The sequence below is a fragment of the Micromonospora sp. NPDC093244 genome (assembly GCF_040683695.1).
GTDB lineage: Bacteria > Actinomycetota > Actinomycetes > Mycobacteriales > Micromonosporaceae > Micromonospora.
Genome location: NZ_JBFBEO010000001.1, coordinates 318,634 through 549,319 on the forward strand (window position 1 = coordinate 318,634; position 230,686 = coordinate 549,319).

General features: G+C 72.6%; 208 protein-coding genes and 3 pseudogenes (1 of these 211 cut by a window edge). 124 read left to right on the forward strand and 87 right to left on the reverse strand.

Annotated features, from left to right (window positions below; genetic code table 11):
- Positions 1–2,554, reverse strand: a pseudogene (locus tag AB0N27_RS01515) (hypothetical protein); the annotation flags it as partial.
- Between the two features lie 685 nt (positions 2,555–3,239).
- Between AB0N27_RS01515 and AB0N27_RS01520 the strand changes: the two are divergent.
- Together AB0N27_RS01520 and AB0N27_RS01525 are read left to right on the forward strand one after the other, a co-directional pair.
- A pseudogene (locus AB0N27_RS01520) lies at positions 3,240–3,455 on the forward strand (transcriptional regulator); the annotation flags it as partial.
- Between the two features lie 6 nt (positions 3,456–3,461).
- Positions 3,462–3,818 (forward strand): HNH endonuclease signature motif containing protein, encoded by a 357-nt coding sequence (locus AB0N27_RS01525; protein ID WP_364365940.1) that lies wholly within the window; start codon positions 3,462–3,464, stop codon positions 3,816–3,818.
- Between the two features lie 198 nt (positions 3,819–4,016).
- On the opposite strand, the gene AB0N27_RS01530 is transcribed toward AB0N27_RS01525, so the two are convergent.
- Complete coding sequence (locus AB0N27_RS01530) at positions 4,017–4,859, reverse strand: helix-turn-helix transcriptional regulator (protein WP_364362463.1); 843 nt, start codon at positions 4,857–4,859, stop codon at positions 4,017–4,019.
- A 136-nt stretch (positions 4,860–4,995) separates the two neighbouring features.
- On the opposite strand from AB0N27_RS01530, the gene AB0N27_RS01535 reads away from it, so the two are divergent.
- Positions 4,996–5,982, forward strand: a complete 987-nt coding sequence (locus AB0N27_RS01535) for an aldo/keto reductase (RefSeq protein WP_364362464.1) — start codon at positions 4,996–4,998, stop codon at positions 5,980–5,982.
- Between the two features lie 40 nt (positions 5,983–6,022).
- Here AB0N27_RS01535 and AB0N27_RS01540 read toward each other — a convergent pair whose 3' ends face one another.
- A complete protein-coding gene (locus AB0N27_RS01540) occupies positions 6,023–6,724 on the reverse strand; it encodes a TetR/AcrR family transcriptional regulator (protein ID WP_364362465.1) in 702 nt (233 codons plus the stop codon).
- Between the two features lie 95 nt (positions 6,725–6,819).
- Between AB0N27_RS01540 and AB0N27_RS01545 the strand changes: the two genes are divergently transcribed.
- Positions 6,820–7,689: an aldo/keto reductase gene (locus tag AB0N27_RS01545; RefSeq protein ID WP_364362466.1), complete on the forward strand. Its 870-nt coding sequence runs from the start codon at positions 6,820–6,822 to the stop codon at positions 7,687–7,689.
- A 36-nt stretch (positions 7,690–7,725) separates the two neighbouring features.
- Here the strand turns inward: AB0N27_RS01545 and AB0N27_RS01550 are convergent, their stop codons facing one another.
- Entirely contained in the window at positions 7,726–8,520 is a 795-nt protein-coding gene (locus tag AB0N27_RS01550) for a helix-turn-helix transcriptional regulator (RefSeq protein WP_364362467.1), read from the reverse strand.
- A gap of 149 nt (positions 8,521–8,669) precedes the next feature.
- On the opposite strand from AB0N27_RS01550, the gene AB0N27_RS01555 reads away from it, so the two are divergent.
- Complete coding sequence (locus AB0N27_RS01555) at positions 8,670–9,641, forward strand: zinc-binding dehydrogenase (RefSeq protein WP_364362468.1); 972 nt, start codon at positions 8,670–8,672, stop codon at positions 9,639–9,641.
- A 225-nt stretch (positions 9,642–9,866) separates the two neighbouring features.
- On the opposite strand, the gene AB0N27_RS01560 is transcribed toward AB0N27_RS01555, so the two are convergent.
- Positions 9,867–12,506, reverse strand: coding sequence for a TIM-barrel domain-containing protein (locus AB0N27_RS01560; protein WP_364362469.1), 2,640 nt, complete (start codon positions 12,504–12,506; stop codon positions 9,867–9,869).
- A gap of 331 nt (positions 12,507–12,837) precedes the next feature.
- Complete coding sequence (locus AB0N27_RS01565) at positions 12,838–13,758, reverse strand: expansin EXLX1 family cellulose-binding protein (RefSeq protein ID WP_364362470.1); 921 nt, start codon at positions 13,756–13,758, stop codon at positions 12,838–12,840.
- A gap of 141 nt (positions 13,759–13,899) precedes the next feature.
- Here AB0N27_RS01565 and AB0N27_RS01570 point away from each other — a divergent pair, with 141 nt between their 5' ends.
- Positions 13,900–14,427, forward strand: coding sequence for a cupin domain-containing protein (locus tag AB0N27_RS01570; RefSeq protein ID WP_364362471.1), 528 nt, complete (start codon positions 13,900–13,902; stop codon positions 14,425–14,427).
- 54 nt (positions 14,428–14,481) lie between these two features.
- Here AB0N27_RS01570 and AB0N27_RS01575 read toward each other — a convergent pair whose 3' ends face one another.
- Positions 14,482–15,084: a TetR/AcrR family transcriptional regulator gene (locus AB0N27_RS01575; RefSeq protein ID WP_364362472.1), complete on the reverse strand. Its 603-nt coding sequence runs from the start codon at positions 15,082–15,084 to the stop codon at positions 14,482–14,484.
- Positions 15,085–15,203: 119 nt separating this feature from the next.
- On the opposite strand from AB0N27_RS01575, the gene AB0N27_RS01580 reads away from it, so the two are divergent.
- The 3 genes from AB0N27_RS01580 (at position 15,204) to AB0N27_RS01590 (ending at position 18,358) form a co-directional block, all read left to right on the forward strand.
- Positions 15,204–16,040: an SDR family oxidoreductase gene (locus AB0N27_RS01580; protein WP_364362473.1), complete on the forward strand. Its 837-nt coding sequence runs from the start codon at positions 15,204–15,206 to the stop codon at positions 16,038–16,040.
- 149 nt (positions 16,041–16,189) lie between these two features.
- Positions 16,190–17,416: an epoxide hydrolase family protein gene (locus AB0N27_RS01585; protein ID WP_364362474.1), complete on the forward strand. Its 1,227-nt coding sequence runs from the start codon at positions 16,190–16,192 to the stop codon at positions 17,414–17,416.
- Positions 17,417–18,358, forward strand: a complete 942-nt coding sequence (locus AB0N27_RS01590) for a redoxin domain-containing protein (protein ID WP_364362475.1) — start codon at positions 17,417–17,419, stop codon at positions 18,356–18,358. It abuts the gene before it with no gap.
- Here the strand turns inward: AB0N27_RS01590 and AB0N27_RS01595 are convergent.
- Positions 18,345–19,235: a transglutaminase domain-containing protein gene (locus tag AB0N27_RS01595; protein ID WP_364362476.1), complete on the reverse strand. Its 891-nt coding sequence runs from the start codon at positions 19,233–19,235 to the stop codon at positions 18,345–18,347. The two genes, AB0N27_RS01590 and AB0N27_RS01595, sit on opposite strands and share 14 nt — an antisense overlap.
- A gap of 83 nt (positions 19,236–19,318) precedes the next feature.
- On the opposite strand from AB0N27_RS01595, the gene AB0N27_RS01600 reads away from it, so the two are divergent.
- On the forward strand, positions 19,319–19,903 hold the full coding sequence (locus tag AB0N27_RS01600; RefSeq protein WP_364362477.1) for a GNAT family N-acetyltransferase: 585 nt from the start codon (positions 19,319–19,321) through the stop codon (positions 19,901–19,903).
- Between the two features lie 47 nt (positions 19,904–19,950).
- Here AB0N27_RS01600 and AB0N27_RS01605 read toward each other — a convergent pair whose 3' ends face one another.
- Together AB0N27_RS01605 and AB0N27_RS01610 are read right to left on the reverse strand one after the other, a co-directional pair.
- Positions 19,951–20,553 (reverse strand): GrpB family protein, encoded by a 603-nt coding sequence (locus AB0N27_RS01605; RefSeq protein ID WP_364362478.1) that lies wholly within the window; start codon positions 20,551–20,553, stop codon positions 19,951–19,953.
- Between the two features lie 45 nt (positions 20,554–20,598).
- Positions 20,599–21,096, reverse strand: a complete 498-nt coding sequence (locus tag AB0N27_RS01610) for an NUDIX domain-containing protein (RefSeq protein WP_364362479.1) — start codon at positions 21,094–21,096, stop codon at positions 20,599–20,601.
- Between the two features lie 164 nt (positions 21,097–21,260).
- On the opposite strand from AB0N27_RS01610, the gene AB0N27_RS01615 reads away from it, so the two are divergent.
- From AB0N27_RS01615 to npdG, 4 genes are all read left to right on the forward strand, one after another.
- A complete protein-coding gene (locus AB0N27_RS01615; protein WP_139583286.1) occupies positions 21,261–21,464 on the forward strand; it encodes a hypothetical protein in 204 nt (67 codons plus the stop codon).
- A gap of 82 nt (positions 21,465–21,546) precedes the next feature.
- Positions 21,547–22,359, forward strand: a complete 813-nt coding sequence (locus AB0N27_RS01620; protein WP_364362480.1) for a histone — start codon at positions 21,547–21,549, stop codon at positions 22,357–22,359.
- 88 nt (positions 22,360–22,447) lie between these two features.
- On the forward strand, positions 22,448–23,878 hold the full coding sequence (locus tag AB0N27_RS01625) for an RNB domain-containing ribonuclease (protein ID WP_364362481.1): 1,431 nt from the start codon (positions 22,448–22,450) through the stop codon (positions 23,876–23,878).
- A 91-nt stretch (positions 23,879–23,969) separates the two neighbouring features.
- Complete coding sequence (gene npdG, locus AB0N27_RS01630; protein WP_364362482.1) at positions 23,970–24,668, forward strand: NADPH-dependent F420 reductase; 699 nt, start codon at positions 23,970–23,972, stop codon at positions 24,666–24,668.
- Positions 24,669–25,156: 488 nt separating this feature from the next.
- On the opposite strand, the pseudogene AB0N27_RS01635 reads toward npdG, so the two are convergent.
- The 3 genes and pseudogenes from AB0N27_RS01635 to AB0N27_RS01645 form a co-directional block, all read right to left on the reverse strand.
- Positions 25,157–26,408, reverse strand: a pseudogene (locus AB0N27_RS01635) (DUF222 domain-containing protein).
- A 262-nt stretch (positions 26,409–26,670) separates the two neighbouring features.
- The gene (gene panB / locus AB0N27_RS01640) at positions 26,671–27,516 is read right to left on the reverse strand and encodes a 3-methyl-2-oxobutanoate hydroxymethyltransferase (protein ID WP_364362483.1); all 846 of its coding nucleotides are present in this window, start codon (positions 27,514–27,516) and stop codon (positions 26,671–26,673) included.
- A gap of 110 nt (positions 27,517–27,626) precedes the next feature.
- Complete coding sequence (locus tag AB0N27_RS01645) at positions 27,627–29,381, reverse strand: NAD+ synthase (protein WP_364362484.1); 1,755 nt, start codon at positions 29,379–29,381, stop codon at positions 27,627–27,629.
- A gap of 207 nt (positions 29,382–29,588) precedes the next feature.
- Here AB0N27_RS01645 and glnA (AB0N27_RS01650) point away from each other — a divergent pair, with 207 nt between their 5' ends.
- The 4 genes from glnA (AB0N27_RS01650) to AB0N27_RS01665 all read left to right on the forward strand — a co-directional run bounded on the left by glnA (AB0N27_RS01650) (position 29,589) and on the right by AB0N27_RS01665 (position 32,655).
- Positions 29,589–30,938, forward strand: a complete 1,350-nt coding sequence (gene glnA / locus AB0N27_RS01650) for a type I glutamate--ammonia ligase (RefSeq protein ID WP_364362485.1) — start codon at positions 29,589–29,591, stop codon at positions 30,936–30,938.
- An 88-nt stretch (positions 30,939–31,026) separates the two neighbouring features.
- Positions 31,027–31,452: a DUF350 domain-containing protein gene (locus AB0N27_RS01655; RefSeq protein ID WP_364362486.1), complete on the forward strand. Its 426-nt coding sequence runs from the start codon at positions 31,027–31,029 to the stop codon at positions 31,450–31,452.
- Positions 31,453–31,488: 36 nt separating this feature from the next.
- The gene (locus tag AB0N27_RS01660; protein WP_364362487.1) at positions 31,489–32,181 is read left to right on the forward strand and encodes a YafY family protein; all 693 of its coding nucleotides are present in this window, start codon (positions 31,489–31,491) and stop codon (positions 32,179–32,181) included.
- Positions 32,182–32,289: 108 nt separating this feature from the next.
- Positions 32,290–32,655 (forward strand): VOC family protein, encoded by a 366-nt coding sequence (locus AB0N27_RS01665; protein ID WP_364362488.1) that lies wholly within the window; start codon positions 32,290–32,292, stop codon positions 32,653–32,655.
- Between the two features lie 185 nt (positions 32,656–32,840).
- On the opposite strand, the gene AB0N27_RS01670 is transcribed toward AB0N27_RS01665, so the two are convergent.
- On the reverse strand, positions 32,841–33,395 hold the full coding sequence (locus tag AB0N27_RS01670) for a hypothetical protein (RefSeq protein ID WP_364362489.1): 555 nt from the start codon (positions 33,393–33,395) through the stop codon (positions 32,841–32,843).
- Positions 33,396–33,580: 185 nt separating this feature from the next.
- Here AB0N27_RS01670 and AB0N27_RS01675 point away from each other — a divergent pair, with 185 nt between their 5' ends.
- Positions 33,581–34,468: a virginiamycin B lyase gene (locus tag AB0N27_RS01675; RefSeq protein WP_364362490.1), complete on the forward strand. Its 888-nt coding sequence runs from the start codon at positions 33,581–33,583 to the stop codon at positions 34,466–34,468.
- Positions 34,469–34,527: 59 nt separating this feature from the next.
- Here AB0N27_RS01675 and AB0N27_RS01680 read toward each other — a convergent pair whose 3' ends face one another.
- On the reverse strand, positions 34,528–35,463 hold the full coding sequence (locus AB0N27_RS01680; protein ID WP_364362491.1) for an LD-carboxypeptidase: 936 nt from the start codon (positions 35,461–35,463) through the stop codon (positions 34,528–34,530).
- Between the two features lie 100 nt (positions 35,464–35,563).
- Here AB0N27_RS01680 and AB0N27_RS01685 point away from each other — a divergent pair, with 100 nt between their 5' ends.
- From AB0N27_RS01685 to mptB (AB0N27_RS01705), 5 genes are read left to right on the forward strand one after another with little or no spacing between them, the layout of a single operon-like run.
- Positions 35,564–36,331, forward strand: coding sequence for a type 1 glutamine amidotransferase (locus AB0N27_RS01685; protein WP_364362492.1), 768 nt, complete (start codon positions 35,564–35,566; stop codon positions 36,329–36,331).
- On the forward strand, positions 36,331–39,345 hold the full coding sequence (locus AB0N27_RS01690) for a bifunctional [glutamine synthetase] adenylyltransferase/[glutamine synthetase]-adenylyl-L-tyrosine phosphorylase (protein ID WP_364362493.1): 3,015 nt from the start codon (positions 36,331–36,333) through the stop codon (positions 39,343–39,345). Before AB0N27_RS01685 ends, AB0N27_RS01690 begins: the two co-directional genes overlap by 1 nt.
- Complete coding sequence (locus AB0N27_RS01695; protein WP_364362494.1) at positions 39,338–40,951, forward strand: hypothetical protein; 1,614 nt, start codon at positions 39,338–39,340, stop codon at positions 40,949–40,951. Before AB0N27_RS01690 ends, AB0N27_RS01695 begins: the two co-directional genes overlap by 8 nt.
- Before the next feature lie 47 nt (positions 40,952–40,998).
- Positions 40,999–42,399, forward strand: coding sequence for a polyprenol phosphomannose-dependent alpha 1,6 mannosyltransferase MptB (mptB, locus tag AB0N27_RS01700; protein WP_364362495.1), 1,401 nt, complete (start codon positions 40,999–41,001; stop codon positions 42,397–42,399).
- A gap of 14 nt (positions 42,400–42,413) precedes the next feature.
- Positions 42,414–44,009, forward strand: a complete 1,596-nt coding sequence (mptB, locus tag AB0N27_RS01705; RefSeq protein ID WP_364362496.1) for a polyprenol phosphomannose-dependent alpha 1,6 mannosyltransferase MptB — start codon at positions 42,414–42,416, stop codon at positions 44,007–44,009.
- Between the two features lie 371 nt (positions 44,010–44,380).
- Here the strand turns inward: mptB (AB0N27_RS01705) and glnA (AB0N27_RS01710) are convergent, their stop codons facing one another.
- Complete coding sequence (gene glnA, locus AB0N27_RS01710) at positions 44,381–45,805, reverse strand: type I glutamate--ammonia ligase (protein ID WP_139583267.1); 1,425 nt, start codon at positions 45,803–45,805, stop codon at positions 44,381–44,383.
- A gap of 269 nt (positions 45,806–46,074) precedes the next feature.
- On the opposite strand from glnA (AB0N27_RS01710), the gene AB0N27_RS01715 reads away from it, so the two are divergent.
- Positions 46,075–46,467, forward strand: a complete 393-nt coding sequence (locus AB0N27_RS01715; RefSeq protein WP_364365943.1) for an RDD family protein — start codon at positions 46,075–46,077, stop codon at positions 46,465–46,467.
- Between the two features lie 441 nt (positions 46,468–46,908).
- Here the strand turns inward: AB0N27_RS01715 and AB0N27_RS01720 are convergent, their stop codons facing one another.
- Positions 46,909–47,595, reverse strand: a complete 687-nt coding sequence (locus AB0N27_RS01720) for a DUF4191 domain-containing protein (RefSeq protein ID WP_364362497.1) — start codon at positions 47,593–47,595, stop codon at positions 46,909–46,911.
- A 206-nt stretch (positions 47,596–47,801) separates the two neighbouring features.
- Here AB0N27_RS01720 and AB0N27_RS01725 point away from each other — a divergent pair, with 206 nt between their 5' ends.
- Together AB0N27_RS01725 and AB0N27_RS01730 are read left to right on the forward strand one after the other, a co-directional pair.
- The gene (locus AB0N27_RS01725) at positions 47,802–47,969 is read left to right on the forward strand and encodes a hypothetical protein (protein ID WP_364362498.1); all 168 of its coding nucleotides are present in this window, start codon (positions 47,802–47,804) and stop codon (positions 47,967–47,969) included.
- 122 nt (positions 47,970–48,091) lie between these two features.
- The gene (locus AB0N27_RS01730) at positions 48,092–50,980 is read left to right on the forward strand and encodes an AAA family ATPase (RefSeq protein WP_364362499.1); all 2,889 of its coding nucleotides are present in this window, start codon (positions 48,092–48,094) and stop codon (positions 50,978–50,980) included.
- A 106-nt stretch (positions 50,981–51,086) separates the two neighbouring features.
- Here AB0N27_RS01730 and AB0N27_RS01735 read toward each other — a convergent pair whose 3' ends face one another.
- Positions 51,087–52,673: a hypothetical protein gene (locus AB0N27_RS01735; protein WP_364362500.1), complete on the reverse strand. Its 1,587-nt coding sequence runs from the start codon at positions 52,671–52,673 to the stop codon at positions 51,087–51,089.
- Between the two features lie 53 nt (positions 52,674–52,726).
- Positions 52,727–53,722, reverse strand: coding sequence for a lipoyl synthase (gene lipA / locus AB0N27_RS01740; RefSeq protein ID WP_364362501.1), 996 nt, complete (start codon positions 53,720–53,722; stop codon positions 52,727–52,729).
- A 408-nt stretch (positions 53,723–54,130) separates the two neighbouring features.
- Between lipA and aspS the strand changes: the two genes are divergently transcribed.
- On the forward strand, positions 54,131–55,417 hold the full coding sequence (aspS, locus tag AB0N27_RS01745; RefSeq protein WP_364362502.1) for an aspartate--tRNA(Asn) ligase: 1,287 nt from the start codon (positions 54,131–54,133) through the stop codon (positions 55,415–55,417).
- Positions 55,418–55,438: 21 nt separating this feature from the next.
- On the opposite strand, the gene lipB is transcribed toward aspS, so the two are convergent.
- Positions 55,439–56,080, reverse strand: a complete 642-nt coding sequence (lipB, locus tag AB0N27_RS01750; RefSeq protein WP_364362503.1) for a lipoyl(octanoyl) transferase LipB — start codon at positions 56,078–56,080, stop codon at positions 55,439–55,441.
- Positions 56,081–56,128: 48 nt separating this feature from the next.
- Positions 56,129–57,952 carry a DUF2079 domain-containing protein gene (locus AB0N27_RS01755; protein ID WP_364362504.1) on the reverse strand — a complete coding sequence of 608 codons (1,824 nt, stop codon included), beginning with the start codon at positions 57,950–57,952 and terminating at the stop codon, positions 56,129–56,131.
- Between the two features lie 212 nt (positions 57,953–58,164).
- Between AB0N27_RS01755 and AB0N27_RS01760 the strand changes: the two genes are divergently transcribed.
- Positions 58,165–59,400, forward strand: a complete 1,236-nt coding sequence (locus AB0N27_RS01760; RefSeq protein WP_364362505.1) for a PHB depolymerase family esterase — start codon at positions 58,165–58,167, stop codon at positions 59,398–59,400.
- Positions 59,401–59,468: 68 nt separating this feature from the next.
- Here the strand turns inward: AB0N27_RS01760 and AB0N27_RS01765 are convergent, their stop codons facing one another.
- Together AB0N27_RS01765 and AB0N27_RS01770 are read right to left on the reverse strand one after the other, a co-directional pair.
- Positions 59,469–60,386: a TIGR01777 family oxidoreductase gene (locus tag AB0N27_RS01765; RefSeq protein WP_364362506.1), complete on the reverse strand. Its 918-nt coding sequence runs from the start codon at positions 60,384–60,386 to the stop codon at positions 59,469–59,471.
- Positions 60,387–60,528: 142 nt separating this feature from the next.
- A complete protein-coding gene (locus AB0N27_RS01770; protein ID WP_364362507.1) occupies positions 60,529–61,518 on the reverse strand; it encodes an aldo/keto reductase in 990 nt (329 codons plus the stop codon).
- Positions 61,519–61,574: 56 nt separating this feature from the next.
- On the opposite strand from AB0N27_RS01770, the gene AB0N27_RS01775 reads away from it, so the two are divergent.
- The gene (locus AB0N27_RS01775) at positions 61,575–61,940 is read left to right on the forward strand and encodes a MerR family transcriptional regulator (protein ID WP_364362508.1); all 366 of its coding nucleotides are present in this window, start codon (positions 61,575–61,577) and stop codon (positions 61,938–61,940) included.
- Between the two features lie 3 nt (positions 61,941–61,943).
- Here AB0N27_RS01775 and AB0N27_RS01780 read toward each other — a convergent pair whose 3' ends face one another.
- From AB0N27_RS01780 to AB0N27_RS01790, 3 genes are all read right to left on the reverse strand, one after another.
- A complete protein-coding gene (locus tag AB0N27_RS01780; RefSeq protein ID WP_364362509.1) occupies positions 61,944–62,447 on the reverse strand; it encodes a hemerythrin domain-containing protein in 504 nt (167 codons plus the stop codon).
- A 91-nt stretch (positions 62,448–62,538) separates the two neighbouring features.
- Positions 62,539–63,876, reverse strand: coding sequence for a low temperature requirement protein A (locus AB0N27_RS01785; protein WP_364362510.1), 1,338 nt, complete (start codon positions 63,874–63,876; stop codon positions 62,539–62,541).
- Positions 63,877–63,922: 46 nt separating this feature from the next.
- On the reverse strand, positions 63,923–64,492 hold the full coding sequence (locus AB0N27_RS01790) for a helix-turn-helix domain-containing protein (protein WP_364362511.1): 570 nt from the start codon (positions 64,490–64,492) through the stop codon (positions 63,923–63,925).
- 147 nt (positions 64,493–64,639) lie between these two features.
- Between AB0N27_RS01790 and AB0N27_RS01795 the strand changes: the two genes are divergently transcribed.
- Positions 64,640–65,575, forward strand: coding sequence for an SDR family NAD(P)-dependent oxidoreductase (locus tag AB0N27_RS01795; RefSeq protein ID WP_364362512.1), 936 nt, complete (start codon positions 64,640–64,642; stop codon positions 65,573–65,575).
- 67 nt (positions 65,576–65,642) lie between these two features.
- Here the strand turns inward: AB0N27_RS01795 and sucB are convergent, their stop codons facing one another.
- Entirely contained in the window at positions 65,643–67,481 is a 1,839-nt protein-coding gene (gene sucB, locus AB0N27_RS01800; RefSeq protein WP_364362513.1) for a 2-oxoglutarate dehydrogenase, E2 component, dihydrolipoamide succinyltransferase, read from the reverse strand.
- Between the two features lie 66 nt (positions 67,482–67,547).
- Positions 67,548–68,939 carry a dihydrolipoyl dehydrogenase gene (lpdA, locus tag AB0N27_RS01805; RefSeq protein WP_364362514.1) on the reverse strand — a complete coding sequence of 464 codons (1,392 nt, stop codon included), beginning with the start codon at positions 68,937–68,939 and terminating at the stop codon, positions 67,548–67,550.
- A gap of 178 nt (positions 68,940–69,117) precedes the next feature.
- On the opposite strand from lpdA, the gene AB0N27_RS01810 reads away from it, so the two are divergent.
- Complete coding sequence (locus AB0N27_RS01810) at positions 69,118–69,447, forward strand: hypothetical protein (RefSeq protein ID WP_357991777.1); 330 nt, start codon at positions 69,118–69,120, stop codon at positions 69,445–69,447.
- Between the two features lie 45 nt (positions 69,448–69,492).
- Here AB0N27_RS01810 and AB0N27_RS01815 read toward each other — a convergent pair whose 3' ends face one another.
- The gene (locus AB0N27_RS01815; RefSeq protein WP_364362515.1) at positions 69,493–71,067 is read right to left on the reverse strand and encodes a leucyl aminopeptidase; all 1,575 of its coding nucleotides are present in this window, start codon (positions 71,065–71,067) and stop codon (positions 69,493–69,495) included.
- A gap of 163 nt (positions 71,068–71,230) precedes the next feature.
- On the opposite strand from AB0N27_RS01815, the gene gcvT reads away from it, so the two are divergent.
- Positions 71,231–72,361: a glycine cleavage system aminomethyltransferase GcvT gene (gcvT, locus tag AB0N27_RS01820; protein WP_364362516.1), complete on the forward strand. Its 1,131-nt coding sequence runs from the start codon at positions 71,231–71,233 to the stop codon at positions 72,359–72,361.
- A 118-nt stretch (positions 72,362–72,479) separates the two neighbouring features.
- Here the strand turns inward: gcvT and AB0N27_RS01825 are convergent, their stop codons facing one another.
- From AB0N27_RS01825 to AB0N27_RS01835, 3 genes are all read right to left on the reverse strand, one after another.
- Positions 72,480–73,778, reverse strand: coding sequence for a DUF2314 domain-containing protein (locus tag AB0N27_RS01825; RefSeq protein WP_364362517.1), 1,299 nt, complete (start codon positions 73,776–73,778; stop codon positions 72,480–72,482).
- A 66-nt stretch (positions 73,779–73,844) separates the two neighbouring features.
- The gene (locus AB0N27_RS01830; RefSeq protein ID WP_364362518.1) at positions 73,845–74,618 is read right to left on the reverse strand and encodes an adenosylcobinamide-GDP ribazoletransferase; all 774 of its coding nucleotides are present in this window, start codon (positions 74,616–74,618) and stop codon (positions 73,845–73,847) included.
- Complete coding sequence (locus AB0N27_RS01835; protein WP_364362519.1) at positions 74,608–76,491, reverse strand: bifunctional adenosylcobinamide kinase/adenosylcobinamide-phosphate guanylyltransferase; 1,884 nt, start codon at positions 76,489–76,491, stop codon at positions 74,608–74,610. Before AB0N27_RS01835 ends, AB0N27_RS01830 begins: the two co-directional genes overlap by 11 nt.
- A gap of 177 nt (positions 76,492–76,668) precedes the next feature.
- On the opposite strand from AB0N27_RS01835, the gene AB0N27_RS01840 reads away from it, so the two are divergent.
- Both AB0N27_RS01840 and AB0N27_RS01845 read left to right on the forward strand, forming a co-directional pair.
- Positions 76,669–76,869 (forward strand): hypothetical protein, encoded by a 201-nt coding sequence (locus tag AB0N27_RS01840; RefSeq protein WP_007463228.1) that lies wholly within the window; start codon positions 76,669–76,671, stop codon positions 76,867–76,869.
- On the forward strand, positions 76,869–77,666 hold the full coding sequence (locus AB0N27_RS01845; RefSeq protein WP_364362520.1) for a site-2 protease family protein: 798 nt from the start codon (positions 76,869–76,871) through the stop codon (positions 77,664–77,666). Before AB0N27_RS01840 ends, AB0N27_RS01845 begins: the two co-directional genes overlap by 1 nt.
- Positions 77,667–77,721: 55 nt before the next feature.
- Here AB0N27_RS01845 and AB0N27_RS01850 read toward each other — a convergent pair whose 3' ends face one another.
- From AB0N27_RS01850 to nadA, 6 genes are all read right to left on the reverse strand, one after another.
- Positions 77,722–78,720, reverse strand: coding sequence for an aldo/keto reductase family protein (locus AB0N27_RS01850; protein WP_364362521.1), 999 nt, complete (start codon positions 78,718–78,720; stop codon positions 77,722–77,724).
- Positions 78,721–78,763: 43 nt separating this feature from the next.
- Entirely contained in the window at positions 78,764–83,281 is a 4,518-nt protein-coding gene (locus AB0N27_RS01855) for a WG repeat-containing protein (RefSeq protein WP_364362522.1), read from the reverse strand.
- Between the two features lie 386 nt (positions 83,282–83,667).
- On the reverse strand, positions 83,668–84,228 hold the full coding sequence (locus AB0N27_RS01860) for an XRE family transcriptional regulator (RefSeq protein ID WP_364362523.1): 561 nt from the start codon (positions 84,226–84,228) through the stop codon (positions 83,668–83,670).
- A gap of 145 nt (positions 84,229–84,373) precedes the next feature.
- On the reverse strand, positions 84,374–84,967 hold the full coding sequence (locus AB0N27_RS01865; RefSeq protein WP_364362524.1) for a DUF3043 domain-containing protein: 594 nt from the start codon (positions 84,965–84,967) through the stop codon (positions 84,374–84,376).
- Between the two features lie 113 nt (positions 84,968–85,080).
- On the reverse strand, positions 85,081–86,436 hold the full coding sequence (gene murA / locus AB0N27_RS01870) for a UDP-N-acetylglucosamine 1-carboxyvinyltransferase (RefSeq protein WP_364362525.1): 1,356 nt from the start codon (positions 86,434–86,436) through the stop codon (positions 85,081–85,083).
- Positions 86,437–86,648: 212 nt separating this feature from the next.
- Complete coding sequence (nadA, locus tag AB0N27_RS01875; protein WP_364362526.1) at positions 86,649–87,848, reverse strand: quinolinate synthase NadA; 1,200 nt, start codon at positions 87,846–87,848, stop codon at positions 86,649–86,651.
- A 68-nt stretch (positions 87,849–87,916) separates the two neighbouring features.
- Between nadA and AB0N27_RS01880 the strand changes: the two genes are divergently transcribed.
- From AB0N27_RS01880 to AB0N27_RS01890, 3 genes are all read left to right on the forward strand, one after another.
- Positions 87,917–89,056 carry a glycerate kinase gene (locus AB0N27_RS01880; protein ID WP_364362527.1) on the forward strand — a complete coding sequence of 380 codons (1,140 nt, stop codon included), beginning with the start codon at positions 87,917–87,919 and terminating at the stop codon, positions 89,054–89,056.
- Positions 89,057–89,227: 171 nt separating this feature from the next.
- Positions 89,228–89,596 (forward strand): iron-sulfur cluster insertion protein ErpA, encoded by a 369-nt coding sequence (erpA, locus tag AB0N27_RS01885; RefSeq protein WP_007463211.1) that lies wholly within the window; start codon positions 89,228–89,230, stop codon positions 89,594–89,596.
- 164 nt (positions 89,597–89,760) lie between these two features.
- Positions 89,761–90,738 (forward strand): carbohydrate kinase family protein, encoded by a 978-nt coding sequence (locus AB0N27_RS01890; RefSeq protein ID WP_364362528.1) that lies wholly within the window; start codon positions 89,761–89,763, stop codon positions 90,736–90,738.
- A 117-nt stretch (positions 90,739–90,855) separates the two neighbouring features.
- On the opposite strand, the gene AB0N27_RS01895 is transcribed toward AB0N27_RS01890, so the two are convergent.
- Both AB0N27_RS01895 and AB0N27_RS01900 read right to left on the reverse strand, forming a co-directional pair.
- On the reverse strand, positions 90,856–91,089 hold the full coding sequence (locus tag AB0N27_RS01895) for a sulfurtransferase TusA family protein (protein WP_364362529.1): 234 nt from the start codon (positions 91,087–91,089) through the stop codon (positions 90,856–90,858).
- Positions 91,086–92,237 carry an aminotransferase class V-fold PLP-dependent enzyme gene (locus AB0N27_RS01900; RefSeq protein ID WP_364362530.1) on the reverse strand — a complete coding sequence of 384 codons (1,152 nt, stop codon included), beginning with the start codon at positions 92,235–92,237 and terminating at the stop codon, positions 91,086–91,088. The genes AB0N27_RS01895 and AB0N27_RS01900 overlap by 4 nt, the downstream gene beginning before the upstream one ends.
- Before the next feature lie 312 nt (positions 92,238–92,549).
- Between AB0N27_RS01900 and coxB the strand changes: the two genes are divergently transcribed.
- Positions 92,550–93,521, forward strand: coding sequence for a cytochrome c oxidase subunit II (gene coxB, locus AB0N27_RS01905; RefSeq protein WP_364362531.1), 972 nt, complete (start codon positions 92,550–92,552; stop codon positions 93,519–93,521).
- A 10-nt stretch (positions 93,522–93,531) separates the two neighbouring features.
- Positions 93,532–93,957, forward strand: a complete 426-nt coding sequence (locus AB0N27_RS01910; RefSeq protein ID WP_364362532.1) for a cytochrome c oxidase subunit 4 — start codon at positions 93,532–93,534, stop codon at positions 93,955–93,957.
- Between the two features lie 95 nt (positions 93,958–94,052).
- On the opposite strand, the gene AB0N27_RS01915 is transcribed toward AB0N27_RS01910, so the two are convergent.
- The 4 genes from AB0N27_RS01915 to AB0N27_RS01930 form a co-directional block, all read right to left on the reverse strand.
- Complete coding sequence (locus AB0N27_RS01915) at positions 94,053–94,259, reverse strand: hypothetical protein (protein ID WP_364362533.1); 207 nt, start codon at positions 94,257–94,259, stop codon at positions 94,053–94,055.
- Positions 94,260–94,392: 133 nt separating this feature from the next.
- Positions 94,393–95,439, reverse strand: coding sequence for an anthranilate phosphoribosyltransferase (gene trpD, locus AB0N27_RS01920; protein ID WP_357993427.1), 1,047 nt, complete (start codon positions 95,437–95,439; stop codon positions 94,393–94,395).
- 92 nt (positions 95,440–95,531) lie between these two features.
- Positions 95,532–95,927, reverse strand: coding sequence for a hypothetical protein (locus AB0N27_RS01925; RefSeq protein WP_357993430.1), 396 nt, complete (start codon positions 95,925–95,927; stop codon positions 95,532–95,534).
- Between the two features lie 107 nt (positions 95,928–96,034).
- A complete protein-coding gene (locus tag AB0N27_RS01930) occupies positions 96,035–96,964 on the reverse strand; it encodes a cytochrome c oxidase assembly protein (RefSeq protein WP_364365946.1) in 930 nt (309 codons plus the stop codon).
- Positions 96,965–97,063: 99 nt separating this feature from the next.
- Between AB0N27_RS01930 and AB0N27_RS01935 the strand changes: the two genes are divergently transcribed.
- From AB0N27_RS01935 to AB0N27_RS01955, 5 genes are all read left to right on the forward strand, one after another.
- Positions 97,064–97,663 carry a heme-copper oxidase subunit III gene (locus tag AB0N27_RS01935; RefSeq protein WP_139585788.1) on the forward strand — a complete coding sequence of 200 codons (600 nt, stop codon included), beginning with the start codon at positions 97,064–97,066 and terminating at the stop codon, positions 97,661–97,663.
- A gap of 70 nt (positions 97,664–97,733) precedes the next feature.
- Positions 97,734–98,570 (forward strand): cytochrome c, encoded by an 837-nt coding sequence (locus AB0N27_RS01940; protein WP_364362534.1) that lies wholly within the window; start codon positions 97,734–97,736, stop codon positions 98,568–98,570.
- Positions 98,571–98,634: 64 nt separating this feature from the next.
- A complete protein-coding gene (locus AB0N27_RS01945) occupies positions 98,635–99,723 on the forward strand; it encodes a Rieske 2Fe-2S domain-containing protein (RefSeq protein ID WP_364362535.1) in 1,089 nt (362 codons plus the stop codon).
- Positions 99,720–101,351: a cytochrome b N-terminal domain-containing protein gene (locus AB0N27_RS01950; RefSeq protein WP_364362536.1), complete on the forward strand. Its 1,632-nt coding sequence runs from the start codon at positions 99,720–99,722 to the stop codon at positions 101,349–101,351. Before AB0N27_RS01945 ends, AB0N27_RS01950 begins: the two co-directional genes overlap by 4 nt.
- A gap of 192 nt (positions 101,352–101,543) precedes the next feature.
- Entirely contained in the window at positions 101,544–102,233 is a 690-nt protein-coding gene (locus AB0N27_RS01955; protein ID WP_364362537.1) for a DUF4142 domain-containing protein, read from the forward strand.
- Positions 102,234–102,301: 68 nt separating this feature from the next.
- Here AB0N27_RS01955 and AB0N27_RS01960 read toward each other — a convergent pair whose 3' ends face one another.
- The 5 genes from AB0N27_RS01960 to AB0N27_RS01980 all read right to left on the reverse strand — a co-directional run bounded on the left by AB0N27_RS01960 (position 102,302) and on the right by AB0N27_RS01980 (position 107,801).
- Positions 102,302–102,589: an Lrp/AsnC ligand binding domain-containing protein gene (locus AB0N27_RS01960; RefSeq protein ID WP_139585793.1), complete on the reverse strand. Its 288-nt coding sequence runs from the start codon at positions 102,587–102,589 to the stop codon at positions 102,302–102,304.
- 79 nt (positions 102,590–102,668) lie between these two features.
- A complete protein-coding gene (locus AB0N27_RS01965) occupies positions 102,669–103,532 on the reverse strand; it encodes an NTP transferase domain-containing protein (RefSeq protein ID WP_364362538.1) in 864 nt (287 codons plus the stop codon).
- A complete protein-coding gene (locus AB0N27_RS01970; RefSeq protein ID WP_139585795.1) occupies positions 103,529–104,071 on the reverse strand; it encodes an NUDIX domain-containing protein in 543 nt (180 codons plus the stop codon). The genes AB0N27_RS01965 and AB0N27_RS01970 overlap by 4 nt, the downstream gene beginning before the upstream one ends.
- A gap of 53 nt (positions 104,072–104,124) precedes the next feature.
- Positions 104,125–105,918 (reverse strand): HD domain-containing protein, encoded by a 1,794-nt coding sequence (locus AB0N27_RS01975; protein WP_364365949.1) that lies wholly within the window; start codon positions 105,916–105,918, stop codon positions 104,125–104,127.
- A gap of 128 nt (positions 105,919–106,046) precedes the next feature.
- Positions 106,047–107,801 carry a DEDD exonuclease domain-containing protein gene (locus AB0N27_RS01980; RefSeq protein WP_364362539.1) on the reverse strand — a complete coding sequence of 585 codons (1,755 nt, stop codon included), beginning with the start codon at positions 107,799–107,801 and terminating at the stop codon, positions 106,047–106,049.
- Between the two features lie 127 nt (positions 107,802–107,928).
- On the opposite strand from AB0N27_RS01980, the gene AB0N27_RS01985 reads away from it, so the two are divergent.
- The 4 genes from AB0N27_RS01985 (at position 107,929) to AB0N27_RS02000 (ending at position 112,503) form a co-directional block, all read left to right on the forward strand.
- Positions 107,929–109,380 (forward strand): NYN domain-containing protein, encoded by a 1,452-nt coding sequence (locus AB0N27_RS01985; protein ID WP_364362540.1) that lies wholly within the window; start codon positions 107,929–107,931, stop codon positions 109,378–109,380.
- Positions 109,381–109,787: 407 nt separating this feature from the next.
- On the forward strand, positions 109,788–110,006 hold the full coding sequence (locus AB0N27_RS01990) for a hypothetical protein (RefSeq protein ID WP_364362541.1): 219 nt from the start codon (positions 109,788–109,790) through the stop codon (positions 110,004–110,006).
- Positions 110,007–110,122: 116 nt separating this feature from the next.
- Complete coding sequence (locus AB0N27_RS01995; RefSeq protein WP_364362542.1) at positions 110,123–111,382, forward strand: M48 family metalloprotease; 1,260 nt, start codon at positions 110,123–110,125, stop codon at positions 111,380–111,382.
- On the forward strand, positions 111,379–112,503 hold the full coding sequence (locus AB0N27_RS02000) for a glycosyltransferase family 4 protein (RefSeq protein WP_364362543.1): 1,125 nt from the start codon (positions 111,379–111,381) through the stop codon (positions 112,501–112,503). Before AB0N27_RS01995 ends, AB0N27_RS02000 begins: the two co-directional genes overlap by 4 nt.
- Positions 112,504–112,516: 13 nt before the next feature.
- Here AB0N27_RS02000 and AB0N27_RS02005 read toward each other — a convergent pair whose 3' ends face one another.
- From AB0N27_RS02005 to AB0N27_RS02035, 7 genes are all read right to left on the reverse strand, one after another.
- Positions 112,517–113,185, reverse strand: coding sequence for a lysophospholipid acyltransferase family protein (locus tag AB0N27_RS02005; protein ID WP_364362544.1), 669 nt, complete (start codon positions 113,183–113,185; stop codon positions 112,517–112,519).
- Between the two features lie 12 nt (positions 113,186–113,197).
- The gene (locus AB0N27_RS02010; protein WP_364362545.1) at positions 113,198–113,782 is read right to left on the reverse strand and encodes a TetR/AcrR family transcriptional regulator; all 585 of its coding nucleotides are present in this window, start codon (positions 113,780–113,782) and stop codon (positions 113,198–113,200) included.
- Positions 113,783–113,841: 59 nt separating this feature from the next.
- The gene (locus AB0N27_RS02015) at positions 113,842–115,500 is read right to left on the reverse strand and encodes a bifunctional diguanylate cyclase/phosphodiesterase (protein ID WP_364365952.1); all 1,659 of its coding nucleotides are present in this window, start codon (positions 115,498–115,500) and stop codon (positions 113,842–113,844) included.
- A 79-nt stretch (positions 115,501–115,579) separates the two neighbouring features.
- Positions 115,580–116,389: an SAM-dependent methyltransferase gene (locus tag AB0N27_RS02020; protein ID WP_364362546.1), complete on the reverse strand. Its 810-nt coding sequence runs from the start codon at positions 116,387–116,389 to the stop codon at positions 115,580–115,582.
- A gap of 191 nt (positions 116,390–116,580) precedes the next feature.
- Complete coding sequence (locus AB0N27_RS02025) at positions 116,581–117,249, reverse strand: response regulator transcription factor (protein ID WP_007072219.1); 669 nt, start codon at positions 117,247–117,249, stop codon at positions 116,581–116,583.
- Between the two features lie 7 nt (positions 117,250–117,256).
- The gene (locus tag AB0N27_RS02030; protein WP_364362547.1) at positions 117,257–118,948 is read right to left on the reverse strand and encodes a GAF domain-containing sensor histidine kinase; all 1,692 of its coding nucleotides are present in this window, start codon (positions 118,946–118,948) and stop codon (positions 117,257–117,259) included.
- 14 nt (positions 118,949–118,962) lie between these two features.
- On the reverse strand, positions 118,963–120,771 hold the full coding sequence (locus AB0N27_RS02035; protein WP_364362548.1) for an AMP-dependent synthetase/ligase: 1,809 nt from the start codon (positions 120,769–120,771) through the stop codon (positions 118,963–118,965).
- 152 nt (positions 120,772–120,923) lie between these two features.
- Between AB0N27_RS02035 and AB0N27_RS02040 the strand changes: the two genes are divergently transcribed.
- The 6 genes from AB0N27_RS02040 to AB0N27_RS02065 all read left to right on the forward strand — a co-directional run bounded on the left by AB0N27_RS02040 (position 120,924) and on the right by AB0N27_RS02065 (position 126,270).
- Positions 120,924–121,379, forward strand: coding sequence for an SRPBCC family protein (locus tag AB0N27_RS02040; protein WP_364362549.1), 456 nt, complete (start codon positions 120,924–120,926; stop codon positions 121,377–121,379).
- A 28-nt stretch (positions 121,380–121,407) separates the two neighbouring features.
- Positions 121,408–122,100: a hypothetical protein gene (locus AB0N27_RS02045; protein ID WP_364362550.1), complete on the forward strand. Its 693-nt coding sequence runs from the start codon at positions 121,408–121,410 to the stop codon at positions 122,098–122,100.
- Positions 122,101–122,176: 76 nt separating this feature from the next.
- A complete protein-coding gene (locus tag AB0N27_RS02050; protein ID WP_364362551.1) occupies positions 122,177–123,124 on the forward strand; it encodes an ROK family glucokinase in 948 nt (315 codons plus the stop codon).
- Positions 123,125–123,135: 11 nt separating this feature from the next.
- On the forward strand, positions 123,136–123,840 hold the full coding sequence (locus AB0N27_RS02055; RefSeq protein ID WP_364362552.1) for an endonuclease/exonuclease/phosphatase family protein: 705 nt from the start codon (positions 123,136–123,138) through the stop codon (positions 123,838–123,840).
- Between the two features lie 114 nt (positions 123,841–123,954).
- A complete protein-coding gene (locus AB0N27_RS02060; RefSeq protein ID WP_364362553.1) occupies positions 123,955–125,349 on the forward strand; it encodes an NAD(P)-binding domain-containing protein in 1,395 nt (464 codons plus the stop codon).
- 126 nt (positions 125,350–125,475) lie between these two features.
- A complete protein-coding gene (locus tag AB0N27_RS02065) occupies positions 125,476–126,270 on the forward strand; it encodes an alpha/beta fold hydrolase (protein ID WP_364365955.1) in 795 nt (264 codons plus the stop codon).
- Positions 126,271–126,289: 19 nt separating this feature from the next.
- Here AB0N27_RS02065 and AB0N27_RS02070 read toward each other — a convergent pair whose 3' ends face one another.
- Both AB0N27_RS02070 and AB0N27_RS02075 read right to left on the reverse strand, forming a co-directional pair.
- Positions 126,290–127,771, reverse strand: a complete 1,482-nt coding sequence (locus AB0N27_RS02070; RefSeq protein ID WP_364362554.1) for a trehalose-6-phosphate synthase — start codon at positions 127,769–127,771, stop codon at positions 126,290–126,292.
- 159 nt (positions 127,772–127,930) lie between these two features.
- Entirely contained in the window at positions 127,931–128,782 is an 852-nt protein-coding gene (locus tag AB0N27_RS02075; RefSeq protein ID WP_364362555.1) for a DUF308 domain-containing protein, read from the reverse strand.
- A gap of 423 nt (positions 128,783–129,205) precedes the next feature.
- On the opposite strand from AB0N27_RS02075, the gene AB0N27_RS02080 reads away from it, so the two are divergent.
- Positions 129,206–129,883 (forward strand): lysophospholipid acyltransferase family protein, encoded by a 678-nt coding sequence (locus AB0N27_RS02080; RefSeq protein ID WP_364362556.1) that lies wholly within the window; start codon positions 129,206–129,208, stop codon positions 129,881–129,883.
- A gap of 6 nt (positions 129,884–129,889) precedes the next feature.
- On the opposite strand, the gene AB0N27_RS02085 is transcribed toward AB0N27_RS02080, so the two are convergent.
- A complete protein-coding gene (locus AB0N27_RS02085; protein ID WP_364362557.1) occupies positions 129,890–133,414 on the reverse strand; it encodes an adenylate/guanylate cyclase domain-containing protein in 3,525 nt (1,174 codons plus the stop codon).
- Between the two features lie 161 nt (positions 133,415–133,575).
- Between AB0N27_RS02085 and AB0N27_RS02090 the strand changes: the two genes are divergently transcribed.
- Positions 133,576–133,773, forward strand: coding sequence for a hypothetical protein (locus AB0N27_RS02090; protein WP_139584492.1), 198 nt, complete (start codon positions 133,576–133,578; stop codon positions 133,771–133,773).
- A 76-nt stretch (positions 133,774–133,849) separates the two neighbouring features.
- Here the strand turns inward: AB0N27_RS02090 and AB0N27_RS02095 are convergent, their stop codons facing one another.
- The gene (locus AB0N27_RS02095) at positions 133,850–134,542 is read right to left on the reverse strand and encodes a Crp/Fnr family transcriptional regulator (protein WP_007463121.1); all 693 of its coding nucleotides are present in this window, start codon (positions 134,540–134,542) and stop codon (positions 133,850–133,852) included.
- Positions 134,543–134,803: 261 nt separating this feature from the next.
- Between AB0N27_RS02095 and AB0N27_RS02100 the strand changes: the two genes are divergently transcribed.
- The 5 genes from AB0N27_RS02100 to AB0N27_RS02120 all read left to right on the forward strand — a co-directional run bounded on the left by AB0N27_RS02100 (position 134,804) and on the right by AB0N27_RS02120 (position 138,361).
- Entirely contained in the window at positions 134,804–135,301 is a 498-nt protein-coding gene (locus AB0N27_RS02100; protein ID WP_354826934.1) for a polyadenylate-specific 3'-exoribonuclease AS, read from the forward strand.
- A 77-nt stretch (positions 135,302–135,378) separates the two neighbouring features.
- On the forward strand, positions 135,379–135,882 hold the full coding sequence (locus AB0N27_RS02105; protein ID WP_364362558.1) for a pyridoxamine 5'-phosphate oxidase family protein: 504 nt from the start codon (positions 135,379–135,381) through the stop codon (positions 135,880–135,882).
- A 161-nt stretch (positions 135,883–136,043) separates the two neighbouring features.
- Complete coding sequence (locus AB0N27_RS02110) at positions 136,044–137,072, forward strand: 6-phosphofructokinase (RefSeq protein WP_139584498.1); 1,029 nt, start codon at positions 136,044–136,046, stop codon at positions 137,070–137,072.
- Positions 137,073–137,145: 73 nt separating this feature from the next.
- A complete protein-coding gene (gene proC, locus AB0N27_RS02115) occupies positions 137,146–137,964 on the forward strand; it encodes a pyrroline-5-carboxylate reductase (protein WP_139584494.1) in 819 nt (272 codons plus the stop codon).
- A 46-nt stretch (positions 137,965–138,010) separates the two neighbouring features.
- On the forward strand, positions 138,011–138,361 hold the full coding sequence (locus tag AB0N27_RS02120; protein ID WP_364362559.1) for a DUF2203 domain-containing protein: 351 nt from the start codon (positions 138,011–138,013) through the stop codon (positions 138,359–138,361).
- A gap of 8 nt (positions 138,362–138,369) precedes the next feature.
- Here the strand turns inward: AB0N27_RS02120 and AB0N27_RS02125 are convergent, their stop codons facing one another.
- Both AB0N27_RS02125 and AB0N27_RS02130 read right to left on the reverse strand, forming a co-directional pair.
- Entirely contained in the window at positions 138,370–139,032 is a 663-nt protein-coding gene (locus tag AB0N27_RS02125; RefSeq protein ID WP_364362560.1) for a class F sortase, read from the reverse strand.
- Complete coding sequence (locus AB0N27_RS02130; RefSeq protein WP_364362561.1) at positions 139,011–139,928, reverse strand: DUF4397 domain-containing protein; 918 nt, start codon at positions 139,926–139,928, stop codon at positions 139,011–139,013. The genes AB0N27_RS02125 and AB0N27_RS02130 overlap by 22 nt, the downstream gene beginning before the upstream one ends.
- Positions 139,929–140,186: 258 nt before the next feature.
- On the opposite strand from AB0N27_RS02130, the gene AB0N27_RS02135 reads away from it, so the two are divergent.
- Positions 140,187–141,788, forward strand: coding sequence for a glycosyltransferase 87 family protein (locus AB0N27_RS02135; RefSeq protein WP_364362562.1), 1,602 nt, complete (start codon positions 140,187–140,189; stop codon positions 141,786–141,788).
- Between the two features lie 28 nt (positions 141,789–141,816).
- Here the strand turns inward: AB0N27_RS02135 and AB0N27_RS02140 are convergent, their stop codons facing one another.
- Entirely contained in the window at positions 141,817–142,491 is a 675-nt protein-coding gene (locus tag AB0N27_RS02140; protein WP_364362563.1) for an NADPH-dependent F420 reductase, read from the reverse strand.
- 97 nt (positions 142,492–142,588) lie between these two features.
- Between AB0N27_RS02140 and AB0N27_RS02145 the strand changes: the two genes are divergently transcribed.
- On the forward strand, positions 142,589–143,446 hold the full coding sequence (locus tag AB0N27_RS02145) for a GNAT family N-acetyltransferase (RefSeq protein ID WP_364362564.1): 858 nt from the start codon (positions 142,589–142,591) through the stop codon (positions 143,444–143,446).
- Between the two features lie 42 nt (positions 143,447–143,488).
- On the opposite strand, the gene AB0N27_RS02150 is transcribed toward AB0N27_RS02145, so the two are convergent.
- On the reverse strand, positions 143,489–143,977 hold the full coding sequence (locus tag AB0N27_RS02150; RefSeq protein WP_364362565.1) for a glutathione peroxidase: 489 nt from the start codon (positions 143,975–143,977) through the stop codon (positions 143,489–143,491).
- A gap of 163 nt (positions 143,978–144,140) precedes the next feature.
- Between AB0N27_RS02150 and AB0N27_RS02155 the strand changes: the two genes are divergently transcribed.
- From AB0N27_RS02155 to AB0N27_RS02170, 4 genes are all read left to right on the forward strand, one after another.
- Complete coding sequence (locus AB0N27_RS02155) at positions 144,141–145,766, forward strand: glycosyl hydrolase family 18 protein (protein ID WP_364362566.1); 1,626 nt, start codon at positions 144,141–144,143, stop codon at positions 145,764–145,766.
- Between the two features lie 179 nt (positions 145,767–145,945).
- Positions 145,946–146,494 (forward strand): hypothetical protein, encoded by a 549-nt coding sequence (locus AB0N27_RS02160; RefSeq protein WP_364362567.1) that lies wholly within the window; start codon positions 145,946–145,948, stop codon positions 146,492–146,494.
- Positions 146,495–146,575: 81 nt separating this feature from the next.
- Entirely contained in the window at positions 146,576–147,982 is a 1,407-nt protein-coding gene (locus AB0N27_RS02165) for a class II 3-deoxy-7-phosphoheptulonate synthase (RefSeq protein ID WP_364362568.1), read from the forward strand.
- Positions 147,975–149,003 (forward strand): GntG family PLP-dependent aldolase, encoded by a 1,029-nt coding sequence (locus AB0N27_RS02170; protein ID WP_364362569.1) that lies wholly within the window; start codon positions 147,975–147,977, stop codon positions 149,001–149,003. Before AB0N27_RS02165 ends, AB0N27_RS02170 begins: the two co-directional genes overlap by 8 nt.
- 64 nt (positions 149,004–149,067) lie before the next feature.
- Here the strand turns inward: AB0N27_RS02170 and AB0N27_RS02175 are convergent, their stop codons facing one another.
- Together AB0N27_RS02175 and pknB are read right to left on the reverse strand one after the other, a co-directional pair.
- A complete protein-coding gene (locus AB0N27_RS02175) occupies positions 149,068–149,949 on the reverse strand; it encodes a deoxyribonuclease IV (protein WP_364362570.1) in 882 nt (293 codons plus the stop codon).
- Positions 149,949–151,931 carry a Stk1 family PASTA domain-containing Ser/Thr kinase gene (gene pknB / locus AB0N27_RS02180; RefSeq protein WP_364362571.1) on the reverse strand — a complete coding sequence of 661 codons (1,983 nt, stop codon included), beginning with the start codon at positions 151,929–151,931 and terminating at the stop codon, positions 149,949–149,951. The genes AB0N27_RS02175 and pknB overlap by 1 nt, the downstream gene beginning before the upstream one ends.
- A 188-nt stretch (positions 151,932–152,119) precedes the next feature.
- On the opposite strand from pknB, the gene AB0N27_RS02185 reads away from it, so the two are divergent.
- Positions 152,120–152,509, forward strand: coding sequence for an Rv2175c family DNA-binding protein (locus AB0N27_RS02185; protein ID WP_364362572.1), 390 nt, complete (start codon positions 152,120–152,122; stop codon positions 152,507–152,509).
- Between the two features lie 149 nt (positions 152,510–152,658).
- Here the strand turns inward: AB0N27_RS02185 and AB0N27_RS02190 are convergent, their stop codons facing one another.
- The gene (locus AB0N27_RS02190; RefSeq protein ID WP_364362573.1) at positions 152,659–153,741 is read right to left on the reverse strand and encodes a polyprenyl synthetase family protein; all 1,083 of its coding nucleotides are present in this window, start codon (positions 153,739–153,741) and stop codon (positions 152,659–152,661) included.
- 9 nt (positions 153,742–153,750) lie between these two features.
- Complete coding sequence (locus AB0N27_RS02195) at positions 153,751–154,143, reverse strand: helix-turn-helix transcriptional regulator (protein WP_364362574.1); 393 nt, start codon at positions 154,141–154,143, stop codon at positions 153,751–153,753.
- Positions 154,144–154,391: 248 nt separating this feature from the next.
- On the opposite strand from AB0N27_RS02195, the gene metF reads away from it, so the two are divergent.
- On the forward strand, positions 154,392–155,309 hold the full coding sequence (metF, locus tag AB0N27_RS02200; protein ID WP_364362575.1) for a methylenetetrahydrofolate reductase [NAD(P)H]: 918 nt from the start codon (positions 154,392–154,394) through the stop codon (positions 155,307–155,309).
- 21 nt (positions 155,310–155,330) lie between these two features.
- Entirely contained in the window at positions 155,331–156,044 is a 714-nt protein-coding gene (locus AB0N27_RS02205) for a CDP-alcohol phosphatidyltransferase family protein (protein ID WP_364365960.1), read from the forward strand.
- Positions 156,045–156,054: 10 nt separating this feature from the next.
- Here AB0N27_RS02205 and crtI read toward each other — a convergent pair whose 3' ends face one another.
- The 6 genes from crtI to AB0N27_RS02235 are packed head-to-tail and all read right to left on the reverse strand — an operon-like array spanning position 156,055 to position 161,296.
- Positions 156,055–157,542, reverse strand: a complete 1,488-nt coding sequence (gene crtI / locus AB0N27_RS02210) for a phytoene desaturase family protein (RefSeq protein WP_364362576.1) — start codon at positions 157,540–157,542, stop codon at positions 156,055–156,057.
- Positions 157,543–157,553: 11 nt separating this feature from the next.
- Positions 157,554–158,678, reverse strand: coding sequence for a glycosyltransferase family 2 protein (locus AB0N27_RS02215; protein ID WP_364362577.1), 1,125 nt, complete (start codon positions 158,676–158,678; stop codon positions 157,554–157,556).
- Complete coding sequence (locus AB0N27_RS02220; protein WP_364362578.1) at positions 158,675–159,529, reverse strand: carotenoid biosynthesis protein; 855 nt, start codon at positions 159,527–159,529, stop codon at positions 158,675–158,677. The genes AB0N27_RS02215 and AB0N27_RS02220 overlap by 4 nt, the downstream gene beginning before the upstream one ends.
- A complete protein-coding gene (locus AB0N27_RS02225) occupies positions 159,526–160,077 on the reverse strand; it encodes a GNAT family N-acetyltransferase (protein ID WP_364362579.1) in 552 nt (183 codons plus the stop codon). The genes AB0N27_RS02220 and AB0N27_RS02225 overlap by 4 nt, the downstream gene beginning before the upstream one ends.
- Positions 160,074–160,805 carry a monooxygenase gene (locus AB0N27_RS02230; protein WP_364365962.1) on the reverse strand — a complete coding sequence of 244 codons (732 nt, stop codon included), beginning with the start codon at positions 160,803–160,805 and terminating at the stop codon, positions 160,074–160,076. The genes AB0N27_RS02225 and AB0N27_RS02230 overlap by 4 nt, the downstream gene beginning before the upstream one ends.
- A 2-nt stretch (positions 160,806–160,807) precedes the next feature.
- Positions 160,808–161,296 carry a YbaK/EbsC family protein gene (locus AB0N27_RS02235; RefSeq protein WP_364362580.1) on the reverse strand — a complete coding sequence of 163 codons (489 nt, stop codon included), beginning with the start codon at positions 161,294–161,296 and terminating at the stop codon, positions 160,808–160,810.
- A gap of 454 nt (positions 161,297–161,750) precedes the next feature.
- Here AB0N27_RS02235 and AB0N27_RS02240 point away from each other — a divergent pair, with 454 nt between their 5' ends.
- The 11 genes from AB0N27_RS02240 to AB0N27_RS02290 all read left to right on the forward strand — a co-directional run bounded on the left by AB0N27_RS02240 (position 161,751) and on the right by AB0N27_RS02290 (position 174,342).
- On the forward strand, positions 161,751–162,200 hold the full coding sequence (locus AB0N27_RS02240) for an SAV_6107 family HEPN domain-containing protein (protein ID WP_139587588.1): 450 nt from the start codon (positions 161,751–161,753) through the stop codon (positions 162,198–162,200).
- A gap of 102 nt (positions 162,201–162,302) precedes the next feature.
- Positions 162,303–163,028 (forward strand): hypothetical protein, encoded by a 726-nt coding sequence (locus tag AB0N27_RS02245; protein ID WP_364362581.1) that lies wholly within the window; start codon positions 162,303–162,305, stop codon positions 163,026–163,028.
- Complete coding sequence (locus AB0N27_RS02250) at positions 163,025–164,587, forward strand: DNA polymerase Y family protein (RefSeq protein WP_364362582.1); 1,563 nt, start codon at positions 163,025–163,027, stop codon at positions 164,585–164,587. Before AB0N27_RS02245 ends, AB0N27_RS02250 begins: the two co-directional genes overlap by 4 nt.
- 165 nt (positions 164,588–164,752) lie before the next feature.
- Entirely contained in the window at positions 164,753–168,136 is a 3,384-nt protein-coding gene (locus AB0N27_RS02255) for an error-prone DNA polymerase (protein WP_364362583.1), read from the forward strand.
- Between the two features lie 96 nt (positions 168,137–168,232).
- Positions 168,233–169,582: an extracellular solute-binding protein gene (locus AB0N27_RS02260; RefSeq protein ID WP_364362584.1), complete on the forward strand. Its 1,350-nt coding sequence runs from the start codon at positions 168,233–168,235 to the stop codon at positions 169,580–169,582.
- Between the two features lie 5 nt (positions 169,583–169,587).
- A complete protein-coding gene (locus tag AB0N27_RS02265) occupies positions 169,588–170,535 on the forward strand; it encodes a sugar ABC transporter permease (protein WP_364362585.1) in 948 nt (315 codons plus the stop codon).
- Positions 170,532–170,708, forward strand: coding sequence for a hypothetical protein (locus AB0N27_RS02270; RefSeq protein WP_364366190.1), 177 nt, complete (start codon positions 170,532–170,534; stop codon positions 170,706–170,708). Before AB0N27_RS02265 ends, AB0N27_RS02270 begins: the two co-directional genes overlap by 4 nt.
- Positions 170,705–171,631, forward strand: a complete 927-nt coding sequence (locus tag AB0N27_RS02275; protein WP_364362586.1) for a carbohydrate ABC transporter permease — start codon at positions 170,705–170,707, stop codon at positions 171,629–171,631. Before AB0N27_RS02270 ends, AB0N27_RS02275 begins: the two co-directional genes overlap by 4 nt.
- 9 nt (positions 171,632–171,640) lie before the next feature.
- A complete protein-coding gene (locus AB0N27_RS02280) occupies positions 171,641–172,408 on the forward strand; it encodes a methyltransferase domain-containing protein (protein ID WP_364362587.1) in 768 nt (255 codons plus the stop codon).
- 156 nt (positions 172,409–172,564) lie between these two features.
- Positions 172,565–173,824, forward strand: a complete 1,260-nt coding sequence (locus AB0N27_RS02285) for a DNA polymerase IV (RefSeq protein ID WP_364362588.1) — start codon at positions 172,565–172,567, stop codon at positions 173,822–173,824.
- 116 nt (positions 173,825–173,940) lie between these two features.
- Positions 173,941–174,342, forward strand: coding sequence for a DUF3040 domain-containing protein (locus AB0N27_RS02290; protein ID WP_139587174.1), 402 nt, complete (start codon positions 173,941–173,943; stop codon positions 174,340–174,342).
- Between the two features lie 234 nt (positions 174,343–174,576).
- Here the strand turns inward: AB0N27_RS02290 and AB0N27_RS02295 are convergent, their stop codons facing one another.
- From AB0N27_RS02295 to AB0N27_RS02305, 3 genes are read right to left on the reverse strand one after another with little or no spacing between them, the layout of a single operon-like run.
- Positions 174,577–177,060 carry a DUF3488 and transglutaminase-like domain-containing protein gene (locus tag AB0N27_RS02295; RefSeq protein WP_364362589.1) on the reverse strand — a complete coding sequence of 828 codons (2,484 nt, stop codon included), beginning with the start codon at positions 177,058–177,060 and terminating at the stop codon, positions 174,577–174,579.
- Positions 177,061–177,076: 16 nt separating this feature from the next.
- Positions 177,077–178,375, reverse strand: coding sequence for a DUF58 domain-containing protein (locus AB0N27_RS02300; RefSeq protein ID WP_364362590.1), 1,299 nt, complete (start codon positions 178,373–178,375; stop codon positions 177,077–177,079).
- 1 nt (position 178,376) lies between these two features.
- Positions 178,377–179,429: a MoxR family ATPase gene (locus tag AB0N27_RS02305; protein WP_357993461.1), complete on the reverse strand. Its 1,053-nt coding sequence runs from the start codon at positions 179,427–179,429 to the stop codon at positions 178,377–178,379.
- 391 nt (positions 179,430–179,820) lie between these two features.
- Here AB0N27_RS02305 and leuS point away from each other — a divergent pair, with 391 nt between their 5' ends.
- Complete coding sequence (gene leuS, locus AB0N27_RS02310) at positions 179,821–182,661, forward strand: leucine--tRNA ligase (RefSeq protein ID WP_364362591.1); 2,841 nt, start codon at positions 179,821–179,823, stop codon at positions 182,659–182,661.
- Between the two features lie 46 nt (positions 182,662–182,707).
- Here leuS and AB0N27_RS02315 read toward each other — a convergent pair whose 3' ends face one another.
- The 4 genes from AB0N27_RS02315 to AB0N27_RS02330 are packed head-to-tail and all read right to left on the reverse strand — an operon-like array spanning position 182,708 to position 186,111.
- Positions 182,708–183,475, reverse strand: a complete 768-nt coding sequence (locus AB0N27_RS02315; RefSeq protein ID WP_364362592.1) for a phosphotransferase — start codon at positions 183,473–183,475, stop codon at positions 182,708–182,710.
- Positions 183,472–184,158 carry a VTT domain-containing protein gene (locus AB0N27_RS02320; protein WP_364362593.1) on the reverse strand — a complete coding sequence of 229 codons (687 nt, stop codon included), beginning with the start codon at positions 184,156–184,158 and terminating at the stop codon, positions 183,472–183,474. The genes AB0N27_RS02315 and AB0N27_RS02320 overlap by 4 nt, the downstream gene beginning before the upstream one ends.
- Complete coding sequence (locus AB0N27_RS02325) at positions 184,155–184,874, reverse strand: glutamine amidotransferase (RefSeq protein ID WP_139587167.1); 720 nt, start codon at positions 184,872–184,874, stop codon at positions 184,155–184,157. The genes AB0N27_RS02320 and AB0N27_RS02325 overlap by 4 nt, the downstream gene beginning before the upstream one ends.
- Positions 184,864–186,111, reverse strand: a complete 1,248-nt coding sequence (locus AB0N27_RS02330; protein ID WP_364365965.1) for a MurT ligase domain-containing protein — start codon at positions 186,109–186,111, stop codon at positions 184,864–184,866. Before AB0N27_RS02330 ends, AB0N27_RS02325 begins: the two co-directional genes overlap by 11 nt.
- Positions 186,112–186,466: 355 nt before the next feature.
- On the opposite strand from AB0N27_RS02330, the gene mraZ reads away from it, so the two are divergent.
- The 25 genes from mraZ (at position 186,467) to AB0N27_RS02455 (ending at position 213,190) form a co-directional block, all read left to right on the forward strand.
- Complete coding sequence (mraZ, locus tag AB0N27_RS02335) at positions 186,467–186,898, forward strand: division/cell wall cluster transcriptional repressor MraZ (protein WP_355049459.1); 432 nt, start codon at positions 186,467–186,469, stop codon at positions 186,896–186,898.
- Between the two features lie 206 nt (positions 186,899–187,104).
- Positions 187,105–188,145: a 16S rRNA (cytosine(1402)-N(4))-methyltransferase RsmH gene (gene rsmH / locus AB0N27_RS02340; protein ID WP_364365968.1), complete on the forward strand. Its 1,041-nt coding sequence runs from the start codon at positions 187,105–187,107 to the stop codon at positions 188,143–188,145.
- Positions 188,146–188,203: 58 nt separating this feature from the next.
- On the forward strand, positions 188,204–188,812 hold the full coding sequence (locus AB0N27_RS02345; protein WP_139587165.1) for a hypothetical protein: 609 nt from the start codon (positions 188,204–188,206) through the stop codon (positions 188,810–188,812).
- A gap of 2 nt (positions 188,813–188,814) precedes the next feature.
- A complete protein-coding gene (locus AB0N27_RS02350) occupies positions 188,815–191,019 on the forward strand; it encodes a penicillin-binding protein 2 (protein WP_364362594.1) in 2,205 nt (734 codons plus the stop codon).
- Between the two features lie 52 nt (positions 191,020–191,071).
- Positions 191,072–192,634, forward strand: a complete 1,563-nt coding sequence (locus tag AB0N27_RS02355; protein ID WP_364362595.1) for a UDP-N-acetylmuramoyl-L-alanyl-D-glutamate--2,6-diaminopimelate ligase — start codon at positions 191,072–191,074, stop codon at positions 192,632–192,634.
- Positions 192,631–194,028 carry a UDP-N-acetylmuramoyl-tripeptide--D-alanyl-D-alanine ligase gene (gene murF, locus AB0N27_RS02360; RefSeq protein ID WP_364362596.1) on the forward strand — a complete coding sequence of 466 codons (1,398 nt, stop codon included), beginning with the start codon at positions 192,631–192,633 and terminating at the stop codon, positions 194,026–194,028. Before AB0N27_RS02355 ends, murF begins: the two co-directional genes overlap by 4 nt.
- Positions 194,025–195,149: a phospho-N-acetylmuramoyl-pentapeptide-transferase gene (mraY, locus tag AB0N27_RS02365; protein ID WP_364362597.1), complete on the forward strand. Its 1,125-nt coding sequence runs from the start codon at positions 194,025–194,027 to the stop codon at positions 195,147–195,149. Before murF ends, mraY begins: the two co-directional genes overlap by 4 nt.
- 397 nt (positions 195,150–195,546) lie before the next feature.
- Positions 195,547–196,959, forward strand: coding sequence for a putative peptidoglycan glycosyltransferase FtsW (locus AB0N27_RS02370; protein ID WP_364365971.1), 1,413 nt, complete (start codon positions 195,547–195,549; stop codon positions 196,957–196,959).
- Complete coding sequence (gene murG, locus AB0N27_RS02375) at positions 196,959–198,065, forward strand: undecaprenyldiphospho-muramoylpentapeptide beta-N-acetylglucosaminyltransferase (protein ID WP_364362598.1); 1,107 nt, start codon at positions 196,959–196,961, stop codon at positions 198,063–198,065. Before AB0N27_RS02370 ends, murG begins: the two co-directional genes overlap by 1 nt.
- The gene (murC, locus tag AB0N27_RS02380; protein WP_364362599.1) at positions 198,062–199,627 is read left to right on the forward strand and encodes a UDP-N-acetylmuramate--L-alanine ligase; all 1,566 of its coding nucleotides are present in this window, start codon (positions 198,062–198,064) and stop codon (positions 199,625–199,627) included. The genes murG and murC overlap by 4 nt, the downstream gene beginning before the upstream one ends.
- Entirely contained in the window at positions 199,624–200,442 is an 819-nt protein-coding gene (locus AB0N27_RS02385; RefSeq protein WP_364362600.1) for an FtsQ-type POTRA domain-containing protein, read from the forward strand. The genes murC and AB0N27_RS02385 overlap by 4 nt, the downstream gene beginning before the upstream one ends.
- A 247-nt stretch (positions 200,443–200,689) precedes the next feature.
- Positions 200,690–201,805 (forward strand): cell division protein FtsZ, encoded by a 1,116-nt coding sequence (gene ftsZ / locus AB0N27_RS02390; protein WP_139586065.1) that lies wholly within the window; start codon positions 200,690–200,692, stop codon positions 201,803–201,805.
- A gap of 9 nt (positions 201,806–201,814) precedes the next feature.
- Positions 201,815–202,558 carry a YggS family pyridoxal phosphate-dependent enzyme gene (locus tag AB0N27_RS02395; protein WP_364362601.1) on the forward strand — a complete coding sequence of 248 codons (744 nt, stop codon included), beginning with the start codon at positions 201,815–201,817 and terminating at the stop codon, positions 202,556–202,558.
- Positions 202,559–202,749: 191 nt separating this feature from the next.
- Entirely contained in the window at positions 202,750–203,445 is a 696-nt protein-coding gene (sepF, locus tag AB0N27_RS02400; RefSeq protein ID WP_364362602.1) for a cell division protein SepF, read from the forward strand.
- A 30-nt stretch (positions 203,446–203,475) separates the two neighbouring features.
- Positions 203,476–203,781: a YggT family protein gene (locus AB0N27_RS02405; RefSeq protein ID WP_030334503.1), complete on the forward strand. Its 306-nt coding sequence runs from the start codon at positions 203,476–203,478 to the stop codon at positions 203,779–203,781.
- A gap of 44 nt (positions 203,782–203,825) precedes the next feature.
- Positions 203,826–204,629 carry a DivIVA domain-containing protein gene (locus AB0N27_RS02410; protein ID WP_364362603.1) on the forward strand — a complete coding sequence of 268 codons (804 nt, stop codon included), beginning with the start codon at positions 203,826–203,828 and terminating at the stop codon, positions 204,627–204,629.
- Positions 204,630–204,704: 75 nt separating this feature from the next.
- Positions 204,705–205,424 (forward strand): hypothetical protein, encoded by a 720-nt coding sequence (locus AB0N27_RS02415; protein WP_364362604.1) that lies wholly within the window; start codon positions 204,705–204,707, stop codon positions 205,422–205,424.
- Positions 205,425–205,434: 10 nt separating this feature from the next.
- Entirely contained in the window at positions 205,435–205,740 is a 306-nt protein-coding gene (locus AB0N27_RS02420; RefSeq protein WP_364362605.1) for a DUF167 domain-containing protein, read from the forward strand.
- Between the two features lie 22 nt (positions 205,741–205,762).
- Positions 205,763–207,262, forward strand: a complete 1,500-nt coding sequence (locus AB0N27_RS02425) for a potassium/proton antiporter (RefSeq protein WP_364362606.1) — start codon at positions 205,763–205,765, stop codon at positions 207,260–207,262.
- A 224-nt stretch (positions 207,263–207,486) separates the two neighbouring features.
- Positions 207,487–207,906, forward strand: a complete 420-nt coding sequence (locus AB0N27_RS02430; protein ID WP_139586058.1) for a TraR/DksA C4-type zinc finger protein — start codon at positions 207,487–207,489, stop codon at positions 207,904–207,906.
- A 64-nt stretch (positions 207,907–207,970) separates the two neighbouring features.
- Positions 207,971–208,588 (forward strand): signal peptidase II, encoded by a 618-nt coding sequence (lspA, locus tag AB0N27_RS02435; protein WP_364362607.1) that lies wholly within the window; start codon positions 207,971–207,973, stop codon positions 208,586–208,588.
- Positions 208,585–209,529 carry an RluA family pseudouridine synthase gene (locus AB0N27_RS02440; protein WP_364362608.1) on the forward strand — a complete coding sequence of 315 codons (945 nt, stop codon included), beginning with the start codon at positions 208,585–208,587 and terminating at the stop codon, positions 209,527–209,529. Before lspA ends, AB0N27_RS02440 begins: the two co-directional genes overlap by 4 nt.
- A 42-nt stretch (positions 209,530–209,571) precedes the next feature.
- Entirely contained in the window at positions 209,572–210,600 is a 1,029-nt protein-coding gene (locus AB0N27_RS02445) for a hypothetical protein (RefSeq protein WP_364362609.1), read from the forward strand.
- 74 nt (positions 210,601–210,674) lie between these two features.
- Entirely contained in the window at positions 210,675–212,360 is a 1,686-nt protein-coding gene (locus tag AB0N27_RS02450) for an ATPase (RefSeq protein WP_364362610.1), read from the forward strand.
- Positions 212,361–212,416: 56 nt separating this feature from the next.
- Positions 212,417–213,190, forward strand: a complete 774-nt coding sequence (locus AB0N27_RS02455) for a DUF2567 domain-containing protein (RefSeq protein ID WP_364362611.1) — start codon at positions 212,417–212,419, stop codon at positions 213,188–213,190.
- Here the strand turns inward: AB0N27_RS02455 and AB0N27_RS02460 are convergent.
- Positions 213,105–213,809, reverse strand: coding sequence for an LON peptidase substrate-binding domain-containing protein (locus AB0N27_RS02460; protein ID WP_364362612.1), 705 nt, complete (start codon positions 213,807–213,809; stop codon positions 213,105–213,107). The two genes, AB0N27_RS02455 and AB0N27_RS02460, sit on opposite strands and share 86 nt — an antisense overlap.
- A gap of 106 nt (positions 213,810–213,915) precedes the next feature.
- Between AB0N27_RS02460 and hisD the strand changes: the two genes are divergently transcribed.
- The 12 genes from hisD to hisF all read left to right on the forward strand — a co-directional run bounded on the left by hisD (position 213,916) and on the right by hisF (position 222,109).
- The gene (hisD, locus tag AB0N27_RS02465) at positions 213,916–215,238 is read left to right on the forward strand and encodes a histidinol dehydrogenase (protein WP_364362613.1); all 1,323 of its coding nucleotides are present in this window, start codon (positions 213,916–213,918) and stop codon (positions 215,236–215,238) included.
- Positions 215,235–216,305, forward strand: coding sequence for a histidinol-phosphate transaminase (locus AB0N27_RS02470; RefSeq protein ID WP_364362614.1), 1,071 nt, complete (start codon positions 215,235–215,237; stop codon positions 216,303–216,305). Before hisD ends, AB0N27_RS02470 begins: the two co-directional genes overlap by 4 nt.
- Positions 216,305–216,916 carry an imidazoleglycerol-phosphate dehydratase HisB gene (gene hisB / locus AB0N27_RS02475; protein WP_357989976.1) on the forward strand — a complete coding sequence of 204 codons (612 nt, stop codon included), beginning with the start codon at positions 216,305–216,307 and terminating at the stop codon, positions 216,914–216,916. Before AB0N27_RS02470 ends, hisB begins: the two co-directional genes overlap by 1 nt.
- Before the next feature lie 58 nt (positions 216,917–216,974).
- Positions 216,975–217,148: a hypothetical protein gene (locus AB0N27_RS02480; protein ID WP_167517465.1), complete on the forward strand. Its 174-nt coding sequence runs from the start codon at positions 216,975–216,977 to the stop codon at positions 217,146–217,148.
- Entirely contained in the window at positions 217,145–217,780 is a 636-nt protein-coding gene (gene hisH, locus AB0N27_RS02485; RefSeq protein ID WP_364362615.1) for an imidazole glycerol phosphate synthase subunit HisH, read from the forward strand. Before AB0N27_RS02480 ends, hisH begins: the two co-directional genes overlap by 4 nt.
- A 33-nt stretch (positions 217,781–217,813) precedes the next feature.
- Positions 217,814–218,137, forward strand: a complete 324-nt coding sequence (locus tag AB0N27_RS02490) for a hypothetical protein (protein WP_364362616.1) — start codon at positions 217,814–217,816, stop codon at positions 218,135–218,137.
- A gap of 14 nt (positions 218,138–218,151) precedes the next feature.
- On the forward strand, positions 218,152–218,877 hold the full coding sequence (gene priA / locus AB0N27_RS02495; RefSeq protein ID WP_364362617.1) for a bifunctional 1-(5-phosphoribosyl)-5-((5-phosphoribosylamino)methylideneamino)imidazole-4-carboxamide isomerase/phosphoribosylanthranilate isomerase PriA: 726 nt from the start codon (positions 218,152–218,154) through the stop codon (positions 218,875–218,877).
- A complete protein-coding gene (locus AB0N27_RS02500) occupies positions 218,874–219,263 on the forward strand; it encodes a RidA family protein (protein ID WP_364362618.1) in 390 nt (129 codons plus the stop codon). The genes priA and AB0N27_RS02500 overlap by 4 nt, the downstream gene beginning before the upstream one ends.
- 79 nt (positions 219,264–219,342) lie before the next feature.
- Entirely contained in the window at positions 219,343–219,789 is a 447-nt protein-coding gene (locus tag AB0N27_RS02505) for a MarR family transcriptional regulator (RefSeq protein WP_364362619.1), read from the forward strand.
- A gap of 5 nt (positions 219,790–219,794) precedes the next feature.
- Entirely contained in the window at positions 219,795–220,226 is a 432-nt protein-coding gene (locus AB0N27_RS02510) for an organic hydroperoxide resistance protein (protein WP_364362620.1), read from the forward strand.
- A gap of 48 nt (positions 220,227–220,274) precedes the next feature.
- Positions 220,275–221,276: an NADP-dependent oxidoreductase gene (locus tag AB0N27_RS02515; RefSeq protein WP_364362621.1), complete on the forward strand. Its 1,002-nt coding sequence runs from the start codon at positions 220,275–220,277 to the stop codon at positions 221,274–221,276.
- A 74-nt stretch (positions 221,277–221,350) separates the two neighbouring features.
- Positions 221,351–222,109 (forward strand): imidazole glycerol phosphate synthase subunit HisF, encoded by a 759-nt coding sequence (hisF, locus tag AB0N27_RS02520; RefSeq protein ID WP_364362622.1) that lies wholly within the window; start codon positions 221,351–221,353, stop codon positions 222,107–222,109.
- A gap of 6 nt (positions 222,110–222,115) precedes the next feature.
- Here the strand turns inward: hisF and AB0N27_RS02525 are convergent, their stop codons facing one another.
- The gene (locus AB0N27_RS02525) at positions 222,116–222,577 is read right to left on the reverse strand and encodes a hypothetical protein (RefSeq protein ID WP_364362623.1); all 462 of its coding nucleotides are present in this window, start codon (positions 222,575–222,577) and stop codon (positions 222,116–222,118) included.
- A 101-nt stretch (positions 222,578–222,678) separates the two neighbouring features.
- A complete protein-coding gene (locus AB0N27_RS02530; RefSeq protein WP_364362624.1) occupies positions 222,679–223,329 on the reverse strand; it encodes a hypothetical protein in 651 nt (216 codons plus the stop codon).
- A 59-nt stretch (positions 223,330–223,388) separates the two neighbouring features.
- Here AB0N27_RS02530 and AB0N27_RS02535 point away from each other — a divergent pair, with 59 nt between their 5' ends.
- The 3 genes from AB0N27_RS02535 to AB0N27_RS02545 all read left to right on the forward strand — a co-directional run bounded on the left by AB0N27_RS02535 (position 223,389) and on the right by AB0N27_RS02545 (position 226,306).
- Positions 223,389–224,846, forward strand: coding sequence for a PLP-dependent aminotransferase family protein (locus AB0N27_RS02535; RefSeq protein ID WP_364362625.1), 1,458 nt, complete (start codon positions 223,389–223,391; stop codon positions 224,844–224,846).
- A gap of 156 nt (positions 224,847–225,002) precedes the next feature.
- Positions 225,003–225,725, forward strand: a complete 723-nt coding sequence (locus AB0N27_RS02540) for a low temperature requirement protein A (RefSeq protein WP_364362626.1) — start codon at positions 225,003–225,005, stop codon at positions 225,723–225,725.
- Positions 225,722–226,306, forward strand: a complete 585-nt coding sequence (locus AB0N27_RS02545) for a low temperature requirement protein A (RefSeq protein ID WP_364362627.1) — start codon at positions 225,722–225,724, stop codon at positions 226,304–226,306. The genes AB0N27_RS02540 and AB0N27_RS02545 overlap by 4 nt, the downstream gene beginning before the upstream one ends.
- A gap of 45 nt (positions 226,307–226,351) precedes the next feature.
- Here the strand turns inward: AB0N27_RS02545 and AB0N27_RS02550 are convergent, their stop codons facing one another.
- The 3 genes from AB0N27_RS02550 to AB0N27_RS02560 all read right to left on the reverse strand — a co-directional run bounded on the left by AB0N27_RS02550 (position 226,352) and on the right by AB0N27_RS02560 (position 230,022).
- Positions 226,352–228,178 carry a long-chain fatty acid--CoA ligase gene (locus AB0N27_RS02550; RefSeq protein WP_364362628.1) on the reverse strand — a complete coding sequence of 609 codons (1,827 nt, stop codon included), beginning with the start codon at positions 228,176–228,178 and terminating at the stop codon, positions 226,352–226,354.
- A 139-nt stretch (positions 228,179–228,317) separates the two neighbouring features.
- Entirely contained in the window at positions 228,318–229,265 is a 948-nt protein-coding gene (locus AB0N27_RS02555) for a terpene synthase (RefSeq protein WP_364362629.1), read from the reverse strand.
- A 127-nt stretch (positions 229,266–229,392) separates the two neighbouring features.
- Positions 229,393–230,022: a TIGR03085 family metal-binding protein gene (locus AB0N27_RS02560; RefSeq protein ID WP_364362630.1), complete on the reverse strand. Its 630-nt coding sequence runs from the start codon at positions 230,020–230,022 to the stop codon at positions 229,393–229,395.
- Positions 230,023–230,190: 168 nt separating this feature from the next.
- Between AB0N27_RS02560 and AB0N27_RS02565 the strand changes: the two genes are divergently transcribed.
- Positions 230,191–230,686, forward strand: the 5' end (the start) of a protein-coding gene (locus AB0N27_RS02565) for an ABC transporter ATP-binding protein (protein ID WP_364362631.1). It continues 1,388 nt past the right edge of the window; the window shows 496 of its 1,884 coding nt (coding positions 1–496); it begins with the start codon at positions 230,191–230,193; its stop codon lies off the right edge, out of view.

Here is a 230,686-nt window from a genome sequence, read left to right on the forward strand (position 1 = left end):
CGTCGGGGTCCCATACGCGCACCGTCCGGTCGCTGCTGCCGGAGACGATGCGGTATTGATTTTCCGGACCGGGTAGGACCGCCAGGGCGGTCACCTCTTCGGCGTGGCCGGTGAGTTCGGCGAGCTCGGAGCCGTTGTCCGCATCCCATACCCGTACCGCTCCGTCTCCGGCGGAGACGATGCGGTGTCGCCCGTCAGGGCCGGGCAGCGCCGCCACCGCAGACAGCCCTCTCGCGTGTCCGTCGAGCACGTTTAGTTGGGTGCCGGTGTCGGGGTCCCATACCCGCACCGTCCCGTCTCCGGCGGAGACGATGCGGTGTCGCCCGTCAGGGCTGGGCAGCACGGCCACCGAGGACACCCAGCTGGTGTGGCCGATGAGCTGTGCCAGTTCGATGCCGGTGTCGGGGTCCCATACCCGTACGGTTTCGTCTCCGGCGGAGACGAGGCGGTGTCGCCCGTCGGGACTAGGTAGCACTGCCAGGGCGGTCACTTCATTGGTGTGGCCGGTGAGTTCGACCAGCTCAGTCGTGTTGTCGGGGTCCCATACCCGTACCGTTTCGTCGCCGGCGGAGACGACGCGATGTCGCCCGTTCGGACCTGGCAGCACCACTAACGAGGACACCTCAGCAGTGTGGGCGCTGAGAACGGCTAGCTGGGTGCCGGTGTCGGGGTCCCATATCCGCACCGTTCCGTCGCTGCTGCCGGAAACAATACGCTGCTGGCCATCTGGACCAGGCCACGCGGCCACTGCGGACACCCCTCCGCCGTGGCCGGTGAGCTCGGCTAGCAGGCTGCCGGTGTCCGCATCCCATACCCGTACCGTCCGGTCGCTGCTGCCGGAGACAATGTGGTACTGGCCGTCTAGACCAGGCAACACCGCCACCGCAACGACTGAGCCGGTGTGCCCGGCGAGGGTGCGGGCGGTCGTGCCAGACCAGACAGCATTGTGCACGTGCCAGGGCCAGTCAGGGTGGTTGAAAGTGAGCGTGTCGGCAAGGTGCGTTGACCGGGTCTTTCGGGCCCAGACGTGCAGCCACCATGCTCGTTCAGATTCCACCCTGTTGGACCAGTCGCTGTTGGCGGCGCTCTCAAGGGCGGCGGCGGCAGCAATTTCCTGGCGGCGAGTCAAGGTGTGCCGATGCCACAGGATCTGTCCGGGTGGGAAGGAAAGCAGGAAACCTGGATCCGTCATGAGGTCGTCGAGAACCTTGCCGGCGGCGGCGTGGCTGGTCAGCTGCAGACGACTGTAGTCATCCACACCTGCCCAATCCGGCTGCCTAGTAGCGCTGTTACGGCGTGGGATAAGCCAGTTGGCGATCGCCCGATGCGCGGCCGTCCATGCGGCATTCAGCCGTTCAGTGAGCCCGGCGTCGATGGGCTCCCGATCGTCGCGAACACCGGCAGGGGCGATGAATAAGTCTCGGAGACTCTGGTGGCGGACCTGGTAGTGGCGCACCTGACTCAGGTTGGTAGTGACATCGAGGAAGGCGCGGGCGGGTCCGTCTAGCCATTTCGCCAATTCGCTAGTGGCGGTCGGCTGTCGCAGGACGGCGGCGAGATCTTCGATGGCCACGCGACGCCTGAGCGCGGCGAGCACGGCCAAGGCGGGTAGGTGGAGGTGTTCCCAGCCAGGGTGCTTGGACCAGCGTTGAATGTGCTGTTCGTAATATCCACGCAGCCGGTCTGGTAGGTAGGCTACGTCGCTTGGAGGGCGCAGGCCGGCGCGGATCTCGTCTAGTACGTACCGAAGGTAAATCCACACGCCTTGGCAGCGGTTCAGCAACATCGCAGTAAATGCCTCGGCGGTGACCCCATGATCGGTAAGTGCCCGAGTTAGTGCTGGGTCTGAGTTGGGGCCGCTGGTGGTTTCTTGCAGGTATGCGGCCATGTCGGCCAAGTTGTCGGCACCTTGCACATCGATCTGTGACCAGCCGACCCGTAGTGGATCACGCAGCGCGACCAGGGGAAGTCCGTACCGGCTAGTCGCGATGATGTACGCCCCTGGCGGTAAAGCGTCCGGGCTGGGTAGTCCGAGTGGGATCCCTGTACCCATTCCCGGCGGGTCTGGTTCGGCCTCGTCCAACCCGTCAACGACCAGCACGATCGGCAGGCGGTCGGCCGGCGGATACTGCTCGTTGCGGGCTGCTACCGCTGCTCGAATGACCTTTGCGAGCCAGTCCGGCCGCTCCGCCGCAGCGGGAAAGACGTCACCAGGCGTGAATCGCTGCGCCAAGCCCCAGGCGCCGATAAGTTGGGCTGCCAGACTCTTGCGTGCCTCGACTGGGTTGCGCGCACCGCCGTCCAGTCCAGTGAAGTGATATGCGCATGGACGGGTCCATACCAGATGAGCCGCCAGTGCGCTCTTGCCGACCCCGGCTTCGCCGCGGATGACCACGTAACCGCGGTCGGCTCTCGTAATCCGCTCGTCAATACGGCCGATCAACTCCTTGCGGCCCTGGAACCGAGCGAGATCCAGGAGTTCGAACAGCGGCGCTGGATCGAAGACCGCATTATGAACCTGATCGAAGCGGCCGGCCGTGACCTGTATGTACATCGGTCCGGTATGGACGGATCCAGTAATATCTCGCCCGGCAGCTACCGCACCTGGGGATAGCTGCCACGATCGGCTCATTACTACTGGCCCGATTCCGACGTCCGTCCGGGCTGGTGTCCCCTGGTGTCGATGTCGGCCCGTTCAGTGATGTCTTGCCCGGCGACGACCGCGCCCGGATTCACCCCCGGTGTGGGCAATGGATCGTGAATTCTGGCGAATGAGGACCCATCAGTGCGGACCCGGCCGCCGATGTCCCGGCCGGCGACGACAGCGCCGCAACCAATCCGTTGCTCCGCTCTCGCTGGCCGAGCCGCCAACCACCCCGCCAGTGCCGCTCCCGCCACTGTCAAGGCACCACAGGCGGCCCACCACTCCCAGCCGCCGTGTAGTTCGTTGATCACTGCACTGTTGACCGCGGCTAGTGCTACCCCAAACCCCGCGGCCCAGGCAACCGGGCGACCTGCCACCTGATACACCCCTGATCATCGAAGGCGCTGACAGCGGTACCTAGCGACACAAGTCTAGTCGGCACCAGCTAAGGCGCCTGCGGAAGGCAGTCTGAAAGATCAGCATCGCGCTAGCCGCTGCCTAAATTTGCCTCGTGTGTCGTGATGCGAATGACCGCGCTCACGCCGCTCACTGCTCGGCTGCCTGGGAGTTCGCCGAGGCCGCCGGAGGTTGAGCGATGGCTCTGCGCGGCGGCACGAGGTTCGCGGTGCGGTGTGAGGACGTGTTCCCGGCGGGCTGCGCGTTGGTGCCCGAGTCTCTGGGCGAGGTCGAGGACTACGACGAGAAGACCGGCCAGCGTAGCCCGGCCAAGGACAAGCTGACCGGCCAGCGGGTGTGGCAGGTCCGGGTGATGGACCTGGATCCGGAGCTGGGGAAGCGGTCGCGGGAGACGTACTTCATGGCAACGGCGAATGGAGCCATTCCCGCTTATTTCAGTAAGCGCTGCTTCAGGGCGGACATCAAAGATCGACGCCGCGCGAGAGAGTACGGAGCGAAGCTGACACCTGGTCGCCGTCATGCGATCTTCGAGCGGGACAACTGGATCTGCCAAATCTGTGGCGAACCCGTTGCCCGGGCGGCGGCAGTACCCCAGCCTGATGCCCCGACTATTGATCATATTCTCGCCTTGGCGCGCGGTGGCGCCCATGGCGAGGACAATTGGGCAACGGCGCATTTTATTTGCAATAGCATGAAGCGCGACATCCAGCTCAAGCTGAAGGTCTTTCCTCGCGGACGGTTTGCGAGTAGAGGCTGACGGCCTGCAACGGCTGTGGCGGGATGCCGCTCCTGGTCAGTGGAGGTGCGACGATCAGAATCCGGCGTACAGGTCGACTCGTCCGTCGCCCACCAGGCCGCCTGGGACGCCGTGCACCCGGCTCACCCGCTCAAGGCTGCCTGGCGAGGGCACCGCATGGCCGTGTTTGTGTAGCTCGGCAGCAGTTTGCGACAGGGGTCAGTGCGGCACGGCGGCCGGGAACTCCTCGACCCCCAGCACGCGCAGCAGCTCAAGCTTCTCCCGGGCCTCGGCGTCGGCCGGGGTCAGCACCAGCAGTTGCTGGCCGAGGTCGGGGGTGACCAGGGTCTCGCAGTCCATCGTGACGCGGTCCACGCGCGGGTGCATGAACGTCTTGCGGTCGGCCCGGCGCACCGCCACCTCGTGCTCGGCCCACAGCCGCCGGAAGTCGTCGCTCGCCGCCCGCAACCGCTCGATCAGGCCGGTCACGGCCGGGTCGCCGGCCCGCCGGCCCGCCACGGCGCGCAGGTCGGCGACCTGCTGGCGGGCGTGGCGTTGCCACTCCTCGGGGCCGTGGAGGTCGCGGATGGCCGGGTCGGTGAAGTAGCGGTAGGCGACGTAGCGGCGGTCACCGGTCAGCCCGGTGTGGTCGCCGCTGAGCAGGATCGACATGCGGTTCTGCGCCAGGACCTCGCCGAGGTCGGACAGGACCATGGCGGGGGTGTCGCCCACCAGGTCGAGCAGGCGGACCAGGCCGGCGCGGGCCAGGCGGGCGGTGCCGTCGGCGGGCGGCGGCTGGTGGCCGGCCAGGTGGAACAGGTGGCTTCGCTCGTCGTCGGTCAGGCGCAGGGCCCGGGCCAGGGCACCGAGCAGCTGGGTCGACGGCTGGCTGCTGCGGCCCTGCTCAAGACGGACGACGTAGTCGACGGACATGCCGGCGAGCAGGGCGACCTCCTCGCGGCGCAGGCCGGCGGTGCGGCGGCGGGGACCGTCGGCGATGCCGACCCTCGGCGGGGCGGATGGCCTCGCGCCGGCGCCGCAGGAAGTCGGCGAGCTGCTCACGCTGCATGCCTCCATGCTGCCCCGGGGACTGGGCACCGAGCCAGGGAGCGGCGCTCCCACGATAAGTGCTCCGCTGCCGGCGGGCGAAAAAGCGGCGCAGGGTGGAGCTGACATCGACCGATGAGGGAGAGTTTCGATGCAGACACGCACTCTGGGCAACACGGGTCCCACGGTTTCCGCGGTGGGGCTGGGGGCGATGAGCATGTCGGGCACGTACGGCCCGGCCGATCGCGAGGAGAGCATCGCCACCGTACGGGCCGCGCTGGACGCGGGGGTCACGCTTGTCGACACCGGCGACTTCTACGGCATGGGGCACAACGAGCTGCTGCTGTCGGAGGCGTTGCGGGGACGCGACCGGGACAGCTACCTGCTGAGTGTGAAGTTCGGGCAGCAAATGGGGCCGGGCATGCGGTTCGCCGGTCAGGACTCCCGCCCGGCTTCGGTGCGGAACTTCCTGAGCTACTCGCTGACCCGGCTGGGCGTCGACTACGTGGACATCTACCGGCCTGCGCGGTTGGACCGGTCGGTGCCGATCGAGGACACGATCGGCGCGATCAAGGAGATGATCGACGCCGGTTACGTGCGGTACGTGGGGCTCTCCGAGGTCGACGCGGAGACGGTCCGGCGGGCGCACGCCGTACATCCGATCGCTGATCTTCAGATTGAATATTCGCTGCTGTCGCGGGCGGTTGAGGCCGACGTGCTGCCCACGCTGCGGGAGTTGGGCATCGGGCTGACCGCGTACGGGGTGCTGGGCCGTGGCCTGCTCTCGGGAAACTGGGTGCCGGGGCGGGCGGACGATCCGCGTAACCGCAGTCCCCGCTTCTCCGCCGAGAACGCGTCGCACAACCTCGCCCTGGTGGAGGCGTTGCGCCGGGTCGCCGACGCGAAGGGGTGCACGGTGGCGCAGTTGGCGATCGCGTGGGTGGCGGCGCAGGACCCGTCCATCGTTCCGCTGGTCGGTGCGCGCACCCGGCAGCGGCTGACCGAGGCGTTGCCGGCGCTGGACGTGGAGTTGTCGGCCGATGATCTCGACCAGATCGAGGCGGCCGTGCCGAAGGGTGCCGCGCGCGGTGACCGTTACCCGTCGGCGTTCATGTCGAGCCTCGGCGTCGGCAACTAGGCCGTGTCTGACAGATGGCCTTCGAGGGGCCCGGCTCGTCCTAGCGGGCGAGTTGCTGGAGCCAGTCCTGCAGGAGTGCGGTCTCGACGGGGCGGAGCGGGACGACGGCTGGATCCGCCCCGCCGAGCGCGGCATCGAGCGCGAGGGCGCGAGCGGCGAGGGTGGAGTCCGGGGCTGGGCTCGTGTCGGTGGTCAGCGCGTCGATGAGTGCTTCACGCATGCGCGGTGAGACCTCCGGGTCGCGTTCGCTCTCGGGGATGCCGATCAGGGAGAGGGTGGTGCCGGTTACCGCTGCCAGCGTGAGGTGGGCGGCAAGGACGGGCGGCACCCGTAGGCGGCCGTCGGAGGCGGCGCGGCCGAGGAACGTCATGAGGAGTTCCTGAGCCTCCCGCGCGGCGGGTGGGCGCCGGCCGGGGTGGTCGGTGCCGTACATCAGCAGGTAGAAGGCGGGGTGTTTCAGGCCGAAGTCGACGTGCATGTCCCATCCGCGGCGCATGTCGTCGACCGGGTTGCCGCTCGACGACAAGGTGTGCTTCTGCGCCAGGTAAAGGTCGAAGCCGTGGATGGCCAGCGCCGAAAGGAGCCCGTCCTTGTCGCCGAAGAGCTGGTACAGGGAGGCGGCACGGATGCCTGCCGCCGCTGCGACGGCGCGGGTGGAGAGCGCCTCGGCGCCCTTGCGTTCCAAGAGCTCGGCTGCGACTTCCAGGATCTGCCGGCGACTGCGGGTCTTCGCATCATCCACGGTTGCAATGCTACGGCATAAGGCGTATCACTGGTTCGGTCAGCGATACGGTAAATGCCGTCGCAGTGATACGCCAGGAGAGATCGATGAATCGTGTGGGATACGGCGCCATGCAGCTTGCGGGCCCTCAGGTCTGGGGATTCCCGGACGACCCGGAGGCGGCGCGGCGGGTGTTGCGCCTGGCTGTCGAGCTGGGCGTGACCTTCTTCGACACCGCGAACGCCTACGGGCCACGAACGGTGAACCAGCTGATCGGGCAGGCGCTGGGACCGATCCCCGAGGGCGTGATCGTGGGCAACAAGGTCGGCGCAGAGCGCGGCCCGGACAAGTCCTGGGTCGTCGACGGTCGCCCGGAGACGGTCCGGCGGCAGGTTCACGAGGCCCTTACCGACATGGGAACGGACGCGAGCGAGCTGACCTACCTCCGACTCGTCGGCGACACCCCCGGCGCGCACCACGACGTACCGCTGGAGGAGTCGCTCGGCGCACTCGTCCAGCTGCGAGACCAGGGGCTGATCCGCCGCATCGGCCTGTCCGGCGCGTCCCCGCAGATGCTGGCCCGCGCCCAGCAGATGACGCCCATCGCGGCGGTGCAGAACCGCTTCAACCTGCTTGACCGCAGCGGCGTCCAGGTCCTCGCCGACTGCGAGACCCAGGGCATCCTCTTCATTCCCTACTTCCCGCTGGCCGCCGGACGGCTCAGCGGCCACCAGGAGCTGACCGGCCCGGCAGAGCGCCTAGGTGCCACACCGGCCCAGATCGCACTGGCCTGGCTGCTGCGCCGTTCGCCCTCCATGGTCGTCATCCCCGGCACGAGCAGTACCGACCACCTGCGGTCCAACATCGCAGCTTCCGAAGTCGCCGAACAATTGACCGACACCGAGGTCGCGCGCCTGACCGGACTCGTCGACGAGTCGCAAGCGGTCCTCGGCCAGCCCACGCCCCCCGCTCATGACCACCGCTGAAAGGGCCCCGCGGATGCCGCTTCTACACGTGACGGCTCAGGCGGGAGGTGTCGCTCCCGCAGGGAGGTTTGTGCTGTCCGGCAGGTGGTAGACCACAAGCGTCTGTTCGGGTCGCTCGGCGACGTGGAACGCGGCGTGCGACACGGCGATCACGCCCAGTCGGGGATGCCGGAGACGTTTGCGGCCCGCGTGGCTGAACTGGATGTCGTACTGCGGCCACCACTGGCGTACCTCGGGGCTGATCTCGGTGAGTTCGGCCACGAGCCGGGTTATCCGCGGGTGACCGGGATGCTGTCCGGCGATCGCCCGCAGCCGGGCCAGGATGCTGCGCGCCTCCTGCTCCCAGTCGACCAGGATCTGGCGGGCGGCGGGCTCGGTGAATACCCAGCGTACGACGTTGCCACCCGGCCCCATGCCCTGGAACAGCTCCGCTGCGGCGTGGTTGGTCGCGAGTACGTCGTAGCAGATGCCGGTGACGTACGCGGGGTTGTTGCCGAGCAACGCCGGAACGCCGGCGATCTCGGGTGTCGCCTCCTCGGAGAGGTCCTGCTCGGGCGCGGCTCCTGCGCCGGCGAGGCGGTGCAGGTGTTCCTGCTCGGCATCGGTCAACCGCAGCGCTCGGGCCAGGGCGTCGAGCACCTGGCCGGAGGGGCGTACGTCGCGGCCCTGCTCGAGATAGGTAAGCCAGGTGGCGCTGATGCCGGCCAGCAGGGCCAGTTCCTCCCGGCGTAGCCCTGGTGTGCGGCGGCGGCGCGTGACCGGCAGACCGGCATCCGATGGGGCGATCCGCTCGCGCCGGCTGCGCAGGAACGTGCCCAGCTCCTTGCTCACCCTGGGACCTCCGATACCAGAATAAAGCGGCTCTGGATACCAGCCTATCGAGTCGCCACGCTTGCCTCATGCGTGCTTGGACTGTTGCTTCAGAAGACGACGACGTACGACTTTCCGATGTTGCCGCGCCGACACCGCAGGGTGGTGGCGTGCTCGTGGAGGTGCTCGCCGCGCACCTGCCGGCATACACGAAGATGGTGGTGAAGGGCAACCGCGGCGGCCTGCCCGTGCCGCTCATCCTGGGTCCCTCCTGCGTCGGCCGGGTGACTGACGTGGCACCCGACGTGTTCCACGTCGCCCCGGGCGACGTCGTGCTGGACACGGCGTTGCTCGACGCGGGAGGCGGCGACGAGATCCTTGTGGGCTGGGTCGGCCTTGGCGGTTCCGGGGCAGGCAGCGAGCGGACGGATCGCATGCGTACGGTGTGGCGCGACGGTGTCTTCGCGGAGACGGCGCTCTGTGCCAAGGAAACGCTCGTCAAGCTGCCCGGTGCGGAGAACTACCCGGACCCGGCCCGTCTGTCGTTTCTGCCGTGGCTCTGCATCGCCGCCACGGGTCTGCACTCGGCGGGTCCGCTGACAGGCCGCGACGTTGCGGTGATCGGTGCGACAGGCCAACTCGGCGGCGCGGCGGTGCTGATGGCGCTCGCCGAGGGCGCCGGGACGGTGACAGCGGTGGGCCGCAACAAGGAGGCGCTCGACCGGCTGGCCGAGCTCGACCCCCGCGTGCGCATCCACCGGCTGACCGGCGACCGTACGACGGATGCGGCGGGTATCGGCCCGGTCGACGTCGCCCTCGACGCACTCGGCGCTACGCCGACGGCGGACGCGACCATGGCCGCCTACGACAGCTTGCGGGTGCGCGGCACCCTTGTGCTCATCGGCGGCGTACGCCAAAACCTCACCATCCCGTACGGCGACCTGATGCGCCGCAGGCTCACCCTGCGCGGCTCCTGGATGAGCACCGACGAGACCGTGACCACGGTGTGGAACCTGGTCCGCTCCGGACTGCTGGACCTCTCCGCGATCGAGATGCATACGGTCGGTCTGGACGACCCGGCAGCTGCCCTCGACCTGGCAGAGCACACCACGGGCCTCAGCTTCGTAGCCCTCGTCCCCTGACCGTCGACTGGCGCGACGACCGGAAGCCCCGATCTACCCGCGGTCCACGCCCGGTTCCTCGGCTGGTCGTCCTGGCCCGCCGGCCTCGCCGGCCTGAGCGGTATACCTCAGAGTCATATTTAGACCTCTGAGGTATACCGCTCGGTGTCGCATCCGACCCGACGGGGCTGCCGACGGTCACCGCCGGCTGCGCGGACAGCCCCAGCCAGGTGAGGACCTACTCGTCTAGTGCTTCTTGAACACCGGCATGGTGTCCAGGGTGGTGGTGATGTTCTGCGTGGTGCCGCCCCGGTACGTCTTCCCGGTGAAGATGTCGGTCCAGCTGTTGCCCGGCGGGAACCACACCGCCGTGGTGGCGGTGGTGCCGGGCGTCGTCACGGGTGCCACCAGGTAGTCCGGTCCGTAGAGGTACTGGGATCCGGCGGTGGCGTACGCGGCCTGCTCCTTCGGGTACGCCAGGTACATGGAGCGGACGATTGGCGTACCCGTGCGGGTGGCCTCCTTGGCGGCGGCGTAGGTGTACGGCTGAAGTTCCTTGCGCAGGTTCAGGAACTTCTTGGCCGAAGCGTTCGCCTCCGGGCCGTACTGCCAGGGCAGCCGGTCACTGTGGTTGGAGTGCAGCCTGTCGATCGGCTGGAACGTGCCGAACTGCACCCACCGGGCGTAGAGGTCGTCGGGCAGCTTGGTGCTGCCCGGTTCGGTGCCCGGCTCCTGGAGGCCGCCGGTGTGCCCACCGATGTCGTGGCTGACCGCTGCCAGCCCGGTCGCGGCCGACTCACCAGGCGTGTAGCCGACCTCCATCCGCAGGGTCGACCAGTCGGAGGTGGTGTCGCCGGTGAAGTGCAGCGTGGTGCGCTTGTCGGCCCACGGACCGGTCGCCACCGGGGTGGGGCTGCTGTAGCCGCCGGCCTGCAACGAGCCGTACGCCCGGGAGAAGGCGAAGCCTGTCTTGTCGGCGTACTGCTTGTTGATCCAGGCGTCCCCGGTCACCCCTTCGAGGGAGGACTTCGTGTTGTCGCAGCACCAGTCCAGCCACCACAGGTCCGGGCCCTTGCTGCCCTTCGGGATCATCTGGTCGTGCAGCTGAAGGTACGCCTTGAGCTGGTCCGGGTCGCCGAAGTCGAACGTGTAGCAGTCGGGGCCGCCGTTGCAGCCGACGCGTTGGAGCTTGCCCTTCGCGGTGGCCTGCGCCTGCGCGAACTTCGGGTCCGATCCGAGGATGCTCGGGTGGATGTTGATGCCGGTGTGCAGGCCCTGCTTCCTGGCCCAGTCGAAGAACGCCTTCGGGTCGGGGATGCGGGTGGGGTCGATGCTCCAGCCGTTCCACTTGTCAGGTGCCTTGATGTCCGTGTCAAGAACAAGGACATCCATGGGTACGCCTTCGGCCTTGGCCCGGGCCACCAGGTCCTGGAACTCCGTGGCGGTGCGGTCGTAGTACTCGGAGTACCACACGCCGTACGCCCACTTGGGTAGCAGCTTCGTGGGCCCGGTCAGGGTCGACAGGTCCTTCAGGCCCCGGGTGAAGTCCTGCCCGTACGCGAAGACGTAGCCGTCCTGCTCGGGGGCGGGCCGGGGCTTGGTGTCGCGTAGCGCCGAGGCCGAGTCGTCGAGCAGGTACCAGCCGTCCTGGTAGAGCAGGCCCGGTGCGGTGAGGGCGGAACCGGTCACGCCGTCCAGACCTCGGCGGTAGCCGCCGAGTGGCGCGTGCGGGGCGAGCAGCGGGGAGCCCTTGCTCGTGACGGCGACAGTGTCCACGTTGACGTTGCAGCTGGCGTCGGTGGGGCACCCCAGCGTCACGGTGTTGGTGCCACTGTCGAGGTGGACCGGCACGGAGACGGTGTTCCAGTAGTCCCACCCGCTGGTCGGCGGAAGGGTGGCCGTGACCGGCGCCGCGGTTCCCGCAGTGACCGACATGGTGCGCGTCTGGATCGGTTGGGAACCGGCCTGACCGTTGGCGTACCGGATCTGCACCTGGTAGTCGCCAGCGGCCGGAACGTCGGTCACGGTGAGAGCCACGGCGGAGGTGGTGCTCTCCAGGCCGGCAAGGAATCCCGTACCGGAAGCGCCGTTGTGGTCGTTGGCGGGTTTCGCACCGCCGGTAAGCGCGCCGGTCTCGGCCTCTCCCAGGGTGCCGAACCGCAGGGGCTGCGGCTGGGGCGTGGCCGGCGCGGGGAACGCATCACCCGGGTTGACCACGGCGAGGCTGTCGATGTTCACGTTGCCGGAGTCGTCGGGACCTCGCACGATGCTGATCTCGTGCCGGCCGGGAGTGAGGTCGACAGGCACGGTGGCCAGGCCCCAGGTGTCCCAGTTCGCGGTGGGTGGCAGGGTCAGCGTGCGACCGGCGTCGCCGTCGACCCGGACCGTCAGGGTGCGGGCCACGTTCTGGCCGTCGCCGCCTGTGCTGTTGGCGTAGCGGACGCTGAGCTGCTTCGTGCCGCCCGCCGGGGCGTCGAGCGCGAACGTGACCGAGTCGCCTGACGAGGCGAAGCCGGCCGCGAAGCCGCGCCCGGTGTATCCCCGGTGGTCGGTGGCCACGCCGGGGCCGTTCAGTTGCAGTGATTCGGCCTCGCAGAGCGCGCCGAACGCGCAGGCCGGGGCGGTGTGGCCGGCCCAGGGTCGGCCCTGCACGATCTGCTTGCCGGCCTTGAGCTGGACAGTCAGGTTGTCGGAGGTGAACGCGCCGGAGCCGACCTGATACCGCACCGTCATCGCGCCGGTGTCGATGGTGAGCCAGCCGTGATCGATGCGCTTGGTGAAACGCGTACGGGGGAAGTCGTCGCGCCCGATGGCGTTGAACGTGGCGGCGTCGGTGAAACGGCCGTCCTTCTGGTACTCGGTACGGATCAGGGTGGGGGACAGCACCTCGAACCGTGCGTTGCCCGAGCGTACGGCTCCGTCTTGGGCGTGGTGACGGCTGGCCTGGGCCGGCGCGGAGGGAGCGAGTGTCAGCCCTGTGATGAGAATGCCGACCGCGGCTGCTGCTGTGGCGCTGCGGCGGCGTGAACTCCGATAGAGCAACATGCGCTCCTCGTCTCATATGGAGGAAATGAGTCGATGACAACGCTGTCACCCGCGCGAAACGGATGTCAACGGGCCTCCGAGAGTTTCCCTTCTCTCTTTCGCCTCCGCCGTACTCGTCCAGTTAGGTGGCCGTTGCGCCATGCGCCGCGACCGGTTACTCAGGGTCAAGCGGTCAGCAGCGGGGGCGGTCCAGTGGAGCGGCGGCACCCGCGAGCGCTTCGACTGCCGCCGTCGGCGCGATCGACTCCGTAGGCGTCGGTGCGGGCGCGATGGTGGGGCTCGGCGGGGCAGAGGGTGAACTGCTGGGGGTGGGGGAGACGCTGGCGAGGATGGCCGTGCTGCGTTGCACCTGCTTGGTGACCATGCGGATGCCGGTGGCGGTCGCCTGGCGTCCGTACACGTCGGTGACAGTGATGCTGTACGGCCCGGGGCCGAGCCCGCCCTCGATGGTCCAGTGGTTGTCGCTCTGCCGGGCGGCCTTGCGGAAGCCGCCACCCGGCCCCTTCGCCTCGACCGAGCGCAGCGGGTTGCCGTGGTTGCCGACCTGCACCGCGAACCAGTACTTCGAGGCGCCGCCCTTCATCCGGAAGGTGAGCCCTCCGTCGAGTGCCGGGTTCACCACCGCCCGGTACGTCACTGGCGCGATGCCCTGCGACAGGTCCGCGATCTTGGTGAACGCCTCGGTGGACAGGTCGATCTTGCCGGGTCCGCAGCCACCGCACTGGTCCATCACCATGACCCGGACCGTGCCCTTCGGGCCGCTCACCTCCAGGTAGCTGCCGCAAGCAGCCGATCCGGAGTACTGGGATGCGCCGAGGGCCACGTACAGCCGGTCCGCCGGACGGCCCGGGAAGGAGCAGTTGCCGCCCGAGCGTCCCGCGTCGTAGAAGCTGGCCGTTCCCTTGTGGACGGCGTTGCCCGTGGGCGGCGCGGCGCAGGCCGGGGTGGCGCCGCCGCGCACGGCGAGGGTGATGCCGAGGACGGCGGCCAGGGCGCTGACCCCGGCACCGGCCAACCAGTGCCGGACCCGCCGACTCAACCGGGGCGTGCTGGCCGGGATGTCGTTGTCGGGGGCCGTGCCTGGTGCCGTCACGGCGCCTGATGTTGCCGCAGCACGTCGCGGCGACGCAACAACGCCCGAGCGGACCGTCCCGGTCAGTCCGGTTGCGTGACCTCGCCGTAACGGAGTCCCTAGGATGCGAGTCATGACTGCAGCGCCAGGGAGACAAGCAGCATGACCGACTTCAACAGCGCCACCGCTGGCATCCCGGACGACGACCCGACCCGAAGTCTGACGGTGGTCGACCCCGACGACCCCGCGACCACCCACATCTCCCTCGCTGGGGGCACCTACACCATTCTGATCAGCGGCGAGCAGACAAACGGGCAGTACTGCCTCATCGACATGCTGGTGCCCGACGGCGGCGGCCCACCGCCACACCGGCACGACTTCGAGGAGATGTTCACAATCCTTGAGGGCGAGATCGAGTTCACCTTCCGCGACGAGAAGCGCAGCGTGCGGGCCGGGTCAACCGTGAACATCCCGGCCAACGCCCCGCACAATTTCCGCAACGTCTCCGGCGCTCCCGCGCACATGCTGTGCATGTGCACCCCGGCGGCTCAGGACGAATACTTCATGCGCGTCGGCGACGAGGTCGCGAGCAGGGACGCGCCGCCGCCGCAGCTCACCGACGGGGAGAAAGCGGAGCGCCGGCAGCGCGCAGCCGAGCTGGCTCCCGTGTACCGCTCCGAGCTGCTCTGACAGTTCGACGAGTGCCGGCCCGGCGGCTGCGGCCTGCCGGGTCGGCCGGGCTGGTCACCCGGCAGATCGGCGGGGGCGCAGTCCGTTGAGGGCGGTGGCGACGACGAGGTCGGCGTACTCGGCGGTGAGCGGCCCGCTGCGCTGCAGCCAGCGGCTGAACAACGGGCCCCAGATCAGGTCCACCGCCACGCCGAGGTCGACGTCGTCGGCGATCTGACCCGCCTGCTGGGCGCTGCGCAGGCGCTGCCGTTTGGCCTCCTTCAACGGCCCGTCCAACCGTTCGGCGTACGACGCGGCCAGCTCGGGGTCGAGCGCGATCTCGGTGGCGAGCGCGCGCATCGGTTGCTCGTACCGGGGGTCGTTCATCTCCTCGACAGTGGCGCGCAGCACCACTGTCAGGTCCGCCGCCAGGTCGCCGGTGTCCGGCAGCGTCGGCGGCCCACCCTCGGTGGCCTCGCTGAGCATGAGGAAGGCGTCGAAGATGACAGCGCCCTTCGACGGCCACCAGCGGTAGATGGTCTGTTTGCCGACGCCGGCCCGCGCGGCGATGCCCTCGATGCTGAGCTTCGCGTACCCCGTCTCCTGAAGCAGGTCGAAGGCCGCGGTGAGGATGGCGCGCCGGGAGGTCTCCCGCCGGCGGGCCGTGTTCGGCGTCATGGGCGGCACGGTACCAGCGACGAGACGAACCGTCTCGTCTTGACGGTGGCGGTGTCGCGGCCCTAGTCTCGGCCCATCACGAGACGGACCGTCTCGTCTCGGAATTGGGGGAGAAGCGCATGCGTACCTGGTTCATCACCGGTGCCAGCCGCGGCCTGGGCCGCGCCTTCGCCGACGCCGCACTCGACCGGGGCGACCGGGTGGTCGCCGCCGCCCGGACCATCGCCCGGGCCGACTTCGACGAGAAGTACGCCGACCAGTTGCTGACCCTGACCCTCGACGTGACCGACCGGGCGGCGGTCATCGCCGCAGTGGACCGCGCAGCCGAGCACTTCGGCCGGCTCGACATCGTCGTGAACAACGCCGGCACCCTGTCCATGGGCATGATCGAAGAGTTCACCGAGGCCGAGGCGCGCGCCCAGTTCGAGGTCAACCTCTTCGGCGCGCTCTGGGTCAGTCAGGCAGTGCTGCCGCACCTGCGTGCCCAACGCTGCGGCCACATCGTGCAGGTCTCCAGCATCGCCGCGCTCGGCGGCTTCCCGAGCACCGGCCTGTACAGCGCGAGCAAGTTCGCCCTGGAGGGCATGAGCGAGGCGCTGGCGATGGAGGCGGCGGCCTTCGACATCACTGTCAGCATCGTGCAGCCGGGCGGCTACTGGACCGACCTCTACACCAGCCTGCGCGCCACCACCCCGATGGACGCCTACGCGCCACTGCGCGCCGAACTGGAGCGCCAGTGGGCGGAAGGATCGATCGACAGCGAACCCCGGCTGGCCGCCGAGGCGCTGCTGCGACTGGTCGACAGCGACGACCCGCCGCTGCGGCTCCTGCTCGGGAGCATGGTCTACGACCTGGCGTTCGACATCTCCCGCCGACGGATGGACACCTGGGCGAGCTGGGAGCAGGTCAGCCGCGGCGCCGAGCACGCCGTCGCGGCCCCCGGGCAGACGCGCTGACGAGCCGTATCGCCACGGGCCCGGGTGGGGCGTTCTAGGCTCCGAGATATGGCGGCGGCGTGCCCAATCCTTTGGCACATAAGTCCGGGCAGGCCTTCACTCCATGATTTCTCCTCGCGAGGCGCAAACCTAGACGAGAGGAAACACGCATGGCTGTCACAACCAGGACCCGTCCGGGCACCACGGAGATTCGGCCGTTCTCGGTCGACATTCCCCAGGCCGACCTCGATGACCTGAAGAGGCGCATCAAGGCCACCCGCTGGCCGGACAAGGAAACGGTTGACGACCAGTCGCAGGGCGTGCCGCTCGCGACGATCCAGGCCGTCGCCCGCTACTGGGAAAAGGAGTACGACTGGCGCAAGGTCGAGGCGCGACTGAATGCCGTACCGCAGTTCATGACCACCATCGACGGGGTGGACATCCACTTCATCCACGTGCGCTCGAAGCACGAGGACGCGCTGCCGCTCATCGTCACCCACGGGTGGCCGGGCTCGGTGATCGAGCAAATGAAGATCATCGAGCCGCTCACCGATCCCACCGCACACGGCGGGAGCGCGTCGGACGCCTTCCACCTGGTGATCCCGTCGCTGCCCGGGCACGGTTTCTCCGGCAAGCCGACCGAGTCGGGGTGGAATCCGCAGAAGATCGCGACCGCCTGGACGGAGTTGATGAAGCGGCTCGGCTACGACCGGTTCGTCGCGCAGGGCGGCGACTGGGGTGCGGTGATCGTGGACCAGATGGGCATCCAGGCGCCCCCGGAACTGCTCGGCATCCACACCAACATGCCAGGTGCGATCCCGACCGAGATAGACCTGTTGTTCCAGGGCGACACCACCGGCGCGAACAACGCCATGGGCTCCCTGCCGTCCGGTCTCTCCGACGACGAGATGCGTGCCGCCGAGGAAGCCAACTACGTCTGGAAGCACGTCGCGTACGCCCTCATGATGGCGACGCGTCCGCAGACGCTTACCGGGCTCGCGGATTCCCCTGTCGGTCTGGCGTCGTTCCTGCTCGACCACGACGCGAAGAGTCTGGCCCTGATCGCGCAGGTCTTCGACGGGGCGAAAGCCGGCCTCACCCGCGACGACATCCTGGACAACATCTCGCTCTACTGGCTGACGAACACGGCGATCTCCGCGTCCCGCCTGTACGCGGAGAACAAGCTGTCGTTCTTCGCGGCCAAGGGCGTCAACGTCCCGGTCGCGGTGAGCGTGTTCCCCGACGAGCTGTACGAGGCACCGCAGAGTTGGGCCGAGCAGGCGTACCCCAACCTCATCTACTACAACAAGCTCGACGTGGGCGGGCACTTCGCGGCCTGGGAACAGCCGAAGATCTTCTCGGAGGAGCTTCGGACCGCCTTCCGGTCGCTGCGTTAGATGGCCGTGCACCTGCCCCCGTTCGACGGGGCGGCCGAGTGGCTCAACTCCGAGCCACTCGGCCCCGCCGACCTGCGCGGGCGCGTCGTCCTGGTGAACTTCTGGACGCTGACCTGCATCAACTGGCTACGCCAGGAGCCGTACGTCCGGGCCTGGTCGCGGGCCTACCGCGACGACGGGCTGGTCGTCGTCGGGGTGCACACGCCGGAGTTCTCGTTCGAGCACCACACCGACCAGGTACGGCGGGCGGTGGCGGCGCGCTCCATCGACTACCCGGTCGCGGTCGACAACGACTTCGCGATCTGGCGAGCATTCGCCAACCAGTACTGGCCGGCCCTCTACTTCGCCGGCACCGACGGTGTCATCCGTGACGAACACTTCGGTGAGGGACGTTACGAGCAGTCCGAGCGGGTGCTCCAGCAACTGCTCGGCATCGAGCGGGACCCCGTACCCGTCAACGGGCTCGGCCCGGAGGCGGAGGCCGACTGGACCAACCTGCGCACGCCCGAGACGTACCTCGGTTTCAGTCGCGGCGAACACTTCGCGTCGCCGAACGGCGCCGCGCTCGACGAACGCCGCGCCTACGACCTCCCCGAGCGGCTGGACCTCAACCAGTGGGCGCTGGCGGGGGAGTGGACGATCGGGTCGGAGAACGTCGTGCTGGAGCAGGCCGGCGGTGGCATCGCCTTCCGGTTCCACGCCCGCGACGCTCATCTCGTGCTGGCCCCCGGGGCGGGAGCGCCGATCCCGTTCCGCGTGTTGCTCGACGGTGACGCTCCCGGCCCGTCACACGGCGTCGACGTCGACGAGGACGGCAACGGCGTACTTCAGGACGGCCGGCTCTACCAGCTCGTCCGCCAGGACGGCGCGGTCCGGGAGCGGACCCTGGAGATCACGTTCGGTGAGCCCGGCGCCGAGGCGTACGCCTTCACCTTCGGGTAGGGCGGGTGCCCAGGTCGACGGTGCTGACGGTGCCGGAGACCGGCGAGATGCTGCGCACCCGCGAGCCGGGGCGGAGCCGGGCGTCACTGGCGTACCTGTCGGCGAGTGCCTTCTCCGCGGCCTCGTCGCCGTCGTCGGCGGCGAGCAGCAGCGAGGCGATCTCGTCCACGACGGTGAGGTCGGCTGTGGATACGTCGTCGGTCATCGCGTCCAGACTGTCCCAGAGCAGCAGTTCGTCCTTCTGCCGGTGGGCCAGCTCGAGCAGGACCGAGTTGTGGATGAACCAGTCGCCGCGGATCGGCAGTTCCGGGTTGACGCCGTACACCTCGGGGTCGATCGTCCCGGCCCGGTACGCCGACCACACCCGCGCCGCCGAGTCGAAGAGGCCGGCCTTCGGGTCGATGTCGTAGCCGTCGAAGCCCCAGTCGCCCGTGGGGTCGACCTCCGGGTCGACCCAGACCCACCGGTGGGCGTCCCAGTACTCCACAAGCACGTGGTCGTGGTGCCAGCCGGGCACGAAGTACGAGGCGAAACCGACCCGGCTGCGGCTGGGAACGCCGTGCTGGCGGAGCACCGCCACCGAGAGCAGCGTGTAGTCCCGGCAGCAGCCGGCCACCCGGTCGACGGCCGGACGCTCGGCGGCGAGGGGCAGCGGGAATCGGGACTGGTCGGTGTCGAGGATCCGGTCCACCCAGCGGCCGTTCACCTCCTCCAGCCGGTCGGGTGGCAACTCGACGCCGCCGGCGCGGTAGTGGACGATCACGTTGCGGACGGTCGCCGCCACCGAGGCGATGTCGGCCGGGACGGCGTCGAGCAGCGCGCCATGCCGACCGGGGTCGCTGTACGGGGAGTGCTGCCGATAGTGATCGATGTCCATCAGGCGAGTCTGCCTTCTTCCGCCGGATCACGGCCGTCGCGAGGTCAGAATCGACGCACAATCTCGGGGTAGTGTCGTCTGCTGTGACCACCCCCGAGATCACCATCGCCACCCCAGCGGACCGTGACGCGGTGGTCGGTTCCCTGGTTGCCGCGTTCGTCAAGGACCCCGTCCTGCGGTACCTGTTCCCCGACGAGGACACGTACCCGGTCCACGCCGCCGCCTTCTTCGGGCACCTCTTCGACAAGCGGGTGCACCGGTCCTCGATCTGGACGATCGGCGCCGGCGCCTCCGTCGCCATTTGGGAGCCGCCAGCCGACCCGGCCACGGACGGCCACGATGACCGGGGCGGCGGCTTCGCCGGTCATTTCCCCGCCGATGTGCTGGCCCGCGTGCAGGCCTACGACGACGCCGTGCACGCCGCCCTGCCAACCGTCCCGTTCTGGTACCTCGGCGTCCTCGGCACCCATCCCGACCACGCCGGACGCGGCTGGGGCCGGGCCGTCATGCGCGCCGGTCTGGCCCGCGCCGCCGCCGACGGCCTACCGACCGTCCTGGAGACGAGCAACCCGGCGAACGTCGAGCTGTACCGCCGCGCCGGCTGGGAGGTGGCGGGCCACCTGCCGGAGCCGGTGCCCACCTGGATCATGCGGCAGCAGCCCCTCTGACGGTCGGTGGGCGCGGGCGGTCGACCGGCCGCGCCGGGTCCGGTCGCTCAGGGCGCGTGGCTGTCCGCGAAGATCCGTGCGTAGATCTCGTCGATGACGTCGTTCTTCGCGAGGCTGTAGTCGCGGGGCCGGTGCGCGGTCTCCCGGGCGAGGCGTCGCTTGGCCGTGGCGTACCGCTCACGGTCGTCCGGATGCGCCCGCAACCAGTCGCGGAACAGCAGGTGCCGGACGGGCTCGGGCGCGCCCCTCGGCCAGACGTGCAGATTGACGTCCTCCGCCGCGCCGAGGAGCATCCGGTGCCCGTGCCACCACGGCTCGCGTAGCACCAGTCGGTAGCCGAGCCGTTCCAGGGCGGGAAGGTAGTCGGACTCGTCCGCGGTGTCCTCGACGAGCAGGTCGATGTCGATGACGGGCTTGGCCGCGAGGCCCGGCACGGCAGTCGACCCGACGTGCTCCACACCGATCGCCACGGCGCCGAGCGCCTCGGTGAGCAGCGCACGGACGCTCGCGTACCGCAGTGCCCACGCCGGGTCGTGGTCCTCGACGACGACCGAGCGCCATGTCCGGGGCGGTTCGCCCACCAGGCCCGCGTCCACCTGATCAGGGGTGGCGTGGAATCGGCGTACGACGTCCTGCGGATATTCGGCCACGGCAGACCCTTCCCGGAGAAGCAAAGTCCGCCAGCGTACGCGGACTCAGTCCGGAACGTCGTCCCAGCCGGTGCCCGGCGGCAGGTAGCCGGCCACCTGGTTGTCCCGCAGGGCGTAGGCGAGGACCAGCAGGGCGTGCTTGTCCAACTCGGGCAGCCGGTCCATCGCGAACCACCGGACATCCAGCGACTCGTCGTCGTTGACCCGTGCCGTGCCGGCCACCACCCGGCACAGGAAGCCCAGATTGAGGTATTCGCAACGGTCGCCGTTGGGGTAGGTGTGCGGGTGCGAGACGGCGCTCGACATCCGCACCGGCGCCACGTCGAGGCCTGTCTCCTCGCGTACCTCACGGACCAGCGCGGTGGCCGGCTGCTCACCGGGCTCGACGAACCCGCTGATCACCGACCAGCGCCCGTCGTCGGCGCGTTGACCCAGCAGCAGTTCACCGGCGTCGTTGCGGATCACCGCGCTGACACTGGGCAGCCAGAGCAGGTCATGTCCGACGTGCCTGCGCATCCCCGCGATGTAGTCCGGAATCGCCACCGGCCGATCATAGGCCGCGATCCGACGGCCACCAGTCGGCTGATTGTTCTGGCCGTTTTCTGGTGTTTTGCTCCCGGGGGCGGAAAGCATATCTACTGTGGAGAAGGTCGGTCACTTGCGTGATCCGGTGGCGGCCGGCCGGTAGGCGGTGCACAGTGATTCCCATGACGGACAGTGAGCGTGGTGGGAAGTACTACTGGTGCACTCGGCACCACCGGGTCGAGACCGACGCCGACGTGTGCCCGGCGAAGCACGTCCTCGGTCCGTACGACTCGGCGGCCGACGCGGAGAACGCCCTGCAACGGGTGCAGGAGCGCAACGAAGCGTGGGATGCCGAGGACGCCCGTTGGGCCGGGGAGGACAGGTAGGCGGCGCGGGACGGCCCGCGCCGAGGCATTTCGTGCTCCGCGAGGACGCACGCGAGAGCACGCCCCCAAGGAGGGAACCACGATGGCCGAAGCACAGCAGGCCACCACCCGCCCGGCCGCCCGACGCACCACCGCGAAGAAGACCGCCGCGGCGGAGCGGAACACGGCGGCGAGCCGGACCACCCCCGTGCGCAAGTCCACCACGGGCGCCGCGAAGGCGCCGGCCCGCAAGGCGGCCGGCGGCGCCGGGCGTGCCCCGGCGAAGAAGACCACCACGGCGGCCAAGAAGGCGCCGGCGAAGAAGACCACCACCAAGACCACGACGGCGGCCAAGAAGGCCCCCGCGAAGAAGACCACCACCCGCAAGACGACCACCGCCGCGAAGCGGACCCCGGCGTCCGCGACGCGCAAGACCACCACCGCCGCGGCGAAGACCACGGGTACGGCGAAGAGGACCACCGCCGCGGCGAAGAAGACGGCAGGCGCCGCGAAGAAGACCACCTCGTCGGCGGCGAAGAAGACAACCGCCGCGGCGAAGGCGCCGGCGCGTAAGGCCGCGACCAAAGCGACCGCCGTGAAGAAGACCGCCGCGAAGAAGGCACCAGCCAAGAAGGCGCCCGCGAAGAAGACGACGGCGAAGAAGACGGCCTCCACCCGCCCGAGCGGCGGCGCCCGCAAGGCGCCGGCGAAGAAGGCTCCGGCCGCGAAGTCGACAGGCACCTCGTCGACGGCCGCCCGCAAGGCGGCGGCGAAGAAGGCGCCCGCGAAGAAGACAGCCGCGGCCAAGGCGCCGGCCCGCAAGGTGACCGCCCGCAAGTCGCCGGCCCGCCCGGCCGCCGCGCGGGCCACCACCGGCCGGGGTACGCGCAGCACCGCCCGGAAGGCGACCGGCTGAGCGTACGCCGCCCGTCGAGGTGGGGCTGTCGGAAGATCTCGGCCGGTCACCGGAAGCGGATCACCGGCGGCGCTGTCAGGATTGACACGTGGTCATCCGACGCGTGCTCGCACCCCGCATCGACTTCGGCGCGCTGCGCCGCGAACTCGGCCTGCCCGAGGGCTTCCCGGCCGACGCGCAGCAGGAGGCCGACGAGGCGGCCGCGGCACCACCGCGGCCGCCCGTCGACCGCACCGACGTACCGTTCGTCACTGTCGACCCGGCCAGCTCCCGCGACCTGGACCAGGCGATGCACCTCGCGCGCCGCGCGGGCGGCGGCTACCGGGTGCGGTACGCGATCGCGGACGTCGCCGCGCACGTCGCCCCGGGAGGCGCGTTGGAGGCCGAGACGTGGCGGCGTGGGCAGACCGTCTACCTGCCCGACGGCCACGTGCCGCTGCACCCGCTGACGCTCAGCGAGGGCGCGGCCAGCCTGCTGCCCGACGACGACAGGGCCGCCGTGGTGTGGACCATCGACCTGGACGCCGACGGCGGCACCGTGGCCGTCGAACTGGAACGGGCCCTGGTGCGCAGCCGGGCCAAACTCGCCTACACAGGCGTGCAGGCAGCCGCGGACGCCGGACGGCTGCCCGAGCCGATCGCCCTGCTGCCGGAGATCGGCGACCTGCTGACCGTACGCGGGCTGCGCCGCGGCGCCATCAACCTGCCGCTTCCCGAGCAGGACGTGGAACCCGACGGCGACGGCTGGCGGCTGGTGCTGCGCGGCCCGGCCCCCATGGAGGAGTACAACGCGCAGATCTCCCTGCTGACCGGGATGGCCGCCGCCGACATCATGCTGGCCGGCCGCGTCGGCCTGCTGCGCACCATGCCGGCCCCGAAACCGGAGGCGGTGCAGCGGCTGCGCGCCGCCGCCGCGCCGCTCGGCGTGCACTGGCCCGACGGCGTCGGCCCGGGCGAGGTGATCGCCGGGCTGGACCCCGCCCAGCCGCGCGCCGCCGCGTTCATCGACCAGGCGGCCGAGTTGATGCGCGGCGCCGCGTACACCGCCTTCGACGGCGCGCTTCCCGAGCAGTCGCAGCACGGCGGGGTGGCCGCCGCGTACGCACACGTCACGGCGCCGCTGCGGCGCCTCGCCGACAGGTACGCCACCGAGGTCTGCTTGGCCCTGCACGCGGGCCGGTCAGTGCCCGACTGGGCGCGTGAGGCCCTGACCCGGCTGCCCGAGGTGATGGCCAGCACCGACCGGACCGCCTCGGCGGCCAGCCGGGGAGCTGTCGAGCTGGCCGAGGCGGTGCTGCTGGCGGACCGGGTCGGCGAGATCTTCGACGCGGCGGTCCTGGACGTCGACGCCCCGCCCAACGGCAAGTCCCGCCCCCGTCCGCCGGGCGGCACTGTCGCCCTGGACACCCCACCGGTACGCGCCCGCTGCCTCGGTGACCTGCCGCTCGGCGGACGGGTCCGGGTCCGCCTGGTCACCGCCGACCCCGCGGCCCGCACCGTCCTGTTCGAGCTGGCCTGACCCGGCTCGCGGTTGCGGCCTTCCGGGGCAGCGGGGATTGTCACAGCACACGGCGCTGCTGCCGTGCCTGGTGGTTTGGAAGGATGATCCCATGGCATACGACGCGAGCACGCTGCCCGACGTGTCCGGGCTGACGGTCGGCATCATCGGTGGCACAGGCGACCAGGGGCGGGGCCTCGCCTACCGGTTCGCGCGGGCCGGGCAGACGGTGCTGATCGGCTCCCGTTCCGCGGAGCGGGCCGCCGAGTCCGCCGCCGAGATCGCCGCCCTGCCCGGAATGCCGGCCGACGCCAGCATCGCCGGCGCGGCGAACGACGAGGTGGCCCGGCGCAGCGACATCGTGATCATCGCGGTGCCGTGGGACGGGCACGCCGCAACCGTCGCCTCCCTCGCCGAGCCGCTCGCCGGCCGGATCGTCGTCGACTGCGTCAACCCGCTCGGCTTCGACAAGCAGGGCCCGTACGCGCTCACAGTCGCCGAGGGCAGCGCCGTTCAGCAGGCCGCCGCGCTCCTGCCCGACTCCCGGGTCTGCGCGGCGTTCAACCACGTCAGCGCCCCGCTGCTCGCCGACCCCGACGTCGACCGCATCGACCTGGACGTGCTGATCTGCACCGAGGACCGCGAACTGGTCGACGTGGTCGCCGCGCTCGCCGCCCGGATTCCCGGGATGCGCGGCATCTACGCCGGTCGACTCCGCAACGCCCACCAGATCGAGGCATTCACCGCCAACCTGATCGCCATCAACAAGCGCTACAAGGCCCACGCCGGCATCCGCGTCACCGACCTCTGACCGGACCGCCGCCACCCAGACTCGCTGGCCGGCGATTCGTCGTACCGGGTTTCGGTGTACCGGGTTTCGTCTGTCTGGCGTCGCGCGGTCCGGCGTCGCGCGGTCCGGCGTCGCGCGGTCTGGCGTCGCGCGGTTCGGCGTTTGCGTGGCCCACCGTCGTGCCGCCTAGCGTTTGCGCGGCCCACCTTCGCGCGGCCTAGCGTTTGCGCGGTCCAGCGTTGCGCGGTCCAGCGTCGCGCGGTCCACCTTCGCGCGGTCCAGCGTTGCGCGGTCCAGCGTTTGCGCGGCCCACCGTTGTGCGGCCCGGCGTCGCGGGTGGCCACGGGCACGCCACGGCCGCTACTGCTGCGGCTGTTGGCGCGCGGCGTTGGTCGCCCCGTCCGGCGGTCGTGCGTCGGGCGACGGGTGGGGGGCGGGTCCAGCTCCAATCGTCGGCTCGTCAGCGGCCAGGCCTCGGGGGTGGCCGGGTGTTGTGGCTGGTCGGCGGCCTACGCTCGTCGGTGGTAGTGGTTGCGGCGGGGAACCTGCGTGGGGTCGAGCCAGGCGGGTGGGACGAACTCGGGTTGGCCGTCATGGCCGAGGTGGACGGTCCAGTCGCCGCGGTGGAGATGGCGGTGGTGGTGGCCGCAGAGCAGGACCGCGTTGGCGAGGCTGGTGGGCCCGCCGTCGGCCCAGTGCCGGATGTGGTGGGCGTCGCACCAGCGGGGTGGACGGTCACAGCCGGGGAAGGCGCAGCCTCGGTCGCGTAGGACGAGAGCGCGCCGGAGCGGGCCGGTGAACAGGCGTCGTTGCCGGCCGACGTCGAGGACGTGACCACCGCCGCCGAGGACGGCGGGCAGGATGGCGGCGTCGCAGGCGAGCCGGCGCACCGTGTCGGGGGTGAGTGCGAGGCCGGTGTCCAGGCTGCCCGCGCCCAGCTGGCGGGTCAACGCGTCGTAGCCGGTGGTGACGACGATCTGGGCGGGATCGCCGCCGTTCTCGGGCAGTTGGCCGGTGCGTAGGGCGAGTCGGCAGACGTCGGTGAGGGCGTCGTGGCGGCGTTGCCCGGCGGTGCGCTTGTCGTCGGGGCCCGAGGGCGCGGTGAGTGGGTCGAGGGCGGCACGCAGCACGGCGGCGGCCTCGGTGTCGAGGGTGCCGGTGAGGCGCAGCCGGCCGTCGGTCTGCTCGGAGAGGGTGAGGTGCCGGTCGCGGGTGGCGCGGCGGTCGTCAGCGTCGAGTGCGGCCCCTGGCGGCGTGGTCGGCCAGGTCGGGAGCGACGTGGTCGGGGATGCGGGTGCCGAGTATGCGCAGCCGGACGGGGTCGAACTGGCCGGACCAGTCGATGAGGACGCCTACGGCCTTGTCGGCGGCCTGCGTGCCGGCGACATCCTGCACGGTCGCGACGGTGTCGGCGATGACTCGGGCCTGGTCGATGGTGATGTCCGCGTCGGCGAGGGCGCGTCGTACCCCGGGATTGCCGGTGTCGAGAGTGGCGGCGAGGTCGACCAGCCGGCGGGCGGCGGGCACGGTGAGGCGCAGTCGCTCGCGGAGCCAGACCGCGGTGGAGGACGCACCTTGGGCAATCGGCGTGCCGCGGCCGTCGAGTTCGCGGATCGCCGCCAGTTTCACGGCGGCGAGGCGCTGCTCGATGCGGTGTGCGGCGTCGAGCGTGGCGAGCAGGTCGGGCTCCGCCGCAGCCCAGATTGGTGCGTCGGCGCAGGCGGCGATTGCCTCCTCCGCCTGCGCCAACGACTCCAACATGTCCTGACACTAGAACAAACGTACGACACTTTCAGTTACCAAGATCGATATGCTCCTGACTGGAGGATCCGTCGGCGACCGACCAGCGGCGGATGCCGCGGCTGCCGAGCTTCAGGCCGTGCGGACCCGGCCGTCGCTCCGAGCTACCTGACCGGCAGCGGCCTGACCGGCAACTACCTGACCAGCAGCGGCCGAACATCCGCCGTCCCGGCGGCGTCGCCGACCGGGCGGGGAACACCCCCACTCGGGAGCCGGCCCCGGTCTAGAAGGTGTGTTCGGCGGCCGGGAAGTCGCCGCCGCGCACCTCGTCGGCGAAGCGGCGGGTGGCGTCGGTGAGGGTGCCGGCGAGGTCCGCGTACCGCTTGACGAAACGTGGGGTCTTGCCGGTGCGCAGACCGGCCATGTCCTGCCAGACCAGCACCTGCGCGTCGGTGTCCGGGCCGGCCCCGATGCCCACCGTCGGGATCGGCAGCTCCGCGGTGATCCGCTTGGCCACCTCGCCGGGCACCATCTCCAGCACCACCGCGAAGGCGCCTGCCTCGGCGACCGCCCGCGCGTCGGCGAGCACCTCCTCGGCCGCGTCGCCCCGGCCCTGCACCCGGTAGCCGCCCAGGGTGTGCTCGCTCTGCGGGGTGAAGCCGATGTGCGCCATCACCGGGATGCCGGCGCCGACGATCGCCGCGATCTGCGCGGCGCAGCGACGGCCACCCTCCAGCTTCACCGCGTGGCAGCCACCCTCCTTCATGAACCGCACGGCGGTACGCAGTGCCTGGGCCGGGCCCTCCTCGTATGAGCCGAAGGGCAGGTCGCCGACGATCAGCGACTGCCGGGTGGCCCGCACCACCGCCCGCACCAGCGGCAGCAGCTCGTCGGCGGTGATCGGCAGGGTCGTCTCGTAGCCGAACACGTTGTTCGCTGCCGAGTCGCCGACCAGCAGCACCGGCACGCCGGCCTGGTCGAAGATTCCCGCCGTGTACTGGTCGTACGAGGTGAGCATCGGCCACCGTTCGCCGCGCTCCTTGGCGGCGATCAGGTCGCGGGTACGGACCCGCCTGGTGGCCGGGCCGCCGTACAGGGCGGTCACCTCGTTCGCAGTGGACTCCACCATGACTGTCTCCTTCCTCGAGGCCGCCTGCGCGGTCCCCGGGTTCCACCGCGATCGTCGCACCGCGGGAGCGGGTCGCGGCAGGGCGCAGTGCAGGATGTCACTCCGGACGGTCAGCCCTTCTCGCGCCAGCGGTTGGTGATGGGCAGGCGGCGGTCCCGGCCGAACGCCTTCATCGAGATCTTCGCGCCGGGAGCCGACTGCCGACGCTTGTACTCGGCGGTATCCACCAGGCGGAGCACCTTGTCGACCACCGCCGGGTCGTGGCCCGACTCGACGAGCCCGTCGCGGCCCAGGTCACCGTCGACGTAGCCGATCAGGATCGGGTCCAGTACGTCGTAGTCGGGCAGGCTGTCGCTGTCCAACTGGCCGGGGCTCAGCTCGGCGCTCGGCGGCTTGCCGATCGAGTTCTCCGGGATCGGCGGGGTCTCGCCCCGGCGGGCGGCGTCCGCGTTGCGCCACTTCGCGAGCCGCCACACAAGCGTCTTCCACACGTCCTTGATCGGGTTGAAGCCGCCCACCGAGTCGCCGTACAGGGTGGAGTAGCCCACCGCCAGCTCACTCTTGTTGCCTGTGGTCAGTACCAGGTGCCCCTCCTGGTTCGACAACGCCATCAGGATGACGCCGCGGACCCGGGCCTGGAGGTTCTCCACCGCCACCCCGGACAGCGACAGGTTGGCCAGGAAACCGTCCACCATCGGCTGGATCGGCTCGACGCGGTAGTCCAGTCCGGTGCGCTTGGCCAGGTCGGCCGCGTCCTCGCGGGAGTGTTCGGAGGAGTGCTGGCTGGGCAGCGACACCCCGACGACCCGGTCTCCGCCGAGGGCGTCGACGGCCAGGGCGGCCACCACCGCCGAGTCGATGCCGCCGGAGAGGCCGAGCACCACCGACGGGAAGCGGTTCTTGTTGACGTAGTCGCGCAGGCCCAGCACCAGCGCCTGCCACACCTCGGCCTCGTCGGCCACCGGCTCGATCAGCCCGCCGACGGCGGGCGGACCCGAGGGGGTGGGCGGAACGCCGTCCAGCGCGCCGCGTACGACCCGCAGGCCGGCGGCGGTCTGCGCGGCCGGCGGCTCGGTCGCGGCCGGCAGATCGACGTCGTGGACGAGGAGGTGCTCGACGAACTGCGGGGCGCGGGTGAGCAGCTCCCCGTCGGCGGTCACGATCAACGAGTCGCCCTCGAAGACCAGCTCGTCCTGCCCGCCGATCATGTTGACGTACGCGATTGTGGCGTTCGCCTCGGCGGCCCGGCGGCGGACCAGCGGCAACCGGATGTCGTCCTTGTTCAGCTCGTACGGCGAGCCGTTGATGTTGACGACCAGGCCGACGCCCGCCTCCCGGGCGGCGGCGAACGGACCGCCGGCCTGCCACAGGTCCTCGCAGATCGTCAACGCCACGTCCACCCCGGCGATGCGCACCACGGTGAGCGTGTCGCCGGGGATGAAGTAGCGGTCCTCGTCGAACACGCCGTAGTTGGGCAGGTGGTGCTTGAAGTAGCGGGCGGCCACCGTGCCGCCGTACAGGAGCGCGGCGGCGTTGCGGGCACCGTGGCCGGGCTCCGCGTCCCCGCTGACCTGCGGCGGCCCGTCGGCGTCGAGGTAGCCGACCACCACCGGCACCTCGCCGAGGCCGTCCGCGGCGAGGTCGGCGGCGAGCCGCTCCAGGGCCGCCCGGGACGCGGCGACGAAGGACCGCCGGAACACCAGGTCCTCGACCGGGTAGCCGGTGAGCATCATCTCCGGGAAGAGCACCAGCTGGGCACCGGCATCGGCGGCCTGGCGAGTCCAGCTGCGGACCAGGTCGGCGTTGCCGGCGAGGTCGCCGACGCTCGGGTTGACCTGGGACAGGGCGAGACGCAGGGTGGGCATGTCCTCATCTTGCCCCAGTCGCGTCGGAGTCATTCGGCGGTAGCGGCGCGTTCGACGGCGGCGCCTGCGACCGTCGGGCGGGACACGAGGGGACGGCGGGCGGCGGTTCGCGTAACGTCTGCGTAACCGGGCCCGGGAACACTGGGCGGTCAGGTCGGGTAGAGCCCGGCCAAGGCGGACAAAAGAGTGTCGCGAGGGGTTGGGGAAGTGGACCGTCAGCAGGAGTTCGTCCTCCGTACGCTGGAAGAGCGGGACATCCGGTTCGTCCGGCTGTGGTTCACCGACGTGCTGGGCACGCTCAAGAGCGTCTCGGTGGCCCCCGCCGAGCTGGAGTCGGCCTTCGAGGAGGGCATCGGCTTCGACGGCTCGGCGATCGAGGGCTTCGCCCGGGTCTTCGAATCGGACATGGTGGCCATGCCCGACCCGACCACCTTCCAGGTCTTCCCGTTCGAGGGCGGGGTCAGCGGCGAGAGCGCCAGGATGTTCTGCGACATCCTGCTGCCCGACGGCAGCCCCTCCTGGGCCGACCCGCGGCACGTGCTGCGCCGCGGGCTGTCCAAGGCCGCCGAGAAGGGCTTCACCTTCTACACCCACCCCGAGATCGAGTTCTTCCTGCTGGAGAACGGCCCGCAGGACGGGTCCGTGCCGACGCCCGTCGACACCGGCGGCTACTTCGAGCACACCACCCACGCCGTGGCCCGGGACTTCCGCCGCCAGGGCGTGCTGGCCCTGGAGCGCATCGGCATCTCGGTGGAGTTCAGCCACCACGAGGTCGCGCCCGGGCAGCAGGAGATCGACCTGCGGTACGCCGACGCGCTCACCACCGCCGACAACATCATGACCTTCCGGCACGTGGTCAAGGAGGTGGCGCTCTCCACGGGCGTGCAGGCCAGCTTCATGCCCAAGCCGTTCACCGACCAGCCGGGCAGCGGGATGCACACCCACCTGTCGCTGTTCGAGGGCGAACGCAACGCGTTCCACGACTCGGGCGACCCGATGAAGCTGTCCAAGGTGGCGAAGTCGTTCATCGCCGGCCTGCTGATGCACGCCCGCGAGTACACGGCCGTCACCAACCAGTGGGTCAACTCGTACAAGCGGCTGTTCCCGCAGCACCTGCCGGACCGCATCACGGAGAGCCCGGCGTATGTCTGCTGGGGTCACCTGAACCGCTCCGCGCTGGTCCGCGTGCCCGCGTACGGCAAGCCGAACTCGGCAAGGGTCGAGGTCCGCTCGCCGGACTCGGCGGCCAACCCGTACCTGGCGTTCGCGGTGCTGCTCGGTGCCGGCATGAAGGGCATCGAGGAGGGGTACGAGCTGCCGCCGGGCGCGGAGGACGACGTCTGGTCGTTGACCAGCGCCGAGCGCCGCGCCATGGGGTACGAGGCGCTGCCGGAGAACCTGGCCGAGGCGATCGACGTGATGGCCGAGTCCGAGCTGGTCGCCGAGGTGCTCGGCGAGCACGTCTTCGACTTCTTCCTGCGCAACAAGCGGGCCGAGTGGGAGCAGTACCGCCGCGAGGTCACCCCGTACGAGCGGCAGCGCTACCTGGCGCTGTAACGCCGGGGCTGACGCGGTTGCGCGCTGCCGCTATCGTCTCGATCACCGCGCCGGTACCCCTTCCGGGCGGAGAGTCGGGAGGCAGTCGGTGCTGGAGGATCTGCTCAGCGGTGCCTGGCAGAGCGTCGTGTTCGGGATCGTCGGCGTGGGGCTGATGGCGGCCGGGTTCGGCCTGGTCGACCTGCTCACGCCGGGGCGGTTGCGGGACCTGATCTGGGTGGACCGCAACACCAACGCGGGGCTGCTGCTCGCCGCCAACCAGCTCGGCATCGCCGGGATCGTCTTCACGGCGATCCTGACCAGCTACAGCGACTTCGGTAAGGGGCTCGCCTCCACCGTGGTGTTCGGCCTGCTCGGGCTGGGCATCATGGCGCTGGCCTTCTTCGTGCTCGACCTGCTCACGCCCGGCAAGCTCGGTGAGGTCATCTGCTCGCCCGAGCCGCATCCGGCGGCCCGGGTCAGCGCCGCCACCCATTTCGGCGCAGCGCTCATCGTCTGCGCCTGCATCGCCTGAGCGCGTTCGTCGTACCCCGGCCGTAGCGTGCCGGGCATGAACCGTACGGACCGGCTCTACGCCCTGGTCGAGGAGTTGCGGGCGGTGTCGCCGCGTCCGCGCAGCGCCCGCTGGCTGGCGGCCCGCTTCGAGGTGAGCAGCCGGACCATCGAACGGGACCTCGGCGCCCTCCAGGAGGCCGGGGTGCCGATCTGGGCCGAGCCGGGGCGCACCGGCGGCTACACGCTGGACCGCGCCCGCACCCTGCCACCGGTCAACCTCACCCCGGCCGAGGCGGTGGCGATGGCTGTCGCGCTGCACCGGCTCGCGGGCACGCCGTTCGCCGGGCCGGGTGGCACCGCGCTGCGCAAGCTGGTGGCGGTGCTTCCGGCCGCCGAGGCCGCCGAGGCGCACCGCCTCGCCGGCCGGGTGCACCTGGTCGGCGACGGGCCGGCCACGCCCGTCCCGGCCATCGTCGCCGACGCGGTGTCCGCGCGGCGGGTGCTGCGCATCGGGTACGCCGACCGCGACGGCGCGGGTTCGGTCCGCGACGTCGAGCCGGTGGGCTACCTCGGCAACCACCGGCACTGGTATCTGGTGGCCTGGTGTCGGCTCCGCGGCGAGCTGCGCTGTTTCCGGACCGACCGGATCCGGATGGTTCGGGCGCTGTCCGAGGTGGTGTCCCGGGATTGGCGCCCGAGCGATCTCGACATTCCGCACGAGCGGGTCCGGTCGGTGAGCCTGGTCTGACCCCTGTCAGGTGATCGGGAAACACCGACAGGACGGTGTCGCGCACGGGCCCGAGACTGCTCCAGACGACGGCCGAACGGCCGGCTTTGGAAACACTGGAGGCAGTACATGTCCACGACGCCCATCACCTGGTTCGAGTTCGGCACGGACCGGCCGGAAGAGGCGCAACGGTTCTACGGAGAGCTGTTCGGCTGGACCTTCGAGCAGCAGGGCCCGTCGTACCGTGTGACAGGCGCCGGTGGCGACACCGGGATCGGCGGGGCGATCCGGACCATCAGCGATGACGCACCGAACTACGCGGCGTTCTACGCCGAGGTGGCCGACGTCGCGGAGACCTGCCGTCGGGCCGAGGCGGCCGGCGGGACGGTGCTGGTGCCGCCGGCGACGACGCCGAGCGGCCTGGTCCGCGCCCAACTGCTCGACCCGGTCGGGAACCGGGTGGGACTGTTCACGCCCCCACCCGCGCAGGCCTGAGCCCCGGCCCGGCGGCCCGCTGTGGCCGACGAGCCACGCAGGCCGTCGGCGCCGGTCCGCCGCGCTGATCGACTCCGGTCGCCGAGCGGTGTCCAGCGAGCTGATCGACTCCAGATCGCCGATGTGGCGGTGTCCAGGCGTACGGACACCGCCACATCGGCGAAACGGTGTGGATCAAGCCGGGATCACGCGCCGGGCGTGGCCTCCGGGGCGTCCTGCTGGCCGGAGCCCTCCGGGGCGCCGGCGGGGCCGCCCTTGTCGCCCTGCCCGTCCTTGGCACCAGGCCCGCTCCTGTCGCCGTGGCCAGCCGGACCGCCCCGGTGACCCGGGCCGCCCTTCTCGCCGGGGCCGGGGAAGACGCCGGCCTCGACGGCCTTGGTGATGGCGTCGGCCTGCTCCTGGGTGATCTTGCCGTCCTTGACTGCCTGGTCCAGCCGCTCCTTCAGGGCGGCCTGGCGGTCCTCGGCGGACGGGCGCTGCGGCCGGTCAGCCGGCTTGTGCTCCTCGCGCAGCTTCTCCAGCGCGGCGGTCACCTTCTCGGTGGGCACACCCAGCTCCTGCGCGAGCTTCTCGGCGAACTCACCATGCCGGTCCTGCTTCTGCTCGGCGCTGCTGGCGCTCGGCGTCGGGGTGCCCCCGTCAGCGGCGAACGCCATCGTGGGGGCGGCGATCCCCACGCCGAGCACACCGGCGGCGGCCACGCTGGCCAGCAGGTGCTTCTTCGACATCGTGCGGAACATCAGTCCTCCAGATTGTCGTTTGGTGCTGCGATGACGTCACCGACAGTGACCGGGCAGGCTGGGCGCAACCCATGGCGACCCTGTCAGCGGGCTGGCAATCCGGCTTCGGCAGCCGGACAAACCGGTTGCGACGTCGCCGTCCGTACGGTCAGGGTGGGAAAGCCCCGACGAAAGGATCACGCCTCGTGACGACCGCCGAGATTCGGGAGATCCCGCTCGCCGAGCCGGGCGCCGGCCCGTACGGCATCACGCCCGGCCCCGACGGCGCGCTCTGGCTGACGCTCGCCCACGGTGGCGCGATCGCCCGCCTGGGGGTCGACGGCGCGGTACGGACCCACCCGCTGGACCCGGCAGGTGGCCGACCGCTGATCATCACCGCCGGTCCGGACGGCGCGCTCTGGTTCACCCGCTCCGGTGATGACCGGATCGGCCGGATCAGCGTCGACGGCGACCAGCGCACGGTCGCCCTGCCGGCCGGCACGGGGCCGGGCGGTATCGCCACCGGCCCGGACGGCGCGCTCTGGTACGCAGGCATGACCTCCGACACGATCGGCCGGGTGGACACCGACGGCGGCGTCGAGGTGTTCCCGCTACCCGCGACTGGCGCGTTCGCCTCGATGATCACCGCCGGGCCGGACGACGCGCTCTGGTTCACCCTCAACCAGGCGAACGCGATCGGTCGGATCGACCTCGACGGCAGGGTCACCCTGCACCCACTGCCCACCGGAAACGCCGGCCCGGTCGGTATCGCCGCCGGTGGCGACGGCGCCATCTGGTTCGTGGAGATCACCGCCGGTCAGCTCGGCCGGGTCACCCCGGACGGCGAGGTGACCGAGATCCCGCTGCCGGACCGGGCGGCCCGGCCACACGCCATCGTGGCCGACCCGGCCGGCGGCGCCTGGTTCACCGAGTGGGGGGCCAACCGGATCGGCCACCTCGACTCCACCGGACGGATCGAGAGCTACCCCCTGCCAACCCCCAACGCGGAACCCCACGGCATCACGGTCACCCCCGACGGCGTCTGGGCCGCCCTGGAGATCGGCGCGGTGGCCCACCTGACCCCAACCGCATGATCAAGAGGTTCGCGTCAGAATCCGGGCCGGAACTGACGCGAACCTCTCGATCACCGGGGTCAGCGGACGGCGGGGGAGACGGTCAGAGTTCCGGTTTCGGTGTCCAGGGTCGCACTGGTGCCCACCGGGACGGTCAGTTGGTCGGGGCCGTGGCCGATCGGTAGGCCGCCGAGGACCGGTACGCCCAGGTCGCCGAGGCGTTCGGTGAGGACGTCCACGATCGTGGTGTCCCAGCCGTCCCCGCAGTCGGTGAACTGCCCGAGCGCCACCCCGGCCAGCCCGTCCAGCGCGCCGGCCCGGCGCAGCTGGGTGAGCATCCGGTCGACCTTGTACGGAGGCTCCTGCACGTCCTCGATCAACAGCACCGCACCGGTCAGGTCGGGCAGGTCCGGGGTGCCGACCGACGCGACGATCATGCAGAGGTTGCCGCCGAGCAGAGTGCCGGTGGCCCGACCCGGGACGCGCACGGCGAAGGTGTCCTCGCCCGGGACGGCGCTTACCGACACGTCCCCGGTGGTCATCAGGGCGGCGTGCAACGACTCGGCCGAGCGCAGTGGAGTGCGCTCGTCCCGCCAGGCGGCGCCCGGGCCGTGGACGCCGGCCAGCCGGGCGCCCCGCCACAGCGCGAACTGCAACGCCGTGATGTCGGAGAAGCCGGCCACCACCTTCGGGTCGCGGCGCACGGCCGCCATGTCGATGGCGTCGACGATCCGCTGGACGCCGTAGCCGCCCCGGGTGCAGATCACTCCCCGGATCTCCGGGTCGGCGAAGGCCGCGTTCAGGTCGGCGGCGCGTACGTCGTCAGTACCGGCCAGGTAGCCGTGCCGGGCGTACGCGTTCGGCGCCGGCACCGGCCGCAGACCCCAACCGGTGAGCAGTTCCACCCCTCGTGCCACCCGCTCCGGCGACGTCGGTCCGGACGGTGACACGAGTGCCACCGCGTCACCCGGGCGCAGCACCGGTGGGCGGACGACTGCCGAATCCTCGCTGATCACAACCGCAGAGCCTAGCCACACCCTCAGCGGGCGGCGGCGCCCGGCGGCCGGACCCGTGGCGGGGCGTGGCCCTGCGCGGCGAACCCGCTAGCCTCGACGGGTGGCAACCGCGCTGGTGATCGAGAACGACCCGACGGATGACGCCCGCCGGCTGGGTGAGTGGCTGACCGAGGCCGGGCTGGAGCTGTGGGTCGTACGCCCACACGCCGGCGACGAGCTGCCCGCCGACCTGGAGGGGTACGCGGCGCTCGTGGTGCTCGGCGGCGACCAGCAGGCGTACCCGCTGCCGGACGGCTCGCCCGGCGCGCCGTGGTTCCCCGCCGTGGAGGGCCTGCTGCGCAAGGCGGTCCGCTACCGGGTGCCCACCCTGGCCGTCTGCCTGGGCGCGCAGCTGCTCGCCACCGCGCACGCCGGCCTGGTCGAGCGGAGCCCGTCCGGACCGGAGATCGGCCCCGGCGTGGTCGGCCGGCGCGACGCCGCCGAGAACGACCCGCTGTTCCGGTACGTGCCGCTGATCCCGGACGTCCTGCAGTGGCACTCCGACGAGATCACCGAACTGCCCCGGGGCGCCACCCTGCTGGCCGCCTCCACCCGCTACCCCCATCAGGCGTTCCGGCTCGGTGACCGGGCGTGGGGTCTGCAGTTCCACATCGAGTGCGACACCGCGATGATCGCCGACTGGGCCACCGACTCGGCCCAACTCGCCGAACTGGGGTACGACCCCGAACTTGTCGTCGCGGCGTGCGACTCGGTGATGGTGGACGTCGAGGAGGTCTGGCAGCCGTTCGCCGCCCGGTTCGCCGCCCTCGCGCTCGGCGAGCTGGACGACAGTACGGTGCGGCGGGGCCTGCCGCTGCTCGGGCACTGATGAGCCGGCCGACCAGGGCGCCGGGCCGGCTCGCCCGCTACGGGTTCGGCACCGCCGACGGCGACGGCGGGGCGCGTGCCGCCGACCTGCTCGGCCCCGACGGGCTGGGGCTGTGGCGACCGGACGAGCAGGAGCCGGTCGACGAGCCGGCCGCCGAACTGCTGGCCGCGCTGTCCCGGGCCGCCGACCCGGACCTGGCGCTGCGCCAACTGCACCGCATCGTCGAGACCGAACGACGCACGACAGGCGACACCGCGTCGCCGCTGCTCGCGGACCTGCACGCCGATCCCGGCCTGCGGCGGCGGTTGATCGCGGTGCTCGGCGCCTCGTCGGCGCTCGGCGACCACCTGGTGGCGCACCCCGAGCACTACCAGGCGCTGCGTACCGCCCCGGACGGGCTCGCGCCCACCGCCGAGGGCCGGCTGGAACCCGCAGGAGACGGCAACCCGGTGGCGGTGCTGCGGGCCGCGTACCGGCTGGCGTTGCTGCGCATCGCGGCGGCCGACCTCACCGGCGGGCGCGGGCTGGAACAGACCATGGCCGCGCTGTCCGCGCTTGCCGACGCGACGCTTGCCGCGGCGTACGAGATCGCCGTCGACGAGCTGGCCGAGGGCACCGAACGGCCCCGGCTGGCGGTCGTGGCGATGGGCAAGTGTGGCGGCGGCGAACTGAACTACGTCTCCGACGTGGACGTCATCTTCGTGGCGGCCGAGGACGCCGACCTGCCCGCCGCCACCCTCGTGGCGACCCGGCTGATCCAGATCTGTGGGCTTGTCGCCTGGCCCGTGGACGCCGCGCTGCGCCCGGAGGGCAACCGGGGCCCGCTGGTGCGTACCCTCGCCAGCCACCTCGCCTACTACCGCCGGTGGGCGCGTACCTGGGAATTCCAGGCGCTGCTCAAGGCCCGCCCGGCGGCCGGTGACCTGCCGCTGGCCCAGGAGTGGATCGACCAGCTCGCGCCGCTGGTGTGGCGGGCGGCCGAACGGCCCGAGGCGGTCGAGGACGTCCGCGCGATGCGTCGGCGGATCATCGACCACATCCCGCCCAAGGAGCTGGAACGCGAGATCAAGCGCGGTCCCGGCGGACTGCGCGACATCGAGTTCGCCGTCCAGTTGCTGCAACTGGTGCACGGGCGCGGCGACGAGACGCTGCGGGCGCCGGGCACCCTCCCGGCGCTGCGGGCGCTCGTCGCCGGAGGCTACGTCGGTCGCGCCGACGGCGAGGCCCTGCTGCGCGGCTACCGCTTCCTGCGCAGCGTCGAGCACCGGCTGCAACTACAGGGCCTGCGGCGTACGCACACCGTGCCCACCGAGCCGGCCGCGCTGCGCTGGCTGGCCGCCGCGCTGGGTTTCACCGCCACGCCGGGGCGCAGCGCCGTGGAGAGCTTCCGGGCCGAGTGGGTCACCCACGCCGCCGAGGTACGCCGACTGCACGCCAAACTGCTCTACCGGCCGCTGCTGGAGTCGGTGGCCCGGGTCCCGGCCGACGGGCTGCGGCTCACCCCGGAAGCGGCACGGCACCGCCTGGAGATCCTCGGGTTCGCCGACCCGGCCGGGGCGCTGCGCCACCTCCAGGCGCTCACCGGCGGGGTGAGCCGTACGGCGGCCATCCAGCGGACCCTGCTGCCGGTGCTGCTCAGCGAGTTCGCCGACGCGCCGGAACCGGACCGGGGGCTGCTCAACTACCGCAAGGTCTCCGACAAGCTGGGCAGCACACCCTGGTACCTGCGGCTGCTGCGCGACGGCGGCCCGGTGGCCCGGCGGCTGGCCCGCGTCCTCGCCCTGTCCCGGTACGTCGCCGACCTGCTCGCCCGCGACCCGGAGGCGCTGCGGCTGCTGGCCGAGGAGAACGAACTGGCACCGCGCTCCCGCGAGGTGCTGCGCGAGGGGTTCCTGGCGGCGGCGGCCCGGCACACCGATCCGGTGGAGGCGACAAGCGCGGTGCGGGCACTGCGGCGTCGGGAACTCGTCCGGGTGGCGTGCGCCGACGTGCTCTGCCGTGCGGGGGCGCTCGCACCCGCACCCACCCGCGCGGACGGCGCGAAGCGGGCACCCGGGCTGTCCGACATCACCGAGGTCGGCACGGCGCTCTCCGACGTCACCGACGCCACACTGGCCGCCGCGCTGCGGGCCGCCCAGGCCAGCCAACCGGCACCGGAAGGGCTGCGGTTCGCCGTCATCGGCATGGGCCGGCTCGGCGGGTACGAGTCGAACTACCTCTCCGACGCCGACGTCCTCTTCGTCTACGACCCGCCCGCCGGCGGCAACGAGAGCGCCGCCAGCGCCGCCGCGCACGGCATCGCCGAGGAACTGCGCCGGCTGCTCGGCGTACCCGCCCCCGACCCGCCGCTCGGCGTCGACGCCGACCTGCGTCCGGAGGGCCGGCAGGGTCCGCTGGTGCGCAGTCTCGCCGCGTACGCGCAGTACTACGCCCGCTGGTCCCGCGTGTGGGAGGCGCAGGCGCTGCTGCGTGCCCGGTTCGTCTGCGGCGACGCCGACCTGGGCGCCGAGTTCGAGGCGATGATCGACCCGGTGCGCTACCCCGCCGACGGGCTGACCCGCGAGCAGGTCGTCGAGATCCGCCGGATCAAGGCCCGCGTGGAGACCGAGCGGCTGCCCCGGGGCGCCGACCCGGCCACCCACACCAAGCTGGGCCGGGGCGGGCTCGCCGACGTGGAGTGGGCGGTGCAGCTCGTCCAGCTCCGGCACGCCGGCGCGAATCCGGCGCTGCGCGGCACGCGTACCCTCGATGCTCTCGCGGCCGCCGCCGAGGCGGGCCTGGTCGACCCGGCGGACGCCGCGGAGATGGCCGCCGGCTGGTCCCTGGCCGCGCAGGTCCGCAACGCGTTGATGCTGGTCCGGGGTCGGGCCGGTGACCAACTGCCCCGGCACGGGGTGGAGCTGGCCGGGGTGGTCCGGCTGCTCGGCCGCGACGACCCGGGGGAGTTCCTCGACGAGTACCTGCGCACCGCCCGCCGCTCCCGAGCCGCCACGGCACGTGTCCTCGATGCCTGACGCGTCGACGCGCCCGGCCGGGCGGTACGCCGGCTGGGCGGCGACCGCTGTCGCGGTGGTGCTCGCCGTCGCGTTCCTGCTCGCGCCGCCGATGGGCACCGACCTCGCCGCTCAGGTGGCCCGCGCCGGGTTCGCCGACCGGTACGGTGCCAGGCCGATCGACCTCGGCTGGTACGGCGGTGTCAACCAGTACGGCTACAGCCTCTTCACGGCCAGGTGGGGTGCGCTGGTCGGGGTGCGCCCGCTGGGGGCTCTCGCCGCCGTGCTCGGCGCCGCCGCGCTGGCGTGGCTGTTCGCCCGCAACCGGGCCCGCCGGCCCCTGCTGGCAGGCGTCCTCGGCGCCGTGGTGCTTGTCGGCAATCTGGCCAGCGGTCGGATCACCTTCGCCGTCGGACTGACGTTCGGTCTGCTGGCGCTCTGCGCGGTAAGCGCGGAACGCCCGCCACGCTGGCTGAGGCTGGTACTCGCCGCCGGATGCGCCGCCCTGGCCACGGCGGCGAGCCCGGTCGCCGGTCTGTTCACCGGCCTGGCCGGCGCGGCGCTGCTGCTGTCCGCCCTGCGCACCGGCGCCGGGCCGGGCCGCCCGCTGCCCGGCGGCTGGCGGATCGACCGCCCCGTCGCCGAGGGGCTCGTCCTGGCCGTGGCGCCCGCCGTCACGCTGGCACCTGTCGCGGTCCTCTTCGGCAACGGCGGCACCCAGCCGTACTCGGCCGAGTCGATGCGGATCAACGTCGCGCTCGCGGTGCTGGTGGCGGTCGTGCTGCCGCGCCGCCGCCGGGTGCTGCGCATCGGCGCGGCGCTCACCGTGCTGCTCCTGGTCGGCGCGTACTACGTGCCCAGCCCGATCGGCTCCAACGCGCTGCGACTGCCGATGCTGTTCGCGCTGCCCGTGCTCGCCGGTTACGCCGCGCTACCCGGCCCGTGGCTGGCCGGGCTGCTCGCCGCCACCGTGTGGTGGCAGTCGCCGGTGATGACGAGCGACGTGACCCGCGCCGGCTCGCCGGAGAGCGCCGCGGGCTTCTACCGGCCGCTCGTCGCCGAACTCGACAGGCGGCAGCCGGTCGGGCGGGTCGAGGTGGTGCCACTGCGGGACCACTGGGAGTCCGCGTACCTGCCGCCGACCGTCCCCCTGGCCCGCGGCTGGGAACGCCAGGTCGACAGCGACCGCAACGCGCTGTTCTACGACGGCAGCCTGGACGCGCGGACGTACGAGACGTGGCTCCGCCGCGAGGCGGTGACCTACGTGGTGCTCGCCCTCGACGCTCCCACCGACAGGTGGGGCCGCGACGAGGCAGCCCTGATCCGCGCCGGCCTGCCCTACCTGCGGGAGGTCTGGAGCGACCCGACCTGGCGGATGTACGCAGTGGTCGACCCGACACCGCTGGTCGGCGCCCCGGGGCAGCTCGTCACCGCCGACCGCGGCTCGGTCCACCTGACCGCCGCGCCCGGCGCCGTGCCGGTGCGGGTGCGCTGGTCACGCTGGCTGTCGCTGACCGGCCCGGACGGCTGCGTACGCCCCGGCGCGGACGGGTGGACCGAGGTGCGGGTCCGTGCGGCAGGCGACTACACGGTGTCCAGCGGACTCACGCCGGCGAACCACTGCTGACGGTGCTGCCGTCGCCCCCCGACCGAGGTGCTGGCAGCATGTCGGGCGTGCCTTCCCACCTCGCGCGCTGGACCGGCCTGGCCGGCTCGACGCTGCTCGCGATCTCCGCCTACCTCGGAGGCGCGTTCCCCGGCGGCCCGCTGCGCAGCACCCCGGTCAGCATCTGGCAGGGGCCCCACGGCCCGCTGATCCTCGCCGCCTGGGCGGTAGGCACCGGCCTCATGGCGTACGCCTGGTGGGCTCTGCGCGACGGAGGCCCGTCGACGCGGTGGGCGCTGGTCACCGTGGGGCTCTGGCTGCTGCCGTTGCTCGTCGCGCCGCCGTTCGGCAGCCGCGACGTGTACGCGTACGCCTGCCAGGGCGCCAGCTTCGTCGGCGGCGTCAGCCCGTACGAGCAGGGCGTCTCCGCGCTACCCTGCCCCTGGCTGGACAGCGTGTCGGTGATCTGGCGCGACACCCCCGCGCCGTACGGGCCGCTCTTCGTGCTCATCGCGGGCGCGGTGGTCAAGATCACCGGCTCGTTGACCGCCAGCATCGTGCTGTTCCGGGCACTGTCGCTGATCGGCGTGGTGCTGACCGCGTGGGCGCTGCCCGCCCTGGCCCGCCGGGCCGGTGTGCCGCCCCAGCGGGCGGTGTGGCTGGCACTGGGATCCCCGCTCGTCGCCGCGCACCTGATCGGCGGCCCCCACAACGACGTGCTGATGCTCGCCGCGCTCGTCGGTGGGCTGGCCGTTGTGGCGTCACACCCGGGCCGTCGCGCCATGCTGCTCCTCGGCGGGCTGCTGCTCGGCCTCGCCGTCGCCATCAAGGTGACCGCCGTGGTGGTGGTGCCGTTCGCCGCGCTGGCGGCCACCGCCGGACCGTACCGGCTCCGGACGCTGATCCGCGACGGCGGCTGGGTGGTCGCCGGCACGATCGCCACCGTGGTGGGAGTGACAGTTCTCGGCGGACTCGACTTCGGTTGGGTCGGCGGACTGTCCCAGGGCGGCGCCGCCGTCGCCTGGACCTCCCCGTCGACAGCCGTCGGGCAGACAATCGGCTATGTCGCGGCGATGTTCGGCGGGCACATCGACGCGCTGCCGGTGACGCGCGGCATCGCCGTCGTGCTCCTCGCCGTACTGCTGGTCTGGCTCTGGTGGCGGGCCCGCACCCGCGACCCCCTGCACCACGCCGGCCTCGCGCTCGCCCTCACCGTCGCGCTCGCCCCAGTCGTGCACCCCTGGTACTGGACGTGGCCGCTGTTCGTCCTGGCGGCCACCGCCCGCCGGACCGGCTGGTTCATCGTCGTCGCGCTCGTCGCCTCGTTCCTGGTGCTGCCCGACGGCACCGGCCTGCCCCGCTACACCAAGACCGTCGGGGCGCCACTGATGACGCTGTTGGTGATCGTGCTTGTCGTCCGATTGGTACGGTCGGCTCGGGCGGCCCGCCAGCCGGTCGCCGTCGACTGAGGGAAGGTGCGCCGGTGACCGCTCCCGGCGCGACCCTCTCCCGGTACGCGGGCCTGCTCGGCGCCGTCCTGCTCGCCGTGGCCGGCCGTCTCGGCGGGGCCCTGCCCGACGCCGTCCCGCTGGGCGTGACACCCCTGTCGACCTGGCGAGCCCCGAACGGCCCGGCCACGCTCACCTGCTGGCTGGCCGGCACCGCGCTGCTGGTCGGCGCATGGTGGTCGCTGCGCGGGGGAGCGCCGTCGACCCGGTGGGCGTACGTCACCGCCGGACTGTGGGCACTGCCACTGCTCGTCGCGCCACCGCTGGGCAGCCGGGACGTCTACTCGTACGCCTGCCAGGGCTGGACGTACGCACACGGCGCCGACCCGTACGCCGTCGGGGTGGCCGCGGCCGGCTGCCCGTGGGTGGAGACGGTGGCGCCGATCTGGCGGGACACCCCGGCACCGTACGGGCCGGTGTTCGTGCTGCTCGCCGCACTCGCGGTGCACCTCGGCGGCGGGCTCACCGGGACGCTGGTGCTGCTACGGGTCACCGCCGTGGCAGGGCTGCTGCTGGCCGCGCTCTGTCTGCCCCAACTGGCCCGGGCGGCCGGAGTGCCGCCCCGACGGGCGGTCTGGCTGCTGCTGGCCTGCCCGCTTGTCGGCGTACACCTGGTGGCCGGCGCGCACAACGACGCCGTGATGCTGGGCCTGCTGCTGTGCGGACTGCTGGTGGTGGTCCGTCGGCCCGGCCGGCCGGCGGCGCTGCTGCTCGCCGGGGCGCTGCTCGGTCTGGCGGTGACGGTGAAGGCAAGCGCCGTGGTGGTGGTGCCGTTCGCCGTGCTGGCCGGAGTGCGGGGCCGCTGCACCGTACGGGCGCTGCTGCGCGCCGGCGGCTGGCTCACCGGCGGGCTGCTCGGCGCGGTGCTTGCCGCGTCGGCGCTGTCCGGTCTCGGGTTCGGCTGGGTAGGCGGGCTCACCCGCAGCGGCGGCTCCGAGCAGTGGACGTCGCCGCCCACCGCCGTCGGCTTCGTCGTGGACTACGCCGGCGAGCTGATCGGCCGGAACCCGCAGGCGGTGCCGGTGGTTCGGGCTGCCGCGTTGCTGCTGCTCGCGATCCTGCTGATGGTGCTCTGGTGGCGGGCCTGGCAGGCGCTGCACGGATCCAACGACGCCCGGCGGGTCGATGGGGCGGGTGTCGACGGGGCGCGGCTCGATGGGGCGCGGCTCGACGGGGCGTGTGTCGCCGGGGAGCGGGTGGAGGTGGTGCGCTCCCGGGTGGCGCTGCGCGGCGCGGCGCTGGCACTGGTCGCCGCAGTGGTCCTGTCCCCGGTCTTCCACCCCTGGTACGCGACCTGGCCGCTGGCGCTGCTCGCGCTCACCGCCACCCGAACGACATGGTTCGTGCTGCCGGTCGCGGTGGCCGCCTTCCTGGTGCTGCCCGACGGCACCAACCTGGCCCGCTTCACCAAGGCCCCCGGCGCGCTGGCGATGACCGCTCTGCTCCTGGCCGTGCTCGTCCTGCGCGTGTCCCGCCTCCGGCATACGTCGCGCGCGGCCCGCACCCCGCCCACCCCGCCCACCCCCATGGCCCCCGGGACCCGTCCTGGTGATCATGAGGTTGACCGGTGACAAATCGGACGGAACGCCCCGCAGGCGGCATGATCACCGCGCGGGAGTGATCAAGGTCGTGCGGTGAGATCGGGAATTGAAGATCCGGGCAATATCGGGGATGTTGCTGCCTCCCGGACGTCTGAGGCAGCAACATCAGGGAAGTTGAGCTGATCTTGGGCGCGGGCGCGGGCGCGGGCGCGGGCGCGGGCGCGTGGCGCGTGGCGCGGAGGCGTGGGGCGTGGGCGCGTGGGGCGTGGGGCGGGGCGCGTGCAGGCGTGGGGCGTGGGCGCGTGGGGGAGCGGGGTGTGGAGACGGGCCGGGCCGGCTCCGCGTTTGCGAAGCCGGCCCGGGCCGTTCGAGCGGGTGACTGATCAGCAGTCGTAGGCAGCTCAGCAGTCGTAGTACATGGCGAACTCGTGCGGGGTCGGGCGCAGGCGCACCGGGTCGACCTCGTTGGCGCGCTTCCAGTCGACCCAGGTGGAGATCAGGTCGGGGGTGAAGACGCCACCGTCGAGCAGGTAGTCGTGGTCGGCCTCCAGCGAGTCGAGCACTGCCGACAGGGAGCCCGGCACCTGCTTGACGTCGCCCCACTCCTCCGGCGGGAGGTCGTAGAGGTCCTTGTCGATCGGCGTCGGCGGCTCGATCTTGCTCTTGATGCCGTCCAGGCCGGCCATCATCATCGCCGAGAAGGCCAGGTAGACGTTCGCCGACGGGTCCGGGACGCGGAACTCGACGCGCTTGGCCTTCGGGTTGCTGCCGGTCACCGGGATGCGGGTGCAGGCGGAGCGGTTGCGCTGCGAGTAGACCAGGTTGACAGGCGCCTCGAAGCCCGGCACCAGACGACGGTACGAGTTGATCGTCGGGTTGGTGAAGGCGAGCAGCGACGGTGCGTGGTGCAGCAGACCGCCGATGTACCAGCGGGCCATGTCGGACAGGCCGGCGTAGCCGGTCTCGTCGTAGAAGAGCGGCTCACCGTTGAGCCAGAGGCTCTGGTGGGTGTGCATGCCGGAGCCGTTGTCGCCGAACAGCGGCTTGGGCATGAAGGTGGCGGTCTTGCCGTTGGCCCAGGCCTCGTTCTTCACGATGTACTTGAAGAGCTGGAGCTGGTCACCGGCGTGCAGCAGGGTGGAGAACCGGTAGTTGATCTCAGACTGACCGGCGGTGCCCACCTCGTGGTGCGAACGCTCGACGCTGAAGCCGGTGTCGACGAGCCGGCGCACGATCGAGTCGCGCAGGTCGGCGTAGTGGTCGACCGGCGGCACCGGGAAGTAGCCGCCCTTGTACGCGGTCTTGTAACCGCGGTTGCCGCCCGGCTCCTCGCGGCCGGTGTTCCACGCGCCCTCGATCGAGTCGATGTAGTAGAACGACTGGTGGGCCGAGGTCTCGTGGCGGATCGAGTCGAAGATGTAGAACTCCGCCTCGGCGCCGAAGTAGGCGGTGTCGGCGATGCCGCTCGCCGCCAGGTACGCCTCGGCCTTCTTCGCCACGTTGCGGGGGTCGCGGCTGTACGCCTCGCGGGTGAACGGGTCGTGGATGAAGAAGTTGAGCGCGAGAGTCTTCTGCGCGCGGAACGGGTCGATGAAAGCGGTGGCGACGTCCGGGAGCAGGAGCATGTCCGACTCGTGGATCGCCTGGAAACCGCGGATCGACGAACCGTCGAACGCGAGGCCGTCGGTGAAGAGGTCGTCGTTGACGGACTCGACCGGCAGGTTGAAGTGCTGCATCACGCCGGGCAGGTCACAGAAACGAACGTCGACGAACTTCACGTCCTCGTTCTTGAGGTATCGCAGCAGTTCCTCGGGGTTGGCGAACACACATCCTCCTGGCACGTCCACGGGGTGGCTAGGCTTCTGGCGACGCTATGGCCGGGGGGTTGCCCGGCCATGTCTCCTGTGTTTCTGCCGTGTTACGTCCCTCGCGGAGCGTCAGCGACGCCCCGTCCACGCTTCCGGCCCGCCGCGAGCGTCGTACCGGCTGTACCAGTGTAGTGACATCTGATGCCTTTGGTCCTGATCGGCACGGAGTGGTGGTGACGCCCTCGGGTCCGTCGTCAGGGGCGCGGATACCCTTGACCGCTGTGACCATTCCGCACGTCCCGGCAGCACCGGCCACCGATCCCACCTTCACCCCGCCGAGCCTCGGCAAGCGGTTCGGGGCGCTGATCATCGACTGGGTGCTCTGCCTGCTGGTGTCGAACATCTTCGCCGACCCGGTACGCGACGGCTGGGCCCCCGTGCTGGTGCTGGTCGTCGTGTACGGCCTCTTCCTCGGCCTGTTCGCCCAGACCCCGGGCATGTACATCACGAAGATCCGCTGCGTGAACTGGCACGACGGTGGCCGCATCGGGGTGCTCCGGGGACTGATCCGGGGCCTCCTGCTGGCCCTCGTCGTCCCCGCGCTGATCATGGACGAGCACCGTCGCGGCCTGCACGACAGGCTCGCCAACTCGGTCATCGCCGACGCGCCGCGCGGCTGAGCCTGCCTCGACGACCCCAAGATCGCGCTCGATCACCGATGTAGTGGCATCGCCACGTCGCTGAGGCCACTACATCCTGGTTCGAGCACGATCTTGGGGTCGTCGAGCCCTCGCGGCTACCCGCCCTGGGCGCACGTCATCAAGATCCGCGCAACATCAGGGATGTTGGTGCCTCCCGCGCGTCGGAGACAGCAACATCGGGGAAGTTGCGGAGATCTTGACGCGAGGACGCGAGGACGCGAGGACGCGAGGACGCGAGGACGCGGAGGCGCGAAGCGCGCGGGGCGTGAGGCGCGAGGCGCGAAGGGCGCGGGGCGTGAGGCGAGGCGCGAAGGACGCGAGGCAAGAAGGGCGCGAGGGCGGCGGGACCGTCCGCGTTCGACGTCACGACGAGAAGAGCCGGACCCGCACGGGTCCGGCTCTTTCGCGTACACCTGGGGGTCAGCGGCCCCGCGACTGGCGGAACGCGCCAGGCGGCCGCATGTTCTTCGGGATCGCGCCCTTGGGCATCTGCGGGCGGGCGGTGAGGGCCTTGAGCCGCTTGTCCAGCGAGTTGACGTCCTTGCCGGAGAGGGCGCGGGGCAGGCGCAGCAGCGTCGTGCGCAGCTTGCGGATGGGCAGCTCGCCCTCGTCCTGGCCGATCACGTAGTCGTGCAGGGGCGCCGAGCCGATCACCTTGGACAGCCGCCGCTTCTCCTGCCCGAGCAGACCCCGCACCCGCTGCGGGTTGCCCTCGGCGAGCAGGATCACGCCCGGCCGGCCGATCACCAGGTGGACCATGTCCATCTGGGTGGTGGAGCTGACCGCCGGGGTCACCCGCCAGTCGCCGCGCATGTTCTCCATGATCTGCGCCGCCGCGCCGGGCTGCCCCTCGGCGGCGTTCATCATCGCCCGGTTGGACCGCAGGTTGAGCACGATCAGCACCGCGAGCAGGATGAACAGGATGCCGATCGGCAGCCAGATCCAGCTCCAGAGGATGACCGCGACCACGGTGAGGGCGAGCGGGATGAGCACCGCGGCGGCGACCAGCGGCGCGAACCACCGGTCCTGCTTGGCGGTGAACTGGAACACCATCCCGATCTGCTTCAGCCGCTGGCCGAACGAGACCTTCTCCTGGGGCTTTGCCATGCCGCAGAGTCTAGTGGTCGCCGTCCGCCCCGTTGATCCGCGTCCGGGTGCCGGGCGACTGAGTACCTTACGTCGCCTCAGCCGCCCGGGCAGGGCGGGTAAGGAGGGTGGCGCCGGGGAAGATGAGGCGCTGTGCCCATGCCCGGGTGGGGCCTTCGCGCGGAGAGTCATCGGCAGAAGATGACAACGCCACGAAGGAGCCTGACATGTTCGGCAACGACGCGGAATTCCTGCTCTCCCTGCACCGTACGCACGCCGCCGAGCTACGCGCCGAGGTGGCCGCGGACCGGCTCGCCCGCGCGGTGTCGCAGCGGCCCGGCCGTACCTGGCTGGGTCGCCGCCAGCAGGCCCGCCGCACCGACGCCCGCCGGTGACCGCGCCCGCCCCGGCCGCCGCTCCTGCCGTGCCGGCCGGTCCACCGCAGTCCACCCCGCCGCTCGGCCACCCGCCGAGCGGCGGGGCCGTTGATGGCGGCCGTTCTGGCATGCTCGTTCCCGTGACCGTACGCGCCGCCAGCTCCGTCCTCGTCGGCCGCCACCGCGAGTTGGCGGCGCTGCGCGACGCGCTGGCCCGGGTACGCGCGGGTGAGCCGAGCACCGTGCTGGTCGGCGGCGAGGCGGGCGTGGGCAAGACCCGGCTGCTGGAGGAGTTCGCCGGCGGGGCCACCGGCGGCGGGGCGCGGGTTCTGGTCGGCCAGTGCCTGGAGCTGGGCGAGGCGGGTCTGCCGTTCGCCCCGTTCGCCGCCGCCCTGCGGACGGTGCTGCGCGTCGACGGCCCGGAGGTCTTCGCCGGGTACGAGGCTGAGTTCGCCCGGCTGCTGCCGGAGCTGGGCCGGGTGACGGCCGAGCGTGCCGCGCCGAACGTCACGTCGCTCGGCGACGCCCCGCGCGGCTACCTGTTCGACCTGGTCGCCGAGCTGTTTCAGCGGCTCGCCGACGCCCGGCCGCTGGTGCTGCTGATCGAGGACCTGCACTGGGCGGACCGCTCCACCCGCGACCTGATCGGCTTCCTGGTCCGGGCGGCCCGGCCGGGGCGGCTGCTGCTGGTCTGCACCTACCGCACCGACGAGTTGCAGCGCGGCCACCCGTTGCGACCGTTCCTCGCCGAACTGGACCGCGTCCGGGGCGTGCAGCGGATCGACCTGGGCCGGCTGGACCGCGACGGCACCGGCGCGATCCTCGCCGACCTGCTCGGCGCCGAGCCGCTCGCCCGCGCCGTCGACGACGTCCACGAACGCACCCAGGGCAACCCGTTCTTCATCGAGGAGCTGGCGGTGGCCGGCGACCCGGTCGGCTGCGCGGCGCTGCCCGAGACACTGCGGGACCTGCTGCTCGCGCGGGTGGACCGGCTTCCCGAACCGGCCCAGCGGGTGCTGCGGATCGCCGCGGCCGGCGGCACCCGGTTCGCCCACGACCTGCTCGCCGAGGTCGCCGGGCTGCCCGAGACCGAGCTGGAGGACGCGCTGCGCGCCGCCGTCGCCGCCCAGCTGGTGGTGGCGAACCCCGACGGCGACTACGAGTTCCGGCACGCCCTGGTCCGCGAGGCCGTACACGACGAGTTGCTGCCCGGCGAGCACGCCCGGCTGCACGCCCGGTTCGCGGCAGCCATCGAGGCCCAGCCGCAGCTGGTCGCCGCCGGCCGCGCGCCGGCCGAGATCGCCCACCACTGGTACGCCGCGCACGACCACCCGCGTGCCCTGGTCGCCGCGTTGGCCGCGGCGGGCGCGGCCGCCGACAGGTACGCGTACGCCGAGCAACGCCGGCTGCTGGAACGGGCGCTGGAGTTGTGGGAGCTGGTGCCCGACGCCGCCGACCTGCTCGGCATGGACCACCTGGCGCTGCTGGAGCAGACGGTGGACGCCGCGGTCATCGCGGGCGACTTCAGCCGGGCGATCACGCTGACCCGGGCCGGACTGGCCGAGGTGGACGCCGACGCCGCGCCGCTGCGTGCCGCCCGACTGCTGGACCAGCGGGGCCGGATGCTGGCTCTGCTCGGCAAGAGCGACGGCAGGCGCGAGCTCGATGAGGCGTACCGGCTGGCGGCCGGTGGCCCGGAGGGCATCGAGCGGGTCCGGCTGCTCGCCGACATCGCCACCCACCTGGTCAAGATCGATCCTGAGCAGGCGGCCCGGGTGGCCGCCGAGGCCGCTACGGACGCCGAGGCGCTCGGCGCGGAACCGGCGCTGCTGGCGACCCGGATCGCCCTGCTCTGCCACGGTGAACGGGACCTGGAGCAGGGGCTCACCGAGCTGACCCGCGCCGAGGCGGCCGCCCGTGCGTCAGGTGACGCGCCGACCCTGGTGCTCGCCAAGGTGTTCCAGTCGGACATGCTCTGCGAGCTGGGCCGCTACGGCGAGTCCGCCGAGGCGGCCGAGGCCGGGGTGGCCGAGGCCCGCCGGGTGGGGATCAGCCGCTCGACCGGGGCGTACCTGCTGTCCAACCGGGCCGAGGCGCTTATCGCGTTGGGCAGGTGGGACGAGGCCGAGGCGGTGTGTGCGGAGGCCGCCCGGATCGACCTGTCCGGCGTCACCGGGCTGCACTGGCTCCAGTTGGGCGCCGGGCTGCGGCTGGCCCGGGCGCACCCGGCCGCCGACGAGCTGGTCGACCGGGCGCTGGCCTTCCTCGGCCGGGCCTACCTGTGGCCGAACCACCGGCTGCCGCTGCACGAGCTGGCGATCGAGTCGGCGCTCGCCACCGACGACAAGATCGAGGCGGTCCGGGCGGCCCGCGTCGCGGTGGCCGACGAGCGACTGCCGCAACTGCCGCGCGAGGGCTGGCCGGTGCTCAGCGCCGTCGCCCGTACCGCCGCCCGGGTCGGTGACCGGGAACTGGCAGGCGCCGTCGCCGCCCTCGCCGCCGACCTGCCCGCCAGGCATCCGGCGGCACGGGCGCACGCAGCCCAGGTCACCGCCCTGCTGGCGGCCGGCGACCAGGTGCTGCCGGCCTGGCGGACGGCGGTGCGGGCGTGGCGGGCCGATGGGCAGCCGTATCCGCTCGGCCGGGCGTTGCTCGCCCTCGCCGAGGCGGCCGCCGGCGCGGGGGAGCGGGACGAGGCGGCGGCGGCCGTCACCGAGGCCGCGGACATCGCCCGGCGGCTGGACGCCGCGCCGCTGGCCGAAGCGGCAGCGACCCTGGCCCGGCGGGTCGGCCTACGCGGAACCGGTCAGGGCGGCGCCGGCGCCGATCTGCTGACGGCCCGGGAGCGGGAGGTGCTGCGGCTGGTCGCCGAGGGGCACAGCAACAGCCGGATCGCCGAACGGCTGTTCATCTCCCCGAAGACGGCGAGCGTGCACGTCTCGCGGATCATCGCGAAACTCGACGTGACCAACCGGACGGAGGCCGCCGCCCTGGCCCACCGCCTCGGCCTGCTCGTCGAGCCGCACTGACGCCGGGCCGCACACGCCGGGCCGCACACGCTGGGCCGCACACGCTGGGCCGCACACGCTGGGCCGCACACGCTGACACCGGGTCGCGCGCTGACGCCCGGCGGGGTCAGCGCGGCAGGTAGATCCGCCAGCCGTCGACGGTGACCAGCTCCAGGCTGCCCGCTGCCGTGCCGAGCCGCTGGTCCAGCCGGGCCGCCAACGGGGATCCGGTGGGAGCGACAAAGGCCGGGGCCGGCGCGGCATCCACCTCCCGCCGGTACGCCGGGTAGCGGTCGAAGCCCTGCCGCAGCGTGTCGTCGACGACCGCGCAGACGATCCGTTCGTCGCTGGCGAAGGTGAGCCGGTTGCACGTCCAGTAGCCGGCGCGTACGTGCCGTACGCCGAGGTCGCCCAGGGTCGCCACCAGCTCGTCGTGTCGGGCCTCGGCGGCCCGGCTCGCCGGTGCGGTCCGCGCCTCCTGCCAGGTGGCGTACGTGGCGGTGCCCAGCGTGGCGGCGAGCAGGACGACGGCGACCGGTCGGGCGATCCTCGGGCCGTCGCGTAGAGCCGTCCACACCGGCCAGAGCAGCGCCGGCAGGGAGAGGAGCAGGCAGGACAGGTAGCGGGAACTCTCCACAGGGGTCCGTCCAGCGGCGCTGCTCACCGTGTACGCGACAAGGGTGGCCACCGCGGCCAGCACCAGCGCCAACCGGATCGCCCCCGCCACCCGGAATTCGGTGCCGGTCCGGCGGCGCATCGTCCACCAGGCCGTCACGGCGGCGACGACCAGCAGCACCGGCAGGGCGTACGACCACCACAGTTGCCAGGTGGCGCACCGCCCTGGAGCGCAGAAGCCCATGCCCAGCGACGGTCCCAGCAGCAGGCCGCCGTGCAGCCGGTCCGCCCAGCCGGCGGAGGCGTCCGCACCGCCGGCGGTGAGGACCGCGTGCACCGGGTTCCGCCCGGTCGACAGGCTGTGCAGCAGCAGCGGGGCCGCCCCCAGCACGGCAGCCGCCCCGAGCAGCGCCCCGGCCGCACCGCGCAGCTCCCGGCGGCAGAACCCGACAAGCACCACCCCGGTCGCCACGACGTACGGCAGCACGAGCGGATCCACCCAGAGCATCAGACCGGCCAGGAACCCCCACGCCGCCCAGCGGGCCGGCCGCCACCCGGGCCGGCCGGCGGCCAGGTCCACGGCGAGTACGGCGAGCGCCGCCCCAGCCGCGTTCATCTCGGGATAGCCGCCCCCGGCGATCAGCTGGTTCTTGACCACCCGGTCGGACCCGAGCGCGAGCAGCACCACCACCAGCAGCCCGAACCAGCGGTCCCCGGTCAGCCGCAGCGTCAACCGCCACGTCAACAACAGGAACAGCACGTACAGCGCGAGGGTGGGCAGCCGCAGGCCGAACAGCGACGGGCCGCCGGCCAGCGCGAACACCGGCGCGGCCAGGTACGCCTCGAGCGTGCCCATGTACTGCTGGCCGTAGAACCAGACAGGGAAACCCTCGCCCCGGGAGATGTGCAGCGCGGCCAGCCCCATGGTGGCCTCGTCGCTGTTCGTCGGCGGCGCGGCGTTGACAAGCAACCAGAGCCGGTAGCCCAACCCGGCGAGCACGGCCAACGCGGTGAGCCAGCCGACCGGTCCGAGGCGAACGCCGTGCCGCGGGCGCGGTCGGTCCGCGCCGCGCGGCTGTTCGCGTACCCCGGCGGTCATCGCACGATCATGGCACTCGGACGCCGCACGGCCCGTGCGGCGCTGCCGGCGGGTCAGCCGGCGGTGGTGACGGCAACCCCGGCGCGGGCGTCGAGCGCCTGCCGGTAGAGCCGGCCCGCCCGGTACGACGAGCGCACCAGCGGCCCGCTCATCACCCCGGCGAAGCCGATCTCCTCGGCCTCCTCGCGCAGCTCCACGAACTCCTCCGGCTTGACCCAGCGGGTCACCGGGTGGTGCCGGGGCGACGGGCGCAGGTACTGCGTGATGGTGATCAGCTCGCAGCCGGCCTCGTGCAGGTCGCGCAGCGCCTGCGACACCTCGGCCCGCTCCTCGCCCATGCCCAGGATCAGGTTGCTCTTGGTGACCAGGCCGTCGGCACGGGCCTGCCGGATGACGTCCAGCGAGCGGTCGTAGCGGAACGCCGGCCGGATGCGCTTGAAGATGCGCGGCACGGTCTCCACGTTGTGCGCCAGCACCTCCGGGCGGGAGCCGAAGACCTCGGCCAACTGCTCGGGGACGGCGTTGAAGTCGGGGATCAGCAGCTCGACGCCGCAGCCGGGCTGCAGGGCGTGGATCTGCCGGACGGTCTCGGCGTACAGCCACGCGCCGCCGTCGGGCAGGTCGTCGCGGGCGACACCGGTGATGGTGGCGTACCGCAGGCCCATCGAGACCACCGACTCGGCGACCCGGCGCGGCTCGTCGGCGTCGAACTCGGCGGGCTTGCCGGTGTCGATCTGGCAGAAGTCGCAGCGCCTGGTGCACTGGTCGCCACCGATGAGGAAGGTGGCCTCGCGGTCTTCCCAGCACTCGTAGATGTTGGGGCAGCCGGCCTCCTGGCAGACGGTGTGCAGCCCCTCGCGCGAGACGAGCCCGCGCAGCTGGGTGTACTCCGGCCCCATCTTGGCCTTGACCTTGATCCATGGAGGTTTGCGCTCGATCGGCGTCTCGGCGTTGCGCGCCTCGATGCGCAGCAGCCGGCGCCCCTCGGGGGCGGCTGTTGCGGTACGCGCTGCCTGGCCGGTCGTCGGCGCGGAGTGCTCGATCGTCACGAAAACGAGCCTACGCCGGACGGCCGTCGTCTATGTGCGTCAGGCGACCGGCGTCACGCCGTGAGCCTTGTGACGCCGGACACCGCGCTGCCGAAAATCCGCGTCACACGCGCCGGCTCCGGTGCTACGGTCACCGGCAACAGCGACGACGGAGCCGAGTAGCGCCCGGACCCGCCAGTGCAGAGAGCCGCCGGTGCTGAGAGGCGGTCTGGCACCGGCGCGCGAAGACCCTCCCGAGCTGCGGGTAGAACGGCGGAGACGCCCAGTAGAGCCCGCCCGGCTGGCCCCGGTCATCAGGCGACCAACGAGGCTCCCGCTCCGGCGGGGGCGAAGGTGTGGTGGCACCGCGAGGTTCCCGCTCGCCCACACCTCCCTGGGTCGCGTTGCGATGATCAAGGAGGTCCCACCGTGCAACGCATCCACTCCGACCACCTGTCCACCCACGTCGGCGACACCGTACGGATCGCCGGATGGGTGCACCGCCGCCGCCTGCTCAAGTCGGTGGCGTTCCTCATCGTCCGGGACGCCGCAGGCCTCGCCCAGGTGGTCGTCACCGACCCGGCCGTCCGCGCCGACCTGGAGAAACTTCCCGAGGAGACGGTCGTCGAGGTCACCGCCACGGTGACCGCGAACGACACGGCGCCCGCCGGGGTCGAGCTGACCGACCCGACGGTACGACCACTCGGCCCACCCGCCGTGCCGCCACCGTTCGACCTGTACCGCCCGGCGCTGACCGCGAGCCTGCCCACCCAGCTCGACAACGCGCCCACCGCGCTGCGCCACCCGACCCGCTCGGCCGCGCTGCGCGTCTCGGCGGCGGCGGTGGCCGGATTCCGGGCCACCCTCGACGCCCTGGACTTCGTGGAGGTCCACACCCCGAAGGTGGTCAGCTCGTCGACGGAGAGCGGAGCGAACGTGTTCGCGCTCGACTGGTTCGGCAGGCCCGCGTACCTGGCCCAGTCACCGCAGTTCTACAAGCAACTGATGGTCGGCGTCTTCGAACGTGTCTACGAGATCGGGCCGGTCTTCCGGGCCGAGCCGCACGACACCGTCCGGCACCTCGCGCAGTACACGTCGCTCGACGCGGAACTGGGTTTCGTAGCCGACCACCGGGACGTGATGCGGGTGCTGCGCGACACCCTCGACGGGATGCTCGGCACGGTGGGTGAGCGGGCCGGGGCCGCCCTGGCGACGCTCGGCGTCACGCCACCGCGGGTGCCCGCGCAGATCCCGGCGGTGCACTTCACCGAGGCGCTGACGATCGCCGGCGCGCCCGCCGACGAGCCGGACCTGGCGCCCGCCCACGAACGGGCGCTGGGCGAGTGGGCCCGCCGCGAACACGGCTCGGACTTCCTCTACGTCACCGGCTACCCGATGGCGAAGCGCCCCTTCTACACCCACCCGGACCCGGCGCGGCCGGCGTACTCGAACGGTTTCGACCTGCTCTTTCGCGGCGTCGAGCTGGTCACCGGCGGGCAGCGGCTGCACCGGCACGCCGACTACCTGGCGGCGTTGGCCGCGCGAGGTGAACCGGTCGAGCCGGTCGCCGCGTATGTGGAGGCGTTCCGCCACGGCATGCCGCCGCACGGGGGTTTCGCCATCGGCCTGGAACGGTTCGTGGCCCGCCTGGTCGGCGCGGCGAACGTCCGGGAGGTCACCGCGTTCCCGCGCGACCTGCACCGGCTGACGCCGTAGAGCGAGCCGCCGGCTGTGCGCTCAGACCTCGGTCAGGGTGGACAGCCGGCGCTCGACAACCGGGAGCACGTCGGCGACCGTGATCGGGCGGCCCAGCTCGGCGGTGAGCGAGGTGACGCCCGCGTCGCGGATGCCGCACGGCACGATCCGGTCGAACTGCGTCAGGTCGCAGTCGCAGTTGATGGAGAAGCCGTGCAGGGTGACGCCCCGGGCGACCCGGATGCCGATGGCTGCCACCTTGCGGGCCGGCCCCCTGTCGTCCTCGGGCACCCAGACGCCGCTGCGGCCCTCGACCCGGCCGGCGGTCAGCCCGAACTCGGCGCACACGTCGATGAGCAGCTCTTCGGTGCGGCGTACGTAGGCGACCACGTCCACCGGGTCGGGCAGCCGCAGGATCGGGTAGCCGACGAGCTGACCCGGCCCGTGCCAGGTGATCTTGCCGCCGCGGTCCACGTCGACGACCGGAGTGCCGTCCATCGGCCGGTCCCACGGCTCGGTGCGCTTGCCCGCGGTGTAGACGCTCGGGTGCTCCAGCAGCAGCACGGTGTCGCCGCGCTCGCCGGCCACCACCGACTCGTGCAGGCGTCGCTGCTCGTCCCAGGCGGCCTGGTAGTCCAGCAGGCCGGCACGAACGGCCGTCAGGCCGGGGGTCGTCGTCGTCACGGCGTCAAGCCTAGTCCCGCTGGAAGCGGTCATCCCTGGTGAGCCGCCTCACCGGGGAATGCGCCAGAGCCAGACGTCGTCGACGCGCTGCGGTTCGCCGAACAGGGCGGTGGCCGTACGCCGGACGGCGTCCTCGTCGACGGGGAACTTCGCGCCGTGCACCTCGTCGGCGAGCACCACCGTCTCGATGCGCCAGTGCCGCAGGTCCGACTCGACCTCCCGCCGGGTGCCGTCGGTGACGATCGGCACCAGCCCGGTGCGGCCGGCCTGGTCCATGAGAGCGCTCAGGGTGCGTGGCACCGGGCCGATCCGGCCGCGCCCGTCGGGGCCGCCGGGGCCGAGGAAGAACCCGCCCGGGATGGCGAACTCGCCCTGCCGGTGCGACAGCGCGTACGCCTGCCAGCGCTGACCGTCCGGGTAGATGTCCACGGTCAGCGGCACCGGCGTGAGCACGCCGTCCGGCGACACGTACTGCCGCCAGGTGCCGGACGTGATGAACTGCGGGATGGGCTCCCGCTCGTGGGTCAACAGCGGGGTGGGCAGCAGCGGCAGCAGGGCCACCGCGAACCCGAGCGCCCAGGCCAGCTCCGTGGAGCGGTGCCGTGGCGGCGCGGCGCGCAACTGGTCGACCGTGTACGCCAGCAGCACCCCGATCACCGGTGCGACCACCAGGGCCAGCCGGGCGGGCAGCGCGGCGTTCACCACCGGCAGCTGCCCGAGCACGTCGAACGGCATCGGCAGGTCGGTGCGCCGCCCGTCGATCTTCGCGACCGGCCCGAAGGAGAGCACCGTGAAGACCAGCGCGAGGATACCCAGCGCCCAGAGGGTGGCGCGCCGGCCGGGGTCGGCGCGTCGCCACAGGACCACGAAGCAGACCACTGTGAGGACGAGCAGCCCGATGCCGAAGAAGGAGTTCTCCTCGGTCGGGTTCGGTGCCAGCGAGGTGCCCAGTCCGACCTCGCCGGCCAGCGAGCGGCGCGGGTAGGCGGCGAACGCCGCGATGTCCTCGGAGTGGATCACCGGGTCGAAGCCGGTGCCGTGGAACCGCTGCGGCCCGGCGAAGTGCAGCCACAGCGGGTACGACAGCAGCACCCCGGCCACCACTGCCGTCACCGCGAGCCCGCGCAGGAAATCGGGCAGGGCGGCACGGGCCTCGGCCCGACGGGCGGGGTGCAGCGACCAGACGGCGACGAAGATGCCGAGCGCGAGCGCGGTGAAGAAGAGGCCCTCGGCGGCGATCGAGAAGGCCACCGCCACCAGCAGGCCGAGGATCACCCCGTCGCGGAGCCAGTGCCCGGGGCGACGCAGCGCGAACAGCCGCCAGATCAGCAGCGGCACCAGCCAGCCGGCCGTCCAGTTCAGGTGGGCGTTGGCGTGCGACACCATGCCGGGGGAGTAGGCGATGAACAGGCCGCCCACCCCGGCCGCCAGTCGGCTGCGGACCAGGTGCCGCGAGAGCAGCCAATACCAGGCCAGCGCCGTGGCGAACAGGTTCAGGGTGAGGATCACCAGGAACGTCGCGGGCGCCCCGATCAGGTACGTGAGCGGGGCGAAGACCACCGCGTACACCGTGATCGAGGTGTTGACCGCGAGGTTGACGCCGTCCGGGACGTTGATCAGGTACGTGAAGAGGGGGTTCTCCCCGTGGGTGACCGCGTGCCCGCCGAAGGCCAGCAGCCACTCGAAGAGCGCCTGGTCGCTGGAGTTGACGGTGATGGTGCGCACGTTCGGGTCCCGCCACAGGCCGCTGGTCACCCAGACGGCGAGCGCGAGCGCCACCAGCACGACGATCAGGTCGGCCCGGCGGTCCCGGACGGCACGCGGCGGTGACGCGGGTGCGGGCCCGGTGGCCAGCGACGGGGAGGACGGCACGCAGCGGACGTTACCAACCGGACCTGGACGGGCCGGTCAGACCTGCGAGGAGGGGACCCCTGTTGTTGATGAGGGAACATCCGGGTCTCTCGTACACACCGGCAGTCGTGAATGTGTGCGCGTGCGCCATGTCATGCCGACGACACATGGACGTAACGTCGCGGCAATTCGACAGTGACCCAGTTCACAGTCCGCCCCCACAGGAGGCCGCCGTGCGCCGCTCCTCGTCCACCCTCCACCGCCTGATCGGCGCGGTCGCCGGGCTCGTCCTCGCCGCGGCGGGCGCGATCACCCTCGGCACCCCCGCCCAGGCCGCCACCCTCACCCAGGTCACCGGCTTCGGCTCCAACCCGGGCAACCTCGCCATGTACGCCTACCGTCCGGACAACCTGCCGGCCAACTCCCCGGCGGTGGTGCTGCTGCACGGCTGCACCCAGAACGCCTCCGGGTACTTCGCCAACTCCGGCTGGCAGAAGTACGCCGACCAGTGGAAGTTCGCCCTGATCGTCGCCCAGCAACCCTCCGGCAACAACGCCAACTCCTGCTTCAACTTCTTCGAGGCGGGGGACACCACGCGGGGTCAGGGCGAGGCGCTGTCGATCAAGCAGATGGTCGATCACGCCAAGACGAACTTCGGCGTGAACGGCTCCCGGGTCTACGTCAGCGGCCTCTCCGCGGGCGGGGCGATGAGCGCGGTCATGCTCGCCACCTACCCGGACGTCTTCGCCGCCGGATCGATCATCGCGGGCATCCCGTACCGCTGCGCCACCAGCACTGTCAACGCGTTCAGTTGCATGAACCCGGGCGCGGACAAGACCCCTGCCGCCTGGGGCGACCTGGTCCGTGGCGCGTACTCCGGCTACACCGGCCCACGGCCCCGGGTGGCCATCTGGCACGGCACCTCGGACACCACTGTCACCCCGCTCAACGGCACCGAGTCCCGGGACCAGTGGACCAACGTGCGGGGCATCTCGCAGACCCCGACCAGCACCTCGTCGCTGCCCGGCAACACGAGCCTGGAGGTGTACGGCAACGACGAGGTACGCCTGTACCGGGTCTCCGGAATGGGGCACGGCACCCCTGTCGATCCGGGTTCCGCGGCCGAGCAGTGCGGCACCGCCGGCGTGTACTTCCTGGACACCATCTGCTCGACGTACCGGGACGCGCTCTTCTTCGGCCTGAACGGGGGCGGCACCACCCCGACCCCGACCCCCACGGTCACGGCCACCCCGACGCCCACCCCCACGGCCACGCCGACCCCCACCCCGAGCACGCCGGCGACCTGCGTGACGGCGAGCAACTACGCCCACGTCACCGCCGGGAGGGCGTACCAGTCCGGTGGCTACGCCTACGCGAACGGCTCCAACCAGCGGATGGGCCTCTACAACACCTTCTACACGAGCGCCCTCAAGCAGACCGGCCCCAACTACTGGGTGATCGGCTGCTGACCCCCTCTGGCCTGTTGATCAAGAGGTTTGCGTCAGATTCCGGCGTCCGGATGACGCAAACCTCTTGATCAACGCGAGGGGTGGGGGGTGGGTGTCAGGGCTGCGTGGAGCGCGCTGGGTAGGTCGGGGTGTTGGTACGGGAAGGCCGCTCGGGTGAGGACGCCGGGGAGGACGCGGGTGCTGGTGAGGGCCTCGTGGGAGAAGCCGCCGAGGGCCACCTTGAGCGCCAGGGCGGGAATCGGGATGATCGCCGGCCGGTGCAGCTGGCGGGCCAGCTCGCGGGTGAACTCGGCGTTGGTCACCGGGTTCGGGCCCACCACGTTGACCGGGCCGGCGATGTCGGCGCGGGCCAGCAGGAAGAGCGTCGCGTCCAGCCAGTCGTCCATCGAGATCCACGGCAGCCACTGCCGACCGCTGCCCAACCGGCCGGCGATCCCCAGCCTGAACGGCAGCAACTGCGGCTTGAGTAGCCCTCCGTCGCGGTGCAGCGGCAGGCCGGTCCGCAGCCGCACCACCCGTACCCCGGCGTCCTCGGCCGGTCGGGTCGCGGCCTCCCAGACCCGGCAGACGTCGGCCAGGAAACCCTCGCCGGCAGGCGCGTCCTCCTCGACCGCCCGGTCGCCGGTGTTGCCGTACCAGCCGACGGCCGAGGAGTTGAGCAGCACCGCGGGACGGTCGGCGGCGGGCAGCCCGGCCACTGTGGTCGCCAGTGTGGTGGTGCTGTCCACCCGGCTGGTGCGGATCAACCGCCGGTAGTCGTCGTTCCAGCGCTTGTCACCGACACCCGCGCCGGCCAGGTTGACCACCGCGTCCGCCCCGGCAACCGCGACGGGGTCGAGCTGCCCGGCGGCCGGGTTCCACTGCCGCTCCTGCGGCCCGCCTGGCGCCCGCCGGACGAGCCGGGTGACCTGGTGCCCGTCCACGGCGAGCCGGTCGGCCAGCCGGGTGCCGAGAAAGCCGGACGCGCCGGCCAGAAGGATCCGCATGCCCACATCTTCGTCGAAAACACCGGCCACGGACGCGCCCCGGCCCCACTCCTCGCCGATCTTGCACTTCGTGTCGCCGTTTCGCGGAGAAAGGTGCGGTTCGCCGGGACCGGAAGTGCAAGATCGGCAAGGCGGTGGGGGATCAGGGTTTGCGCAGGTCGGCCAGGAGGCGCTCCACTTCGGCGTACGCGTCGGGGCTCAGCGGGCCCCGCGCCAGCGTCGCCAGGTTCTCGTCGGCCTGGGCCACCGTGCGCAGGCCGGGAATCGGCACCGTACGAGGGCTGCGGGCCAGCAGCCAGCCGAGCGCGCCCTGGGCGAGGGTCCGCCCGTCGGCGGTGAGCGCCGCGCGTACCTCGTCGACCCGTGCCGCCCAGTGCGGGGTCGGCTTTCCGTCGGTGAACCAGTGCAGCCACTCGGGTGCCCGCCCACGGACGTCGTCCGCGCCGAGCGCCCGGGTCGAGCCGGCGAGCAGCCCCATCGCCAGCGGCCCACGGCTGAGGCTGGCCAGGTCGTACCTGTCGCAGACGGCAAGCACCGCAGCGTTGTCGCTGAGCACCGACTCGTCGTGCTGGATGGCGACGCAGCGCGCCCCGGCCGCCGCGAACGCCTCGGCCGAGGCCGGGTTGTCGGTGCTCCAGCCGTACGCCCGGATCTTGCCCTGGTCGACCAGGTCCTCCAGGGTGCCGACCAGCTCGAGCGCGGCGGGCACCGGCAGGTCGTTGATGTGCAGCTGGTAGAGGTCGACGTGGTCGGTGCCGAGGCGGCGCAGCGAGTCCTCCAGGCTGCGGACCGCGAAGGCGGGACTGGCGTCGGTGCCCAGCGCCCGTCGGGTCGCCTCGTCGCTGACGTTGCCGAACTTGGTGGCGATCACCGCGCTGTCGCGCCGGCCGGCGAGTGCCCGGCCGAGGATCCGTTCGCTGTGCCCGGCGCCGTAGTTGCTGGCGGTGTCGAACAGGGTCACCCCGAGGTCGAGGGCCCGGTGGATGGTGCGGATCGACTCGTCGTCGTCCACCTCGCCCCAGCCGAACGGCTGCCCGTCGTCACCCCAGAGCGGGCCACCGATCGCCCAGCAGCCCATCCCGATTGCGCTCACCTCGATGCCGCTGCGTCCCAGCGTCCGTGTCATGGTCATGCGGCCCAGCCTCCAACCTGGAGTGCACTCCAGGTCAAGGGCTACCATCGGCGGCCATGACCGGTTACGCCCCCGCGGAGGCCGCTCGGCGCAGCGGCTTCAGTCTGGACACCCTGCGGTACTACGAGAAGATCGGTCTGCTCGCCGACGTGGAACGCACGGCGGGCGGGCAGCGGGTCTTCACCGACGACGATCTCGGGTGGCTGGTGCTGTTCCGCTGCCTGCGGGACACCGGGATGCCGATCGCCCAGATGCGCCGCTACGCGCAGCTGGCCCGCGACGGCGAGCACACCGTGGACGAGCGCCTGGAGCTGCTGCGCCGGCATGCCGAGCAGGTGGAGGAGCAGATGCGGCTGCTCCAGCGCCAGTACGACCACCTGCGGGAGAAGATCCGCTTCTACGAGCGCCTGCCGGGCCGGTGACCGTCAGCCGGCCGGCCGGGGTGGCGCGGTCAGGCCGAGCAGTTCCTCGGCCGTCCCGGGCTGGCCGCTGAGGGCGTTCAGGGCGCTCACGAGCCGCTTCTCCTCGTACCGGAAGTGGGACTCCAGCAGCGCGGCCAACCCGTCCAGCTCGGCGCGCACCTGGGTCGCCGGCAGGGACGTGTCGGTGCCCAGCAGCGCCTCGACCCGGTGCAGGACCCCCGCCACCACCTCGTGGTCGGTGATCAGGTTCGCGATGACCGGGCGTAGCTCGGGGACCTGGTCGGCCAGCAGCCGGAACGCGCCGTCGTCCTCGCCCGTGTGGTGCCTGCCGAGTGCGGCGCAGAAGCTCAGACAGTGTGCCCGCAGGTCCCGTGAGCTGACCCCGCCGTCGGGGTCGTCGAGGCTCTCCCGCAGGCGGGCCAACTCCGCGCTGAGCCAGAGGTGGATCTCGATCATCTGGTTGCCGACGGCGGCGAGCCGGTCGGCGGGTGAACTCTTCGGGTGCACGTTCGTCCCATGCTGTCCCCGCGCCTCCATGCCCACGGCGGCCTTCGTGCCGGGTGCACCGCGACGCTGGGCCGGAGCCTACCCGGACGGCTCACGGCGTGGTGGGCTCGTCCGGCTCCGGGAGGTCGTGCCAGCGGGCCCGCCAGGCGGCCTCGTGGGCCTCGTGGCTGATCCGCTCGTGGAAGACGGCGGCACGCAGCGCGTGCCGGGACTTCGACATCACCAGCACCTCCACCGCCACGAGCGCCACGCAGATCACCGTCGCCAGGGTGAGCGCCCCCAGCGCGGGCAGGTGTTTACCGATCGGCAGGGCCGCTGTCAACACCACGATGACGCCCACCCGGGTCCAGGAGAGGGTGTGCAGGGTCCGGAGCTGGAACAGGATGTTGACGGCGTAGTAGCAGATCAGCCCGCCGAAGAGCATCAGTACGGCAGGCCCCTCGACCTTCTCGGCGATTCCACCGGCCGGGTCGGTGATCTTGTGCAGGACCTCCTCGTTGCCGATGGAGAAGAGGATGATCCCGGCGATCATCGGCAGGTAGAGGTACGCGTACGCGTCGCGGGCCATCGCCACCCGGGGAGCGCCCTCGGCCGCGTGCAGGGCGATCCGGGCGGCCGGGCCGATGAAGTCGAAGTGCGCCCACCAGAGGGCGGCGGTGACCACGATGCTGAGCGTGGCGGCCGTCACCGCCGGCCAGGTCGCCGGCTTGCCGAGCAGGTTGCCGCCCACGCCCGTGGAGATGACGGACTCGCCCAGCGCGATGATCAGGATGAGGTCGTACCGTTCGGTCCAGTGCTCGGCGCTTGTCACCCCCCAGCCCCAGGTGCCGACGATGAAGCCGGTGGCGAACTGGACCACCACCACGGCGATCCACAGGCCGTCCCGGATCATCGCCGCCTCGTCCGTGTCGGCGATCTGCGACGGGATCAGCGCGGCGGCCAGCAGCAGGATGATGCTCGCCGCCAGCTCGGGGGCGAACCGGCGCAGTTGCCGGCGCTCCTGCGGGCTGTCCCGCACGACATGCTGGTAGAGGACCCAGTGGATGCCGCGGACCACCACGTAGCTGACGGCCACCAGCATCGGGCCGGCGGCGCTGCCCTTCGGGTCGCTGAACGCCTGCGGCAGCGCCAGCGCGAACGCGAACAGGGCGGCCATCGCCACCACCATGAGCACCGGGACGTAACCCTCGCCGAGCCGTACCCGGGTGGCGACCAGGCTGTGCACCACCCAGCACCACCAGAGCACCGCCAGCACCAGGGCCGCGTGCAGCAACTGTCGGCCGGAGACGTTCGCGGCGGTGGCCCGGGTGATGATGAAGAACGAGAAGACGAACACCAGGTCGAAGAAGACCTCGAACTTGTCCACCCGCGCTCCGGGGGCGATCGGGACGGCCGGGCCCAGCTGCCCACCCCGCCGGTAGCCGCCCACTGTCTCACTCTGGCAGCGTCCGGCCTGGCCGGAGGCCGGAACGGGCTCAGTCCGTCCGGCGGTGTCGCAGGCCGTCCATGAGCAGGTCGAGCAGCCGGTCGGCCTGGTCGCGCTCGCCTGTGGCGAGGCTGATCCCGCTCACGCCGGCCAGCACGTCGGCGACGTCGACGTCGGCCCGGACGGCGCCGGCCGTGACGCTGGCGTCGAGGAGCCGGCCGAGTGCCTCCAGCAGTCGGTCGCGGCTGTGCGCGTACGGGTTGGCGCCGGAGGCGATCACCAGGCGCAGGGCGTCGGCCATGCCGCGCTTGGTGGCCAGGTAGTCGACGAACAGGGACATCCAGGCGCGCAGCGCCTGATCGGGGGGCGACCGGTCGAGCAGGTCCGGTGCGGCGTCGCAGAGTTTGCCCAGCTCGTTGCGGTAGGCCGCCTCGACCAGGGCCTCCCGGGTGGGGAAGTGGCGGTACAGGGTGCCGATGCCCACACCGGCCTGCCGGGCGATGGCGTCGAGCGTTACCTCCGGGCCGGGGTGGGAAAACGCCTGGACCGCGGCTTCCAGCAGCCGCTCGCGGTTGCGCAGCGCGTCCGCCCGCAGGGGGCGGGGGCTGGTCTCCGGCACGTCTCCTCCTTGGCTGTGCGGGCCGACGGTTTCCCCGTCGGGTGGTAACCGGAGGAAACTCCGGTTAGTCTCGGCCATAGCGGAGGATCCTCCGCTTCCATCGTACGGCGGGCCGACCGGCCCGCCCTCCCCGAACAAGGATGGATCATGACGACGAGCAACCCGATCACCACCCCGTTCGCCCATCACTCCACGGCCATGGACGTGATCAAGGGCGTGGACCTCGTCGGGCGGCGGGCGGTCGTCACCGGCGGATCGTCAGGCATCGGCGTGGAGACCGCCCGTGCCCTCGCCAGCGCCGGCGCCGAGGTCACACTTGCCGTGCGCAACCCCGACGCCGGCCAGAAGGCCGCCGACGACATCACCGCCACCACCGGCAACGAGCGCATCCTGGTGGCCCCGCTCGACCTCGCCGACCAGGGCTCGGTCGCCGACTTCGTGGCCAACTGGGACGGCCCGCTGCACATCCTGGTCAACAACGCCGGGATCATGGCCGCGCCGCTGAGCCGCACCCCGCAGGGCTGGGAGATGCAGTTCGCCACCAACCACCTCGGGCACTTCGCGCTCGCCACCGGGCTGCGCCCGGCGCTCGCCGCGGCCGGCGGGGCCCGCATCGTCTCGGTCAGCTCCGCCGCCCACCTGCGCTCCCCGGTGGTCTTCGAGGACATCCAGTACGACCGCCGGGAGTACGACCCCTGGCAGGCGTACGGGCAGTCGAAGACGGCGAACGTGCTGTTCGCCGTGGAGGCGACCCGCCGCTGGGCCGACGACGGCATCTTCACCAACTCGTTGATGCCCGGCGCGATCCGGACCAACCTCCAGCGGTACGTCAGCGACGAGGAGCTGACCCGGATGCGCGCCGGCAACGCGGCCGTCTGGAAGACCGTCGAGCAGGGTGCCGCCACCTCGGTGCTGGTCGCCGCGTCGCCGCTGCTGGACGGTGTCGGTGGGCGCTACTTCGAGGACTGCCAGCAGGCCGCCCCGGCCCAGCCAGGCGGGCGCACCGGCGTCGCCGAGTACGCGCTGGACCCGCAGGCCGCCGCACAACTCTGGGAGGTCTCCGAGACCCTGCTCAAGGGCTGAGTTCCCCGCAGACGAAAAGGGCGCCCCGGTCGACGACCGGGGCGCCCTTTCGGCGTTGGCGCGGGGATCAGGCCAGGCCCAGCTCCGACTCGAAGTTGCCGGCCTCCAGCCGCTCCTTGACCGAGGTCAGGAAGCGGGCCGCGTCGGCGCCGTCGATCAGGCGGTGGTCGTAGGACATGGCCAGGTAGACCATCGACCGGACCGCGATGACCTCGCCCAGCTCCGGGTCGTTCACCACGACCGGACGCTTCACCACGGCACCCGTACCGAGCATCGCCGACTGCGGCGACGGCACGATCGGAGTGTCGAACAGAGCGCCCCGGCTGCCCGTGTTGGTGAGCGTGAAGGTCGCCCCGGCCATCTCGTCCGGGGTGATCTTGTTGGCCCGGGTGCGCTCGGCCAGGTCGGCGATCCGCTTGGCGATGCCGCCCATGTTCAGGTCACCGGCGTTGTGGATGACCGGCACGAGCAGGCCGCGCTCGGTGTCCACGGCGATGCCGAGGTGCTCGGCGGCCGGGTAGGTGATCGTGCCGCCCTCCAGGTCCATGCTGGCCTGGATGATCGGGTGGGTCTGGAGCGCCTCGATGGCGGCGAGGGCGAAGAACGGCAGGAAGGACAGCTTCACGCCGTGCTTGGCCTGGAACGAGTCCTTGGCCTTCACCCGCAGCTTGGCGACCTTGGTGACGTCCACCTCGACGACAGTGGTCAGCTGCGCCGTCTCGTGCAGCGACTGCTGCATCCGCTTGGCGATGGTCGCCCGGATCCTCGGCAGCTTCTCCGTGGTGCCCCGCTTGGCGCTGGGCTGCGGCTTGGCGGCCGGCTTCGGCGCGGCGGCCGACGGCGCGGCGGTCGGCTCAGCCGCCGGAGCCGGTGCGGCCTGGGCGGTCTTCGCCTTCTCGGCCGCGTCGAGGACGTCCTGCTTGCGGATCCGGCCACCCACGCCGGTGCCGTTGAGCGTGGACAGGTCGACGCCGTGCTCGCTGGCCAGCTTCCGCACCAGCGGGGTCACGTAGCCTGCCGCCTCCTCGCCATCACCCTGGGCCGGGGCGGACGGGCGCTGCGGTGCCGCGGCCGGCGCGGACGGCTGCGCCGCCTGCTCGGCCTTCGCCGGCTCCGCCGACGTCTCGGCCTCCGCGGACGGCTCGTTGTAGGACATGCCCGGGGTCGGCTCCTCGACCTTCGGCTCCGGCTTCGGCTCGGCCTTCGGGGCCGGGATGGCCTCCGCCTTCGGCTCGGGCTTCGGCTCGGACTTCGCCGGGGCCGCGCCGGCGACGCCGATGATGGCCAGGTCGGCGCCGACCGCGGCGGTCTCGTCCTCGGCGACCTTGATCTCCAGCACGGTGCCGGCGACCGGCGACGGGATCTCGGTGTCCACCTTGTCGGTGGAGACCTCCAGCAGCGGCTCGTCCACCTCGATGGTCTCGCCGACCTGCTTGAGCCAGCGTGTGACCGTACCCTCGGTGACGCTCTCACCCAGGGCGGGCATCTTCACCGGGGTGCCCTCGCCGGACGGCGCGGCGGCCGGGGCCGGGGTCTCGGCCGGCGCCTCGTCCTGGGCCACCTGGTCGGCGGTGCCCTCGGCGGCGGCGGTCGGCTCGGCGGCCGGCTCGACCTCCTCGGCCGGGGCCTGCTCCTGCGGGGCGGCCTCGCCACCGCCGGTCGACTCGCCCTCACCGGAGATGACAGCCAGCTCGCTGCCGACCTCGGCGGTCTCGTCCTCACCGACAACGATCCGGCTCAGCACGCCGGCAGCTGGGGACGGGATCTCGGTGTCGACCTTGTCGGTCGAGACCTCGAGCAGGGGCTCGTCGACCTCGACCGTGTCGCCCTCCTGCTTGAGCCAGCGCGTGACGGTGCCCTCGGTGACGCTCTCGCCGAGCCGGGGCATGGTGACCGATACCGGCATGTTCTCCAGACTCCTTCATTCCCCTAGGGGATCTTCGCCCGTCGCCGGACGCCGCGGTTTGGGTGATCAGGCGTGCGCGTGCAGCGGCTTGCCGGCGAGGGCCAGGTGCGCCTCGCCCAGGGCCTCGTTCTGGGTCGGGTGGGCGTGCACGAGCTGGGCGACCTCGGCCGGGTAGGCCTCCCAGTTGTAGATGAGCTGCGCCTCACCGATCAGCTCACCCACCCGGGCGCCGACCATGTGCACGCCGACCACCGGGCCGTCCTCCACCCGGACCAGCTTCACGAAGCCGGTGGTCTTGAGGATCTGGCTCTTGCCGTTGCCGCCGAGCGGGTAGTTGTACGACGAGACCTTGTCGGCGCCGTACTGCTCCTTGGCCTTGGCCTCGGTCAGCCCCACCGACGCCAGCTCCGGGTCGCAGTAGGTGACGCGCGGGATGCCCACCTCGTCGATCACGGCCGGGGTCTGACCGGCGATCTCCTCGGCGACGAAGATGCCCTGCTGGAAGCCCCGGTGCGCGAGCTGCAGGCCGGGCACGATGTCGCCCACCGCGTAGACGTTCGGCACGCTGGTGCGCAGCCGCTCGTCGGTCAGCACGTAGCCGCGGTCCATCTTGACGCCCTGCTCCTCGTACCCGAGGTTGGCGGTGTTCGGGCCGCGACCCACGGCGACCAGCAGCAGCTCGGCCTCGACGGTCTCGCCACCGGAGATCGTCAGCTTGACGCCGTTCTCGGTCTTCTCGACCTTCTCGAACGGCTTGCCGACCTTGAAGTTGATCTTGCGTTTACGGAATGCCCGCTCCAACGCCTTGGACGACTCCTCGTCCTCGGCGGCGACCAGCCGGGGCAGCGCCTCGACGATCGTCACGTCCGCACCGAAGGACTTCCACACGCTGGCGAACTCGACGCCGATCACGCCACCGCCGAGCACGATCACCGACGACGGGACCCGGTCCAGGGTCAGCGCATGGTCGCTCGTGATGATCCGCTCACCGTCGACCTCCAGGCCGGGCAGGCTCTTCGCGTACGAGCCGGAGGCCAGGACGATGTTCCGGCCGGTGTAGCGCTTGCCGTCCACCTCGACCACGTTCTTGTCGACCAGCTTGCCGGCGCCCGCGACGAAGGTGATCTTCTTCGAGCCGCCCACCAGGCCCTGCAGGCCCTTGTACAGGCGGGAGATCACACCGTCCTTGTACGAGTTGACCCCTGCCATGTCGACGCCGACCAGCTCGGCCTTCACACCGAACTGCTCCGACTCGCGGGTCTGGTCGGCGATCTCGGCCGCGTGCAGAAGCGCCTTGGTGGGGATGCAGCCGTTGTGCAGGCAGGTGCCGCCGAGCTTGCCCTTTTCGATCAGCGCGACGGAGAGGTCAAGCTGGGCGGCACGCAGCGCCGCCGCGTAGCCGCCGCTGCCACCTCCGAGGATGACGATGTCGAAGGTCGCTTCGTTCGGCTCGCTCACGTCCAACTCCCAGGTCGCGTCGCTGCATCGGGGGTCACGGGGTTGTAACACGGACACACCCCACCTCGGTCATCTTGTCACCACCGGGCACAGGGTGCGTACCGAGGTGCCCAACGACACGTCATCGACACGTACCCTTGGCACCGTTGTCGATGACGCAGCATGGGGGAGACGTTCGGTGGGGTTGTTCCGACGCCGCAAGCAGGCGCGTGTGCCGAGCCACGACCGCGCGGCCGACCGAGGCGATCTGGCCCATCTGGAGAACTTCATCCGGAGTCGCCGCGGCGTCGAGGCGTTCATCGAGCCACGGACGACCGTGACGGAGACCACCGTCATCCTGATCGCCGACGACGGCGAGTGGACCCGACGGCGGATCGACGGCCCCGACGGCGCCAGGCGCTTCGCGTACCGGATGGGCATCCCGGTGTACGACGTCCGGCTGATGGGCTACCCGCAGCGGATGCGCGACTTCAACGAACGTCGCAAGCGCCGCCCCGAGCTGTACTGAGCGAGGGGCCCCCGGCATCGACCGGGGGCCCCTCGCTCAGTTCCGTCAGCCGTTTGCGGCGACGTCCTCGACGAGCTGCACCAGGGTGCGGACCGGAACGCCGGTGCCACCCTTGGTCCAGTAGCCCACCGGCTCGCCCGAGTGGTAACCCGGCCCGGCGATGTCGATGTGCGCCCAGGCCACGTCGTCGGTCACGAACTCGCGCAGGAACACGCCGCCCTGCAACATGTGACCGGCCCGGTCCATCCCGGCGTTGACCTGCGAGATGTCCGCCACGTCCGAGTCCATGCCCTTGCGTACGTCGTCGGGCAGCGGCATCGGCCACGCCGGCTCGCCGACGGCGTCGCCGATCACCCGGACCCGCTCGCAGAGCTCCGGGGTGCCCATCACGCCGGCCATCCGCTTGCCCAGCGAGATCACCTGACCGCCGGTCAGGGTGGAGGTCTCGAACAGGTAGTCGGTGCCGTCGGCGCAGGCGCGGGCCATGGCGTCACCCAGGACCATCCGGCCCTCGGCGTCGGTGTTGAGCACCTCCACCTTCTTGCCGTTGAACATGCTGATCACGTCACCCGGCCGGTAGCTGGTGCCCGACGGCATGTTCTCCGCCATCGGCAGGTACCCGCTGACCGCCACCGACGGCTTGAGCGCCGCGATCGCCAGCATGGCCGCGCCCACCGCGGCGGCGCCCGCCATGTCGGACTTCATCTCCCACATGCCCTGCGCAGGCTTGATCGAGATGCCGCCGGTGTCGAAGGTGATGCCCTTGCCGACGAGCGCGACCCGCTTGCCGTTGCCGCCGCCCTGCGGGGTGTAGGTGAGCTTCACCAGCCGGGGCGGCGCCTCCGAGCCCTGCCCGACGGCGATGATGCCGCCGTACCCGCCGGCGGCCAGCGCCGCCTCGTCGAGCACCTCGACCTCGAGGCCTGCCTCGCGCGCCGCGCCGGCCACGGCGTCGGCGAACGACGGCGGACGCAGCTCGTTCGGCGCGGTGTTCACCCAGTCCCGGCTGAGCCGGACCGCGCCGGCCACCGCCTGCGCCCGGGTGATCTCCGCCTGGGCGCCCTCGTCGGCGGCGTCCGGCACCGCGATGACCACCTCGGCCACCGGCTCCCGCCGGGCCGGCTGCGGCCGGGTCTTGTAGCCGGCGAACCGGTACCCGCCCAGCAGCGCGCCCTCGGCTACCGCGCGCAGCGCGGCCGGGGCGTCCGCGTCGTCGGGCAGCGGCATGGCCAGCGCCACCTTCGGCGCGCCCGCCAGGGCCCGGACGGCCGAGCCGGCGGCACGACGCAGCGTCTCCGGCGCCGGGGCGGCACCGGACGGCTCCGGGCCGAGCCCGACGGCGACGACGAGTGGGGCGGTGACCGTGCCCAACGTGGCCAGCTTGATCACCTCGCCGGGGCCACCTGTCGCGCCGAGCAGCGCCAGCGTCTCGGTCAGCTTGCCGTCGAACGCGGCGGCGATGCTCTCCGCGCCGCTGGCGAGCAGGAGGGTGCCGGCGAGGCCGCTGGTGGCGCCCTGCTCTCCGGTCTGGCTGTGCACGCCGATCACGATCGCGTCGACGGCGAGCTCCGCGGGGTCGGTGTCGACCAGGCTCAGGGTGGTGGTGCGGGGCGATGTCACTGAAGCTACTCCGGGCGGGCCGGGCCGGCCGCGGCGTCGCGTACCGGCGATGAAGGTCTCCGGCGGAACCTACCCGCCGGACGTCGGGGTTGTCCCGCCGATCGTGCCGGCAGGGATCCCGCCGATGCTAACCAGCCACGTTGCCCCCGGTAAGTTCCCACCCATGACCGACGTGACCTCCGACGCCGCCGCGACCCGGCTGCGCCGTTCCCCGCTGCACGAGCGGCACACCGCCGCCGGCGCCAAATTCGCCCCGTTCGGGGGCTGGGAGATGCCGCTGGAGTACGCCGGCGGCGGGGTGCTCAAGGAGCACACCGCGGTGCGTACGGCGGTGGGGGTCTTCGACGTCTCGCACCTCGGCAAGGCCCGGGTGAGCGGCCCCGGCGCGGCCGACTTCGTCAACGCCTGCCTCAGCAACGACCTGCGCCGGATCGGGCCCGGTCGGGCGCAGTACACGCTCTGCTGCGACGACGCCACCGGCGGCGTGGTGGACGACATCATCGCCTACCTGTACGCCGACGACCACGTCTTCCTCATCCCGAACGCCGCGAACACCGCCGAGGTGGTGCGCCGGCTGCGCGCCGCCGCGCCGGAGTCGGTCACCGTCACCGACGAGCACGAGGCGTACGCGGTGCTGGCCGTGCAGGGCCCCCGCTCGGGTGAGCTGCTGGCCGCCCTCGGCCTGCCCACCGAGCACGGCTACATGAGCTTCTCGGCGGCGACCCTGGCCGGGGTGGAGCTGACCGTCTGCCGCACCGGCTACACGGGCGAGCTGGGTTACGAACTGGTCGTGCCGGCGGAGCACGCGGTGGCCGTCTGGGACGCGCTCTTCGCCGCCGGTGAGGCGTTCGAGTTGCGCGCCTGCGGGTTGGCGGCCCGGGACACGCTGCGCACCGAGATGGGTTACCCGCTGCACGGGCAGGACCTGTCGCTCGACATCACCCCGGTGCAGGCCCGCTCCGGCTGGGCGGTCGGCTGGGACAAGCAGGCCTTCTGGGGCCGCGACGCGCTGCTCGCCGAGAAGGCCGCCGGCCCCCGGCGTACGCTGCGCGGCCTGGTGGCAGTCGACCGCGCCATCCCGCGGCCGGGGATGACCCTGCACGTCGGCGACGAGCAGGTGGGCGTGGTGACCAGCGGCACCTTCAGCCCGACGAGGAAGCAGGGCATCGCGCTGGCCCTGCTGGACACCGACGCCAAGCTCGCGGACGGCGACGAGGTCGAGATCGACATCCGAGGCCGTCGAGCCCCCCTGACGCTGACGAAGCCCCCCTTCGTAACCCCCTCAGTCCGCTAACCCCGGCCTAACCCCGGCCTAACCCCGGCCAGACCCTCGTTGATCATGGAGTTGTTGCCACGACACGCCGATGGCGGCGGCAACAACTTCATGATCAACGAGGACGGGGGTGGGGGCCTCAGGGGGTGGGTGGGGTGGGGGGTTCGCCCGAGTCCAGGACCGCCTGGGTCCAGCCGCCCTCGATGACACCCGTCGCGTCCAGGACGGCCCAGTCGACCACCTCGCTCGCCTCCACCACCACCGGGGCGCCGATGCGCACGCTCGGGTCGGTGCTGGCGTCGCTGGCGCTCACGCCGACGATCCGCTCCGGAGCCTCCCACGAGGTGACACCCGCCCAGACGTACTCCGGGCCGTCGTCGCCGGGGAGGCCGTACTTCACCACCAGCTGCGACTCGGCGGGCAACCGGCCGGCCACGAAGCGTGCCCGCGCGTCGCCCAGCGCCGCGCGGGCCGTGGCGACCGCCCGGCTCATCGCGTCACCGGACCGGGCGTAGCGCACGTCCGGCTGGATCCCGGAGAACAGCGTCGCGCACGCGGCGGCGTAGTAACGCCCGTCCGGGCCGGGATGCCCGGCCGGCGGGCGCAGGCTCAGGAACGAGTCGGCCTCCGGATCGGTCGCCGGGTCCAGCTCCAGGCGCAGCAGCACAGGCGCCGTCGCGCCGTGCTGCTCCGGGTTGCCGTACGCCACCGCGATGTCGTGCCCGGTGACGGTGGCCAGCACCGGCAGTTGCACGAACGCCGGCACCTCGTCGCCGGTGAGCCCGTCGGTCCAGTCCCGCAGGAGCCGACGCGCCGCGCCGGTCATCACCGCACCCCAGGCCCGGGTCAGATGGTCGGGCACCCCCTGGGTCTGCAACTCCAGCAGTCCGAAGCGGCGCAGCCCCTTGGTGGTGAACCACAGCCCCTCGGTGTCCGAGGAGTACGGCACCAGCACCCAGTCGACAAGCCGGATCCGGCCCTGCTCGTCGGGGAGCGAGCGCAGCGCGGTGGCCGGGTCGAGGAACTGGAGGCCGAACACGTCCACCACGTCGCCGTCGACGGACTCGGCGACCGCCGCCGCGACCGCCCGGGCCGCCCACTCGTGCGCCGGGGGCCAGCCCGGCCGGTACTCGGCCTGCACCACGACGAGGTGCGTCGCCGCCGCCAGCCGCGCCAGCTGCTCCTCGGTGGCGCCGAACGCGGTGAGCAGGTCCGGTGGCAGCTCGGGGAACTCCGAGATCGGCCTGGTGTCCACGCTCATCAGCGGGCTGTCCAGCATCTGCCGGGCGAGCCCGTGCACAGGCTCGGCGAGCCGGCCGGTGAGCGCCGCCACCGCCGTCTTCGCGCTGACCTTCGGCAGCCCCACCATCGGCACCAGGTAGGTCGCGCTGAGCGACTCCGGCACCGGTACGGGCAGGAAGTCGTCAGTGATGAGCATGTGGGTTCCCCCGGTTGCCGTGCCGGTGCTGTCGAGCCGAACGCTACCCGGCCCGCCGCGCCCGCTTCAGGCGGACAGCACCAGACCCAGGTAGACCAGCGTGGTGACCACCTCGACCGTCGCACCGAGCACGTCGCCGGTGATGCCGCCGAACCGGCGTACCACGTGGTGGAGCAGCGCGAGCGCGACGGCGAGCGCGACGACGACGGCCAGTGGCCCCTGCCACGGACGGCCCGGCACCGCGGGCACCGCCAGCAGCGCGACGGTGACCGCGCCGGCGGCCAGTGCCAGCGGGCCGACAGTGCCGGCCACCAGCGCGCCGAGCCCGTCGGGTCGGGCCGCCGGTACGCCCCGACGGCAGGCGACTGTCACGCCCAGCCGCCCGGCGGCCGTCGCCGCGACCACCGCCGCGAGGCACGCCGGCCAGGGGCGGCCGGCCAGCTCGGTGAGCGCCGCCGCCTGCACCAGCAGGACGACCACCAGGGCGACCACACCGAACGGGCCGACGTCCGGCTTCTTCATGATCTCCAGTGCCGCCGCGCCCCGCCGGTACGAGCCGAGGGCGTCCACGGTGTCGGCCAGCCCGTCGAGGTGCAGCCCCCGGGTGAGCAGGGCCGCGGCCCCCAGCGTCACCCCGGCGGCCACCAGCGGTGCGGCGAGCGCGCCGACGAGCAGCAGCACCCCGGCCAGCAGCGCCCCGAGCAGCGCGCCGACCACCGGGGCGAGCGCCATCGCGGTGCCGGCCACCGGGCGGTCGATCCGCCCGGCGCGCACCGGCAGGGTGCTGAACGTGGTGACCGCCAGTCGGGCGCCCGCGACGAGCCGCGACTCAGCCGGCACGCCAGCCCGACGCGGGCTGCTCGTCGGCGCCGGTGCTGCCCGGGCCTGGCCCGTCCGGCTCCGGCTCGGCGAAGTCCGGTTCGGTGTACTCCTCGTCGGTGTACTCCGGCTCCTCGGACGCCGGCTCGTCGCCGCCCAGTGACGGGTGGGTCGGCAGCGCGGCGGCAAGCGCCAGCACCGAGCGCAGCAGCGGCAACGCGACAAGCGCGTTGGCGCCCTCGCCCAGATCCAGCCGAAGATCCAGCAGCGGGGTGAGGCCGAGCACGTCGGCGGCGAGCCGCACCGCGGGGTGCCCGCCGTGGTCGGCGAGCAGGCACCAGTGACGGGCCTGCCCGGCCAGGTCACGGCTGACCATTCCGGCGGCCAACCCGACCGGCCCGTCCAGCAGCACCGGCACCCGCCGGGCGGTCGCGCCCAGCAGCACACCGGTGGCCACCGCCACGTCGCCGCCGCCCAGTTCCGCAAGCACGTCCTTGGCGCCTCGCGGCGAACGACGGGTGCGGTGCAACGCGTCGCGTACCGCCGCGCAGCGGACCATCCAGGCCGCGTCGTCGATCTCGCCGGAGTCGGTGATCACCCGACCGAGCACGGCCGGGGGTTCCGCGCCAGCCGTGGCCGCGAGCACCGCCGCGGCCGCCGCTTCGGTGCCGGCCCCGCACGCCCCCAGCACCAGCAGTTGTACGCCGGCGTCGGCGGCCTGCTCGGCCAGCCGCCAGCCGTACCGCAGCGCCGACTCGACCTGCTCGGGGGTGAGCGCCGGCTCGTCCTCCATGGCCGCCGCCGTGGGGGCGTCCACCACCTGAAGGCTCGCGCCGCTCTCGGCGGCCAGCCGGGCCAACGCGCCCTGACCGGCGCCGGCCTGCCGGGCCCGGCGCGCCGACTCACCGGGGACGGCGCCGGCCGACGCCCCGCCGGAGTGGTCGCCGTGCAGCAGCAGCACCCGTACCGAGCCCCAGGGGGCCGGCGTCGAGGTGGCCTGGGTGGCGGCCGCGAAGCCGACCACCCGGTCCAGGACGCCCAGCCCGGCGCCGGGTACGTCCAACGTGGCCAGACGGTCGACGGCCTGCGGGCCGGCGTACTCGTCGGGCATCGGAAGCTCCATGCCCGGCTGGATGACCAGGCCGGTGGCGACCATCGGTAGCGCCATCGTGGGCGCGGCCCACGGGTTGCCGGGCTCCTGGTTCGGGGCGGGCGGCGCCGGATGGGTCAGCACCTCCGGCAGCTGCACCTCGGGGGTGGGCTCGGTGTCGGTGTCGACCGGGACCTGCTGGGGGGCGACACGTGCGGTGGCCGTCGCGGTCGCGGGCACCGCCGGCACCGCGTGGTCGGTCGGCTTCAGCCACACCGGCTGGCCGGCGACCACCAGCGCCACCGCGTCGCAGGCGTCCGCCACCGCGCGGTTCGCCGCGCCGAGCGCGTCGGTGAACGCCCGACCCAGCGGCGTGGTCGGCACCAGCGACAACCCCACCTCGGGGCTGACCAGCACCACCTTCGCCGAGCAGGTGCGGACAGCCTCGGCCAGCTCGGCAATCGTCGCCACGTCGTCGGCCGGCTGGTGCTCGGGGTCGAGCAGCACCGTCACCCAGCCGCCCAGGTCGTCCACGAGCAGCGTCTCGTTGGGCTCGGCGGACGCGAGCACGTCCGCCAGCCGGCGTGGATCCGCGGCGGTCTCCTCGGTCGTCCAGCTGCCGGGCCGGCGGGCGCGGTGCGACGCCAGCCGCGTCGCCCACTCGGTGTCCTCCGGGTCGCCCTCCGGCGCGGTGGCGAGGTAGCGGACCACCGGCGCGTCGATGACCAGGGACTCGGCGAACTCCGACTTGCCGGACCGGGTGCCGCCGAGCACCAGGACCGTGTTCCACCCGTCAACGGACATGCCCGTACCTTAAGGCCGGCCGGGGTCGCGCTGCCTGCCGGCCCGGCGTCGTGGCGGACCGGGATTGATCAACCCACCGGTCGCGGGGGAGGCGAGCGAGCGGCCGTCGGGCGCGGGGCCGACTACGCTGGCGGGGGTTCGTCCCACGGGGACTTCAGCGGCGAGGGGAGACGCGGCATGGCGTGGAGCTGGCGGTACGAGGGCACGGACGGGCAGACGGTCGAGGGACCTGCGGAGTCGTTCGGCAGTCAGGCCGACGCCGAATCCTGGATCGGTCAGACCTGGCGGGAGCTCGCGGCGTCCGGCGTCACATCGGTCGCGCTCGTGGAGGACGACCGGGTGGACTACCGGATGAGCCTGCTGCCCACGGCCGAGTGATGAGCTACGACCGGCCGGGCGCCGACGGGCTGGTGCTCGGCGTGCCGAAGGCGGCGTTCCGGCCCAGCCCGGTCTTCCTCGGCCTGGTCGCGCTCTTCGCCGTCAGCGGCGTGCTGAGCTGGAACGGGTACGGCAACGCCCGTTTCAACGTGTTCCTGTTCGTGGTCTCCGGCTGGCTGGTCTCGCTCTGCCTGCACGAGTACGCCCACGCGGTGGTCGCCTACCGGGCCGGTGACCGGGACATCGCCCACCGCGGCTACCTGACGCTCAACCCGTTCAAGTACACCCACCCGCTGCTGTCGATCGTGCTGCCGGTGGTGGTGGTGCTGCTCGGCGGCATCGGCCTGCCCGGCGGCGCGGTGTGGGTGGACCGGCACTCCATCCCGGGGCGGCTGCGGCACACACTTGTCAGCCTCGCCGGCCCGGCGACGAACGTGCTGTTCACGCTGCTGCTGGTGCTGGCGGTACGACTCGGTACGTCCTCGGGTGGCCCTGTGGAGTTCTGGGCCGGGGTGGCGCTGCTGGCGTTCCTCCAGCTCACCGCGAGCGTGCTCAACCTGCTGCCGGTGCCCGGCCTGGACGGCGGCAACATGATCCAACCGTGGCTCAACCCGCAGTGGCGGCGGATGTACGACCTGTTCGCCCCGTACGGCTTCATCCTGCTCTTCGCGCTGCTGTGGAACCCGCGCATCGGAGGATGGTTCTTCGACGCGGTCTTCGCGGTCGGTGACCTGCTCGGCCTGCCGTCGTGGCTCTACGCCACCGGCCTGGATCTGATCCGCTTCTGGCAGAGCTGACCCGGCCCGGTCGGCGCGACAGGTGACGTGACGCGCCGACCGGACCGGACCGGCATCAGGGACGCTGCGCGGGAGACTCGGTCTTCGCCGGGTCCCGTTCGGTGACCGGCTCGACGATCTCGTCGATCGCCTTGAGCAGGTCGGCGTCGAGCTTCACCCCGGCCGCCTTCACGTTGTCGTGCACCTGGTCGGGGCGGGACGCGCCGACGATCGCCGAGGAGACGTTCGGGTTCTGCAGGACCCACGCCACGGCGAGCTGGGCCATGCTCAGCCCGGCCTCCTCGGCGAGGGGCTTGAGCCGCTGCACCCGGGTCAGCACGTCGTCGTTCATGAACGGGGAGATGAAGCCCGCGCCGGACTTCTCGTCGGTGGCGCGGGAACCGGCCGGCGGCGGCTCGCCCGGCAGGTACTTGCCGGAGAGCACACCCTGCGCCATCGGCGACCAGACGATCTGCCCGATGCCCAGCTCCTCGCTGGCCGGCACCACCTCGGCCTCGATGACCCGCCACAGCATCGAGTACTGCGGCTGGTTGGAGACGAGCGGAACGTGCAGCTCCCGGGCGAGCGGGTGCGCGGCGCGCAGCTGCTCGGCGGTCCACTCGGAGACCCCGATGTAGTGCGCCTTACCGGAGTGCACGACGTCGGCGAAGGCCTCCATCGTCTCCTCCAGCGGTGTGCTGTAGTCGTACCTGTGGGCCTGGTAGAGGTCCACGTAGTCGGTACGCAGCCGGCGCAGCGAGCCGTTGATCGACTCCATGATGTGCTTGCGGGACAGGCCACGGTCGTTGCGACCCGGCCCGGTCGGCCAGTAGACCTTCGTGAAGATCTCCAGGCCCTCCCGGCGTTCGTTCTCCAGCGCCCGGCCGAGCACGCCCTCCGCGCGGGTGCCGGCGTACACGTCCGCGGTGTCGAAGGTCGTGATCCCCGCGTCCAGGGCAGCCCGCACGCAGGCGAACGCGGCGTCCTCCTCGACCTGCGAGCCGTGGGTAATCCAGTTGCCGTACGAGATCTCGCTGACCATCAGGCCGGAACGGCCCAGGTGTCGGAATTCCATTCCCCGACCCTAGACCCGCCAGGTGAACACCGCCGACCGGCGTTCAGAGCACCGGATTCGCGTCGGCGAGCAACCTGTCGATCTCGTCGAGCACCGCCGCGCGGTCGGGGTGCACCGGGTCGATCAGCGGCTCGGCGCGCCGGTCCAGCGCGCCCCACCGCCCGCCGGGAGTCTCGACGAGGAACGCCACCGGGTGGATGACAAGCATCGGGTACGCCGGCGGCACCAGCACCGCCCCCGTGCGGTCCACCACACCGCGCCGACCCGCCACGTCCACGACTGCCAGCCCCTCGTCGGTGAACCCGTCGATCTGCTCCCCACCGGCGAGTTCGGTGTGGAATCCGTGGTAGCGGGTCGCCACAACGATCCGGCCGGTCCGGTCGACGGCACCCCACCCCTCCCGCCGTACCGCCGCCACGCCCTTGCGGAACGGGCGCACCTCGGCGAAGTTCGGCGGCACCTGCACCGAGCCGGTGGCGTCGATGGCCGTCCAGCCGCCCTCGCCGACCACCCACGCCAGGCCGTCGCTGAACGGACGCGCCATCCGGTACGACGGAGGGATCACCGTCGTACCGAGCAGGTTGATCAGCGACCACCTGTCGGTGTCGGGGCGGCGTACCCAGGCCAGCCCGTCGTGGAACTGCTGCACCTCCGCGTACCGGGCGGGGATGACCAGGTCACCGTCCGCGTCGGTGTACCCCCACAGGGCTCCGTCCTGCCCCGGCACCGGGGGTCGGTCGCGGTCGAGGATGTCGTCCCGGCTCCTGGGGTACGGCCCGAAGCCGTCCGCCGACGCGCGGGCGGCGACCGCGTCCAGGGCCACCCGGATCCGGTCGAGCAGTTCGGCGTCGCCGGCGCCGCGCAGGTCGAGTGCCCGCTCGAAGTGGTGGCAGGCCTCCATCAGCCGGCCCTGGTCGTAGCAGGACCGTCCGGCGTGCTCGTGCAGCGCGGCCCGCAACCGGTCGGGCAGCTCGATCGAGTTCGCCCGGGCGAACAACAGGTCGGCCTCGGCGAAGTCGCCGCGCCACCGCAGCACGTGGGCGAGCCGGGCCTGGGCCAGCGCGGTCCGGCGCAGCTCGCCGGTGGCCTCGGCGTAGGTGAGGGCGAGCCGGCCGTCGGCCAGCGCGTCGTCCAGTTCGCCGAGGATCCGGGAGGCCACCGCCCGCAGGCTGAGCAGCCGCGCCCGCGCCCGGTTGTCGACGGCCGAGCCCAACTTCCCGGTCAACCGCCGCCGGATGGCCCGCAGATCGTCCGGCTCGGTCAACTCCTCCCGCAGGGTGACCGGGTCCAGCCGCCAGCGGTACGCCCCCAGGACCTGCTCCGGGTCACCCTCGTCGGCAAGCGACGGTCGTGCGGGCTCCGGCGGCGCGGCCGGCGGCGCGGACACCGGTGCGCTCTCGGCGGGAGACCCGGTCCGCGGCCCCGGAACGGCCGCGGCCGGCACATCCGACACGGGTACGTCGATTGCGGGCGGCGCGGAGACGGGCGGCGCGGAGACGGGTACGTCGATTGCGGGCGGCCCGGACACGGGTGTCGTCGGGGCGGGCGGCCCGGATGCGGGCGGCGCGGATACCGGCGTGGCCGGGGCGGGTGGTGCGGAGACCGGTCCGGACGGGAACGGCGGCGCGGACATCGGCGCTGCGGACACCGGCGCTGCCGAATCGGACCGCTCGGGGTCCTCGTCGGGCCGCGCGGAGGTCACCTCCACCGCCGGGTCGTGCTCGTCCCACGCCGGCGGCGCGGGTGGCTGGGCCGCTGCCTCGGGGTCGGCGACCTCCGTCCAGGAGCTGAAAACGTCGGGGATGGAACCGGGACGCTCGGCGTCAGGCTCGCTGCGCGGGTCGGACGGCGTGACATCCGTTGACCCGGAGACCGGGCGTGCCGGTGGGCCGGAGACCGGGTCGAGCGCCGCCGGACCGTACGCGGGTTCCCCGTCCTCGGCGACATCGTCAGCCCAGGGATCGCGGACCCAGCGTGCGTCGTCCTCATCTGTGGCCGGCGGCGCGGAGACCGGCCCGGCCGAGGTTGCCGCGGCGGGAGGCGCGGAGACGGGGCGCGCTGACGGTGTGGAGATCTGGGCCGCCGGTGGTGCGGAGACGGGCCGTGTCGGCGGGTCCGAGACGGGCGGCGCGGAGACGGGACGCTCCTGCGGTGCCGAGTCCTGGGCCGCCGGTGGTGCGGAGACGGGCCGTGTCGGCGGGTCCGAGACGGGCGGCGCGGAGACCGGGCGCACCTGCGGTGCCGAGTCCTGGGCCGCCGGTGGTGACGAGATGGGCGGCGCGGAGACCGGCGGCGCGGAGACCGGGTGTGCGGCCGGCTCGACGATCGGGTCGTCTCGTCGGCCGGTCGCCGCGCTGGCGGGCGGCTGGGCGGGCGGTGTCGACCGCTCGGGCCGGTCTCCGGTCCGTGGGGCCGCGTCGCTCGGGTCGTCGAGGATCGGCCGTCCCGCTGTGGGCGGCTGGTCCGCCGTCGTACCGTCCCGGTCGGACTCCGCCGTCTGGGCGGGGCTGAACCAGGCGTCCGGCCCCCGCACCGGTGCCTCGGCCGACTCGGTGGCGGGCGGTACCGACGGTTCCGAGGGCGGTGGTGGGACGTAGCGACGCGGCACGCCCGGGGCGATCGGGAGCGCCGGTTCGGCGTCCGCCGACGGCGCGGTGGCCTCCGGGGGCGCCGACGGCGTGGTTCGGTCCGGCTGCTGCCAGGCGGGCGGGGCCGGTTCACCGACCGGCCGCGCCTCGGGTGCCCGCTCCGCGCTGCGCCGTTCGTCGTCGGCCTGGCGGTTCGCCTGGCTCACACCTGGGTAGCGCGGCGGCGCGGCCGGCGGGGCCGAGGCCGTCGGCGCCGGGCCGGACGGCGTCCGACGCTCGCCCGACGGCGGCGACGACGGCGGCGACGACTGGGGCTGCGGAGGCGTCTGCGGCTGCTCGTCGGGCAGCGGTGGATCCACGGGCGCGGGCAGGAACTCCAGCCGGAGGCGGGCGGCCGGTGGACCGGAGACGGGTCCGTCGGTCGCCGGCGAGACGGGGGCAGCCGAGACCGGCCGGTCCCGGTCGGGGCGAGCGGGTGGGAGGTGCTCGGCCGGCCGGTGCCCGTAATCCGTCGACGCGGGGGAGACCGGTGCGGCCGAGACCGGTCGGTCCCATCCGGGTGTCGCGGCCGGCGGGACGGGCGCGGGGGACACCTGCCGTTCCGGGCGCGCGGGAGTGGCCCGGCCCGGCGTGGCGGGGGACACGGGTGCCGACGGCGTCGGAGCGGCCCGACCGTGGCTGGGCGGCGGTGGCGGGGCGGCCGCCGGACGTGCCTGTCGTTCGTCGTACCGGGGCGGTGGGGCCGGCGCGCGCTCGGAACGGGCGGCGGGTCGCGCCGCGACGCCGGGTTCGGCGGGCCTGTGCGGCTCGGGGCGGGGACCGGTCTCGCGGGCGCGGTCCTGACGCACCGGGCCCGGGGGCGGCCACGGCAGGTCGCCGTCCGGCCGGTGACCGGGCCGTGGGCGGGCCTCGTGGTAGGTGTCCGGCCGTACCTCCTCGCGGGGACGCCGGTCCGGGTACGTCTCGGCGCGGGCCGCCGCCTCGCGTGGCTGCTGCCGGTGCGGGTCGGTGTCGGGGCGCCGACGCTCGTCGTCCCTGCGCGGCTGGCCCGTCGTCTCCGGGTCGGGCCGGCGGCGGCGTCCCTCGTCGGGTGTCCGCGGTGCGCCGGCGCCCTCGTCCGGGCGGTGACGCGAGCGGCTGTCCACGGGCGCCCACTGGCCCGCGCCCTCGGCGGCCCAGCCTTCGACCGGGCGACCGTCGTGACCCCGGGCGGGGCGGGGTCCGTACCCGTCGGAGGGGTGCCGGTCGTAGCCGGCGGCCGGGCGGTCCTGCGTGCCACGGCGGCGCGGCGGCTCCTCGGGTTCCGGCACCCAGCCGGAATCGACGCGGGGAGCGGGGGAGACCGGCTGCGTGCCCGGGTATCCCCGGTCCCGTTCGGCCGGCTCGTGCCGGGACCGGCGACTGTCGTACCGCTCGGTGGCGGGCTGGTCGCGGTGCCAGGCGGCTTCGCGGGCCGGTGCGCGCTCGTCGCCGGGGCGTCGGTCGGACCAGGCGGTCCGCCGGTCCGGCTCGGAACGGCGGTCGTCGCGGCGGGGTGGCTCGGGAAGTGGCCGCCGGTACGGCTCGTGGTCGTAGTGGCGGGTGTCGGTGGAGTGGCCGTGGCCGGACGCCTCGGCCGGACGTTCGTCGCCGCGCAGGCGGCCGTAGCCGTTGTCGTCGTCAACCCGCGATCGGCCGTGGGGCTGCTCCTCGTCGGGCCAGGACCGGCCGTACGGGTCCTGCTCGGCCGGGGGTTCGTCGGCCCACGACCGGCCCAGGTAGGTGCCGTCGGGGCGGGTGGGCGCCAGTGGTGGCACGTCGGTACGGCCGACCACTGTCGCCCGGCCACGGGACGGCGGGGGTGGCTGGTGGGACATCCCGATGTCGCCGGGGTAGCGCTGGCCGGGGAACTGGGGATGCCACTCGGTGGTCGGTTCGAGCACCCAGGACGGTTCGTTCGGGTCCCGCCACCGGTCGGTGTAGCGGCCGCTCATCCGTCGAGCCCGTCGCCGCACCCGACCGCTCGGTCGATCCCCGCCGGTGGTGGGCCGTCCGCGTTCGTACGCCGGTGACCGCCGGGCGTCCGGTCGCCGCCTGCCACGCCCCGGTGGCCGGCTCGCGTCCGCTCGCTCACGGCGTTGTCACCTCGTTGCAAATTGTCGCGCTGGGGCCTCGCGTACCGGTTCCGGTTCGCCCGTCCCGGCAGGGTGTGGCTGCGGATGGAGGGTAACGGCGTGGGCTCTCCCACCGCCACTGTGGCACCGCCCACGGGCGCAAACGTTATCCCATAGTTTCGGACATTTGGGTCTATAACCGAATCTGGCTTTCGACGATACTCCCACCGTCGAGCCGGGGCCGGGGCGGTACGCCCGCCCGAGGCTCAGGGATGCTCCATGACGAGGACCGCGACGGTGCCGGGCGCCAGCGCCTCGTAGCGGTGCGGCGCGTCGCCGGGAAACGCCGCGTAGTCGCCGGGCTCGATCTCGACCGGGCCCGACTCGGGGCCCACCCGCAGCCGTCCGGCGGCCAGCACCACATGCTCGACGCTGCGCGGTGTGTGCGCGTCGGCGGTCCGGATCGCGCCCGGCTCCAGCTTGATCAGATAGATGTCCCGGCGCAGGTGCGCCGCGCCGGCGCTGAGCAGGCTGCCGGTGAAGTCGGCCTGCTCGGAGCCGACCTGCGGCCCGTCGCCGGCCCTGATCACCCGCACGCCGCCCGTGGCCGGCTCGACCAGTTGGCCGAGCGGCACGTTGAGCGCCCTGCTGAGCGCCCACAGCGTCTCCATGCTCGGGTTGCCGGTGCCCGACTCCAGTTGGGAGAGTGTGGACTTCGCGACCCCGGCCCGGCGAGCGAGCTCGGTAAGCGAGATGCCCACCCGTTCGCGTTCCCGACGCAGGGCCCCGGCGATGGTGGCGAGGGGGCCGTCCGGCTCAGCGGGCATGGCTGCGCTCCAGGGATCAGTGTTCGTCGGCCGACCAGCGACAACCTGTTCACCAGGGTGAACTACGCGTACGGTACAACGAACATCCGGGCCCCGGATGCTTCGTGACGGGCTTGGGCCGATGCCGCTCGCGCGGCGCGGGCGCTCAGACCTTGTCGCCCAGATTCACCTGGGGAGCCGGCGCGCGCATCCGCCGGAACGTGATCGACCGCATCACCGCGTACAGGTAGAGCGAACCCATCCGCTGGTCGGTCTTCGGGAAGCGCTCGCGGACCAGCTTGCCGATCTTGCGGCAGATCAGCACGGAGTCGATCACCACGCCCAGCGCCAACGCGCCCCAGAGCAGGTTGGAGATCAGCCGCACCGGGGCCGGCATCGCCGCGTTCGACCCGATCAGCACGATCAGCGCGCCGCCGAAGAACCAGGTGCCCACGGTACGACGGGAGTCGACCACGTTGCGCGCCAGCAGCCGCTCCGGGCCCCTGTCGCGGGGGCCACCCTCGCGGCGGAACTCCGACGCGGCCTCGGCACGCAGCTGGCGGCGGCGCTCCCGCTCCTCCTCCTTGGTCAGAGGACGGCTGGGGCCGGCCGGGCGACGGCCGACGGTGGGCCGCTTCGGAGTCTCGCGACCCTTGGCCGGGGTGTAACCCCGGGGACGGTCGGCGGTCTCCTCGGGGGTCACCGAGGTGACGGCCTCGTCGACGAGGTCGGTGGACTTGCGGCGAAAGAGCGACGGCACGCGGCAAGGGTAGCCAACGACAGGAGCCCGGTGCACATCGCGGTACAGCGGCCGACGGCTCCAGGCCGCGGTGCGACCTGGAGCCGTCGTCGTCGAACGATTGGTGCTCGGCGTTACGGACGCTCGGCGTGCGCGCCCAGGTCGGCGAGCTTGGCCTCGAAGTCCTCGTAGCCCCGGTTGATCAGGTCGACGCCGTACACCCGGGAGGTGCCCTCGGCCGCGAGCGCCGCGATCAGGTGGCTGAACCCGGCCCGCAGGTCGGGGATGATCAGCTCGGCGGCGTGCAGCTTGCTCGGCCCGGCGATGACCGCCGAGTGCTTGAAGTTGCGCCGGCCGAAGCGGCACGGGGTGCCACCGAGGCAGTCCCGGTAGACCTGGATGTTGGCGCCCATCGAGTTCAGTGCCTCGGTGTAGCCCAGCCGCTGCTCGTACACCGTCTCGTGGACGATCGACAGGCCGCGGGCCTGGGTCAGCGCCACGACCAGCGGCTGCTGCCAGTCGGTCATGAAGCCGGGGTGCACGTCGGTCTCCAGCGCCACCGCGTTCAGCTCGCCACCGGGGTGCCAGAAGCGGATGCCGCCCTCCTGGCCCGGGTCGCCCAGCTTCGGAGCGCGGGCGTCGGTGACCTCGTACTCGCCGCCGACCGACCGGAAGATGTTCAGGAAGGTCATCATGTCGGCCTGCTGCGCGCCGAGCACCTCGACGTGGCCACGGGTGGCCAGCGCGGCGGCGGCCCAGCTCGCCGCCTCGATCCGGTCCGGGATCGGCCGGTGCGTGTAGCCGTGCAGCTTCGGCACGCCCTGGATCTCGATCACCCGGTCGGTGTGCACCTTGATGATCGCGCCCATCTTCTGCAGGATGCAGATCAGGTCGATGATCTCCGGCTCCACCGCGGCGTTACGCAGCTCGGTGACACCCTCGGCCATCACCGCGGTCAGCAGCACCTGCTCGGTGGCGCCGACACTCGGGTATGGCAGGGCGAACTTGGTGCCGTGCAGCCCGTTCGGCGCGGACAGGTGCAGGCCCTCGGGCCGCTTGTCGACAGTCGCGCCGAACTCGCGCAGCGCCTGCAGGTGGAAGTCGATCGGACGCGGGCCGATGTGACAGCCGCCCAGGTCCGGAATGAACGCGTGCCCGAGCCGGTGCAGCAGCGGACCGCAGAACAGGATCGGGATCCGGCTCGACCCCGCGTGAACGTTGATCTGGTCGGTGCTCGCGCTCTCCACGTTCGCGGGGTCGAAGACGAGCTCGCCGTCCTCGACGCCGTCGGTCACCTTGACGCCGTGCAGACCGAGCAGACCCCGGACCACCTCGACGTCACGGATCTTGGGCACGTCGAACAGCCGGCTCGGGGTGTCGCCGAGCAGCGCGGCGACCATCGCCTTCGAAACCAGGTTCTTCGCGCCGCGCACGCGGATCCGCCCTTCAAGCGGAGTGCCTCCGTGCACGATCAGGACGTCGTCGGTCAACGCAACCTCCAGCGCTTCGGTGCTGCTGTGTTGATGGTGGGGAGCGTGAACCTTGTCGCTACCCCGGATGCGGCCATATCGAAACGGCCCGCTCGCGTCGTCGCTCCGGCAGCATAGCCCTCGGTGACGAAAAAGGACTCGGTCAGACCGGCGTGTGTGGCATTAATCGGTGATCCGGCACTTTTGCGTACCAACGGCGCTACGGAAAGTGATCAGCCGGCGCTCGGTGGCGGAGTGTCCGCGCCGGGCAGGGCGAGCATCTGGTCCAGTGCCACCCGGGCGTGGTGGGCGGTGTCGGCGTCCACCGTGATCTGGTTGACCACCCGGCCCGCGACCAGCTCCTCCAAGGCCCAGACCAGGTGCGGCAGGTCGATCCGGTTCATCGTCGAGCAGTAGCAGACGGCCTTGTCCAGGAACATGATCTGCTTGTCCGGGTGCGCCAGCGCGAGCCGGCGGACCAGGTTCAGCTCGGTCCCCAACGCCCACGCCGAGCCGGCCGGCGCCGCCTCGATCGTCTTGATGATGTATTCCGTGGAACCGACGTAGTCGGACGCGGTGACCACCTCGTGCCGGCACTCCGGGTGGACCAGCACGTTGACGCCGGGCACCCGCGCCCGTACGTCGTTGACGCTGTCGAGCGTGAACCGGCCGTGCACCGAGCAGTGCCCCCGCCAGAGGATCATCTTGGCGTCGCGCAGCTGCTCCGGGGTCAGCCCGCCACCGGGCTTGTGCGGGTCGTAGAGCACGCAGTCGTCAAGCGACAGGCCCATCTCCAGCACCGCCGTGTTGCGGCCCAGGTGCTGGTCGGGCAGGAAGAGCACCTTCTGCCCCTGCTCGAACGCCCAGTCCAGGGCGCGCTTGGCGTTGGAGGAGGTGCAGACCACGCCTCCGTTGCGGCCGACGAAGCCCTTGATGTCGGCCGAGGAGTTCATGTACGTCACCGGGACCGTCTCGCCGGCGATGCCCAGCTCGGTCAGCGTGTCCCAGGCGGCCTCGACCTGCCCCAGCACGGCCATGTCCGCCATCGAACAGCCCGCCGCGAGGTCGGGCAGGATCACCCGCTGGGTGTCGGTGGTGAGGATGTCGGCGCTCTCGGCCATGAAGTGCACGCCGCAGAAGACGATGTACTCCGCGTCCGGACGGGCCGCCGCCTCCCGGGCCAGCTTGAACGAGTCGCCTGTCACGTCCGCGAACTGGATCACCTCGTCGCGCTGGTAGTGGTGCCCCAGCACGAAGACCTTGCTGCCCAGCTTCGCCTTCGCGGCAGTGGCGCGGGCCACCAGATCCGGATCGCTGGGCGCCGGCAGATCGCCCGGACACTCGACGCCGCGCTCGGTGTCGGGGTCGCTGCCCCGGCCGAGCAGCAGCAGAGCCGTCGCCGTGTTGGAGGGTTCCACCCAGGTCGAAGTCACGTAGCCCATGGTCCCACAGCGCGAGCGCGGCGCAGCTTCGCTCGGTGTGGGCTGCCACACTGCTCGGCATGCGCGTGCTGCTCTGCCCGGACAAGTTCGCCGGCACCCTGTCCGCACCGGAGGTGGCCGACGCGGTGGCCGCCGGTTGGCGCTCCGTCGCCGACGGCGATGACCTGCTGATCCGGCCCCTCGCCGACGGCGGGCCGGGCTTCGTGGAGGTGCTCGCCGACGCCCTCGACGGGCGGCGCGTGCCGGTGCCGACCGTCGACCCGCTGGGACGTCCGGCGGCAGGTGAGATCCTGCTCACCGCCGACGGCTCGACCGCCTACCTGGAGAGCGCCCAGGCGTGCGGGCTGCACCTGCTGTCGGTGGCCGAACGCGACCCGAAGACCACCACCTCGTACGGGCTGGGTCTGCTGGTGGCCGCCGCGGTGGAGAGCGGGGCGCGGACGGTGGTGATCGGGCTGGGCGGCTCGGCCACCAACGACGCCGGCGCCGGGATGCTCGCCGCGCTGGGCGTGACGCCACTGGACGCCGCGGGCGCCGCGCTGCCGTACGGCGGGGCGGCCCTGGCCCTGGTCGACGCCCTCGACGGCGCGCCCCGGCTGCGTGACGCCCGTCTGGTCGCCGCCACCGACGTGGACAACCCGCTGCTCGGCCTGCACGGCGCGAGCAACGTGTTCGGCCCGCAGAAGGGCGCCGACCGCGCCGACGTGCTGCTGCTCGACGCCGCCCTGGAACGTTTCGCGGCGGTCCTGGAGCGGGACCTGCCCGGCTGTCCCGCCGGGCTCGGCGCCCTGCCCGGCGGCGGTGCCGCGGGTGGGCTCGGCGCGGCGATCCTCGCCCTGGGCGGCGGCTGCGAGTCGGGCATCGGCCTGGTCACCAGGGCCACCGCGCTGGACGCCGCGCTGGACGCCGCCGACCTGGTGATCACCGGGGAGGGGTCCTTCGACCACCAGTCGCTGCGCGGCAAGGTGGTCGCCGGGGTGGCCGGCGCGGCCCGCGACCGGGGTGTGCCCTGCGTGGTGGTGGCCGGCCAGGTCAGCACCGGCCGTCGCGAGGCCGCGTCCGCCGGGGTCACCGACGCGTACAGCCTGGTGGACCACTTCGGCGGGGAACAGGCCGGCGGGCTCGACGCCGCGCTGAGCCGCCCCGCGGACGGACTGCGCGAGATGGGCGCCCGACTGGCCCGGCAGTGGAGCCGCTGAGCGCCGCCTGTCGCCCCGTCGACCGGGCCGACCTGCGGCGGCGATCACGCCACGCGGGTGCACCAGGCCGAGGCGGCGTACGATCGGGAGAGGACCACAACCGGGAATCATTGGTCGGCGCGTGACGTTGGCCAGTGCGTCCGGACCCAAACCGCGCAGGGAGACTTCCACGTGACCACGCCAGCGCAGACCGAGTCGACCGAGGCCCAGGCCCCTACTTCCGTCGTCCTCACCGACGTCGCGGCGCAGAAGGTCAAGGCCCTGATCGAGCAGGAGGGCCGCGACGACCTGCGGCTCCGCGTCGCGGTGCAGCCGGGTGGCTGCTCCGGCCTGCGGTACCAGCTGTTCTTCGACGAGCGTTCGCTCGACGGTGATGTCGTCACCGATTTCGGTGGTGTCGAGGTCGTCGTCGACCGGATGAGCGCCCCGTACCTGTCCGGCGCGACGATCGACTTCGCCGACCGGATCGACGCCCAGGGCTTCACCATCGACAACCCCAACGCGGGCAACTCCTGCGCCTGCGGCGACTCGTTCAACTGAGTCACGCGCCACGCACCAGCGACGACGGGGCCGTCCTTCGGGGCGACCCCGTCGTCGTGCCGGGGAGCGGTCCCGACCGGTAGTCGTTGTCCGACCGACCGGACACCACCGGTTCACGGGGCCGGTAGGCTGACCGCGCCCTGCTCCCGACCCCGAGGGTTGACATGAAGATCGCCGTGACCGGCTCGATCGCCACCGATCATCTGATGAGCTTCCCCGGTCGCTTCGCCGACCAGCTCATCGCCGATCAGCTGCACAAGGTGTCCCTCTCCTTCCTGGTGGACGATCTGGTGCTCCGCCGTGGCGGTGTGGCGGCGAACATCTCCTTCGGCATGGGGCAGCTGGGCCTGCGCCCGGTGCTGCTCGGGGCGGTCGGCGCCGACTTCGCCGACTACCGCTCCTGGCTGGAGCGGCACGGCGTCGACTGTGATTCGGTGCACGTCAGCGAGGTGGCGCACACCGCGCGGTTCGTCTGCACCACCGACACCGACATGTGCCAGATCGCCTCGTTCTACGCGGGCGCGATGAGTGAGGCCCGCAACATCGAGCTGGCCCCGGTAGCCGACCGCCTCGGCGGTCTGGACCTGGTGCTGGTCAGCGCCAACGACCCCGAGGCGATGCTGCGCCACTCGGCCGAGTGCCGCACCCGCGGGTACGCGTTCGCCGCCGACCCGTCGCAGCAGCTCGCCCGGATGGGCGGCGAGGACGTGGTGGCCCTGATCGAGGGTGCCGAGTACCTGATGACCAACGACTACGAGAAGTCGCTGTTGCAGAGCAAGGCGCAGCTCAGCGACGACCAGCTGCTGGACCTGGTCAAGGTGCGGGTCACCACGCTGGGCAAGCACGGCGTGGAGATCGCTGGACGTGGCATCGACCCGATCCACGTGCCGATCGCGCGGGAGATCCGGGCTGTCGACCCGACCGGGGTGGGGGACGGCTTCCGGGCCGGCTTCTTCACCGCGCTGTCCTGGGGCGTCGGCCTGGAGCGCGCCGCCCAGGTCGGCTCCCTGCTGGCCACGCTGGTCCTGGAGACGGTGGGAACCCAGGAGTACGACATCCGCCGCGACCTGTTCGTCAAGCGCCTGGCCGAGTCCTACGGCGACACCGCAGCCGACGAGATCCGCCCCCACCTGATCCCGTAACCCCGCCCACACCCTCGGCGATCTTGCACTTTCTGCGGGGACAAAAGCCCGCAGAAGCCGCGAAATGGCAACCGCAAACGCAAGATCGCCGGGGGAGTGCCGGGGTCGGGGCCGGGGTCAGTGCAGGCGGCGGACGTCGTAGGCGGGGCCTTCGGGGCCGCTTATGGCTCCCAGGAACTCCTGGCCGCGCATCCGGCACCAGGCGGGGATGTCGACAGCCGCGGCCGGGTCGTCGGCGAGCACCCGCACGACAGCCCCGATGGGCACCTGGGGCATCCGCCGGGCCGCCGCGATCACCGGCAGTGGGCAGCGCTGGCCCCGGCAGTCGAGCACCTCGTCGGGCATCGTCACAGCCCCACCACCCCGGCCTCGGCGCGCAGCCCCGCGACGATCCCGGGCAGCTCGGCGAGGAACCGCTCCACGTCCGCCTCGGTCGTCTCCCGGTGCAGGCTGACCCGGACGTTGCCGTGCGAGAGCACCCCCATCGCCTCCAGCACGTGTGAGGGCCGCAGCGTGGACGACGTGCAGGACGAGCCGGACGACACCGCGAAGCCCCGCCGGTCCAGCGCGTGCAGCAGCGTCTCGCCGTCGACGTACAGGCAGGAGAACGTCACCAGGTGGGGGAGCCGCAGCACCGGGTCGCCGACCACCTCCACGTCGGGCACCTCCGCCGCGACCCTCGCCCGGATCCGATCCACAAGCGGCGCCAACCTGGCCTCCTCGGCCGCGGCGTCGGCCGCCGCCGCGCGCAGGCTCGCCGCCGCCGCCACCACCGCGGGCAGATTCACCACCCCGGGGGTACGACCACCCTCCCGCTCGTCGGCCGGCCACGGTGACTCCCAGCGGGTGCCCTTGCGCACCGCCAGCACACCCACCCCGGGCGGGCCGCCCCACTTGTGCGCGCTGGCGGTGAGCACCGACCAGCCGGCGGGAAGCGGCACCCGGCCGACCGACTGCGCCGCGTCGACGTACAGCGGCACCCCGGCGTCGGCGCAGGCGGCGGCGGCCTCGGCGACCGGTTGCACGGTGCCCACCTCGTGGCTGGCGCTGATCAGGGCGGCCAGCGCGACACCTGGAGCGCCGACGGCAGCCGACCAGGCGTCCAGGTCCAGCCGGCCCAGCCGGTCGACAGGCACCTCGTCGGCGGCACCACCCGCCGCGACGTGCCGTTCGGCGGCGTGCAGCACAGCGGAGTGCTCGATCGCCGAGTGCACGAGCGTCGACCCGACCCGGCGCCGCCCGGCCAGGCCACCGAGCACCGCGCCGTGCGCGGCAGTCGTACCGCTGGACGTGAAGGACACCTCGTCGGCGCGGACGCCGAGCGTCTGCGCGGTGGCCTCGCGGGCCGCGTCGAGCAGCTGCCGGGCGCGGCGGGCCTGGGTGTAGAGCTTCCCGGGGTCGGCCCAGCCGTCGTCGAGGGCGGCCAGCAGCGCCTGCCGGGCGACCGGATGCGCCGGCGCGGCGGTCGCCGCGTCCAGGTAGACCGGGGATGCGCTCACGGGACCTCTGCTCCTCGCGCTCACGGGGCTTCCATTGTTCGCGGCTGTGGGGCTCGCAAACCCGGCTCACTCCTCGCGCTCACGGGGCTTCCTTTGTTCGCGGCTGCGGGGCTCGCAAACCCGGCTCACTCCTCGCGCTCACGGATCCCCACGCTATCGCGGCGGTATGCCCAGGATCCCCCCGATGGGGGCGGACAGTGACCCCACCACGGCCGAGTCCGTCATGGTCGAGTAATCTGCGACCGTCGGTGACGCCTTTGCCGTCGGTGCCGAGGAAAGACGCACCGCGGCGCGCTAGGGAGGCAGGACCAGGTGGTCGCAAGGAGTTCGGAGGTACGGCCGTCGGCCGTACGGCACAGCGCTTCCCCAGGGGCCGGTGGGCGCCGGCGGCGCGGTGCTGGTCGGCTGGCCGGGCTCGGTCTCGGTGGCGTCGCGCTGCTGGTCCTGCTCACGGGCTGTGACGTCGGTGCGGCGTTCGACGGCTTCGGCTGGCCGCAGGGGGGCATCTCGGCGGAGTCCCGGCGGATGTACGACCTGTGGATCGCCTCCTGCATCGCCGCCCTGGCGGTAGGTGTGTTCGTGTGGGGCCTGATCTTCTGGTGCGTCGTGCGCTACCGCAAGCGCGGCAACGCGCTGCCGGTGCAGACCCGCTACAACATGCCGATGGAGTTCCTCTACACCATCGCGCCGATCCTGATCGTCTCGGTGCTCTTCTACTACACGGCGATCGTGCAGACCGACGTGGACAAGCTGTCGAAGAACCCGGACGTCACGGTCGAGGTCGTCGCGTTCAAGTGGAACTGGCAGTTCAACTACCGCGACGGTCAGGGCGTGGACGCCAAGACCACCGCGTCGACGCTCGGCACCAGCGAGGTCATCCCGGTGCTGGTGCTGCCGACGAACCGGTCGATCCGGTTCGAGGAGACCAGCCGCGACGTCATCCACTCCTTCTGGGTGCCGGAGATGCTCTTCAAGCGGGACGTCATGCCGGGCAAGATCCGCAACGTGTTCGAGGTCTCCAGCCTGGAGACCGAGGGCGCCTACGTCGGGCGCTGCGCCGAACTGTGCGGCAGCTACCACGCGTTCATGAACTTCGAGCTGCGTGTCGTCTCGCCGGAGAAGTACGACCAGTTCCTGGCGGCCAAGCAGAGCGGTAAGTCGACGCAGGACGCGCTCTCCGCGATCGGCGAGGAGCCGTACGCGGAGACCACGCGGCCGTTCGACACCCGGCGGACGCAGAGCAACTTCAACCCGGACGACGCTCCGGCCTTCCCGGGAAGCTGAGGGCAGCCGCATGAAGACCGAGTGGCGTATCTTCCTGATCATCGCCGGGTTCCTCTTCGGCGCCACCATCCTCTACGCCGCGTGGACCAACGGTGCGTCCGGTGGCATCGAGTGGGTGGGCACCGTCGCCCTGCTGCTGTCGTTCCTGCTCTGCACGATGTGCGGTGGCTTCTTCTGGTTCGTCTCCCGCCGGATCGACCTGCGTCCGGAGGACCGCCCGGACGCCGAGATCGCCGACGGCGCCGGTGAGGTCGGCTTCTTCAGCCCGGGCAGCTACTGGCCGTTCGGTCTGGCGCTGGCCGCCGCGATCGCCGCGCTCGGCCTGGTGTTCTGGCAGTACTGGCTGATCGGCGCCGGCCTGGTGGCTGTCGTCTTCGCCGCCTGCGGGCTGCTGTTCGAGTACTACACAGGCACCCGCCGCACCGCCGAGCACTGATCCACCCGGTCGCCGTCGCGGCCGGCCCTGAACGCCACGAAGGCCCGTTCCCCGGTGGGGGAGCGGGCCTTCGTCATACCCCCGGCCCGGACGGGTCAGGCGGCGCGGCGACGGGCCGGCGGACGGTGTCGACGGTCGGCCAGCCGGGTGACCGGGGACGCGAACGTGGCGACCACCACCGCGGCACCGCAGCCGGTGCAGATCAGCTCGGGACAGTCGGTGCCGTGGCCGTCGACGCAGGGCGGCGCCTCGAACGCTGCCACGCCCTCGCAGACGTCGCAGTAGAGCTCGCGGTGCGACACGGGCGTCTCCTCTCACTCCGGGCGAACCGCTCCCGGGATGCGACAGCAGCGCACGGACGGGAGCGGAGAACTACTCGGCTGTACTTTCCCACCCGGGTCCGACAATTCCCCGCCCGGGACCCCGGCCGCGGGGTCAGACGGCGGTGGCGGTGCCGATCCAGCGGTCCAGGCTCGCCGCAGCCGCCCCGGAGTCGATCGACTCGGCGGCCCGGTCCAGGCCGGCGCGCAGCGCCTCGGTCAGGTCACCGTCCAACGGCCCCTGGGTGGCCAGCGCCGCCGCCGCGTTGACAAGCACCGCGTCCCGGACCGGACCGGTCTCACCGGCCAGCAGACGACGGGCCACGCCGGCGTTGTAGGCGGCGTCACCGCCGCGCAGGTCCGCGAGGGTGGACCGGGGCACCCCGAGGTCCGTGGCATCCAGCACGGCCTCGCGTACGGTGCCGCCCTGCGCCACCCACACCCGGGTCGGCGCGGCGGTGGTGAACTCGTCAAGCCCGTCCTCGCCGCGCATCACGATCGCCGAGTCGCCACGGGCGGCGAACACGCTTGCCATCACCGGGGCCATCCGGGAGTCGAAACAACCGACCGCGCCGGCCCGGGGGCGGGCCGGGTTGGTCAGCGGGCCGAGGAAGTTGAAGAAGGTGGGCACGCCCACCTCACGGCGGACCGGACCGGCGTGCCGCATCCCGGGGTGGAACCGGGCCGCGAAGCAGAACCCGATGCCTGCCTCCTCGACACAGCGGGCCACCTGCTCCGGGCCGAGGTCCAGTGGGATGCCGAGGAACTCCAGCAGGTCGGCGGTGCCGCACAGCGAGGAGGCGGCCCGGTTGCCGTGCTTGACGACGCGTACGCCCGCGCCGGCCACCACCAGCGCCGTCATCGTGGAGATGTTCACCGTGTGGGCGAGGTCACCGCCGGTGCCGACCACGTCGAGCGCGGTACGGCGCAGATCCTCGGAGAGCACCACCGGGACCGAGCGGCCCAGCATCGCCTCCACCAGACCGGCCAGCTCGGCTGGCGTCTCACCCTTGGCCCGCAGCGCCACGGCGAACGCGGCGATCTGCGCCGGACTTGCCGAACCGGTCATGATCTCGTCCATCGCCCAGGCGGTGTCGGCGGTGGTCAGCTCCTCGCCGCGCAGCAGCGCGTTGAGCAGGTGCGGCCAGGTCCGATCGCCCATGGCGGGCCTCCCGAGCGTACGAAGTGCGGGTGGGCTGGAACCGGCGCCGACTCGTCCGGCGCCGGGGTGACGGTGCCGGAGGGCGGGGGACGTCAGGCGGGTGCGTGCGTCCGCAGCAGCTCGGCCACCGTGCCTCCGGTGGTCACCGGGTCGAGCGGGTGCACCAGCGTGGCGTCGACCTCGGCGTACGCGGCCAGCCATCGGTCGGCGGCGCGGGCGATCACGAGGCAGGTCGGGGGAGCGTCCTCCCGGTCGTCCTTGATCTGCCGGGCGATGCCGATGCCGCCGCCGGGGCTGGCCTCACCGTCGAGCAGCAGCAGGTCGATCTCGTAGTCGTCGACCAGCCGGATGGTCTCGGCGTACGTCGACGCGTCGACGAACTCGATGCGCAGCCCTGGCGCGGGCCGGGTGCCGACGGCGAGCCGCATCCGGTCCCGGACCTGCGGGTCGTCGCTGTAGAGCAAAACGGTGCAAAGACGATCGCTCATGCCGGCACTCCGCTTCCACCTCGTAGCTGCCCGCCGATCGTACCGGTCGACGTGACGCAGTCGACACCGCGCCCGACGCCGTCCGGTCGGCGTACCGTCTGCGCAGCTCAGACGGCCGCGGGCCCGGCGGCGCGCTCGCGGGCCTCCTGGCGGTCCAACTCGCGGTCGACCCGGCGGGCCTCCCGTTCGGACTGCTTGACCCACTGCACGACAAGCACGGCGAGCATGGTGACGCTGACGAACTCGCCGCCGGCCCACAGGATGCCGCCGGCGACCACCTGGTCGTCCCAGGGGTCGGACCAGCTCAGGTTGAGCGACGGGTACCAGTCGCCGCCGAAAAGGGTGCTGCTCTGCATGATGGTGAGCCCGAGCACTGTGTGGAACGGCACGGAGAGAAGCATCAGCAGCGCCCGCGCCGGGTAGGGCCAGCGGCCGGGCAGCGGGTCGAGGCCGAGCAGCGGCCAGAAGAACACGCAGCCGGTCAGGATGAAGTGCGCGTGCACCAGCTCGTGCGCCCACGCGTGCTCCAGGGTGAAGCGGTACAGATCACTGAAGTACAGCGCGAACGGGTTGACCACGAAGATGGCGAACGCCACAAGCGGGAAGCTGTAAACCCGGGCGACGCGGCTGTGCACGATCGCCAGCAGCCGCTTGCGCGGCCCGACCGGCAGGGTGCGCAGGGCAAGCGTCATCGGCGCGCCGAGCGCCAGGAAGATCGGCGCCACCATGGAGAGCACCATGTGCTGGATCATGTGCACCGACAGCAGCGCGGTGTCGTACGCGTGCAGTCCGCTGATCGTGACCACCGCGATGCCGCCCAGGCCGGGGCCGAGGAAGAACACCGTCCGGGCGACCGGCCAGCGGTCGCCGCGTACGCGCAGCCGGTGCACTCCGTAGAGGTACAGACCGGCGGCGAGCACCAGGCCCAGGGCCAGCCAGCTGTCCAGCCTGGTCTCGGTCAGCACCCGACCGACGGTGAACGGCGGCGGAGCCGAGGTGGCGGCGAAGATCGGATCGACGTGCAGCACGCTTTTCAGGCTAGGCCAGGCGAACCGGACCTCGACGCCGGGGCCACGGAAGGCGCAGGTTTGCCACCCCGCTGATCGCCGGCCCCGGTCAGGGGCAATAATGACGGCGTGACTGCGGCCCCAGCCATTGACAAGAGCCGGATCCACTCTCTGACCCGACCGAACATGGTCAGCGTCGGGACGATCGTGTGGCTCTCCAGCGAACTCATGTTCTTCGCGGCGCTGTTCGCGATGTACTTCTCGATCCGCGCTGCGGCGCCGGAGCAATGGGAGAAGCACACCGAGCACCTGAACATCCCGTACGCGACCACCTTCACCGTGATCCTGGTGCTCTCGTCGGTGACGTGCCAGCTCGGTGTCTTCGCGGCGGAGAAGGGTGACGTGCACGCGCTGCGGCGCTGGTTCACCGTCACGTTCGTGATGGGCCTGATCTTCGTGCTCGGCCAGCTGAACGAGTACCGCGAGCTGGTGCACGAGGGTGTCAAGATCAACGAAGACGGTTACGGGTCGATGTTCTACCTGACCACCGGCTTCCACGGTCTGCACGTGACCGGCGGTCTGATCGCCTTCATCATCTTCATGGTCCGTACGACCATGGGCCGGTTCACCCCGGCGCAGGCGACCTCGGCGATCGTCGTGTCGTACTACTGGCACTTCGTCGACGTGGTGTGGATCGGGCTGTACGCCATGATCTACTGGCTTCAGTGATCTTGCGCGTCACACTCCGCACTGCTGCTCCGTCCCCTGAGACAGGTCCAACCGGTTAAGGACACCGCTCATGACTTCTGACAACGACCGCCGACGCGGCCTGCTCGCGCGGTTGCGCGGGCGGCCCGCCGCGCGCAGCAGGGGCCGCCGCCGGCTGGGCGCCGCGGTCCGGCTGTTCGCCGCGCTGATGCTCGCCGGCGGCGCCTACACCGTCTTCGCCCCCGGTGCGCAGGCACAGGACAACCCGCCGCTGACCGGCGCCGCCGCCGAGGGCAAGGCGCTGTTCGACGTGAGCTGTGTGACCTGTCACGGACGCAACGCCCAGGGCGTCGAGGGTCGCGGACCGAGCCTGGTCGGCGTCGGCGCGGCCTCTGTCGAGTTCCAGGTCAGCTCCGGCCGCATGCCGATGGCCCGGCAGGAGGCCCAGGCCCACCGCAAGCCCCCGGTCTTCACCGACGAGCAGACCCGCCAGCTGGCCCAGTACATCCAGGAGCTCGGCGGCGGCCCGGTCGTCCCCGAGGGCGACGAGCTGCGTGACGGCGGCAACGTCGCGGCCGGCGGTGAGCTGTTCCGGATCAACTGCTCGCAGTGCCACGCCTTCGGCGGCGGTGGCGGCGCGCTCTCCTCGGGCAAGTTCGCACCCAGCCTGCACCCGGCGACCGACCGGCAGATCTACGCGGCGATGCTGAGCGGCCCGCAGAACATGCCGGTGTTCGGCGACAACCAGCTCCGGCCGGAGCAGAAGGCCGACATCATCGCGTACATCCAGGAGACGCTGAAGCACGACCAGGACCCGGGCGGGTTCAACCTCGGTCGGTACGGGCCGTCCACCGAGGGCCTGGCGATCTTCCTGGTTGGCATCGTGGCGCTCGTCTTCGCCAGCCTGTGGATTGCGGGCAAGTCGTGACCGAGCGGATCATCCGATTCAGTGCTGTGGTGCCGAGCGGCGCCACCCGTAGCGAGGTGACGGCATGAGCACCCACACCGAGCACCAGGCCCCGCAGGGCCGGGAGCCGCTCGACGTGAACGACCCCAAGCTGACCCGGTTCGACGTCGTCCGCGAGGGCGCGCGCCGGGACGACATCGAGATCGTGCACTACGAGCCGCAGGTGCTGCCCGGCACGAAGGCCGAGCGTCGGCTGACCCGTGTCGTGGCCGGGTTCTTCCTGATCACCGGTCTGGCGGCGACCGCCTTCCTGGCCATCTACATCTGGTGGCCGTGGCAGTACGAGCCGGGCCGTGGCGGCGACAAGTTCTACACGCCGCTGCTCGGCGCCACCCTCGGCGTGGCCCTGCTCGCCGTCGGCTTCGGCATCCTGACCTGGGGCAAGAAGTTGCTGCCCAAGGAGGTCTCGATCCAGGACCGGCACGAGGGGCAGGTGGACTCCGAGGGCCGTACGATCACCGGCCAGACGATGCTCTACATGGCCGACGAGCTGGGTGTGAAGCGCCGCCCGCTGCTCGGCATCTCGCTGCTGGCCGGTCTCGCGCCGGTCGGCGCGGTCGCCGCGGCGCCCCTGGTCGGCGGTCTGATCTCGCAGCCGCACAAGAACAACCAGATGTTCACCACCGGGTTCGCCGCCGCCGAGGGTGGCGAACGGATCCGCCTGGTCCGTGAGGACGGTCGCCCGATCCGCCCGGCCGACATCAGCGCCGGCGGCCAGCTGACCGTCTTCCCCGGCATCGACCACGGCGTGAGCAACAGGCACGCCGACTCGCCGACGCTCCTGATCCACCTTCGGGACTCCGACGCGCAGGAGTCGCGCCGGGCCAACGAGCGGATCGGCCACGGCGACTACATGTGGGGCAACTACGCGGCGTTCTCCAAGATCTGCACGCACGCGGGTTGCCCGGCCAGCCTGTACGAGCAGCAGACCAACCGTCTGCTCTGCCCGTGCCACCAGTCCCAGTTCCTGATCACCGACAACGCCAAGCCCGTCTTCGGCCCTGCCAGCCGGCGGCTGCCGCAGTTGCCCATCGAGGTCGACTCCGAGGGCTTCTTCGTGGCGAAGTCCGACTACACCGAGACCGTCGGGCCTGATTTCTGGGAGCGGCCATGAAGCGTCGAAAGTTTGACCTGGCAGCCACGCCGGGCAAGGCCGCGGTGGGAGTGGACGACCGCTTCGCGGTGGCCACGCCGCTGCGCAAGCTGCTGAACAAGGTCTTCCCGGACCACTGGTCCTTCCTGCTCGGCGAGATCGCGCTGTTCTCGTTCGTCGTGCTGCTGCTGACGGGTGTGTTCCTCACCTTCTTCTTCGAGCCGGCGATGACCGAGGTGGTCTACGACGGCAGCTACGCGCCGTTGCAGGGCACCCCGATGTCCGCCGCGTACGCCTCCAGCCTGGACATCTCGTTCGACGTCCGCGGTGGTCTGGTGATGCGGCAGATGCACCACTGGGCGGCGCTGCTGTTCATGGCCGCCATCGTCGTGCACATGCTGCGGGTGTTCTTCACCGGTGCCTTCCGCAAGCCGCGTGAGACCAACTGGATCATCGGTTCGCTGCTGTTCTGGGTCGGCTTCCTGGCCGGCTTCACCGGCTACTCGCTGCCGGACGACGGCCTGTCCGGCACCGGCCTGCGGATCGCCTCGGCGATCATGCTGTCCATCCCGGTGATCGGCTCCTGGGTCACGTCGTCGATCTTCGGTGGCGAGTTCCCGGGCACGATCATCATCAGCCGGTTCTTCATCGCCCACGTGCTGCTCATCCCGGGTCTGCTGGTCGCGCTGATCAGCGTCCACCTGGGGCTGGTCTTCAAGCAGAAGCACACCCAGTGGCCCGGCCCCGGCCGGACCAACAACAACGTGGTCGGCGAGCGGATGTTCCCGCGGTACGCGTTGAAGCAGGGCGGCTTCTTCATGGTCGTCTTCGGCGTCATCGCGCTGATGGGTGGTCTGTTCCAGATCAACCCCATCTGGCTGTTCGGCCCGTACGAGGCGTGGGTGGTCTCGGCCGCCAGCCAGCCCGACTGGTACGTCATGTTCCTCGACGGCTCGACCCGACTCATGCCGGCCTGGGAGATCAACATCCCGATCGGCGACGGGTACGTCATCCCGCCGCTGTTCTGGCCGACTGTCGTCCTGCCCGGCATCCTGGTCGGCCTGTCGACGATGTACCCGTTCCTGGAGGCCCGGCAGCTCAAGGACCGCAAGAGCCACAACCTGCTCCAGCGTCCCCGGGACGTTCCGGCCCGTACCGCCGTCGGCGCCATGGCCGTCGCCTTCTACATCGTCCTGACGCTCTCCGGCGCCAACGACGTGATCGCGGACAAGTTCCAGATCAGCCTGAACGCGATGACCTGGGCGGGCCGGATCGGCCTGCTCGTGGTCCCGCCGATCGCGTACTACATCACCTACCGGCTCTGCCTCGGTCTCCAACAGCACGACCGGGAGGTGCTCGCGCACGGCGTCGAGACCGGCATCATCAGGCGCCTGCCGGACGGCCGGTTCGTCGAGGTGCACCAGCCGCTCAGCGCGTCCGACGGGCACGCGGACGGCCACGGTGAGCTGGAGTACGTCGGCTGGGTGGTGCCCAAGAAGATGAACCGGCTCGGTGCACTCGGCCCGGCCATCAGGGGCTTCTTCTACCCGATCGAGAAGCCGGTCGAGGCGCCTGTCTCGCCGGGGCACCCGCCGGTCGAGGCCCGGCCCGAGCGCGAGGAGATCGGCAGCGGCGAGAGCCGACGCTGATCGCCTGATCGCACGCTTACGGGGCGCCCGTCGGAATTCCGGCGGGCGCCCCGTCGTGTCCGCGTCCACCGCCCATCCGACCAGGAGTCGGACGGCCACGGCGGGACCGGTCGACCCCGCGCGTCGGGGGATCGCAGGAATAACCCCGGTGAGCCGGGTATCCGTGCGGTCCAACGTCTCAAGGGGGGGAACATGTTGGGTATCAAACGCCTCGGCCTGTTGGCCGCGCTGGTACTGGTCGGCGTCGCGCCGGCTGCGGCCGCGCAGGCCGCGGCACAGCCGTCAACGCAGGACACCCAGTATCTGCAGGCGGTGCACCAGGTGAACCTGTTCGAGATCACCGCTGGTGACCTGGCCCAGCAGAAGGGCCAGAACCAGGGGGTCAAGGACCTCGGTGCGATGTTGAAGACCGACCACACCCAGCTGGACCAGACGGTGCAGCAGACCGCGTCCCAGCTCAACGTGGAACTGCCGAACGAGCCCAGCGCCGATCAGCAGGCGGTCCTCGACAAGCTGAACAACGCCAGCGGCGCGGAGTTCGACAGGCTCTGGGTGACAAGTGAGCTGGCCGGCCACGTCCAGGCCATCCAGGCCACCCAGACGGAGATCTCGCAGGGCTCCGAGCAGTCGGTGGTCCAGCTGGCCCAGACCGCCCTGCCGATGCTCCAGGCGCACTACGACGAGCTGGTGCAGCTCGCCAACCAGCTCGGCATCCCGGTCCCGCAGACCAGCGCCAGCGGTACGCCCAGCCCGGGTGGCACCGGCACTGAGTCGCCGGCTCCGGGTGGCACGGGCACCGAGTCGCCGGCTCCGGGCGGCACCACCGAGTCGCCGGCTCCGGGCGGCGGCACCACCGAGACGCCGGCTCCCAGCGAGAGCTGACGTAGCGGCAAGCAGACGGCCGGTCCACCCCGCACGGGGTGGACCGGCCGCGGTGCGTCAGGCGGTGGTCAGTCCGTGCCGGCGAGGCCGATCGCGAACGCTTCCTCCAGGTCGTGCTGGGAGTACGCCCGGAACGCGATGTGCGACTCGGTGTTCAGCACGCCCGGCACCTTCGAGATGCTGCCCGCGATGACCTGGGCGATCTGGTCGAACTCGCGGACCCGGACGATGGCGATGAGGTCGACGTGCCCGGCCACCGAGTAGACCTCGCTGACGCCGGGAAGGTTGGCCAGGGTCTCCGCCACCTCGGGAATCGCGTCGGTGGCGCAGTCGATCAGCACGATCGCGGTGATCACGGGGCATTTCTCCGTTCGTCGGCGTCGTCGCCCATGCTAGATGTTCCCGGTCGCCCCCGGAGCCGGGAGCCGTCGCGGCTCAGTCCCGGGCGGCGGGCACGGTGCGACGGTCCCCGAACCGGATCACGTCGTGCAGCCGTTCCCCGGCCCGGACGACCGCTCCCGGCCACACGACGGTGCGGCACACGTCGCCGTCCACCCGCGCGCCGGCGCCGACGACCGACTCCACGCACCGACCGGTCACCGTCGCCGACGGGTCGACCAGGACCCCGCCCTCGGCGGCGTGCAGGTTGGCCGCCAGGTAGTCGGCCGGGGTGCCGGTGTCGAAGAAGGTGCCCGGGTAGGGCACCACCTCCAGCTCGCCGGCCGCCTCGGCGGGCCGCCAGAGCGCGCGGACCAGGTCGGAGAAGACCACCGGCAGGTCGCGGACCAGCCGCCAGGGCAGCAACGAGAACCCGGTGAAGCAGTGCCCGTCGAAGGTGCCCGGCGCCGTCGGGTCCGCGGCGGGCTGGCCGAGCAGGCGTACGGTGCGCCCGTCCCACCCGTCGACCAACGCGGCCACGTCGGGGCCCGGGGGAGCGGCCGGGTCGGCGAGGTACGCGTCGGCGTTGCCCACCAGCACCGCCCGGCCGTCGATCCAGTCCAGCAGGTTGGCCACCCCGCCCGCGGTGCCCAGCGGCTCGCCGGGCTCCACCGACAGGTGGGCGCGGTCCCCGACGTGGGCGACCACCTGGTCGGCGAGATAGCACGCGTTCACCGCGACGCGGCCCGGCCCGGCCAGGCCGAGCCCGGTCAGCCGGGCCAGCGCCCGGTCCAGCAGCGGCACGTTGCCCACCGGGCACAACGCCTTGGGGACCCGTTCGGTGAGCGGACGTAGCCGGGTGCCCTCGCCGGCGGCGAGCACCACCGCGCACAGGTCCTCCGGCAGGCCCGCCCCGGTCATGGCGTGGTGTCGGGAACCGGTGGCGGAAACTGCCCGGCCAGCGGCCCGATGTCGTAGTAGGCGAGCAGCCGGGCGGTCGACCAGCTCAGCTTGGGCAGGTCGTCCAGCGGATGCCAGGCCGCCTCGAAGACCTCCGCGCCGTCGACCACCAGCTCGGTGCTGGACGCCGGCACCTCCGCCTCGAAGACCACGTCCACCCAGCCCTTGGCGTGCACTATCGCGTTCGGTACGGCGGGGCGCAGCCGGGACGGGGCAAGCCGGATGCCGGACTCCTCGAACAGCTCCCGGGCCGCGCCCACCACCGGCGCCTCGCCCCTGTTCAGCAGGCCGGCGGGGAGCGACCAACCCTTGCCGGGCGGCTGGCGCAGCATCAGCAGCCGGCCCGCGCCCGTCGCCTCGGAATCGCGGACCAGGGTGACCGCGCCGACGATGTACTTGGGTACGGCCAGCTTGACCAGGCGCCGACGTACCGGCAGAGGCAGCCGGTAGAAGGCCTGGTAGAAGATGGCCCGACCGGTGGCGCGGGAGCGGGGGATCATGACTCCAGGCTAGTGGTCACGAATGTCCTTCGGACGTGCTGGGGCCGGCCCGGTCACTGCCGATGGTCGACCAGGTCGATGAGCTGGCGTACCACGGTGTCCGGTTCGATCACCCGGTCGAAGACCGCGACGAGCAGCGTCTCCAGGTCGGGGTAGCCCAACTCCTCGGAGAGGCGCAGCAGCGGCAGGTCACTGGCCAGGCCCCGGTTGTGCTGGCGCAGGGCCAGCCCGATGGTGGCCCGGCCGAGCCGTACCTTGTCGCTGATCGTGATGCCCGGCTCGGTGTGCTCGGCGAACCACCTGTTGATCTGCATCTGCGCGTGCGGCGACTTGACGAAGCTGAGCCACTCCCGGCGTGGGCCGCGCGGCGCCACGCCCGCCTCGAAACCGTTGTCGCCGTCGTTCTCGGTGAAGATCTCCACCACGTCGCCCTCGTCCAGCTCCGAGCTCAGCGGCGCCAACCGGCCGTTGATCCGGGCGGCGAGGCAGTGGTCGCCACGCTCGTTCCCCAGCTCGTACGCGAGGTCGACGGGCGTGGCGCCGGCCGGCAGCACCACCTGCCGCCCGTCGGCGAAGACCTGGATCTGCCCCTCGGCCAGGTCGCAGCGCAGCGACTCGTAGAACTGCGCCGGGTCGGCGGCCTCCGGCTCCCAGTCGAGCACCCGGCGCAGCCAGTCCAGCTGTTCGGCGCGGGCCGATGCGCTGCTGCTGCCCGAACGCGGGAAGCGGAAGTCGGCGGCGATGCCGTACTCGGCCGAGCGGTGCATCTCCTCGGTGCGGATCAGCACCTCCACCGTGCGGTCCTGCGGGCCGCAGACGCTTGTGTGCAGCGAGCGGTAGAGGTTGTTCTTCGGTGAGGCGATGAAGTCCTTGAAGCGGCCGGGGACGGGCCGCCACGTGCCGTGGATCGCGCCCAGGGCGGCGTAACAGTCGGTGGCCGGGCCGTCGACGACCACCACGATGCGCGGCAGATCGTACGGAGCGGTGTGGCCGCCGGCGATTGTGTCCTTCCAGATCGAGTAGAGGTGCCGGGGGCGAGGGCTGACCTCGGCGTCGACCCGGCTGCGCTTCAGGGCCGCCCGGGCCCGGGCAACCACCGATTCCAGGTACGCGTCCCAGCCCGGCCGGTCGTGCACGTGCCGGGCCAGCCGGGCGTGCTCGTCGGGCTCCAGGTGCAGCAGCACCACGTCGTCCAGCTCGCGCTTGAGGGTCTGGATGCCCAGCCGGTCACAGAGCGGGACCAGCACCTCCTGCGTCTTGCGGGCGATCCGCTCCCGCGACGACGCGGAGCGCACCCCGAGGGTGCGCATGTTGTGCAGCCGGTCGGCCAGCTTGATGATCAGCACCCGGACGTCCTTGGCGGCCGCGACGATCATCTTGCGGACCGTCTCCGCCTCGGCGGCCTTGCCGTAGAACGCCTTGTCGAACTTGGTCACCCCGTCGACCAGGTGGGCCACCTCGCCGCCGAAGTCCTCCGAGAGCGCCTGGAGCGTGTAGCGGGTGTCCTCCACCGTGTCGTGCAGCAGCGCCGCGACCAGGGTGGTGGTGTCCATCCCCAGCTCCGCGCAGATCTGGGCCACCGCGAGAGGGTGGGTGATGTACGGCTCCCCGCTCTTGCGGAACTGCCCGCGGTGCATGTTCTCCGCGATGGTGTACGCCCGGCGCAGCACCGCGGGGTCGGTGCCGGCGTGGATGCCCCGGTGGGTGCGGACCAGCTGCGTGACCGGGTCGGAGTCGGTTGTCGGCCAGGTGAGCAGTGACCGCAGCCGGCGGGCGAGCGGCAGCTCACCCGGCTGGGTCGGAAGGGCGCCCCCCAGGGCGGCGCCGTGTCCGGCGTCGACGTCCACGAGGGACACCTCCTCACCCCGGCTCCACGACGCCGGAGACCGGCGGCCGGGAGCAGGCCCACGAATCGGGCAGGACTGCACTTCTCCAACAGCCTAAGCGAGTCGACGTAGTCCGATCGGTCACTTGGTCATGAGCGTTCGGTCGAGAGTTGGTGGGACGGAGCGTTCTCGGCCTTCGCCAGCAGGTCACGGAAGCGCCCCGCGCCACCCACCGGCGACGACCAACCGGACGACATCTCCACCAGTCGCGTCTCCGGTCGTTCCAACCAGGACAGGATGCGCTCGGACTCCTCGGCGGTGGCCGCCGGCACCGGCCCGTGCCCGCCCGCCACCGTCTCGGCGGTGGCCCGGATGGCGGTCAGGGTGGGTCGCGGGTGGACGCCGGGCGGGGACACCCCCGCGCCGGCCAGCCGGCCGTGCCGGATCAGCGCCAGCTCCCAGCCACCCCGGGCCGCCGGGCGGGCCGCCGCCAGCTCGACGATCCCGGTCAGCGCGGCCAGTCGCTGCATCCGCACGGTGGCGCGCAGCACCGCGGCCAGCCGGGACCGCACCACGGCGGCCTCCTCGTAGCGCTGGTCGCCCGAGAGCACGTCGATCCGGGCCAGCAGCGCGTCCACCACCCGCTGCGGGTCGCTCGCGGTGGCGGTGCGGAACGGCAGGACGGCCCTGTCGTCGTACTCCTCCGGGGTGATCCGGTGCTCGCAGGGCGCCGCGCAGCGACCCAGCTCGGCCAGCGCGCAGGCCGGCGTGACGGTGCGCAGCGAGAGCCGGTGCGTGCACTGGCGCAGCGGCACCGCGTCGTGGAAGCCGGCGGCGGCCAGCTCCGCGGCCCGCCGGGAGGTGAACGGCCCGAGGTACGCGGTGTCGGTGGGGGCCAGGTCGCGGACGATCGACAACCGAGGGTACGGACCGTCGGTGAGCTTCAGCCAGACCATCCGCTCCGGGTACTTCGACCGCCTGTTGTACGGCGGGGCGTGCGCGGCGATCAGGCGCAGCTCGCGGACCTCCGCCTCCAGCGAGTGGGCGCACTCCACCGCCTCGACCCGCTCGGCCGCCGCCAGCATCTCGGAGATCCGGGCGCGCTTCTCGCCGGCGGTGAAGTAGCTGCGCACCCGGGTGGCGATGTCGACGGAGGTGCCCACGTAGAGCGGGCGCTCGTCGGCGGCCCGGAAGATGTAGACGCCCGGGACCTTGGGCAGCCCCTCGGCCAGGTGCCGTTTGCGGCGCTGGGTCGGAGTGACCGCCCGGGCGAACTCGATGGCGTCGCCGATCGTGTCCACCCGGTGCCCACCGAGCCGGCCGATCAGCCCGTGCAGCACGTCGACAGTGGCCTTCGCGTCGTCGAGCGCGCGGTGGGTGGGTTGCGTGGCGGTGCGGAAGTACGCGGCGAGGGTGCCGAGCTTGCGGTTGGGCACCTCGTCGCGGGTCAGCACCCGGCGGGCCAGCGCCGCGGTGTCCAGCACCCGGGGGTTGGGCCAGCGGTAACCGTGCTTGGCGCAGGCCGCCTTGAGGAACCCCACGTCGTACGGGGCGTTGTGGGCCACCAGCACGGCGTCGGCGATGAACTCCAGGAAGCTCGGCAGCACCTGCTCGATCGGTGGCGCGGGCAGCAGCATGGCCTGGGTGATCCCGGTCAGCACGGTGATGAACGGGGGGATCGGCTGCCCGGGGTTGACCAGGGTGGCCAGCACGCCCAACTGCTCGCCGCCGCGCACCTTGACCGCGCCGATCTCGGTGATGCCGCCGCCGTCCGGCGCGCCGCCGGTGGTCTCCAGGTCGACCACCACGAAGGTGGTCGCGTAGAGCGGCAGCGCCGGGTCCACCCCGCCCGTCGCCGGGTCGAGACCGGCAAGTGACTCCTGGACGTACTCCGCCTGTGCCATCGGCGGCACGCTAGCGCCACGGTCCGACACTCCTGTCGCAACGTCCCCACCAGTCACCATGGGGGTAGGATGAGAGATCGGCTCACTCACCGGGCGGTGGGCCCGGTCGCGGTGGGAGACTTGCCACATGCCCCTCACCGAGCCGTACGACGACCACCTCCCGCAGGAGGATCCGGTCGCGCGCGACGGTGCGGGCAACCCGGACGACAACGTAGTCACGGACCCATCGGGCGCATCCGCCCCCACGACGCCTGACGACGGTGCGGGCGTCGAGCCGGAGCCGACACTGCCGGAGGCGGTGCGCCAGCGGATCGTGACGCTCACCGCGGCGGTGCTGCCCACCCTGCCCGCCGACGAGGTGCCGGTGCCGCTGCGCCGGGTGGCCAAGTTCGCCCCGAACCGGCGGGCCCGGCTCGGCGCGCCTGCCATCGCCGCCCAGCTCACCGCCGACCCGCTGTTCCGGCAGCGGGTCACCGCCCGCGTGCTGGCCGACGCCGGTGACCTCGGCGCGGCAGTCGTGGAGGGCACCGCGCCCGCCGCCGCCGACCCGGTCGAGGTCGCCGCCCTGGCCTACCTGGCCCGTCCGCGCGGCTGGCGGGAGCTGATCGACGCCAGCGGCGCGGCCGTGCGCGCCGAGGCGGACAGCGCGGTCGTCGCCGAGCTGGTCCGCGAGGCCGAGCAGCGGGCCACCCGCGCCGAGCACGACCGGGCGGTGGCCCGGGTCGAGGCGGAGAAGCTGCGCGACGAGCTGGCCCGCGTCCGTGAGGAGTTGGGTCAGCTCCGCGAGGAGTCCCGACAACTGGCCCGAACCCTGCGGGAGACCCAGGCCCGCGAGCGCAGGGCCACCGAGTTGCTGGCCACCGAACGCGGCCGGGCGGCCCGCGCCAGCGCCGACGTGGACGCCGAGCTGCGCCGCGCCCGGGCTCGACTGGCCGAGGCGGAGGCCGCCGCAGGGGTGGCCCGGGCCAGCGCCAAGGAGGCCCGTTCGGTCGACGACGCCCGGCTCTGGCTGCTGCTGGAGACCATCGGCCAGGCGGCCGTCGGTCTGCGCCGCGAGCTGGCGCTCGACCCGGTCGACAAGCTCCCCGCCGATTTCGTGGCCGACGCGTTCGCCGAGCAGCCGGGCAGCGCCCCGGCCAGCCCCGCCGCCCGCGCCCGGGACACCGATGACCCGGCCCGGCTCGATCAGCTGCTCGCCCTGCCCCGGGCGCACCTCGTGGTAGACGGCTACAACGTCACCAAGCGGGGCTTCGGTGAGATGTCCCTGGAACAGCAGCGCAAGCGTCTGATCACCGGCCTGGGCGGGATCGCCGCGCAGACCGGCGACGAGGTCACAGTGGTCTTCGACGGCGCCGAGCGGATGCACGGGCTGCCACCCGCGCCGCGCGGCGTACGGGTGCTCTTCTCCCGCAAGGGCGAGACCGCCGACGAGCTGATCCGGCGGCTGGTCCGCGCCGAGCCGGCCGGCCGTCCGGTGGTGGTGGTCTCCTCCGACCGCGAGGTCGCCGACGGGGTGCGCCGGCACGGGGCGTACCCGCTGGGCGCGGACTCGCTGCTGCGGCGCCTCGCCCGCTCCTGACCGCGCCCGCTGCCCGCCCTGACCCGGCCAAATCGTGAGTGCCCGCCGGCCCCCGCGTGTCGGTCCGGGGCGCTAGCATCGCCGCACCGTCGAGGAGGGGAGTCACGATGGGTCAGGACGACGTGGCAGCACCTCCGCTACGCCCTGCGTGACCTGGACGCCCAGGGCTGACGACGCCGGTCGTCCCGGTGTGCCGGGGTCGCCGCATGACAGGCGCGAGGGGCCGGCGACGTGGGGTTGCCGGGCGGTCGGGATACCCGATTTCGTTGATCTGGAGTGGATCTCTTCCGCAACGGGCGGTCGGGCGGGGTTTCTGTCGTACCCGGTGGTTAGCGTCGATGTGACCGACGGTGCTCGGGTGGCGACGACAAGCGTCGACCGGGCTCCGCCAACGATCAGGAGGCGTGATGCTCATCGACTGCGACGGGTGCGCGAGGCGGGGTGACGGCTGTTCCGGCTGCCTGCTGGCCGCCCTGTTCGACGACACGTCCCCGGCTGCGGGGCTGGTCGCCGCCGAGGTCCAGGCGATCGAGGTGCTCGCACGTGCCGGCTTCGAGGTGGAGGTGCTTGCCGCGCCCGAGCGACGCGGCGACACCGGCCGCGACGCGGCCCGACGGGTCGCCTGACGCGACACCGCCTCCAGAGAGGGCTTTCCGCGGGCCATAGGATGAGCGGTCACGGCGGGAGGAGCGGGCGGGATGAGCGGGCTACCAAGAGGCGTCGCCGGCACGGCGGTGTCCGCGTGACCCCGCGCGGCTGGGCGTTGCTGACCCTGGCCGGGTTGACCGTCGCGCTGGTGGTGGTCGCCGCGCTGCTCATCCCGTGGCACCGGCCACCCGCGCCCCGGGCCGACCAGCTCGCCGCGCTGCGTGACCTGCCCGCCGAGCAGGTGGCCAGGGGGCGGGAGTTCCGCTCGGCGCTGCGCCCCGGCGCCTACACCGCGCTCGCCGTCGGCCTGCTGATCGCGCTCGCGCTCGGGCTCACCCCGCTGGGCAGCCGCCTGGTCGAGCTGGTGGGCCGACCCTTCGGCGGGCACTGGGCCGCGCAGGCCGTCCTCGGCGGGCTGGCCGTGGTGCTCGTCGCCGACCTGGTCACCCTCCCGTTCGCCGCCTGGCGGCAGAGCGTCCTCACCCGCTACGGGCTGAGCACCAACGGCTGGAGCGGCTGGGCCGTCGACCTGCTCAAGTCGTACGCGGTGAGCGCGGTGATCGGCGCGGTGGCGTTGTTCGGCTTCTACGCGGTCATCCGGCTCGCGCCGCGCTGGTGGTGGGCGTTCGGCGCGGCGGGCGCCGCCCTCCTAGTGGTGCTGCTGTCGTTCGTGCTGCCGGTGCTCGTGGAGCCGGTGTTCAACAGGTTCACGCCGATGGAGCAGGGTCCGCTGCGCACCGAGCTGATGAGCATGGCCGCCCGCGACGGGGTGCCGGTGCGCGACGTGCTCGTCGCCGACGCCTCCCGCCGCACCAGGGCGGTGAACGCGTACGTCTCCGGTCTCGGCCCGACCCGGCGGGTGGTCGTCTACGACACGCTGCTGACCGAGGGGACCCCGGCCGAGGTGACAGCCGTGGTGGCGCACGAGCTGGGGCACGCGAAGGATTCCGACGTGGCCGTCGGCACGCTCACCGGGGCGCTGGGCGCCGCCGCGGCGGTGGTGGCGCTCTACCTGCTCGGCTCGTGGGGGCCGCTGCTGCGGCTGGCCGGCGTCGACTCGGTGGCCCACCCACGCGCGTTCCCGCTGCTGCTCGCCCTCGTCACGGTGGCCGGGCTGGTCGCCGCGCCGGTGCAGGCGCTGATGTCGCGCCGGGTGGAGGCGCGCGCCGACGCGCACGCGCTCGCGCTCACCGGCGACCCGGTGGCCTTCGAGTCGATGCAGCGTCGGCTCGGCTCGGTCAACCTGGGTGACCCCGACCCGCCGCGCTGGGAATACCTCTACTCCGCCTCGCATCCGTCCACCGTGGAGCGGATGGCCGCCGCCCGCGCGTACGCCCGGGAGGCTGGCCGATGAGCCGTACGCTGCTGATCACCAACGACTTCCCGCCCCGGCCCGGGGGCATCCAGTCCTTCGTGCACAACCTCGCCCTGCGCCAGCCGGCCGGTTCGGTTGTCGTGTACGCGTCGAGCTGGCGGGGTGCCGCGAAGTTCGACGCCGACCAGCCGTTCGAGGTGATCCGGGAACGCACCCGGGTGCTGCTGCCGACCCCGCTGATCGCCCGCCGGGCGGCCCGGCTGGCCCGCGCGTACGACTGCGACACGGTGTGGTTCGGCGCGGCGGCACCACTGGGGCTGCTCGCCGCGGGTCTGCGCCGGCGGGCGGGCGTACGCCGGGTGGTGGCGCAGACCCACGGTCACGAGGTCGGCTGGGCGGCGGTGCCGGCGGCCCGGCCGGCGCTGCGCCGCATCGGTAGGGGTGTGGACGTCACGACGTACCTGGGTGAGTACACCCGTACCCGGCTCGCCCGCGTGCTGGACGGGGTGACCGAGCTGCGCCGCCTGGCGCCGGGGGTGGATGTGGACACCTACCACCCCACTGTGGACGGTGAACAGGTCCGGGCCCGGCTGGGGCTCACCGACCGGCCGGTGGTGGTCTGTGTGTCCCGGCTGGTGCCCCGCAAGGGACAGGACATGCTGATCCGGGCGCTTCCGGAGATTCGTCGCCGGGTGCCCGACGCGGCGCTGCTGATCGTCGGCGGTGGCCCGTACCGGGCAACGTTGGAGAAACTGGCCCGGCAGACCGACGTGGAACGCGACGTGGTCTTCACCGGCTCGGTGCCGTCGGCGGAGTTGCCGGCTCACTACGCGGCAGGCGACGTGTACGCCATGCCGTGCCGCACCCGTAACCGGGGCCTCGACGTGGAGGGGCTGGGCATCGTCTACCTGGAGGCGTCCGCCACGGGTCTTCCGGTGGTGGCCGGCGACTCCGGGGGCGCGCCGGACGCGGTCCGCGAGGGCGAGACCGGTTACGTGGTCGGTGGGCGGGACGTCGCCCAGCTCGCCGACCGGGTCGCCCGGCTGCTCGCCGACCGGGACCTGGCCCGTCAGCTGGGTGCGGCGGGCCGGGCCTGGGTGGAGCGGGAGTGGCGCTGGGAGGCGCAGGCGCAGCGGATGGCGGAGCTGCTCGCCGGCTGACCACCTGTCCCGCTCAGGTGGTGCCCACCCGGGGTGGCGCGTAGCGCGGCACGTACTCCTGGCCGGTCAGCCGTTGGATCGCGGCCATGACCTCGTCGGTGACGACCCGGATGTCGCGTGGCCCGTTGATCCGACCGGCGACGGGGATCGGCGGACCGAACCGCAGGGTGACCGGGTGCCGGCGGGGCAGTCGCGCGTCGACGGGCAGCACCTCGGCGGTGCCGAGAACGCCCACCGGGACGATCGGCACCCCGGCGTCGCGGGCCAGCCTGGTCATGCCGGTGCGGCCCCGGTAGAGCCGGCCGTCGGGGGAGCGGGTGCCCTCCGGGTAGATGGCGACCAGACCGCCGCCGCGCAGCACCGGACCGGCGGCGTCGAGGGCCGTGAGGGCGGCCCGTCCGCCGGCGCGCTCGACCCGGATCGCGCCCATGCCGGCGACGATCCCCCGGCTGACCCAGCCGCCCGGTCCCCGCCCGGTGAAGTACTCGGACTTGGCCCAGAAGGTGACGTGTCGCGGTGTCAGGCAGGCGAGGAACACCTCGTCGGCGACGGACAGGTGGTTGCCCGCGAGGATCGCGCCGCCGCGTCGCGGCAGATGCTCCAGCCCTTCCACGCGGGGCCGCCAGCCCGCCCGCAGGACGGTGCCGACTGTCAGTTTGCTGAGGTCGTACAGCAGGGGCACGTGTCCTCCGGTTCAGTGCGGGGCGGGGCCGAGGTGGGCGTCGAGCGTGGCGCGCAGCAGGGCGTCGTCGTCGGTGACGCCGGTGGCCAGCGGCAGGCTGCCCCAGGCCCAGAGTTGGGCGATGCCGTGCAGGTTGGCCCAGAGCGCGCCGGCCAGCACCGAGGCGGGGACGTCGTCGGGCCGGCGTACCTGGGCCACCAGGTCGGCCAGGACGGCGAACAGCGGCAGGCTCGTCTCGCGCAGCCGCAGCCGGCCGCTGTCCAGCAGGTCGTGCCGGAACATCAGCTCGAACATGCCGCGATGCGCCGCCGCGAAGTCCAGGTACGTCCGGGCCAGCGCGGTCAGTTGGGTACGCGGGTCCGGGTCGGCGTCGCGCATCGTCTTCTGGACCCGTGTGGTGAGGTCGGCGAAGCCTTCGCGGGCGATGGCGGAGAGCAGGTCGACGTGGGTGGGGAAGTATCGGCGCGGCGCGCCGTGGGAGACGCCGGCCCGGCGGGCGATCTCCCGCAGCGACACGGCCGACTGACCCTCGCGGAGCACCAGGTCCACCCCGGCGGCAACCAGTCGGGCCCGGACGCCCGCGTCCCCGTCGTTCATAGACACTGTCTACCAGGATGGCGTAGACGGTGTCTACTCCCCGTCCTTCCCCGCGCCGATCAGCGGATGCGGGCCAGGATCCGGTCGGCCGGCGCCGGCTTGCCGAAGTGCCAGCCCTGGGCGGCGTCGCAGCCGATCGCCCGCAGCCGTTCGGCCTGCCCGGCGGTCTCCACACCCTCGGCCGTCACCGTCAGATCCAGGGCGTGCGCCAACGAGACGAGCGAGGCCAGGATCCGCTCGTCGGTACGCCCGACCGCCGGGGACCGCAGCCCGGCCACGAACTCCCCGGCCACCTTCAACTCGGTCACCGGAAGGTCCCGCAGGTACGCCAGATTGCTGTAGCCGGTGCCGAAGTCGTCGATGGCGATCCGCACACCGAGGTCGGCGAGCACCCGCAGGGCGCGTACCGGCTCCTCGGCGGTGCTCATCATCGTGCTCTCGGTGATCTCCAGCTGGAGCCGTTCCGGCGGCAACCCGGTCTGCCGCAGCAGGGCGAGCACGTCCTGCACGAGACCGGGCCGGTGCACCTGCCGGACTGCCAGGTTGACGCTCACGAACGGCGCCTGGACCCCGCCGGCCGACCACGCCTCCGCCTCCCGGCACGCCTCGGCCAGCACCCACCCGCCCAACTGCACGATCAGGCCGGTCTCCTCCGCCAGCCCGATGAAGCTGTCCGGACGCAGCACACCCAGCTCCGGGTGGCGCCACCGCACCAGCGCCTCCACACCCAGCAGCCGGCCGTCGCGCAGCGACGTCAGCGGCTGGTAGTCGAGATAGAACTCGCCCCGCTCCAGAGCGGCGGGAATCGCCGCGGAGAGCGCGTACCGGGCCAGCTCCCGCCGGCTGCGTTCGGCGTCGTAGAGCGCCCAACGGTCCCCGCCGGCCGACTTCGCCCAGTGCAGGGTCGCGTCGGCCGCCCGCATCAGATCAGTGGGATTGGCGCCGGCCACCTGCCGCTCGACGATGCCGATGCTCGCCGAGACCTGCAACTCGTGCCCGTCCACGAGCGCCGGGGTGCGCACCGCGGCCAGCGCCGTCTCGGCCACCTTCACCATGTCGTCGGTGCCGCCGGTCTGTTCGACGAGGATGACGAACTCGTCGCCGCCCAGCCGGGCCACCAGATGCTCGCCCAGGTCCTGGCACAGCCGCTCGGCCACCATGGTCAACAGTCGGTCGCCCACCTGGTGGCCCAGGGTGTCGTTGACGACCTTGAACCGGTCCAGGTCGAGGAAGCACACCCCGACCCGCTGCGCGCCCCGACCCGGCTCGTTGAGGGCGGCGGCCAGCCGCTCGGTGAACAGCGTCCGGTTGGGCAGGCCGGTGAGCGGGTCGTGCGTCGCCTGGTGCCGGAACCGCGCCTCGCTGGCCCGCAGGGCCCGCTCCGCCTGCGTACGCGCCATCATGGCGGCCCGACGGATCGACTCCTGCTCGTCGAGCGTCCGGTCGCGAAGCGCGCGGGCGTAACCCGTCGCCACGGCGGCCAGCAGCCGGGCCATCCGGTCCTCGACGTCCTCGGCCACCAGGCCCAGGTCGCGTACCAGCCGGAGCTGGATCACCTCGACGGTACGGCCCAACCCCTCCGCCGAGGCGATGTGCGCGGCGACCAGCTCGGCGCCGACCCGGTGCCCGGCGCGCAGGTCGAACGGCTCGGCGAGCAACGCGCCTGCCAACTGGCCGGTGAGCCGGTGCAGCAGCGCCTCGAGCTGCGCCTGCGTCATCGGCAGGTAGCTGGTGCCGGAGACGGCTTTCGCCCAGGCCCGCGCGAACGTGCTCGGACGGGACGCCGCCTCGGGCGATTCAGCCACCGAGTCGCCCGACGCCGCCCATGAAGACCGCGCGCTCGGCGTCCTCCGCGCTGTCCGGAGTGTCCGGTCGCCACTGCGGCACCCACACCACACCCGGGTCGAGCAGCTCGAACCCGTCGAACAACGCGGTCAGCTCGGCCCGGCTGCGGACCCAGAGGGGACTGTCGGTACGCCTGTAGACGCGTTCCGCCTCGGCCCGCTCGTCCGCTCTGTGCCCGTCGTCGCTGGCCTGCGACAACACCAGGTAGCTGCCGGGGGCCAGGGCGTCGCGCAGGGTCGCCAGCAGCTCCGCCGGCCGGTCGTCGTCGGGGACGAAGTGCAGCACCGCCACGATCATCACGGCCACCGGCTGGCTCAGGTCGAGCAGCTTGCGCACGTCCGGGTGGCTCAGGATGGCCTCCGGGTGCCGCAGGTCCTCCTGGACGACCACGGCCAGGTCGTTGCCGGACAGGATCTCCCGGCTGTGCGCCACCGCCACCGGGTCGACGTCCACATAGACCACCCGCGACGCCGGGTCGATCCGTTGGGCGATCTCGTGCACGTTGCCGACAGTGGGGATGCCCGAGCCGATGTCCAGGAACTGCCGGATCCCGGCCTCGGCCAGGTGGTGCACCGCCCGGCGCAGGAACGCGCGATTGGCCTGAGCCATCAGCGGCGCCTCCGGCACCGCGGCCACCATCGCCTGCGCCGCGGCCCGGTCGGCCGCGAAGTTGTGCGAGCCGCCGAGGTAGTAGTCGTACATCCGCGCGACGCTCGGGCGCTCGATGTCGATGGTGTCGGGCGCCCAGTCCGGCCGCTGCATGCGCTCACCCCTTCCGAGTCGGCGTCGTGGGCATCGTCGCCCGCGCGGGTATTGTGCCCCCGACACGCCCGCCAGACCATAGCCTGCCGCCAGGTCTCCCGCCGACGTCGGTCGATATGCGAAAGTCCGCGCCGGCGGTGAGGCTGGCGCGGACTTCGGTCGCGGTGTCCCGCTCGACGAGCGGGGGCGGGTCAGAACTTCGGGGCGTCCGGCGCTTCGAGAAGGCCGAGCCGCAGCGCCGTCATCAGCGCCTGAGCCCGGTTGGCCGCTCCGAGCTTCTCGTAGAGCTTGGAGATGTGGGTCTTGGCCGTGGACTCGCTGACGAACAGCTGCTTGGCGATGCCCGCCACGCTCATGCCGTCGGCGAGCAGCCGCAGCACCTGCCCCTCGCGGGGGGAGAGCTGCGGACCGGACGGGGCGAGGCGACGCTTCATCGCCTCGGCCAGGTCGGCGGCCGTGAACGCGCTGGGGGAGGAGGCGGCGTGCCGGGCGGCGGCCACCACCTCGTCGGCCGGGGCGGTCTTCGGTACGAAGGCGCTCGCACCGGCCTCCAGGGCGCCGAAGAGCTGGTCGTCGCCTGCGTACATGGTCAGCACCACGATGCCCATGGACGCGCTGGACTTGCGCAGCGCGCGGGTGGCCTCCAGGCCGCTGCCGTCGGGCAGGCGCAGATCCATGATCACCACGTCCGGCTGCAGCGCGCCGGCCTGACGTACACCCTCTGCCGCCGTGGCGGCCTCACCGACGACCTCGAACTGCCTGTCGCGCTCGAACGCGTGCCGCAGGCCCTTGCGAATCAGGTCGTGATCGTCGACAAGGAGGACCTTGGTGCGGGTGGCCGGTGTCGGACTTGTGGTCATCCTCGGGTTACTCCCCTTCTGGTGCTGCGCTGTCGCGCACGTTATCTCGCCGGGACGAGGTGCCGAGAACCACCGCCACGGTCGTGCCGCTGGGTTGCCGCGGCCTGATCTCCAACCGGCCCCGGATACGTTCCGCCCTCTCGGCCATGATCGCAAGACCGTACCGTCCGTCGGGGCGCTGGTCAGCCATCCCCTGACCGTCATCCGACACTTCTATTTGCGCATACGGGGGGTCCACCTCACACGTGACCCACAGATTGGACGCGCCGGCGTGCTTGCGCGCGTTGGTGACCGCCTCCTGTGCGATGCGCAGCAACTCGGCCTCGGTGGCCGCCGGCAGCCGCGCCGTGGACTCGTCGAGCGACAGGTGCACGCGCAGCCCGCCGGAGGCGCCCACCGTGCGCGCGTACTCGGCGATCGCGGCGGCCAGCCCGCCCTGCCGGTCCACCTCGCTGCGCAGCTCGAAGAGGCTCAACCGCAGCTCGGTGATCACGCGGGTCACCTCGCCGCGCAGCGTCCGCAGCGCCTCGGCGGTCTCGTCGGCGTCGTCGAAGACGGTGGCCAGGGCGTTGTCGATGCCGTAGCCGACCATCACCAGCTCCTGCGCCACCCCGTCGTGGATCTCCCGGGCCAGCCGCTGCCGCTCCTCGTTGGTGGCCAGCGAGCGGACCTCGTCGAAGAGCAGCGCCGCCTCCAGCCGCAGCGCGGCCGGCCGGGTCAGCGCGGTCACCCGGTCCACCACCGGCGGCGGGTACGCCTGCGCGACGTCCGCCTCCAGCACCACAAGCCCGACCGTGCGGACGCCGGCGACCAGCGGCACGATCAGCGCGGACACGTCCCCGCCGCGGTGCGTCCGGGACTGCGACCGGGCGGCGGTGGTGGCCTGCTGGCTGGCCCAGGCGTCGGCGATCGCCGAGTCCGCGTCGACTGTCGTCTCCCAGTCCACCCGGTCGACACCGGCCTGGGCGAGCACCACGAGCCGGCCGCCCCCACTGGCCGACAGCACCGCGCCCCGGTCGGCCCGGGCCACCGTGCGCAGCTCCTCGATCAGGTGCTCGGAGATACCGCCCGGGTCCAGGGTGGCGCCGGGCAGTTGCCGGGCCACCGTGCGCAGCTGGGTCAACAGCCGGGTCGCCTCGGCGTACGGCTGGGGCTTGCCCTCGCCGCGTACCGCCATCACCCGGTGCAGGGTGCCGGCGGCGTACAGCCCCAGGGCGGCCAGGATCAGCCACTGCGCGCACACCGCCAGGTAGCCCGGCTGGCCGAGCTGGCGCCCCCCGCCGACCTCGGTCAGCGCGCCGCTGACCAGCAGGGTGGCGGCGGTGACGGCGAGCAGGGCGGCGCCCTCGGAGAAGCGGCGGCGCAGCGCGGTGACTGTCACCGGGACCGCCAGGTACGGCAGCACGGCCGACGCGCCCAGGCCGGCGACCGCGCCCCCGATCGCCGCGTCCGCGGCGACCTGGCTCGCGGCCAGCCCCAGCACCACGACCTCGGCAACCCGGCTCAGCGGGCCGATCAGCCGGTGCTGCGGGGCGAGCAGCGACGGCAGCCCGGCGACGGCCAGCAGCGCGATCCACCACAGCTGGGCGACGTCGCGGGTGGCGAACAGGGTCAGGACGGCGACCAGCGCCAGCATCACCAGGCGGGCGGCCGCGGCGAGGGGATGCGGGTGCGGTGCGGCGGATGTCGATGCGGGCACGTGACGGATGGTAGTCAGCCTTGGTAGATGTCGGCGATTTCCGCCGCGTACGTCTTGTGGACGACCTGCCGCTTGACCTTGAGCGACGGGGTCAGCTCGCCGGTGCTCTCGGTGAAGTCGCGGGGCAGGATCCGGAACACCTTGATCGCCTCGGCCTTGGAGACGGCCCGGTTCGCGGCGTCGACCGCGGACTGGATCTCCGCGCGTAGACCCTCGTGCTCCCGCAGCTGCTCGACAGTGGTGTCGGCGGGCAGCCCGGCGCCGGCCAGCCAGGCGGGCAGCGCCTCCTCGTCGAGGGTGACGAGCGCCGCGATGAACGGCTGCCGGTCGCCGACGACGACGCACTGGCTGATCAGCGGGTGCGCCCTGACCTGGTCCTCCAGCACCGCCGGGGCGACGTTCTTGCCGCCGGAGGTCACGATCAGCTCCTTCTTGCGGCCGGTGATGCTCAGGTACCCGTCGTTGTCGAGCTGGCCCAGGTCGCCGGTGCGGAACCAGCCGTCGGCGCTGAGCGTCTCGGCGGTCGCCTCGTCGTTGTGCCAGTAGCCCTGGAAGATCAGCTCTCCGGAGATCAGGATCTCGCCGTCGTCGTCGATCCGCACTGTCACGCCGGGCAGCGGGCGGCCGACGGTGCCGATCCGGGTGCCGGTGGGCAGGTTCGCCGCGGCGGCGGGCGAGGTCTCGGTGAGGCCGTAGCCCTCCAGGATCGGCACGCCGATGCCCCGGAAGAAGTGGCCGAGCCGGGCGCCGAGCGGCGCGCCGCCGGAGATCGCGTCGCGGCACCGTCCGCCGAGCGCCGCGCGCAGCTTGCGGTACACCAGCCGGTCGAAGACCGCGTGCTGCGCCCGCAACGCCAGGCCCGGCCCGCCCGGCGTCTCCAGCGCCTCGCTGTACGAGATGGCGACCTGCTCGGCCCGGGCGAAGATGCGGCCCTTGCCGTCTGCCTCGGCCTTCTGCTTGGCCGCGTTGTAGACCTTCTCGAACACCCGGGGTACGGAGAGCACGAACGTCGGCCGGAACTCCTGGAGCTCGGCGACGAGGTTCTTGGGGTCGGCGCAGTGCGCCATGGTGGCCCGGGCCTGCACCACGCCGATCTGGATGAGCCGGGCGAAGGCGTGCGCCAGGGGCAGGAAGAGCAGGGTGCTCGCGCCGGCGTTGAACAGGTTCGGAAGCACCGGCACCGCGTTGGCGATGTCGGCGTACATGTTGCGGTGGGTGAGCACGCAGCCCTTGGGCCGGCCGGTGGTGCCGCTGGTGTAGATGATGGTGGCGACGTCGCCGGAGCGGACCCCCCTGCGGCGCTGCTCGACCTCGACCAGCTCGACCGAGGCGCCGGCGGTGACCAGGTCGTCGACCCCGCCGAGCTCGATCTGCCAGAGGTGCTTCAGCTCGGGCAGCCGGTCGCGCACATCGGCGATCAGCTCGGCGTGCCTGTCGGTCTCCACCATGACGGCGACCGCGCCGGAGTCGGCGAGGATCCACGCGGCCTGCTCGGCGCTGGACGTCTCGTAGATCGGCACGGTGATCGCGCCTGTCGTCCAGATGGCGTAGTCCAGCAGGGTCCACTCGTAGCGGGTGCGGCTCATCAACCCGACCCGGTCACCCGGCTGGACGCCGGAGGCGATCAGCCCGCGTGCCACAGCCACGACCTCGTCGCGGAACTGCAGGCAGGTCACCTCTGCCCAGGTCGTGCCGTCGGCGGTGCGGGTGCGGCGGGCGAACTGGACCGTGTCCGGTGCGACCTCGGCGTTTTCCCAGACCGGATCGGTGAGGTTGGCCGCGTCGCCAACGGTGACGATCGGCGGAACGGAGAACTCGCGCACCTGCACTCCTTCGTGCTCGCACTGGTCAGACCGGTCGCCACCACGGCGTCCGTCCCGTCGAAACCTACCCGGCGGGTGGTTACGGTGCCGTAGGCAGGGCGCGGCGGGGGCGGCGCGCCGCGGGGGCGGCACCCGCCGGGTAGCCTCCCCCCATGGCGGACTCCTCCACCCAGTCGATCATCATCGGCGCGTCACCGGACCTGGTGGCGGCGGTCATCTGCGACTTCCCGCGCTACCCGGAGTGGACCGAGGCGGTGCGCCGGGTCGAGGTCGTCGAGGAGTACGAGGACGGTTACGCCAGCCAGGTGCGGTTCACCATCGACGCCGGGGTGATGGCCGACGAGTACGTCCTGGCCTACGAGTACGCCGAGGACCTGTCGCGGATCGAGTGGCACCTGGTCGCGCCGTCGAAGATGCAGAAGAGCCAGCGCGGTTCGTACGACCTGGTGGCTAACCCGGACGCCAGCACCACTGTGACGTACACCCTCGAGGTCGAACTGTCGGTGGGCATGCTCGGCATGTTCCGGCGCAAGGCCGAAAAAATGATCATGGACACCGCGTTGAAGCAGCTCAAGCGCCGGGTAGAAGCATCCGGTGCGGCGCAGTGACGCGTCCGGCAGGGCGGAGGAGCCGAGATTGAGCGGCACAGATCCGGGCTCGGCCCGGCACGAGGCGGAGCGGCTTGTCGCCACCCTGCTCGCGGGGGCGCGACTGGCCGCCGCCGGGTCGGCGGGTGGCGCGTCCGGCCCGCTCGGTGGCCTGCTGGCGGGTGTCCTCGGTCACAGCCAGACCCCCGCCGAACGGCCCGGTGGGACCGGAGGTTTCGCCACCGGTTCACCCGAATGCTGCGTCTGTCCGGTCTGTCGGGGCATCGCCGCGTTGCGGGATCCGAGTCCGGAATTCGCCGAACGGCTCGCCACCGGCGCCGGTGACCTCGCGGCAGGTGTGGCCAGCCTGCTGCGGGCGTTCTCCCCGCCGGAGCCGCCCCCGGCGCACACCTCCGACTCCGCCGCGCCGGCCGCGCCCACACCCGCTCCGACCAGCGACGGCGAGGCCCCGCGGCCCGCGCCGACCGACCGGCTGTCCGACGCCGGCGACGACCACGTGTGGCGCGATGCCACCCGCACCGGGCATGATTCTCAGCCGGCGCCGGAACGGGATGTCTGGTCGGCCGCCACCCGGACGGCGGACCCACTCGCCCCGCCCACCGCACCACCCGTCGACGACGCCGGGGCGGTGGCCGCACCGGTGCCGACCAACCGACCCGTGGTGCCCGCGTCGCGGGTGCCCGACGACGCCGGCGCGGACGCACCGGGCGACGAGGCCTGACCGCGGGACATCCCGACCCGGACCGACGTTTCGTCGGCGCGCGGGCCGGACAGCACAGCAGAGGGGAGCGGCAGCGGTGACGCTGACCATCGGAGTCGACGTCGGAGGCACGAAGGTGGCCGGCGGTGTCGTGGACGACACCGGCGCGGTACTCGTGCAGACCCGACGGGACACTCCCGCCGATGACGTCGGCAAGACCCGCGACGTCATCATCGATCTGGTCGGCGAACTCGCTGCCGGGCGGACGATCGAGGCCGTCGGGATCGGCGCGGCCGGCTGGATCGACGCCACCCGGTCCACCGTGCTCTTCGCCCCGAACCTCGCCTGGCGCGACGAGCCGCTGCGCGAGTACGTCAGCGCCGCGGTGGGTCTGCCGGTCATCGTCGAGAACGACGCGAACGTCGCAGCCTGGGCGGAGTTCCGCTACGGCGCGGCCCGCGACGCCGACGACTCCATGATCATGTTCACCATCGGCACCGGCGTCGGCGGCGGCATCGTCCTCGGTGGCGAGCTGATGCGCGGCGCGCACGGCGTCGCCGCGGAGCTGGGTCACATGCTTGCCGTGCCGGACGGGCACCAGTGCGGCTGCGGACGGCTGGGCTGCATCGAGCAGTACGCCAGCGGCAGCGCCCTGGTCCGTTTCGCCCGCGCCGGCGCCCGACAGGAACCGAACCGGGCGACCGCGCTGCTGGAGCTGGCAGGTGGCGAGGCCGAGGCGATCACCGGTCACATGGTGACCGCCGCCGCGCAGGACGGCGACCCGATCTCCGCCGAGGCGTTCGCGCAGATCGGCAGGTGGTTGGGCACCAGCCTCGCCGACATGGCGCAGATCCTCGACCCGCAGACCCTGGTGGTCGGCGGCGGTGTGGTCGAGGCCGGCGACCTGCTGCTCGGCCCGACCCGCCGTTCGTACCTCGACGCGCTCGCGCAGCGCGGCCGCCTGCCGGTGGCCGAGGTGCTCCCCGCCGAGCTGGGCAACAGCGCCGGGGTGATCGGCGCCGCCGACCTGGCCCGCCGGATCTGAGGCGGGGACCGATGGGCGAGGCTGCCGGCGTACCACTGCGCGTGGTGTCGTACAACATTCACAGCCAGCGCGACGACACGGCCGCGCTGGCGGCGGTGGTCCGGGCCGCGCGCCCGGACGTGGTGATCGTGCAGGAGGGGCCGCGCCGGTTCCGGTGGCGGCAGAAGTCCGCCACGCTTGCCGAGTCGTTCGGCCTGGTGGTGGCCGCAGGTGGGCTGCCCGCGCTGGGCAACCTGCTGCTGACCAGCCTGCGCGTCCAGGTGACGGGCACCAGGTGCCAGCGCTTCCCGCTGACTCCCGGCCGGCACCTGCGGGGCGCCGCGTACGCCGACTGCCGGGTCGCCGGCGCCCGGTTCACCCTCGCCGGCTCGCACCTGTCCACCGACCCGGCGGAGCGCCCCGCGCAGGCCGCCGAGTTCAAGCGCGGGCTGGACGCGGCGACCAGCCCGGTGCTCGCCGGCGCCGACCTCAACGAGGGCCCGGACGGTCCGGCGTGGGCCGCCGTGGCGCGCGGGCTCACCGACGCCGCGGTGGCGGCCGACGCGGCGGACCGGCTCACCTACTCCTGCGCCGACCCGCGTCGGCGCATCGATGCGCTCTTCGTCGACCCGCGGATCACAGTTGTCGACTACGACGTGGTGGACACCCCGCAGACCCGCCGGGCCAGCGACCACTTCCCGGTCCTGGTCGACCTGCTGCTGCCCACCACCGGCTGACCCCCACCGGCCGGGACCCGCCGATCGGTCCGCGCCGGCGCTGGACATCCGGCTCCGATGTGGAGAGGATTTCGCGGCGACCGGCACGCGTGCCGTACAAAAGGAGATGTCCCGGTGTCCACCTCCACCGACCACGGCCGGCCCGATCCGTCCGCGCAGGGCCGCGACGCCGCCCCCGTCTCCGACCGGGGCGACACGGTCTGCGTCATCGGGGCCGGGGCCAGCGGCCTGACGGCCATCAAGAATCTGCGCGAGCACGGGTTCGGCGTGGACTGCTACGAGCGGGAGACCGGCGTCGGCGGCGCCTGGAACTGGCGCCACGACCGCAGCCCGGTGTACGCCAGCACCCACCTGCTGTCGTCGAAGCCGTTCACCCAGTTCCCCGACTTCCCGATGCCGGACTCGTGGCCGGACTACCCGCACCACAGTCAGCTGCTCTCCTACTTCGAGCGGTACGCCGACCACTTCGACCTGCGGTCGCACATCTGGTTCGGCACCGAGGTGGTCCGGGTCGAACCCGCCGAGGGGGACCGCTGGGACGTCACGACCCGCTCCACCGGCGGGTACGGTCCGGAGCGCACCTCCCGGTACGCCGCCGTGCTGATCGCCAACGGCCACAACTGGTCGCCGAAACTGCCCCGCTACGAGGGCCTCGAAGAGTTCCGTGGCGAGATCATGCACGCCTCGTCCTACAAGGACCCGGCGCAGCTGCGCGGCAAGCGGGTGCTGGTGGTCGGTGCCGGCAACACCGGCTGCGACATCGCCGTCGAGGCCGCCCAGCAGGCGTCGCGCTGCTGGCACTCCAGCCGGCGCGGCTACTGGTACGCCCCGAAGTACGTGTTCGGCCGCCCGGCCGACCAGGTGAACGACTCGCTGCTGGCCCTGCGGGTGCCGTTGCGCCTGCGGCAGTGGCTCTACCACTGGACGCTGCGCCTGACCGTCGGTGACCTGACCCGTTTCGGCCTGCCCAAGCCCGACCACCGGGTGTACGAGACGCACCCCATTGCGAACAGCCAGCTCGTCTACTACGTGGGCCACGGCGCCATCGGCCCGGTGCCGGACATCGCCCGGTTCCACACGTACGCGGTGGAGCTGACCGACGGGCGTGAGATCGACCCCGAGGTGGTCATCTTCGCCACCGGGTACCTGCCGCGGTTCGAGTTCCTCGACGCGTCGGTGTTCGCCGACAGCGCCGGCGCGGGTCGGCCCACGCTGTGGCTCAACGCGTTCACCCCGGGCCATCCGACGTTGGCGGTGGCCGGTCTGTTGCAGCCGGACTCCGGGATGTTCACCCTTGCGCACTGGCAGACGGTGCTCTTCGCGCGTGTGTTGCAGGCCCGCCGGGACCGCCCGGAGCGTGCCGCGGCGTTCGCGCAGCGGGTGCGGGAGCGGGCCGGCGAGCGGTACTCCGGTCAGGTCAAGGAGAGCAGCCGGCACTGGTTCGAGGTCGGCCACGCCGACTATCTGCGCGCTGTCCAGCGCGCCCTGCACGACCTGGAGGCCAAGTGAGCGCGAGGAGTGAGCTTGCGAGCCCCGCAGTCGCGAACGAAAGGTCGCACAGGTGAGCGCGAGGAGTGAGCTTGCGAGCCCCGCAGTCGCGAACGAAAGGTCGCACAGGTGAGTGAGCTGCGGATCATGCGGGGGCGGGAGTGGGCCCGACCGGTCCGGCCGGCGCGTCGTGAGGTGCTGAGCGCCGTACCGGAGGTGGAGCAGGGGCGGCCGCCGCTGCTGTTCGTTCCCGGGTTCGGGCACGGCGCGTGGGCGTTCGCCGAGCACTGGTTGGGGCACGCGGCGTCGCGGGGCTTCCCGGCGTACGCGATGAGTCTGCGCGGGCACGGTGCCAGCGAGCCGGCGCCGGAGGCGACGTTGCGGGCGTACGCCCACGACGTGGTCCAGGTGGCGGCGGGCCTGCCGCGGCAGGCGGTGCTTGTGGGGCACGGCGCCGGGGCGCTTGTCGTGGCGCACGCGTTGGCGCGTTACCCGGCGCGGGACGCGGTGCTTGTGGCACCGGTCTTCGGTGGCTGGGGGGTGCTGGGGGCGGCGCTGCGCCGCAATCCGGCCGGGACGCTGCCTGCGGTGTTCGGTGGGCCGCTGCGCCTCAGCCGGGGGCAGTTGTTCAGCCGGGAGCTGCCCGACGAGGAGGCCCGGCGGTATGTCGGTCGGCTCGGTCGGGCCGGTCGGCGGGCGCAGTGGGCCCTGCTGGGCGAGCCGGCGGCCGAACCGGCAGTGGGCGCGCCGCCGGTGCTGGTGATGGGCAGCCCGGACGACCGGGTGGTGCCGGCGTCGACGTTGACCCGGGTGGCCCGCAGGTACGGTTCGGCGCCGCTGCTCTTCCCCGGTATGGGGCACGACCTGATGCTTGACGCGCGGTGGGTGGAGCCGATCGACGCGATCCTGGACTGGTTGGAGAAGGAACCCGCCGCGCACTGAGCTGGCGGCCGACGGCCGGTCAGCCGCCGCTGTGGTGTGCGGCCGGGGTGGCCCGGGTCGCCGGGCGGGGCACCCGGACCGCGTCGTCGGTGCTGGTCAGGAGGCTGACCAGGGCGCCGGTCTCGTCGAGCGCGCCGAGGTAGGAGCGCGCCCAGGCCCGGATGTCGTGTTCGTGCAGGTGGGCGCGCATCGCCCGCATCCGTTCGGTGACGTCGGCCGGGCTGGCCCGCAGCGCAGCGCGCAGGCCCTGCTTGAGCCCCTCCAGGTCGTGCGGGTTGACCAGGTACGCCTGCGACAGTTCCGCGGCTGTGCCGGCGAACTCGCTGAGCAGCAGCGCACCGTCGTCGTCCACCCGGGCGGCGACGTACTCCTTGGCGACCAGGTTCATCCCGTCGCGCAGTGGGGTCACCGCCATCACGTCGGCGACCCGGTAGAGCGCGGCCAGCTCGGCCCGGTCGAAGGGCTGGGTGAGGTAGTGGATGGCGGGTTCGCCGACCCGGCCGAACTCGCCGTTGATCCGGCCGACCTCACGCTCGATCCGTTCGCGCAGGATCTGGTACTGGCCGACGCGTTCCCGGCTCGGCATGGCCACCTGCACGAGCACGGTGTCGCGGACCTTGACGTCGCCGCTGGCCAGCAGTTCGCTGTACGCCTTGAGTCGCTGCTCGATGCCCTTGGTGTAGTCCATCCGGTCGACGCTGAGGATGACCTGTCGGGGGTCGCCGAGGTCCTGGCGGAGTCGGCGGGCCCGGGCGGTGACGTCGGGGCGGGAGGCGAGCGCGGCCATCTCGGCGGTGTCGATGGAGACGGGGAACGCGCCGATGCGCACCACCCGGTCGTCGATGCCGATCCGCCGGTCGGTGGCCGGCAGCTCCAAGACCCTCGTCACGAGCTGGGCGAAGTTGTGCGCCGCCTGGATCCGCTGGAAGCCGACGAGGTCGGCGCCGAGCATCCCGCGCAGCAGTTCGGCGCGCCGGGGCAGCTGCATGAACAGCTCCGGGGGTGGGAACGGCACGTGCAGGAAGAACCCGATGCGCAGATCCGGCCGGAGCGCGCGGAGCTGGCCGGGGACCAGATGCAGGTGGTAGTCCTGTACCCAGACGACGGCACCCTGCTCGGCCACCTCGGCTGTTGCCTCGGCGAAGCGCTGGTTGACCCGCTGGTACGCCTCCCACCACCGGCGGTGGTGCTGCGGTTGTTCGACGGAGTCGTGGTAGAGGGGCCAGAGGGTGGCGTTGGCGAATCCCTCGTAGTGGTCGCGGAGGTCGTCCTGGCTGAGCGCGACGGCGTGCATGCGGACGCCGTCCACGTCGGGCAGGGTGGGGGCGGGCCCGGTGCCGCCGGCCCAGCCGACCCAGGTCGCCGGGGTGTGCTTCAGCAGTGGGTGCAGCGCGCTGACCAGGCCCCCTGGACTGCGTCGCCACTCGCAGGCCCCGTCGGGCGCCTGGTTGTCGTCGATGGGGAGGCGGTTGGCCACCACCACGAGGGAACTCTGTCGCATCTCGGGCATTCCGATCAGCAGAGGACTGACCGCCACGAGCAGGAGAAAACCGGTCAGTCAGCGGGGGAAGTGACGTACAGCGGTATTCCTACTGACAGTAAGTTACACCACTGTTACGCGCCGGGCGGGGCGGCGTCGTCCCGCGATGCGGGCCGGAGGTCAGACGACGGCGCCGTTGTCCGGGTCGTCGTCTTCCTCGTCGCCGGGGCGCAGACGCCAGATCAGCGTGACGAAACCGGCAAGGATGCCGGTGAACCCGAACAGGGTGACCGCCGAACGGTCCACCGGGACCAGGGACGGGAAGAGGAAGAGCACGAACCCGACCACCACCGCGAGGATGCCCACCACCGCGTACTTCGAGATCCGGGGCAGCGGCGGTGGGGGTGGCGGGTGGTAGCCCTCGTCGTCCTCGTCGTCGGGCAGGTCCGCACCGAACGTGTCCAACCCGTCGAGCAGCGACGGCTCGTCCGGACGGGCGCCCCGTCCGACCGAGATGCCGGAGATGTCGGTGGCGGACGGCAGCCGCCGGACGTCGGTGGCAGTCGGGCCGGGCTCGTCGACGCCGGAGCGGGCCAGGGGGCCGGCCGCCGGCTTGTCCCGGGTGTCCGGTTCATCCACGTTTTCCGAGGCCGGCCACGGGTGCTCGCCGACCGTCGACGTGGTGTGGAAGCCCGCCACGATCCGCGCCCACTCGGCGTCGATGTCCGGTTCGTCATGCGCTGGAGGCTGCTCCGGGGACGTCTCGTCGGCGAGCTGGGTCAGATAGTCCCGTGCCGTGGTCAGGTGCGAACGGTCGACGTACAGCCGGTCGACCGGACGGGCCGGAACGGTGGTGGTGCGGGTGACCGGGTTGAGGTCGGCCGAGGGTTGCAGGTACGCGGCGATGCCACCGGCGGCCAGCACGTCGAGCAGGTGCTCGCCGACGCGCGGATCGACGTCGCCGACGACGGCGTACTCGCTCGCGTCGAGCCCGTTGTCCCGCCGTCCCCGGCGGGCCCCACCCGCTGACACCCGGACATCCTCCTCAACGCGCCGTGCGGCGCGGCCACCCTGCCCCCTCGACGCCCGTACGCACGCCGTGCTCTGAATCGTGACACGTCAGGGGTCGGTTCCGGGAGTGCGTTGTGTCGCGTCTTCCAAAGTCACGGCTGCCATCGCAGGTCGCGGCGGTGCTCCGATGTCCGTTCTTGCGCGACACGTGCGATCTCGATGATCGTCAGGCGGCGGGTCCGCCAGGGGTCGGGGTGGCCGGTTCGCGGCGGCCAGATGGTCCCGGTGTCCCCCCTCGCCGCCGCCTCGCGGCCGGGGTCGCCCGCGCGGCGGTGGTGAGCCTCCGTCCGTTGTGGTGAGAGCGCTCGCTTCGTAGGCTCGTCGGCGACGGCGGCGCTCCCGGGCACGGCGCCGTCGCGGGGCACACCACGGGAAAGGACGCCGGTGCTCTACTGGCTGCTGAAGTACGTTCTCCTCGGTCCGCTGCTCAAGCTGATCTTCCGCCCGCAGGTGGAGGGCCTGCGTCACGTGCCGGCGACCGGCCCGGTGATCCTGGCCAGCAACCACCTCTCCTTCTCCGACTCGATCTTCACACCGTTGATCATTTCGCGGAGGGTCACCTTCGTGGCCAAGGCCGAGTACTTCACCGGCAAGGGCATCAAGGGCTGGCTGACCAGGATGTTCTTCGTCGGCACCGGCACCGTTCCGGTGGACCGCTCAGGTGGCCGGGCAGCCCGCGCCGCGCTGGACACCCAGTTGCGGGTGCTGCGCGCCGGGGGAGTGGCAGGCATCTACCCCGAGGGCACCCGATCCCCCGACGGGCGGCTCTACCGGGGCAAGACCGGGGTGGCCCGGCTCGCCCTGGAGAGCGGTGCCGTGGTGGTGCCGGTGGCGATGCTCAACGCCGACGAGATCCAGCCGCCCGGCAAGCTCATCCCCAGGATCGACCGGGTCCGGATCCGCTTCGGCACGCCGCTGGACTTCTCCCGCTACGCGGGCATGGCCGGCGACCGGTTCGTCGAACGGGCGGTCACCGACGAGATCATGTACGAGTTGATGGAGCTGTCCGGCCGCGAGTACGTCGACGTCTACGCGCAGAAGCTCAAACTGGTGGCCGCCTGAGCCGGCTCAGCAGGCCACGGCCGGTCCGGCCGGGCTGATCGGCCGCCCCGCGAGCGCCAGCAGGCCGGGAGCGTCGTTGCGCAGCGCGAAGGTGCGGACCTCGGCGCGCGGCGCCCGGGCTGCCGCCGGGTCACCGGCACGGGTCAGCTCGGCCGCCGCCAGCGCCAGCGCCAGCACCCGGTCACTGACGTCCGGGATCCGCCCGTACGTCTCGGCGGCGGCCAGGTGCAGCTCGGCCGAGCGCCGGTGGTCGCCGTCGGCCGCGGCCAGCGCCGCCGTCACGGTCCGCAACGCCGCCTCCGACCAGGGCGTGCGATGCCCGACCCGGCCCAGCATCGCCCGGACCCGCACCGCCGTGTCCCGGCCGGCAAGCGCGGCGGCGTACGCGGCTGCCGCGATCCACTCCCCGCTGGCCAGGGCCGGCACCTCCGACCAGGACCTGTCCAACTCGTCGATCAGCTCCGCCGCCTCGTCGGCGCGACCCTGCAACGCCCGGCACAGGGCGGCCATGCCCACCATCGTCCAGCGCAGCCGGTGGAACCCGCTGCGCCGCGCGGTGTCCAGGGCGTCGCCCAGGTCGTCCGGGTCGTCGTCGTCACGCAGCACCAGCAGGCAGCAGCGCAGGCCCCGCACCTGCATGTCCCAACTGCCGGTGGGCGTGTCCACGAACGCCTCGGCGGCGGTGAGCAGCCGCCCGAAGTCGCCCTCGAACCAGGCGCGCATCGCCTCCGCCGAGTAGCTGGTGGTCAACGTCTGGCCGCTGGCCGTCCGCGCCGGCGCGGCCGAGAGCAGGGCGTCCGAGCGCAGCCAGTCGCCCTCCTCCCGGATCGCCCAGGCGAGGTTCTGGGTGGCGCGGGGCAGCGCCAGCAACTGACCGGCCCGGCTGAACTCCACTATCGCGTGCAGCTCGTCCAGGCCGACCCGGTCCCCGGCCTGGTAGCGGGCGGTCGCGGCGGTGATCCGGGCGTTGGTGCGGGTCTCGGTCAGGCCCAGCCGCTCGGCGATCTCCGCGGCGATCTCCGCCGCCGCGACTGCCGCGTCCCGCTCGTAGTTGAGCATGTGCAGCCGGCCCAGCTCCGCGTAGGCGTCCGCCTTCTGCGGGGTGTCCGGCAGCGACTCGAACAACTGCACGGCCCGGTCCAGGCAGACCAGGGCGTCGGCCCGGTCGGCGCGCAGCCAGGCGGCCTGGCCGAGGAGCGTCCACGCTCGGGCCGCGCACGCGTCGTCGCCGTGCGCCGACAGCCGCCCGGCCAGCGCGTGCACCTGCTCCGGCCCGCCACCGGAGAGGAACGCGTTGCCGTCGCGGTAGAACGAGATCTCGGTGCTCAGCAACTCCAGTTGGAGGCGGCCGACCGGGTCGCTGTCGTCGGCCAGGCCGAGCGCCCGGCCCGCGTGGGCGGCCGCCGCGTCCAGCCCGTGCAGGGCGTACGCCCGGCGGGCCGCGCGGTGCAGCGCCTGCCGGGCCGGCGCCGCGTACCGGCGGACCTCCATGCCGAGGGAGCGGGCGATCTCGTGCGCCGCCCAGCGGTGGTGCGCGAGCACCTCGGCCAGGTCGGTGTCCCGGCTGTGCGACAACGCGTCGAGCCAGTCCGCGGCCCGTTCGTGCCGGGCCACCCGCTCGGTACGCGGAAGCCGCTGATAGCAGACGTCGCGCACGAGCACGTGCCGGAACCGGAACTCCGCCTGCCCGGCCATCGTGGAGGCAGCCTGCTCGTGCACGAAGTCACGCTGCTCCAGCCGGCGCAGCGAGCGCTCGACCGACTCGACCTGCTGGCCGAGGGCGGCGGCCACCGCGCCCGGCCAGAACTGCACTCCGACCACCGAGGCGGCCAGCAGCACGGCGCGGTCCTTCGCGTCGAGCAGGTCCACCCGGTTGGCGATCACGGCGTGCACGCTCTCCGGCATGGTCAGTTCGAGGTGCTTGTCCAGTGACCAGCCCCGCCCGGACTGGCGCAGCGCGCCCTGCTCGATGAGCATCCGGACGTACTCGTGGGCGTAGAGGGGGTTGCCTCCGGCCACCTCGATCAGCGGGCTCAGCATGTCGGCGGAGAACGCCGCCTGGCCGAACAGGTGCGCGTACAGCGCGGCGATCCCGGTGTCCCGCAGCGGCGGCAGGGTGATGGTCACCGAGCCGGTGATGGTGCCGGCCCAGCTCGGGTCGCGGTCGACAAGCTCCGGACGGGCGGTGCACAGCAGCAGCAACGGCACCTCGCGGGCCGCCGACCCGAGCAGCTCCACGAAGCGCAGCATGGCGTCGTCGGCCCAGTGCAGGTCCTCGAAGACCAGCACGGTGGGGCGGCGGGCGGCCAGCGCCAGCAGGAAACGCCGCCACGCCGACTCCGCCTCCTCGGCGGGCAGCGGCGTGCCGGGCAACCCGACCAGTGGGCGCAGCGCGTCGACGACCCGGTCCCGTTCGCCAGGACCGATCAGCTCGGCGACGGCGGCGGCCAGCCGCTGCGCCGCGCTGGCCGCCGGGTCCGTGTCCAGGATGCCGGCCTCGGACTTCACGATGTCGGCAAGCGCGGCGTACGTGACGTTCTCCCCGAACGGCGGGCAGCGCCCGATCCGCCAGGTCAGCGGCTCGTCGACCAGCCGGCCGGTGTGCCGGTACAACTCGCGCAGCAGGCGGCTCTTGCCGATGCCGGCCCGACCGAAGATCGTCACCACCTGCGGCAGCCGGTCCCGCAGAGACCGGTGCAGGGCGTTGACCAGCATGCCCAGCTCGTGCTCCCGGTCCACGAGCGGCGTGGTGTCCGGTTCCCGGTCGGTGGGCTGGCGCCGCAGCGGGGACAGGGCGAGCCACACCTCGGTCGGCGAGGACCGGCCACGCAGGGTGACCGGTGGCTGCTCCTCGTACCGGACCGCGTCCTTGGTCAACGCGTGCGTGGTGCCGCACACCAGCACCCCGCCCGGCGGTGCGACGGACTGCATCCGGGAGGCGGTGTTCACCACGTCCCCGGCCACGATCGCCTGCCCGCCGTCGCGGGCGGCTGCCACGTCGACGAGCGCCTCACCGGTGGCCACCCCCACCCGGAACCGCAGCTCGGTGCTGCCGGTCGGCGCGAACCGGGTGAGCACCCGTTGCAGCTCCAGGCCGGCCCGTACGCAGCGCAGCGCGTCCGTCTCGGTGGCGATCGGCGCGCCGAAGAGCGCCATCACCGCGTCGCCGATGTACTTCTCCACCACCCCGCCGTACTGGCCGACGACCCGGCGGGCGGCGGAGAAGAACCCGGTCTGCATGCCGCGCACCTGCTCCGGGTCGGCCCGCTCGACGTACGGCGTGAAGTCGATCAGGTCGACGAACAGGACGCTCACCCGGCGGCGGTCCTCCTGCGGGGTGACCGCGGCGGGCCGGTCCGCGCCCGGCCGGGGTGAGCCGCACGAGGTGCAGAACGTGACGTCGGAGGCGAGCGGACGCAGGCAGTGCGGGCAGACCGCACCCAGTTCGGCGCCGCAGCCACCGCAGAAGCGGTCGCCGTCGGCGGCCGTCCTTCCACAGCGCTCACACTGAGCGGCGATGACACCCTCCACTGGCGGAACCGGTCGACGCCCACAACGTCGCCTGGTAGGAGTATCACCGTCGGCGACCCTGTCAGGTACCGGCCTGTTGGCTTGTGGACAGTCCATCAGGGCAGATGCGGACTACATTCAGTCAGCCACATGTCGATCAGCGACCAGAGGGGGACAGGTCAATGGTGTACGTCAAGCTGGAGAGCGACTGGACCGACGGCAACGGGGTCAGCCACTCCGCGGGCGAGTCGGTGGACGTCGACGCCGCCACGCTCGCCACGCTCCAGGCCGAGGGCATCGTCAGCGAGCAGTCCCACGGCCCGGGCGGCGACGGCAAGGGCCCGGACAAGTGGGCCGGCCCGGGCAGTTCCGGGGTCTGATCCCGCGCTCAGTGACGCGTCGACGCGGCCGGGTCGCCCACGGGTGACCCGGCCGCGTCGTGCGCGTACCCGTGGATCAGCGGTCGTTCATGCCGGCGCGTCGGCGCAGCGCGGCCACGTCGGTCACCACGATCCGGCGGCCCTCGGTGCGCAGCCAGCCCCGGCTGGCGAACGACCCGATCGCCTGGTTGACGCTCTGCCGGGAACCGCCGGCCATCTCGGCCAACTGGCTCTGGTTGAGCTCGATCGTGATCATCGGGGCCTGGCTCTCGCCAGCCAACCGGACAAGCGTCTTGGCCACCCGGCCGGGCAGGTCGAGGAAGACGTGGTCGGCGTTCTGCTCGGTGAGCCGGCGGATCAGCCCACCCAGCGAGCGCATCACCGCGTCCAGGATGCGGGGGTTGGAGTGCACCAGTTCCATGAACGCCCCCCGGGAGAGCGCGAGCGCCGCGCAGTCCTCGATGGCCTCGGCCGAGGCGGACCGGGTGGACGCGTCGAGCAGGGAGACCTCGCCGAGCACGTCGGGCGGACGGATAACCGACAGCACGGCCCGTTCGCCGGTCGGCGCGGTCCGGAAGACGGCGACCGCGCCGCGGCGCAGCACGATCAGCGACTCGCCCGGGTCGTTCTCGACGAAGAGCAGTTGGCCCTTGCGGTAGGTGCGCGGAACGGCGGCGGCGATGACACGCTGGCGCACCTCGGGCTCCAGCCCGGCGAACATCTCGACACCCGTGAGCGCGTCACCCGGCTCCGGCAGGCGCATCTCCACGGTCCAACCCCTCCCCGGTCATGGACCACAAACTCGCTCACCGGGTGAACCTGATGGCCCTGACAAGGTGAACTGACACCGGTTCGGCGTCCGGTAGCGGTACACATCAGATCATGACGGTCCGGTCGCTTGCTGTACACCCCTCGAAGCACTTCCGTGACCGTCGCCAGCTGCGGCGTACCCCCTCGTCGCCGGCTTCCGGCGGCCACCGGTCGCCCCCCGCCGGGCACCGCCGCGAGCCGGTGGGCGAGGATGGCCGGAATGGTCTACCGCTACTTCTACGACTGCGAGTTCATCGAGGACGGCCGGCTCGTCGACCTCGTGTCGATAGGTGTCGTCGACGAGTACGGCCGCGAGTTCTACGCGGTCTCCACCGAGTACGACGATTCCCGCGCCGTGCCCTGGGTGCGGCGCAACGTGCTGGACAAGCTGCCCTCGCCTGCCGACCGGGCCTGGCGCTCGCGTGAGCGCATCCGCGACGACCTGTACGACTTCCTCATGGAGCCGATCCGGGACCGGCCGGGGGAGCAGTTGGAGTTGTGGGCCTGGTACGCCGCGTACGACCACGTGGTGCTCGCCCAGCTCTGGGGTGCGATGCCGGCGCTGCCCCGGGAGATCCCCCGGTTCACCAAGGAGTTGCGGCAGCTCTGGGACGACCGTGGCCGGCCGACCCTGCCGGACGCCGACGCGGCCCGGCACGACGCCCTGGTCGACGCCCGGCACAACCTGGCCCGCTGGCGGGCGATGACGTCCCGCTGACAGTCGTCGTACCTTTGCAGGTTTGACCGGTTCTGTCCCGGGCATCGGTTCGACCAGTCGAGCCGAGGGAGACTGCCATGAGCAAGGAACCGACCAGCGCCACCGAGGCCCGCGCCCGGGTCACCGAGCTGGTCCGGGACGCGCGGATCTGCATGTTCACCACCATCGCCCTGGACGGGCGGCAGGTGAGCCGGCCGATGGGGCTTCAGGAGGCCGAGTTCGACGGGGACCTCTGGTTCTTCGCCTCCGCCGACTCGGCCAAGGTCCGCCAGATCCGGGTGAATCCGGAGGTCAACGTCTCGTTCTCGGACCAGAAGCACAACGTCTGGGTTTCCGTCTCCGGCACCGCCAGGGACGAGTTCGACAGGGCTCGCGCCGAGCGGCTGTGGAACCCGCTGCTCAAGACGTGGTTCCCGGACGGGCTGGACACCCCCGGCCTGACCTTGATCAAGGTGCACGCCAGCTCCGCCGAGTACTGGGACTCGCCGAGCAGCAGCGTGGTCAACCTGCTGGGGTTCGCCAGGGCCGCCGTCACCGGCCAGCCGCCGGAGGTCGGCGAGAACCACGAGGTGAGCTACTGACCTGCAGCCGTCCCGGGGCGCGCTGTCATCGCACAGGCAGGCCGACTACAGTGCGCAGTGACGGCCCGCCCCGGGCCGGCAACGGCGCCGATGGTCTGACCTGACACATATCCTGGGGCAAATCGGGCTTTACCCTGATGCTCCAGGAGGATGAGCGGATCATGCGTATCGGCGTGCTCACCGGCGGCGGCGACTGCCCGGGTCTCAACGCGGTCATCCGGGCGGTGGTCCGCAAGGGCGTCGCCACCTACGGTCACGAGTTCGTGGGCTTCCGGGACGGTTGGAAGGGCCCGCTCGAGGGTCTCTCCCGTCCGCTGGACATCGCGGACGTCCGGGGCATCCTGCCCCGAGGCGGCACCATCCTCGGCTCGTCCCGCACCAACCCGTTCAAGATCGAGAACGGCGTCGAGCGGATCAAGGACAACCTCGCCGAACAGGGCGTGGACGCGCTCATCGCGATCGGCGGCGAGGACACCCTCGGCGTCGCCACCAAGCTCTACGAGCTGGGCGTGCACGTGGTCGGCGTGCCGAAGACGATCGACAACGACCTGGGCGCCACCGACTACACCTTCGGCTTCGACACCGCTGTCAACATCGCGATGGAGGCCATCGACCGGCTGCACACCACCGCCGAGAGCCACCACCGCACCCTCGTCGTCGAGGTGATGGGCCGGCACGCCGGCTGGATCGCCCTGCACGCCGGCCTGGCCGGTGGCGCCAACGTCATCCTGCTGCCGGAGCGGCAGTTCGACGTCGACCAGGTGGCCGGCTACGTCGAGAAGCGCTTCCAGCACCAGTACGCCCCGATCGTCGTGGTCGCCGAGGGCGCCCAGCCGCTGGACGGCCAGATGGTGCTCGCCAACCAGGAGCTCGACTCGTTCGGCCACGTCCGCCTCGGCGGCATCGGCCAGTGGCTGGCCGAGCAGCTGGAGGCCAAGACCGGCAAGGAGGCCCGCACCGTGGTGCTGGGTCACATCCAGCGCGGCGGCACCCCTACCGCGTTCGACCGGGTGCTCGCCACCCGCCTGGGCCTGCAGGCCATCGACGCGGTCAACGACGGCGACTGGGGCAAGATGGTCGCGATGCAGAGCACCGACATCGTCCGGGTGCCCCTCGCCGAGGCCACCCGCGAGCTGAAGACCGTGCCGCTGGAGCGGTACGCCGAGGCCGAGGTCTTCTTCGGCAGCTGATCGACCGGTAGGGCGGCGCGGCGGGCCTGCGGGTCCGCCGCGCCGCGATCCGACGCGAGGGGGTACGGCCCAGATGTCACCCGGTGTGCACACGGTCGCGGTGATCGGCGCGGGCAAGATCGGCGAGTTGATGCTCTCCGGGCTGCTGCGCTCGGGATGGCCCGTGGACCGGCTGCTGGCCACCGCCCGTCGCCCGGCGCGGGCCGAGGAGCTGACCGCCCGCTACGGCGTACGGGTGGTCGACAACCTGACCGCCGTCGACGAGGCGGCGGTGCTCGCCGTGTCGGTGAAGCCGCAGGACGCCGCCGCGCTGCTCGACGAGATCGGCCCCAAGGTGCCTGCCGACAAGCTCGTCATCTCGCTCTGCGCCGGGCTTCCCACCAGCTTCTTCAACCGCCGGCTGCCCGAGGGCACCCCGGTGGTCCGGGTCATGACCAACACTCCGGCGCTCGTCGACGAGGCGATGACCGCGATCTCCGCCGGCGCGTACGCCACCGGGGCGCACCTGGCGTTGGCCGAGGAGATGTTCAAGCCTCTCGGGCAGACCATCCGGGTGCCCGAATCGCAGCAGGACGCGGTCACCGCGCTCTCCGGGTCCGGCCCGGCCTACTTCTACCTGCTCGTCGAAGCCATGATCGACGCGGGGATCCTGCTCGGGCTGCCCCGGCAGGTGGCGCACGAGTTGATCGTGCAGACCGCCATCGGCTCCGCGGTGATGCTCCGTGACTCCGGTGAGCACCCGGTCAAGTTGCGCGAGGCGGTCACCTCGCCGGCCGGCACCACCATCTCCGCGATCCGCGAGTTGGAGAAGCACGGCGTCCGGGCGGCGCTGCTCGCCGCGCTGGAGGCCGCCCGGGACCGCGCCCGCGAGCTGGCCGCCCAGTCCGACTGACGGTTGCGGGCACGTCGCGGAGCCGGGCGTGGCGCATACTGGCGCGGTGTTCACACTCGCCCAGGCCCGGCACCTGGTGGCCACCCTGCAACCACGCGTCGACGAGTTGATCCGGGTCCGGGCCGACCTGGCCGAGCTGCGCGCCGACCTGGCCGACCACGGGGTGAGCGTCCTCGGCGGTCTGGCCGAGGTCAAGGGACTGGAAGCACGCCTGCACGCCGTCGTCGACGAGCTGCACCAGCACGACATCCAGGTCAAGGGCATCGCGCCGGTGCTGCTCGACTTCGCCGGTGAGCGGGCCGGCCGTTCGGTGCTGTGGTGCTGGCTGGAGGGCGACTCCGACGTGCGCTGGTACCACCGGGCCGAGTGCGGCTTCGCCGGCCGCCGCCCGGTCTGACCTGCCGGTCAGAGCTCGGCCACCGCGAAAACCACCACGTTGTCGGTGTAGTGCCCGCGTCGCCTGTCGAAGTCGCCCCCGCAGGTGACCAGGCGCAGCTCCGCGCCGGGCGTCGGCCCGTAGACCGCCGCCGTGGGGAAGCGGTCCTTGCCGGTCCGCAGTGACCCGGTCACCCGGAACGACAACCACTGCCCGCCGCGCCACACCTGCACCCGGTCACCGGGCCGCAGCTCGCCGAGCCGGGCGAACACCGCCGGGCCGCGCCGCGAGTCCAGATGCCCGGCGAGCACGGCCGGACCGGTGTCGCCGGGGGCCGGCCCGCCGCCGTACCAGCCGGCGGTGTCGAAGTCGTCAGGCGGGGCCAGCGCGCCCGCGCGGTCCAGGCCCAGCACGGTGAGCGGGGAGTCGACGCCGATGCGCGGCACGCGTACCCGGGTGGGTGGACCCTGCGGCGCGGACACGGCGGCCACCGGCGGGCAGTCGTCGACGCAGCCGGGGTGCCAGCTCGCGGCCGGAGGCGGTGGACCGGTGCCGGCCAACCCGACGCCGGTGCCGGCGGCCAGGCAGACGGCCGCGCCGGCCGCGACGAGCGCGGCCAGCGGCACCCGCCGGTCGCGGTGCCGCCGGATCGACAGGCCCGGCCCGACGCTCACCAGGTGGTGCGCCGCCACCGGCGCCAGAACAGCAGCGCCGCTGCGACGGCCGCCGCGGTCAATCCGCCGGCCACCAGGGGGTACGCGTCGAGCCCGTTCCCGGAGGTGCCACCGGCGCCGGTGTCCACCCCGCCCGCCGGGACGACAGTTCCGCCCTCGGCGTCGCGGCGCAGCTCGGCAGTGAGCCCGCCCTGCTTGGAGTCGAGCACCAGCAACGAGTAGACCGCGCCACCGGTGAGCCGCACCTCGGCGTCGGTGCTCGGCCCGCCCGCGCCGGTCAGCTTCAGCCGCCAGCTGCCCGGCTCGACCTGCTGGTAGTCGGTGGTCGTGGCGAACTGCACCCCGTTGGCGATCATCGGACCGTCGGCGGCCGCCACGTCCAGCACCGGCGTGCGCACCGAGGCCTGCACGACACGGACCTTGGCGCGGCCGTCGGTGGGTGCGCTGAGGTCGTCGGTGAGCACCCGCAGACCGAGGTCGGCGTGTCGGCCGACACCCGCCACCGTGTAGGCGTCGCCGCTGGTCACCGCCACCTCGGTGGTGAGCACCGGAGGATCGGTGGCGGGCGCGCCGGCCTCGCGCATCGCCACGGCGTAGCGGCCGGGAGACAGCGACAGGTAGTCCGAGACGACCCCGTAGCCCACGCCGGGGAAGACCTGCGGTTTCGGGGCGTCAGGCGCGGACAGGTAGACGTCGACGGCAGGCGTGTCGGGGGAGAGATGGGCGAGCCGGACATAGCCGACGGTGTCCGCCCCGGCGGCGCTGACCGACGCCTGAGCGCCAGCACCGACGGGCACGGACGTGCCGGCGGCGCTGACCGGCACCGGCGTGCCGGCGGCGGCGAGGGTGGTGCCGAGCAGGAGCGCGCCAGCGCCGGCCAGGAGCCGGCGGTGCGCGGTATGAAGCGTGTGCATGTCGCCTCCGGGGAGCACGTTCGGTGAGCGGGCGGCAACACCCAGGGATCAGAGTCCCGTGAGCAGGACTTCAGCGCAAGTTGCCGCGGCAAGTTTTCTGCTCGCAGCCCCGCCGCCCCGCCCCCCAGCCGCTCCGCCGCCCCGCTGCACGGGGCTGGTGCCGCTACCGGCGCCGCTGACCTGCGCCGCGGACGACCCGACGCCGAATCCACGGGCGGGGGGACGCCGAAGGCACTCCTGTTCGCCTATTCTCGGTCGATGCGGGATCGCCGGGTGGCATTGGCGTGGGCGGCCTTCGTCGTCGTCGCGCTGGTGTCCTGTCTGTTCGTCCTGGACCGTCCGGATCGTCTCTCCGACCTGCACATCTACTACGGCGCGCTGTCCGACCTGCACGCCGGCAGGCCGCTGTACGGGTATGTGGCCCAGAACGGGGGGCCGTTCACCTACCCGCCGTTCGCCGCCCTCGTGCTGGGGCCGATGACCGCCGTCAGCGAGGGCGTGGTGCAGGGGTTCTGGCTGGTGGCGACGTGCGCCGCGGTTGTCGCCATCGCCGCGTCGGTAGGTGTCGCGCTGAGCACCCGGCCGTCCCGGCGGCCGCTGGTCGTGGCGGTGGCGGCCACGGTGCTGATGCTCTCCGCGCCGGTGCAGAGCAACCTGCGGTTCGGTCAGGTAAGCATCTTCATCGTGCTGATGGCCCTGCTGGACGGGATGGGCGTCCTGCCGCCCCGGCTGCGCGGGACCCTCGTCGGGGTGGCCGCGGCCATCAAGCTCACCCCCCTGCTGTTCGTGGTCTACTTCCTCGCCGTCGGCCGTTACCGCGACGCCGCCCGGGCCGCCGGGACGTTCGTGGCCTGCGCCGCGCTCGCCGCGATCGTGCTGCCCGGCGAGAGCTGGACGTACTGGACCGAGGCCGTCCGGCAGACCTCCCGAATCGGCAACCTGGCCTCGCTGGGCAACCAGTCCCTGCACGGGATGCTGCTGCGGGTCGGCGTCGAGGAGTCCACACTGCCCCTGCTCTGGGCCGGCCTTGTCGCGGTGATCTGCGCGGCGGCGCTGCTGCGGTCCCGGCAGTTGACCCGGCAGGGCCGCCCCGGGCACGCCGCGGTGCTCGTCGGCTGCGCCACGGTGGCCGCGTCGCCGGTGTCCTGGACCCACCACCAGGTGTGGCCGGTGCTCGCCGCGATGCTGCTGATCGGTGCGTCAGGTGTCGCCCAACGGGCCGCCGGCGCGGCGCTGCTCGCCGCCATGGTCGTCTCACTGGGCGCGGTGCTCAGCCCGGTCTCGACGCGGCCGGGCGTGCAGTTCCTGTTCGAGAACGCCCGCGCCGTCGGCGTGTGCCTGCTGTGCCTGGTCGGCTTCGGCGGTGTCGCAGTCGCCGCCCGGCGGACGAGCAGACGACCGGCCGCCGGGCGGGCGTGGCTGCGGGTGGGCGTCACGGCGACCGTGGCTGTCGCGTTCTTCGCCGTGCAGCCGCTGCCGGCCGGCGCCGACCCGACCTTCAAGGCGTACACCCTCGACGACGTGGTCAACCCCAGGTACTTCTTCGTCTGCCGGGGAGCTGCCGAGTGCGCCGCGTACGGCACCGACGCGCCTGTCACCTTCGGCACCCGTGCGGAGAAGACCAAGGTCCGGGTCAACGGCGTGGTCTCACCGCAGGTGACCCGCCTGGAGTACTACTCCGCCCCGGGCGGGGCGCCCCGGACCATTCCGCTGCTCGCCGCCTACCCGGGGACGCGGACCTTCTCGTTCCGCTCGGCGACGATGGCCCAGGGGCGGCTCGTGGCGTACGCCTCGGACGGCCAGCCGATCGCCAGCTACGACGACGAACTCGCCGCCGCCCTCCGTACGGCCACCAGGTAGGCGGTCGCCGGAGGGCGGCGGCGGTGGATCAGCGGGTGGCGGCGGCCAGGGCGGTGCGCAGCTTCTCGGCGTCGCCGGGCACCGGGTGCTCCCAGTCGGTGGGGCTGGCGGCGTAGAGGAGGCCGTACGCCGGGGTGTCGGGCTGGTAGCGCCACCCCTCGGCGAGCGGGCCGACGTCGACCGCGTCGTAGCCGATCCGGTCCAGGAAGGCTGTCACCTCGGCCTTCGCGGCGGCGTCGTCACCGGCGATGGCGAGGGCGCTGCGGTCGGCGGCGCCGGACGGCCGGGCAAGCGTGGCCAGGCCCTTGAAGTAGATGTTGTTGAAGACCTTCACCACCCGCGAGTCGGGCAGGTGGCGCTGGAGCAGCTCGCTGCTGGTGGTCTCGCCGGAGTCCAGCTCGGGGAGGTTCCCGTCGCGCTGCGGGTAGTAGTTGTTGGTGTCGATGACAACCTTGCCGGCCAGCGGCTCGACGGGCACCGCGCGGTACGCCTTCAGCGGCACACTGACCACGACGAGGTCACCGACCTGGGCCGCGTCCCGGGCGGTGCCGGCGCTGGCCTGCTTGCCCAGCTCGTCGACGAGACCCTGGAGGGTTTCCGGCCCCCGCGAGTTGCTCAGCACCACGTCGTAGCCGGCGTCCACCGCCAGCCGGGCCACGGTGCCGCCGATGTTGCCGCTGCCGATCAATCCCACTGTTGTCATGCTCGTTCCCAACTCCGTCCACCGGCGACGCATTCCCGACCGGGCTGGTGGGTTATCCGGTTGCCGCACCGCCGTCCGGCTGCGCACACTGCCGGGCATGCGCTGTCTCGTCGAGGATCTCGCGGCCTTCGCCGGAACGGCGGGCGCCTGGTTGCGCCGCGAGCCCGTCCTGCACAACGTACTGCTCACGCTCGTCGCCGACCGGCTCTCCGGGGACGTGCCACTCTCCGGTGCCGAGCGGTTCGTGCGGGTGGTCGACGGCGGGGTGACTGTGGGTGCGGCGGTGTGGACGCCGCCGCGCGGGCCGCTGCTCGGCGCGGTGCCGGTGGCGGCCGCGCGGGCGCTCGCCGAGCACTTCGTCCGGGCGGCGCCGCCGCTTGCCGAGGTGCACGGCCCGGTCCCGGCCGTCGTGGAGTTCGCCAGGCGGTACGCCGATCGCGCCGGCCTGCTGGCCGTACCCGGAACCGCGCAGCGGATCTTCCGGCTGGACGCGGTCCGGCCGCCGACGGGCGTACCCGGGCAGGCCCGGCCGGCGACCGTCGCGGACCGGGACCTGCTGGTGGCCTGGGCCGAGGCGTTCGGCGCGGAGACCACGCCCGGCCTGCGGCGCGTCGACCTGCTGCGGCAGGTGGACGCCCGGCTGCCGTACGGGGATCTGCTCTGGCTCTGGGAGGTCGCCGGCACCCCGGTCTCGATGGCCTGGCTGAGCAGGCAGGTGTCGGGCGTGGCCCGGGTCAGCGGTGTCTACACGCCACCGGAGCACCGGGGGCGAGGCTTCGCCGGGGGCTGCGTGGCGCACGCCAGCCGGTACGCGCTGAGCGCCGGCGCGACGACCTGCACCCTCCACACCGACCTGGCCAACCCCACGAGCAACCACATCTACCAGGCCCTCGGCTACACGCCGGTCGCCGACGCGGCCCAGTGGCGCTTCCGCCCGCCGAACCCAGAGCGGTGATCAAGAGGCCTGCTCTGACGCGGACCTCTTGATCATCGGCGCTCAGGCGGGGAGGACCTTCTCGATGGCGGCGCGCAGGTCGTCGGAGTCGGGGGTGACAGTGGGGGCGAAGCGGGCGGCGACCGTCCCGTCTGGGGCCACCAGGAACTTCTCGAAGTTCCACCGCACGTCGCCGGTGTGCCCGTCGGCATCCGGGGTCTCGACCAACGCGCTGTAGAGCGGGTGCCGCTCGGGGCCGTTGACGTCGACCTTCTCGGTAAGCGGGAAGGTCACGCCGTAGTTGACCTGGCAGAAGTCGCTGATCTCGGCGGCGCTGCCCGGCTCCTGACCAGCGAACTGGTTGCACGGCACGCCGAGCACCACGAGACCGCGCGCGGCGTACGAGTCGGCGAGCGCCTGGAGGCCCGCGTACTGGGGGGTGAGGCCACAGCGGGAGGCCACGTTGACGACCAGGAGCGCCTTGCCGCGGTAGCGGTCCAGGTCCGCGGGGCCGCCGTTGAGGGCGTCGATCGGGATGTCGAAGACGGTCATGGTCCGAGGCTACGCGTCAGGCGTCCGGGGGCTCGGAACGGGCGCGGGGGGACTCCACGCATCGGGCAATCGAAACATGCGCATCTTGACGAAGTGATGACGCTGTGAGTACCGTCTCACCAATCTCTTTTGGAAAGTTTCCTAACAGTTCGGGAGACGCCTCATGCAAAGATCGCTCCGCCGGGCCCTCTGGGCCGGTGCCGTGGTCGCCGTGACCGTCGCAGCGGTGCCGATGACCACCGCGTTCGGCGCCGGCACGGTCACCACCACGTTCACCAAGGCGCAGGACTGGGGGACCGGTCACGAGACGAAGGTGACAATCACCAACGGCTCCGGCGCCACCGTCAGCACCTGGCGCATCGAATTCGACCTGCCGTCGGGGACCACCATCAGCAGCGCCTGGGACGCCGACGTCACGAGCAGCGGCAACCACTACGTCGCGGTCAAGAAGAGCTGGGCCGGCGGCCTGGCCCCCGGCGCCTCGTTCAGTTGGGGCTACAACGGCACCGGCGCGTACAAGGCGCCGCTGAACTGCACTGTGAACGGCGCCGCGTGCGGCGGCGGGACCACCCCGCCGACCACGACGCCGCCGACCACCACCCCGCCCACCACGACGCCACCCACCACCCCGCCGCCCACGACGCCACCGCCGACCACCCCACCGCCGAACACGGGTGGCAAGAAGGTCGTCGGCTACTTCGCCGAGTGGGGCGTCTACGCCCGCAACTACCACGTCAAGAACATCCAGACCAGCGGCTCGGCCGCCAAGCTGACCCACATCCTGTACGCCTTCGGCAACACCACAGGCGGTCGCTGCTCCATCGGTGACAGCTACGCCGACTACGAGAAGGCGTACACGGCGGCGGACAGCGTCGACGGTGTCGCCGACACGTGGGACCAGCCGCTGCGGGGCAGCTTCAACCAGCTGCGCAAGCTCAAGCAGATGAACCCGCACCTGAAGGTGATCTGGTCGTTCGGTGGCTGGACCTGGTCCGGTGGCTTCACGCAGGCCGCGCAGAACCCGGCCGCCTTCGCCGAGAGCTGCTACAACCTGGTCGAGGACCCGCGCTGGGCGGACGTCTTCGACGGCATCGACGTCGACTGGGAGTACCCGAACGCCTGCGGTCTGAGCTGCGACAGCAGCGGCCCCAACGCGTTCAAGAACGTCATCGGCGCGCTGCGGTCGAAGTTCGGCTCCAACGCCCTGGTCACCGCCGCCATCACGGCGGACGGCAGCAACGGCGGCAAGATCGACGCGACCGACTACGCAGGCGCCATCGGCAACCTCAACTGGCTCATGCCGATGACGTACGACTACTTCGGCGCATTCAACGCCCAGGGCCCCACCGCCCCGCACTCGCCGCTGACCTCGTACACAGGCATCCCGCAGCAGGGCTTCAACTCCGACGCGGCGATCCAGAAGCTCAAGAGCAAGGGCATCCCGGCCAACAAGCTGCTGCTCGGCATCGGCTTCTACGGACGGGGCTGGACCGGTGTCACCCAGGCGGCACCTGGCGGCAGCGCCACCGGCGCGGCACCTGGCACGTACGAGGCGGGCATCGAGGACTACAAGGTCCTCAAGAACACCTGCCCGACCACCGGCACGATCGCCGGCACCGCGTACGCCAAGTGCGGCAGCAACTGGTGGAGCTACGACACCCCGTCGACAATCAACGGCAAGATGACGTACGCGAACAACCAGGGCCTCGGTGGCGCGTTCTTCTGGGAACTCTCCGGTGACACCAGCAACGGGGAGCTCATCGGCGCCATCAAGGGCGGTCTCGGCTGAGCCGAGGGCGACGCAGTACCCACACGGCGGGGAGGGTCCGCACCGTCCCTCCCCGCCCGTGACGCACCGGCCCGGTCGACGCCCCGCGTCGGCCGGGCCGACGGCGTTGGGCGGGACTGCCGGGATGTGGCAGACTCGCGGCTCGGCACGTCTCGATGGCACGGTCGACGGAGGTGATCATGCGCCCGACCCACCGCAGGCTGGCGGCGACCGCCGCCGGGCTTGTGCTGCTGCCGGTCTCCCTGGTCGGCTGCGGCATCGGCGGCGGTGACGAGCAGGAGGCGGCCAAGCCCGAGCGGGCACCCGCCGAGGAGGCCGCCACCCGCTCCCGTGAACGGGTGCAGGCGTACCTCGACGCGATGACCGCCAAGGACGTCGCCGCCGGCCGCAGCCAGCTCTGCGCGCTGCTCCAGGAGGGTTTCGACCTGAGCGCCACCGGCCCGAACGGCGACTTCGCCGACCACTTCGAGGTGCCCGGGGCGACGATCGACGCCGTCGAACCAGGCCCGCGCGGGCAGGAGGTAAGCGTCTCGGTCACGGTGGCCGCCGGCAAGCGCACGATCACCCGGCCGTTGGTGTTCACAGTCACCCGCGACGGCGGTGACTGGTGCATCGCCGGCGAGGCACCCGGCGACGCCTCCGCACCCGCTGGCCCTCCGCCGCCGGCTGGCGCCCCGGCACCCGGTGACGGGGCCCCGGGCGGCGCACCGTCGCCGCCCGCGTCCTGACCCACCGGATCGATCTCCCATCTGCCGGAACCATCCCCCTCGCCGACCAGGCACGCCGAGCGTCGCCGTACGCTTTCTCTCATGCGCCATGAGTGGCATCAGCTGAGCCATCCCGCGGTGGGTAGCCCGGGCCTGCAGACCAGCCGACCGACAGTCGACTCCGCCGAGGACGCCGCCCTCGGCCTGGACCGATGGCGGGAGCTGCCCCGCGAGCAGACCCCGCCGTGGTCCGATCCGGCGACCGTCGCCGAGGTGTGCAAGGTGCTCGACACCGTGCCGTCGGTCGTCGCGCCCTACGAGGTGGACCAGCTGCGGCAGAAGCTGGCCCTGGTCTGCGAGGGCAAGGCGTTCCTGCTCCAGGGCGGTGACTGCGCCGAGACGTTCGTCGACAACACCGAGAGCCACCTGCTGGCCAACGCCCGCACCCTGCTCCAGATGGCGATCGTGCTCACCTACGGCGCGTCGCTGCCGGTGGTCAAGGTCGCCCGGGTGGCCGGCCAGTACACCAAGCCCCGTTCGCTGCCCACCGACGCGCGCGGCCTGCCCGCCTACCGCGGCGACATGATCAATTCGCTGGAGGCCGACCCGGCCGCCCGGGTCGCCGACCCGCAGCGCATGATCCGGGCGTACGCCAACTCGGCGGCGGCCATGAACATGCTCCGGGCGTACCTCGCCGGTGGGCTCGCCGACCTGCACGCCGTGCACGACTGGAACAAGGGGTTCGTGAAGAACTCCCCGGCGGGGGAGCGCTACGAGGCGATCGCCCGGGAGATCGACCGCGCGTTGGCCTTCATCCGGGCCTGCGGGATGACCGACGACGAGGCGTTGCGGACCGTCACGCTCTACTGCTCCCACGAGGCCCTCGCCCTGGAGTACGACAGGGCGCTGACCCGGGTCTCCGACCGCCGGGCGTACGGGCTCTCCGGGCACTTCCTCTGGGTCGGCGAGCGCACCCGGCAGATCACCGGCGCGCACATCGACTTCATCTCCCGCATCGCCAACCCGATAGGCGTGAAGCTCGGCCCCACCACGTCCCCGGACGAGGCGATCGAGCTGTGCGAGAAGCTCAACCCGGACAACGTCCCCGGCCGGCTCACCCTGATCAGCCGGATGGGCAACCACCGCGTACGCGACGCCCTCCCGCCGATCGTGGCCAAGGTCACCGCCGCCGGCGCGAAGGTCGTCTGGCAGTGCGACCCGATGCACGGCAACACCCACGAGTCGTCGAACGGGTACAAGACCCGGCACTTCGACCGGATCGTCGACGAGGTGCTTGGCTACTTCGAGGTGCACCGGGGCCTGGACACCCACCCCGGTGGCCTGCACGTCGAGTTGACCGGCGAGGACGTCACCGAGTGCCTCGGTGGCGCCCAGGGCATCGAGGACCTCGACCTGCCCGACCGGTACGAAACCGCCTGCGACCCGCGACTGAACACCCAGCAGTCGCTGGAGCTGGCCTTCCTGGTAGCGGAGATGTTGCGTGGCTGATCTTGTTGACCTGCGGTCCGACACGGTGACCCGGCCCACCGCCGGGATGCGGGAGGCGATGGCCACCGCCGAGGTCGGCGACGACGTCTACGGCGAGGACCCGACGGTCAACGCCCTCGAAGCCGAGGTCGCCGCGCTGTTCGGCCACGAGGCGGCGTTGTTCGCCCCGAGCGGGTCGATGGCCAACCAGATCGCCCTGCAACTGCTGGTGCCGCCCGGTGACGAGCTGCTCTGCGACGCCGACGCGCACGTGGTGACGTACGAGATCGGCGCCGCAGCCGCGTACGGCGGGATCTCCTCGCGGACCTGGCCGGCGGTCGGCGCGGACATCGACCCGGAGACGGTCGCCCGGATGATCCGTCCGGACGGCTACTTCGCCGTCCCCACCCGCGCCGTCGCCGTCGAGCAGACCCACAACCGGGGTGGCGGTGGGGTGATCCCCCTCGCCACGCTGCGGGACCTGCGCGCCGTCGCCGACGAGGCGCAGGTCGCGCTGCACTGCGACGGCGCCCGGATCTGGCACGCGCACGTCGCGGACGGGGTTCCCCTGATCGAGTACGGCCAGCTCTTCGACACCGTGTCGGTCTGCCTGTCCAAGGGGCTCGGCGCGCCCGTCGGGTCGCTCGTGGTCGGCAGCGCCGAAAAGATCGGCCGGGCCCGAACGATCCGCAAGCGGATGGGCGGCGGTATGCGTCAGGCAGGTGTTCTCGCCGCCGCCGGCAGGTACGCGCTCGCGCACCACATCGACAGGCTGGCCGACGACCACGCGCGGGCGGCCCGGCTCGCCGAGGTGATCGCGCCGTTCGGGGTGCTCGCCACCCCGGCCCGCACCAACCTCGTCGCACTGGATCTGACGAAGCACGCGCTTGACGCGCGTGCCCTGGCCGCCGCCGCGCGGGCCGAGGGCATCCTGATCTCGGTGCTCGGCCCCCGTACCGCACGCCTGGTCACCCACCTGGGCGTCGACGACGCGGACATCGACCGCGCGGTCGAAGCCCTGCCGCGGATCCTGTCCGCCTGACCGGAACCTGGTGATCAAGAGGTTCGCGTCGGACTCCGGCTTCCGGATGGCGCGAACCTCTTGATCAGCCCGGTGGTGACGGGCGCAGGCGGATGAGCGTTTCGATGTCGGCGGCGTGGCCCTCGTGCTTGTCGCCGCTGGGGGTCTCCACGACGATCGGGACGCCCGCAGTGGCCGGGTGGGCCATCAGCTCGGCGAAGGCCGGCTCGCCGATGGTGCCCTTGCCGATGTTCTCGTGCCGGTCCCGGGTGGAGCCGCACAGGTCCTTCGAGTCGTTTGCGTGCACCAGCCGCAGCCGGTCCGCGCCCACTGTTGCCACGAGTGTGTCCAGGGTGGCCGTCATGCCGCCCTCGGCAGCCAGGTCGTGCCCGGCCGCCCACGCGTGGCAGGTGTCGAAGCAGACCCCGAGCATGGGGTGCCGGTCCACCGCGTCCAGGTACGGTCCGAGTTGCTCCACCCGGGAGGCGAGCGACCGGCCGCCGCCCGCGCTCGGCTCGACAAGCAGCATCGGCCCACCGGTCTCGGCGGCCCAATCGAGCAGCGGCAGCAGCTCCCGGCGGACCTGCCGCATCGCCTCCTCGGCGTGCCCCTCGTCCACCGAACTGCCCGCGTGGAACACCACCGCCCGGGCGCCGATCGCCACGCCCCGGCGCAGCGCGTGCGCCAGCGTCTGCGCCGACTTCTCCACAGTGGCCGGGGTGGGTGAGCCCAGGTTCACAAGCAGCGACGCGTGGATGTACGCGGTGATGCCCCGCTCGACGCAGCCCTGCCGGAACAGCGCGTCCTGTGCCGGGTCACCGGCGGGCAGCGCCCAGCCCCGCGAGTTGGAGACGTAGACCTGCACCACCTGCGCGCCCGTCACGTCGGCGTACGGCAGGGCTGCCTTCGCCAGCCCGCCGGAGGTGGAGGTGTGCGCGCCCACCGGACGCGAGTGGACCGTCGGCATCAGAAGCACGTGATGACGACAGGGGTGCCCGGCGGCACCTGCGAATTCTCACCGGGGGCCTGGATCCGGACAACCGCGTTCGGGTTGAGCGCGATGGTCACCGGGTAGCCCTGGCTCTCCAGCACCTGCTTGGCCTGCTGGCAGGGCAGGTCGATGACCCGGGGCACGACCGCCAGCGGTGGACCCTTGCTGACCTCCAGCTTGACCTGGGTGCCCTTCTCCACGCCGGCGCCGTCGGCCGGGCTCTGCCCCAGGATCTCGTCCTTGGGCTTGTCGGAGTCCTTGTACGTCTCCACCGCCACCAGGCCGAGCCCGGCCAGGGCGGTACGGGCCTCGGTGAGGCTCTTGCCGACCAGGTTCGGCACCGACACCGGGGCGCGGCCCCGGCTCACGATCAGCGTGATCTTCGCGCCCGGTGCGACCTCGGCGCCCACCTTCGGGTTGCTGTCCAGGACGACGCCGGCCGGGAGTGTGTCGTCGTAGCGGGAGGCGCCCTTGGCCACCACCAGCTTCGCGTTGACCAGATCGGCCTCGGCCAGCTCGTACTCCTTGCCGATCACGTCGGGCACGGGAAAGCGCTCCGGGCCCAGCGAGAGGGTCAGGGTGATCGTGCCACCCTTGACGATCTTGGCGGAGGATCCCGGGCTCTGCCCCAGCACGCTGTCCTTCGGGACCTTCTCGTCGAAACGCGGCTCGCCGTACGCCAGGGTGAGCCCGGCCCGGTCGGCCTGCGCCTGCGCCTCGGCCTTGGTCAGGCTGACCAGCTGCGGGGCGGACGTGTACCGCCCGACGCCGAACCACCAACCACCCAGTGCGACCACCAGGCCCAACGCCACCACCACTGCCGCGACGGCCCGCCGGCCACGCGGGTCGCCCATCACGCTCGTCCGCAACTCGGCCAGCCGGGCCCACAGCCCCTCCGCCGGCTCCGGCGCGGCCCGCCTCCGGCCCGGCCCCTGACCGCCCTCCGGCAGCCTGGCCCAGGCCGGGCGCTCGGCCGGCCGGACCGTGGCGACCATCATTGTCGGCTGGGAGACCGACGGCTCGTCGGTGACCCGGCTCAACACAGTGGTGCGGCTGTTGGCGTCACCCAGGTTGTCCCGCGCCACCTGCACGTCGGCCAGTAGCGCACCGGCGTCGGCCGGCCGGGCGGCCGGGTCGCGTCGGGTGGCCCGCCGCACCAGGTCGTCGAGGACCGACGGCAGGCCCGGCACCAGCGTCGAAGGTGCCGGCACGTCACGGTCGACGTGCTGCCAGGCCACATCCACCGGGCGGTCACCGTCGTAGGGCACCCGACCGGTGAGCATCTCGAACAGCACGATCCCGGCCGAGTAGACGTCGGTGCGCGGATCGGCGCGGCCCTCGGTGACCAGCTCCGGGGCGACGTACGCCACGGTGGCCATCAGCTGGTTGCCCTGCTCGTCGTCGGCGCTCGCCTCGACGGCCCGGGCCAACCCGAAGTCGGCCACCTTGACCACGCTGTCGACCAGGTTGGCGACGCCGCCGGTGGGTGCCTCGGCGACCAGCACGTTCTCCGGCTTGACGTCGCGGTGCACCAGGCCGGCCCGATGCGCGGCGGCGATCGCGGCGAGCATCTGCTCGGCGATCGCCAACGCCTCGTCCGGGTTGAGGCGGCGCCGTTCGGCCAGCACGTCGCGCAGCGTACGACCGCGCACGTACTCCATCACCAGGTACGGCAGGCCGGCGTGGGTGCCCTGGTCGTAGACCGCCACCACGTTCGGGTGGGTCAGCCGGGCGATGGTCTTCGCCTCGTCGGTGAACCGGGCCACGAAGTTGGCGATCCGGGCCCGAGCCTCGGGCGCCTGGGTCGGATGAATGATCTTGACTGCGACGGTGCGCTCGAGGCGTTCGTCGGTGGCGGTGTACACGGTCGCCATGCCGCCACGGGCCACGCGACCGCGAATGCGGTAGCGCCCGTCGATAAGCGAGCCCAGCAACGTGTCGGCGACCTGTGTGTCCATCGGCAGGGAGTCTATGTGTCCAGGGGGTGAAGGTTGAACAGGATGCTACAGCCGGCGGCCGACACGGTCCGTCCCGCCGCACTCGCGGGCCCTCGTCCCCTGGTCAGCGGCGTACGCGGGACGAAGCTCCACCAGGTCGTCCGGGGTGCCGGTGGCTCGACGCGGCGGCGGCGTGACAGGGTGTCCGGGTGACCGAACCCGTACCCGACCAGGCCGTGCCCGGCCCCGAGCTCGCCGGACCCGCCGACCCGGCCGGCTGGCTCACCCTGCCCGACGTCGCCGAGCGCCTCGACGTGTCGATCAGCAAGGTGCACCAGATGATCCGCGACCGGGAGCTGTTGGCGGTCCGCCGCGACGGCGTCCGCCGGATCCCGGCCGACCTGGTGGCCAACGAGACCGTACTCAAGCACCTGCCCGGCGTGCTCAACCTGCTCTCCGACAACGGCTACGACGACGAGGCCGCGCTGCGCTGGCTCTACGAGCCCGACGACACGCTCCCCGGCAACACCCCGGCGGCGGCCCTGTCCGGCGACCAGGCCCGCGAGGTGAAGCGCCGAGCCCAAGCCGTCGGCTTCTAACCCCCACCCCACCCCCACCCGCGCCCCCCCGGGCCTCCGGCCCCCGCGCTCTCCGTTGATCATGAAGTTGGCGGCGCGACACGCCGAGGCGAGTGCCGCTAACTTCATGATCAACCCAGCGGGAGCGGGTGCGGGGAGCCGGGGGGGGGTTAGTCGGTTCGGCGGGTTGCCGCTATCGCCAGGTCGACCAGGGCCTGGCGGGCCTCGGTGTCGAGGTCCACGGCGCTCAGGGCCGCCAGCGCGGTGTCGGTGAGCGTGACGATCCGCTGCTCGGTACGGGCCAGAGCGCCACTCGCGGTGATCAGCTCGCGCAGCCGGGCCACCCCCCGCTCGTCCAGCTCGGGGTCGCCGAGCCGGCTGAGCAGCAGCTCCCGCCCGGCGTCGTCGGTGGTCTCCACGGCCGCCGCCACCAGATAGGTGCGCTTGCCCTCGCGCAGGTCGTCACCGGCCGGCTTGCCGGTCAGCGCCGGGTCACCGAAGACCCCCAGCACGTCGTCGCGGAGCTGGAACGCCTCGCCCAGCGGCAGCCCGTACGCCGAGTAGGCGGTGCACACCTCCGGCGGCGCGTCGGCCAGCGCGGCGCCCAGCAGCAACGGCCGCTCGACCGTGTACTTCGCCGACTTGTACCTGGCGACCTTGCTGGCCCGCTCCACCGACGTGTCCCCGGTGACCTGGGTCAACACGTCGAGGTACTGCCCGACGGTGACCTCCGTGCGCATCTCGTCGAAGACCGGCCGCGCCCGGGCCACCGCCCGCAGGTCCAGCCCGGCGGAGTGCAGCAGCTCGTCCGACCAGACCAGGCACAGGTCGCCGAGCAGGATCGCGGCGGCGTCGCCGAACCCGTCCGGGTCACCACCCCAGCCGGCCGTCCGGTGCTGCTCGGCGAACCGACGATGCACCGCCGGATCACCGCGGCGGGTGTCGGAGCGGTCCATCAGGTCGTCGTGGATCAGGGCGCTGGCCTGCACGAACTCCAGCGAGGCGAGGGCGGTGAGCACCTGGTCGCCGTCCACCCCGCCGGCGCCCCGGAAACCCCAGTAGGCGAAGGCCGGACGCAGCCGCTTGCCTCCGCCGAGCACGAACGCCTCGATCGCCTCCGCCACCTCGACCAGGGCGTCGTCCACCTGGATCAGCCGGGTCCGCTGGCCGGCCAGGAACTCGGTGAGAGCCTTGTCGACACGCTGTCGCAGGCCGGCGCGGTCGACGGGAGAAACGGGAGCAGCGTGGGTCACGCCACGACGCTAGCCGGTCGCCGACGTTCGCGCTCCACCGCCACGCGTACTCCCGCCAGGGCGGCCGGGGCCCTTCCGCCCGGCCGGCCGGGCGCCGGGCCCGGCGGCACGCCGCCCCGGACCACCGGCGCCCGTCGGGGTGGCCCGCCGGGTGGCGGCCGCGGCCGCGGCGAGCACCACCAGGGGTACGTCAAGCACGACGGCCAGCCAGCCGAGCCAGAAGCCGCCGGGCACCCGCCGCTGTCTCTCCCACCTCGACACCTCGTGCCGGCTCAACGTCGGCACCCCGGCGGCGGCGCACAACTCGGCGGCGGTGCGCCGCTGGCTCCAGCCCAGGGCCAGCCGACGGCGGGCCAGCAGCGGCCCGAGCTGCGCGGGGCGCGGTGGTGGGTGCGGGGTCATCGGTCCTCCCGGCGGTGCGTCGGCGCGGTGACGACCACCCCGCCCGACCGGACGGAACCGGACCGCCACCACGCGGCTGCCGACCCCCGCGCGAGCCCGGTCGGCCCCCGTCGACCCGTACGCGCCACCCATTCCTACCCCGGGGGTACGACGCCTTCGCGCCCGCCGGACCGCCCCGCGCGGCGGTGCCACGCCCCCGCTGTGGGAAGCGCCTGGGTCGCGGTGGCGTCGCCCGCTAGAGTCGGTTCGTGGCGCTCGGTCTTCCCTCGGTACTCCCCAATCCCCAACCGGCGATCGGGGAGCTCATCCGTGACCGCCAGCCGACCTTCTCGTTCGAGTTCTTCCCGCCCAAGACCGAGGCGGGGGAGCGGCTGCTGTGGCAGGCCATCCGCGAGCTGGAGTCGCTGCGCCCGTCGTTCGTGTCGATCACCTACGGAGCGGGCGGCTCGACCCGGGACACCACCGTGGCCGTCACCGAACGGATCGCCACCGACACCACCCTGCTGCCGATGGCCCACCTCACCGCCGTCAACCACTCCGTCGCCGAGCTGCGGCACGTCATCGGCCGGCTCGCCGGGGTGGGGGTACGCAACGTGCTGGCGGTGCGCGGCGACCCCCCGGGCAACCCGGGCGGTGAGTGGGTCCGCCATCCCGAGGGCGTGGACTACGCCGAGGACCTGGTCCGCCTGGTCCGCGACTCCGGCGACTTCAGCGTGGGCGTCGCGGCCTTCCCGTACAAGCACCCCCGCTCGCCCGACGTGGCGAGCGACACCGCGCACTTCGTCCGCAAGTGCCGGGCCGGCGCCGAGTTCGCGATCACGCAGATGTTCTTCGACGCCGACGACTACCTGCGCCTGCGTGACCGGGTGGCCGCCGCCGGCTGTGCCACGCCGATCCTGGCCGGGGTGATGCCGGTGACCCAGATCGGCACCATCGAGCGGTCCGTGCAGCTGTCCGGGGCGCCCTTCCCGCCGGCGCTGGCGGCCCGTTTCGAGCGCGTCGCCGACGACCCGGAGGCGGTCCGTCAGCTCGGCATCGAGCAGGCCAGCGAGATGAGTCGCCGACTGCTGGACGAGGGCGTGCCGGGGATCCACTTCATCACCCTCAACCGCTCCACGGCCACCCGTGAGGTCTGGCAGAACCTGAAGGTTGGCGCACGGGTGTGAACTGTGGCTCCGCGACACCTCATGCCCGGCACGACGGTTGATCCCGAGGTGGGCACACAGCTGAACTGGGATCAGTACGCCACGGCGTGGGCACGGTTGCACGGCGGGTTCGACCCCCGTGCCGCCGCGCCTGTGGTCCGCGCGTGGCTGCGGTTCGCGTACCACGTCGGGTACGTGCTGGGCCGGCTGCGGGTCGGTCCCACGGCCGTCACCGTGGCCGGGGTGGTGCTCTGCTTCTGCGTACCGCTGCTGGTGGGCCGGCCGGGCGACGGGCCGTTCCTCGGCGCGCTGTTCGTCCTGCTCGCCGCCGTGGCCGACAGCGTGGACGGCGCGGTGGCCGTCGCCACCGGCCGCACCACACGCCTCGGCTACGTCTACGACTCGCTCGCCGACCGGCTCGGTGAGGTGGCGTGGCTGTTGGCGTTCTGGCTGCTCGGCGCCCCGGGCGCGCTGGTCGCGGCGGGCGGGGCGCTGTCCTGGCTGCACGAGTACGTGCGGGCCCGCGCGGTCTCGGCAGGCATGCGCGAGATCGGTGCGGTGACAGTGGGCGAGCGCCCCACCCGGGTCTCGGTGGCGCTCGTCGGGTTGCTGGTCGCCGGGCTGGCCGGGCTCATCGAGACGGACCTGGCCGCCGGCACCATCACCATGGCGACAGCGGTGTGGGTGCTGCTGGCCGCCTTCGGCCTGGGGCAGCTGCTGTCCACCGTCCGTCGCGCGCTGCTCGACGCCGGCTGAGCGGCCGGCCCTACCAGGCGGGGCCGATCTCGTCGGCGACGATCTGCGCGGAGAGGGTCACCATCGGCAGCCCGCCGCCGGGGTGGCTGGAGCCGCCCACCAGCCACAGCCCGTGCGCCGGGCCCCGGTTGGCCGGGCGGAGCAGCCCGCCGGCGGTGCCGTAGATCGAGCCGCCCGGGGCGCCTGTCGCCGCGTCCAGGTCGGCAGGCGTACGGACCTCACGGAACAGCAACCGGTCCCGGACGTCGACGCCGCGCTCGGCCAGCACCTCCAGGATCCGGTCGGCGTACGCGTCGGCAAGCCCGGGGCGGCGCCAGTCGACCGCGCCCGCGGCGGTGCCCTGCCGTGCGGCGTTCACCAGCACGAACCACGCCTCGTGCCCGGCCGGACGGGCCGTCGGGTCGTCGGCCACCGTGACGAACACCGTCGGGTCGACGGCCGGTCGGGCCCGTACGCCCCGCCCCGGGTCGCCGAAGACGGCGTCGAACTCGGCGTCGTAGTCGTGCGGGAAGAAGACGTTGTGGTGGGCCAGCCCGGTGCTGCCGGAGACGCCGAGCAGCAGCACGAAGCCGGCGAGGCTACGGTCGGTCAGCGTGGCCAGCCGGCGCGGATGCGGCAGCAGGTCGCGGTAGACGGTGATCGCGTCCACATTGGCCACCACCACGTCGGCGGGCACCGGCGCGGTGACGCCGGCGAGGCGTACCCCGTGCACCCGGCCGCCTGTCGCGTCGATCCGGGTCACCGGGGTGCCGGTCCGCACGACCACGCCGAGGTCCAGGCAGCGGGTCAGCAGCGCGTCGGCGAGGGTGCCCAGCCCACCCCGCAGGTACCAGCCGCCGAAGGCCAGCTCCGCGTACGGGACGGCGACCAGCGCCGCCGGAGCCCGACGCGGGTCGGCGCCGGTGTAGGTGGCGTACCGGTCCAGCAGCATCCGCAGCCGGGGATCGGACAGGTGCCGGCGGCCCAGCCCGCGCAGGGTGCGGCCCGGTGCGATGGCGGCCAGGTCGCCGATCCGCCAGGCCAGCGACGCGAGGTCGCGTGGCGAGTCGACGGTACGGCGCAGGATGTCCCGCTCGGAGGCGTTCCACACCCGCGCGGCCCGGCGCCACAGCCGCTGCCAGTCGGCGGCCGCCCGGTCACCGAAGGCGGCTCCGATCCGGGCGGCGAACTCCACCGGGTCGGCGCACGAGTCGAGCGCCGGACCGCCGCCGGGGAAGACGTGCCTGACGATCGGGTCCAGCGGGACCAGGTCCAGGTACTCGTCGAGCTTCGCCCCGGTCGCCTCGAACAGGTCGTGGAAGACCCCGGGCAGGGTGAGCAGGCTCGGCCCGGTGTCGAAGTGGAACGACCCGGCCGGGGTGTCGTGCGCGTACCTGCCGAGTTTGCCCCCGACCGTGTCGGCGGCCTCGAAGACCGTCACCTGGTGCCCGGTGGCGGCCAGCCGGGCGGCGGTGGCGAGGCCACCCACCCCGGCGCCGACGACCACGATCCGCGCCATGCCGCGCCCTCCTAGCTGACCGGGCGGCCCCGCCAGGTCAGGCGGCGCCGCTTCCGCAGATGGTACGACCGTACGGTCAACCAACCGAGGACCACGACCGACACGGGGTGTGCGAGCGCGTCGGGCCACCACCGGCCCCCGGTGGCCCGCGCGGTCAGGACCCGCCCGGTCACCCCGAGCAGGTATGCGATGAGCGCAACCACTGACACCCGGGGAGCCGTCGTGGCGAACCCCACCGCGACAAGCGGCGGGACGGTGTAGAGCAGCAGCAGCGCCGCGACCACGGCCGCCGCCGCGCCCGGGTGCCCGAACGACGCCCAGAGCGACTTCGAGTACCCGTCGCGCAGCTGCGGCCAGTCGTCGTACATCCGGCAGGCGGCCAGCCGGGAGCCGTCGGCCAGGGCGATCCGCCCGCCGGCCCGCTTGACCGCCCGGGCCAGCTCGACGTCCTCCAGGATCTTGTCGGCGACCGCGGCGTGCCCGCCGGCGGCGGTGTAGCCGGCCCGGTCCACCACCAGGAACTGCCCGCCCGCCGCGGCCAGCGACGGCCGCGGCGAGCGCTCCATCGCGCGCAGCGGCAGGAACGTCAGCCAGAGCCACTGCAACAGCGGCTGGACCAGCCGGTCGGCCGCCGTCGCCACCACGATCCGGGGGTACGGCGACAGCAGGGTCGCGCGGGCGGCGCGCAGCTCGGTGACGGCGGCCGCCACGGCGTGCGGGGCGAGCACCACGTCGGCGTCGACGAAGACCAGCGCGGTGGCGGCCGGGTCGGCCCGGGTGGCCAGCTGCCAGCAGGCGTGCGGCTTGCCCAGCCAGCCCGGCGGCGGGGCGACCCCGGTGAGCAGTGTCACCCGCGGGTCGTCGCCAACCACCGCGCGCACCACGTCGGCGGTGCCGTCGGTGGACCCGTCGTCGAGGACCACGACGCGCAGCCCGGGTACGCCGCGTTGGGCGAGCAGGGCACGCAGGCAGGGCGTGACCCGGGCGGCCTCGTCGCGAAGCGGCAGCAGCACGGCCACCGGCTCGTCGACCTCGCCGGGCCGGTCGGTGGGCCGGCGCAGCCAGCGGGCGGCGTTGAGCCACGTGTGCCCGGTCAACGCGGCGACGGCGAGCAGCAGGGCGAGCAGAACGGTCATCGGGTGGCGTCGACGCCGGTGCGGCGCGGCTCGTGGGTCTCCCGGTCCGCGTCGCGGCTCCGGCGGTCGCGCAGCAGGGTGACCACCAGCGGCACGGCGGTCACCGACATGCCGGCGGCGCCCCACAGCGCCGAGGCGGGCAGGTCGAGGAAGACCGCGTGGGCCAGGATGCTGGAGAAGTACGTCCACAGGTACAGCGCGACCATCGGGTGGTCCCGCCGGTCGGTGTGCTCCACGGCCGGGCCGGCCAGCGGGCGCAGCGCGCTCATCATCAGCACCGCGAAGAGCAGCCAGCCCAGGTAGTTGCTGACCGGGATGCCGGGCAGGCCGGGCAGCGCCGGGACGGCGTCCCGCCACACCCAGTAGCCCTCGGCCACCATCTGCGGGTCGAGGAAGAGATCCCAGGCGGCCAGCCCCACAGTGGCCAGCGCGATCCGCCCCACCCACCGGCCGGCCGTCGTCCCGGCGCCGCCGGCCGTCGAACCGCCGCCGGTCAGCCGGACCGCCGCCAGCCAGGCCGGCCAGGCCATCCAGGTCCAGGCCAGCGGGATGATCAGCGGAACCCCGGCCAGTTTGGGGCCCAGCTCACCCGAGTAGTCGTAGCTGCCGAACGGCACACCGGTGGCCACCCCGATCGCCTCGATCGCGAACCCGCCACCGGTGGCCACCGCGACAAGCGCCGCCGCGACCCGGGGACCCCGGCTGAGCAGGGCGTGGCCCACCGAGAGCAGCCAGCCGATCACCACCGTGGCCACGGTCAGCCCGGCCCGGGTGGCGCCTGTGGTCAGCGGGTAGCAGATCTGGGCGAGCACCAGGACGGCGAGCAGCGCCCAGGAGATCCGTCGGGTCATGCCGCGGGGGGCTCGAGCGGCAGGTCCCGACCGAGTACGCCGAACGGCCGCTCGTCGCCGGGGAAGTGGAAGTCGCGCAGCACGTCGACGAAGCCGAACCGCCGGTACAGCCGCCAGGCCCGGGAGGTCTGCTCCACGGCCTCCGGGGTGGACAGCAGCGTCGTGTCGCCCTCGGCCATGCCGAGCAGCGCCCGCAGTTGGCCGGCGCCCAGGCCGTGCCCCTGCGCCGGTGGCCTGACGTGCAGTTCGACCACCTCGAAGCAGTGGGTGAGCCACCGCTTGCGGGCCGGCGCGTCCAACGCCCGGTGCACCTGGTCGTGCCACCACTGACCGGCGGCGCCCAGGTAGCCGTAGCCGAAGCCGGCCAGGTGACCCTCGCTGGTCAGGCTCGCCACGGCCCGGAACCCGGGGCGGCGGACGTGGGTGGCGATGTAGCCGCGCCGGGCTTCCAGCAGGTCGGTGCGGTATCCCATCGCCTCGCCGTAGACGGCCACCACGTCGTCCAGCCGCCGGACCAGATCGTCCGGCGTCCAGCGCACCAACCTCATGCCCGTCCACCCTTCACCGTTCCAGGATCGCCGTCGGCGACCCACCCGAGCACCGTCCGGTCGCCGACCACCTCGCGCACCTCGAACCGGGCGAACAGTTCCTCGGCGTACCAGCCCGCGGTGGGGGTACGCATGATCGCCGCCCGGTGCTCCGGGTGACGGTACGCGAACGCCACCAGGTCCGTCGGGTCGCGCCACACGCTCACCGTGCCCTGCCATCCCAGCGGCGCCTCGCCGACGCCGAACCGGGCCAGCAGTCCGGGTGCCTCGTGCAGGGCCGCCGCCACCGGCGGGACCGCCCGCCAGAAGGTGGCCGCACGGCGGGCCCGCAGGCGCGCCCGGGTCAGCGCCAGCACCGGCCCGGTGACCCGTCCGCCCGGTGGGTCGCCGAACGGCCGCTGACCGGACCACTCGCCCCGGCTGCTCAGCGGTCGCAGGTCGACCCGGGCGGCGGCGTGGGCGATGCGTGCCCAGGAGCGTCCGACAGGTGAGTCGTCGAAGCCGGCCGCCGCCGCGGGGGAGTCCCAGACGGTGAGCGCCGCCCAGCGGGTGAGGTCGGCGTCACCCGGCCCGAAGGTGGTGCCGTTCCCGGTGCCCAGCAGCTTGCCGAACCGGACGCCCGGCAGGGCGCGCAGGCGGCGCGGGTCCACCGCCATCCGGGTCAGCGCCCGGGGCAGCGCGCCGCGGGGCACCCGCCACACGTGCAGGGTGACCAGCTCCGGAGTGATGCTCACGCCACCTCGGCCGGGGTGCCGGAGGTGACCCGCAGCAGCTCGGTGTAGGTGGTCGGGAAGACCGCCTGCGGTACGCCGCCGGCGGCCCAGATCTCCGGGTACGCCGCCAGGGCCGTGTCCACCAGGGTGCGCAGTGCTCGCGGGTGCCCGAGCGGGGCGACCCCGCCGATCGGCTGCCCGGTGTGCGTCCGGACGAACTCCGGGGTGGCCCGGCGCAGCCGGGTGACCCCTATCGACGCGGCCAGGCCGGCGGTGTCCACCCGGTGCGCGCCGGAGGTGAGCACGAGCAGGGGCTCGTCGTCCGCGTCGAAGATCAGCGAGTTGGCGATCTGGCCGACCTCGACGCCGAGCGCCTCGGCGGCGGCCGCCGCGGTGTGCACCGCGTCCGGTAGCAGGCGGACGGTGCTGGGCTCGCCGACGCCGTTGCGCGTGCCGGCGGCGGTGAGCGCGTCCTGCACCGCCCGTACGTTCGGGTGTGGCTGCATGGGGACATTCTTCCCGGTCGTCCGGTGCCCGTTCACCTCGGTGCGCCCGGACGGCGAGCCGCGGCGCGTCACACGTTGCATTTTCGTCGGAGGGGAGGTGTACTGTCAGCAGCAGTTAGAACGAGTGTTCGATTGCCTCGAACGCCCGTTCCAACCAGCCGGAGCGAGGTGTTTCGCGGCGCCAGCTCCGGGCGGTGCGGCTCCGCGGGCCGCACCTGGGTTTCCGGGCAGTCGCGAGCCCGGTCCCATCAGGCAGGAGCGTCGCCCGCCGCCCACGACCCCCGGGCGGCGGGCGACGAACCCGCCGGTACGCCGGCCGGGTGTGGTGTGGGGAAGCATCCACACCCGGCCGGCCACACCCGGTGCGTCTTCCTCCGCACCACACCGACTCGGCGTCTCATCGGCGGCTCCACCGCGCCGGAGGCGACGCCCGGCCACGTGGAGGAGACAGTCCATGCCGACCAACCCGGCTCAGGCACCGACGGTGCCGGCGCACGTGCTGCCGCACCGCACCCCTGCCCAGCTCCTCACGTTGGCCCGGCGCGGGCTGGTCGAGGCTGGCCAGACCCGCCCCGACGGCCTGCGTTACGCGGCCGCCCACCTGGCGGCGCTGCGTGCGGCGGCCGCCCTGCTCGCCGCCCGCGCCCGGCCCGCGCCGAGCCGCCGTAACCGGATCACCAGCGTCTGGGTCCTGCTCTGCGCCGTCGCCCCCGAGCTCGACGAGTGGGCCCGGTTCTTCGCCGCGGGGGCCAGCAAGCGGGCCGCCGCCGAGGCCGGCATCCCCCGGGTGGTCAGCGCCCGGGAGGCCGACGACCTGCTCCGCGCCGCCGAGCAGTTCGTCACGGTGGTGGAGACCGCGCTCGGCATGGCCCACCAACCCACCCTGGACGGCCTCGCCGCATGATCCCGCCGTGACGCCGGCCGCCCGGCGGGGGGAGCCGGGCGGCCGGCGTCACAGCGTGCCGGTCCTGATCTGATCCACAGCAACGACGGGGGAGTTGGTCCAATGGCGGGCCGCATGGTGGTCGGTTCCGCCGCGCTTGCCGATCTGGTACGTCCGGCGAGCGCACCCGATCCGGTCGGTGGTCACCGGGTGCTGCCGGTGACACCCGAGCTGACGGGTCTGCTGCCCAACCGGGGCCTGCGCCGGGGCAGCACCATCGCTGTCGCCGCAGGTCAACCTCGGCGCAGCGGCGGCACCTCGCTGGTGCTGGCCCTGCTCGCCGAGGCGTCCCGGGCCGGCTCGTGGTGTGCCGTGGTGGGTGTGCCGACCTTCGGTGCGGGCGCGGCCGCCGAACTGGGTATCGCCCTGGATCGGCTGGCCCTGGTGCCGAATCCCGGCCCCGAGTGGGCCACAGTGGTCGCCGCGCTGATCGACGGGGTGGATGTCGTGGTGACCACCGTGCCGGCCACGGTCTCCGCCTCGGTCGCCACCCGGCTGGCCGCCCGGGCCCGGCAGCGCGGCAGCGTGCTGGTCCCGTACGGCCGGTGGGACGGCGCGGACGTGACGTTGCAGGTGGTCCGTGGGGTCTGGGAGGGGCTCGGGCAGGGCCGGGGGAGGTTGCGCCGCCGGGAGATCACCGTCGCGGCGCGCGGGCGCGGGGCGGCGGCCCGGCCCAAGGAGATCAAGGTCTGGCTCCCTGGTGACGAGCTCACCCGGGTGATCCCCCGGACGGTGCGGTCGACCAGGGGTCGACAGGCCGTGCCGCTGGCCCTGGTCGGGCGGGGATGACCGGCTCACCGGCACGGACCCTGCTGCTGTGGTGCCCGGACTGGCCCGTGCTCGCCGCCGAGATCGTCGAGGGGGTGCCGGCCACCGGCCCGGTCGCCGTACTGCACGCCAACCGGGTGGTCGCCTGCTCCGAGCGTGCCCGCGCCGAGGGGGTCCGTCGAGGGCTGCGCAAACGGGAGGCGCAGGGCCGCTGCCCACAGTTGACGGTAGTGGAGTACGACCCCGGTCGGGACGCCCGGGCGTTCGAGCCGGTGGTCGCCGCCGTGGAGGAGCTGGTCGCCGGTGTCGAGGTGGTGCGTCCGGGGTCCTGCGCGGTGGCGGCCCGGGGGCCGAGCCGTTACCTCGGTGGTGAGGAGGCGGCCGCCGAACGGATCATCGAGCACGTCGCCCAGTCGTGCCTGGTGGAGAGCCAGGTCGGCATCGCCGACGGGGTGTTCGCCGCCGGGCTGGCCGCCCGTGCCGGTCGGGTGGTGGCGCCGGGCGGCACACCCGAGTTCCTGGCCGGGCTGCCGGTCGAGGCGCTCGGCCGCTCCGCGCTGGCGGACCTGCTGCGCCGGCTGGGAGTGCGGACCCTCGGCGACTTCGCCGCGCTGCCGGCCGGTGACGTGCTGGCCCGGTTCGGGTTCGACGGCGCGCTGGCCCACCGGCTCGCCGCCGGGCGTGACCACCGCCCGCTCGCCGTCCGGCAGCCACCGGCCGACCTGACGGTGACCGGCGAGTACGACGATCCGGTCGACCGGGTCGACGCGGCGGCGTTCGCCGCCCGCGCGCTGGCCGAGCAGTTGCACGACCGGTTGGCCGGGCACGGGCTGGCCTGCACCCGGCTCGGCATCGAGGCGGTCACCGCGCACGGGCAGGAGCTGCACCGGGTGTGGCGGCACGACGGGCTGCTCACCGCCTCCGCCATCGCCGACCGGGTGCGCTGGCAGCTCGACGGTTGGCTCTCCGGCAGCAACGGCCGCGCCGGTGCCCGACCGGCCCGGCCGTCGTCCGGCATCATCCGGTTGCGACTGATCCCGGACGGGGTCATCGCCCAGGCCGGTCTGCAGACCGGCCTCTGGGGGGAGACCGGCGAGGAGCGGGAGCGGGCGCACCGGGCGTTGAGCCGGGTGCAGGGCATCCTCGGTCCGGAGGCGGTGGTCACGGCGGTGCTCGGCGGTGGGCGTTCCCCGGCCGACCAGGTGCGACTCGTGCCGTGGGGCGACGAACGCCTGCCCGCCCGCGCCGACGCTCCGCCGTGGCCGGGTCGGCTGCCACCGCCCGCGCCCGCCGTGGTGTTGCCCAGCCCTCTCGCCGCGACCGTGCACGACGCCGCCGGTGAGCCGGTGGTGATCAGCGCGCGGTTGGCGGTGAGCGCCGCCCCCGCCCGGCTGGTGGTCGGTGCCGGCCGACCGGCGGAGATCGTGGGTTGGGCCGGCCCGTGGCCGGTGGACGAGCGGTGGTGGGCGCCGGCCGAGGCCCGCCGCCGGGCCCGGTTCCAGGTCAGCCTGGCCGACGGTGCCGCCCTGCTGCTGGCCGTCGAGGCTGGGCAGTGGCTGGTGGAGGCGATCTATGACTGAGGGGTGGTCTCGCTGCGCAGACGGTCCGTCGACCGTGGTCCGTTCTCCGTCGGGAGCGGATGGCCCGGCGAGCGGTATGACTGTCAGGCATATCTATGACTCTCAGGTACGTCGCTCACCGGCGGATCCGGCCGTCGAGGTCCGGGCACCCGTGCGGGCGGCCCGATGAGCTTTCACAACCCGAAGATGCCCTGGTCCGAGCTGGAGCAGGTGCTTTCCGGGCGGGGCAGCGGCTCCGGCCGGTCGGGCGGCGGGCGGCCGCGCGAGGAGCGCCACCTGCACGTGGTGGACCCGCTCGCCGTGGACGCCGACGGGGGCGACTCCCCGGCCTGGAGTCGCAGGCGCGAGCAGTACCAGCCGCCGGAGCTGGCCCGCCCCGACGGCGTGGTGCCGTACGCGGAGCTGCACGCGCACACCAACTTCAGCTTCCTCGACGGCGCCAGCCACCCCGAGGAGCTGGCCGAGGAGGCCGCCCGGCTGGGGCTCACCGCCCTCGCCGTCACCGACCATGACGGCTTCTACGGGGTGGTCCGGTTCGCCGAGGCGGCCCGCACGCTGGGCCTGCCGACCATCTTCGGCGCGGAGCTGTCCCTCGGGTTGCCCGGCCCGCAGAACGGCGAACCCGACCCGCACGGCGCGCACCTGCTGGTGCTCGCGCACGGCCACGAGGGGTACGCCCGGCTGGCCACCACCATCGCCCGCGCCCAGCTGCGCGGCGGGGAGAAGGGCCGCCCGGTGTACGGGGACCTGGAGGAGGTCGCCGCCGAGCTGCGTGATCACGTGCTGGTGCTGACCGGCTGCCGCAAGGGGCACGTGCCGGGGGCGTTGCTCACCGAGGGGGTGGATGCGGCGGCCCGCGAGTTGGACCGGCTGACCGCGCTCTTCGGCGCGGAGATGGTGGCGGTGGAGCTGACCGACCACGGGCATCCCGTCGACGCCGACCGCAACGACGCGCTCGCCGACCTGGCGGCGGCGGCCGGGCTGCCGACGGTGGCCAGCAACAACGTGCACTACGCCAGCCCTGGCCGGCGTCGGCTGGCCGCCACTGTCGCCGCCGTCCGGGCCCGGCGCAGCCTGGACGAGATCGACGGCTGGCTGCCCGCAGCGGCCACCGCCCACCTGCGCAGCGGAGCGGAGATGGCGGCCCGGTTCGCCGCGTACCCCGGCGCGGTGGCGCGGGCCGCCGAGTTCGGCGCGGAGCTGGCCTTCGACCTCCAGCTCGTCGCACCGCAACTGCCGGCGTACCCGGTGCCGCCGGGGCACACCGAGATGAGCTGGCTGCGCAAGCTGACCGCCGACGGGGCGCGGGAGCGTTACGGGCCTCCGCAGGCGCACCCGACGGCGTACGCGCAGCTCGACCACGAACTGAACATGATCGAGGAGTTGGGCTTCCCCGGCTACTTCCTGGTGGTCTACGACATCGTCTCGTTCTGCCGCGAGCAGGACATCTACTGCCAGGGCCGGGGTTCGGCGGCCAACTCGGCGGTCTGCTACGCGCTGCGGATCACCAACGTGGACGCCGTCCGGCACCGGCTGCTCTTCGAGCGCTTCCTCGCCCCGGAGCGGGACGGCCCTCCGGACATCGACGTGGACATCGAGTCCGACCGGCGGGAGGAGGTGATCCAGCACGTCTACACCCGCTACGGCCGGGAGCACGCCGCCCAGGTCGCCAACGTGATCTCCTACCGGCCCCGCTCGGCGGTACGGGACGTGGCCAAGGCGTTCGGCTTCTCACCGGGGCAGCAGGATGCCTGGAGCAAGCAGATCGACAGGTGGGGCTCGGTCGCCACAGTCGACGTCGAGGACATCCCCGAGCAGGTGGTGGAGTACGCCAACGAGTTGCAGACGTTCCCCCGGCACCTGGGCATCCACTCCGGCGGCATGGTGATCTGCGACCGGCCGGTGATCGAGGTGTGCCCGGTGGAGTGGGGGCGGATGCCGGGGCGCAGCGTCCTGCAGTGGGACAAGGACGACTGCGCGGCGGTCGGCCTGGTCAAGTTCGACCTGCTCGGCCTCGGGATGCTGTCGGCGCTGCACTACGGCTACGACATGATCGGCTCCAGACTGGACCTGGGCGACATGACCCTGGACGACCCGGAGGTCTACGACATGCTCTGCCGGGCCGACTCGGTAGGGGTGTTCCAGGTGGAGAGCCGCGCCCAGATGGCCACCCTGCCCCGGCTCAAGCCCCGCGAGTTCTACGACCTGGTGGTCGAGGTGGCGCTGATCCGGCCCGGTCCGATCCAGGGCGGCTCGGTGCACCCGTTCATCAGGCGCAAGAACGGCCAGGAGCCGGTGACCTTCGCGCACCCGCTGATGCGCAACGCGTTGGAGAAGACCCTGGGCGTTCCGTTGTTCCAGGAGCAGTTGATGCAGCTCGCCATCGACCTGGCCGGCTTCGACGCGGCCGAGGCCGACCAGCTGCGCCGGGCGATGGGCGCGAAGCGTTCGGTCGAGCGGATGGCCCGCATCGCCGACCGGCTCTACGCCGGGATGGCCGAGCGGGGCATCACCGGCGAGCTGGCCGACGACGTCTACCGCAAGCTCACCGCGTTCGCCAGCTACGGCTTCCCGGAGAGCCACGCGATGAGCTTCGCCTACCTGGTGTACGCCAGCTCCTGGCTCAAGCGCTACCACCCGGCGCCGTTCCTGGCGGCTCTGCTCAACGCCCAGCCGATGGGCTTCTACTCCCCGCAGACCCTCGTCGACGACGCCCGCCGGCACGGGGTGGAGGTCCGCCGTCCGGACATCAACGCCAGCGGCGCGAAGGCGGTGCTGGAGTCCACCCCGGACACCCGGTGGGGCAGCGGGCCGGGGGAGCCGCCGCACGCCTGGGGGCTGGGCGGCCCGGCGGTCCGGTTGGGGCTGTCCAGCGTGCGTACCCTCGGCTCCGAGGTGGCCGAGCGCATCGAGGCCGAGCGGGCGGCCGGCGGGCCGTACCGTGACATGCCGGATCTGGCCCGGCGGGTCGGTCTCACCGCCGCGCAGCTGGAGGCGCTGGCCACCGCGGACGCCTTCGCCTGTTTCGGGCTGACCCGGCGGGAGGCGCTGTGGGCCGCCGGTGCGGCGGCCCAGGACCGGCCGGGTCGACTCCCCGGCACGGTGAGCGGCGCGGCGGCGCCGATGCTGCCCGGGATGGAGGCGGTGGACCGGCTGGTGGCCGACGTGTGGGCCACCGGGTTGTCGCCGGAGAGCCATCCGGCCCGGTTCATCAGGGGGCAGCTCGACGTGCTCGGCGCGGTGCCGATCGCCAGGCTGGGCCGGGTGGAGCCGGGGCAGCGGATCCGGGTCGGCGGCATCGTCACCCACCGGCAGCGCCCGGCGACCGCGGGCGGGGTGACATTCCTCAACCTGGAGGACGAGACCGGGATGCTCAATGTCACCTGTTCGCCGGGGCTGTGGCAGCGCTACCGGCGGGTGGCCCGGACCAGCGCCGCGCTCGTGGTGCGGGGGCGGTTGCAGCGCCACGAGGGGGTGACCAACCTGGTGGCCGACCGGCTGGACGCCATCGAGCCGCCGGTCAGTCCCGCCTCCCGTGACTTCCGGTGACTTCACCGTTACCGACGTTTCATGTTTGGGGCCCAGGAGAAGAGGAGAAGTGCAGGTCACGCGGGCAGCGGCGCGCGCGAATTCGGGAGGGTCCACATGGCACGGATACTGCGAGCGACCGCGTTCGTCGGCGTGTTCACTCTGGCGCTCAGCGGGTGCGGGGGAGTCGGCGGCAGCGACGACGCGGGGGGCGGCACCGCCACCAAGGGCGCGCTCAGCACCATGGGATTCGGCTTCTCCGACGAGATCGCCACCACGCGGATCGACGCGTTCAAGCGGGACCACCCCGACGTCGAGCTGAAGGTCACCGAGGGTGCCTTCGACGAGCAGCAGTTCCTCTCCGCTGTCGCTTCCGGCAACCCACCGGACCTGGTCTACATGGACCGCAAACTGATCGGCACGTACGCCAAGCGCGGCTCGATCCAGCCGCTCACCGACTGCGTCAAGAAGCAGGACATCAACCTGGACCAGTACCGGCCGGCCGCCCGCGCCCAGGTCACCCTCGACGACACCGTCTACGGCATTCCGGAGTTCTCCACGGTGCGGGTGGTCTACCTCAACGAGGGGCTGCTCAAGCAGGCGGGGATGACCGTCGACCAGGTGAACCTGGCCGACTGGGCCGCGCTGCCCGGCCTCAACGCCAAGCTGACCACGGTCTCCGGCGGCCGGCTGTCGCGCATCGGCATCGACCCGAAGATCCCCGAGTTCCTGCCGATGTGGGCCAAGGCCAACGGCGCCGACATGCTCTCCGCCGACGGTCGTACCGCCCACCTGGACGACCCCAGGGTGGTCGAGGCGCTGACCACCGGAGTCAACCTCATCCAGCAGCAGGGCGGCTGGGGCAAGTTCAAGTCCTTCCGGGACACCTTCGACTTCTTCGGCGCTCAGAACCCGCTCTCCAAGAAGCAGATCGTGGCCTGGCCGATGGAGGAGTGGTTCCTCAACCAGGCCGCCAAGAACAGCCCGGACGTCGAGCTGGTGGTCAAGCCGTTCACCGACCGGCAGGGCAAGCCGCTGACCCAGTCCGGTGGCCAGGCCTGGGTGATCACCAAGGGCGCGAAGAACCCGGACGCGGCGTGCGCGTTCGTCAAGCAGATGACCGCCACCGACACCTGGATGGCCGCCGCGAAGGCCCGGGTGGACGCCCGTAAGGCCGCCGGCCAGCCGTTCACCGGCCTCTACACGGCCAACGCCGAGGCCGACAAGAAGATCTTCGACGAGCTGTACCAGCCGACCGGCAACAAGCGCTTCGACGACGCCGTGACCACCATCCGCTCGGTGCAGGACGCCGCGTTCGCGCTGCCCGCCTCACCTGCGGGCGCCGAGTTCGACAAGGCGTACTACGACGCGGTCAACCGGGTGCTCGCGGGCCAGGAGCAGCCGGCGCAGGCCCTGCGGCGCGCCCAGCAGGAGGCCACCGCGGCGCTCGACAAGGCCGCGAAGTAGCCACGATGGCCACCGTCACCGCTTCCGCCCCGGGCCGGCGGCGCCGTACGCCGCTGGCCCGGCGGGAGGCCCGCTGGGCGTACCTCTTCCTGGCGCCGTGGATCGTCGGGTTTCTGATCTTCTACGCCGGGCCGATGGTGGCCAGCCTCTGGTTGAGCTTCACCGAGTACGACGTGATCAACCCACCGGAGTACACCGGGTTGGACAACTACCGGCAGTTGATGAGCGACCCGTCGGTGGCCCGCAGCCTGGGCAACACGGTCTACTACACGGCGCTGCACGTCCCGCTGGTGATGATCATCTCGCTGGGCCTGGCGCTGCTGCTCAAGCGGGTCGGTCGTTTGCAGGGCTTCTTCCGGACCGTCTTCTACCTACCGGTGATGACCCCGGCGGTGGCCGTCGGCATCCTGTTCCTGTTGCTGCTCAACACCCAGGACGGCCTGATCAACCGCGCGCTGGGCCTGGTCGGGATCGACGGTCCGAGCTGGACCACGGACCCGAACTGGGTGATGCCCGGCATCATCCTGATGAGCCTGTGGAGCCTCGGCTCCACGGTCATCATCTACCTGGCGGCGTTGCAGAACGTGCCCCGTGACCTGTACGAGGCCGCAGCGATCGACGGTGCCGGCGCCTGGGCCCGGTTCCGCGCGGTCACCCTGCCGATGATCTCCGGGGCGCTGTTCTTCACGCTGATCGTCAACACGATCGCGTCGCTGCAGATGTTCACCGAGGTCTACACGATGTACTTCGGCAACCGCGAGACGCAGAACACATTCAACAGCGACGCGGCAAGCTTCTACGTCATCCACCTGTTCCAGGAGGCGTTCCAGTTCCTGCACATGGGCTTCGCCTCGGCGATGGCCTGGCTGCTCTTCGCGATCATTTTGGTGATCACCCTGGTGCAGGTGAAACTCAGCAACCGGTTCGTGTACTACGAGGGAGAAGACCAGTGACTTCGATGACCGGCCACAACGGGGTGGCCAACGCGCGACGGACCCGCCTGACCTCGGGCTGGGTGCCCGGGCAGCACCTTGAGCCGCGCGAGTACGAGATCACTGACGGTCCGGTGGCCAACGCCCGGCGGTCCCGGGCCGAGGAGGACCCAGCGGCCGGGGAACAGTCGTGACCACCGCCGTCGAACGGAGCGCCGCCGCTCCGGTGCCCGGCATCGAGCCGGGCGCCGGAGCGGCGGCGCGCCGCCCTCCCGCCGAGGAGGCACGCCGGCCGCTCTGGCATCGGGCGCTGTTCGTGACGGCGCTGGTCGGTGCCGCCGTGATCTTCATGCTGCCGTTCGTCTGGCTGGTCAGCGCCTCGCTGCGCCCCCGCGAGTACGTCTTCGCGCCCGGCTTCCTGCCCACCCCGTTCGCCCCGGAGAACTACGCCGAGGCGTGGCGGGCCGTGCCGCTGCTGACCTGGTTCGGCAACAGCGTGGTCGTCGGTGTGGCCGCCGCAGCGGCGGTGACCCTCTCCAGCGCCTGGGTGGCGTTCGGCTTCGCCTACTTCCGCTTCCCCGGCCGCAACCTGCTCTTCGGGCTCGTGCTGGCCACCATGATGCTGCCGTTCGCGGTCACCATGATCCCCACCTACCTGATCTGGTCGGAGCTGGGCCTGACCGACACCCAGGTGCCACTCTGGGCGGGCAACCTGTTCGGTTCGGCGTTCTACATCTTCCTGCTGCGGCAGTTCCTGCTCTCGCTGCCGCGGGAGTACTTCGAGGCAGCCCGGATGGACGGGGCGAGCTACCCGCAGCTGTTCTGGAAGCTGGCCTTCCCGCTGATCCGGCCGGCGCTGCTCGTCGCCTTCGTCTTCGAGTTCAAGGCCAGTTGGACCGACCTGCTCAAGCCGTTGATCTATCTGCGCAACGAGCAGCTCTACACGTTGCCGCGCGGGCTCAAGGTGGTGCTCGACAGGTTCGGTTACGGCGGGGAGCAGCAGTGGGAGGTCGTCCTGGCCGGCAGCGTGCTGGCGACCATCCCGATGATCATTCTGTTCTTCCTGGCCCAGCGGCACTTCGTCGAGGGCATCGCCACCACCGGCCGCAAGGGCTGACTGGACCGGGTGACTAGGCTCGACCGGGTGGAGCAGACCCGAGGCCGGTTCGCCGGGCCGCCGCTGACCGCCCGTACCGCAGTGATCTGGTCGGTGCTCCGCGCCGAGCTGGACCGGCGTGGCGACACCGAGCTCACCGTGCTGGACGTGGGCGGCGGCACCGGCGGGTTCGCCGTCCCTCTGGCCAGCGCCGGGCACCGCGTCACGGTGGTCGACGCCAGCCCCGACGCGTTGGCCGCGCTCACCCGCCGGGCCGCCGAGGCCGGGGTCGCCGACCGCATCGCCGCCGTGCAGGGCGACGGCGACGCCCTCGCCGGCCTGGTCGAGCCGGCCGGCGTCGACCTGGTGCTCTGCCACGCCGTGCTGGAGGTCGTCGACGACCCGACGCCGGTGGTGACCGCGCTGGCCACCGCGCTGCGTCCCGGCGGCGCGGCAAGTGTGCTGGTGGCCGGCCGGGCAGCCGCCGTGCTGGGCCGGGCGATGAACGGCCACCTGGACGTCGCGACCGCACTGGCCGCCGACCCGGCCGGCACCGCCGGACCTCGCGACACGTTGCGCCGTCGCTACGACGCCCCAGGCGCCGCCGCGCTGCTCGCCGCCGCCGGGCTCGTGGTCGAGGAGATCCACGGGGTACGCGTGCTGGCCGACCTGCTGCCGGCAGCCGTCGCCGACGGGCAGTCCGCCGCCCTGGTCGAGTTGGAACGCGTGCTCGCGGCCCAGCCCCCGTACCGGGACCTGGCCGCCCAGTTGCACCTGTTCGCCCGCCGACCGGCCTGAGACCGCCCGGTAGTTCCCCCGCGCCGCTGACGGTCCCCGGGCCACCGTGCGCACGGCCGAGCCGACTGTGCCGCTGGTGGTCGTAGGGGGCTGTGGAGCGTACGGCCCGGCCGGTTGGTCGCCGGTGTTGTCGTACCCCCGGGTTAACCTGCCGGGATGGGCCGCAGTCAGTCGTTGCCCCGGGGCGGGGATCCACGCTTCGGGCCGGACGCCGACGACTCCGCCAGCCCGATCCTGCACGTCGACATGGACGCCTTCTTCGCCGCCGTCGAGGTGCGCCGCCGACCCGAGCTGCGCGGCCGACCCGTGATCGTCGGCGGCATCGGGCCGCGGGGCGTGGTCAGCTCGGCCAGCTACGAGGCCCGCCGCTACGGCGTACGCAGCGCGATGCCGACCAGCCAGGCCCGGGCGCGCTGCCCGCACGCCGTCTACCTGGCACCTGACTTCACCGCCTACACGGCCGCCTCGCGGGCGGTCATGCAGATCTTCCGGGACGTCACCCCGCTGGTCGAGCCGCTCTCCCTCGACGAGGCGTTCCTCGACGTCACAGGCGCCCGCCGACTGTTCGGTTCCCCCGCCACCATCGCCCGGCTGATCCGCCGCCGGGTCGCCGACGAGCAGGGGCTGACCTGCTCGGTCGGGGTGGCGCCGAGCAAGTTCGTGGCCAAGCTCGGCTCCACCCGCGCCAAGCCGGACGGCCTGCTCGTCGTGCCGCCGGGGCAGGTCCTCGACTTCCTGCACCCGCTGCCTGTCGACGCGCTCTGGGGGGTGGGGGAGCGGGCCGCCGAGACGCTGCGCCGGCTCGGCCTGGCCACCGTCGGCGACCTGGCCGAGGCCCCGCCCGGGATGCTCCGCCGGGCGGTCGGCGCGGCGTCGGCGGCCCACCTGCACGAGCTGGCCTGGGGCCGGGATCCGCGCCGGGTCAGCCCCGAGCACGTCGACAAGTCCATCGGCGCCGAGGTGACCTTCGACGCCGACGTGGCCGACCCGCTGGAGATCCGTCGCGCCCTGCTCGCGCTCAGCGCGAAGGTCGGCGTACGACTGCGGGGCTCCGGGCAGGTGGGGCGCACCGTCACCCTCAAGGTCAGGCTTGCCGACTTCCGCACCGTCAACCGCTCCCGCACCCTCGGCGTCGCCACCGACACCGCCCGAGAGATGTTCGACACGGTGTGGGCGCTCTACACCACGCTGGACCCGGGCGAGCGGATCCGCCTCGTCGGCGTCCGGGTGGAGGGCCTCGCTCCCGCGCAGGGCGCACCCCGGCAGCTCACCCTCGGCGCGCCCGAGCGCGGTTGGCGCGAGGCGGAAGCTGCCGCGGACGCCGCTGCTGCCCGATTCGGGCGGTCCGTCATAGGTCCGGCCAGTCTGATGGGCGACCGTGATCCCCGTCGAAACGAAAATCCACCCCACCCGTAGGTCGTCCCGCTTTCCGACGCGCGACCCCCCTCGTAGACTTGCGGGTAAGCAGCCGGTTGGCTGCCACGGTCTGTCGGCCCGAGTGGGCCCGACCAACGTGACCGGGGAGGAGTGCCGTGCCGCTCTCGGAGCACGAGCAGCGGCTGTTCGAGCAGATCGAGCGGTCGCTTGCCGAGGACCCCAAATTCGCCTCGGCCGTGCGCGCCAGCGATCCGCGCTTCCATGCGCGGCGTCGCCTGCTCGTCGCTGCCGGCGTGATCATCGCTGGTTTGGCTCTACTGGTCTATGGCGCGGTGATCAAGACTCCACCGCTGGCGGTGGCGGGCTTCGTCGTCATGCTGGCCTCGGCCGCGTTCGCGGTGCAGTCGCACCGTCGGGCGCAGTCACCCGACCTGCACGTGGTGGGCGGCACGACGAGTCGTCGTCGTCCCCGCGGCGGTGGCCGATCCGGTCGCCGGCCGTCACTCCTGGACCGCATGGAGGACAGGTGGCGGCAGCGCCCGGAGGGGCACCGCTGAGCCCGTCCCGCCGCTGAGGCGGGCCGTACACCGCGACGAGCGGGTCGCCGGGCAGTCCCGGCGACCCCTGCCGTATCCGCGCGTCCTCCTCCGCCGCCACAGGCATCGCACACCCGGCCCCGCGCCAACCTCACGCCCAGCCATGGCCGATGGCCACGGCACGGCGTCGCCATCGGGGGGCGGTGACGGTGCGGGGGCGGCGGCAGGTCGCCACCGCCCCCGGACAGTCGGTGCTCAGCGGGCCGTTCGGTCGGCCAGCAGGCGACGCGGACTCCAGCGCAGCAGGCGGTACCTGGCGCGGCCGGTCAGCGCCACCATCCGGCTGGAGTTGTCCGCAAGGGCCGTCCGCCAGCGCAGCAGCACCGACGGCGGCAGCAGAGCGGCGAGCACCCTGGTCCTGCGGTCCGCCCGGGTGGCGAGCGCACTCCGGACCGTGCGCAGCGCCGGCAGCAGACGTTCGCCGGTCAGCGGATCCCTGGCGTACCGGGCCCGCTCCTCGGCCCGGCCCAGCAACCGCGCCGCGCCGACCGCGTCGACGTCGTCGGCGAGGGTTTCCCGGACCAGCCGGTCCGCGGTGGCCCGGGGAGTCTCGGTCTGGTCCACCCGGACCTTGAAGTCCACCAACGTGTCGAGCAGTTCCGCCCAGGCGGCGTGCGCGTCCGCACGGGCCTGGTGGGCGTCCGCCACGACCACCACCCGTGCCTCCGGCGCTGCGGCGCCGTCGCCGTCCCCGGCGGCGGGCGATGCCACAGTGGCGGCCGCCGCCCGGCCGCCGCGCCGACGCCGCAGCGCCAGCCGGCGCAGCGCGGGCACCGCGAGTAGCGCCAACAGCGCCAGCAGACCCGCCGCCCACCACGGCCACACCGGAGGTTCCTCGGTCGGGGTCTGCCCGCCCAGGGACAGGCCGGTGTCGGTGTCGGTGTCGGCGTTGTCCCGGTCGGCCGGACCGGCCGTCGCGTCCGGGCCCTGCGGAGTGTCCGCCGTGCCGGCGCCCGGGGTGGTCGGTTCCGGCGCGTCCGTGTCCGGAGCCCACGACGACCGGGTGGAGCCGGGAACCCCGTACGACGGGGTGGCGTCGAACGGCACCCAACCGATGCCGTCGAAGTAGACCTCGGTCCAGGCGTGCAGGTTGAGGTTGGTAAGCGTGTACGTGTCGCCGTCGCGCCTGCTGCCGTTGGTGAAGCCGAACGCCACCCGGGCCGGGATGCCGGCCGTACGGACCAGCCAGGCCATCGCCGCCGCGTACTGCTGGCAGTAGCCGACCTTGTTGGTCAGGAAGTTGACGATGTCCTGGCCGCTGCTGCCGCTCTGGGTGCTGAGCCGGTAGCTGAACCCGTTGTCCGCGGAGAAGTGCTGGTAGATCGCCAACACCCGGTCGTAGTCGGTGCGCTTGCCCTGGACCAGCCCCTTGACCAGTTCCTCCACCTCGGGCACCGCGCCGGGGGTGGCGGTCAGCTGCCGGCGTACCGGGTGGTCGGCCGGCAGCGGCTGCGCGGCCCGCAGTACGGCGGGGGTGTACGTCGAACGGATGTAGTCGAACGAGTACTTGCGCCCCCGGGAACTCTCCCGGTTGGAGAAGACAACCTGCTGGTTGGGGTCGTACAGCCAGTTGCCGCTCAGGTCGTCGGTGCGGGTCGGCTCGGCGTACACGGGCATCAGGGACATGCTCAGGCTCTTGGTCACCTCGACAGTCGCCCGGTACGGGGTCTGCTGCACCCCTCGACCGGCCCGCTCGGTCGGATCCGGCAGGTCCCGGTTGACCGCCCGGCCGCTGGGGGTGCGCGCCTGGAACCCGTTCGGACGCAGCTCGTCGGCGACCGCGTAGCGCAGGTAGAACGGGTTGGGCTCGGAGGTGGTCACCTTGACCAGGTCGGCCACCTCGGACTGGTTGAGCTGGCCGGCCAGCGCGGCGAACAGGTCGATCCGCCCCGACGTGCCACCGGAGCCCGAACGGCCGTTGCCGGTGCCGTTGCCCGTTCCCTCGGTGAGCGTGTCCAGTAGCCCGCCGGTCATGCCCGGCACGGCCAGCGGCACCGCGACGGCCAGCGCCACACCGACCACCGCGAGCCGGCGGCCGGCCGACGCCAACGGGGACGCCTCCCACACGTCGACGTCGCGGCCGTCACCTGTGAACCGGCGGCCGAACCGGCGTACCCGGTCGACGTTGTCGGTCACCAGCAGCCAGAGGTAACCGGCGGCGCCCACCACGAACGGCGTCGCGGGGACGCTGTCCACATAGACGGCGACCGGCACCGAGTAGATGGCGAGCATCGGCAGCCCGGCCAGCGCGGGCCGGCGCAGGCCCACCGCCAGGACGTCGACAAGCACGGCCACGCCGCCGACGCCGAGCACCGTGATGAACAGCAGCGGGTCGGTGTCGGGGACCTCGACGCCGTACGAGCGCATGTCCTGCATGGAGCCGTTGAGCAGGTCGGCGAAGTGGCTGATGGTGCCCGTCGAGGGCAGGAACGCGAGCAGTTCCGAGCCGCTGGGGAACAGCCACGTCAGGGCGAGCAGCAGGGCGGCGAGCATGCCCAGCACCTGACCCCACAGCGGTGCCCGGACGAGCCGGGTCAGCGCGGCCACCCCGGCGACCACGGCCACCGCGATCGCCGACTGGATCAGCCACGTCCAGCTCTGGAAGATGGCCGACAGCGGCGCGGCGGCGAGCAGCGTGGCGGCGGCCGCCACCGCGCCTGTGTTCCGACTGGCGATCACGAGGGGAACCTTCCGTTCATCGCACGCCGCCGGCGACCGTCTCGGCGAGCGCGGCGCGCAGGGCGAAGCCCTGAGAGCCCCGGCCCGCCTGCGGCCACAACGCCGGCAGTCGGCTGCCGTGGTCGACGCCGACCACCCGCCAGCCGCTCTGCAACAGGGCGAGAGCGGCGGCGCCGTGCGTGCGCTCCGCCTCGGCCCGGGCCTTCTCCGGCAGGCTGAGCCAGGTCGAGCTGTCCAACAGGAAACCGACGCAGGTGGCGCCGTTGCCCCGCAACCCGGCAAGCAACTCGGCCTCGGCCACGCTCACCGCGCCGAACAGCCCGATGATCAGACCGCCGTCCGCGCGCTGCCGGACCCGCTGCACCAACTCGGTCACGTCGGCGCGCTGGTCCAGTCGCACCTCGGCCAGGTGGTCGAGCAGCGCCCCGTCGCCGCCGGCCTCCGAGGCATCCACGTCCACCCCCGAGCCGGTGACCAGGCGCAGCTTGTAGCCGGCCTGGCGCAGGTGCACCGCGATGCTCGCGGCGGCGGACACGGCCCACTCGAAACTTGCCGTCGGCCCGTCACCCCGGTGGCCGTACGCGCGGGTGTCCAGGACGACAGTCGCCCGGCTCTCCCACGGCTGCTCCTCGCGGCGCACCATCAGCTCGCCGGTACGCGCCGTGGACTTCCAGTGCACCCGACGCAGGTCGTCGCCACGCCGGTACTCCCGGGTCGCCGCGTCGTCCTCGCCGTGCACCGCCACCGACCGGGCCCGGCTGTCGCCGCTGCCCGCGTACTCCCCGGGGAGCCGGACCGACGGCAGGGGCGTGACCTGCGGGATGACGGTCAGGTGGTCGGTGCTGGGGAACGCCCGGCTGAGTTCGCAGAGACCGAACGGGTCGGTCATCCGGACCACCAGCGGGCCCACGTCGTAGCGGCCCCGCACATCGGCCCGCACCGTGTACGCCACGGAGCTGGCCTGGTGTGCGCCGAGGCGTTCCAGCACCACGCGGGGTCGGCTGCCCAGCGCGTAGGGCAGCCGGTCCTCCAGGAGCAGGGTGCCGGTGGGCAGGCGGGACAGGTTCTGCAGGCGCAGCACCACCCGGGAGTTGGCCCCGACCGGAACCCGGTGCGGGTCAAGCGAGCGGTTGCAGGCCAATTTGTAGCGGCTGCGCCCGACGTAGGCGGCGGCCAGTAGCGGAAGGATGGCCAGCAGCACGGCCACCCGCAGCAGGTCCTTCTCGCCGAGGATGCCGGCCGAGAGTGCCGCCGCGACGGCGGCGGCGAGGAAGGAGCGCCCGCGGGTGGTCAGACCGCGTAGCCCGGCACGCACGTCACGGCCTCCGCGGCTCGTAGGGGGCGCGACCGTTGCCGGTGGCGGGCCGGGTGTCGTACGGGTTGCGCTGCCTGTCGTGCGGCAGCGGCAGCCGGTGCACCAGCTCGGAGACGATCGCGTCGGTGGTACGTCGGGCGAGCTGCGCGTCGGCGGTGGGGATGATCCGGTGTGCCAGCACGGGCACGGCGAGGGCCTGCAGGTCGTCCGGCAGGACGTAGTCGCGCCCCTCCAGGGCGGCGACGGCCCGGGCGGTGCGCAGCAGTTGCAGGGTGGCCCGGGGGGAGGCGCCCAGGCGCAGGTCCGGGGCCTCGCGGGTGGCGGTGACCAGGTCGATGGCGTACTGCTTGACGGCGTCGGCGACGTGCACCTGACGCACTGTGGCGATGAGCTGCCGGACGATGTCCGCGTCGGACACCGGACGCAGCTCGTGCAGCGGGTCCGTGGCGCCGTGCCCGTCGAGCATGGCCAGCTCGGCCCCCGAGTCGGGGTAGCCCATGGCGATCCGGGCGGTGAACCGGTCGCGCTGCGCCTCGGGCAGCGGGTACGTCCCCTCCATCTCGATCGGGTTCTGGGTGGCGATGACCATGAACGGGGTCTGGAGCTGGTAGGTGACGCCGTCGACGGTGACCTGGCGTTCCTCCATGCACTCCAGCAACGCCGACTGGGTCTTCGGCGAGGCCCTGTTGATCTCGTCGCCGACGACCAGGTTGGCGAAGACGGCGCCCGGGCGGAACTCGAAGTCGTGCGTCTCCTGGTTGTAGACGCTGACGCCTGTGACGTCGCTGGGCAGCAGGTCGGGGGTGAACTGGATCCGGCGCACGGTGCAGTCGATGGACCGCGCCAGGGCCTTGGCCAGCTTGGTCTTTCCGACGCCGGGGACGTCTTCGATCAGGAGGTGACCCTCGGCGAGCAGGACGGCCAGGGCGAGCCGCACGGTGGCGGTCTTTCCCTCGATGACCTGCTCGATGTTGGCCACGATGGCCTCGCTGGCGGCGCGGAACTCGTCGTGCGGCAACAGGCCGCCCACCTCGTCCCAGGTCTGTTGTGTCACGGGCCTCCTCCTCGTCGCCGTCACGGCAGCTCTGAATAGAGCACCTGGACCCGCCGTTGGGTTCGCGACGTCGAGCCTCGTTTGCCGCAGGATTCTCACTGGCCTCTCAGGCTAACCATGTTTGTCGTTATCGCCGACCCCCGCAGGTGGTCCGTCGGTTACGCACCGTTTTTCGCCAGGTCGGGGGACGGGGTACGGCGTCGATCGGGAAAACTCCCGGCGAGGTACACTGCGGGGCATGGCCGGAGTCTTCCTGCTTCTTACCGGGCCGTGCTGATGCGCTGAACGCGCGACAGCACGGCGGCCCCTCCTGCGCGAGGGGCTTTTTTGTGCCCGTCGCCGGTCCGGCCCGGCGACGCCGAGACGAAGCGAAGCGAAGCGAGGAGAGACGATGAGTGAGGCAGCCGCACCGGCGGGCGACATTCCCCCGTACCGGTACACCGCGGCCCTGGCCGACGAGATCGAGAATCGTTGGCAGGACATCTGGGCACGCGAGGGCACCTTCCACGCACCGAACCCGACCGGCCCGCTGGCCGACCCGAACCACCCCCGCGCCGGCGCGGAGAAGCTGTACGTGCTGGACATGTTCCCCTACCCGTCGGGCGCCGGCCTGCACGTGGGTCACCCACTGGGCTACATCGGCACCGACTCGTACGCCCGCTACCAGCGGATGGCCGGGCGCAACGTGCTGCACGCGATGGGCTTCGACGCGTTCGGCCTGCCCGCCGAGCAGTACGCGGTGCAGACCGGCACCCACCCGCGTACCACCACGGTGGCGAACATCGAGCGGTACAAGGCGCAGCTGCGCCGGCTGGGGCTGGCCCACGACGAGCGGCGCTCGGTGGCGACAATCGACACCGACTTCTACCGCTGGACCCAGTGGATCTTCCTGCAGATCTTCAACTCCTGGTACGACAGCGACGCCCGGCGCGCCCGCCCGATCGCCGAGCTGATCGCCGAGTTCGAGGGCGGCAACCGGTCCACCCCCGACGGTCGGTCCTGGGCCGAGCTGAGCGTCGCCGAGCGCCGCCAGGTCGTCGACGACCACCGCCTGGCGTACGTGTCGCACGCCCCGGTCAACTGGTGCCCCGGCCTGGGCACGGTGCTGGCCAACGAGGAGGTCACCGCCGACGGCCGCTCCGAGCGGGGCAACTTCCCGGTCTTCAAGCGCAACCTGAAGCAGTGGATGATGCGGATCACCGCGTACGGCGACCGGCTGCTGGACGACCTGGACAGCCTGGACTGGCCGGAGCCGATCAAGCACATGCAGCGCAACTGGATCGGTCGCTCGACAGGTGCGCACATCGACTTTCCGACCGCCCAGGAGCCGGTGCGGGTGTTCACGACCCGTCCGGACACCATCTTCGGCGCCACCTACATGGTGCTGGCGCCCGAGCACGAGCTGGTCGACGCCCTGGTGCCGGCGGCCTGGCCGCAGGGGACCAGGGATGCCTGGACCGGTGGGCACGCCAGCCCCCGGGGGGCCGTCGAGGCGTACCGCAAGGCGGCGGCGGCCAAGACCGACGTCGAGCGGCAGTCCGACACCAAGGAGAAGACAGGCGTCTTCATCGGGGCGTACGCCACCAACCCGGTCACCGGCGGGCAGGTCCCGATCTTCATCGCCGACTACGTGCTGGCCGGCTACGGCACCGGCGCGATCATGGCGGTGCCGGCGCAGGACGAGCGGGACTGGGCGTTCGCCGAGGTCTTCGAGCTGCCCATCGTGCGGACCGTGCAGCCGGCGGAGGGCTTCGACGGCAAGGCGTACACAGGTGACGGCCCGGCCATCAACAGCGCCGCGCCCGAGCGCGGCCTGGACCTGAACGGCCTGGGGGTCGCCGACGCCAAGGCGGCGATCATCGCGTGGCTGGAGGCGAACGGGCACGGCGCCGGCGCGGTGACCTACCGGCTGCGGGACTGGCTGTTCTCCCGGCAGCGCTACTGGGGTGAGCCGTTCCCGATCGTCTACGACGAGACGGGCGCGGCAATCGCCCTGCCGGAGGAGATGCTGCCGGTCGAGCTGCCCGAGGTGGACGACTTCTCCCCGAAGACGTTCGACCCGGACGACGCGGGCTCCAACCCGGAGACCCCGCTGTCGCGGCGGCGCGACTGGGTCGAGGTGGAACTGGACCTGGGCGACGGGCCGAAGCGCTACACCCGCGAGACCAACGTGATGCCGCAGTGGGCCGGCTCCTGCTGGTACGAGCTGCGCTACCTGGATCCGACGAACAGCTCGCGATTCGTGGACGAGGAGAACGAGCGGTACTGGATGGGTCCGCGCGGCGAGGGCGACTGCGGGGGCACCGACCTGTACGTCGGTGGCGCCGAGCACGCCGTGCTGCACCTGCTGTACGCGCGGTTCTGGCACAAGGTGCTGTACGACCTGGGGCACGTGTCGTCGTTCGAGCCGTTCCGCAAGCTGTTCAACCAGGGCATGATCCAGGCGTACGCGTACACCGACTCGCGGGGCAGCTACGTGCAGGCCGAGGAGGTCGTCGAGCGTGACGGCGCCTACTACCTGGGCGACCTGGTGGTCAACCGCGAGTACGGCAAGATGGGCAAGTCACTGAAGAACGTGGTGACGCCCGACGACATGTGCGCCGCGTACGGTGCCGACACCTTCCGGGTGTACGAGATGTCGATGGGCCCGCTGGAGGTGTCCCGCCCCTGGGAGACCCGGGCGGTGGTCGGGTCGTACCGGTTCCTGCAGCGGGTCTGGCGTGCGGTGGTGGACGAGCAGACAGGTGCGCTGCGGGTCACCGACGACCCGGCCGACGAGGCGACCCGCCGGCTGCTGCACAAGGTCATCGACGGGGTCCGTGTCGACATGGACGCCATCCGGTTCAACACGGCGATCGCCAAGCTGATCCAGCTGACCAACGGGCTGACCGGGCTGTCGGCGACGCCCCGCGAGGTGGCCGAGCCGCTGGTGCTGATGGTGGCGCCGTTCGCCCCGCACATCGCCGAGGAGCTGTGGCGCCGGATGGGTCACGACACCTCGCTGACGTACGCGGACTTCCCGACCGCCGACCCGGCGCTGCTGGTGGCCGACACGGTGACCTACCCGGTGCAGGTCAACGGGAAGGTCCGGGGTCGCGTCGAGGTGCCCGCCGACGCGCCGGAGGAGACCGTCCGCGCGGCGGCCCTGGACGCGGTCGCCGCCACGATGGCCGGTAAGGAACCCCGCAAGGTCATCGTGGTGCCGGGCCGCCTGGTCTCCGTCGTCGTATAACCCCCACCCGCCCCGCCGCGTCCGTACGGTCGCGGCGGGGCGCGGGTCAGCCGGTCAGCGCCGCCGTCACGACCGGACGGTGGCCGTGCAACCACTCCTGCCAGCGGCGTACCCCGTCGGGCACGCCCGCGTCGCGGAGCCGGCGCAGAGCCGGCTCACCCCGGTCGGCGCCGGCCTCGATGCCCCGCCAGGTGCCCTCGATCTGGTGGAGCATCACGTCCACCAGCTCACTGCGGTCCAGTCCCGGCGAACCCGTCTCGTAGGCGTCGCAGAGCACCCGACACCGCCGGCCCAGCTCGGCGGGGTCGGCGCCCTCGCCCAGCGGAGCCCAGTGCCAACCGGCGAACGCCACATCCTCGATCCGCCGGCCCGGCCCGGCCAGGTCCCAGTCCAGGAAGGCCACCGGGAGCGGCCCGCTCGGGAATTCCCGGTACACAGTGTTCTTCGGGGAGAGGTCGCGGTGGCACACCGTCTCGGCGGCACCGGCCAGGTCGGTTCCCGCGCACGCGTCGTGCAACAGGCGGATCAGCTCGGCCAGCCGCACCAGCGCCGGATCGGCGAAGAAAGCCGGATCCTCCCGGTCCCGCCACGGCACCCGGCCGGCGACGTAGCCGAGCATCTGCCGGCCCCGCTCGTCGACACCGAGGTGGCGGGGCGCGAGGTCCGCGCCCCTCGCGGCCAGGTGGCGCAGCAGCGCGGAGACGAACTCCAGGTCGGCCGGCGGGGTACGGCGCACCGTGTCGCCGACCCGGACCACGTCGGCCACGAATCCGCCGGTCAGCGGCTCCTCGGCGGAGCCGGTCGACCCGGTCACACCGGCATCGTCGAGCGGCGCTGCCGTTCGGCCCGCCACCACTGGAACGCCAGCACCAGGCTGGCGATCAGGCCGAGGCTGGCGGGGGCGGCGGCGTACCAGTTGACGTGGCCGGGGGAGCTGACGGCCGCGCCGATGGCGGCGTACCCGAAGGCGGTCGGCGCCGAGGCGATGACGCTTCCGGCCAGGAACGGCATGACCCGCGCGCCTGTCGTGCCGTAGCCGTAACTGACAAGCCCGAAGCCGGCGATCGGCAGCAGCCGGACGGTCACCACGCCGAACACGCTCTGCCGCGCGAACCACCTGTCGAGGCGGGCCAACCGGCCACGGACCCGCTCGGCGACGAACTCCCGGCCGAGCAGCCGGCCGACGGTGAACCCGATCGCCGCCGCCACCAGCGCGGCGCCCAGGGCGTACGCGGCGCCCTCCAGGGGGCCGAAGATCGCGCCGGCGGCGAGCGTGATGAACGTCCGGGGGACCAGCGCGACAAGCAGCAGCGCACCGCCGAGGATCGCGGCCACCGGGGCGAGGTCGCCCAACCGGTCGGCCAGCGCCGGAAGCTGCTCCGGATCCGGTCGGGGCACCAGGAGCAGCAGCAGCCCGCAGGCGCCGATGAGCAGGACGAGCAGAGAGAACCGGGCGGCCGACGGCTGCCGCAGCAGCCGCCGGACGGCGCGGATCATGCCCGGGCGGCGGCCACCGCGGCGCGACGCTCGTTGCGGAGCCGGTCGGACCAGGTGTCGTCAAGCGGCGGAAGCTGGTGCGCCCCGGTGGCCCAGCGCAGCAGCAGGTCGGCCAGGGCCGGGTTGCGGGCCAGCGCGGGACCGTGCGAGTAGGTGCCCAGCAACTTGCCGCGCCAGGCGCCCTCGGTGGCGCCGTCGTTGCCCACCCCGGCGGTGACCCGGGCCAGCGGAGAGACCTCCGGGCCGAGGTGGGTACGGCCGCCGTGGTTCTCGAAGCCGGTCAACGCGGGCAGACCCAGTCGGGGGTCGATCTCGCCGGCCAGCTCGCCCACGGCCCGGCTCGGACCCCTGTCGGACTGGAGGTCGAGCAGCTCCAGGCCACGGCACTGCACGCCCTTGGCGAAGAAGGACATGCCGAGCAGCTGGTAGCCGGCGCAGACACCGAACACCACCGAACCCTGGGCCACCGCCCGGTGCAGACCACCGTCGGCGATGAGCCGCTGCGCGCCGAGCGCCTGCGGCCCGTCCTCACCGCCGCCGACCAGGTAGATGTCGGCGGTCGCCGGCAGCCGCTCGTCGGAGCGGACCTCCAGCACCTCCACCGGCATGCCACGCTGGCGCGCCCGCCGGGCCAGGATCAGCGCGTTGCCCCGGTCGCCGTAGGTGGACAGCAGGTCAGGGTAGATCCAGACGATACGCAGGCTCTCAGTTGACACGGTCCAACTCCGCTCGGATGTCCTGGAACGCGGTGTAGTTCGCGATGACCTCCAGCCGCCCGGGCGGGACCGACCGGATCGCGTCGTCGAAGGTGCGGACGTGCTGGAACGGCACGTCGTTGACGTCCAGCCGGACCGCCAGGTCGTACGCCCGGTCGCCGGTGATCAGCACCTGCCGGCCGCGCAGTGGCGCGAAGTCGACGTCGAACAGCCAGGAGGTGTCCAGTCCGTCGGGGTCGCGCGCGTTGATGGAGAGCAGGGTCGGCGCCTCGTCGGCCATGTCGAACGCCTCCAGCCAACTGGCCGGGTTCTTGGCAAGCAGCAGCCGGATGTTGCGCCCGTCCTTGTCCACCTGCGCGTAGCGGCCCGCCACCGAGGTGACGATGCCGAGGCGGGACACCGCGTCGACCGGGCGTACGCCGAACTCGGCGGCCACGGCCAGCGCGGTCGCCGCGTTACCGAGGTTGACCTTGCCGGGCAGTTGCAGGGAGACCTTGTGCCAGGCGCCGGTGGGGTCGAGCACCCCCTCGTCCTCGACGACCCACTGCGGCTCCGGTCGGCGCAGCGGGCAGCCGGTGCACCACCACTGGCCGCCGGAGCGCTGGATGGTCGAGCCGCACTCGGGGCAGACCCAGGAGTCGTCGTGCCAGCGCTGGCCGGCGCTGAACCAGGTCACGTGGGGCGGGTTGATGCCCCGGGCCGGGTCCGCCGGAGGGGTGGCGGCCCACACGACCATCGGGTCGTCGGCGTTCGCCACCACCCGCACGTCGGTGTGCCGGACCAGCGCCGCGCGCCAGAGCTGCGCCATCATGGCGACCTCCTTGGCCCGGTCCAGTTGGTCGCGGGAGAGGTTCAGCAGGGCGACGACGTGCGGTTCGGTCGCCTCCAGCACCTGCGCCAGGTAGTGCTCGTCGACCTCCAACACCGCGTACGGGGTGCTGCCGGCCTTGGCCAGCGCCGACGTGTGCCCGCTGGGCATGTTGGCACCGAACGAGTTGGTGGCGACCCGGCCGAGCACGCCGACCGCGGCGGCGGTCAACCGGGTGGTGGTCGTCTTGCCGTTGGTGCCGGAGACGAGCGCGATGGCGCGTCCGGCCGACAGGTGGGCCAGCAGGTCCGGGTCGATCTTCAGCCCGATCCACCCGCCGATCACCGATCCGTCGCCACGGCCGGCGGCCCGGGAGAGCGCCGCGGCGGTCCGTGACACGGAGCTGGCCACCTTGGCCCGTAGGGGCATTTTCGCGTCCGTCACGCGAGCGAGGTTACCGGACCGCCCGCCTCGCCAGATCGCCGCCGACGGTGAACCGTTCGGCAGTGGCATCCGCGTGGGCGGCCGGGTCGACGTCCGCCGGACGGAGTCGATCTATGTCGGAAAGCGGACCACGCCGGAGGGGCACTGTGGCCCTCCACTCCGCTCCACCCCGCGTGACGTGCGGTTTTGTTCTCTGATCAGACGCGCCACGCGGCCAAATCTGGTTGCGGGTGGAGGGAAGTGGAGTAAGGTGGGGGCCAATGGTGAGGCCGGGAGGGCTCACCGGCCCGGGGGGTCAGCGGCGCCGCGAACGCCGCTCAGGGGCGAGGGGGTAGGGCCGATGTTCCTCGGCACCCACACTCCGCGCCTGGACGAAAAGGGCCGGTTGATCCTTCCGGCCAAGTTCCGGGATGAGCTGGCGGGGGGTGTCGTGGTCACCAAAGGGCAGGATCGCTGTCTCTACGTCTTCCCGACACCCGAGTTCCAGCGGATCGCGGAGCAGTTGCGCGCGCAGCCGATGACGCACAAGGCGGCCCGGGCCTACAGCCGGGTCTTCTTCGCCAGCGCGCACGACGAGGTGCCGGACAAGCAGGGTCGGGTGACGATCCCGGCCCACCTGCGGGAGTATGCCGCGCTGGACCGCGACCTCGTCGTGATCGGCGCGAGCACGCGGGTGGAGATCTGGGACAAGGTCGCCTGGGAGACCTACCTCGCCGAGAGCGAAGACGACTTCGCCGACATCGAGGAGGGGGTGCTGCCCGGCGGTCTGTAGGGCGGAACGGCGCCCGACGTACTGCGAGATCTCCAGCCGCTTTCGAGTTCCTGGCATCCCTTCCCCGGTGCCAGGCGCACGATCCAGTCATCGGGTCCGAACCCGGTGGCCGGCGGGAGCGGATGGGGATCTGGCGGTACGACGGCAGCGCCGTCTCCACGGCAGGCACGCGAGAAGAACGGACGTTTCAACCAGTGGGGGTCGACATGGGGGAGTTGCGCGGCACGCACGTGCCGGTGCTGCTCGAGCGGTGTCTCGAGCTGCTGGCCCCCGCGCTGGGTCGAGGCGGCCGGACGGTGCACGTCGACGCCACGCTCGGCCTGGCCGGGCACGCGGAGGCGGTGCTCCAGGCGCACCCGGAGACGGTCCTCATCGGGCTCGACCGGGACACCGAGGCGCTGGCGCACGCGCGGGTCCGGCTGGCCCGGTTCGCCGACCGCATCCACCTGGAGCACGCCGTCTACGACGAGCTGCCCGAGGTGCTGGAGCGGCTGGGCTATCCGGGCATCGACGGGATCCTGTTCGACCTGGGGGTGTCGTCGCTGCAACTGGACGCGCCCGACCGCGGGTTCGCCTACGCGCAGGACGCGCCACTCGACATGCGGATGGACCAGACGCGGGGGGTGACCGCCGAGGAGGTGGTCAACACGTACGCCCACCCGGACCTGGCCCGGGTGCTGCGGGTGTACGGCGAGGAGAAGTTCGCCGGCCGGATCGCCTCGGCGATCATCCGGGAGCGGGAACGCTCCCGGATCACCTCCTCCGCGCGGCTGGCGGAGCTGGTCAGGGACTCGATCCCGGCGCCAGCCCGACGAACGGGTGGACACCCGGCAAAGAGAACGTTTCAGGCTTTACGGATCGAGGTAAACAGAGAGCTGGCAGCGCTGGAGACAGCGTTGCCGTCCGCGCTCGACGCACTGACCGTGGGCGGTCGCATGGTGGTCCTGTCCTACCACTCGCTGGAGGACCGGCTCACCAAGGCGGCGCTCGCGGACCGGGTCCGCAGTAAGGGCCCTGTCGACCTCCCGGTTGAGCTGCCCGGGTCCGGTCCGACGTTCCGGCTGCTGAGCCGGGGCGCCGAACTGCCCGGGGAGGAGGAGGTCGCCGCGAACCCGCGCGCCGCCTCGGTGCGGCTGCGGGCCGCGGAACGACTCGACCCGAACGCGACAGAACAGGGGCGGACCGACCGCGAACGGTCTCGCCGAAGGGTGAAGGGAATGCACCAACCGGGCACGGGGTCCGCCTGATCCGTGGGGGGTCAGGGGCGCCGTGACCGTAGAGGGACGGATGTTGAGGGGGAGGGACATGAACATTGACAAGCGCGACCGCCGGGACGTCACCGGCGGCGGGCAGCGCGCACCGCGGTCGGGGGGCCGGACCGCGGCGGAGCGGGCTCCGCGCGTGGGGAACGGTACGCCACGCATCGATCGAGTGAATCGGCAGGGGGAGGCTCGCGCCCGGGGGGCGCGCGAGTTCCCGACCCAGGGCAGCGCCGCGCTGCGTCCGGTCGAGAAGACCGGCGTCGCGGCGACCGCCCGTCCGCCCCGGCTGCGGGTGGCGCCGCCGGCGCCGGTGTCGGTGCCGCGGGCGCCGTTCGCGGCCCTGATCGTGGTCCTGGTGGTCGGTGGGGTGCTGGGCATCCTGGCGGTCAACACCAAGATCAATGAGAACGCGTTCCGGTTGGAGAAGCTGCAGCAGCAGCAGGCCCGACTGGACCTGGAGAAGCAGCAGCTCGACAAGCAGATCGCCGAGGCCGAGGCGCCGGGGAACCTGACCGCCGAGGCGCGTCGACTGGGGCTGGTGGACGCCGGGGAGCCGGGGTACGTGCGGCTGCCGGACGGCAAGCTGCCGCTCGGCGTGCCGAAGCCGGCGACCGGCGAGCCGTCGGTGACCAGCCAGGGCGCGGGAGGCTGACAGTGCCACCGAGGTCGGACGAGCCGCGCCGGAACCCCCAGGGGTCCCGGCGCGGTTCTTCGCGTGACACCGGGCCCGCCGACGGCGAGTCGCGCACCGACGAGCCGGGAATCGGCGGGATCTCCGGCGCGCGGGCGTACACCCCTCGGGGTCGGACGGTCCGCGAGGAGCGCGGCGTGCCGGCGCGCGGCGCCGAGCAGCGGCGTACCCCCCGCAACACCCGCTCGGGCGACCCGTTCCGGCCGGCGTTGCAGGTGCTCGACGGTGGCCGCGCCGCCGCCGCGCGGGCCGCCCGGCGGGACGCGCCGGCGGCCGGCCGCGGCGGGGTCGTGCGGACCGTCGCGCCGCGCAACCCGCGCGGGCCGGTGGGCGACGAGCCGCCACCGCGCCGCCGGACCACCCCGCGCGCGCCGCGCCGCGCCGACCGGCCGGCGGGCCGCCGGCCGTCGCGCAAGCCGCCGCGTCCGCCGAAACTCGCCGACCCGCGACTGCGGCTACGGCTGGGCACCGCGCTCACCCTGGCGCTGTTCGCCGTGATCGGCGTGCGGCTGGTGTTCCTCCAGGCGGTCGACACCCCGGCGTACGCCGGCGGTGGCGTCGCCGACCGGACCCGCACGGTCGAGCTGCCCGCGCCGCGTGGCGCGATCTACGACCGGACCGGCGCCGAGTTGGCGCACAGCGTCGAGGCGCGGTACGTGTTCGCCGACCCGACGGAGATCACTGACGCCGCCAGTACCGCGAAGGCGCTGTCCCCGCTGCTCGGCATCCCGGCGTCGAAGCTCGCCGAGCTGATGAAGCCCCGCAAGCTGGAGAACGGCAAGCCGTCCCGGTTCGAGTACCTGGCCCGGGGGGTGGAGATCCCGGCCGCCAAGCGGGTGCAGGCGCTGGAGCTGCCCGGCATCGGTGTGCACCGGGACGAGCGCCGGGAGGTTCCCGGTGGCGACCTGGCGGCCAACCTGATCGGTTTCACCAGCCAGGACATGGACGGGCTGGAGGGGCTGGAGGCCCGCTACGACGAGCTGCTCGCCGGGCAGGACGGCCGGCGGGTGTACGAGGCCGGCCTCGGCGACCTGGCCGCGCCGATCCCGGGCGGCTACAGCAAGACCACCCCGGCCAAGCCGGGCAGCTCGCTGGCGCTCACCCTCGACCGTGACCTGCAGTTCAAGTCGCAGCAGATCCTCAGCGCGGCGATGGGCAAGCAGCGCGGCGGCACCGCCGCGGCGGTGATCATCGACGTCCCCACCGGGGAGGTGCTGGCCCAGTCCAGCGACCCCACCTACAACGCGGCCAAGCCGTTTCCGAGTGACCCGGTCGCCCGGGAGGACGCCGCGACGAGCTTCGTCGTCGACCCGGGCTCGGTGCACAAGGCGATCACCTACGGCGCGGCGTTGCAGGAGGGGGTGATCACCCCGGACACCACCCTGCCCATCGCGAACAGCATCAAGAAGGGCGACACCTGGTTCTCCGACACCCACCCGGCCAACGGACGCAAGATGAGCCTGCCGGGGATGCTCGCGTACTCGTCGAACGTCGGCACGATCACCATCGCCGACCGGCTCGGCCCGGACCGGCTGATCGACTACCAGAAGCGGTTCGGGCTCGGCCAGCCCACGGGTGAGGGGCTGCCCGGCGAGGCCAGCGGCCGGCTGCTGCCCGCCGACGAGTGGAGCGAGTCGTCGGCCGGGTCGGTGCCGATCGGGCACAGCGTGGACGCCACGCCCCTGCAGATGGCCGCCGCGTACGCCGCCATCGCCAACGACGGCACCTACGTGCAGCCGCACCTGGTGAAGGAGACGATCGGCCCGGACGGCAAGCGCACCCCGGCGCCCCCGCCGGTGACCCGGTCGGTGCTCAGCCCGCAGAACGCGGCGGCGCTGCGCACCATGCTGGAGGCCGTCACCACTGTCGACGGGGCCACCGGGGTCACCGCCGCCGTCCCCGGCTACCGGGTCGCCGGCAAGACCGGCACCGGTTGGCGGTTGGTGGACGGCAGGAAGCAGCCAGGCGAGGTGTCCTCCTTCATCGGGATGGCGCCGGCGGAGAAGCCCCGCTACGTCATAGCGGTCTTCGTGTACGCGCCCGACGGTGGGGGAGCCGCGATCGCCGGGCCGGCGTTCCGGGACATGATGCAGTTCACTCTGCGTCACTACCGCGTACCGCCCTCCAACGGTGCGTCGGCACCCAAGTTCGTGGTCTATCCGCGCTGAGCAGCGACGGCGGGACATCATCGGTGAGTGCCGACGAACCACCGGGGCGGCTGTGCGGCCGGAACCGGACGACCGGGTAGGGTCTGACGCCGTGCCCGGCAATCCACGTCCACGTACCGTGACCGGAGTCCGGCTCGGTGATCTCGCCGTCCGGCTCGCCGTCGACCTTCCGGCGGACGCCGCCGACGTGGTCGTCACCGGGGCGACCCACGCCAGCCAGGAGGTCCACCCCGGCGACCTGTACGCGGCGCTGCCCGGCGCCCGCCGGCACGGCGCGGAGTTCGCCGCCGGTGCCGCCGAGGCCGGTGCGGTCGCGCTGCTGACCGACGCGGCGGGCGCGGAGCTGGCGGCGGACACGCGACTGCCCGTGCTGGTGGTGCCCGACCCGCGCGCGGTCCTCGGTGAGCTGGCCTCGGCCGTGTACGGCGACCCGACGGCGGGCCTGACAGTGATCGGGGTGACCGGCACGGCAGGCAAGACGTCCACCGCGTACCTCGTCGAGTCAGGGCTGCGGGCCGCCGGGCACACCACCGGGCTGATCGGCACCGTGGAGACCCGCCTCGGCGACCTGGTGATCGACAGTGTGCGGACCACGCCGGAGGCCACCGACCTGCACGCCATGCTGGCCACCGCCCGCGAGCGGGGGGTGACCGCCGTGGTCATGGAGGTCTCCAGTCACGCCCTGGCGATGGGCCGGGTGGGCGGTGTGCGCTTCGACGTGGGCGGCTACACCAACTTCGGCTCCGACCACCTGGACTTCCACGCCGACAGCACCGACTACTTCGCCGCGAAGGCGCAGCTCTTCGACGGCCGGTGTGCCGTCGAGGTGCTCAACCACGACGACCCGGCGCTCAAGCCGCTGTACAAGCCGGCGACCGTCACCTACTCGGCGGCCGGCGACGCGTCCGCGACGTGGTGGGCCGACGGTGTCGGCGGCGAGGGGTACGCGCAGCGGTTCACCGCGCACGGCCCGGACGGCCTCGTCGTGCCCGCCGGTGTGGCGTTGCCGGGTCGGCACAACGTGGCGAACGCGCTGCTGGCCATCGCCACGCTCGTCGCCGCCGGGGTGGACCCGGCGACCGCCGCCGCCGGCGTGGCCGCCTGCGGTGGGGTGCCCGGCCGGTTGCAGCTTGTCGACGTCGCCGCGCCGGTGCGCGGAGTGGTCGACTACGCGCACAAGTCCGACGCCATCGTGGCCGCGCTTGCCGCGCTGCGCGAGCTGAGCGCCGGCCGGTTGATCTGTGTGATCGGCGCCGGTGGGGACCGGGACCGGGGCAAACGGCCGGTGATGGGCGCCGCCGCGGCGCAGGGGGCAGACGTGGTGCTGGTGACCGACGACAACCCGCGTACCGAGGACCCGGCGGAGATCCGCGCCGAGGTGCTCGCCGGTGCGTACCGGGCCGGCGCGGCCGCCCGGATCATCGAGGTGGCCGGTCGCCGGGCGGCGATCGACGAGGCGGTCCGGCTCGCCGAGCCGGGCGACGTCATCGCGCTGCTCGGCAAGGGCCACGAGCGTGGCCAGGAGGTGGCGGGCGAGGTGTTCCCCTTCGACGACAGCACGGAACTGGCCGACGCGTTGCGGGCCCGCTTCGGGGATCTGGCGGGTCAGCGGTGATCGCGCTGAGCCTGGCCGAGGTGGCCGCCGCGGTCGACGGGCGGCTCGTCGCCGCCGATCCGGCAGCCACCGTCACCGGCAGCGTCGAGTTCGACTCGCGCAAGGTGGGAGCCGGGTCGCTCTTCGTGGCGTTCCCCGGTGAGAAGGTCGACGGGCACGACTACGCGCAGACGGCGATCCAGGCCGGCGCCGTGGCGGTGCTCGGCAGCCGTGAGGTGCCCGGCGTACCGATGGTGCTTGTCGACGACGCGCTGGCCGCCATGGGCCGGCTGGCCCGCGCGGCAGTGGACCGGCTGCCCGGGCTGACCGTGATCGGCGTGACCGGCTCGTCCGGCAAGACCACCACCAAGGACCTGATCGGCCAGCTCACCACCCGGCTCGGCGCGACCGTGGCGCCGCCCGGTTCGTTCAACAACGAGCTGGGGCACCCGTACACCGCGCTGCGGGCGGGACCGGACACCAGGTACCTGGTGATGGAGAAGGGCGCCCGGGGGATCGGGCACGTACGTTACCTGTGCGAGCTGGTGCCGCCCCGGATCTCAGTGGTGCTCAACGTCGGCACGTCGCACATCGGCGAGTTCGGTTCGCAGGACGCCATCGCCCAGGCCAAGGGCGAACTGGTCGAGGCGCTGCCGCCGGACGGGCTGGCCGTGCTCAACGCCGACGACCCGCGGGTGGACGCGATGGCGGGCCGTACGCGCGCCCGGGTGGTCCGCTACGGCGAGGCGCCCGACGCGGACGTGCGGGCCGAGGACGTCACGCTCGACGAGCGGGGGCGCGCGTCGTACACCCTCGTCATTCCGGAGGGCCGCGCGCCCGTGCGGCTCGGGGTGACCGGCCGGCACCAGGTCGGCAACACCCTCGCGGCGGCGGCTGTGGCGCGCGAGCTGGGCATGCCGCTGGCCGAGCTGGCCCCGGCCCTGGGCGAGCTGAAGCTGGTCTCCACCCGGCGGATGGACGTCTTCGACCGTCCCGACGGGGTGACCGTGATCGACGACTCGTACAACGCGAACCCGGCCTCCATGGCGGTGGCGCTGCGGGCGCTGGCAAGCATCGGCCGGGGCCGGCGTACCGTCGCGGTGCTGGGTTACATGGCTGAGCTGGGCCCGTTCGAGTCCGACGGCCACGCGCAGACCGGCCGCCTCGCGGCTGAGCTGGGCGTGGACCGGCTGCTCGTGGTGGGCGAGCTCGCGGCGCCGATCCACGAGGGCGCCACATCAGTAGGTGACTGGGGAGGAGAGTCGGTGCTGCTCACCGATCAGGCGGCGGCCGTCGAGGTGCTGCGGGGCGATCTACGACCGGGCGATGTCGTCCTGGTCAAGGGCTCCCGCTACCGGACCTGGGAGGTGGCCGACGCCCTGCGCGCCGACGCCGCCGAGGAGGCCAGTCGATGAGGGCCATCATCGTCGCCATCGGGGTGGCCTTCGTCGTCTCGCTGTTCTGCACCCCGATCGCGATCAAGGTGTTCACCCGGCTCAAGGCCGGCCAGCCGATCCGGTCCGACGGCCCCGCCATGCACCAGGGCAAGAAGGGCACGCCCACGATGGGCGGCGTGGTCTTCATCCTGGCCACGGTGATCGCGTACGTGGCCGGCCACCTGGCCCTGACCACGCTGCCGGACGCGCAGATCGCGCAGGTGGAGCCGACCATCACGGCGCTGGTGCTGCTGGGGCTCATGGTGTTCTCCGGCGCGGTGGGCTTCCTCGACGACTTCCTCAAGGTGCGCAAGCGCAACAGCGCCGGTCTCAACAAGCGCGGCAAGCTGCTCGGTCAGATCCTGGTCGGCGCGGTCTTCGGCGTGATCGCGCTGTGGTTCCCGAGCACGATGACCGACGCGACGGGCAACGCCACCAACACCCAGACCGTGGGCAGCACCACGCTGAGCTTCATCCGGGACATCGACTTCCTGGAGGTCAGCAAGGTCGGCGCGGTGATCATCTTCATCTTCGTGGTGATGGCCGCGACGAACGGCGTCAACCTCACGGACGGTCTGGACGGTCTGGCGACCGGCGCGTCGGTGATGGTGCTCGCCGCGTACGCGCTCATCGCGTTCTGGCAGTACCGGCACTGGTGCGCCGACCCGAGCTACACCCAGGACTACTGCTACGCGGTGCGCGACCCGTTGGAGATCGCGTTGATCGCCGGTGCGGCGGCCGGGGCCTGTGTGGGCTTCCTGTGGTGGAACACCTCGCCGGCGCGGATCTTCATGGGTGACACAGGAGCGCTGGGGCTGGGCGGCCTGATCGCCGGCATGGCGATGTCGACGCGCACCATCCTGCTGCTGCCGATCATCGGCGGGCTCTTCGTGATCATCACGATGTCCGTGGTGATCCAGATCATCTCCTTCAAGACCACAGGCAAACGGGTGTTCCGGATGTCGCCGCTCCAGCACCACTTCGAGTTGGCCGGCTGGAGCGAGGTCAACATCGTGGTCCGCTTCTGGATCATCGCCGGCATCGGCGTGGCCATCGCCCTGGGCCTGTTCTACAGCGAGTTCCTCGCCAACATGACCTGACCCCACCCCCCACCCCTCACCCCTCACCCCGCGCGATCTTGCACTTTCGGACCCCGGAATGTCCCGCCCTGCGGCTTCTGTCCGGGCGGAAAGTGCAAGATCGGCGGGAGAGGGGGTCCGACACGCCCGGTGGGGCGTTGTGGGGCTGTCGGGCGCGTCCAGCGGTGATGATGTCGGGGTGGGGGAGGAACTCGGCACTGAGGACAGGACGGGCGGGCGACCGCGTCGATCACCGGGCGGGGCGCGGGGGCCGGAGCCGGGCGCGGCGCGTACCGCGAAGGTCACCGTCGCCCAGCGCGGCCCGGACGAGCCGCGTGGCCCGGCACCGGGCGCGGCGGCGCGGGAGCCGGAACCGGCCGCGCCGGCGCCGCTGCGCGGGGTCGACGCGGCAGGTGGGCTGGCCGCGCTGCGCGGTCTGCTGGACCGGCCGCTCGCCTCCTACTACCTGCTGTTGTCCAGCGCCGGTCTGCTGCTGCTCATCGGGTTGACGATGGTCTTCTCGGCGACAAGCGTGAAGGACTACGCCGAGGACGGCAACGCGTCGGCCTCGCTGACCAAGCAGGCCATCTTCGCGGTGATCGGCATCGGGGCGTTCTGGGTCTGCCAGCGGCTGCCCGCCAGCACCTACCGATCCCTGGGCCGGCCGCTGCTGTTCACCGCGGTGGCGCTGCTGCTGGTGCTCAACCTGCTGGTGGCCTACGGCCGGCTCACCCATCAGCTGTCGGTCGGGTTCGGGCCGGTCGAGGCGCGGCTGAACTGGCTGTTCATCGGCGGGACCCAGGTGCAGCCGTCCGAGCTGGCCAAGTTCGCGTTGGTCCTGTGGGGCGCGCACGTGATCGCCCGCAAGGGCGCCGCGCTGGGCTGGTGGCGGGAGCTGGCCACTCCGCTCTTCCCGGTGATGGGCCTGCTCTTCGTCCTGGTCGGCTACAACGACACGGGCACCATGCTCTGCCTGCTGGCCCTGGTTGTCGGCCTGCTCTGGGCCGCCGGGGTACGGGCGCGGGTGTTCGGCGCGCTGATCGTGGTCGGCCTGATCGGCGTCGGCCTGCTCATCGCGGTGGCCTCGCTCGGTGCCGGCTCCGGCGAGCGCGGCGCGGAGAACTACCGGCTGGCGCGGCTCACGTCGTTCATCAGCCCGCCCGACCCGCAGGAGTGCAAGCTCGACGGCTGCCTACAGCTCTACCAGGGCCGGCTGGCCATCGAGCACGGCGGCTGGTTCGGCGTCGGACTGGGCAAGGGCAGCCTCAAGTGGGACTGGCTGCCCGAGGCGCACAACGACTTCATCTTCGCGATCATCGCCGAGGAGCTGGGCGTCATCGGCTGCGCCGTGGTGCTCGCCCTGTTCGCCGTGCTCGCGTACACCGGGCTGCGGATCGCCCGGCGGGTGGACGACCCGTTCCGGCGGCTCGCCGCCGCCGCCGTCACCACCTGGCTGGTCAGCCAGGCCGTGATCAACATTGGTGGGGTGGTCGGGCTGCTGCCGATCACCGGCCTGCCGCTGCCGTTCATCTCCGACGGCGGAAGTGCCCTGGTCGTGACGCTGGCCGCGATCGGGATGCTGGCATCCTTCGCCCGCGCCGAACCCGATGCGGCCAGAGCCCTGCATGCCCGTCCGCCGGCCCGGTGGGTCCGACTACTCTGGGCCCCGTTACCGCCGCTTCCCGGCCGGCGTCGCCGTCCGGCGACACCGGCCGCGGCCCGAGGGCCCGTGCCCCGGTCGCGGGAGCGGCGGAAGGACGACCAGGCCGCACCGCGCGGCGTCCGGCAGGGCCGGGCTCGCGGGGGTACGGCGAGCGAGAGGAGACGCTGATGGGTCCGCTGCGTTCGGTGGTACTCGCGGGAGGTGGCACCGGGGGGCACATCTACCCGCTGCTCGCCTTCGCCGACTGCCTGCGCCGACACGACCGCGGCGTCCGGATCACCTGCCTCGGCACACCCAAGGGCATGGAGAACGAGCTGATCCCGCCGCACGGCTACGACCTGCGGCAGATCCCGGCGTACCAGCTGCCCCGGTCGGTGAACATGAACCTGGTCCGTACCCCGGGCCGGATGTGGACCGCGGCCCGCGCCGCCGGCAAGGTGATCGACGAGGTGCAAGCCGACGCGGTGGTGGGCTTCGGCGGGTACGTCTCGGTGCCGGCGTACCTGGCCGCGTGGCGTCGGGAGATGCCCATGGTGATCCACGAGGTGAACGTGCCGCCGGGTGTGGCCAACCGCCTCGGCATGAAGTTCACCAAGAACATCGCCGTCGGCTTCCCGCACCAGCCGAGCCAGGCCGAGTCGCTGCGCGACGCCACAGTCGTCGGGGTTCCGCTGCGCCGCAACATCGCCACGCTCGACAGGTACGCGCTGCGCAACGCCGCCCGCGCCCACCTCGGGCTCCGCCCCGACCTGCCTGTGCTCTTCGTCGCCGGCGGCTCGTCGGGCGCCCGCTCGATCAACCTGGCGGTCTCCGGCGCGGCCAAGGAACTGGCCCGCAACGGCGTGCAGGTGCTGCACGTGATGGGTGCCCGCAACGAGCCGGTGCCGATCCCCACCGACCTGCCGGTGCCGTACGTGACGCTTCCCTACCTGTCCGAGATGGAGCTGGGCTACGCCGCCGCCGACCTGATGCTGGCCCGGGGCGGGGCGATGACGGTCGCCGAGGTGGCAGCGATCGGCCTGCCCACGATCTACGTGCCGTACCCGCACAGCAACCAGGAGCAGAAGCGCAACGCGCTGCCCGTGGTGGAGGCCGGCGGCGGGGTGCTCGTCGACGACGCCGAACTCACTCCGGACTGGCTGGAGCGCACGGTCATCCCGCTGATCCGCGACCCGCAGCGGCTGTACGCGATGGGCGCGGCGGCCGCCGCGTACGGGCGGCGCGACGGTGACGAGGCGCTGCGGTCCTTCGTGCTCGCGGCGGTGGCCCGATGACCGCGCAGTTCACCCCGGCCGGCACGCTGACCGCAGAGGACCTGGGCGCCGTCCACCTGATCGGCGTGGGCGGGGTGGGCATGCTCGGCGTGGCCCGACTGCTGCTCACCCGGGGCATCCGGGTCTCCGGCAGCGACCTGCGCGAGTGGCCCTCGCTTGCGGGTCTGCGGGCGCTCGGCGGCACCATCTATCTCAGCCACGAGGCGACGAACCTCGACGGTGTGGACACAGTGGTCTACTCGTCGGCAATCCCGCAGGACCACCTGGAACTGGTCGAGGCGCGTCGGCGTGGCCTGCGGGTGCTGCACCGCTCGGAGGCGCTCGCGGCGGCGATGACCGGCCGCCGGGCGATAGCTGTCGCCGGCACCCACGGCAAGACCACCACCACCTCGATGGTGACAATGGTGCTCCAGCAGGCCGGTATGGATCCTTCCTTCGTGATCGGCGGGGAGATCTCCGAGGTCGGCTCGGGCGCCCACCACGGCACCGGCGAGTACTTCGTGGTCGAGGCGGACGAGAGCGACCGCTCGTTCCTCATCTACCGCCCGTTCGTGTCGATCATCACGAACGTCGAGGCGGACCACCTGAACACCTACGGCGACTACGCGACGCTGGAGGCCGCGTTCGTCGAGTTCGCCCGCCTCACCGACCCGGAGGGGTTCATCATCACCTGCGCCGACGACCCGGGTGGTCGGCGGCTGGCCGAGACGCTTCGCGCCGAGGGCCGGCGGGTCCACACGTACGGCGAGGCGGCCGACGCCGACCTGCGGCTGAGCGAGATCTCCTCCTCGTCGCGCGGGGTGCGCTATCTGGCCGCGATCGACGGTCGGTCGCTCGGCGAGTTCCGGCTGCCGGTGCCCGGGCGGCACATGGGCCTCAACAGCGCGGCGGCGGTGCTCGCCGCGTACCTGCTGGATCTGCCGCTGGGGGCGGCGGAGGCCGCGCTGGCGGTGTTCCCGGGTGTGCGGCGGCGCTTCGAGCGCAAGGGCGTCGCGGACGGCGTGCTGGTCTACGACGAGTACGCGTACCACCCGACCTCGATTACGCTGGCGTTGCAGACGCTGCGCGAGGTGGCCGGGGACGGGCGGCTGATCGTCGTCTTCCAGCCCTACCGGCTGTACCGGACGCGCGACTCGCAGGCGGAGATCGCCGAGGCGTTGGCCATCGCCGACGAGGTGGTGCTGCTGGAGGTCTTCGGGCCGGGTGAGCTGCGCCAGCCCGGTGAGGGCTCGGCGGCCCTGATCGAGGCGGTGGCGCTGCCCGCCGAGCGGAAGGTCTTCGTGGACTCGTGGGAGGCGGCGCCTGTCGAGGTGGTCCGTCGGGCCCGCCCCGGGGACGTGGTGGTGACCATGGGCGCCCCGCCGATCTCGCTGATGGGTGACGAACTGCTGGCCGGCCTGCTGGCCCGTACCGCCGGTGCCGCGCCGACCGCGACTGTCGACCCGGTGGCGACCACCCCGGCCGTCGGCGAGCCGGTGGCAGGCGGTGCCACGGCCGGTGGCGACGGTGCGGCCCTGGGTGGCACCGCCGCTCCGGACGGCGCGGCGCCCACGGCCGGATGAGCCCCGGCCCGGCCCGAGGACGGACCAGCGCCGCCGAGGGCGGCGCGCCGCGCCGTGGACCGGTGCGGCGGTGGCAGCTCGTACGGGCGGGCAGCGACGCGGTGCCGCCGTCGACCCGCCGGTTCATGGCGCGTGCCCGGCAGCGCCGGATGCGCGCCGCGCTGCCGTGGGCGGTGGCCGCCGGGGTGCTGGCGGTGGCCGGGCTTGTCGCGTGGACGGTGCTGGGCACCGGCCTGTTCGGCGTCCGCGAGGTGCGGGTGGAGGGTGCCGCCCTGGTCACCCCGGTGCAGGTGCGCGACGCGGTCGGGGTGGCCGACGGGGTGCCGCTGGCCCGGGTGGACCTGGCCGCCGCCGCCCGCCGGGTCGGCGAACTGGCGCCTGTGGAGCGGGCGACGGTCTCCCGGGACTGGCCGGGCGCGCTAGTGGTCCGGGTGACCGAACGCACGCCGGTGGCGGCGGTGCCCCAGGGGGAGGCGTTCACGCTCATCGACCGCGGCGGTGTGGCGTTCCGTACGGTGGCCCGGCGGCCCGCCGGGCTGCCGCTGGTCAAGGTGGCACGGCCGGCCGGCGACGATCCGGACACCCGCGCCGCGCTGGAGGTTCTCGTCGCGTTGACCCCGCAGCTGCGCGCCGAGCTGGTGGACGTGACGGTGGAGGGGCTGGCCCGGATCAGTCTGCGGCTGCGCGGGGACCGGACGGTGGTCTGGGGAGACGCGACACGGGGTACGGACAAGGCGCGGGTGGCCACGGCGCTGCTCGGTGAGGAGACCGACCGGATCGACGTGAGCGCGCCGGACGTGGTGACCTTCCGCTGACCGGGGAGGCTGCGCCGGACGTGACGAGTGGCGCTCCGGCCGGCGACACGCCGGTCGGGTCCTTGGCTCATCGCGCGGCGGCGCTTACGTTGCCCCGAAGAGGTTCAGTGGTTGACATAACTGTAAGCCTCTAGTAGAGGGTGAGGGTTCACCTCTGATCCTCGCTGGTGACAGCTGTCGTCGGCCGCTGGTCTGGCCACGCCGTACCCGGTCGGCCGAAGCCAATCTCGAACGGAAAGGACCGGAGATGACACCTCCGCACAACTACCTGGCGGTCATCAAGGTCGTCGGCATCGGGGGTGGCGGCGTCAACGCCGTCAACCGGATGATCGAGGTTGGGCTCAAGGGCGTCGAGTTCATCGCGATCAACACAGATGCCCAGGCGCTGCTGATGAGTGACGCCGACGTCAAGCTCGACGTCGGCCGTGAACTGACCCGTGGACTCGGCGCGGGGGCCAACCCGGACGTGGGCAAGAACGCCGCCGAGGACCACCGCGACGAGATCGAGGAGGTGCTCAAGGGCGCCGACATGGTCTTCGTGACCTGCGGTGAGGGCGGCGGCACCGGCACCGGCGGCGCGCCTGTGGTGGCCAACATCGCCCGTAAGCTCGGTGCGCTGACCATCGGCGTGGTGACCCGGCCGTTCTCCTTCGAGGGCAAGCGCCGCCAGGTGCAGGCCGAGTCGGGGATAGACGAACTGCGCAACCAGTGCGACACCCTGATCGTCATTCCGAACGACCGGCTGCTGGCGCTGGGCGACCGCAACATCAGCATGATGGACGCGTTCCGCACCGCCGACCAGGTGCTGCTCTCCGGTGTGCAGGGCATCACCGACCTGATCACGACCCCGGGTCTGATCAACCTGGACTTCGCCGACGTCAAGAGCGTGATGAGCGGCGCCGGCAGCGCGTTGATGGGCATCGGCAGCGCCCGCGGCGAGAACCGCGCGGTCGAGGCGGCCGAGGCGGCCATCTCCAGCCCGCTGCTGGAGCAGAGCATGGACGGCGCGCGCGGCGTGCTGCTCTCCATCGCCGGCGGTTCCGACCTGGGCCTGTTCGAGATCAACGACGCGGCGCAGCTGGTCACCGACGCGGCCCACCCGGACGCCAACATCATCTTCGGTGCGGTGATCGACGACGCGCTCGGCGACGAGGTGCGGGTGACTGTCATCGCGGCGGGTTTCGACGGCGGCACGCCCGCGTACAAGGCGGCCGAGCCGGCGCGCAAGACGAACACGAACCAGCCGGCGCCGCAGAGTGCCCCGGTCACGCCGCCGGCCACCATGCCGGCGCCGACCCAGTCGCCGCGTCGGGTGCTCTTCGACGACGTGGACGTGCCCGACTTTCTCAAGAACGGGTCCTGAGCCCCGCCGATGACCGACAGCTCAGCCACGGTACGACCGGACCGGCGCGCCGAACTCGCGGCCGGCCTGGCCCACGTCCGGGAGCGGATCGCCGGCGCCTGCGCCGACGCCGGCCGGGACGTCGCCGAGGTCACGATGATCGCGGTGACCAAGACCTACCCGGCCGGCGACGTGCTGGCGCTGGCCGGGCTCGGGGTGACCGACGTGGGGGAGAACCGCGACCAGGAGGCCGCCGGCAAGGCCGCCGAGGTGGCCGCGGCCGGGGTCGACCCGCGGTGGCACTTCATCGGCCAGTTGCAGCGCAACAAGGCCCGCTCGGTGGTCCGCTACGCCGACGTGGTGCACTCCGTGGACAGTGTCCGGCTGGCCCGGGCGCTGGCCACTGCTGCCGCGGACCGGGAGCGCCCGTTGGAGGCCCTGGTGCAGGTCAGCATCGACGGCGACCCGGCGCGGGGTGGGACGCTGCCCGGTTCGGCCGATCCGGGCAGTGGCCTGGAGCCGGTGGCCGAGGCGGTGGCCGCCGCGCCGTCGTTGCGGCTGGCCGGTCTGATGGCTGTGGCGCCGCTGGGGTGGCCTCCGGAACGGGCCTTCGAGCGGCTGGCCGAGGTGGCCGAGGCGTTCCGGAGAGTCCATCCGGGAGCGAGCGCGCTGTCCGCGGGAATGAGCGGCGACCTGGAAATCGCGATCCGATACGGCGCGACACATGTCCGCGTCGGTAGCGCGTTGCTCGGAATGCGCCCCACGCTGCGGTAGCCTGACCGCGAGACAAGCAAATTACATCAGTGTTGTTTCAGGAACGGCGTCTCCTTGTCGGGGGGTAGTGGCATGCGACGCGAATCGCGTGCCGGGGGATTGCCGTTCCGGTCCGATGGGCATGGTTGTCCACTCGCGACGGGCGACATGGCACGGGGGCGCGTGCCGCACGGCGGACGGAAGGGCGCGGGATGGGTGCACTGCGCAAGGCGGGGGTCTGGCTCGGTCTGGTCGAGGAAGACGACGAGCGGGCCTACGACGACGGTGGCTACGACAAGGGTGGCTACCGCGACTCGCGGTACCGGCAGAGCCGGTACGCCGAGGAGTTCGCCGACGAGGACGAGGACGACACCGAGGAGCCGCCGGCTCCCCGGCCGCGGGCCAGTGAGCGGGGTCGGCTCTCCGAGCGGTCGAACGGGCGCGTCAGCGAGTCCGACCGTGGTGACGGTGAGCGTCCGGAGCGGGTCGAGCGGTCGAGTGTCCGGTCGATCACCCGGTCGTCGGCCGGCGAGACGTCCGGGGCGCTGACCTACCACACCCGGGACAACCTGGCCCTCGCGCCGCAGGCCACGACGCGTGAGCGGGCGGTGGTGCAGGAGGAGGAGCAGCGCTACCAGATCACCACGCTGCACCCGACCACCTACCGCGAGGCGCGCACCATCGGTGAGCATTTCCGCGACGGGGTCCCGGTGATCATCAACCTCACCGAGATGGACGAGGCCGACGCCCGCCGTCTGGTGGACTTCGCCGCCGGGCTGGCGTTCGGGCTGCGCGGTACGATCGAGCGCGTGACCAATCGGGTGTTCCTGCTCTCACCGGCCAATGTCCAGGTCACCGCTGAGGACAAGGCCAAGATCGCTGAGGGCGGTTTTTTCAGTCTGAGTTGATCCCGCCCGACCCGAGGGACGTCGCTGACCGTGTTGTCGATCTTGCTGCAAGTGTTGTACCTGATCCTTTATGTCTTCCTGCTGCTTCTTCTGTCCCGGTTCGTGCTGAGCGCCGTCCTGCAGTACGGCCGACGGTGGCAGCCGGGGCGTGGAGCGTCGGCCGGATTGGAATCCGTGTGGAGCGTCACTGATCCCCCTCTCAACGCGTTGAGGCGTGTGATCCCTCCGCTGCGAATTGGTACCGTGAGCATCGACCTGGCCTCCCTTGTGCTCCTGGTTATCCTGTTCGTGCTGATGGAGTTCGTGTTAGGGCCGTCGATCAGGGCATCTGCCTGATGACCGACGCGCTTTCGCGGCCGCAACTGACCCGAGGAGTTTCGATGCCGCTGACCCCGGCCGACGTCCACAACGTCGCCTTCAAAAAGCCGCCGATCGGCAAGCGGGGGTATGACGAGGAGGAGGTCGACGCCTTCCTGGACGAGGTCGAGCGCGAGCTCGCCCGTCTCATCGAGGAGAACAACGAGCTGCGCGCCCAGGTGGAGCGCGGCGGCCGTGGCGGTGCCCCCGCCGGCCCCGGCGGCGACGCCCGACTCGCGGCGGAGCTCAACGACGTCAAGGCCCAGCTCGACCGGGTGCAGCGTGACAAGTCGGCGGCCGAGCAGGCCGCCCGCGCGATGCAGGCCGAGCTGGAGCAGGTCCGCGCGACCGGCGGCCCGGCCGGCGTCACCGGTGACGGCGAGCAGCAGGCGCTGCGGGTTCTCATGATGGCCCAGCGCACCGCCGACGACCACGTGTCCGACGCCCGCCGCGAGGCCGACCAGCTGCTCTCCGAGGCGCGCGGCAAGGCCGAGGAGGTGACCCGCGAGGCTCGTGCGAAGGCCGACGCCCTGGAGCGGGACGCCCGCCAGCGGCACCAGGAGGCCATGGGCGGCCTGGACGCCAAGCGCACGGCGCTGCAGAAGCACATCGAGGAGCTCAAGCAGTTCGAGCGCGAGTACCGCACCCGGCTCAAGGCGTACCTGGAGAGCCAGCTGCGTGACCTCGACGGTCGCGGGCAGGGCCTCGAGGCCGAGATGACCCGCTCCGAGGCGGGCCGGGTCGCCGGTGGCAACGGGCTGGCCGCAGCGGGGCTCGCCGGTTCGTACGGTGGCGGGCGCTCCGGCGCCCTCGAAGCCGGACGCTGAGCACCGGCCGGCGATCGCGCCAATGGTGACGGTCGCCGGCCCCGCTTTTACGGTACGAAGCGGCGGGGGTGAGCCGTGATAGTTGCGAGTCTCCTGCTCATCCTCGTCGCGGTGGTGCTGCTGGTTCTCGGCCTGGCCGGGGGCTCGAGCATCATGTTGATCATCTCCATCGCGGCCAGTCTGCTGGCCGCCGTCGCGTTGGTGGTGGGTGCCCGCCAGGCAGCCGCCAACCGCGCCACGGCGGCTCCGGGCCGGTCCGACCGGCGCGCCTCCCGCGCACCCGGTACGGCCAGCCAGGCCACGTCGGGTGCTCCGTACGGGCCGCCGCTGGTCGAGCCGGACGTGCCGGTGCAGCACATGCCGTCGACTGTCGGTTCCGGCGGCACCGGGTGGCGGCAACCACCCGAGCCGCCGGTCGACCACGCTTCACCATTCGACGCGTCGGTCGACCGGGATGCCCCGTTCGTGGCCCCGGTCGACGACGCGTCGTCGCCGCCGGTAAGTCCGGCACCGCCGGACGGGGCGTCGCCCGTCGACACGGTGGCCGCCGAGGCGTTGGCAGGTGAACCGGCCGCCCAGCCGGTCACCCCGGCCGAGGCCGCCCGGGTGGCCCGGCTGCCCGATCCCGTCCAGGTGGTGGACGGCCGGCCCCGCTACCACCTCGCCCACTGTGCGCACCTTGTCGGTCGGGCGGCGGAGACGCTGCCGGTCGCCGAGGCGGTCGAGCTGGGCTTCACCCCGTGTGCGCGCTGCGCGCCGGCCACCGTCCTGCTCGCCGACGTCCGACCGATCTGAACGGCTTCCGGTGCCCGCCCAGGACACGCTCACCGTGGCGGTACGGGTGAAACCCGGCGCGTCCCGGGACCGGGTCGGCGGCCGCTTCGACGGGCCGCACGGTCCGGCTCTGGTGATCGCCGTGCACGCGCCGGCCGTCGACGGACGCGCCACCGAGGCGGCCCGTCGGGCCCTCGCCGACGCGTTGGGTGTGCGGCAGGCCGCGGTGTCGTTGCGGGCCGGCGCGGCCAGCCGGGACAAGCTGTTCCTCGTCGACCGGCCCGCCCCGGAGCTGTCCGGGCTGCTCTGCCGGCTGCGCGACGGATCCGTCGAGTGAGGAACGTCCGGGCCGGGCAGCTGTGACACCGGGGCTGGACATCGCGCTGCTGCTCGGTGCGGGCGTGCTCCTGGTGGCGGTCGGGGCGGTGCGTCTCTCCACCCGCCTCGGGGTGCCAAGCCTGCTCGTCTACCTGGCGTTGGGTGTGGCGATCGGCGAGGGCGGGCTGGGCATCCGCTTCGACGACGTCGAGTTGACCAGGACCCTCGGGTTCTGCGCCCTGATCGTGATCATCGCCGAGGGTGGCCTGACCGCGCGGTGGAGCACGCTGCGCCCGGTGCTCGGGCTGGCCTCCGCGCTCTCCACAGTCGGCGTGGTGGTCAGCATCCTGGTCGTCGGTGTCGCCGTACACCTGCTGTTGGGTCTGGACTGGCGGCTGGCGTTGCTCTACGGGGCGGTGCTCTCGTCCACCGACGCGGCGGCGGTCTTCGCGACGCTGCGCCGGCTGCGCCTGCCACCGCGGCTGGTGGCCACGCTGGAGGCCGAGTCAGGGATGAACGACGCCCCAGTGGTGCTGCTGGTGGTGCTGCTGTCGCATTCGGGCTGGGCGCATCCGTGGTGGTACGAGGCCGGGCTCGTCGTCTACGAGCTGGGGGTCGGCGCGGCGGTGGGCGTGGCCGCCGGCGTGGCCGGGACGTGGGCGCTGCGCCGGGCCGCGCTGCCCGCGGCCGGGCTGTACCCGATCGCGGCGGTCGGGATCACGGTGCTGGCGTACGCGGCGGGCGCGGTGCTGCACGCCTCCGGGTTCCTCGCCGTCTACGTGGCTGGGGTGCTGCTGGGCAACGCCCGCCTGTCGCATCGGCGGGCGATCCTCGGCTTCGCCGACGGGTTGGCGTGGCTCGCGCAGATCGGCCTGTTCGTGCTGCTCGGTCTGCTGGTGTCGCCGGGCCGGCTGGACGCGGCGGTGCTGCCGGCGGTGGTCGCGGGGTTGGCGCTGGTGCTGCTGGCGCGACCGTTGTCGGTGGCGGCGTCGGCGGTGCCGTTCCGGGTGGGTCTGCGCGAGCAGGCGTTCCTGTCCTGGGCCGGGTTGCGCGGTGCGGTGCCGATCGTGCTGGCCACCATTCCGCTCTCCGAGCGGGTGCCGGGCGCGGAGCGGTTGTTCGACGCGGTCTTCGTGCTGGTGGTCATCTTCACGCTTGTGCAGACCGGGACGCTCGGGCCGCTGGCCCGTCGGCTGGGGATCACGGCGCCGGCCGAGGCCAGCGAGATCCACGTGGAGACGGCTCCGCTGGAGCGGATGCGGGCCGACCTGCTCCAGCTCGAGGTGCCGCAGGGGTCCCGTCTGGCGGGAGTGCACGTCGACGAGTTGCGGTTGCCGGTGGGTGCCTCGGTGACCCTGGTGTTGCGTGACGGGGTGGGGTTCGTGCCCGGCCCGGACACCCGGCTGAAGACCGGCGACAGCCTGTTGATCGTTGCCACCGCTGGTGTGCGTGACGCCGCCGAACGGCGGTTGCGGGCGGTCAGCCGGCGGGGTCGGCTGGCCCGATGGTTTGGGGAGTACGGGGACGACTCGGACCGTTGATCTGCTAGCGTTCCTTTTGCCCCAGTTAGACGGGTCTCGGGGCAGTTAAGCGGTACGACGGTGCGGCACGTTGTCGGACGCCTGTACGTTCCGTATCCTTGCGAACCTCCGGAGTGCGCGGCCATCGTCGCCGTGCGCCCCTTTTTGTACATAGGGGACGCCCTGGTTGGCGCCCCCTGACCAGGAACCGTGGACCACGCGGTTCCGCGGCCGAGGGAGCGACCATGGCGAAGCCAGCCGACACGAGGACCGCCGGCCGCAAGGCGGTGGCCAAGGTCACCCGCAGCGCGGCGGAGACCGAGAAGATCCGCGCGGCGCTGGCGGCGCGGCGGGACGAGCTTCGCGCCGAGTACGATCAGACGCTGAGCGAGATCACCGAGCTGCAGCGCGACCGGCTGACCGACTCGGCCGGGGACGACCAGGCCGACACCGGCACCAAGACGTTCGAGCGTGAGCAGGAGATCTCACTCGCCAACAGCATCCTGGAACGGATCACGCAGGTCGAGCGCGCCCTCGAGCGCCTGGACGAGGGTGGTTACGGCTGGTGCGAGCGGTGCGGCAACCCGATCCCGGTCGAGCGCCTCGCCGCCTTCCCGTCGGCCACCCTGTGTGTGACGTGCAAGCAGCTGGAGGAGCGGCGCTGAGGTCCGTTCCCCGGCGGCGATGGGACGGTGAGCGATCACCGCCGAGACTGTCGATGGGGAGCGAATGACCGCAGCACCGTCCGCCGAGCCGGGCCGCAGTGAGCCGGGTGGCGGCAAGCCCCGGCCCCGGGCCGTCGCGATCCTCGCCGGGGTCGCCCTGGTGGCCCTGCTGGCCGACCTGGTCACCAAGCACCTCGCGCTTGGCGCGTTGACCGACCGGGAGCCGGTCCGGTTGCTCGGTGGCCTGGTCTACCTGAGCCTCACCCGCAACAGCGGCGCCGCGTGGAGCATCGGCTCCGACCACACCTGGATCTTCCCGCTGATCACCATCGGTGTGGTCGGCTGGATCGTGTGGATGGCGCTGCGCCTGCGTTCGCTGCCCTGGGCGATCTCCCTGGGCCTGGTGCTCGGCGGCGCGCTGGGCAACCTCGTCGACCGGATCTTCCGGGCACCCTCGCCGTTCCACGGGCACGTGGTCGACATGATCAGCCTGTTCGACCCGTACGGCCAGGTGTGGCCGGTGTTCAACCTGGCCGACAGCTCGCTGGTCTGCGGCGTGCTGCTGGCCGTCCTGCTCGAGTTGACAGGCCGTCAGCGCGACGGCCGCCGGGCCGGCCGGGACGGTGACGCGAGCGACGCGGACGCCACCCCGACCACCGCCGACCAGCGGGAGCGGGCGTGACCTCCGCGTTCGCCGCCGGCGGCGACCACCGTTCCCTGCCCGTGCCCGACGGCCTCGACGGGATGCGCCTGGACCAGGCCGTCTCCCGCCTGTTCGGGCTCTCCCGCACCGCCGCCGCGGCCCTGATCGACGCCGGGGACGCGCTTGTCGACGGCACTGCCCGGGCCAACTCGCACAAGGTCAAGGCCGGGTCCTGGCTGGAGGTCACCCTGCCCGCCCCGGTCGCCCCGCCGACAGTGGTGCCGCAGGCGGTGCCCGGCCTGCGCGTCGTGTACGCCGACGACGACATCGTGGTGGTGGACAAGCCGGTGGGCGTTGCCGCGCACCCCAGCCCTGGCTGGACCGGCCCGACCGTCATCGGCGCCCTCGCCGCCATCGGGCACCGCATCTCGACAAGCGGCGCCGCCGAACGTCAGGGTGTCGTGCACCGCCTCGACGTGGGCACCACCGGGATCATGGTGGTGGCCAAGAGCGAGCAGGCGTACACGGCGTTGAAGCGCGCCTTCAAGTACCGCGAGGTGGACAAGGGGTACCACGCGGTGGTCCAGGGTCACCTCGACCCGCTGCGCGGCACCGTCGACGCGCCGATCGACAGGCATCCCACCCACGACTACCGGTGGGCTGTGGTCTCCGGCGGCAAGCCGAGCATCACCCACTACGACACGCTTGAGGCGTTCCCGGCGGCGAGCCTCGTCGACGTGCGGCTGGAGACCGGCCGGACCCACCAGATCCGGGTGCACTTCTCCACCCTGCGGCACCCCTGCGTGGGTGACCTCACGTACGGTGCCGACCCCACCCTCTCGGCCCGTCTCGGACTGGCCCGACAGTGGCTGCACGCTCGCGAACTGAGCTTTTTGCACCCCCGTTCGGGGGACGAGGTCCGGTTCGTCAGCGACTACCCTGACGACCTGGAGCGCGCGCTTCAGATCCTGCGTGACTAGAGCGGCGACCGTCCGACACCGATCCGACGAGGGGATCCGCCCGTGCGCGCCGGCGACCTGCTGCGGCAGTTGGACCAACGGCTGCTGCCGCCGTTGACCCGGGGCGTCGCCCGGTTGGGTGACCGCTCGGGGCGGTCCGGGGTGCTCACCTGGGCCGCGCTGGTCTCCCTGGCGGCGGTGCTGGGCACCGCCATGTGGGCGGCCGAGAACGCCCCGGTGGGCGACCGGACGGTGGGCGAGGTGACCCGGGTCGGGGTGTCCGACGGCGACTCCGTCCCCGGCTACCTGCGTTCGGCGGCGGCGGACCTGGCCGCCCTGTCCACCGCGACGCCGTCCACCGGCGACGGGACGTACGCGCTCGTCACGTTCGACGCGTACCTCCCGCCGCAGCGCCTGGGGGACGTGCTCGGCGACGTGCCGGTCTCGACGGTCTTCGGGCGGGTGCCACTGCCCGGGCGGCAGACCGAGATCGTCAGGATCCCCGCGCTGCGGGTGCCGGACGACGTCGTCGCCGGGATGGCGGAGGTTGCTGCCCGCAAGGCCACCGAGGCCGCCGACTACCGGGCGCGGGCCGCCGCGACGACAGGCGACGGCGTCGACGAGCGGGAGCTGCGCGCACGGTACGTCGACGGCGCCGAGGTGGCGGACGCGGAGGCGGCGGCGTACCGGGGTGGCTGCGACTGTGTGTACGCGGCGGTCGTCCGGGCCGCCCCCGAGGTGCTGCGCGGTGTGGCGACCCGGCCGGCGGTACGTGCCGTCGACCCGGCCCCCGAGGTGTACCGGCTGGACCGCGCGGTCTTCACCCCGCCGCTTCCCGAACAGCGCGACGTGGTCCGCCCGCCTGTCGACACCGGACCGGGCCCGACGTCGCACCCGGCCGGGGCCACGGCGTCAACGCGGCCCGCCCCTCTGCCCTCGGCGTCGATGGGCGAATCGTCGGAACCCGCACCGCTCGTCACTATTCCGTCACCGGACGCGTCGTCGGCGGTGGCGACCGAGCCGGCCGTGCCGAGCGCCACCACCTCCCCGGACGTGACCGAAGTCGGCCCGCTCGCCCCCACCCCGTCGTGATCTGTGCCGGGCGGTGTGCGTCCTGAGGTGTGGTCCGAATAGTGTTTCCTTCGTAGCCTGTCAGACGGAGATCGATGGTGCTGGGAGGGCGGGCCGTGGAGGGCAGTGAGACCGGCTGGGGCCGGCCGGCCGAACCAGCGCCGCGGTGGCGGGCGTTGCTGGACCGCGCCCGGCTGGGCGGCCGTGCCGCCGAGCAGGCCGAGCCCGACCGGCGGGCCGAGGAGCCAGGACCGGATCCGCTGCCCCGACGCGCGGCCCCCAACGGCTACGCCGGGCGCGCGCCGGCCATCGGGCATCCGGCCGAGCTGTCGTACGGCGCGGAGCCCGCCTACCGGGCCGAGGCGACCTACCGGGTCGACCCCGCGTACCGGGCCGAGCCGGACTACCGGGCCGAGCCGGACTACCGGGCCGAGCCGGACTACCGGGCCGAGCCCGCCTACCGCTCGGAGCCGGAGTACCGCTCCGGGCCCACCTACCGGGCGGAGCCGGACTACCGTTCCGAGCCCGCCTACCGGGCCGATCCGGACTTCCGTTCCGAGCCCACCTACCGTGCCGAGCCCACCTACCGGGCCGAGCCCACCTACGGGTCGGAGCCGGACTACCGGCCCGAGCCGACGTACCGGGCCGCACCCGAGCCGCCGGCGCCGCGACCCGAGCCGGTCGAGTCGCGCTACGCGTTGCTGGACAACGGCTACCGCCAGGGTGGGCCGCCTGTCGAGTCGCGCTACGCGTTGCTGGAGACCGGCTACCAGCCGGAGACGGGCTACCCGGTCGCGGCGCCCTCTCCCGTCGCGCCCCCTCCCGTCGCGCCGCCCGCACCGCCGGTGATCCCGCCACCCGCACCGTCGGTCGCACCGCCACCTACACCGCCACCCGCGCCGTCGATCGGCTCGGCGGTCGCCGAGCGCGGCTACCCGCCCCGCATCGAGTGGCGGCCGCAGGGCGTCGACCAGGAGGTGGAACGGGCCACCGGGGTGCTCCGCCGGGACCTGGGCACGCCAAGGGTGTTCGCGTTCGCCAACCCCAAGGGCGGGGTGCACAAGACCACCGCCACCGTCCTCGCCGCCGCCACGGTCGGCAGTGTGCGCGGGCGGGGAGTGCTGGCCTGGGACGACAACGAACTGCGCGGCACCCTCGGGCTGCGCGCCGGCAGCGCCCGGCACGCCCGGACCATCCGCCACCTGATCGGCGAGCTGGCCCAGATCGAGATCCTGGAGGGGGCGACCCTGCTGGACCGGCTGGACGACTTCCTCAGGCACGCCTCCGACGGCTCGTACGACGTGCTGGCCGGCGAGGAGAGCCCGCGCTTCGCCCAGCGACTCGACCAGTTCACCGTCCGGCGGGTGCTGGAGCTGCTGCGCCGGACCCACGACGTGGTGTGCGTGGACACCGGCAACAACGTGGAGAGCCCCAACTGGCGCACCGTGATGCAGGCCGCCGACCAGCTGGTGGTGACCACCGTGCCCCGCGAGGACGCGGCGTTCAGCGCCGACTGGATGCTCGACCTGCTGCACGAGGAGGGCATGAGCGAGCTGGCCGACAACGCCATCACCCTCATCTCCTGTCCCACCGCTGGGCGATCCGCCCTCCAGGACGACCTGGAGCGGCACTTCGCCACCCGGACCCGGGGTGTCGCGGTGGTGCCGTACGACCCGGCGCTGGAGACCGGGTCGTCCATCGAGTACCACCAGCTCCAGCCGGAGACCCGGCAGGCGTGGCTGCGCGCGGCGGCGATGATGGTGGAGCCGTTCGCCCGGTGAGCTGCTCTGCCGCCACCGGCGCCCCGGCCCACCGCCGGGCCTGAGAGGATCATCGGGTGAGCCCGGACAACCCCGACCCCGAGCGGCCCGTCGACGAGACCGACCGGCCCGTCGACGAGACCGACCGGCCCGTCGACGAGACCGACCGGCCCGTCGACGAGACCGACCGGCCCGCGCCGCCCGACGAGCCGCGTCGCCAGTCGCGCACGGTGCTGACGGTGCTGGGCTTCGTGCTCGCGATCGCCGTGCTGGGCGCTCCGCTCGGGCTGCTCTGGGCCGCGCTCGCGCCGGACACGCCGGTGCTCAAGACCACCGAGGGGGCGATCTACGCCGCGCCGCAGCCGGAGCAGCCGATCGCCGCGGACGGCTGGTTCAGCCTGCTCGGTCTCGCCTTCGGGGTGCTCGCGGCCCTCGTCGTGTGGTTCGTGCTGCGCCGCCGACGCGGCCCGGTCGGCCTGCTCGCCGTGGTGCTGGGCACGGTGGCCGCGGCGCCGGTGGCCTGGCAGGTGGGCCGGCGGGTGGGCCTTGCCACCTTCGACCGGCTGCTGGACACCGCGCCTGACGGTCAGGCGTTCACCAAACCCGCCGACCTGCGCGCCGGTGGCATCGACTGGCTGCTCGGTGTGCTGCCGGTGCCGCACGGCAACCTGCTGCTGCCGGCGTTCGGCGCCGCGATCACGTACACCCTGCTGGCGGGCTGGTCGCGGTGGCCGTCGCTGCGGCCGGAGCCCGAGTTGGCGTCGCTCAGTTGGGCGTCGGCGGGGACGCCAGCTCCGACAGTGGCACCGGAACCGCCCGCACCTGGCGCAACAGAGCCGCCTCGCGATTGAGCAACCGCAGCTCGGCGCGGAGTCGGGCCGCGGTGTCGTCGATCGCCAGCAGCCGCTGCCGGTCGTCCACGGTCAGCGCCGCCGTCGCCGCCACCAGGTGCGACAGCACCGTCGGGTCCTCCGGGAGCTGCTCGGAGATCTCCTCCGGGTCGGAGCGGACCAGGCTCAGGTACTGCCGGAACACCGCGATGACCCGGGCGGCCAACAGATCGGCCACCTCGTCCGCGCCGGCCGGCTCGGGCAGCCACTCGACCTCGGCGGTCAGGAAGGGCGCGGCGTTCTCGTCGACCTCCGCGATGCGGAACCGGCGTCGGCCGACAGTGACGATGTCGAAGCCGCCGTCGGCGAGCTCGGTGACCTGGCGCAGCTCGGCGGTGCACCCCACCTCGTGCAGGGTGACCTCGCCGACACCGGGGACGGGTCGCCCGCCCGGCCCGGCGGGCGCGACCTCCCAGCCGGCCTGGATGGCCACCACGCCGAACTCTCGCGGGGCACCCTCGGGCAGGTCGACCAGGTGCCGGACCAGCGCCCGGTAACGCTCCTCGAAGATGTGCAGTGGCAGCACCAACCCGGGAAAGAGCACCGTTGCGAGCGGGAACACCGGCAGCCGTGCGGTCACGTGGTCGAGCCTAACGAATCCCGTCCGGCGGGGCGTGGCCCGGCTCACCGTCCCGGCGGGCGGGCGGCTCGGGTGAGCTGCGGCCGGGCCGCCTAGACTCGCAAGGGTGCTGAATCGGATCGACCTGCGCGACGGTCTCGGAGACCCGCGCCGTCTGCTGCCCCGTGCCCAGCTCGACGTGTCGGTGGCCGTCGAGCGGATCCGCCCGCTGGTGGAGGCGGTCCGGGAGCATGGGTACCCGGCGATCCGGGAGGCCAGCGAACGGTTCGACGGCATCTCTCCGGAGGTGCTGCGGGTGCCCGTCGAGGCGATCACCGAGGCCGAGGGGGTGCTCGACCCGGCGGTGCGTGCCGCGCTGCTGGAGTCGATCAGCCGGGCCCGCAGGGTGCACGCCGACCAGCGGCGTACCGACCACGTCACCCAGGTGGTGCCCGGTGGCACCGTCACCGAGCGGTGGCTGCCGGTCGACCGGGTGGGCCTCTACGTCCCCGGCGGGCTCGCCATGTACCCGTCGACAGTTGTGATGAACGTGGTGCCGGCCCAGGCGGCCGGGGTGCGGTCGCTGGTGGTGGTCAGCCCGCCGCAGAAGGACAACGGTGGCCTGCCCGACCCTCGGGTGCTCGCCGCGTGCGCGCTGCTCGGCGTCGACGAGGTGTACGCCGTCGGCGGCGCCCAGGCGGTGGCGATGCTGGCGTACGGCTCGGCTGTCGACCCGGCGGGTGAGCTGCGGTGCGATCCGATCGACCTGGTCACCGGCCCCGGCAACATCTGGGTGACCGCGGCGAAGCGGCTGCTGCGCGGCGTGGTCGGCATCGACGCCGAGGCCGGCCCGACCGAGATCGCCATCCTGGCCGACGACACCGCCGACCCGGCGCACGTCGCCGCCGACCTGATCAGCCAGGCCGAGCACGATCCGCTGGCCGCGAGCGTGCTCGTCACCCCGTCGCCGACGCTCGTCGAGGCGGTCGAGCGGGAGCTGGCCCGGCAGGTGCCGGCGACCAAGCACGCCGAGCGGGTGACCACCGCGCTGACCGGTGAGCAGAGCGGCGTGGTCCTGGTGGACGACCTGGAGGCCGGGCTGCGGGTGGTCGACGCGTACGCGGCCGAGCACCTGGAGATCCAGACGGCCGACGCGCGGGAGTGGGCGCTGCGGGTACGCAACGCCGGGGCGATCTTCGTGGGCGCCTGGTCGCCGGTGTCGCTCGGCGACTACTGCGCCGGCTCCAACCACGTGCTGCCCACCGGCGGATGCGCCCGGCACTCGTCCGGGCTGTCCGTGCAGTCCTTCCTGCGCGGCGTGCACCTGATCGAGTACACCGAGGCCGCGCTGCGTGACGTGGCCCCGCACGTGGTCACCCTGGCGAACGTGGAGGACCTGCCGGCGCACGGCCAGGCCGTCCAGGCCCGCTTCCCGGGAGGAGCGGCGTGACGGGCCTGGAGGATCTGCCGATCCGCGACGACCTGCGCGGGCTGACGCCGTACGGGGCGCCGCAGCTGGACGTGCCGGTGCGGCTCAACACCAACGAGAACTCGTACCAGCTGCCCGAGCCGGTGGTCGAGGCGATCGGCAAGGCGCTCGCGGCCGAACTGCGCGACCTGAACCGCTACCCGGACCGGGACGCGGTGGCGCTGCGCGCCGACCTGGCCGGCTATCTGGGGCACGGGCTCACCGTCGAGCAGGTGTGGGCGGCCAACGGCTCCAACGAGATCCAGCAGCAGCTGCTCCAGGCGTTCGGCGGCCCGGGCCGCATCGCGTTGGGCTTCGTCCCCGCGTACTCGATGCACCCGCTGCTGGCACTCGGCACCGGCACCCGGTGGGTGCCGGCGCGGCGCGGCGTCGACTTCGGGCTGACCGCCGACGAGGCGGTCGCCCAGGTCCGCGAGCACCGGCCCGACGTGGTGTTCCTCTGCTCGCCGAACAACCCCACGGGCACCGCACTGGACCCGTCGGTGGTCGCCGCCGTGCTCGACGCGGCGCCCGGCATGGTGGTGGTCGACGAGGCGTACGCCGAGTTCGCCCGACCCGGCACGGTCAGCGCCCTCGCGGTGCTGCCCGGTCACCCGCGGCTGGTGGTCACCCGGACGATGAGCAAGGCGTTCGGCTTCGCCGGCGGCCGGTTGGGTTACCTGGCCGCCGACGCGGCGGTGGTGCGGGCGGTGCAACTGGTCCGGTTGCCGTACCACCTGTCGGCGCTGACCCAGGCCGCCGCGCGCGCGGCGCTCGCGCACCGCGACGCCCTGCTCGGTACGGTGAGCGCGATCATGGGGGAGCGGGACCGGATCGTGGCGACGCTGCGCGGGCGCGGTCTGCGGGTGGCCGACAGCGACGCCAACTTCGTGCTCTTCGAGACCGGTGGCGACCAGGCCGCCGCCTGGCGTGCCCTGCTGGACCGGGGTGTGCTGGTCCGTGACGTCGGTCTGCCCGGCTGGCTGCGGGTGACCGCCGGCACCCCCGCCGAGACCGACGCCTTCCTTTCTGCGATGGAGACTGTGTGATGAGCCGGACCGCCCGGGTGGAGCGGATCACCAAGGAGACCAAGGTCCTCGTCGAGATCGACCTCGACGGCACCGGCGCCGCCGAGATCAGCACCGGCGTGGGCTTCTACGACCACATGCTCAACCAGATCGCCAGGCACGGCGGCTTCGACCTGACCGTGCGCACCGTTGGTGACCTGGAGATCGACGCGCACCACACGATGGAGGACACCGCGCTGGCCCTGGGCGCCGCGTTCGACCAGGCGCTCGGCGACAAGGCCGGCATCCGACGGTACGGTTCGGCGACAGTCCCCATGGACGAGGTGCTGGTGCGGGCCGCGGTCGACCTGTCCGGCCGGCCGTACGTGGTACACGACGAGCCGCTGCTGGCGCCGTACATCGGGCCGGTGTACGCGACGAGCATGACCCGGCACATCTGGGAGTCGTTCGGTCAGGCCGCTCGGGTCACGTTGCACGTCGACGTGCTGCGGGCGGCCCGTCCGGGGGGTCACCCGGACGCGCACCACGTGGTGGAGGCGCAGTTCAAGGCGGTCTCCCGTGCGTTGCGCGAGGCCACCGCGATCGACCCGCGTGCGGCGGGTGCGATTCCCAGCACGAAGGGCGCGCTCTGATGAGCGCGAGGAGTGCAGCGGAGCGGAGCCCCGCAGTCGCGAATGGAAGGTGGCTCTAATGGGGGCCGCGTTGCCGACTCTGCTGCTGATCCTGGCCGGGGTGCTGGTGGGCGGCACCTGGTCGCTGCACCGGCAGGGCGCGCCGAGGGGCGCGGTGGTGGTCACCGGGCTGCTGGCGGTCCTCGCCACGGCCGCCGGGGTGCTGCGTCTGATTCCGGGGTCGGGCTCGTGAGCGCCGACGTGGTGGTGCTCGACTACGGTTCGGGCAATCTGCGGTCGGCGGAGCGGGCGTTGGCCGCCGCCGGTGCGAACGTGCGGGTGACCGACGACCTGGCCGCCGCTGCCGCCGCCGACGGGCTGGTGGTGCCGGGGGTTGGCGCGTACGCCGCGTGCATGGCGGGGATCGAGGCGCTCGGGGCGGGTCCGGTGATCGCCGAGCGGGTGGCCGCCGGCCGGCCGGTGCTGGGCATCTGTGTGGGGATGCAGGTGCTGTTCGAGCACGGTGACGAGCACGGTGTGGTGACCAAGGGGCTCGGGCTGCTGCCGGGCGGGGTGACCCGGTTGGCCGCGACCCGGTTGCCGCACATGGGGTGGAACACGGTGCGGTCGCCCCGGGAGTCGGTGCTCTTCGCCGGTCTGGGGCCGCAGAGCCGGTTCTACTTCGTCCACTCGTACGCGATGGGCGACCCGGCGGCGTTGTCCGCGGCCGGCGCGGTGGTGACCACTGCCCACCATGACACGGATTTCGTGGCGGCGGTGGAGCGCGGTGCGTTGTCGGCGGCCCAGTTCCATCCGGAGAAGTCCGCCGACACCGGTGCCGCGCTGCTGCGCAACTGGCTCGCCACGCTGTCCACCGGTGGCTGAGGGTCGTCGGCGCCCCGTTCGGTGGGGCGCGCGGTGAGTCGGGAGCGGGCCCGCCGCCGGGCGGAGCGTGAGGCGGAGCAGGCGCGTGAGCGGGCGGTGCGGCAGCGCCGGGTGGCTCGCCGGCAGCGCCGTCGGGCGGTGGTCCGCCGGTTGACGCCGCAGCTGCGCCGGGGCCGGTCGGGTCGGCTGGTTCGGCACTCCCGGGGGGAGCGGGCCGCGATCGTGCTGCTCACCGGGGCGGCGCTGATCCTGATCTGGGCGTTCGTCGACGATCTGGCGCTGCGCGTCGCGCTGATCGTGTTGTTGCTGCTCGTACTGCCGGCGATCGTCGTGATCGCTCTGGACCGTCGTACCTGATCGAGGAGAAGACGTTGAGTCTCACCCTGTTACCCGCCGTGGATGTCGCCGACGGCCGGGCCGTCCGGCTCGTGCAGGGCGCTGTCGGTAGCGAGAGCATCTACGGCGACCCGTTGGACGCCGCGTTGGCCTGGCAGCAGGACGGCGCGGAGTGGATCCACCTGGTCGACCTGGACGCGGCGTTCGGCCGGGGCACGAACGCGCATCTGCTCGCCGAGGTGGTGCGCCAGTTGGACGTGAAGGTGGAATTGTCCGGCGGTATTCGTGACGACGAGTCGCTGCGGGCGGCGCTGGGCACCGGGGCGACCCGGGTGAACATCGGTACCGCCGCCCTGGAGGACCCGGTGTGGTGTGACCGGGTGGTGGGGGAGTACGGCGACCGGGTGGCCATCGGGCTGGACGTGCGCGGTCGTACCCTGTCGGCGCGCGGGTGGACCCGCGACGGCGGTGACCTGTACGAGGTCCTGGAGCGGCTGGACAAGGCGGGCGCGAGCCGGTACGTGGTCACGGACATCACCAAGGACGGCACGATGCGCGGGCCGAACCTGGACCTGTTGCGGGAGGTGTGCGTCCGGACCGACCGGCCGGTGATCGCCTCCGGTGGCGTGTCCACGTTGGACGACCTGCGGGCGCTGGCGTCGCTGGAGTCGCTCGGTGTGGAGGGCGTGATCGCCGGCAAGGCGCTGTACGCGGGCGCCTTCACGGTGGCCGAGGCGCTGCGGACGCTGGCCGAGGCATGACCGTCACCCGGCTGGGCTCGGGCGGCCCGTGGGAGCAGCGGTACGGCTACTCCCGGGTCGTCCGGGCCGGTGACCTGGCGTGGACGGCGGGCTGCACGTCCACTGTGGAGGGCCGGGTCACGCACGTGGGTGATCCGGCGGCACAGACCGCGCAGGCGCTGCGGATCGGTTTGGCGGCGCTGGCCGAGGTGGGTGCGGAGCCGGGGGACGTGGTCCGGACCCGGATGTACGTGACGGACCGGTTGTACGCCGACGAGGTGGGCCAGGCGCACAACGCGGTCTTCGGGGCGGTGCGGCCGGCGGCGACGCTTGTGGTGGTGGCCGCCCTGCTGGACCCGGAGCACCTGGTCGAGGTGGAGCTGGAGGCGTACCTCGGCGATCGCTGAGGGCGCGGCCCGGCGGTGTCCGGGTCGCCTCGCGGCCAGATAGGTTGTGCACAACTTAGTTGTGGGCTACGGTTCAACGGTGACCGATGATCTGGTGCTGCGCCGGCAGGTGTGCTTCGCGCTCTATGCCGCGTCGCGCGCCCTGACCGACGTGTACCGCCCGATCCTCGACGAGTTCGGGCTGACCTACCCGCAGTACCTGGTGCTGCTGGTGCTCTGGGAGCGTCCCGACGACGCCCCCACGGTCTCCGAGCTCGGCACCGAGCTGCGACTGGACTCCGGCACGCTCTCCCCGCTGCTCAAGCGGCTGGAGGGGGCGGGCCTGGTCATCCGACGGCGGTCCGCCCGCGACGAGCGGCGGGTCGAGGTCGGCCTCACCGAGCAGGGCCGGGCGCTGCGCGAGCGGCTCTGCGACGTCCCGTTGCGGATCGCGCAGTCCACAGGGCTCGGCCTCGGCGAGCTCGTCGCGCTGCGCGACACCCTCACCCGGGTCACCGACACCATCCATCGACAGAAGGAGCAGTGACTCTCATGCAGGTTCTCTACACCGCGTCCGCGACCGCCACCGGCGACGGCCGGGACGGCCACGTCGAGACCTCCGACGGCACCGTCACGCTCGACCTGGCCGTGCCGAAGGAGATGGGTGGCGCCGGTGGTGCCGCCAACCCCGAGCAGCTCTTCGCCGCCGGCTACGCGGCCTGCTTCCACAGCGCGCTGCGGGTGGTGGCCCGCCGGGCCAAGGCCGACGTCGCCAACTCCGTCGTCGGCGCCGAGGTGGGCATCGGCCCGAACGGCAGCGGCGGGTTCGGGCTCACCGTGCAGCTCGTCGTCGACCTGCCCGCCGTGCCCCGCGAGACCGCCGAGCAGATCGTCGAGCAGGCCCACCAGGTGTGCCCGTACTCCAACGCCACCCGCGGCAACATCGACGTCACCCTCACCGTTCGCGAGACCCTGGCCGCGTGACGTTGCGGACCCAGACCGCCACCCCCGGACGGAAGGACGACCACCCCCGTGACCAGCAACCGTGAGATCCACCTGGCCCGCCGGCCCGCCGGCTGGCCCACCGAGGAGAACTTCCGGCTCGTCGAGACCGAGGTGCCGACACCCGGTCCGGGCCAGATCGTGGTCCGCAACCAGTTCATGTCCGTCGACCCGTACATGCGGGGGAGGATGAACGCCGTCAAGTCGTACGTGGCGCCGTTCGAGCTGGACGCGCCGCTGGACGGGGCGGCGGTCGGCGAGGTGGTGGCGGCGAGCGAGGCGGCGGACGTCCACGTCGGCGACACAGTCCTGCACGGGCTGGGCTGGCGGGAGTACGCGCTTCTCGACGCCTCCGCCGCCCGTACGGTCGACGCCGGCCTGGCCCCGGTCAGCGCGTACCTGGGCGTGCTCGGGATGCCAGGGCTGACCGCGTACGCCGGTCTGCTCGAGGTGGCGGCCATGAAGCCCGGCGAGACGGTCTTCGTCTCCGCCGCCGCCGGTTCGGTGGGCAGCCTCGTCGGGCAGATCGCCAAGCTCAAGGGCGCCGGCCGGGTCATCGGCAGCGCCGGGTCGCCGGCGAAGGTCGAGCGGCTGCGGGCGCTGGGCTTCGACGCCGCCTTCGACTACCACGACCGGCCGGTCCGCGAGTCGCTGCGCGAGGCGGCCCCGGACGGTGTCGACGTCTACTTCGACAACGTCGGCGGCGATCACCTGGAGGCGGCGATCTCGGCGATGAACCTGCACGGCCGGGCCGCCATCTGCGGCATGATCGCGCAGTACAACTCCACCGAGCCGCCGGCCGCGCCGCGCAACCTCGCGATGGTCATCGGCAAGCGGCTCACCCTGCGCGGCTTCCTGGTCAACGACCACGGCGACGTCCGTCAGGCGTTCCTGCGCGACGTGGCCGGCTGGCTGCGCGACGACACGCTCAGGTACGACGAGACGATCGTGGACGGCATCGAGAACGCCCCGTCGGCGTTCCTCGGTCTGCTGCGCGGCGAGAACCTGGGCAAGATGCTCGTCCGGGTGTGACACCCACCTCGTTACCGGCGGCCGGCCCGATCGGGTCGGCCGCCGTGCCGCGTACGGGGGATAGGCTCACGGGCATGACGGTGGCGGTGCGCGTTATCCCCTGCCTGGACGTGGACGCCGGGCGGGTCGTCAAGGGCGTCAACTTCCTCGACCTGCGCGACGCCGGTGATCCGGTGGAGCTGGCGGCGGCGTACGACCGCGCCGGCGCCGACGAGCTGACCTTCCTCGACGTCACCGCGTCCTCCAGTGACCGGGGCACCATGCTCGACGTGGTGCGCCGCACCGCCGAGTCGGTGTTCATCCCGCTCACGGTCGGCGGTGGGGTCCGGCAGGTCGCCGACGTGGACACCCTGCTGCGCGCCGGCGCCGACAAGGTCGGCGTGAACACCGCAGCCATCGCCCGACCCGAGCTGATCGCCGAGATCGCCGACCGGTTCGGGCGGCAGGTGCTGGTGCTCTCCCTCGACGTACGCCGGGCCGCCACCGCCAGCGGTTTCGAGGTCACCACGCACGGCGGCCGGCGCGGCACCGGCATCGACGCGGTCGACTGGGCGCGGCGCGGGGCCGAGCTGGGCGCGGGGGAGATCCTGCTCAACTCGATGGACGCCGACGGCACCAAGGCGGGCTTCGACCTGGAACTGATCGCCGCCGTGCGGGCGGTGGTGGACGTGCCGGTGGTGGCCAGCGGCGGCGCGGGCGAGGTGGCCCACTTCCCGCCGGCGATCGGCGCCGGCGCGGACGCGGTGCTCGCCGCCAGCGTCTTCCACTTCGGCGAGCTGACAGTGGCCGAGGTCAAGGACGCGCTGCGCCGTGGTGGTCACCCGGTGCGCTGAGCCCGGTCAGTGCCCGCCGGAGTGCCCCTCGGGGGAGCGCCGGGGCGTCGGGATCGAACGGACCACGTACTCCTGGACGGCCGCCGCGTGGTCGGCCTCCTCCAGGATCCAGTCGGCGCTGCCCGGCGCGTGCCGTCGGCTCAGGGCGCCCTGCACGGTGTCCACCATCGTGGCGACCCCGGTGCGGGGGCGGTTGCGCCAGAGCTGCTCACCCTCGCCGGTGATCCGGAACCAGCCGTCGGACACGCTCACCAGGCCGGCGCCGACGAGACGCCGGACGGCGACCTCCACCTCGTGCCGCTGCGGGATCGCGTGGTTGAGATGGTCGGCGGTGGAGAGCACATCGGTGAGGCGGACACCCTCCGGCCTGCGGCTGGTCGCCGATCGGCGGTGCCGACCGGCGCCGCTCGCGATGACAAGCGACACGAAGATCCAGGCGTCCGTCCAGCGCCAACCGTTCTCCCCCATGCAGAGATGATGACGGCGCGCGTCCCGGAAGGGAACACCCACCCGCCATCCGGCCCTCGTCACCACCACGGCGTGCCGGTCCGGGGACGGTAGGTGAACCCTCAGCCGACTGGAGTGGCCTCCGGCTCCGGGGTTGTTCCCTTCGTCATGGGCACGGCGAACACCGGGATGAACAGGTGCGCCAGTGGACCGATGGCAAGCGCGTACGCGACGGTGCCCACGCCCACCTTGCCGCCGAGCAGCCAGCCCAGCGCGAGCACGGTGACCTCGATGACCGTACGCACCAGCCGGACCGACAGGCCGGGCCGGCGGGCCACGAGGCCGGTCATCAGGCCGTCGCGGGGGCCGGGACCGAGCTGTGCGCCGAGGTAGAGGCCGGTGGCGGCGCCGTTGGCGACGATCCCGGTGACCAGCAGCGCGATGCGCACGCCGAGCGGGCCGCCGGCCGGAAGCAGCGCCAGCGTGGCGTCCACCACCAGGCCGACGACGACCACGTTGCTCACCGTGCCGAGCCCGGGGCGTTGCCGTAGCGGGATCCAGAGCAGCAGCACGAGCGCACCGACGCCGATGGTGACGGTGCCGAAGGAGAGCCCGGTCCGCTCGGCCAGGCCCTGGTGGAAGACGTCCCACGGGTCGAGGCCCAGATCGGAGCGGACCATCAGGGCCATGCTGACGCCGTAGAGGACCAGCCCCACGTAGAGCTGGCCCAGCCGCCGCGCGGGCCGGTACCGCAGATTGCCAATCAGTGCCATGCATGCCACCCTAGGTGCCAATCCTCCCTGAGAAAGATGCCAATATCCGAGGAGTGGCCATGACCGGTCAGGTGCGCGGCGTCCAATTGGCCCGTCTGCTCGGCCAGTGGCACGCCCTACCGGGCCGGCGGCGCAGCCCCGACTACGCCGCCCTCGCCGGCGCCGTGCGGGGCCTGCTCGCCGACGGTCGGTTGCCCCTGGGCGTACGCCTGCCGGCCGAACGCGAGCTGGCCGAGGCGCTGCGGATCAGCCGGACCACTGTCACCGCCGCGTACCGGCAGCTGCGCGAGACAGGGCACCTGGCCAGCCGCCGGGGTGCCGGCAGCTGGACCATGCTGCCCGGGAACCACCGGGTCGCCAGCACCGGCCTGTGGACCCCGCTGGACGACCGGGAGATGATCGACCTCGGCGTCGCCGCGCTGTCCGCGCCGCCGCAGCTGCTCACGGCGGCCCGGGCGGCCACAGAGGACCTGCCGCGGTACCTGGGCGGCGCCGGTTACCACCCGACCGGCATCATCGAGCTGCGCGAGGCGGTGGCCGACGCGTACACGGCACGGGGGTTGCCGACCTCGGCCGACCAGATCATGGTGACCAGTGGCACCCAGCACGCGCTCGACCTGGTGCTGCGCCTCGCACTGGCCCCCGGCGGCAGCGTGCTTGTCGAGTCACCCACCTACCCCAACGCGCTCGCCGCGCTGGCCGGCCGTCGGGCCCGGATCACCACCCACGGCCTGGCTGCCGACACCTGTGGCTGGGACGCCGACCTGCTGCTGGGCGGTCTCCGGCAGACCCGACCCCGGCTGGCGTACCTCATCCCGGAGTTCCAGAACCCGACCGGGCATCTGATGCCGGCCCCCCTGCGCGAGCGGGTGGTGGCCGCCGCCCACGCCGCCGGCACCGACCTCGTCGTCGACGAATCGTTCGTGGACCTGCCGCTGGACGGCACCGAACTGCCACCGCCGATGGCCACCTTCGACAGGCACTCCCGGGTCGTCAGCATCGGCGGGATGAGCAAGGTGTACTGGGGTGGACTGCGAATCGGCTGGGTCCGCGCCTCCGCGCCGCAGGTGCAGCGGCTGGCCGCCGTCCGGGTCGGTGTGGACATGGCCAGCCCGGTGCTGGACCAACTGGTCGCGGTGCGCCTGCTCGCCGACGCGCCAGCCATCGTCGGCGACCGGCGGATCCAACTCGCCGGGCAGCGCGACGCCCTGCTCGGCGCGCTGGCGCACCGACTGCCGGACTGGCGGGTCACCGTGCCACGCGGTGGCGTGACGCTCTGGGCCGAGTTGGACGGCCCGGTGTCCAGCGCGCTGGCCCGGGCCGCCGAGGAGGTGGGCGTCCGGCTGGCCCCCGGCCCCCGGTTCGGCCTCGACGGCACCCTGGAGCGGTTCCTGCGGCTGCCGTTCACCCTGCCCGCCGCCGACCTGGTGGAGGCGGTCGAGCGGATCGCCGGGGTCCGGTACGACCTGGACCGGACCGGCCGGCAGCGGTGGCGGGAGCCGGCCGTCATCGCCTGAGCCGCCGCCGGTTGTGACCGCCGACCTCCGGCCGGGTTGCCCCGAACCGGTCCGCGCTCGTCATAGACCGCCGGAGAGAGGTGAGCGGGCATCGCCGCCTCCACCGGTCTGCCGGCAATGCGCCTTTCGTCCGGTCATGACTGCCACAATCTGCTGGTGGTCGAGGGTGCGGGGGTGCGTGGGGTCCAGCGGAGCGCGCCCGGCTCCCGGGCGACCCGCCTCGAACTCTTCTACGACCTGATCTTCGTCTTCGCCTTTCTGAACGTCACCACCGTCACCGCCGGCAATCCGAACGTTGCCGGGCTGATCCGGTGCCTGGTGGTGCTGGCGCTGCTCTGGTGGTGCTGGACGGGGTTCGCCGTGCTGGGCAACCTGGTCCGTACCGACCAGGGCATCGTCCCGTTGGTCGGCTTCGCCACCATGGCCGCCGCCTTCGTGCTGGCGCTGAGCCTGCCGAAGGCGTTCGTCGACCGCCCCGGCGGGCTGCCTGGCCCGCTGGTCTTCGCGGCCGGCTACTTCCTGGTCCGGATCAGCGAGACGTCGATCTTCATCTGGGCCGGTCGCCGGAACCGGGACGTGCGCCGACGCTGGCGACTGTTCGCGCTGCCGCCGCTGCTGGCCACGTCGCTCATCGTCGTCGCCGCGCTGCTGCCGCAGCGGCTGTTCGACGGCACAGCCGAGGGGACGGTCCGACTGGCGTTCTGGCTCGCGGCCCTGGCCGTGGAGTACGGGGCCGGGCTCAGGCTGCCCGGCACCGGGTGGACGGTGCTCTCCGCCGGGCACTGGGCAGAGCGGCACGGCCAGATCGTCCTGATCGCCCTCGGCGAGGCCATCATCGCGCTCGGATTCGCTCCGACAGCAGCGCGGCTCTGCCGTTGACCTGGCCGGCGCTCGTCGCTGCGGTGCTCGGCGTCGCGGTGGCCGCGGCGCTGTGGTGGGCGTACTTCGACACCCTGGCGCTCGGCATGGAACAGACCCTGCACCGGGCCCGCGACCCCGCCGCCCGCGCCGCCCTGGCCCGGGACGCCTACACCTACCTGCACCTGCCGGTCATCGCCGGCGTCATCCTGTTCGCGCTCGGACTCAAGGGGCTGATCCACGAGGGAGCCGACGTCGGCACGCCGAGCTGGGGGGTTCCGCTGCCGAACTTCGACCTGCTGGCGCTCTACGGCGGGGTCGCGCTCTATCTGCTCGCGCTCATCGTGCTGGGCCGGAAGATGCTCGCCGCCCCCCGTTGGCCCACGATCGGCGGAATCCTGTTGCTGCTCGTGCTGGTGCCGGTGGCCGGATCGCTGCCTGAGCTGTCCGCGTTGACCGTTCTGGCGGTGGCCACGTGGCTGGCCGTGGGGGCACAGACGATCGTCGACGCCCACCGTCGGCGCGGGGTCCGGCAGGTGGCGCTGGCGGAACAGCTCGCCGTGGAGGAGGAACAGACGAGGTGGCGGGGCCACCACCTGTGACGGCCCCGTGCCGGCGGGGGGGCCGGACACGGGACCGTCGGCGGGTCACAGCTCGGCGAGGGTGCCCGAGTACATCTTGTCGATCTCGGCGGCGAAGTTGCTCTCCACCCCGCGGCGCTTGATCTTCAGCGAGGGGGTGATCTCGCCGTGCTCGATGGTCAGGTCGCGCGGCAGGATCGCCACCTTCTTGATCGTCTCCCAGCGGTTGAGCTTGGCGTTGAGCTGGGCGACGTACTCCTCGACCATTGTCTGGGCCTCAGCCGAGGCGACGATCTCGGTGTAGCTGCGACCCTCCAGAGGGCCGCCGGCGACCCAGCCCCGGATCGCGTCCGGGTCGAGGGTGACCAGCATCGTGCAGAAGTTGCGGGCCTGACCGACGACGACCGCCTGCGAGGTGTACGGACAGATCGCCTTGAACATCCCCTCGATGTGCGACGGCGCGATGTACTTGCCACCCGAGGTCTTGACCAGGTCCTTCTTGCGGTCGGTGATGCGGAGGTAGCCCCGCTCGTCGAGGGTGCCGATGTCACCGGTGCGGAAGAAGCCGTCCTCGGTGAACGCCGCAGCGGTCTCCTCCGGCAGGTTGTGGTAGCCACGCATCACCGGCCGGCCACGGACCAGGATCTCCCCGTCGGTGTCGATCCGGCATTCCAGGTCGCCCATCGCCCGGCCGACCGTGCCGATCTGCAACCCGGAGGGCGGGTTCACGAAGTTGCCGGCGCTGGTCTCGGTGAGGCCGTAGCCCTCGGAGATCGGCAGGTTGGCGGCGGCGAAGAAGGTGGCGATCTCGGGGCTGAGCGGAGCGGCGCCGGACACCAGCACCCGCATCCGACCGCCCAGACGGGCCTGGAGCTTGCTGAACACCAGCTTCTCGGCCACCCCGTAGCGCAGCTTCAGCCCGGCCGGGACCGGCTTGCCGGCCTGCTCCAGGGTCACCTTCTCCTTGCCGACGCCGACGGCCCAGGCGAAGATCTTCGCCTTCGCGCCGCCGCCGTCCTGCGCGGTGGTCACCGCCCGGTTGTAGACCTTCTCGAACACCCGGGGAGCGCCGCACATCAGCGTCGGTCGGATCACCGACAGCAGGTCGACAAGCTTGTCCACCCGGCCGTCGACGTAGGTGGGCAGGCCGACGTGGATGGCGCCGCAGAGCAGCGTCTTGCCGAACGAGTGGGCCAGCGGCAGCCACAGGTACTGCAGGTCGTCGTCGCGCAGCAGCCCGACCTCCGCCTGCGCCACGGCCTCCCAGCACCAGCCGCCGTGCAGCAGCTCGACGCCCTTGGGTCGGCCGGTGGTGCCGGAGGTGTAGATCAGGGTGGCCAGGTGGTCCGGGCCGATGCCGGCCACGAGCATGTCGATCAGATCCGGCTCGGCGGCCAGCGTCTGGGTGCCCCGCTCCTCCAGCTCGGCGAGCGTCAGTTGCGGAATGGCGGCAGCCGGGTCGACGGCGCCGTCGAGGAGCACCACGTGGGTCAGCGCGGGCAGGGTGGCGCCGGCCATCTTGGCGGCCTGGGCCGGGTTTTCCGCGAACAGCACCTTGGACCCGGAGTCGGCGATGATGAACGTGGCGTCCGCCGGCTCGGTGGTCGGGTAGACGGTGGTGGTCGCCCCACCGGCGCACATGATGCCGAGGTCGGCGATCACCCAGTCGAGCCGGGTGTTGGCGAGGATCGCGACCGGGTCCTCCAGGCCGATCCCCAGGCTGTGCAGGCCGGCGGCGACCGCCTTGGCGCGCTGCCCGACCTGCGCCCAGGTGAGCCAGTCGGGACCGGAGTCGTCGGAGTTCGGGGACGCGAACGCGTGCTGGTCGGGGGTGGCCGCCACGCGCTTGAGGAACATATCCGGGATGGAGCGGTACGGTACATCGAGAGCCATCGCTGTAGCCGCCTTCGGGGGTGGTGGCGTGACGGGGGTCACGTCGTATGTGGTTACCGAAGAGTATTGCCTGTCACCGGGCATCGGCTAGCCCTGGTGATCGTTCGGGCGTCCACGGACACCCGCCGGTGCGGCCGGATCAGGCGTACCGGGCAGCCGCGACCGACCAGTCGTAGGTGGCGCGGACCCAGTTCCGCCGGGTCGCCACGGCCGGCTGGACCCGGTCGTCACCGCCGGCCAGCAGCGCCTCCTCCGCCGTCAGGTACGCCGCGAGCCCCTGGTTGAACCGGTCCGCCGCCGCCCGCAACGCGTCCGCCTCGTCCGAGCCGCTCCCCTGGGCGATCACCGTCACCAGGTTCTGCGCGTCCGGGTCCGCCTGGCTCTCCTTGCCGTACGAGAAGAGGTCGTTGCACCAGCAGACCAGGTCCACTGCCAGCAGGTCCAGGGTGACGAACGCCGGGTCGGCGCGCCGCTCCGGCCCGGGTGGGTGTGTCGCCGCCAGGTCGGTAAGGGTGAGGCAGGGGTGCACGCCGCCGATGTGCCGGCGCAACTGGATGTACTCCGCCACCTCGGGCACGCGCCGACGCTCCCGGTTGGTCGCCTCCCAGAGCAGCGCCAGCAGGTACTCCCGGAGCTGGCTGACGAACCGCAGCAGGAGCGTCGGGTGGTCGTGCAGCCGGATGCGACGACACAGGTCGTGCAGCGAGTCACCGAGCGGCCCGACGGCGGGCGGTACGACGTCCGGGTCGCCGACGTGGTCCAGCACGTCGAGCAGGGTGCTGATCGCCGGCCCGAGCCGGACCGGGTCGCTGCCCAGGCCGTCCTCGTCGCAGGCGTCGTCCATGACGAAGAGCCAACTGATCAGGTCGGTGAGCAGCCGCAGGCCGTCCACCGACCCGTCCGGGCAGGCGCGACCGGCCAGCCCCGCGGCGTCGGCGTGTTCCAGCCGGCGCACACGGTGGCCGGAATCGACCAGGCCGAAGGCGCGCGCCCATTCGGCGCTCTCGGCCGCAACCTGTTCCGTGGCGCCGTGGCGCCCCCCGGCGAACGGGGGCTCCCGCAGCGCCGACATCGCGAAATTCCGCACAGTGCGCCCCCACTTCGTGCCGCCCGGCGCAGAGCAGCGCCGTGAAGCGTACGGGAGAACGCATCAGCATGTTTCACTGGGTGTGCGGAATTCCACATTGGATCTGTGGCCGATTAGGTTCAGATGGTCACATACCCAGGCCAGCGGTCCGCAGTCGGCGCGACGCCTCGGGCGGACCGTCCAGCTGGACCCTCGACACCCGCTGCCGGCCGGAAAGGAACAGGGTCAGCTCGGCCGGCGCCCCCACCAGTCGCAGCCGTTCGCCGCCACGGCCGACGGAGATCTCCCCGTGCCCGGGCGCCTGCACGTACAGGTCCGCCGGGAAGCGACGCAGCGCGAGCCGGGCCATCGGGGCGGCGCGCTTCCACAGGGCGGCCTGGAGGCCGGGCGCCAGGTCGCGCGGCTGCCAGCCGGGGCTGGCCCGCCGTACGTCCTCGTGGTGGATGAAGAACTCCATGGTGTTGGCCAGCTCGTCGGTCAACGGGTTGCTGACCGGGCTCCACACCGGTGGTCGGCGCACCCGCGCCACCAGGTCGTCGTACGGCTGGGCGGCGAGGCGGCGGCGCACCCGCTCGGCGTACCCGCGCAGTGGCGGCAGCAGGATCCCGCCCGCCGCGTCCGGCCGGCGCTCGCGCAGCACCAGGTGCGCGGCGAGATCACGGGTGGCCCACCCCTCGTTGATCGTCGGAGCGTCGGGCCCGAGGGCCAGGAGGAGATCGGCCAGCGCCTGGCGCTCGGCTCGGGCGTACCGCGACATGGCCCGATCGTAGGCCCGGCCGGCCGCCGCTGCTCGCCGGCGGGCGCGGCCCGCCTCGCCGATCGCGTCCGCCGGCACGTGACTGTCGACATATCCGCTCCGGTCGGCGGTGCTGGCCCGCAGCGGTAAGGATGAGGGAGATAATTCCGGCTTACGGCGGGGGAGAGCGTGGCGAGCAGGACAAGTCGGGACGTGCTGGGCCGAGGGCTGCGGGTCCTCGGGCAGGCGATCCGGGAACAGCCACGGATCTTCGCGGTCGCGGTGGTCGGCAGTGTGCTGTTCGGCGGGATGGTCATCGCCAGCGCGTACGTCGTGGGCGGGGTCGTCGGCGAGGTGGTGGTGCCGTCCATCGCCCGCGGCCAGGTGGGCGTCGGCACCCTGGCGCTGGCCGCGGCCGCGCTGTTCGGGATCAGCGTGCTGCGCGTGGTGGGCATTTTCGGTCGCCGGCTCGGTGCCGGCTACATGCAGTACCGCCTCCAGGCGGCCTACCGCCGCCGGGTCACCCGCCGCTACCTGGACCTGCCGGTGGCCTGGCATCAGCGCAACTCCACGGGCACGCTGCTGTCCAACGCCAACTCCGACGTGGAGGCGGCCTGGTACCCGATCGCGCCACTGCCGTTCGCCGTCGGCACGCTCGTCATGCTGGTCGGCGCGATCGCCTCGC

Coding starts and splice junctions, on each gene's coding strand:
- AB0N27_RS02410 (WP_364362603.1), top strand. CDS start 203,826: ATGCCGCTGACCCCGGCCGACGTCCACAACGTCGCCTTCAAAAAGCCG.
- AB0N27_RS02395 (WP_364362601.1), top strand. CDS start 201,815: ATGACCGACAGCTCAGCCACGGTACGACCGGACCGGCGCGCCGAACTC.
- lspA (WP_364362607.1), top strand. CDS start 207,971: ATGACCGCAGCACCGTCCGCCGAGCCGGGCCGCAGTGAGCCGGGTGGC.
- AB0N27_RS02135 (WP_364362562.1), top strand. CDS start 140,187: ATGCGGGATCGCCGGGTGGCATTGGCGTGGGCGGCCTTCGTCGTCGTC.
- AB0N27_RS01850 (WP_364362521.1), bottom strand. CDS start 78,720: ATGGAATTCCGACACCTGGGCCGTTCCGGCCTGATGGTCAGCGAGATC.
- AB0N27_RS01765 (WP_364362506.1), bottom strand. CDS start 60,386: ATGCGGATCCTTCTGGCCGGCGCGTCCGGCTTTCTCGGCACCCGGCTG.
- AB0N27_RS01645 (WP_364362484.1), bottom strand. CDS start 29,381: ATGCCCACCCTGCGTCTCGCCCTGTCCCAGGTCAACCCGAGCGTCGGC.
- AB0N27_RS02175 (WP_364362570.1), bottom strand. CDS start 149,949: ATGCCGACGGTCCACTCGCGTCCGGTGGGCGCGCACACCTCCACCTCC.
- AB0N27_RS01910 (WP_364362532.1), top strand. CDS start 93,532: ATGAAGACCGAGTGGCGTATCTTCCTGATCATCGCCGGGTTCCTCTTC.
- AB0N27_RS01695 (WP_364362494.1), top strand. CDS start 39,338: ATGCCTGACGCGTCGACGCGCCCGGCCGGGCGGTACGCCGGCTGGGCG.
- AB0N27_RS02220 (WP_364362578.1), bottom strand. CDS start 159,529: ATGACCCGACGGATCTCCTGGGCGCTGCTCGCCGTCCTGGTGCTCGCC.
- AB0N27_RS02150 (WP_364362565.1), bottom strand. CDS start 143,977: ATGACCGTCTTCGACATCCCGATCGACGCCCTCAACGGCGGCCCCGCG.
- mraZ (WP_355049459.1), top strand. CDS start 186,467: ATGTTCCTCGGCACCCACACTCCGCGCCTGGACGAAAAGGGCCGGTTG.
- mraY (WP_364362597.1), top strand. CDS start 194,025: ATGAGGGCCATCATCGTCGCCATCGGGGTGGCCTTCGTCGTCTCGCTG.
- AB0N27_RS02195 (WP_364362574.1), bottom strand. CDS start 154,143: ATGACCCCGCACCCACCACCGCGCCCCGCGCAGCTCGGGCCGCTGCTG.
- AB0N27_RS02450 (WP_364362610.1), top strand. CDS start 210,675: ATGGTGCTGGGAGGGCGGGCCGTGGAGGGCAGTGAGACCGGCTGGGGC.
- AB0N27_RS02105 (WP_364362558.1), top strand. CDS start 135,379: ATGAGCAAGGAACCGACCAGCGCCACCGAGGCCCGCGCCCGGGTCACC.
- AB0N27_RS01940 (WP_364362534.1), top strand. CDS start 97,734: ATGACTTCTGACAACGACCGCCGACGCGGCCTGCTCGCGCGGTTGCGC.
- AB0N27_RS01575 (WP_364362472.1), bottom strand. CDS start 15,084: ATGACGCCGAACACGGCCCGCCGGCGGGAGACCTCCCGGCGCGCCATC.
- leuS (WP_364362591.1), top strand. CDS start 179,821: ATGAGTGAGGCAGCCGCACCGGCGGGCGACATTCCCCCGTACCGGTAC.
- AB0N27_RS01925 (WP_357993430.1), bottom strand. CDS start 95,927: ATGAGCGATCGTCTTTGCACCGTTTTGCTCTACAGCGACGACCCGCAG.
- rsmH (WP_364365968.1), top strand. CDS start 187,105: ATGGGGGAGTTGCGCGGCACGCACGTGCCGGTGCTGCTCGAGCGGTGT.
- AB0N27_RS02025 (WP_007072219.1), bottom strand. CDS start 117,249: ATGACCACAAGTCCGACACCGGCCACCCGCACCAAGGTCCTCCTTGTC.
- proC (WP_139584494.1), top strand. CDS start 137,146: ATGTCACCCGGTGTGCACACGGTCGCGGTGATCGGCGCGGGCAAGATC.
- AB0N27_RS01840 (WP_007463228.1), top strand. CDS start 76,669: ATGGCGTGGAGCTGGCGGTACGAGGGCACGGACGGGCAGACGGTCGAG.
- murC (WP_364362599.1), top strand. CDS start 198,062: ATGACCGCGCAGTTCACCCCGGCCGGCACGCTGACCGCAGAGGACCTG.
- AB0N27_RS02260 (WP_364362584.1), top strand. CDS start 168,233: ATGGCACGGATACTGCGAGCGACCGCGTTCGTCGGCGTGTTCACTCTG.
- AB0N27_RS01670 (WP_364362489.1), bottom strand. CDS start 33,395: ATGTTCCGCACGATGTCGAAGAAGCACCTGCTGGCCAGCGTGGCCGCC.
- AB0N27_RS02285 (WP_364362588.1), top strand. CDS start 172,565: ATGGGCCGCAGTCAGTCGTTGCCCCGGGGCGGGGATCCACGCTTCGGG.
- AB0N27_RS02550 (WP_364362628.1), bottom strand. CDS start 228,178: ATGGCTCTCGATGTACCGTACCGCTCCATCCCGGATATGTTCCTCAAG.
- AB0N27_RS02250 (WP_364362582.1), top strand. CDS start 163,025: ATGACCGGCTCACCGGCACGGACCCTGCTGCTGTGGTGCCCGGACTGG.
- AB0N27_RS01590 (WP_364362475.1), top strand. CDS start 17,417: ATGGCCGTGCACCTGCCCCCGTTCGACGGGGCGGCCGAGTGGCTCAAC.
- AB0N27_RS01615 (WP_139583286.1), top strand. CDS start 21,261: ATGACGGACAGTGAGCGTGGTGGGAAGTACTACTGGTGCACTCGGCAC.
- pknB (WP_364362571.1), bottom strand. CDS start 151,931: ATGGACACACAGGTCGCCGACACGTTGCTGGGCTCGCTTATCGACGGG.
- sepF (WP_364362602.1), top strand. CDS start 202,750: ATGGGTGCACTGCGCAAGGCGGGGGTCTGGCTCGGTCTGGTCGAGGAA.
- AB0N27_RS02100 (WP_354826934.1), top strand. CDS start 134,804: ATGGTCTACCGCTACTTCTACGACTGCGAGTTCATCGAGGACGGCCGG.
- AB0N27_RS02155 (WP_364362566.1), top strand. CDS start 144,141: ATGCAAAGATCGCTCCGCCGGGCCCTCTGGGCCGGTGCCGTGGTCGCC.
- AB0N27_RS01880 (WP_364362527.1), top strand. CDS start 87,917: ATGCGCGTGCTGCTCTGCCCGGACAAGTTCGCCGGCACCCTGTCCGCA.
- AB0N27_RS02055 (WP_364362552.1), top strand. CDS start 123,136: ATGGGCGAGGCTGCCGGCGTACCACTGCGCGTGGTGTCGTACAACATT.
- AB0N27_RS01980 (WP_364362539.1), bottom strand. CDS start 107,801: ATGGCACAGGCGGAGTACGTCCAGGAGTCACTTGCCGGTCTCGACCCG.
- AB0N27_RS02320 (WP_364362593.1), bottom strand. CDS start 184,158: ATGATCCGCGCCGTCCGGCGGCTGCTGCGGCAGCCGTCGGCCGCCCGG.
- AB0N27_RS02240 (WP_139587588.1), top strand. CDS start 161,751: ATGCCGACCAACCCGGCTCAGGCACCGACGGTGCCGGCGCACGTGCTG.
- AB0N27_RS01525 (WP_364365940.1), top strand. CDS start 3,462: ATGGCAACGGCGAATGGAGCCATTCCCGCTTATTTCAGTAAGCGCTGC.
- AB0N27_RS01620 (WP_364362480.1), top strand. CDS start 21,547: ATGGCCGAAGCACAGCAGGCCACCACCCGCCCGGCCGCCCGACGCACC.
- AB0N27_RS01945 (WP_364362535.1), top strand. CDS start 98,635: ATGAGCACCCACACCGAGCACCAGGCCCCGCAGGGCCGGGAGCCGCTC.
- AB0N27_RS02525 (WP_364362623.1), bottom strand. CDS start 222,577: ATGGGGGAGAACGGTTGGCGCTGGACGGACGCCTGGATCTTCGTGTCG.
- AB0N27_RS01660 (WP_364362487.1), top strand. CDS start 31,489: ATGAACCGTACGGACCGGCTCTACGCCCTGGTCGAGGAGTTGCGGGCG.
- AB0N27_RS02345 (WP_139587165.1), top strand. CDS start 188,204: ATGAACATTGACAAGCGCGACCGCCGGGACGTCACCGGCGGCGGGCAG.
- AB0N27_RS02040 (WP_364362549.1), top strand. CDS start 120,924: ATGGCGGACTCCTCCACCCAGTCGATCATCATCGGCGCGTCACCGGAC.
- AB0N27_RS02530 (WP_364362624.1), bottom strand. CDS start 223,329: ATGGCACTGATTGGCAATCTGCGGTACCGGCCCGCGCGGCGGCTGGGC.
- AB0N27_RS01855 (WP_364362522.1), bottom strand. CDS start 83,281: ATGAGCGGCCGCTACACCGACCGGTGGCGGGACCCGAACGAACCGTCC.
- murG (WP_364362598.1), top strand. CDS start 196,959: ATGGGTCCGCTGCGTTCGGTGGTACTCGCGGGAGGTGGCACCGGGGGG.
- AB0N27_RS02480 (WP_167517465.1), top strand. CDS start 216,975: ATGGGGGCCGCGTTGCCGACTCTGCTGCTGATCCTGGCCGGGGTGCTG.
- AB0N27_RS01595 (WP_364362476.1), bottom strand. CDS start 19,235: ATGGACATCGATCACTATCGGCAGCACTCCCCGTACAGCGACCCCGGT.
- AB0N27_RS02065 (WP_364365955.1), top strand. CDS start 125,476: ATGCGGGGGCGGGAGTGGGCCCGACCGGTCCGGCCGGCGCGTCGTGAG.
- AB0N27_RS02560 (WP_364362630.1), bottom strand. CDS start 230,022: ATGTCGCGGTACGCCCGAGCCGAGCGCCAGGCGCTGGCCGATCTCCTC.
- AB0N27_RS02010 (WP_364362545.1), bottom strand. CDS start 113,782: ATGAACGACGGGGACGCGGGCGTCCGGGCCCGACTGGTTGCCGCCGGG.
- AB0N27_RS01860 (WP_364362523.1), bottom strand. CDS start 84,228: ATGCCCGCTGAGCCGGACGGCCCCCTCGCCACCATCGCCGGGGCCCTG.
- AB0N27_RS01835 (WP_364362519.1), bottom strand. CDS start 76,491: ATGTCCGTTGACGGGTGGAACACGGTCCTGGTGCTCGGCGGCACCCGG.
- AB0N27_RS01990 (WP_364362541.1), top strand. CDS start 109,788: ATGCTCATCGACTGCGACGGGTGCGCGAGGCGGGGTGACGGCTGTTCC.
- AB0N27_RS02245 (WP_364362581.1), top strand. CDS start 162,303: ATGGCGGGCCGCATGGTGGTCGGTTCCGCCGCGCTTGCCGATCTGGTA.
- AB0N27_RS01535 (WP_364362464.1), top strand. CDS start 4,996: ATGCAGACACGCACTCTGGGCAACACGGGTCCCACGGTTTCCGCGGTG.
- AB0N27_RS01770 (WP_364362507.1), bottom strand. CDS start 61,518: ATGACCATGACACGGACGCTGGGACGCAGCGGCATCGAGGTGAGCGCA.
- AB0N27_RS02385 (WP_364362600.1), top strand. CDS start 199,624: ATGAGCCCCGGCCCGGCCCGAGGACGGACCAGCGCCGCCGAGGGCGGC.
- sucB (WP_364362513.1), bottom strand. CDS start 67,481: ATGCCGGTATCGGTCACCATGCCCCGGCTCGGCGAGAGCGTCACCGAG.
- AB0N27_RS02235 (WP_364362580.1), bottom strand. CDS start 161,296: ATGCAGCCACACCCGAACGTACGGGCGGTGCAGGACGCGCTCACCGCC.
- crtI (WP_364362576.1), bottom strand. CDS start 157,542: ATGGCGCGGATCGTGGTCGTCGGCGCCGGGGTGGGTGGCCTCGCCACC.
- AB0N27_RS02165 (WP_364362568.1), top strand. CDS start 146,576: ATGCGCCATGAGTGGCATCAGCTGAGCCATCCCGCGGTGGGTAGCCCG.
- AB0N27_RS01965 (WP_364362538.1), bottom strand. CDS start 103,532: ATGACCGGGGCGGGCCTGCCGGAGGACCTGTGCGCGGTGGTGCTCGCC.
- AB0N27_RS01665 (WP_364362488.1), top strand. CDS start 32,290: ATGTCCACGACGCCCATCACCTGGTTCGAGTTCGGCACGGACCGGCCG.
- gcvT (WP_364362516.1), top strand. CDS start 71,231: ATGACCGACGTGACCTCCGACGCCGCCGCGACCCGGCTGCGCCGTTCC.
- hisB (WP_357989976.1), top strand. CDS start 216,305: ATGAGCCGGACCGCCCGGGTGGAGCGGATCACCAAGGAGACCAAGGTC.
- AB0N27_RS02090 (WP_139584492.1), top strand. CDS start 133,576: ATGGTGTACGTCAAGCTGGAGAGCGACTGGACCGACGGCAACGGGGTC.
- AB0N27_RS02500 (WP_364362618.1), top strand. CDS start 218,874: ATGACCGTCACCCGGCTGGGCTCGGGCGGCCCGTGGGAGCAGCGGTAC.
- AB0N27_RS02215 (WP_364362577.1), bottom strand. CDS start 158,678: ATGACCGTTCTGCTCGCCCTGCTGCTCGCCGTCGCCGCGTTGACCGGG.
- AB0N27_RS02020 (WP_364362546.1), bottom strand. CDS start 116,389: ATGCAGCGGCCGGACTGGGCGCCCGACACCATCGACATCGAGCGCCCG.
- AB0N27_RS01955 (WP_364362537.1), top strand. CDS start 101,544: ATGTTGGGTATCAAACGCCTCGGCCTGTTGGCCGCGCTGGTACTGGTC.
- ftsZ (WP_139586065.1), top strand. CDS start 200,690: ATGACACCTCCGCACAACTACCTGGCGGTCATCAAGGTCGTCGGCATC.
- trpD (WP_357993427.1), bottom strand. CDS start 95,439: ATGGGCGATCGGACCTGGCCGCACCTGCTCAACGCGCTGCTGCGCGGC.
- AB0N27_RS02225 (WP_364362579.1), bottom strand. CDS start 160,077: ATGAGGTTGGTGCGCTGGACGCCGGACGATCTGGTCCGGCGGCTGGAC.
- AB0N27_RS01735 (WP_364362500.1), bottom strand. CDS start 52,673: ATGACCGCCGGGGTACGCGAACAGCCGCGCGGCGCGGACCGACCGCGC.
- AB0N27_RS02265 (WP_364362585.1), top strand. CDS start 169,588: ATGGCCACCGTCACCGCTTCCGCCCCGGGCCGGCGGCGCCGTACGCCG.
- AB0N27_RS02145 (WP_364362564.1), top strand. CDS start 142,589: ATGCGCTGTCTCGTCGAGGATCTCGCGGCCTTCGCCGGAACGGCGGGC.
- AB0N27_RS01890 (WP_364362528.1), top strand. CDS start 89,761: ATGAAGATCGCCGTGACCGGCTCGATCGCCACCGATCATCTGATGAGC.
- AB0N27_RS01795 (WP_364362512.1), top strand. CDS start 64,640: ATGACGACGAGCAACCCGATCACCACCCCGTTCGCCCATCACTCCACG.
- AB0N27_RS01690 (WP_364362493.1), top strand. CDS start 36,331: ATGAGCCGGCCGACCAGGGCGCCGGGCCGGCTCGCCCGCTACGGGTTC.
- hisF (WP_364362622.1), top strand. CDS start 221,351: ATGACGGTGGCGGTGCGCGTTATCCCCTGCCTGGACGTGGACGCCGGG.
- AB0N27_RS02160 (WP_364362567.1), top strand. CDS start 145,946: ATGCGCCCGACCCACCGCAGGCTGGCGGCGACCGCCGCCGGGCTTGTG.
- AB0N27_RS01970 (WP_139585795.1), bottom strand. CDS start 104,071: ATGATCCCCCGCTCCCGCGCCACCGGTCGGGCCATCTTCTACCAGGCC.
- AB0N27_RS01825 (WP_364362517.1), bottom strand. CDS start 73,778: ATGCTCATCACTGACGACTTCCTGCCCGTACCGGTGCCGGAGTCGCTC.
- panB (WP_364362483.1), bottom strand. CDS start 27,516: ATGGTGGAGTCCACTGCGAACGAGGTGACCGCCCTGTACGGCGGCCCG.
- AB0N27_RS01845 (WP_364362520.1), top strand. CDS start 76,869: ATGAGCTACGACCGGCCGGGCGCCGACGGGCTGGTGCTCGGCGTGCCG.
- AB0N27_RS02015 (WP_364365952.1), bottom strand. CDS start 115,500: ATGACGCAGGCGCAGCTCGAGGCGCTGCTGCACCGGCTCACCGGCCAG.
- AB0N27_RS01570 (WP_364362471.1), top strand. CDS start 13,900: ATGACCGACTTCAACAGCGCCACCGCTGGCATCCCGGACGACGACCCG.
- AB0N27_RS01985 (WP_364362540.1), top strand. CDS start 107,929: ATGCCCCTCACCGAGCCGTACGACGACCACCTCCCGCAGGAGGATCCG.
- AB0N27_RS01580 (WP_364362473.1), top strand. CDS start 15,204: ATGCGTACCTGGTTCATCACCGGTGCCAGCCGCGGCCTGGGCCGCGCC.
- AB0N27_RS02140 (WP_364362563.1), bottom strand. CDS start 142,491: ATGACAACAGTGGGATTGATCGGCAGCGGCAACATCGGCGGCACCGTG.
- AB0N27_RS02110 (WP_139584498.1), top strand. CDS start 136,044: ATGCGTATCGGCGTGCTCACCGGCGGCGGCGACTGCCCGGGTCTCAAC.
- AB0N27_RS01720 (WP_364362497.1), bottom strand. CDS start 47,595: ATGGCAAAGCCCCAGGAGAAGGTCTCGTTCGGCCAGCGGCTGAAGCAG.
- AB0N27_RS01585 (WP_364362474.1), top strand. CDS start 16,190: ATGGCTGTCACAACCAGGACCCGTCCGGGCACCACGGAGATTCGGCCG.
- AB0N27_RS02000 (WP_364362543.1), top strand. CDS start 111,379: ATGAGCCGTACGCTGCTGATCACCAACGACTTCCCGCCCCGGCCCGGG.
- AB0N27_RS02330 (WP_364365965.1), bottom strand. CDS start 186,111: ATGCCCCTACGGGCCAAGGTGGCCAGCTCCGTGTCACGGACCGCCGCG.
- AB0N27_RS02205 (WP_364365960.1), top strand. CDS start 155,331: ATGCCCGGCACGACGGTTGATCCCGAGGTGGGCACACAGCTGAACTGG.
- npdG (WP_364362482.1), top strand. CDS start 23,970: ATGGCATACGACGCGAGCACGCTGCCCGACGTGTCCGGGCTGACGGTC.
- AB0N27_RS02130 (WP_364362561.1), bottom strand. CDS start 139,928: ATGCACACGCTTCATACCGCGCACCGCCGGCTCCTGGCCGGCGCTGGC.
- AB0N27_RS01775 (WP_364362508.1), top strand. CDS start 61,575: ATGACCGGTTACGCCCCCGCGGAGGCCGCTCGGCGCAGCGGCTTCAGT.
- AB0N27_RS01950 (WP_364362536.1), top strand. CDS start 99,720: ATGAAGCGTCGAAAGTTTGACCTGGCAGCCACGCCGGGCAAGGCCGCG.
- AB0N27_RS02535 (WP_364362625.1), top strand. CDS start 223,389: ATGACCGGTCAGGTGCGCGGCGTCCAATTGGCCCGTCTGCTCGGCCAG.
- AB0N27_RS02255 (WP_364362583.1), top strand. CDS start 164,753: ATGAGCTTTCACAACCCGAAGATGCCCTGGTCCGAGCTGGAGCAGGTG.
- AB0N27_RS02070 (WP_364362554.1), bottom strand. CDS start 127,771: ATGCGACAGAGTTCCCTCGTGGTGGTGGCCAACCGCCTCCCCATCGAC.
- AB0N27_RS01725 (WP_364362498.1), top strand. CDS start 47,802: ATGTTCGGCAACGACGCGGAATTCCTGCTCTCCCTGCACCGTACGCAC.
- AB0N27_RS02510 (WP_364362620.1), top strand. CDS start 219,795: ATGCAGGTTCTCTACACCGCGTCCGCGACCGCCACCGGCGACGGCCGG.
- AB0N27_RS02430 (WP_139586058.1), top strand. CDS start 207,487: ATGGCGAAGCCAGCCGACACGAGGACCGCCGGCCGCAAGGCGGTGGCC.